Here is a 224,796-nt window from a genome sequence, read left to right as displayed (position 1 = left end):
AGCAGGTCACCGGCTGGCTCACCGCCCGGGTGGGGCAGTCACTGACGGTGGGTGCGGTCGCCGACGCTGCGAAGACGATCCTGACCCGGGTCGATCCCGCTGCCGCGCGCGAAACACCGCCGGCGGCGCCACGGGAACGGCTGGAGTTCCACGCCCGCGCTGATGGGTTGGTGGATCTGGAGGCGGCGATGCCGAAGGATCAGGCGTTGCGCCTGTCAGCGGTGCTCGGTCCGGTTGTGCGGTCGGTGTGCCGCGAGGATGCTCGGACGCTCGGGCAGCGGCAGGTCGCCGCCTTGGTCGCCCTCGCCGAAGGCTACGAGAGTCTGGGCTGCCAGTGCGGGAAGGACTCCTGCGAGCTGCGCGAGCCGAAGCCCAGGGTCGGCGCGGTGTCGCAGGAGATTCAGGCGTTGGCGGTGATCGTCCTCAACGAATCCGACCTCGCCGACATCCACACCGCCGAGGCCGATCCGACCATCGACCCGGAAGCCACCTCCGAGGCTGCACCGTCGGATCCGGACCTGTTCACCGAGAACCCATCCGAATCCGACACCCACATGGACGACGCCGACGAGGCCGGAGCCTGTGATGCCGACTCGGGCAATGCGGGCCGCGAGGCTGTGGTCGCTGCCGACCTTGTCGGCGACACCGACGTGGGTGACGACAATGCGGACGCCGTGGATGACGCCGCCGACGGGAACGACGCAGGTGATGCGGACGATCCATGTAGTGCTGGAGCGGGTGGTGAGTCCCGTGGGCGTCCGGGCCGTAGTTCCGGGGCGGTGGTCCTCGCCGGGGAGCCGGGGATCAGCGGGCCGGTCACCGTCGAGCAGGCGGGAGAGTTGATCGCCGCCGCGCGGACGCAGTGGCGGGTCCTCGGGCGTCGGGACCCCGGGACCGGGGAGATCCATGTCCGCGGTGCGGGTGGGTATCGGCCGACCTGGTATCAGCTGTTGGTGATGCGTCTGACGTATCCCACGTGTGTCTTCCCCGGCTGTGGTGTGCCGTCGGATCGGTGCCAGGCCGATCACGTCGATGAGTATGACCGCGACGACCCCGCGGTGGGTGGGTTGACCACTGTCGCCGGCAGTGCCGGGCCGGGTAATCTGGTGCCGCTGTGCGGATTCCACCACCGCATCAAGACCGAGACCGGGTGGCTCTCGGACGTCTTGCCCGACGGGACCGTCGAATGGCGCCACCCCGCCGGCGGGATCTACACCGTCCCACCCGGCACCGCCCGCGACCTTCTCCCCGGCCTCGGGAAGATCATCTGGGACGCGCCCGACCCCACCCCCGCCACACCGAAGAGTCCCGACGGACTTCAGACGGCGGCGAAACGGAAAGCGAAAGCCCGCCGGGCCCTGCGCGCCAAGAACCGGCTGCTGCGCCAGCAGCGCCGGGAACGGAAAGCCGCCGAAGCCCACGCGCGACAGCGGGCGGAGGAACGCGCCGAAGCAGAAGCCGCCGGCCAGACCTACGACGGCACCGCGCCGCTCAAACCCCCACCCTTCTGAAGTTCTCCCGCCCGACCCGAGCCTGTTCGCACGTAGCGCCGAGTTGGACCGAGACCTTGCCTGCCTGCGGCGATGCGGTGCCCCCAGTCGGACTCGAACCGACACTCGGCAGATTTTAAGTCTGCTGCCTCTGCCAATTGGGCTATGGGGGCGCGAGGAGAAGCGTAGCGCGCGCGGCACCGTCGAACCTGTCAACGTTCGTTGACAGCGCGACGGTGTCAACGTAGATTGACGGGTGTGAGCTCACCACCCACCCTCGTCGGATCGGCGGCATCGGAGGACCCTGCTCAGGGGCTCCGCGCCGTCGTCGCACTGCGCAAGCTGGCCGACCAACTCGAGGCCGTCCAGGTGGCCAACGCCCGGGACCGCGGATGGTCCTGGCAGGACATCGCGGAACACCTCGCCGTCAGCCGGCAGGCGGTGCACAAGAAGTACGGCAGATAGCCGGGACAGGATCGTCATGTTCGAGAAGTTCACTAAGCGGGCACGGATGGCGGTGGTCGCCTCGCAGGAGGAGGCCCGCGACATCGGCGCCGACCGCATCAGCGCCGTCCACCTCCTCCTGGGCGTGCTCGACACCGCCGACGCCGCGTTCGCGGCCGAACTCGGCGCGGTCGGGCTCACCGGCGACGCCGTGCGCGAACGGGCCGAGCGCGTTCTCACCGATCAGGACGCCGAGGACCTCAAGGGGCTGGGGATCGACGTCCTCGCGATCGCCGACGCCGTCTCCCGGCGGTTCGGTTTCGACATCCTCCGGCCCGTCCGCAAGCGCCTGCGCACCGGCAACATCCCGTTCGGGCCGAGCGCGAAGAAGTCCTTGCAACTCGCCCTGCGGGAGGCCGTCAACCGCAAGGACCGCACCATCGACGGTGCCCACGTCCTCCTCGGGGTCCTGCGCAGCGACGATCCCGAATCGCTGGCAGCGGTGGAAGCGGTCGTGCCCCGGGACGAACTGCGTCGGCGCCTGTACGACCTGCTCGATCGACCCGCGGCATAAGCTCACTGCACAACCATCGGGATGTGGGTAAGCTGTTCGTAAAGAACGTCGCTGAAACCGGGAACGCAACCGCCGACTCGATCGTTGAACAGTACGTACAGGTGCACGACCAGGGAAAGGACCCCACGGTGCGCGAGAGCAGCAACCCGATCTTCCGCGGGCTGACGAAGGACACCCGCCAGCAGGCGCCCGCGGGTTACCCGCAGCAGGGCTACCCCCAGCAGGGATATCCCCAGCAGGGCTACGGACAGCAGGGGTACCCGCAGGGCATGAACATGGGCATCGGCGCCGCCGGCGCCGCCCAGGGCATGCAGTTCCAGCAGTACCAGCAGCCGCCGCAGGCCCCGTACCAGCAGGGCACGGCCTCCGGTGCCATGACCATCGACGACGTCGTCACCAAGACCGCGTCGACGCTCGGTCTTCTCATCGCCTTCGCCGTCGCGGCGTACGCGCTCGTCGCGGGCGGCGTCGTCTCCCCGATGCCGCTGATGCTCGTCGGCGCGCTCGGCGGCCTCGCGCTCGTCCTGGTCGCCAGCTTCGGCCGCAAGCAGGACAACCCGGCCATCGTGCTGTCCTACGCCGCATTCGAGGGCCTGTTCGTCGGCTCGATCTCGTTCGTCTTCGCGAACTACATGGTCAGCGGCGTCAGCGCGGGTGCGCTGATCGGCCAGGCGGTGCTCGCCACCGTCGGTGTCTTCATCGGCATGCTGGTGGTCTACAAGACCGGTGCGATCCGCGTGACCCCGCGGTTCACCCGCATGATGTTCGCGGCGATGATCGGCGTGGTCGTCCTGGCGCTGGGCAACATGGTTCTCGCCCTCGTCACCGGCGGCGAGTCGAACCCGCTCCGCGGCGGCGGCACCATCGCGATCATCTTCTCGCTGGTCTGCATCGGCATCGCCGCGTTCAGCTTCCTGCTGGACTTCGACCAGGCGGACCAGCTGATCCGCGCCGGCGCACCGTCGAAGGCGGCGTGGGGCGTGGCCCTGGGCCTGACCGTCACCCTGGTCTGGCTGTACGTCGAGATCCTGCGTCTGCTGAGCTACTTCTACAGCAACGACTAGTAGTACGCCCGTCCGAACGCCCCGCAGCCCGGCTGCGGGGCGTTCGGCGTATCTCGGCGGTTCTCGAGGGTGTCAGCCCCGGCGCAGCGCGCGGGCCAGACGCCCCGTCAGGCTGTTCGCGTCCGCCGCCTCGGACACCTCGGGCGGCGAGGGGAGCGGTCCGTGCCACTCGCCGAGCGCCGCGAGGACCTCGGGGAGCAGCAGCCGCGCCGCGAGCTCGTAGCCGGCGGCCGACGGGTGGAAGTTGTCCGGGGAGAACATCCGCTCGGGCGCCTCGAGGAATTCGGGCGTCAGGGTGTCCGCGAAGGGCACCGGATGTCCACCCGCGGCCAGTACGTGCGTCCGCTGCCGCGCCGCGAGCCGCAGCCCGTACTGGCGGATCACCGCCCGCAGCGGCTGCGGGATCGCCTGGACCACGCCGATGTCCGGGCAGGTGCCCACGACGACCTGCGCGCCCGCGCCGCGCAGCTGGGCCACGGCCGCACCGAGGCGCCGCGCCGACGACTCGATCGCGTTGAGCGCCGTCACGTCGTTCGCGCCGACGATGATCACCGCCACGTCCGGGATCTGCTTCGCGATGAACGCCGCCTCGATCTGCCCGGCCAGGCCCTTCGACGTCGCACCGACGATCGCCTTCACCGCGAGCCGCACCGTCCGGCCGGTCTCGGCCACCACGCCCCGCGCGAGCAGGACGCCGGGCGTGTGCTCGGCATCGTCGACCCCGAGGCCCGCAGCGGTGGAATCTCCGAAGACCATGAGGCTCACGTCCGCGCTGTGGTGCGGGCCCGGCCGCTCCACGGCGACGGTGCCGGGGGCGTAGATCCCGTCCTTCGACGGTGCCTTGTCGGTGCGATGGGGGATGACGGTGCGCGCCGTGCGCGCCTGCCTGGTGAGCAGGGCGTACGCGCCCCAGGTGGCTCCGGCGCCGCTGACGGCGGCGGCCGAGGTGTACAGCGCGTCACGGGTGAGCCGGCTCCGGGAGTACCCCATGCGCTCAATGTACTGGCGAACTGGGACCATAGAGACATGCGTATCGCAGGACACGTCAGCGAACTGATCGGCGACACCCCACTGGTTCGGCTGAACTCCGTGGTGAAGCCCGGATCCGGCCTCGTCGCGGCCAAGATCGAATACCTCAACCCCGGCGGTTCCAGCAAGGACCGGATTGCGGTGAAGATGATCGACGCCGCGGAGGAGTCGGGCGAGTTGAAGCCGGGCGGCACCATCGTCGAGCCGACCTCAGGCAACACCGGCGTGGGCCTCGCGATCGTCGCGCAGCAGCGCGGCTACAAGTGCGTCTTCGTCTGTCCGGACAAGGTCAGCGAGGACAAGCGCAACGTGCTCAAGGCCTACGGCGCCGAGGTGGTCGTGTGCCCGACCGCCGTCGCGCCCGAGCACCCCGACTCGTACTACAACGTCTCCGACCGGCTGGTCCGCGAGATTCCCGGCGCCTGGAAGCCGAACCAGTACTCCAACCCCAACGGTCCGGCCTCGCACTACGAGACCACCGGTCCCGAGATCTGGCGCGACACCGAGGGCAAGATCACGCACTTCGTGGCGGGCGTGGGCACCGGCGGCACCATCACCGGCACCGGCCGCTACCTCAAGGAGGTCTCCGGCGGCGCGGTCAAGGTCATCGGCGCCGATCCCGAGGGCTCCGTCTACTCCGGCGGCACCGGCCGTCCGTACCTCGTCGAGGGCGTGGGCGAGGACTTCTGGCCCACCGCCTACGACCCGGACATCCCCGACGAGATCATCGCCGTCTCGGACGCCGACTCCTTCGAGATGACCCGCCGCCTCGCGCGCGAGGAGGGGCTGCTGGTGGGCGGTTCCTGCGGCATGGCGGTCGTGGCCGCGCTGCGCGTCGCCGAGCGCGACCCCGACGCCGTCGTCGTCGTGCTCCTGCCCGACGGTGGCCGCGGCTACCTGTCGAAGATCTTCAACGACAAGTGGATGTCGAGCTACGGCTTCCTGCGCGCGCCGCTCGACCCGAACGAGCAGGAGTCCCTCGTGGGTGACATTCTGCGCGGTAAGAAGGGCGAGCTGCCCGATCTCGTGCACACGCACCCGTCGGAGACGATCCGCGACGCCATCGAGATCCTCGCCGAGTACAACGTCTCGCAGATGCCGGTCGTCGGCGCCGAGCCGCCGATCATGGCGGGCGAGGTGGCCGGTGCCGTCACCGAGCGCGAGCTGCTCTCCGCCGTCTTCGAGGGGCGCGCCGAGCTGGCCGATCCGGTGAGCAAGCACATGGGCCCCGCGTTCCCGCTGATCGGAGCGGGCGAGCCGATCTCGGCCGCGAACGCCGCGCTCCGCGAATCCGACGCCCTCATGGTGATCGACGACGGCAAGCCCGTCGGCGTGATCACCCGGCACGACGTGCTGAACTTCCTCTCCCACGGCAAGTAGAAAGGGCAGAACCCATGAGCGAGCAGAAGAGCGCCGTCGACAAGCATGCGGCGCAGGGTTTCTCGACCCGCGCGATCCACGCCGGCTACGAGCCGGACCCGCTGACCGGCGCCGTCAACGTGCCGATCTACGCCAGCTCCACCTTCGCCCAGGACGGCGTCGGCGGCATGCGCGGCGGCTTCGAGTACGCCCGCACCGGCAATCCGACCCGCCGGGCGTACGAGGCGAACCTGGCCGCGATCGAGGAGGGCACGTTCGGCCGCGGCTTCGCCTCCGGCATGGCCGCCACCGACTGCCTGCTGCGCGCCACGCTGCGCCCGGGCGACCACCTCGTCATCCCCGACGACGCCTACGGCGGCACCTTCCGGCTCATCGACAAGGTCTTCTCGCAGTGGGGGATCGAGCACACCCCGGCGCCGATCACCGACGTCGACGCGGTCCGGGCCGCGATCCGCCCGAACACCAAGCTGGTATGGATCGAGACGCCCACCAACCCGCTGCTCAACATCGGCGACATCGCCGCTCTGGCCGAGGTCGCCCACGAGGGCGGCGCCAAGCTGGTGGTGGACAACACCTTCGCCAGCCCGTACCTGCAGACTCCGCTCACCCTCGGCGCCGATGTGGTGCTGCACTCGGTGACCAAGTACCTCGGTGGGCACAGCGACACCGTCGGCGGCGCGCTCGTGACCAACGACGAGCAGCTCGACACCGACTTCGCCTTCCTGCAGAACGGTGCGGGCGCGGTGCCCGGCCCGTTCGACGTCTACCTCGCGCTGCGCGGCATCAAGACGCTCGGCGTCCGGATGGACCGGCACTGCGACAACGCGGAGCGGATCGTCGAGTTCCTCGCCGGCCGCCCCGAGGTGTCGACGGTGCTCTACCCGGGCCTGGAGAGCCACCCGAACCACGCCGTCGCGGCGAAGCAGATGAAGCGCTTCGGCGGCATGATCTCCGTGCGTCTCGCCGGTGGTCGCGAGGCCGCGCAGCGGTTCTGCGCGCGCACCGAGATCTTCACCCTGGCGGAGTCGCTCGGCGGCATCGAGTCGCTCATCGAGCACCCCGCCGCCATGACGCACGCCTCCACGGCCGGCTCGCAGCTCGAGGTCCCCGAGGACCTGGTGCGCCTGTCCGTCGGCATCGAGGACATCGGCGACCTCATCGCCGACCTGGAGAACGCTTTCAGCTGATGAGCTGACGCGGCACCGTCGAGGCGGGGAGTGGCCGCGCGAGGAAGGCGCTGGAGCAGGTGGCCGCGTAACGACTCGGTCACCATCTCAACCTTCGACTTTCGCTTGAGGGTTTCTGAGGCTACTGTGGCACTTGTTGTAGAAAGTGACACAAGTGGCTGGAGTGAGTTCTTGAGGCCGAAGCAGAGCCGGAAGGTCCGCAACTACGCGGTGGCGGGAAGCATCTTCGTGATCGCGGCCGCCGTCGCGGTCGGCTGCGGGGTGACCGGCGGCGACACGAACCGCCTCGGGTCGAGCCTCACCTTCGACCCGGTGCCGTCGGCACCGTCGGGCGCCTCCACCAAGGCGAGCGCCGGGGGCAACCCCGGGGCGCTGCCCTCCGGGCAGACCGCAGCGGCACCGTCGCCCCAGGCGCCGGCGACGATGACCGTCGTCGTGCCGCCGCCGAACGCGCCCGCGAAGCCCCGGCCCTCGGTCGCCGCACCCACCGCGGCGGCGGCCCCGCCCCCGCCGGCGGGCGGGAGCGCACCGTCGAGCCAGGGAACCGGTACGCCCGCACCGGAGGCCGCGGCGAAGCCCGTCGTCAAGCCGGTGTACCTACCGGACGGCACGGTCGACTGCGCGAAGAGCAAATGCGTCGCGCTCACCTTCTCCGGCGGCCCCGGCCCGGTGACCCGGCAGTTCCTGCAGGTGCTCGACAGTCACAGCGCGAAGGGCACCTTCTTCGTGACCGGCGCGCAGGTGAACCTGAACCCGGACATCATGACGGCGATCGCCGGCACGGGGAACGAGGTGGCCAACGGCACATGGACCCAGCCGGACATGACCACACTGTCGGACGCGGACGTGACGGCGCAGCTGCAGCAGACCAACGATGCGATCCGGACCTCCGTGGGCAGTGCGCCGACGCTGTTCCGGCCGATGGGCGGGCACACCTCGCCGACGGTCGTGGCCGCCGGTCAGCGACTGGGCCTGAGCCAGGTGCTCTGGGACCTCGACTCGATGGACTACAACTACCAGGGGAATCCCGACGGTCTGACCCAGGTGCTCCTGAAGGCCAAGCCCGGGCAGATCGTCATGCTGCACGACACCTTCGTGTCCTCGGCGACCGCGCTCGACCGGATGATGACGCAGCTCGGCGACCAGGGCTACGCCTTCGTCACCGTCAGCCAGCTCTCGCGCTCCCGCGCGGGCTGAGCGACCCGGCCGCAACGCCGAAAGCGGGCCCGCCCCTGGAGGGTGGGCCCGCTTTCGACGGTTCGGTGGAACTCAGGAGTGGTAGGGCTCCGCGCTGATCAGCGTGACCTTGACGGTGGCGCCGCTGGGGATGGTGTACTCGCGGGTCTCGCCGACCTTGGCGTCGATGAGCGCGGCACCGAGCGGCGAGCTGGGTGAGTAGACCTCGAGCCCGCCGTCCTGCGCGCCCTCCTCGCGGGTGGCGATGAGGAAGGTCTCGGTGTCCTTCTCGTCACCGTCGTAGTACACCTTCACGACCGAGCCCGGGAGCGCGACACCCGACTGGGTGGGGGCCTCGCCGACCTTGGCGTTGTTGAGGAGCTCCTGCAGCTGGCGGATCCGCGCCTCCTGCTGGCCCTGCTCCTCGCGCGCAGCGTGGTAGCCGCCGTTCTCCTTGAGATCGCCCTCTTCTCGGCGCTCATTGATCTCGGCGGCGATGACGGGGCGGTTGGCGATCAGGGCGTCCAACTCGTTCTTGAGGCGCTCGTGGGACTCGGGGGTCAACCACGTCACCTGAGTGTCCGTCATTTCGTACGTCCTTCGTCGTAGTCGGCATGGCCCGCTGTGGGGTCTCGTTCCCACAGCCGACCGGCCCCGGAACGGTGCCCGGGGCCCGTAAATGCAGCAATACACGGCTCCAAGCGGAACCGTGTATCCGCTGATTCTAGCACGGGAAAACGGAACCGGCATGCGGTTCAGGTGGCCAGGAGTGCCTGCTGGTAGGTGGGCTCGCGTCGCTTGAGGAAGCCGCAGAGCGCGTAACTCAAAGGCATGATCACGATCTCGACGAGCGTCTTCCAGAGGAAACCGAGGATCAAGTAATTGAGGAACTGGCCCGGGCTGGTGAAGCCGAGCGCCGGTGCGGCGATGGAGCAGAAGACCAGCGTGTCGAAGAACTCGCCGACCACCGTGGAGCCCAGCAGGCGCGACCACAGGTGTTTCTCGCCCGTCCAGGCCTTCATCCGCACCAGGACCCAGGAGTTCATGAACTCGCCGACGAGGTATCCGGCGAGCCCGGCGATGAGGAACCGCGGGACGACGCCGGCGACGGTCTTGAAGGCCTCGTCGTTGGGCCACCCGGGCGCGGGCGGCAGCAGCGTGGTGACCCAGAAGCACAGCGCGGCAAGCGTCAGGATCGCGAAGCCGGTGGCGATCACGCGGCGCATCGCGCGGAAGCCGTAGACCTCGGAGATCACGTCGCCGAGGACGTAGGCAAGGGGGAAGAGGTAGAAGGCGCCGTCGGTGGCGATGCCGTCGATCGTCAGGCCGAGGAACTCGAGGTGCAGCGACGGGGCGAACAGCACGGCCTTGGTGCCCGTGATGTTGCTGATGATCATGACTCCGACGAACAGGCCGACGAGCGCGGGGAAGTAGGGGGAGGAGACGGTCGCGAAGGCCGGCTTCGGGCGGGAGTGGTTCTGTGGCCGGCGGAGGCGCTGGGAGACGGTGGCGGACGCCGGCCGCGCGCGGTTGCGGGCCGGCTGCCCAGACTCGGGGACGGGTTTCGGGGTGGGGGAGTTGTCAGTGCTCACGCACGGTCAAGATACGCGGGCACGTTCGTCCCGCAACCGAAGACGTCGCCCACGGCGGGCGGTTCGGTCGTGCGCACCTCGCTGGTGAGCACGACGACGGGGTCCGCCGACGGCGGGACGTAGAACTCCCGCCGGCCGATCTCGTCGCCCGCCTTGTTCTTGGCGTAGACGATGCAGCTGACCGCCTGCTGCGGGTCCGTCCGGGTGACGGTGACCTGTACCTCGACCGCCGATGCGGAGACCACCCGATATCCCGCGGTCTCGCCGGTCACGGGCTGCCGCGAGAACTTCTGGAAGCCGATCCACGCGAGCCCGACGCCCAGGATCACGACCACGACCAGCCCGATCATGCCGATGCGCCGCGCGCGGGCGGGATCGCGCTCGTCGGGGTAGCGATCGGACGGGCGGACGGGGGCGGTCGACATGCATCCATCGAAGCACACCCGGCGCGCCGCGCCGTCGGTCGATCGTGGAACACTGGGGGCCATGACCGGATACCGTCTCCTCGCCGTTCACGCACACCCGGACGACGAGTCGAGCAAGGGCGCCGCCACCATGGCGCGGTACGCGGCCGAGGGGAACGACGTGCTGGTCGCGACGTTCACGGGCGGCGAACGGGGCGACATCCTCAACCCTGCGATGGACGTCGCCGGGGTCAAGGACCGCCTGCCCGAGGTGCGCCGCGAGGAGATGGCCAAGGCCGCCGCGATCCTCGGCGTCGAGCACCGGTGGCTCGGCTTCGTCGACTCGGGCCTGCCCGAGGGGGACCCGCTGCCCCCGCTGCCGGAGGGCTGCTTCGCGCTGCAGCCGGTCGAGGTGCCGACGGAGGCGCTGGTGCGCCTGATCCGCGAGTTCCGTCCGCACGTGATGATCACCTACGACGAGAACGGCGGCTACCCGCACCCGGATCACATCATGACCCACACCGTCTCGATGGCGGCGTACGAGGCGGCGGCGGATCCGGAGCAGTTCCCCGATGCGGGCGAGCCCTGGCAGATCTCGAAGGTCTACTACAGCCACGGTTTCCTCCGCGGCAAGTTCCAGGCCTTCGCGGACGAGTTCGCGAAGAATGGCCTGGAGAACCCCTACACCGAGTGGCTGGCCCGGTGGAAGGACGAGAAGAACGACATGATGGCCCGCGTGACCACGCAGGTCGAGTGCGGCGACTACTTCCCGGTCCGCGACGATGCGCTGCGCGCTCACGCCACGCAGATCGACCCCAACGGCCCCTTCTTCGTCGTGCCGATGGAATGGCAGCAGCGCCTCTGGCCGACCGAGGAGTACGAGTTGGCGAAGACCGTCGTGAGCAGCAGGATGCCTGAGAAGGACCTGTTCAGCGGGATCGAGGTGTGATGGGACCGCTCGCGCAGCTGGCCACCGACGTCGCGATCCTCGCGCAGGACCCGCAGAAGCCCAAGGGGCCGGAGTTCGGCAAGTCCGGCCCGCTCGGCCTGGCCGTGATCGTCGCTCTCCTGGCCGTGACCTTCCTGCTCATCCGGTCCATGAACAAGCACGTCAAGAACCTACCCGAGTCCTTCGACGACGAGGCGCCCGGCGAGGGCGACGAGGCCGGCGGCACCGATCACGCCGGGATCGACGGTGCCTCCGTCCCCAAGTCCGACGGCGCACCGTCGGGCGGGTCCGACGGTGACGGGGCCTCCGGGCCCCAGTAGGGCGCTCACAGGCTCCCCGCTGGGGCCGTGCTGGTGGAGAAGAACTTCACCCCCACGAAAGTCGGGAGCGCGACGGTCTACGGGCTGGCGGCGTGGTCATGCATGGAGATCGACGGATACCGCGAAGGGGACAGCGGTGTTCACCGTGCCGGTGAACACCTCCCCGTCGCGGTAGACCTGGGTCGCCGGGTCGAGCAAGTAGGTGTACACGATCGGGGGTTCGTCGGTGGCCTGCTCGACGCGCCAGTAGAACCGGATCCCAGCCTTGGCATACTGATCAGCCTTGACGACTCGGTCCGTTGTCTCTGAACCGGGCGAGACGACCTCGACGACCATGAGGACGTCCTGGGGGCGAGTGGGCGAGGTGTCAATCGATTCGGCTCGGTAGACGATCACGTCGGGGCGGCGGTTGGTGAGCGGTACATCCTGGAGCCGGACGTCGAAATCGGTATCGGCGTTCCACTCCTGGCCCGCCGCGGCATCAAGGGCGTTCGCGAGTAGCCGGGCTAGGCGATTGTGGCGTTTCGACGCGCTCGGGCTCACGACGACCATCCCGTCCACGACTTCGATGCCGGAGCACTGCTCCTCGGCCCAGGAGTCGTACTGCTCCGCGGTGATCTGCGAGCGCATCCACGACGGCGCGACCAGTTCCGTCACGAGAGCCTCCTTCGCGGATTGATACGACTACTTCGAGGATACGTCGGCTGTGGCGACCGCCGGTTCTCAGTTGGCCGGAAGCCGGGCCGGCGCCCGTCGCCAGTCGATGCGCTCCTGATCGAGCAGGAGCGACCGGTTCGTCAGGATCAACCGCGCATGCGGTAACCACGCGCGGAGGTGGTCGAGATCGGTATGCCGCCAGGCCGCCTCGACGAGACGCGCAAGAACTTTCGCGGGCCTGTCCGAGATGAGTCTCGATTCACGCGTCAAAGGGCAGCAGCCGGAATGTCGCGCCGCCGTCGAGTGGCGTGATCGCGCGGAAGTGACGTTGGTCGACGGTGAACAGGTCGAGTGTCTTGAAGTCCTGGGCGTGGACGACGAGGGTGGCGTCGGTCAGGCTCAGCGGGAAGCCCCCGTACGTTCCCGCCACTCTCGCCGAGCGGACAGCGACATCGTGGTCGAAGGGGAGGACGTTCGCGGTCTCGAGCACGTCCCCGATGACGGTGGCCCGGGCGGTCTCGCCGAGTCGGGCCCCGACGAGGTGGTCCAACTCGGCGAGGACGAGCGCCGGCACCCAGAGCTTCTCGGTGAGGTGCTGGAGCAATGCCGTCGTGGCGGTGTGGTGCTCGTCGGAGCGGTCGTAGGCGGAGTACAGGGCGCCTGTGTCCGCGATGATGATCGTCACGCGAGCCCGAAACCGGTCCCCTCCGGGATCGTCTGCAGGTCGGCGGGGTCGCGGCGGGTGACGGTCTCGGTGAGCTCCATCGTCTGCCTCCCCGACCGGAGGACCACGCGCGAGACGGTTCCGACCTCCCCGTGTGTCCCGCTCACCGGCTCGTGGGTCACCATGCCCCGCAACCACATCGGCAGGAGCTTCGGGTCGGCGAGCAACTGCGCGACCTGTGCGAGAGGCAGCGCGATCTCGATGGAGGTCGTGCTTCTCACTGCGTGGACTCGCGAGCCTCGTCGGCCCGCCGGTAGCGCAGGGCGACGGTGCCGTTGCGCAACGGTTCCGAGGTCACCAGCTCGAGGTGTCGATGGGTGGGCAGCCCCCGCGCGTAGAGCGTGGGGCCGTGGCCGGCGATGACGGGGTGGAGGAGGAACAGGTACTCATCGATCAGGCCCAGCCGGTCCAGCTCCGTCGCGAGCGCCTCGCTGCCGACGAGCACCCCGTCGGGATACTGCTCCTTGAGTTCCTGCACGGCCGTACGGAGGTCACCGTCGAGGTGATGGCTCCCGGTCCAGGGGAAGTCGCTCCGCGTGGTGGAGACGACGTACTTCGGCTTGGTCTCCAGCTTCTCCGCCCACTCGCGGACCGCCGGCGGTGCCTCGACCTCGCCGCGCGCGACGAGCGGCCAGTAGCTCTCCATCATCTCGTAGGTCGTGCGACCCCACAGCATGGCGCCGTTCGCGTCCATCAGGCGGGTGAACAGAGCGTGGGTCTCGTCGTCGGCGATCCCCGCCTCGTGGTCGATGCACCCGTCCAGGGTGAGGTTGAGGCTGAACGTCAGCAGGCCCATGGGATCATCCTCCGAACGCGCGGCGCTGCGCATGTAGACGGTGTGCACATGACGCTACGGCGCGGTCGATTCCCGCGTCAAGGCTCGCGAACCGCCGCCCCGCTGCGGATCGACCGGCGCCCTGCGCGTCTGCCGGAGTGCCGAGTGGACCGCCCCTGTTCTGGGCGCCCGGTCAGTGCTGAGTGCGCCAAGTCCACCTTCGATACGTTTGTCGATCCGACGGAGCGCGATTGCCCCTTCGAGGTGTGGCGAGGCCTCCTGTGGACCCGCTACGAGTGAGAGAGGAGGGGTGCTACCGCTGTCGAGGTGACCCGCCTGAGTTGCTCTTCGTGGTAGGCGCCGATCATATCGCGGGCGACCGCGCTCGGCCCTGCTCGACAACCCGGAGGCTACCGTCGGGCGTGCGGCTCTCACGTGTCGGCTGACTTAACACGTCCAGGAAACGTGTTAGGTTTTCCGGGAATACTTAACATGTTGCCGTGACGTGTTCGAGGCGAGTCTGCTCGACGATCCGATCCTGTACCTCTCGCATGCGATCATCGCGCGGAAGAACGACTACTACCGGTTGCTGCGGGCGGTGACTGCTGGACGTGGCAGGACTACATCGCCGAGCGAGCCCGCGCTGCCACCCCCGGTGGTCGCGACGCGCAGTTCCTCGACGTCTTCTTCGAACAGCCCTATTGCCGGATCGCCACGATCGCCCGGCGCTGCGAGGTGTCGCGACAGACCGCATCGTCCTGGCTGCACGCGTTGGTGACCGCCGGGCTGCTCAGTGAGGTGAAGGTCGGACGGGAGCTCCTCTTCGTCAATCACGAGTTCCTGGACGTGCTGACGCGCCCGGAATGAACGGCGCCTGCTGCGTCCAGGACTTCGTCCTCCGGCCTGGCACGAACCGGACGGTTTCCGATCGTGTACGTGTCGTTTTCGTCCAAGACCAGTGCGGCCGCCGCGGATAGCGTGGGCGTCGGCGATCGTCGCCGACGAGTTTCAGGAGGATGCTGTGACGAGGGAATTGGTCTACACGGGCTTCATGTCACTGGACGGAGTGGTGGATTCGCCGGGCGGGAAGGTCGAGGGGCACCGCAGCGGCGGGTGGGTCGCCGACACCGAATTCGTCCCGGAGGCGTTCGCGCTGAAGGGGGAGGAGCTCGCGGAGACGACCGCTCTGATGTTCGGGCGGCGCAGTTACGAGGCGTTCGCGCCTATCTGGCCGGCTTCGGCGGACCACGCCGCGTACAAGGAGCTACCCAAATACATCGTCTCCGGTGGGCTTCAGGAGGACGCCGTGGTCGACGGCTGGGGGCCGATCACGATTCTGCGTTCGACGGAGGAGGTCGCCGAGCTGAAACAGCAAGACGGCGGCGCCATCTTCATCCACGGCAGCGCCGACCTGGCTCGCCGTCTGGCCGACGCCGATCTGATCGATCGGTACAACCTGCTCGTCTTCCCGGTGCTGCTCGGTGCGGGTAAGGGCCTGTTCAGCAGGGCGGACCGGGACAAGCAGACCCTGCAGTTGCGCGAGTCCGACACCTACGCCAACGGCGTCACCAAACTTGTATACGACGTCGTGCGCTGAGCAGGGTCCAGCGCGAGCGCATCGCCCGCGCCGGTCCTGAGCTGCCGCGCCGTTCGCCCGACGTACCGCCGCAACGCGCGGGCGAGGTGCGGACCATCGTAGTAGCCGAGGTGTGCGACGACCTCGCCCTCGGCGCACCCGGAGGCCAGCAGTGCGGCGGCGACGCGGGCGCGTTCGATCTGCCGGACGGCGCCACGGGTCAGGCCCGTCGCCGTGCGGAAACGTCGCTCCAACGTGCGGTCGGCGACGTCGGGACGCCCGCCGTGCAGCACATCGGTGACCAGGCGGTCGCGGACCACGACGCCGTCGCGGACGAGGCGGGCCACGAGCGCCTCGGCATCGTCGGGGTGCGGCGTCTCCCACCGTTTACCGTCCAGGCGGAAGCTGCGGCGGGTCGTATCCGGGAGTGCGATACCTCCGTCCACCAGGGACGAGTTGGAAACCGCGCGGAGGGAGCTGCCGACGGCGAACTGGATGCCGGCGAAGGTCGCCCCCTCCGGTACGGGCGCCGTTCCGGTGCGGCTCTCGGGACCGGTGACGGCGGCGTACGCCGTACCGCGCTGTTCCCAGAACACGAGTCCCCACGTCTCGGTCGCGACGGAAGTCATCGTCGCGACCTGCTCGCTGCGGCACGTCCACACCGACGCGATCCACGGTGAATCCGACGGACGCGACTCGAACAGCAAGCTCACAGTCGGAGCGTAGTACGGCGACCGGGCCCTGGTTTCAGGGGCGCTCATCGTGGGTGGACGCGCGCAGACCGTCTGTCGCCTGAGCCAGCGCGTCCGTCGACGCCGTCACGAAGTGGAGTAGAGCAGTCAGCGATTCGTCGTCGAGGGCATCGAATTCCTTACCGATAGCCCGCCCGAGTTCGGCGAACAGCGGCGAAACCTGCCGAGTGGCCTTGTCGGTGATTCTGACGAGAACCTTCCTTCGATCATCAGGATCACGCTCGCGTGCAACATATCCGGACCGTTCGAGTCTGTCGATCATGGCCGTTACGGCGCCGCCCCGGGTGATGCCGATGTGCTCGGCCAGCTGTCCCGGAGTCTGGGGGCCATCCATGCTCAACAGGTTCAGGCAACTCAGGTCGGTGATGGCGATACCGAGACGGTTCGCGACGGTCGCATGGAACAGCACGGTTCGGGTCGTCTGCCGCCGCAGCACGAGCTGCAGCGAATTCAGGGTTTCCCTCCGGGGCTTCCCTGATGGCATCGCGGCCCACCTTCTCTAACGTCTCTGAAATAGAGAGACTCTCAAATAGAGAGTATAGGACATCAAGGAGATCAGGACGATGCCTGTGAAACGCGCGATCCCGTTGTGGCTGTTGGTGATATTCGTCGGAATCCAGTTCGGGGCCGGCTGGTACGAGAAGCTCGGCGTCATCCCGATGTGGGCCGATGCGCCCCCGGATCGGATGCTCGAGGCCATGAACGAATCCGGCTTCCATCAGGCCGGTCGAGCGTTCTGGCCCTTCGTTTCCCCGGTTGTCGCGTTGCTGTCGCTGATCAATCTGTATCTGGCGTGGCGCACCCCTGTAGCCTTCCGCGGCTGGTGGTTGGCGGCTGCGGGCACCATGGCCGCCTACTCGGCGTCCACCTACGGCTATTTCGCCACGCAGATGCTGATCTTTCAGTCTCAGGGCAAGGCGTGGACGCCAGAGCGGGTCGAGTCCTTCATCGACACCTGGACCACACTGAACTATCCACGCATGGTGCTCGGCGGAATCGGCTGGTTATGCGGGTTACGGGCGCTGTCGCTCTCGGGCAATGCCACCCGGACCGCACCGGCGGCCCCTGTCGCATGATGCAACTGGCGTGCACGCCGTCGTGGCGCGATCGTCCAGACGCCGGAGGCCACTCGTTGCGGTCAGGATCGTGGCTGGAAGGGTCGTAGGGTGAACACATGAACCGACTCGGCGCGTCCACCAGCCCGTATCTGCGCCAGCACGCCGACAACCCGGTGCACTGGCAGGAGTGGTCCGACGCGGCGCTCGCGGAGGCGGCCGAGCGCGACGTGCCGATCCTGCTCTCCATCGGCTACGCCGCATGCCACTGGTGCCACGTGATGGCGCACGAATCCTTCGAGAACGACGCCATCGCACAGCAGATGAACGCGGGCTTCGTCTGCATCAAGGTCGACCGCGAGGAGCGCCCGGACCTCGACGCGATCTACATGAACGCCACCGTCGCCATGACCGGGCAGGGCGGCTGGCCGATGACCTGCTTCCTCACCCCGTCGGGAGAGCCCTTCTACTGCGGCACCTACTATCCGCCCGTGCCGCGGAACGGCCAGGCGAGCTTCCCGCAGCTCCTCGAGGCCATCACCGACACCTGGCGTGAGCGCCGCGACGAGGTCGGACGGGTCTCCGGGCAGGTGGCCGCGCATCTGCGCCAGGCCTCCGCCGGCCTGCCCGACGGCGCCGCCCCCTCCGTCGCGGACCTGGCCGGGGCGGTGCGGGCGATCTGCGCCGATGAGGACCCGTCGGGCGGTTTCGGCCGCGCGCCGAAGTTCCCGCCGTCGGCGACTCTGGAGGCTCTGCTGCGGCACCACGAGCGCACCGGCGACGCGGCCTCCTTCGGGGTCGCGCAGCGGTGCGCCGAGGCGATGGCTCGCGGCGGCATCTACGACCAGCTCGGCGGCGGCTTCGCCCGCTACGCCGTCGACGCCGACTGGGTGGTGCCGCACTTCGAGAAGATGCTCTACGACAACGCCCTTCTGCTCCGCTTCTACGCGCACCTGGCCCGGCGCACCGGATCGCCACTGGCGCAGCGGGTCGCCGACGAGACCGCCGACTTCCTCCTCCGCGACCTCGCCGTCGACGGGGGTGGGCTGGCCTCCTCGCTCGACGCCGACACCGTCGTGGACGGGCACGGCGTGGAGGGGGCCACGTACGTGTGGACGCCGCAGCAGCTCGTCGAGACGCTGGGCGAGGCCGACGGCGCCTGGGCCGCGGAGATTTTCGCGGTCACGCCGGGCGGCACCTTCGAGCACGGCACCTCCACGCTGCAGCTGCGCGGCGAACCGGATCCGGTGCGGCTCGCGGACATCCGGCGGCGCCTCTTCGAGACCCGTTCGCGCCGAACGCAACCCGGCCGCGATCACAAGGTGGTCACCGTCTGGAACGGGCTGGCGATCACGGCGCTCGCGGAGGCGGGCAGGGTCGACGATGCCGAGTCCGTCGCCCGGTACGTCCTCGGAACCCATTGGGACGGTGAGCGGCTGCGCCGCAGCTCGCTCGGCGAGGTGGTGGGCGAGGCCGACGGCATGCTCGAGGACTACGCCGCGCTGGTCACCGGACTGCTCGCGCTCGCCCAGCGGACCGGCGGATCCGACTGGGACGCAGCGGCGGCCGCGATCCTCGACGCCGCGATCGTCCGGTTCGTGGACCCGGCGGCGGACGGCAGCTGGTACGACGCACCGTCGGACGGCGAGACGCTCCTGACCCGCCCGCGCGACCCGGCGGACGGGGCCACCCCGGCCGGCGCGAGCCTCATCGCCGAGGCGCTGACCTACGCCGAGGCGCTGCTCGGCGAACGCTACGCCACACTCGCCGCGGCCACCCGGGCCCGCTCGGGCGAGCTGATCCGGCGCGTCCCGCGCGGAGCGGGCCACCACCTGGCCATCGCCGAGCAGGCCGCAGCGGGACTGCGGATCGCGGTCGCCGACGGTGCCGGCGCCGCCGCGCTGGCGGCGGAGGCACGGCGGCTGGCGCCCGGGGGAGCGGTGGTCGTCGTGGGCGCGAAGGACTCGCAGCCCCTGCTCGAGGGGCGCGGTGCCGTCGGCGGGCGCGCCGCTGCGTACGTGTGCCGCGGCACCGTCTGCTCCCTGCCGGTGACGAGTGCCGAGGCCCTGGCCGAGGAGATCGCGGGATGAGATGTGCTAGCGTCGTGGCCGTGGGTATGAACGCGTATTGGCGCTTTACCGAGGCTCCGGGTGGGGCCTGCGGTGAGGCGCGTGTGCGCTAGTACCGATCACAACCCGGAGCCGAAGGCAGCGAGAGCGCTCGCTGCCTTTTCTATTGGCACCGGACCTCCTGCTGGTGCCGCCCACCTCAGGAAGGCATCTCATGACCATCGAACTCGACTCGCCGGCGTCCACCTCGAATCGTCGGGTCTCGGCGTTCCACGCCATTCCGTCGCCGGTGCAGCTGCGCGACGAGCTGCCGCTCGCGCCCCGTCTGGCCGCGAAGGTCGAGGCCGACCGCACCGCCGTCGCCGACATCATCGCCGGCCGCGACCAGCGACTCCTCGTGGTGGTGGGGCCCTGCTCCGTGCACGACCCGGAGGCCGCGCTCGACTACGCGCGCAGGCTGAAGCCGATCGCGGACGAGCTCGCCGACGAGCTGCTCGTGGTGATGCGCGTGTACTTCGAGAAGCCGCGCACCACCGTCGGGTGGAAGGGCCTGATCAACGACCCCGGCATGGACGAGTCGTACGACGTGCCCCGCGGTCTGCGGGTCGCGCGGCAGCTGCTGCTGGACGTGCTCGAGATCGGTCTTCCCGTGGGCTGCGAGTTCCTCGAGCCGACCAGTCCGCAGTACATCGCCGACACCGTCGCCTGGGGCGCGATCGGTGCCCGCACCACCGAGTCGCAGGTGCACCGGCAGCTGGCCTCGGGCCTGTCGATGCCGATCGGTTTCAAGAACGCCACCGACGGGAACGTGCAGGTCGCCATCGACGGTGCGCTGTCCGCCGGCTCCCGGCACGTCTTCTTCGGCACCGACGACGACGGTGCCGCCGCGGTGGTCGAGACCGTCGGCAACGACAACTGCCACATCATCCTGCGCGGTGGACGGGGCGGGCCGAACTTCGCCGCCGATTCCGTCGCCGCCGCCGTGGCCGCGCTCGAGAAGGCCGGGCTGGCACCGTCGGTGATGGTCGACTGCTCGCACGCCAACTCGGGCAAGGACCACGTGCGGCAGGCCGAGGTGGCGCGCGAGATCGCCGGCCGGATCGCGGCGGGGGAGACGGGGATCTCCGGCCTGATGCTCGAGTCCTTCCTGGTCGCGGGCGCGCAGCAGCCGGGCCCCGGCCCGCTGGTCTACGGCCAGTCCGTCACCGACAAGTGCATGGACTTCGCGACCACCGATTCGGTCCTGCACGACCTGGCCGCGGCGCTGCGCTGAACGGTCCGGTCGTGAAACAACGGAATCCTTCGGTTTCACGACCGGAGTCTTCGGCGGGGGGAGCAGTAGGTTGATGCGCATGGCGATCGAACCGGACACCAAGGACTGGACGTGGGTGATGGAGCGGGCGTGCCCGGCCTGCGGTTTCGACCCGGCGGCGGTGCGCCGCGGTGACGTCGCGGACCGGATCGCGCTGTCGGCGCGGGGCTGGGACGCCGTGCTGCTCGCCGCGGGAGCGCGGACCCGGCCGGACGAGAGCACCTGGTCGCCGCTGGAGTACGGCTGCCACCTGCGGGACGTGCACCGGATCATGCGGGAACGGCTGGGGCTCATGCTGACCTACGACGAGGCGGCCGCCGACGGCGCGACCTTCGCGAACTGGGATCAGGATGCGACCGCCGTCGAGGACGCCTACGCCGAACAGGACCCGGCGGTGGTCGCGGACGAACTCGCCCGCGCGGCCGCCGAGTTCGCGGACGCCTACCGCGCCGTCGGCGATGACCAGTGGCGCCGGAAGGGGCTGCGGTCCAACGGGTCCGCGTTCACGGTCGAGTCCTTCGCGACCTACGCCCTGCACGACCTGGAGCATCACCGCGTGGACGTGGGGCTGGCGCCGCGCGCCGCCGGCTGAGCGCGATCCGCGCCTGCCGGACCCGGCGGCGCGCCCGGCGTGCGGCTACGGTGAAGGTTCACCCGTCCCGATCGAGATGCAGGAGCAGTCATGGCCGAGGTCGCCGTCGTCACCGGAGCGAGCAGCGGGATCGGGGCCGCCACGGCGCGGCACCTCGTCCGAGCGGGATACGACGTGGTGATCGGGGCCCGCCGGGTCGAGCGGCTCGAGGAGCTCAAGGCCGACCTCGAGGCACAGCACCCCGAGCGGATCGTCACGGCGCTGCCGCTCGACGTCTCCGACACCGAGTCCGTGAAGGCCTTCGCCGACGCCGTCGAGAAGGTCGACATCCTGGTCAACAACGCGGGCGGCGCGCTCGGCGCGGACCGCATCGAGGAGTCCGACGAGGCCGACTGGGCCCGCATGTACGACATCAACGTGCTGTCGATCCTGCGCATGGTGCAGGCGCTGCTGCCCAAGCTGCGCGCCTCCCCGTCGGCGAGCGTCGTCACCATCGGCTCCGCCGCGTCCACCGAGGCCTACGCGACCGGCGGCGGCTACAACGCCGCGAAGTTCGGTGCGCGCGCCGTGACCCGCGTGCTGCGGCTCGAGCTCGGCGGTGAGCCGATCCGGGTGATCGAGATCGACCCCGGCATGGTGCAGACGGAGTTCTCCGTGGTCCGGCTCCGGGGCGATCAGGCCGCCGCCGACAAGATCTACGAGGGCGTCGACCACCTCACCGCCGACGACGTCGCCGACGCGGTCACGTGGACGGTCACCCGGCCCCCGCACGTGAACATCGACTACGTGCAGATCATGCCGCGAGATCAGGTCGCGGTGCGGACCGTGCACCGGAAGACCGTCTGACCTGTGTCGATGCTCTAACGATCACCGCGACCCAAATACTTACGCTGCAGAACGCTCGCTGGCAGGGTTTCCTGTTCGTGTGCCTCCTCGGGCACCGGAGAGGAATTCATGGCCGGAGAGCCCCCGCTGCTGCGGGTGAAGAACGCCGTCATCGAACCGCTGCCGCAGGCGGTCCGCTCGTGGCTCGTGCGCATCATCGCGTTGCTCGTCTTCGTCGCCGTCTGGTGGCTGGTGAGCGGGCTGCGACTGATCGACGCGACCTTCCTGCCCACGCCGAAGGCGGTGTGGGACGCCGCGGTCCGCGCGAGCACCTGGCACCAGGTGGCGCCGGGCGTGCCGCGTGAGGTGCTGGGCGAGCAGAACTACTTCCTGTGGGAGCACCTGGTGGCCAGCCTGCAGCGGATCTTCGCGGGTGTCGGCGCCGCGATCATCGTCGGTCCGCTGCTGGGCTTCGCGATGGGCACCTCGAAGACGATCAATACGATCATCGAGCCGTACCTGAACTTCCTGCGCGCGCTGCCGCCGTTGGGCTACATCGGCCTGCTCATCGTGTGGTTCGGCATCGGCGACACGTCGAAGATCTGGCTGCTCTTCCTCGCCGCCTTCCCGGCGATCGCGATCTCCACGGTGAACGGCGTGCAGGGCGTCAGCCAGGACCAGATCAACGCCGCCCGCGCGCTCGGCGCCAACCACCTGCAGACGATCCGGGGCGTCATCGTGCCGGCGACCCTGCCCGAGGTGATCAACGGCATCCGCATCGCCGTCGGCTTCGCCTGGACCACGGTCGTCGCGGCCGAGCTCAACAACGGTATCCCCGGCATCGGCGGCCTCGCCTACCTCGCCGGCCAGCAGCTCAACACCCCGCTGACCATCGCCTGCATCATCGTCATCGGCGTCACCGCGCTGCTGCTGGACTCGCTCATCAAGTGGATCGGCCTGCTGGCCGTCCCGTGGAAGGGGAAGGCATGAACCGCCTCACGCGCCTCGCGCGCACGGCGCTCGTCGTCGGCACCGTCGGCCTCACCCTGACCGGCTGCATCGTCGAATCCGGGCGGGCCGAACAGTCCCGTTCCATCGGGGGGACGACGGCGTGCCCCGTCGACCCGGACCCGACGGTGACGGGCACCGTACGGATCGGCTGGCAGGAGATCCCGAACGGCGACCTCGTCGTCAAGGACACGGGCCTGCTGGGGACCTGCCTGCCCAACGTGAACGTGGTGTGGAGCAAGTTCGCCTCCGGCGGCGACGTGATCCAGGCCTTCGGTGCCAACAGCCTCGACGTGGGCCTGCTCGGCAGTGCGCCCGCGGCGAAGGCGCTGAGCGCGCCGCTGAACATCGACATGAAGGTGATCTGGATCCAGGACCGGATCGGGGCCGCGGAATCGCTCGTCGCGCGCGGAGACGGCATCAGGACCGTCGCCGACCTCAAGGGCAAGCGGATCGCCGTGCCCTTCGCGTCGACCGCGCACTACAGCCTGCTCACGGCCCTCGCCAAGGCGGGCGTCACCGATGCACAGGTGATCAACCTGGCCCCCGACGCCATCCGCGGCGCCTGGGGTGGCGGGCAGATCGACGCGACGTACATCTGGGAGCCCACCTTGAGCCAGCTCAAGGGGACCGTCCTGACCACCAGCGCGCAGGTCGCCGAGCAAGGCGCACCGACCTACGACCTCGAGGGCGCGCGCAGCGATTTCGTGCGCGACAACCCCGCCTTCCTCAAGGTCTGGACCGCTGCGCAGGGCTGGGCGGCGAACCTGCTGAACACCGAACCGGCGAAGGCGGCCGAGCACATCGCCGGGCAGCTCGGCGTCCCCGTGGAGCAGGTGCTCACGCAGATCAAGGGCTACGCGTACTTCGACGCCAAGACCCAGGCCGGCCCGGACTACCTCGGCGGGCAGCTCGGCGCCGACATCCGCAAGACCGCGGAGTTCCTGCTCCAGCAGGGGCAGGTCCAGGGCGTCGGCCCGGCCCAGCACTACACCGACGGCGTCTACGCAGGGGGAGCACGATGAGCGGCACCGAACGCGTCCAACTCACGGGCGTGGGCAAGACCTACGACACGGCCAGCGGCCAGACGGTCGCATTGCAGCCCACGGACCTGACGATCGAGCCGGGCGAGTTCGTCTCCATCGTCGGGCCGTCGGGCTGCGGCAAGACGACCCTGCTGCGCCTGGTCGCGGGCTTCGAGGACCCGACCGAGGGCATCGTCGAGGTGGGCGGCGCGCGGGTCACGGCACCGTCGGCCGACCGGGGAGTCGTCTTCCAGGCCCCCACCCTGTACCCCTGGCTGACGGTGCGCGGCAACGTCGAGTTCGGGCCCAAGGTGAGCGGTGTGGGTAAGACCGAGCGCCGCGAGCAGGCGCAGAAGCTGCTCGACCTGGTGGGGCTCGGCGACTTCGGCGACAAGCGGCCCTACGAGCTGTCGGGCGGCATGCAGCAGCGCGCGCAGATCGCGCGGGTGCTCGTCAACGATCCCGCCATCGTGCTGATGGACGAGCCCTACGGCGCGCTCGACGCGCTGACCCGCGAGCGATTGCAGGTGGACCTGCTGCGGATCTGGCGGGAGGCGGGCAAGACGATCGTCTTCATCACGCACTCGGTGGAGGAGGCGGTCTTCCTGAGCACCCGCGTGCTGGTGATGAGCGCCCGGCCGGGCCGCGTGGTGATCGATCGCAAGGTCGAGCTGCCCGGCGACGGCCCGGACACCGTCCGCGATCCGGCGGTGACAGCTACGCCCGAGTTCCAGGCCCTGCGAACCGAGCTCGCCGCTGCGATCTACGCCGCGCACGACTGATCTCAGCGGGAGCACGGGTCGCGCGGCGTAGTCTTGCTGCCGTGGTGAGTGCCCCCAAACTGCCCGTGTCGCTGCCGACCGGACCGGCCCGCAAGCTCTTCTCGCCGGCCTATGCGCTCTACGAGCGACGGCTGGTGGGGGAGCTCACCGCCGCGTACCGCGACGGTGCGCAGCGGCCGCGGCACGTGGCGGTGCTCTGCGACGGCAATCGGCGCTGGGCGCGGGCCGCCGGCTTCAGCGACGTCAGCCACGGCTACCGCATGGGCGCGAAGAAGATCGCCGAGATGCTCGAGTGGTGCGACGAGGCGGGTATCGAGCTCGCTACGATCTACCTGCTCTCCACGGAGAACCTGCAGCGCGATCCCGACGAGCTCGCGGCGCTGCTGGAGATCATCACCGACGTCGTCGAGGAGATCTCGGGACCCGACAAGAACTGGTCGGTGAAGATCGTCGGTGCGATGGACCTGCTGCCGCCCGACGCCGCGCGCCGGCTCACCGCGGCCGCGGAGGGCACCGAGGGGCGCACCGGGACCCACGTCAACGTGGCGGTCGGGTACGGGGGCCGCAAGGAGATCGTCGACGCGGTGCAGTCGCTGCTGCGCAGTGAACTCGCCGAGGGGATGTCCGGGCAGGAACTGGTGGACGCGGTCACCGTCGAGGGGATCGATCAGCACCTGTACACCAAGGGCCAGCCGGATCCCGATCTCGTGATCCGCACCTCGGGTGAGCAGCGGCTGTCCGGATTCCTGTTGTGGCAGAGCGCCTACAGCGAGATCTGGTTCACGGAGGCGTACTGGCCCGAGTTCCGGCGCGTCGACTTCCTGCGCGCCCTGCGCGACTACGCCGCGCGGCACCGTCGGTTCGGGGCCTGAGCCGTCACAGCTTGCGCAGCCGCACCCGGTTGATGGAGTGGTCGGAGTCCTTGCGCAGCACGAGCGTGGCGCGCGGGCGCGTCGGCAGGATGTTCTGCACCAGGTTCGGCCGGTTGATGCCGGCCCAGATGCCCTCGGCACGATCGCGCGCCTCGACATCGGAGAGCCCCGCGTAGTGGTGGAAGTGCGAGGACGGGTCCGCGAACGAGGTGGTCCGCATGGACAGGAACCGGTCGACGTACCAGCGCTCGATGTCCTCGATCCGGGCGTCGACGTAGACGGAGAAGTCGAACAGGTCCGAGACCATCAGCCGCGGCCCCGTCTGCAGCACGTTGAGACCCTCGACGATGAGGATGTCGGGGCGGCGCACGTGGATGAACTCGCCGGGCACGATGTCGTAGAGCTGGTGCGAGTACATCGGCGCGGTCGCGTCCTCGGCGCCCGACTTCACCGCGGTCACGAACCGCAGCAGGGCCCGCCGGTCGTAGGACTCCGGGAAGCCCTTGCGGTGCATGATGCCGCGGCGCTCCAGCTCGGCGGTGGGGTGCAGGAAGCCGTCGGTGGTCACCAGGTCCACGCGCGGGTGCGAATCCCAGCGCGCGAGCAGCGCCTGCAGGACGCGGGCCGTGGTCGACTTGCCGACCGCCACCGAGCCGGCGACGCCGATCACGAAGGGCACCTGCGCGTTGTGGCGCTGCTCACCGAGGAAGGTCGCGGTCGCGGCGTAGAGCCGCTGCCGCGCCGCGACCTGCAGGTGGATCAGACGGGAGACCGGGAGGTAGACCTCCGCGACCTCGGCGAGGTCGATCTGCTCGCCCAAGCCGCGCAGGTGCGACAGATCCTCCTCCGTCAGCGACAGGGGAGTCGACCGCCGGAGCTCGCGCCACTGGGAGCGGTCGAGTTCTATGTAGGGGCTCGGTTCGCTCACCGGGCTCCGCTCCCCGTGTCAGACATGGGTTCTAGTCTGGCACGCATGGAGGACCTGAGCGTCATCGACCGTTACCTACGGCTCGGCCTGCGCTTCGATCGCATCGAGTCCGGTTTCGTGGACGCGTACTTCGGTGACCCGGCGCACCGTCGGGCGGTGCAGGCCGAGGATGCGCCCGAACCCGCCCGGCTCGCCGCCGAGGCGCGCGCCCTGGCGCGGGACGTCCAGGCCGACGGCGCGCTGTCGCCCGTGCGCCGGGAGTTCCTGGCCGGGCACGTCGCGGCTCTCGAGTGCTCGGCCCGGAAGTTCGACGGTGCGGCGATCGGCTTCGTCGACGAGGTCAAGGCCTACTTCGACGTGGACATCGCCCTGGCGGACACCGCGGACTACGAGGCGGCGCACGCGGCGCTCGACGAGCTCCTGCCGGGGACCGGGCCGCTGCAGCCGCGGATGCAGGCGCAGCGTGAGCGGTTCCAGGTGCCCGTGGAGAGGGTCCCCGAGGTGGTGGATGCGCTCGCCGGGGCCCTGCGCGAGGTGGTCCGCGGGCGGTACCCGCTGCCCGAGGCGGAGACGGTGGCCTTCGAGATCGAGCACGACAAGCCCTGGTCCGGGTTCAACTACTACCTCGGCGGCTACCGCTCGCGGGTGGCGGTGAACGGGGACCTGCCCCAGTACCTGTCGGCGCTGCCGCACCTCATCGCGCACGAGGCCTACCCGGGCCACCACACCGAGCACTGCCGCAAGGAGCAGCTGCTGGTCGCGGGACAGAATCAGCCGGAGCAGACCGTCTTTCTGGTGAACACGCCGCAGTGCCTCATGGCGGAGGGCCTGGCGGACCACGCGCTGCGCGCCGCGATCGGCCCCGGATGGGGCGCGTGGGCGCGGGAGATCTACGCCGACCTCGGCCTGAGCTTCGACGGGGAGCTGGCCGAGCGGATCGCGGAGGCCTCGTCGGGCCTGCTGCACGTGCGGCAGGACGCGGCACTGCTCCTGCACGACCGGCACGCGAGCGAGGACGACGTGGCCGCCTACCTGCAGCGCTGGGGCCTGATGGCCGAGCGCAGCGCGCGGCAGTCGCTGCGGTTCATCGGCTCGCCGCTGTGGCGGGCGTACATCTCGACCTACGTCGAGGGGTACGCGCTGCTCGGCGAGTGGCTCGACCGGGCGGATTCCCGGCCGGCCCGGCTGGAGCGCTTCGGGCGGCTGCTCGACGAGCCGCTCACCCCGTCCGCGCTGCGGCGGGAGCTCGCGGCTTAGGATGACCGCATGAGCGAAAACAGCGTGAACTCCGCGTCCCTCGCCGAACTCGATCCCGAGGTCGCGGCCGCCATGAACGGTGAGCTCGCCCGACAGCGAGACACGCTGGAGATGATCGCCTCGGAGAACTTCGTGCCGCGCGCCGTGCTGCAGGCCCAGGGCTCCGTGCTCACCAACAAGTACGCCGAGGGCTACCCCGGACGCCGCTACTACGGCGGCTGCGAGTACGTCGACGTGGTGGAGGACCTCGCCCGTAATCGCGCGAAGGATCTCTTCGGCGCCGAGTTCGCCAACGTCCAGCCGCACGCGGGGGCGCAGGCCAACGCCGCCGTCCTGCAGGCGCTGATGGAGCCGGGCGAGACGCTGATGGGCCTCGACCTCGCGCACGGCGGCCACCTCACCCACGGCATGCGCCTGAACTTCTCCGGCAAGCTCTACGAGAACGTCTTCTACGGCGTCTCCAAGGAGGATCACCGGGTCGACATGGACGAGGTGCGCAAGATCGCCCTCGACTCGAAGCCGAAGGTGATCGTCGCAGGCTGGTCGGCCTACCCGCGGCACCTGGACTTCGCCGCCTTCCGCTCCATCGCCGACGAGGTGGGCGCCCATCTCTGGGTCGACATGGCGCACTTCGCCGGCCTCGTCGCCGCGGGCCTGCACCCGAGCCCCGTCCCGCACGCCGACGTCGTCTCGAGCACCGTGCACAAGACCCTCGGCGGCCCCCGCTCCGGCATCATCCTGGCGAAGCAGGAGTGGGCCAAGAAGCTCAACTCCGCGGTCTTCCCGGGTCAGCAGGGCGGCCCGCTCATGCACGTGATCGCCGCCAAGGCCGTCGCGCTCAAGATCGCGGGTACGGACGAGTTCCGGGAGAAGCAGCAGCGCACGCTCGACGGTGCCAAGATCCTCGCCGAACGACTGAACGGTAAGGACGTGGCCGACGCCGGCATCACCGTGCTCACCGGCGGCACCGACGTGCACCTGGTCCTCGTCGACCTGCGCAACAGCGACCTCGACGGTCAGCAGGCCGAGGACCTCCTGCACGAGGTCGGCATCACCGTCAACCGCAACGCCGTGCCCTTCGACCCGCGCCCGCCGATGGTCACCTCCGGCCTGCGGATCGGCACGGCGGCCCTGGCCAGCCGCGGTTTCGGGGCCAAGGAGTTCACCGAGGTCTCCGACATCATCGGCACCGCGCTCGCGCAGGGCCGCGGCGCGGATGTCGCCGCGCTGCGTGCCCGCGTCTCCGCGCTGGCGCTCGAGGTTCCGCTCTACGAGGGCCTCGAGGACTGGGGCCTGCTCTCTCGGTGAACCCGGGTTGGCGTTCCGCGTCCGGAATTTGATGGGCGGGTGACGACTGCTCTAAGGTGACCGGGTGACTTCCAGCACTGTAGAGGACGACCTGACCCTCGCCATCGACAAGGCCCTGCCGGACATCCGCGCTGCCTACGTCGAGGCCGGTGACGCCTGGCAGCCGCACGACTACGTCCCGTGGGACGACGGTCGCAACTACGCCTTCCTCGGCGGCGAGGACTTCGTCCCCGCCGACGTCAAGGTGGACGCGGTGGTCAGCAACGGCCTCGTCCTGGGCCTGCTCACCAAGGACCACCTGCCGTCCTTCCACCGCCTGCTGGCGCAGCACCACCTCATCGATTCGGACTGGGGCAAGTTCGTCGGCCACTGGACCGCCGAGGAGAACCGTCACGGCATCGCGCTGCGCGACCACGTCGTGGTCAGCCGCACCTGCGACGTCGAGCAGCTGGAGATGTGGCGCCTGGAGGCCGTGACCCGGGGCTACCGCCAGTACGAGGGCACCCGTGACGAGATCCACATCGCGGAGCAGATCGCCATGGTGATCGTCCACGAGGCGCTCTCCGCGGACTACTTCGACCGCCTCGCCGACTACGCCGAGAAGGCCGAGGGCACGCCCGCGGGCCTGGTCACCACCCTGCGCAAGGTCGCGAACGACGACCGCACGCAGCAGCGCTACTGGACCGAGCTGCTCACCGTCGCGCTGGATGTCAACGAGGGCCACGTCAAGGACGCCCTGCTGGGTCAGGCGCGCCTGGCCTCGCCCATCGGTGCCGAGACCGCCGACGGCCTCGACGAGGCCCGCCGGGTCGTCACCGAGGCCGGCATCAGCTCGCCCGAGCGGGACCGCGAGATCCTGAACGGACTGCTCTCGACGTGGGGCCTTGCGCTCTGACGCAGGCCTTCCGCCCGTAACGAACTGTTCACGAACGCGCCGCGCAACCTCCGGGCAGCGCGGCGCGTTCGGCGTTACGTTGGCGGTGACGGATTGCGGGGAAGCAGTTCGTCCCGGGAGGTTCCAACCGTGACTGGATGTTCAGTTTCCACGAGAGGGCCGGCCCCGGTCCTCGCCGTACGGGCGTAAGAACAACGCACCGTCGGCGCTTGGAACCGGCCGGCCGCAGCTACACGCCCTGCGTGGGCGCCGCGCAGGCTAGGAGCGTCACCGTGTCTTTCGCTGAGCTTTCCGCCGAGACCCCCCGCACGTACGTGCTCGACACCTCCGTCCTGCTGTCCGATCCCTGGGCCATCACCCGCTTCGCCGAGCACGACGTGGTGCTCCCACTCGTGGTGATCAGCGAACTCGAGGGCAAGCGCCACCACGCCGAACTCGGCTGGTTCGCCCGCGAGTCGCTGCGCATGCTCGACGACATGCGACTCGAGCACGGCCGCCTCGACCAGCCGATCCCCACGCCGGGGGGTGGAACGATACAGGTGGAGCTCAATCACATCGATCCGACGGTGCTGCCGGTCGGTTTCCGCACCGAGACGAACGACTCCCGCATCCTCGCCTGTGCACTGAACCTGCGGGCCGAGGGCCGGGACGTGGTGCTCGTGTCCAAGGACATCCCGCTGCGGGTCAAGGCCGGCGCCGTCGGGCTGCCCGCCGACGAGTACCGCGCCCAGGACGTCGTCACCTCCGGCTGGACCGGCATGGAGGAGCTGGAGGTATCACGCGGGGCGATCGACGCGCTGTTCGCCGGCGGTGTCGTCGACCTCGACGAGGCGCGGGACCTGCCGTGCAACACCGGTCTGCGGCTGCTCGGCGGCACGTCGAGCGCGCTGGGCCGGGTCACCGCGGACAAGCAGGTGCAGCTGGTGCGCGGCGACCGCGAGGCCTTCGGCCTGCACGGGCGGAGCGCGGAGCAGCGCGTCGCACTCGATCTGCTGCTCGACGAGTCGGTAGGCATCGTCTCCCTCGGCGGCAAGGCGGGCACCGGCAAATCGGCGCTCGCGCTCTGCGCCGGCCTGGAGGCGGTGCTGGAGAAGCGCACGCAGCGCAAGGTCGTGGTCTTCCGCCCGCTCTACGCCGTCGGCGGCCAGGACCTCGGCTACCTGCCGGGCTCCGAGAACGAGAAGATGGGGCCGTGGGCGCAGGCCGTCTACGACACCCTCGACGGCCTCGCCTCGCCCGAGGTGATGGACGAGGTGATGTCGCGCGGGATGCTGGAGGTGCTGCCGCTCACGCACATCCGCGGCCGCTCGCTGCACGACTCCTTCGTCATCGTCGACGAGGCGCAGTCGCTCGAGCGCAATGTGCTGCTCACCGTGCTCTCGCGCCTCGGGTCCGGCTCGCGGGTGGTGCTCACGCACGACGTCGCGCAGCGCGACAACCTGCGCGTCGGCCGGCACGACGGGGTGGCGGCGGTGATCGAGAAGCTCAAGGGGCACCCGCTGTTCGCGCACGTCACCCTGACCCGGTCCGAGCGGTCGCCGATCGCAGCGCTGGTCACCGAGATGCTCGAGGAGTTCGCTCCGGGCGCATGAGGCGGGAGTCGAGTCGCGCCGTGGTCTCGGGAGGGCGAGTGCTCGCCCGTCTCGGAACGGGGCCGGCTACGACGCCGGGGATCCGGAGGGGTTCTGGACGGGGCGGAGGAAGCAGCGCGCGAGGTCCAGGCGCTCGGCGTCGTAGCCCGCCCACTTCTGCGCTGGCACGTCCTGGTGCCCGACTTCCCGGAATCCCCGCCGGACGAAGAACTCCGCGGCGCTGTCGCTGACCGTCACGGCGAAGACGTGCGTGAGTCCGCGGGCCCCGGCGAGCTCGAACAGTCCGTCGATCAGGAGGCTCCCGGCACCGAGTCCCGAGAACTCGGCGACCGTGATCAGGCCCGAGACCTCCGCGTAGCCAGAGCCGGCGTACCGGTCCACTTCGAGTCCCACCACGCCCGCGAGGTGGCCGGTGCGGAGCACGCGGGCGCCGAGGCCTCCGGCCGCCATCCTGGCGATCTCGGCGCGGCTGCGCGGTTTGAGGATCCCGTCGCGGACGCCCTGGGTCACCAGGGATTCGATGCGGGCGAAATCGTCGACCTGGAGCGGCGTCACGTGCAGGTACCGGCCGTGCGTGAGCACCGTGCCGCGGCCGTCGAAGGTGAGGAGCTCGTAGTCGAGGTCCTCGGCGCGGCACAGGTTCACGCTGTACGCCCCGCCCACGAGGGCGGCGTGGGCGGCGGGCGCGTAGTCGTCGAGTCCGCGCGCGGAAAGGTGGGCCGCGAGACGCTCGCCGTGCAGGTCGATGTCGGCGTAGCTGCGGGGCGGGGTACCCCACCCGCCGCCGGGATCGGTGAGCACCATCTTCGACGCGCGGACGCTCGTCGAAACGGCGCCGGCGGTGTGTGCGAGCGCGGCGGGGTCCGCGCCGACGACGACGCGCTTCGCGTCGGTGACGGCGAGCCAGAGGTCGGCGACGAAATCGTCGTTCCAGGCCGACGCACCGCTCACCGCTCGCCCTCCGACCGCGGCGGCGGTCGCGTCGGCCTGATCGGTCGGCACGACGAAGACGAACCGCGTGTCGCCCGCCGAGAAGGCGTCGACGGTGCGGCCGGCGGCCGCCAGCGCGGCGGAGTCGACCAGCGGGAGTGCGACAACGATCGTGACCCCGCGGAACTCCTCGACGAAGAACTCGCGTTCGGGGAGCGGAACGCCCTCACCGGCGAGGGACTCGATCGCGGCCCGTCGCGATGTCGGCAGTGTCGGCGGAGCCTGCCGTGCGGCCACCTGAGGGACTTCGTTCACGTTTGCCCAGGGTACTGGACCTGCATGGACGTCGTCGCGGTGTCCCGGCGGTGTCGCGCCGCATTGCCATGCCTAGAACTGCAAGGTATACCTGTACCTAGTGGTTCTAGGTATGGAGGTCGGATGCACATCGACAAGGACCTGGTCGCCGCCTCGGCGACCCCGCTGGTGCTGAGCATCCTCAGTCGTGGCGACAGCTACGGCTACGCCATCCTCACGCGCGTCCGTGAGCTCTCCGGCGGGCGGCTCGAGTGGTCCGACGGGATGCTCTACCCACTTCTGCATCGCCTCGAACGGCTCGGGCAGGTGCAGTCGCGGTGGGAGGTCGCCGAGACCGGCCGCAGGCGCAAGCACTACGCCATCACGCCCGCCGGGCGGGAGGCGCTCGCGGACCGTCGGGATCAGTGGCGGGTCGTCAGCGCCGCGCTGGACGGTCTCTGGTCCGACGGTGCGCCGCAGGCGGGGCTCGCATGACGGGCCCCGTCGACGCCCAGATCCGGCAGTGGCGCGGGTACCTGGTGGGCCGGCGGCGCCTGCGCTCCGACGAGGTGGACGAGCTCGAATCCCACCTGCGCGACACGATCTCGGATCTTCAGGCCCGCGGCCTCGACGGTGATGAGTCCTTCCTCGTCGCGGTCAAGCGCATGGGCGCCGTCGACGCGGTGGCCCACGAGTTCGCTCGCGAGCACTCCGACCGGTTGTGGAAGCAGCTGGTGCTGGGCAGTGCGGAGGATGCGACGGGGCGGCGCGGCGAGTTGCCCGTGGTGCTCGCGCTGGGCGCCGGCGCGGGGCTGTCACTGCTGGCCGTCCTGCACCTGCTGGGAGAGACCTCGCCGCGGTTCGTCGGCTTCGCGGTCGCGCCGTTCCTGGTGGCGTACTTCGCCTGGAAGCGATCCATGCCCGTACGCGGGGCCGCGGTCGTCCTCGGCGGCTTCGTGGTGATGGCGGCGGTGCTCGCCGCGTACCGATTCGGTTCCGGTACCTCGACCGAGGTCCTGTGCGTCGTGGCCATGCCCGTGGTGCTGTGGTTCGGCGTCGGCGTGGCCTACACCGGCGGCGCGTGGCGCTCGGCCCCGCGCCGGATGGACTTCGTGCGGTTCACCGGCGAGTACGCGATCTACTTCCTGCTCATCGCTCTCGGTGGCGGCGCGATCATCGGGCTCACGATCGGCGCGCTGAGCACCGTCGGCCTGCAGGCGGAGGATGCGCTCACCACGTGGGTGCTGCCGGTCTGCGTGGGCGGCGCGGTGCTGGTGGCGGCGTGGCTCGTCGAGGCCAAGCAGGAGGTGATCGAGAACATCGCGCCCGTGCTGACCCGCATCTTCACGCCGATCACGCTGCTCATGCTCGTAGTCGTGCTGGGGGCCTTCGCCTCGCGGCCCGGGCTGATCGGGGTGGACCGCGACCTGCTCGTCCTCATGACGGTGGTGCTCGTGCTCGTCGTCGGCCTGCTGCTCTACGCCGTCTCGGCCCGTGATCCGCGGCGACGGCCGGACGTCTTCGACCGGTTGCAGGTGGCGCTCGTGGTCGCGGCGATCGCCGTGGACCTGGTGGTGCTGATCGCGATGATCACGCGCACCGCCGAACTCGGCACCTCGCCGAACAAGGCCGCGGTGCTGGGGCTGAACCTGATCCTGCTGGTGATCCTGCTCGGCGCCGCCCGTCTCGGGTACGGATTCGTCCGGGGACGCCGGGACTTCGCCGCCGTCGAGCGCTGGCAGACGGCGACCCTGCCCGCGTACGCGGCGTGGGCGGCGGTCGTGGCCCTCGCCTTCCCGCCGCTCTTCGGTTTCGTGTGAGCCTGGCACCGTCGAGGGCTCGTGTGAGCCGGGCACCGTCGGGCCCGGAAAGGGGAGAAGGGGAACCTAAGCCGAGGGGCGGTTCGGGGGAGGAATACGCTGGTCGGGTGACTTCGAACAGCCCCGAATTCATCTATTCCGACCTGCTGCCCATCGGTCCCGATACGACGCCGTACCGGCTCGTGACGACCGAGGGCGTGGAGACCTTCGAGGTCGACGGGCAGAAGTTCCTCAGGGTCGCGCCGGAGGCACTGCAGAAGCTGACCGCGGAGGCGATGCACGACATCAGCCACTACCTTCGGCCGGCCCACCTGCGGCAGCTGCGCAAGATCATCGATGATCCCGAGGCGTCGGGCAACGACCGCTTCGTGGCGCTCGACCTGCTCAAGAACGTCAACATCTCCGCCGGCGGCGTGCTGCCGATGTGCCAGGACACCGGCACCGCGATCGTGATGGGCAAGAAGGCCGAGGGTGTGCTGACCGGGGTGGACGACGGGGAGTGGATCTCCCGCGGCGTCTACGACGCGTACACGAAGCTGAACCTGCGCTACTCGCAGAACGCGCCGATCACCATGTACGAGGAGAAGAACACCGGGACGAATCTTCCTGCGCAGGTGGAGATCTACGCCACCGAGCAGGGGCCGAAGGGGCCGGAGTACAAGTTCCTGTTCATGGCCAAGGGCGGCGGCTCGGCCAACAAGTCCTTCCTGTTCCAGGAGACGAAGGCGATCCTCAACCCGGACCGCATCCTGAAGTTCCTCGACGAGAAGATCCGCTCGCTGGGCACCGCGGCCTGCCCGCCGTACCACCTCGCGATCGTCATCGGCGGCACGTCCGCCGAGTTCGCGCTCAAGACCGCGAAGTACGCCTCGGCGCACTACCTCGACGACCTGCCCGAGACGGGTTCGATGGCGGCGCACGGCTTCCGGGACAAGGAGCTCGAGGAGAAGGTCTTCGAACTCACCCAGTCCTTCGGCATCGGCGCGCAGTTCGGCGGCAAGTACTTCTGCCACGACGTGCGCGTGGTGCGCCTGCCGAGGCACGGCGCCTCGCTGCCGGTCGCCATCGCCGTCTCCTGCTCCGCCGACCGGCAGGCGCTCGGCAAGATCACGGCCGACGGTGTCTTCCTCGAGCAGTTGGAGACCGACCCGGCGCAGTACATGCCGGACGCCGGCGTCGCGGAGGACATCGAGGGCGGCGCGGTCGTCGAGATCGACCTGAACCGTCCGATGCCCGAGATCCTGGCCGAACTGTCGAAGTACCCGGTGAAGACCCGCCTGTCGCTGACCGGCCCGCTGGTCGTCGCGCGCGACATCGCGCACGCGAAGATCAAGGACCTGCTGGATTCGGGGCAGCCCATGCCGCAGTACCTCAAGGACCACCCGGTCTACTACGCCGGTCCGGCGAAGACGCCCGAGGGCATGGCCTCCGGCTCGTTCGGTCCGACCACCGCGGGCCGCATGGACAGCTACGTCGACCAGTTCCAGGCCGCAGGCGGCTCGATGATCATGCTGGCCAAGGGGAATCGCTCCAAGCAGGTCACCACCGCGTGCAACGAGCACGGCGGCTTCTACCTCGGCTCGATCGGCGGCCCGGCGGCGCGACTGGCGCTCGACTGCATCAAGTCGCAGGAGGTCATCGAGTACCCCGAACTTGGCATGGAAGCCGTGTGGAAGATCGAGGTCGAGAACTTCCCCGCCTTCATCGTCGTCGACGACAAGGGCAACGACTTCTTCACCGACCCGTCGGGCGAGGTGTCGATCCCGCTGAGCGGCATCCGGGTCCGGTCCAGGGAGCGCTGACCGACGCGGTTCTCGTCAATGACGGTGCGGGTGTTGATGACGAATACTCGCCCGTAGTTCGCGCGTCGGGCGGACGATGGTCACCAGGCAAGCTTCGAGAAAGGGAGAGCCTGTGAGTGACTTCATGTTCGACATCACGCAGACCAATGCCGCCGTACGGCACGCGATTGAGACCACCGACAACCCCCGCCACAAGTACCTGCTACAGGCGTACGACCGGCACCGGAACCTGGAGATGGCAGGCCGGTACCCGGAGATATTCACCCCGGAGATGACCGTCGAGCACCCGGTGTACCACTTTCAGATGCTCGGCAGGACGCTGGTGCTCAACGGTGCCGAGGAGGTCCGCAACGTCTACCACGCGTGGACGGAGTCGGCCGAGTGCGTGTTCTACACCGACAGCGAGAAGATCGCGGTGAGCGACAACATGATCGTCTCCACCTCCGTCATGTACCAGCAGCATCCGGGCGCGATGCTGGTGGCGGAGGGGGTGCCCGTCGACCCCGATCGCTGGTACCTGCTGAAGTCGGCCGAGCACATGATCTGGCCGTACGACGACCAGGGTCGCCTCGTCGGTGAGGATGTGTGGGAGTACGACGAGACGGTCCGCGAGATCATCCCGCTCGAGCCCGAGAACGTGCTGACCGTCGCGCAGGCGCGGGCGCAGCTCGACCCGCTGATCCACCCGCTGCCCGCGCACAATCCGTTCCTGGACTGACGAATCCGCGCCCGGAGCCGCGACTTCCTGATGGAGTCGCGGCGTCCCGGGTGTCGGCGTATCGGTACCGGCGTGCGGCGAGGCTCAGGCCGGGCGCAGGATGCTGACCGCGAAGTCGGCGCCGTCGTGCCAGGGCTTCACATCCCAGGTCGCGAGGCGCAGGTCGGTGCGTAGGCCGGCGTCCGCCACGTACGCATCCAGCTGGTCCGGCGTGAGCCCGCGGTCGGTCTGGAAGCCGACGATCGCGAATCCCTCCGGCTTCAGGTGCTTCCGGAAACCCCGCAGCACCGTCGTCTCCGTGCCCTCCGCCACGAAGACCAGGACATTCCCCGCGCAGACGATCGCGTCGAAGGTCCCGTCCAGGTCCAGTTCGGCGAGATCCTGGACCAGCCACCGCGGGCCCGGGTGATCCCGCTCCGCGGCCGCGATGAGCTTCGGATCCACATCGACGCCGACGACGTCGTGTCCGACGGCGTGCAGATACCCGCCGATCCGGCCCGGCCCGCAGCCGGCGTCCAGGATCCGGGAGCGGCGGCCCACCATCGCGTCGACCAGCCGCGCCTCACCGACCAGATCCGCACCCTCGCGCGCCATGGTCCGGAATCGCTCGATGTACCACTCGCTGTGGCCTTCCTTCGTCTCGGTGAACCACCGCGGCGTGCTCATGGTGCCCAACCTACTCGCCGTCGCACATCTACTACAGGCTGTAGTGGGTACGCTGATGGCATGACGAACATCATCGACCGGATCGGCACCGCTCCGATCGCCGCGGCAGGACTCGTGGGCGGCTACTCCGTGGCGCGGGCGACGGGGATCCGTCCGCTCGGCGGCGTCGTGCTCGCGGCGGCGGGCGCCGCAGCGGCACAGGGCTGGTACGCGAAGGGCGGAGCGGGTACGGCGGCCGCGCTCGGCGCGGTCTACCTCGGTGGATTCGGTGCCTCGCACCCGCTCGCGAAGAAGATCGGCGCGTGGCCCTCGGTGCTTGGCGTGGCGGCGGTGGCAGCCGGTGCGTCGTATCTGCTCGTCGATCGGCACTGACCGGAACCGGGCGCGCCACGGACGGGCTATCCTCAGCGAGTGGGATTGAGAACCGGTTTCACGGTGTTGACCTGTGCCGCGGTCTGCGTGACCGCGGGCTGCGGCGGGCCGGCATCGTCGGAGGAGGCGCGCCCCGGCTCGCACAGCGTGGAGGCGGGCTCGGCGGTCACGCAGGTCGCTGCGGCCCCGACGACCACTCCCACAGGAACCCCGCTCTACACCCGGCTCGCGACCTCGAGCGCCGTCGGCGACACCGGCCAGGCCCTCACCGCGACGCTCGCGGGCACCATGTACCGCAGTGCCACCGGCGTGTGGATCGGCTGCGAGGGCACCGCCGCGACCGCGGTCTACCGGCTCGGCGGCGAGTTCGCCAAGCTCACCGGCGTCCTCGGGCTTCAACCGCACACCCCCGCGGGGCTCAAGATCCGCGTCTCCTTCATCGTGGACGGCGAGACGAAACTGGCCGCCGCCCTCACGCGCGACGGCCGGCCCCAGAACATCTCCGTCCCGCTCACGGGAGCGCGGTCGGTCACCGTCTCCGCCCTCGCGACCGGGGGACAGTGCGCCCCGGCCGCGTCGCCCTACGGCGCGATCGGCGCGGCGTCCCTCACCTGACCCGGTCGACGTTCGCCATCGCGAGAACGTCGAGCCGCCGGTCCAACTCCTCGAGCGTCAGGTCCGCGCCGATCAGACCGCGGTCGATCACGGTCTGCCGAATCGTCTTCCCCTCGCGCAGCGCCTCCTTGGCCACCGCGGCGGCCTCCTCGTACCCGATGAGCGAGTTCAACGGCGTCACGATCGACGGCGACGACTCCGCCAGCGTGCGCAGTCGCTCCTCGTGCGCGACCAGGCCCTCGATGCAGCGGTCGGCGAACAGGCGGGAGACGTTCGCCAGCAGCGTGATCGACTCGAGTACGTTGCGCGCCATCATCGGGATGTAGACGTTGAGCTCGAAGGCGCCGTTCCCGCCGCCCCACGTGACCGCCGCGTCGTTGCCGATGACCTGCGCGGCCACCTGCGTGACGGCCTCGGGCAGCACCGGGTTGACCTTGCCGGGCATGATCGAGCTGCCGGGCTGCAGGTCGGGTAGGGAGATCTCGCCGAGCCCGGTCAGCGGGCCCGAGCCCATCCACCGCACGTCATTGGCGATCTTGGTCAGCGAGACCGCGACGGTGCGCAGCGCGCCCGACAGCTCGACCAGCCCGTCGCGCGCGGCCTGCGCCTCGAAGTTGTCCTTGGCGAGCCGGATCTCGGTGACCCCCGTCAGGCGGATCAGCTCCGCCACGACCAGGGAGCCGAACCGTTCCGGCGCGTTGAGCCCGGTCCCCACGGCGGTGCCGCCGATGGGGACCTCGCCGACCCGGGGGAGGGTGGCGCGAACCCGCTCGACGCCGGCCTCGACCTGGCGGGCGTAGCCGCCGAACTCCTGGCCCAGCGTCACCGGCACCGCGTCCATGAGGTGGGTGCGGCCGGACTTCACCACGTCGCGCCACGCGGACGCCTTCGCGGCCAGCGCGGCCTGCAGGTGTTCGAGCGCCGGGATCAGCACCGTCACCACGGCCTCGGTCGCGGCGACGTGCGTTGCCGTCGGGAAGGTGTCGTTGGACGACTGCGACATGTTCACGTCGTCGTTCGGGTGCACCTGCACCCCGGCCCGCTCGGCGAGGGAGGCGATCACCTCGTTGGCGTTCATGTTGGAGCTGGTGCCCGAGCCGGTCTGGAAGACGTCGATGGGGAACTGGTCGTCGTGCCGCCCCTCGGCGACCTCCTGCGCCGCCGCGATGATCGCGGCGGCCTTCTCCGGTGCCAGCAGACCCAGGTCCTGGTTGACCTGCGCCGCAGCCGCCTTGAGCAGTCCCATCGCGCGGATCTGCGCACGCTCGAGCGGGCGGAAGCTGATGGGGAAGTTCTCGACCGCGCGCTGCGTCTGCGCGCGCCACAGGGCGGTCGCCGGCACCTGGACCTCGCCCATGGTGTCGCGGAAGGTGCGGTACTCGGTCTCCGGGGTATCAGCGTTCTTAGCCATACCTCACTAACGTACTCGGGCCCCGGGAAACTTCCCAGGGCCCGAGGACGAGAGGCGGATCTCAGTTGATGATCTGGGCGTACGTCTTCAGCTTGGTCAGGCGGTGCGTCGCGTCGACGGTGCGGACGGTGCCGGACCTGCTGCGCATGACGATCGACTGGGTGGTGGCGCCGTCGGCGCGGTACTTGACGCCGCGGAGCAGGTCGCCGTCGGTGACGCCGGTGGCGGCGAAGTAGACGTGTTCGCCGCGGACGAGGTCGGTGGTGGTGAGGACCTGGTTCGGGTCGATGCCCAGGTCCGCCAGGCGCTGCCGCTCGGTGTCGTTCGACGGTGCGAGGGTGCCCTGGATCTCGCCGCCCATGCAGCGCAGTGCGGCGGCGGCGATGATGCCCTCGGGGGTGCCGCCGATGCCGACGAGGATGTCGGTCTTGGCTTCGGGGCGGGCAGCGGCGATGGCGCCGGCGACGTCACCGTCGGAGATCAGGCGTACGACCGCGCCGGTGGCGCGGATGTCGGCGATGAGCTGCTCGTGGCGGGGGCGGTCGAGGACGGTCAGGGTGACGTCGGTGATCTTGATGCCCCGGGCCTTGGCGACCTTGGCGATGTTGTCGGCGATGGGGGCCTGGATGTCGATGACGCCGGCGGCTTCGGGGCCGACGGCGATCTTGTTCATGTAGAAGACGGCGGAGGGGTCGTACATGGCGCCGCGTTCGGCGACGGCGAGGACGGCGATGGAGCCGGGCATGCCCTTGGCCATGAGGGTGGTGCCGTCGACGGGGTCGACGGCGACGTCGGTGAAGGGGCCGAAGCCGTTGCCGACCTCTTCGCCGTTGTAGAGCATGGGGGCTTCGTCCTTCTCGCCCTCGCCGATGACGACCACGCCGCTCATCGACACCGTCGAGACGAGCTGGCGCATGGCGTCGACGGCGGCGCCGTCGCCGGCCTCCTTGTTGCCGCGACCGACCCAGCGGCCGGCGGCGAGCGCTGCGGCCTCGGTCACGCGGACCAGCTCCATCCCGAGATTCCGGTCCGGGGCGATGGGGTTCTTCTCAGCGTGGGTATCGGACATGGATTCCTCCGGATCTCGATGCGCGCGGGCGGGCGCGGCGGGCCTCGCCCGATTCTTCCATGCCCGCCTCCGTCGCCGGGCGGTGCTGCCGGGATACTGGACGTCGTGGCTGAGAAACCCCGGATTCTGCAGAACCGTCGCGACATGGTGCTGACGATGGTTCCGCTGATCGCACTGTGCCTGCTGGTCCTGCTCGCGTCGGGCAACTTCAAGCTCGGCTTCGGCGCCGATCCGAAGGACGAGTCCGTCGACCCGATCAACCCGAGGGGCGTCTACCAGGTGTCGGCGGACACGTTGGGCTTCCCGATCCGCATGCCGGCCGGCGACGGCGTGGCCGACGGCGTGCCGAGCGGGTGGAAGGCGACCGCCACCCGCGATCAGGAGGTGACCGGCGGCGCGATCTTCTCCGTCAATTACGTGACGCCCGAGAAGAATTCGTTGCAGCTCTCGCAGTCCGGGGCCCCGGTGGGCACCGTCGTCGAGTCCGTCTACGGCGCGAAGGCCAAGCCCTCGGGAACGGTCCCCGTCGACGGGCGGACGTGGGACGTCTACGGCCCGAACGACAGGAACCGCAGTGCCTGGGTGCTCCAGCTCGACGGTGCCGTCCTCGTCGTCTTCGGCGGGGCCACGGTTCCGCGGTTCACCGAACTCGCGGCCGCCGTGCAGTCGCAGCAACCGCTGCCGCGGTCCGGCGCGCAGGTCCCGGGCGCGCCCCGGTAGGCGCGTTCACTCCTCGGCGGCGATCGCCTTCTCGATCCGCTCCCGCGCCCCGGCGAGATGCTCCTCACAGCGCTTGGCGAGGGCCTCGCCGCGCTCCCAGAGATTCAGCGACTCGTCCAGGTCGATGCCGCCCTGTTCGAGCAGCTTCACCACCACCGCGAGCTCGTCGCGGGCCTGCTCGTAGCCGAGTTCGGCCACCGGTGTCTCGTCGCTCATGCTTCCCCCTCGATTCGTACGGCGATCTTCTTCACGCCCATCACGGCAGCGCTGGCTGCACCGTCAGGCACCCGGACCCGTAGCTGCGAGCCGGGCGCAAGGTCCTCGATGCTGCGCACGACGGGGTTCTCCCCGTCCGGTGTGACCTTCTGCACCACGGCGTAGCCCCGGGCCATGGTGGCGGCGGGGCCGAGTGCGGTCAGGCGCGCGGCCAGGTGCCGCACCCCGTCCGATTCGCGTTCGACGGTGCGCCGCACGTCCCGCCGGACATCGCGCAGCAGGCGCTCGACCTGCTCGGCCCGGTCGTCGACGAGGCGCATGGGATGGGCGAAGACGGGGCGGGAGCGGAGCGCCTCGAGGGTGTGCGCCTCGCGGGCGACCCACCCCCGCAGCGCCGCCGCGGCCCGTCCGCGCAGTTCGGCGATGCGGTCGAGCTCGTCGGCCACGTCGGGTACCACGCGCTTGGCCGCGTCGGTGGGCGTCGCGGCGCGGACGTCGGCGGCGAAATCGCACAGCGGGTTGTCGGGCTCGTGGCCGATCGCGGAGACGATGGGCGTGCGGGCGGCGTGCACGGCGCGGCACAGCGTCTCGTCGGAGAAGGGCAGCAGGTCCTCGACGCTGCCGCCACCCCGGGCGAGGATGATCACGTCGACCGACGGGTCGGAGTCCAGCGCGCGCAGTGCGGCCACCAGCTGCGGGACGGCCGTCGGTCCCTGCACGGTCGCGTACTCGGCGCGGATCCGCACGCCGGGCCACCGGCCCTCGGCGATCGATCGCACATCGCGCTCGGCGGCGCTGGCCCGTGCGGTCACCAGCCCGACGGTGCGCGGCAGGAAGGGGAGCGGCCGCTTGAGCCGCGGGTCGAACAGGCCCTCGGCGTGCAGCAACTGCCGCAGCCGCTCGATCCGGGCCAGCAGCTCGCCCACGCCGACGGCGCGGATCTCCGTGATCCGCAGCGACAGGCTGCCGCGTCCGGCCCAGTAGGTGAACTTGCCGCGCACGATCACCTGGGTGCCCTCGTTCAGCGGCACCTCGGAGCGGTCGAGCACCGCGGGCAGGCAGGTGACCTGAAGCGAGACGTTCGCCGACGGGTCGCGCAGCGTGAGGAAGGCGGTTCCGCCGCCGCGGCGGTTGAGCTGCGTGATCTGGCCTTCGACCCAGACCTCGCCGAGCCGGTCGATCCACTGCGCGATCTTCATGGAGACCACGCGCACCGGCCACGGGTGCTCCGCGGTCGACGGCCCGCCCGCCGGGGCGCCGCCGGTCGTCGCCGGTCCGGTCACTTCGTGATGCGGTTCTCGAGCATCGTGAGGAACGGCGCCCGGGCCCTGTGACCGCGCTCGTATTCGACGAGCGCCTCCACCTCGGGGGTGGTCAGCCCGGGCAGCCGGCCGCGCAGCTGCGCGAGGGTCAGCTCGGGGTAGTCGATCCGCCGCGCCGCCGCGGGCAGGTCCTCGGGGGCCTCGGTCACGGTGGCCGTGCCCGACGGTGCCGGGGCGGGGGAGCTGTAGAGGGCGTACCGCCCCGCGCCCGACGGTGCCCGATCGGCCGTGGCCCCCGCCGCGGTGGCGGCGGTGTCCGGGGAGGCAGCATCGGCCTGGGCAGCGTCGGCCTGGGCGTCGGCGGGTGCGGCACCGTCGGCCTGCGCGGACTCGGACTCGGGGGCGGGCGCGGGTTCGGTGGCCCGTCGGACCTCGCCGTAGGCGGGCTTCGGCGTGGGCAGGTCGACGTCGACGTCCTCGTCGTCGTCGAAGGTGGCCCATGCGGCCTGCTCCTCCTCCTTGGCGGGGAAGACGGTCTCGATCGCGCGGTCACCGCGGACGGCGAGGTCGGCGAGGTCCTGCTGGACGTGGATGAAGGCCTGCGCGGACTTGCTGCCCAGCGTGAGCGGCGCGCTCACGGCGCCCGTGACGATCTCCTGGCCCTTCTCGGCGGCGAGGGCCACGGCCCCGACGGCGACGCGGACCACGAACGGTAAACGGCTCATGTGTCCAGGGTGCCTCATCGCGGCGGCCGGCACACCGCCAGGTGCCGTAGCCTGGATGCATGACTTCTGGCAAGCGCGTTCTGTTGGCCGAGCCGCGCGGCTACTGTGCCGGCGTCGATCGAGCGGTGGAGACCGTCGAGAAGGCGTTGGAGAAACACGGGGCGCCGGTGTACGTGCGCAAGGAGATCGTGCACAACCGGCACGTCGTGGAGACGCTGCAGGACAAGGGCGTGATCTTCGTCGACGAGACCGACGAGGTGCCCGAGGGCTCGCTGCTGGTCTTCTCCGCGCACGGCGTCTCGCCCGCGGTCCACGAGGGTGCCGCGCAGCGCAGCCTGCGCACCATCGACGCCACCTGCCCGCTGGTCACCAAGGTGCACCAGGAGGCCAAGCGCTTCGCCCGCGACGATTACGACATCCTGCTCATCGGCCACGAGGGCCATGAGGAGGTCGAGGGCACCGCGGGGGAGGCGCCGCAGCACGTGCAGCTCGTCGACGGTCCGGACGCGGTCGACAACGTGACGGTCCGCGACGAGGACAAGCTCGTCTGGCTCTCGCAGACCACTCTCTCGGTCGACGAGACGATGGAGACGGTCCGCCGCCTGCGGGAGAAGTTTCCGAAGCTGCAGGATCCCCCCAGCGACGACATCTGCTACGCCACCCAGAACCGTCAGGTCGCCGTGAAGGCGATGGCTCCCGAGTGCGACCTGGTGATCGTCGTGGGCTCGCGGAACTCGTCGAACTCGGTGCGGTTGGTCGAGGTGGCGCTGCAGGCCGGCGCCCGCGCCGCGCACCTCATCGACTTCGCCCGGGAGATCGATCCCGCGTGGCTTGACGGTGTGGAGACCGTCGGCATCACCTCCGGCGCGTCGGTGCCGGAGATCCTGGTCAAGGGCGTCGTCGAGTACCTCGACGGCGAGGGCTTCCACGACGTGCAGACCGTCACCACCGCGAACGAGACGCTCGTCTTCGCCCTGCCGCGCGAACTGCGCCCCCGCGCGAAGGCCTGAGCTCGGTCCTGCTCAACGAGAGAACCCGCGGCCGGTGGCCGCGGGTTCTTCGCTATCAGTCCTTGTAGCGGTGCCGGCGGATCTGCCGGGGCTCCTCCGTCGGCTCGGCGAAGTCGTCCCGGAAGTTGGTCTCGACGGGCGTGTCCTCGCTCTGCGGCCGGTAGCGCGGGGGCCGGTAGTGCTCGTAGCGACCCGGGCTCGACGGGGCCTCGCCGCGCCGAGCCCGGCGCTCGGTATCGCCACTGAGGCTCGGAAGGTCGGGCTGGACCGCCCGGCTGCCGGAGATGCGGGGGAGCGAGGCGTAATCGTCGCGGGGGATCCGAGGACGCTCCCGGTCGACGCGGGATGCGCCCGGCTCCACGCCGCGCGCCCGGTCGATGTCGCGGGCCTCGCGCCGGTAGTCGCGAGCGTCGGCCGGCATCGCCGCACGCCCGGTGGGGGCGGCGGGCCGGGCCGCGGGATCCCGCGGGGTGCGCCACCGCGGCTGCGGTTCCGCGATCGGCCGTCGTTCCTCGTCGAGCCGGAAGTCGCGCGGGTCCTGCACGCCCGGGCGCGGCCGGTCGCCCTGCGCGACGGCGGGACGGGGGCGCGCACCGCGGGGAATCGCGCGGCGCTCGTCGTCGACGGGGCGTCGCGGCATCGGGGGCCGCGGGTGCTGGCCGGTGTCGGGCCGGATGACGCGGTGGACCTGCGTGGCCGGGGCGGCGGCGTCCCGGGCGGCGATCTCCTCGCGGGTGCGTTCGAGGCGAGCGGCGGAGTCGCGGCGCAGTTCCTCGCCCCGGCGGAGGTCGCGCCGCAGGTCCTCGCGGCGGGGATCCTCCCGCCGGGCGGCCGAACTCCGCCCCCGGACCGGCGCGTCGGCCTCGGGGCCGACGGGCTCCCGGCGGTCCGCGCGATCACGGACGGCACGGCTGGAGCGGTGCGGCGACGACCAGCTCTGATGGCGCTCCGAGCGGCCGGCTCCCTCGGCGACGAGGCCGGCCGCGCCCACGGCACCCGCTCCGGCGGCCGCGCCCGCAGCGGGTGCGGGACGGAGCCGGGCGAACGCGGTGCGGATCCGCTCACCGATCGACGACGGGGCGGAAGCGAGCCGCTTCCCGGCCGCGGTGCTGGGACCGCCCACGGTGGTGGCCGCGGCGGCGAGCGCGCCGGAACCGGCCGCGGGCTTCGCGGCACCGGTCTTGGCGGTGGAGGTCTTCGTGCCGGCCTTCGTCGAGGACTTCGCGCTGGTCGCGGCGGCACCGCGCTGGGCGGCGCGCGCGGGCGCGGTGAGCCCGCGGTACTGCAGTAGCCGTGCGCCGCCGATGACGAGGACGATCACCGTGATCCAGAACATCCAGGGGAACAGCGAGATCATCGGGAACAGCACGTCGGTGAGGATCTGGCTGGTCTTGCGCGGACTGGGGAGGCCCCACCACCGGTACAGGGGAATCGCGGTCGCGATGATCAGCGGGGGCTGGACCATGGCGGTGAACAGCGCGCGATTGCGCACCGCGAGCACAGCGACCACGGCGCCGACGGCCATGGCGATCACACCGGCGTTCGCTCCCGCGAATTCGCCCGATGCGAGGGCGCCCACCGCTGTGAACGCCAGCATGGTCAGGACGGCGCCCCACCACGGCAATCCGGGGACCGTCGCGAGCACGGAGCGCTCGTCGACCGGCACCTGGGAGCGGGACGGTTGGAACTTCGACACAGGTGAACCGTACCGGTTAACACTGTGAGAACCGAGAATGTGCTGTCGTGGGGACGGCTCGCGGCGTCCGATCGACCCCCAGCGGGGCGTCGCGGGCACCGTCGGGCATCGAATCGAGATCGGACAGGCGCCGCGCGGTGACGCCGACGCGCGCGTTGTACGAACCGACGGTCGCGTTGAACGCCTCGACCGTCTTGCCCAGCGCCGTACCCAGTGCGGAGAAGTGACTGTTGAGGACGTCGAACCGCTCGTTCAGTTCGCGCCCGAGGGCGTGGATGCGCTCGGCGTCCTCCCCGAGGGCGTGTTGCCTCCAGGTGAGGGCGACCGCGCGCAGCATCGCGACGAGGGTCGTCGGTGTGGCGAGTACCACATTCCGGTCCAGGGCGAACTCCAGGAGCTCGGGATCGGCCTGCAGTGCGGCGTCGAGGAAGGCCTCGGCGGGCACGAACATCACCACCAGCTCCGGTGAGCCGACCGCCTCCCAGTACCGCTTGCCCGCGAGCTGCACCACGTGCGAGCGGAACCGGCGCGCGTGGTCGGAGAGCAGGGCCGTGTGCTCCGCGGGCGGTGCCTCCAGGAGCTGCAGGTAGGCGTCCAGGGGGACTTTCGAATCGACCGCCAGATCCCGGCCGCCGGCGAGGTGGACCACCAGGTCCGGGCGCACCCGGGCCTCGCCGACGGCCGCCCCGACCTGGGTGGAGAAGTCGCAGTGCCGGCTGAGCCCGGCCAACTCGACCACGCGCTGCAACTGCAGCTCTCCCCAGCGGCCGCGGACCGTGGACGACTTCATGGCGGATCGGAGGGTGGCGGTCTCCGCGCGCAGCGCCTCGCTCGTGCGGGCGACGGTGCCGATCTGCTCCCGGAGGCCGGCGAACGCGGCCACACGGCTGCGCTCCGCCACGGCGAACTCGTGGCCCAGCGCGTCGAGGGTCTGGCGGAGCGGCGCCAGGAGGGCGTTCACCGGCCCGGCGACCGCGTCCGGGGAGGCACCGTCGGCCTGACCGGACGGTGCGGGCAGCACTCGGGCCAGGATGATCCCCACGGCGCCGCCGACCAGGAGCGCCAGCAGCGCGACGATCAGATGCGAGAGATCCATGCCGCCATCATGGCCGCCGGCACTGACAAGTTCAGGCGGCGTCGGCCGGGGCCTCCGCCTCGGGCTCCGGCGCCGGGCGGCGCCGGAACCTGCTCCAGAAGCTCGGAGCGGGCTGGTCCTCGGGCGGCGGCGTCTCGCCGGTCTCCTCGTCGATGAGCTCGCCCAGGTACCGGAAGAGGACGGCGAAGGCGGCCGCGACGGGCACGGCGAGGAAGGCGCCGATGATGCCGAACTCGGTACCGCCGAAGGCGATGGCGAGCAGCACGATCGCGGGGTGCAGCTGCATCGAGCGCGACTGCAGGATCGGCGAGAGCACGTTGCCCTCCAGCTGCTGGACCGCGATGACGACCACGAGCACGGCCAGAGCGGTGCCGGGGCCGTTGGTCACGAGCGCGATGATCACGGCGAGCGCGCCCGCGACGAAGGCGCCGACGATCGGGATGAAGCCGCCGAGGAAGGTGATCACGGCGAGCGCCGCCGCGAGCGGCACCTGGAGGATCACCAGGCCGAGGCCGATGAACAGCGCGTCGATGAAGCTGACCACCGCCTGGGTGCGGATGAAGCCGCCCAGGGTGGCCCAGGTGCGGCTGAGCAGCTCGGCCAGGTGATCCGCGACCGGCGTGCCGGAGTGGCGCCGCAGCCACGGCATGAACTTGTCGCCGTCCTTGAGGAAGAAGAAGGTGAGCATGGCGACCATCACGATCGCGACCACGAACGACCCGGCGGCGCTCACGCCGGTGAAGACGCCCGAGGCGATGCTCTCGGCGCTCTCCTGCAGCTTCTTGGTGATCGACGTGACGAACTTGCTGATCTGCTCGTCCTGCAGGTTCAGCGGAGGGCCCTGCGCCCATCTCTGCACCTTGCCGACGCCCTCGATGGCGCGGTCCGCGATCTCCTTGGACTGGCCGCCGATCGACGGCGCGATGGCGCCGATGATGCCGGCGAGCAGTCCCAGTGACAGGAGCAGCACGAGTGTGGTCGCCAGCGCGGGCGGCAGGCCCTTGCTCCGTAGCCAGTTGACGGGCGGCCACAGCACGGTGCACAGCAGGATCGCCAGCAGCACGGGCAGCAGGATCGACCAGAACTCGCCGATCAGCCAGCTGAGCACCCACAGCAGCGCGGCGACCGCGACGGTGCGCCAGCTCCAGGTCGCGAGCCAGCGGCCCGCCTCTCCGTAGACGGCACTGCGCGTCCTCGTGCCGGGCGGGTTCGTCACGTCATCGCTCACGTCGCGATCGTATGTGCCTCGTGGGCCAACAGCCACTTCTTGACGGCGAGTCCCCACCGGAAGCCGCCGAGGGAGCCGTCGAGGCGCAGTACCCGGTGGCACGGGACGAAGAGCGCGGTCGCGTTGCGGGCGCACGCCATCGCCGCGGCCCGGACCGCGGCGGGGCGTCCGGACAGATCGGCGTACTCCGTGTAGGTCACGGGCTTCCCGGGTTCGACGGTGCGCAGCACCCGCCAGGCGTGCTCGACGAAGACGCCCGAGCGTTGCCGCACGGCGATGTCGTCGATCGCGGTGAGCTCGCCGGCGTGGAAGGCTGCGACCGCCCGGGTCACGGCGCCGAGTTCGGCCCGCTCCTCGACGGTGGTGGGCCGCAGGGACGGATGGATCACGGGCAGCAGCGTGCCGAGGTCGGCGGTCCAGCCGGAGGCGAGGACGGCACCGTCGGCGTCGACGACGGCGGTGAAGGGCCCGGCGGGCGTCTCGACGGTGGCGTGGGTGGCGGTCATGCGGTGATCCTTCGGTCGGCGGTGAGGGCGTGGTTCCACAGGTGCAGGCAGACGTAGCTGCCCCACGGGCTCCAGTGGTCGTCGGTGATGTCCAGGCCGAGCAGCCGTGCGCCCTTGGCGACCACGAGGTCGGACCCGAGCAGGGTGTCGGGGTCGGCGAGCATGCGCATCGCCGTGTAGTCGGCGGTCCACGGACCCACCCCTTTGAGTCGGAGCAGTTCCGCGCGGGCCTCGGCGCGGGTCATCCCGGGGTGGAGGACCAGCCGCCCTTCCGCCAGTTCGGTTGCGGCGCCGACGATGGCGGCGATCCGGTTGCGTGGTCCGGTGAGGATCTCGCCGCCGTGCTCGGCGATCGCGGCCGGGGTGGGGAAGGCGCGGGTGACGCGTCCGGCCGGATCGTCGACCTCGGTGCCGAGCGCGGCGACGAGCCGGGCCTGGTGCGTGGCCGCCGCGGCGATCGAGATCTGCTGCCCGATCATGGTGCGCAGCAGCAGTTCCGCGGGATCGACGCTGCCGAAGAGCCGGATGCCGGGGGTCGCGGTGACGAGGGGAGCCAGGCGCGGGTCGGCGGCGAGGGCCTCGTCCACGGCGACGGGGTCGGCGTCCAGGTCGAGCAGGTGCCGCAGCCTGGCCACGGCGGTGGACAGATCGCTCATCGCCGCCAGTGACAGGGTGGCACGGACGTACCCGTCCGGCGCGGTCCCGAGGTCGACGGTGGCGATCCCGTTCCCGCCCGGCAGGCTCACGACGCGGGTGTAGCGGTCACCGTCGGTGTGCTCGAGCCCGGCCACGGCGTGCGCGGTGAGGAACCACCGCACCCAGCCGCTCGCGTAGGGCCCGCGCAGCGCGAGGCGGAGGGTCAGTTCGCCGGTGGTGGCGGCGGTGCCGCGGTCCGGGCTCCGCTGCGCGCGCAGCTCCGAGGGCGTGCGGGCGAAGACCTCCCGCACGGTGTCGTTGAACTGGCGGATCGAACGGAAGCCCGCGGCGAAGGCGATGTCCGAGAAGGGCATCGCCGTGCTGGTGATGAGGATCCGGGCGGTGGTCGCGCGGTGGGCCCGGGCGAGGGCCAGGGGACCGGCGCCGAGCTCGGCGGTGAGGACCCGCGTGAGCTGGCGGGCGCTGTAGCCCAGCCGTTCGGCGAGCCCTGCCACGCCGGACCGGTCGACCACCCCGTCGGCGATGAGACGCATGGCCCGCGCGGCCAGGTCCGATTCGAGGTTCCACCGGGGCGACCCGGGCACGGCGTCGGGGAGGCACCGTCGGCAGGCCCGGTAGCCGGCGGCCTGCGCCGCGGCGGCGGTGAGGTGGAAGCTGACGTTCTCCGCCTTGGGCGTGGTGGCGGGGCAGGACGGACGGCAGTAGATGCCGGTGGTGGCGACGGCGGTGTAGAACTGGCCGTCGAACCGCGCGTCGCGGCCGGCGATCGCCCGGTAGCACCGGTCGAAGTCGAGGAGGGGTGAGCTGGTGGTCACGCCTTCGACTCTGGCACCGGTCCACCCCGCGCGCTAGCGGTTTTCGGACGTCGCCGTTCCGGGGAGGTCAGCAGCAGCGCACCTGGACGGTCGCGCCGTCGTACCGGGCCCTCCAGTACTCCCGCTCGGACATCACCGGCTCGCCCGGATGCGTCGCCCGACGGTGCTCGACGTACCGCTGGTAGTGGTTGTCGCCCATGATCGAGCCCACGTACCAGCGGATCGCCTTCAGTGCCCGGATGACCGGGTGACGCCCAGTGCGACCCATTCGGCCTCCACCTTTCGTTCCGCGGGGGTGGGGATGAGGCCGCTCGGCGCGAACAGGTCGCTCGGTTGCGGCTCCTCCTCCGTGAGTGGGCGGCCGTTGCCGGACACCGTGCGGTAGATGGTCCACGCGCCCATGACCACGACGACGAGCACCATGATCGCGAAGACGATCGACAGCGTGCCCTGGATGAAGGTGTTGCGCACCACCGCGTCGATGGCCTCGGGTGTCTTCGCCGAGCCGAACGAGGACTTCCCGGCCTCCGCGGCGGCCTTGAAGTTGCTGTGCTGCTTCCAGTAGCCCACCGCGGGATCCGCGCTGAAGATCTTCTGCCAGGACGCCGTCATGGTCACGACGAGGTCCCACACGAGTGGGATCGCGGGGATCCAGACCCACTTGTAGTAGCCCTTCTTGACCACCACGACGACGACCAGGGTGAGCGCCATCGCGGCCAGCAACTGGTTGGCGATGCCGAACAGCGGGAAGAGCGTGTTGATGCCGCCCAGCGGGTCGGTCACGCCCATCAGCAGGATGCTGCCCCAGGCGGCGACCACGAGGAGCGAAGCGGCCCAAGCCCCGAGCCGCCAGCTCGGGTCCTTGAGCCGGCGGAAGGGGCCGCCCAGGTTGCTCAGCGCGTCGGAGACCATGAACCGCGCGACGCGGGTGCCGGCGTCCACGGTGGTGAGGATGAACAGGGCCTCGAACATGATCGCGAAGTGGTACCAGAAGGACTTCATCGACGACCCGCCGAAAACCTGGTGCAGCACTTCGGACATGCCGAAGGCCAGCGTCGGGGCGCCGCCGGTGCGGGAGACGATCGACTCCTCGCCGACGTCCTTGGCCGCCTGGGTGATCTCCTGGCCGGTGATCGGATCGCCGCCCAGGCCCAGCGAATTGACGTAGGTGGCCGCGGTCTCGGCCGTGCCGCCGGTCTTCGCGAGCGGCGCGTTCATGGCGAAGTAGAAGTGCTGGTTGATGATCGACGCGGTAATCAGCGCCATGATCGCCACGAAGGATTCGGTGAGCATGCCGCCGTAGCCGATCAGCCGCATCTGCCCCTCCTTCGCCAGCAGCTTCGGCGTGGTGCCGGAGCTGACCAGGGAGTGGAAGCCGGAGAGGGCGCCGCACGCGATCGTGATGAACAGGAACGGGAACAGCGATCCGGCGAAGACGGGGCCGTCGCCGCGGGTCGCGAAGTCGGAGACCGCGGGCACCTCCATCATGGGCCGGGCGATGACGATGCCCACGGCGAGCAGCGCGATGGTGCCGACCTTCATGAAGGTGGACAGGTAGTCGCGGGGTGCGAGCAGCAGCCACACTGGCAGTACCGAGGCCGCGAAGCCGTAGATGATGATCGCCCAGCTGAGCTGGACCGGGGTGAGCGTGAACAGGTCCTTGCCCCAGCTGCTCTCGCCCACGTAGCGGCCGCCGATCACCGCGGCGAGCAGCAGTACGCAACCGATGAGCGAGACCTCGGAGACCCGGCCGGGCCGCAGGTAGCGCAGGTAGACGCCCATGAACAGGGCGATGGGAATGGTTGCGGCGATGGAGAAGACGCCCCACGGGCTGTGCCCGAGCGCCTGCACCACGACCAGCGCGAGCACCGCGATGAGGATCGTCATGATGGCCGCGATGCCGATGATCGCGGCGGCGCCGCCGACCGGCCCGAGCTCGTCGCGGATCATCTGGCCGAGCGAGCGTCCCCGGCGGCGGGTCGCGACCCACAGCACCAGGTAGTCCTGCACGCAGCCCGCGACCAGCGCGCCCACGACGATCCAGATCGTCCCGGGCAGGTAGCCCATCTGCGCGGCGAGGACGGGACCCACAAGAGGCCCGGCGCCGGCGATCGCGGCGAAGTGGTGGCCGAACAGAACGCGCCGATCGGTGGGCATGTAGTCCGTGCCGTTGTCGAGAACCTCGGCGGGCGTCGCCTCGTCGTCTCGGGGACGCACGACCTTCAGCTCGATCAGGCGGGCGTAGAAGCGGTAGCCGACCACGTAGGTGCAGATCGCTGCCAGGACGAACCACACGGCGTTCACGGATTCGCCGCGGGCGAGGGCGATCATCGCCCAGGCGACCGCGCCGACGATCGCGATGACGCCGAAGATCACCTTGTGCTTGGTGGTGATCGGGCTGCGGTCGATGATCGCGACGGGCGGCCGCGCGGGGTCCGTCCGGACGTAGGTGATGTCGCCGTCCGTCACCGTGTTCGACGGTGCTGTAGGTGCTGACACGAGGCCTCCTCGGTGGGTTCTCCACGACGGGTGATGAGCAAGGCTCATAGTGTCACTCGCGCGGCTCGGGCGCGGGGGATTCGGAACGGATCCGAGCACGTAGAATGAGGCCCCGTGAGTCTTACCCTCGGAATCGTCGGGCTGCCCAACGTCGGCAAGTCCACCCTGTTCAACGCCCTCACCAACAGTGAGGTGGAGGCGGCGAACTACCCGTTCGCCACCATCGAGCCGAACGTCGGCGTGGTGAACCTGCCGGACCCGCGCCTGCACCGTCTGGCCGAGATCTTCGGTTCCGAGCGCATCCTGCCCGCGACCGTGTCCTTCGTCGACATCGCCGGCATCGTCAAGGGCGCCTCCGAGGGCGAGGGTATGGGCAACCAGTTCCTCTCCAACATCCGCGAGGCCGACGCGATCTGCCAGGTGGTGCGCGTCTTCTCCGACGAGGACGTGGTGCACGTGGCAGGCAAGGTCGATCCGCTCGCCGACATCGACACCGTCGCCACCGAGCTGATCCTCGCCGACCTGCAGACCATCGAGAAGGCCCTGCCCCGGCTCGAGAAGGACGCGCGCAAGAACAAGGAGCTGGCGGAGACCGTCGAGGCGGTCAAGGCCGCCGAAGCGGTGCTGACGGACGGCAAGACCCTGTTCGCCGCGGGTTTCGACACCGCGCCGATCCGCGAGCTGCACCTGATGACCGCCAAGCCCTTCCTCTACGTCTTCAACGCCGACGAGGGCGTGCTCACCGATGCTGCGCGTCGCGCGGAGCTCGCGGCGGCCGTCGCGCCCGCCGATTCCGTGTTCCTCGATGCGAAGATCGAGTCCGAGCTGCTGGAGCTCGACCCCGAGGATCAGGCCGAGATGCTCGAGTCCATCGGCCAGGACGAGCCGGGCCTCGATTCGCTCGCCCGCGCCGGCTTCCACACCTTGGGCCTGCAGACCTATCTCACGGCCGGCCCCAAGGAGTCGCGTGCCTGGACGATCCGCAAGGGCGACACGGCCCCCAAGGCCGCCGGCGTGATCCACACCGACTTCGAGAAGGGCTTCATCAAGGCTGAGATCGTCTCCTTCGCCGACCTCGACACCCACGGCTCCATGGCCGCCGCCAAAGCCGCCGGCAAGGTTCGCATGGAAGGCAAGGACTACGTCATGAACGACGGTGACGTGGTGGAGTTCCGCTTCAACGTCTAGGGTCGGGGTAACACGACAGGCTCGCTTCTCTCGATGAGACGCGGGTCTGCTCTCTACCTGCACAGACCGCCCGCGGGGGCGTCGAGAACTGAGTTGCACCCGCTCGCTGCAGTAGCGTAGCGTATGTGTCACTAAGACCGGTTCCGCCTACTTCGGTAGGTCCAGGGCCGGTCCTCATTCTTTCAGGCGGCGCTGGTGGTCGACGAAGTCAAGGCGTACAAGACGTATGCCGAGCAGGTTGCGCTCCTTGAGGGGCGTGGCATGGACATGGGCAACCGTGACTCAGCGGCGGCCACGCTTCGCAGACTGAACTACTACCGCCTCAGCGGCTACTGGTACCCGTTCCGGAAGTTCGAGGGATCAGGCCGCCGCGATGACTTCTATTCTGGCACTCGGTTCAGCGATGTCGTCGCGCTCTACGAGTTCGACGCACGGCTTCGCGCGGCGACGTTCGCTGCCCTGATGCCCGTCGAACTGGCTATCCGTGCGTCGCTCGGGCACGAGCTGGGTCAGATCGACCCGTGCGCTCACCTCGAGCCCTCGAAGCTCGGTCCCACCGCGCGACGCGGGGATCAGTACCCGCGATGGGTGCAGCGATATGAACGTGAACTCGCCCAGTCCCGGGAGGATTTCGTTGCTCATCACCGCCAGAAGTACGGCGGACGTCTGCCTGTCTGGGCGGCGACAGAGCTTCTGGACTGGGGAAGTCTCACGTACCTCTACGGGTTCGCTCCTCGCGGTGTGCAGGACGCTGTTGCTATCAGCTGCGGACTCACTGCTCCGCAGCTGACCAGTTGGCTTAAAGCGCTCAACCTCATGCGGAATATCTGCGCTCATCATGGGCGGCTCTTCAACCGCGTCCACACGTTCTCGCCGAAGCTGCCGAAGCCCGGACGGCATCCTGACCTGGATGCTGCCGCAACGGACTGGGCACGCACCTTCGGTCAGCTCACGCTGGTCCAGTTCCTCGCGGACCGCCTCGGGGTTGGACGGAGAACGCTGCTGCCTGCGGTGGTGAGGAGCTTTCCCACTGTTCCGATCGTGCCCATCGCGCATATGGGCGTTCCCGCTGATTGGCAGGCTACGAGCGGGCTCTGGGCGCATCCCTAGCTGGACGACGGGGATGAGTCGCGGAGCATGTCGATAGCGGGACCGCGGTCACGGACCCAGCCCCCACCGACGCCTCGCCGGTGGGGCCTGAATTCTGCTTATCCTCTGTGCAGGAGGTCGGAGATCTGGCCGCGGACGGCCTCCCAGCGAAGACTCCAGTCCGCGGCGAGGAGGACGTTCCTGCTCGGATGGCTCTCGCCGTCCCACGCGGCGACCGATGCCTCCTCTCGCACCATCCCGAACAGGTCGTGGCTCAACTTCGTCATCCCGATCAGCTCCCTGATCGTGCCGGTGCCGTCGGCAGGCTCGAAGTACGCGAAACGCACGCCCGACCACATGCCCGTCTGAAGCACTCGGTCGCCCTGCTCCACCGCGCTCTTCGTCGCGGCGTCCAGATCGTCGACGAACCAGCAGATGTGTTGCAGTCCTTGCCCGCCCGCGTCGAGGAAGTCCCGGTACGACGATCGCTCGCCGTCCGGCCGGATGACCTCCAGCTGCACGGGGCCGAGCTGGGCGAACGCGACGTCGAGGGTCGGAGAGGACTTCTCTCCGCGGTACTCGTAGCCGACCACCTTCGCGCCCTTCACCGTGAGCCACGGCCCCACGCCGACCCGGGTCCAACCGTCGACCGCCCGGTCCAGATCGGGGACGACGAAGCCGAGCTGATCGACGGGCGTCGAGAAGGGCCCCGTCCCCGAGGCTGGAGCGTCTGCGGAGGCCGGTGGGTCGGCCGGTGGATCGCCTGCCTCGACGAGCTCCAGGATCGTTCCGGTTCCCGGAGCCGGACCCATTGCTGCGAACCGGCGACCGGCGATCGAGCCGGCTTGCAGCACTCCGGCGTCGGTCTTCGTGACCGTCGCGAGCGCTGCGTCCAGGTCGTCGACGGTCCAGCTGATGTCGTGCAGTGCCGTCGCGCCGAGATCGACGGCGTCGCGGTAGCTCGAGGCCGCGTCGTCGGCCGGCTGCACGAGCCGGATGCCGAGGCCGCCGAGCGTGCTCTCCGCGATGTGTACCACCGCGTCCGAGGCCCGGCAGCGATAGCTGAAATCGTCCAGGTGAACGTCGGTGGTCTTGTGCCACGGTCCGATTCCCAGGCCTTCCCAGCCCGCGACCGCGGCGTCGATATCGGCGACCGCGAAGCCCAGTCGGCATGCGGACGAGGTGAACGGTGTCTTCATCGACCTCTCCTACTACGTGTTCGAGCGATGCGCCGCAGCCGGAGCCCGGCTGCGGCACACCGGTTGTCCATGGGTGCCGACGGGGTGACTACGGGGCGAGGAGAACTTCGACGGAACCGTCGGTCTCCCGCACGCTGTAGGTCCCCAGCGGCCTGACGCCGGGAGCGTTCACGGGAGCCCCGGTCGCGATGTCGAACTCGACTCCGTCGCACGGGGACATGATGACGGTCCCCGTCATCCTTCCGGACGACAGCGGCGTGCCGTCCGTGGTGGACAGGTCGTCGAACGCGTACAGATGGCCGCCGCTGCGGGCCACCGAGATCCGGTGCTTGCGGTCCGCGAGGTAGTACGGCATCACGTAGCCCTCGGGTACATCGGTGGAGGCGCCCACCGTGCGGAACTGCTGATCGCTCATCGCGGTGTCCTCACTTGTCCTGGGGCTGGTCGCCGATCACCACATCGGTGATCGACAGGTCGAGGTCGAGCCGGTACTCGCCGCTCGCGCCCGCAGGCACGGCCGGGCGCGTCGGCAGGACGGGCGCCAGTCGCCGGTAGCCGGAGCCGAGTTCGGGGCGCGGGTCGGCCTCGCCCTTGTTCGGCCAGAAGGACATCGCGCGTTCGGCCAGCGCGGCGATGGTCAGTGAGGGGTTCACTCCCGGGTTCGCGGCGATGGTGGAGCCGTCCATGACGTGCAGGCCGGGGTAGCCGAACACCCGCTGATACGGATCGACGACCCCGTGCTCGGGGGTCTCGGCGATCGTCTGACCGCCGATGAAGTGTGACGACGTCGCCTTGCCGGCCACCGCGAACCAGGTCTGCGCGGAGACGCCGCCCAACTTCTCCGCGAGCCTGCGCCCGACGTCGTTGGCGGCCTCCAGGAAGGGTGGCGGCGCCGTCGATGAGCCCGGCTTGCTGCGCAGCATGCCGTGCTCCCAGGACAGGTCCAGCCAATCGTCGTGGTCGCGCATGCACAGCAGGTTGAATCCGCGCTGCGACCAGTTCCGCGGGTAGTCCACGCTGATCGTGTCCACGGGGTGGGTGAGCAGCTGCTTGAGCCAGGCCCGGAAGTGGTGCTCCTCGTTCCCCTCCGGCTGTGCCGTGTAGATGAGCGCCATCGCATTGCTGCCCACGCCGTAGCGGACGGGGCCGATCGTCGACTCCGCGTCCACCTGCACGCACGCGGTCACGGACGATGCGCCGGGCGAGACGATCAACTTGTCGGGGTCCGCCTTGAAGTCGGCCTCGCTGCGCTGCACCGAGATGAGCGCCTCCGAGTTGGTGCGCGCACGCTTTCCGGCTTCGTTCGATACCCGCTCGAGAGTGCCGTCGTGCTTGCCGGCCAGCAGGATGTGCGCGGTACCGAAGGCGTGCGCGGCGAGCACCACGTCCTTCGCCCGATAGTGGTGGCGCGGCGCTGCCAGCCCCAGCGCTCCCGGGCGGCGGGCGATCACCTCGAAGCCGCCGCCGTCGAGCGGGCGGACGGTGTGCACCTCGTTCATGTCGTGAATCACGGCGCCGAGCCGTTCGGCGAGGTAGAGGTAGTTCGTCGTGGTCTTGTTCTTGGCGCCGTGGGCGCACCCGATCATGCAGTCATTGCAGCTGATGCAGCCGGTGCGGCGCGGGCCGGCGCCGCCGAAGTACGGGTCGTCGACCTCGACACCGGGCTTGCCGAAGTGGATACCGAGGGGTGCCCGCAGATAGGGCCGCTTCATATCGGCGGCGACCTCGCGCATCAGGCGATCGGAGTCGGTTTCCAAATAGGGTGAGACCTGGACGCCGAACATGCGATTGCACAGATCGTAGTAGGGCGCCAGTTCCTGCGCCCAGTCGGTGATGTGCGCCCACGTGGGGTATTCGAAGAACGGCTTCGGTGGGACGTACAGGGTATTGGCGTAGACGAGGGAACCGCCGCCGACCCCGGAACCGCCGAGGACGATCACATCGTCGAGGTAACGCATCCGTTGGATTCCGAACAACTCGAGCTCGGGCTGCCACATGAACTTCGGGATGTTCCAGTTCGACTTCGGAAGGTCGGCGTCCTCCCATCGGCGGCCAGCCTCGAGAACCCCTACGGAGTAACCTTTTTCGGCGGCTCGGAGCGCTGCCACGCTGCCGCCGAATCCTGAGCCGATGACGATGACGTCGTAGTCGGTGGACTTCATGATTCCCTTCCGGTGGAGCGCGCTTCTGCACCCCAGGCCTTCGTTCGCGAGACTATCGCAGAGTGTGGACCGGCGCGGCGGATCTCGCTGCGCGCCGCGCGCGCCGGCGGGTTCCCGCAGGTGTAGGAGCCCGGCTGACGACAGTTCTATAGTGACGGAAACTGATCATCCGAATATCCGCAGCAGACGGAGCCCGGTGTGTATCGTGACCTCGTCCGGGCGGGTGCGTTCTCGGTCTTCCGAAGGAGATCCAATAAATGGGTAAGAAAATCCCCAATATCGTGTTCATGCTGGCCGATAACATCGGTCTCGGTGATCTCGGTTGCTACGGCGGCACGATCCCGACTCCGAACCTCGACCGGCTGGCCTCCGAAGGTATCCGGCTGGAGAACTACAACACTGAGGCGCAGTGCACCCCCACCCGGTCGGCCGTGCTCTCCGGGAGGATGCCGATCCGTTCGGGTACCTGCTCCGTACCGGTGCCGGGGACCGGCGGCCACTACGGGTTGTGCCCGTGGGAGTACACGCTGGGCGACCTGTTCACGGACCTCGGCTACCGCACGGCCTGCTTCGGTAAATGGCACGTCGGCGATGCGCCCGACCGACTGCCCAACGCTCAGGGGTTCGACGAGTGGTGGGGCATTCCGAACTCGAGTGACGAAGCCTCGTACACCTCGCATCCGCTGTACCCCGACGACTTCCCGGTACCGTCCATCGTCGCCGGGGTCCGGGGCGAGCCGAGCGCGCCCGTGGAGCCGTTCGACCTGCACAACCGCCCCTACATGGACGAGCGGATCACCGAGCGGTCGGTCGACTTCATCGAGCGCAGCGCCGCTGCAGGGTCGCCCTTCTTCCTCTACGCGTCGTTCACCACCGTTCATCCGCCGGTCGCGGTGCATCCCGACTTCGCCGGCGCGTCCGGTTCGTCGGGCGTGATTCCGGACAGCATCGTCGAGCTCGATCACCGCACCGGCCAGATCCTGGATGCGCTGGCCGCCGCCGGGGTCGCCGACGACACGATCGTGGTGTGGAGCAGCGATAACGCCGCGGGGGAGCTGGTGGGGTTGGCAGCCGGTTCGAACGGACCGTGGCGCGGATCCTTCGGCCAGACGTGGGAGGGGTCCGTGCGGGCGCCGGCGCTGGTGCGCTGGCCGGAGCGGATTCCCGCGGGGCAGGTGAGTCGTGAGATCGTCGCGGCGATGGACTGGCTCCCGACCCTCGCAGCTCTGGTCGGCAGGAGCGACATGGTGCCCACGGACCGACCGATCGACGGCATCGACGTTTCGTCCCATCTCAGCGGGCAGTCGGAATCCTCAGGGCGGGACCACTTCATGTTGTACGGCGGTGACGGCGAGTTGCTGACCGTCAAATGGAAGACGATGAAGGTTCACTTCCGTAAGACGATGGGCGGATCGTTGTTCGGTCCGTACGTGCGCCCCCAGATTCCGTCCGTCTACGATCTCGTCGCCGATCCGAACGAGAAGTACGACGTCATGGAGACGACGCTCGCGGACGGCTGGGCGATCGGCGCGGCGATGCGCCCCGTCATCGCGCTGCAGGAAAGCGCGAAGCGCTTCCCGCACATCAGGACCGGAGAGGACTTCACCGGTTACCCGGCGACCGCCGGCGTCTGACGGGGACGTGGGCGGAGCGCACCGCCGACCTCGCCGGAGTGTGCTCGGCTGTTCGCCAGTGCGGGCGTGAGACGATCGCACGCATGCAGAAGCTGCCAGCCACGCAACTCGATGAGGCCTTCGTCAACCTGGGGCGCGCCGCGGTGATGTCGATCGAGTTCGAGGTCCGCGTGCAGGGGCATCTGGACGCAGACCGTCTCAATCGGGCACTGCGCGTGGCATTTTCGCAGCATCCGATGGCCAGGGCGAAGCTCGCTCCGATCCGGTCCTGGTCCCCCCGGATGACGTGGACGGTGCCCGACGAGGCCGATCACGTCGCCCTCGAGGTCACCGACGAGCCGGCCGCCGACGTGCGCAACAGGCTCCAGTCCGTCGCACCCGATCTGTTCGGAAGCCCGCCCCTGCGCGCCGCCCTCGTGCGCGAGGACGGCGGGGACCGGCTCATGCTGAACCTGCACCACGCCGCGGTCGACGGCAAGAGCGCGGCTCGCCTCCTGTCGTCGGTGGCGCGGGCGTACACCGGCGATCACGACCCCGTCGGTGGACCGGCGGTCCGCGAGGCGCGGAAGTTGTGGCGACTCGCGGGCTCACGGGGCGCAGGGGACGTATGGTCTCGGTTCTGGGCCATGACGCTGGACTTCGCCGGCCGCTGGGGTTCGACGCGGCTTGCCGCCGTCGAGGGTTCCGAGACGGGACAGAAGTACGTCGTCTCGCACCTGCGCCTGAACGCGGCCGAGGTCGCTTCGGCCTGCGGGCACCGGGAGAAGGGCGCGACGGTCAACGACGTGGTCCTGGCAGCGTATGCGCTGGCGATCGTGCGGTGGAACACCGAGCACGGCAAACGAAGGGGCCGCCGGGTACCTCTGCTGATGCCGGTCAATCTTCGGCCGTCCGCGTGGTCGGGGGAGGTCGTCTCCAACTTCTCCAGCTACCTGACCATCTACGTGCCGACGCGGAGCACCGACCTCGCGGAGGCGACGGCCGCGGTCCACCGGCGGACGGCGAAGGTCAAGGCGAACGGGGCCGCCGGCTGGATCGTCGACTTCCTCGGGCTCGGAACCGTTCTGCCCGGCCTGCTGAAGCGGGGACTGATCGCGCTGCTTCCTTTCCTCAGTCGACAGTTCATCCTCTCCAACCTGGGGCGCATGGAGGTGCCCGGCTTCGGCGACGCCGGGGCCGTCACCGAGGTCTGGTTCAGCCCGCCGCACCTGGCCCCCGGGATGCCGCTGGCGCTGGGTGTGGCAGGGGTGGGGGACGAGCTCTTCATCAGCCTGCGCGGCGATCGCCGCAAGCTGAGCCAGGAGGCGCTGGACCGGTTCGCCGGCACGTTGCTCAGCGTCATGGTCGGAGCACCGGTGCCGTCGGTCACGGCTCGCGCCTAGCTGTGTGACAGGCCCTCCGCTGCGCTGGAGAGTGTGAAATTCGTCATAGTGCCAGATCGATGGGTGGTCGTGCCGAGGCCGGCAACGTGGTCAGCCACTACATCTGCTTCAGTACTCGGCTTCACGGCTTTGCAATTCGGGCAGTACGTACATGACGCCCATTCGGCCGACAGTGACGAGGCGTCTGTCTAAAAGGCCTTGTTTCTGGAGAGTGTGCCGTGGGTGAAATGTTGAATCCACTGAATCCTTACCGATCAGTACCTGTTTGTTGCGGACAGCATGTACTGCACCTGCGGTGCCGAAAAATCAACCGGTCTACTCAATAGCTTGAAGTGCAAATGTTGCTAGGCTGCTCGACCGGAGCTCTCGCCGGAGCGGCCGAGCGTAACGATCCGGACTCGCCGGCGAAATGATGCTTGTGCTGGCGTGATCCGTCCCGCAAGATGCAGGGGTGGTGGTCACACCAGCAACATGCGTCACACGGGTTGGGGGTCGGTTCGGCATGTTGTTTGCGGGTAGATGGACGAGATGAGGTAGCGATGATGCGCGGCGGGAAAGTGATACGGAAGCCCTCATTGTCTGCGATCTTGTGGGTCATCGGTCTTCTTCCTGCCGCGGTATGCCTGATTCCCTCGCAGTTGGTCTTCCTGACGGGGAATCGCATTTTCTGGTGGTCCGGCGTCATGCTCTACGCCCTGGCGGTGACGTTGGAGTTCGTCGCCGGACGGTGGGTCGGCAACCCCGATCCCGAGAAGGCGCGTCGGATCGCGGATGCTCGCTGGTACCGGTGGGTGACCTATGCCTTCGTTCCTCTGTACGTGGCCGGCTTCGTCGTCGCTTGCTTCATGTGGGCCGACCGCATGCTGAGCATCACCGACAAGATCGGCCTCCTGATCACCGTGGGGCTCATGGGTGGCTTTTCGATCAACGTCGCTCACGAACTGCTGCACCGGCAGTCCCGGCTCGAGCGGTGGCTCGCGAAGGTGACGCTCGCGCCTCTCGGGTACGCGCACTTCGTCGTCGAGCACGTCCGCGGGCACCATGTGCTGGTCGCGACGCCCGACGATGCGGTGAGCGCCCGGTTCGGCGAATCGTACTGGCGGTTCCTCACGCGCAGCATGCCCGGCGAGTTCCGCACGGCGCTGACCGCCGAGCGGAAGCGGCTGGTGCGCAAGGACAGGTCGTGGTGGACCCCGCAGAACGTGATCCTGCAGGGCTGGCTCCTGACCGCGGTGCTCCTGGCCGCGATGTTCGCGGCGTTCGGGTGGGGGATCGCTCCGTGGGTGCTCGGACAGGCGCTGATCGCGATCGCATTCCTGGAGGCCATCAACTACATCGAGCACTACGGGCTGCGGCGCAGGCGGCTGCCGAACGGCCGGTACGAGCGATTCGGCCACGCGCATTCGTGGAACAGCACGCGCCTGATGACCGGCCTCGGGATCTTCAACCTGCAGCGGCACAGCGATCATCACGTACATCCCGGACGCCGCTATCAGAACCTCGAACTCGAAGAGGGTTCACCGGAGCTGCCCGGGGGCTACGGGCAGATGGTGCTGCTCGCTCTCGTGCCCCCGCTCTGGCGTGCCGTCATGCATCAGCGCATCATCGACATGTACGACGGGGACATCCGTCGCGCCAATCTGACCGACGAGCTTCGTGCTCGGTACGGCTACCCGGAGGGCGAGCCGGACGGTGCCGTCCGGACCCCGGCGCGGCGCCGCACCGTCGCCCTGGGCGACGAGATGTCGCTCGAGGACGCGCACGCCTGATCGGCGGGTAGTGGTCGGTCCGGTGTCGCGGTCGGCAGGCGAAAGGCCGCGCGTCTCGTAGAGTCCGACACATGCGGATCGCGACGTCCTCTCTGATCGACCCGGCCGTCGTACCGCTGATCGCGGAGTCCCGGGCGTTCTACGCGCGCCGGCCACCCGGCCGGGGACCCGGTGGCTACGGCGAGCTCGTGCGGATCCGCGAGGCGGCCCCCATGCCCCCGGAATGCACGCCGGCTCCGTCGGTGGAAACGGTGCGAGCCGATGGCCGTGAGGTGCGTGTGCGGATCCACACGCCGACGATGCTCCCCGCCGCCGGCGTGCTCCTGGAGTTCCACACCGGCGGCTTCTATCTGGGATCCGCTGCGGGCAGCGATCTCCGTAACCGCCGTCTGGCGGACGCACTGGGCGTGGCCGTCGTCAGCGTCGACTATCGCCTGGCACCCGAGCATCCGTGGCCGGCGGCACCCGACGATTGCGAGGCGGCGGCGCTGTGGCTCGCCGAGTGGGCTCACGAGCGCTTCCGTACGGACCGGCTTCTGATGACGGGATTCTCTGCCGGATCCACCTTGGCGGCGGTGACCCTGATCCGACTCCGTGACCGCGGGATTCACGCGTTCCGCGGTGCGGTGCTGCAGTGCGGGACGTACGACCTCTCGGCGCGGACCCCGGCAGGACGCCTCATCGCGGGTGAGTACTTCCTCGACGCGTACGCGGGCGACGTGCAGGATCGCACCGATCCGGACGTCTCGCCCGTCTACGCCGACCTCCGGCGTCTGCCGCCGCTCCTGATGGTGATCGGCGAGGACGACGTCCTCTTCGAGGACAATCTCGCCATGGGCGCAAGGCTGCTCGCGGCCGGCGTCGAGGTGGACCTCCGGGTGTACCCGGCGTCGCCCCACGCCTTCACCGGTCACGCGACGTCCATGGCGCGTGCCGCGCTGGACGGCATCGACGAGTGGCTTCGAGGCCGGCTCGCGGCGACGGGTCCGGCCCCGCGGGGCGACGACGCGCGGCCCTCCTGCGGGCCGGAAGACCCTTGACATCAACTTTGCTTGAGGTCCGAGGATCGGAGTATGAGCGATGCAACAGGTGCTCGGGCCGATCGAGTTTCGGTGATCGGCACCGGGGCCGTCGGGACGGCCGTGGTCCGACTCCTCGTCGACGCCGGACGAACCGTGACGGTATGGAACCGGAGTCGAACGCGGACGGACGAAGCGGTACGAGCAGGGGCGACGGTGGCCGCGTCGGCGCAGGAGGCCGTCACCGCCAGCCTGGTGACGCTGGTGACACTGTCCGGCCACGATGCCGTGCGCGCGGTGCTCGGCTCCCTCGCCGACGCGGCCGGGCGCACCGTCGTCGTCTTGACGACCGGGAGTAGGAGTGACGCCCGGACCACCGCCCGCGCCGTCGCCGGCGTGGGCGCCGCCCACCTCGACGGAGGCCTCCAGGCGGGACCGGACGACCTGGGGACGGAGGCCGCGACGATCCTGTACGCGGGGCCGCGACCGGTGTTCGACGAGGTTCGGCCCGTGTTGGAGATCCTGAGCACGCCCCGGTACGTGGGCGCGTCGATCGAGGCCGCGGCAGCGTGGGATCTGGCCCTGTTCGGGCTCTGGTACGACGCCCAGCTCGGCGTTCTCCGGGCGATCGAGAGCCTTCGACGCGCCGGCGTGGAGGACGCCGACCTGGCCGGCCCCTTTCGGGCTCAGCTCGCGCACGTCGTGGACGCCGTCGAGCAGACCGTCGACGACGTCCGGCGTGATGTCCACCCCCGCGGTCCGGCGAATCTCACGGAGCACCTGCCCGTACTCGAGGACCTCGTCTGGATGCGCCGCGAGCTGCTGTCGGGCGACGGTGGCCTCACCGAGATCCATCGGATCACCGCGGGTCTGATCGCCCGGGGGAGTGGCCGTCTCGGCTTGAGCGCGTTGACCTCCGATCGCCTGCACGGCCGATAGTCGGCCCGCCGGCCCTCGCGCTCAGCGGTCGGAGGTCCGGGGCCCGGGGTCGCGGAGGGCGTCGAGAGCGGCTTTGGGACGCGACAACCCGATCTCCCGGACCCAGTTGCGCACCGTCAGATAGACCCCGGCGTCCGAGCCCGCCTCGACGCCGACCGAGTCGATCCCCTGCGACTGACAGAGGGCGACGGCCCGCCGCAGGTGGAAGTCCTGCGTCACCAGGATCGCCGCGTCGATCCGGAAGAGGGACCGAGCGCGGGCGCAGGTGTTGTAGGTGGTCACACCGAAGCGGTCGTCGGTGATCGTCCCGGGATCGACACCGCGCTCGACCAGGTACCTGCGCATCGCCGCGACCTCGTCGCCCTTCGTGGACGCCGCGTGGCCGGACACCAATACATGCTGGGCGCGCCGCTCGCGCAGGATCGCCAGCGTGGTGTCGAGTCGCTCGCGCAGGTACACGGACGGCTCACCGTCGTGCACGCGATCGCCCAGCACGATGACCCACGGACGGGACGCACCCGGCTCGATGCGCCCCCGGCTCGCCCACTGCACCCACACGCTCGAGCCCGCCACGACGACGACCAGCACGATCACGAGGTAGCGGATCACGCGGCGCAGTACGGCGAACACCGGACCCAGCCTACTGATCGCGCGGCGGGTGGCGGAGGGCCGTTCGCGTCGCCGCGGTCGGATGCACGTCGAAGCGCCGATCGGACCGTCTCGGCTCTGTCATCATGCACGTGTGTGGCAGACCTTCTGGCCCGATGTCCTGGTGGCGGCCATCGGCGCGGCCCTGACGGTGGGGATCGCGCTGGTCACCTACGCGTTGACCGTTCGGCGTAACGAGCTCCGGGCGCTGAGATCGCTGGTCCTCGATCTGCACCACCGGCGAGCGTTCGCGGGTCGCGCCGTGAGGATCCCCGGTGCGCAGGAGACCGACGACTACGCGCGCGCCAATGCGAGCGTGCTGTCGGTCAAGGACGAGATCCGTCACGCGCGAGGGCAGGTGCGCGAGATCCCGTCCCTGCAGATGCCGTTGGCGCGTATGACTCGCGGGTGCAACGTCTATCTCGAGCAGGCGGAGCGCGACCCCGACTCGTACGCTATCGGACTGGTCCGGCTTCGCGACGCGTTGGAGGAGGAGATCCGCAAGCTCGCACAGCAGCGCCGGGGACTGGTGGTGCGCCGTCCCGGTGACGGAGCGTTCGAGTAGCTCCGCGGTACGTCGACCCGGTCAGTGCGGGGTGAGGACGAAGACCCGCGCGCCACCGTCGAACGCCCGGCGCAGATCGGCGGGATCGGGGGAGCCGTCGGCGGTGAAGCCGATGTGGTTGAACGACGCGAAGTTCTTGTTGTCCGCGGCGATCACCCGGTACAGCTCGACCACCCCGGCTTCGTCGGAGACCACGCGCACGTCGGCGGTCCGGCGCCGCCCGGCGAGCTGGATCTCGATCGGCTCGCCGGTGCGAAGGTTCTTCCCCCAGGCGAACGGGGAGCCGACCAGCAGGGCACCGTCGTGCTTGGTGTAGGCGACGGGAACTTCGAAGACCTTCCCCGATTTCCGCCCGACGACGTACAGCGTGAGCAGACGCTCGCCGAGGACCTTCGAGACCCCGGGAACCCGCAGTAACGTGCGCATCACCGCGTTCATCACGTTCTGCAGCGGCATCGTGCTGGCGGTCCCGGCGCTCCGGCTCATGGCTCCACGGTAGACCCGGTCCCGCTCCTCGGCCAGAGCGCCGGACACCGCCGGTGTCGAAATCGATCGGTCGCGTTCGTCGTGTTCATGAAGGGCGGTCGACAGGTCGCCGCGAAAAACGACTTCGAGGAATCGACCATGACCGCGCACACTGAACAGGTGGACCAACCCCCCATCGGCCTGACGAGCCCCGTCGACGAGCGGACCGCCCCGGTCGGCCGTACGCCGCTCGTGATCAAACTGCTGGTCGCGGCGACCTTCGTCGTGATCCTCAACGAGACGATCATGATCAACGCGATCCCGCGGCTCATGACCGACTTCCACGTCGACGCCCGCGCGGCGCAGTGGCTGTCCACCGTCTTCATGCTCACCATGGCCGCGGTGATCCCGGTGACCGGGTGGTTCCTGCAGCGCGTGAGCACCCGCACGGCGTACGCGGTGGCGATGGCGACCTTCAGCGCCGGCACCGCACTGGCCGCGCTCGCCCCCACTTTCGAGGTGCTCCTGGCCGCCCGCGTCGTGCAGGCCGGCGGCACCGCGGTGATGATGCCGCTGCTCATGACCACGTTGATGACCGTCGTCCCGGAGAACGACCGTGGACGAGTGATGGGGCAGGTCACCCTGGCCATGTCGTGCGCGCCCGCCCTCGGCCCGGCGGTCTCCGGCGTCATCCTGCACCTCGGCTCGTGGCGGCTGATCTTCGTCTTCGTCCTGCCGATCGCGGCGGTCGTCGGCATCGCCGGCATGCGGCAGCTGGTGAACGTGGGCGAGACGGGGAGCACCCCGATCAGCTGGGTCAGTGTCGCGCTCGCCGCCGGCGGCTTCGGCAGTCTGGTCTACGGCCTGAGCGAGATCGGTACCGGCGGCTGGACCGGCCCCATCCTCACGGTCCTCGCCGGAGTGCTGCTCATCGCGGCCTTCGCCGCCTACCAGATCCGGCTGCAGCAGCGCGAGATGCCGCTGCTGGACCTGCGCACCCTCCGCAGGCGCACCTTCACGGTCTCCCTGCTGCTCATGACCGCCGGCTTCATGGCCTTCCTCGGCTCGATGATCCTGCTGCCGCTCTACCTGCAGGACCTGCGCGGCCTGTCCGAGCTGCAGACGGGCCTCCTGGTCATGCCCGGCGGCCTCGCCATGGGCCTGCTCGGCCCGCAGGTCGGCAAACTCTACGATCGCGTCGGCGCGCGGCCGCTGGTGATCCCCGGAGCGATCGGCATCGTCCTCGCCCTCGCCGCCCTCAGCCGGATCGGCGGCGGCACGCCGTACCTCGTCATCGTCGCGATCCACGTCGCGCTCATGGTCTCGCTCGCCGCGGTCTTCACACCCGTCTTCACCGTCGGCCTCGGCGATCTCCCGGAGCACCTGTACTCGCACGGCTCGTCCCTGCTCGGCACGCTCCAGCAGGTGGCGGGTGCGATCGGCACCGCGGCGCTCATCGTCGTGATGTCCAACCGCACGGCACACCTCGCCGAGACCGGCGCGTCCCAGCCGGACGCCTTCATCGGCGGCCTGCAGTGGGCCTTCGGCGCCGCCGCGCTGATGGGCCTGGTGGTCGTCGTGTGCTCCCTGTTCCTGCCCTCGCGGGTCGACGGTGCCGCCCCGTCCGGCCCGGCGCCCCACTGATCGCCCGAGGAGTGACCATGGACCTGTTCGCGCGCCTCGCCGTGACCGACCTACCCCGTGCCACCGCGTGGGGCGGAAAGCTCTTCGGTGACGTCGAGACCTTCGCACCCAACGACGTCGAGCACGTGTGGACGCTGGGCGAGCACACGCACGTCTATGCGGAGTTGCTCCCGGGTCACGCCGGCCACGCCGCCGTCACGCTGTTCGTGGACGACTATGCGGGCTTCCTCGCAGCAGCCGCGGAACGGGGCCTGACGCCCGCCTCCGAGGAGGTCTACGAGAACGGCGTCCGCAAGGCGACCTTCGTCGATCCCGACGGCAACGAGGTCGGCATCGGCGGCGGGCCCGCATAGCCCGACCGTTTCCGGGACCATGGAAGGCATGGCACTGCACGTACGAACCACGCTGGAGCCGGTCGGGCCGGCCACCGCCATCGAGCTGACCGACGCACAGGTCGAGGAACTGGGCGGGGGCAAGCGCGCGGCGGTGCGCGTCACCGTCGGAGAGCGGTCCGCGCGGTTGCGGCTCGCGGGCATGGGCGGATGCAACCTGATCGGCCTGTCGAAGGCCGCGCGCAAAGACCTTCAGGTCGAGATCGGCGACACCGTCGACGCGCTCATCGAGCTCGACGATGCCGAGCGCACCGTCGAGGTGCCCGAGGAGCTCGCGGCCGCGCTGCAGGCCGAAGGGTTGCGCGAGGCGTTCGACGCGCTCAGCTTCACCCGCCGTAAGGAGGCGGCGCGGGGTGTCGCGGAAGCGAAGCGGGCCGAGACGAGGGAGCGGCGCATCGCCGCGGTGATCGCCTCACTCTAGGATCGCGGGAAAGCACCGAGACCCCAGGAGAGACACGATGACCCAGTACCGGGCACTGATCGCCGACACCGCCGACGAGGCCGTGACCTCCCGGGTTCAGACCCGCGAGCCCGCAGCGCTGGAGCCCGGGCAGCTGCGCATCGCCGTCGAGTTCTCCGGCGTGAACTTCAAGGACGCGCTGGCGCTGACGCCGGGCGGCGGGGTGGTACGCCAGTACCCGATCGTCCCGGGCATCGACGTCGCCGGCACCGTCCTGGAATCCACCTCCGGGGAGTTCGCCGCGGGCGATCGCGTCATTGCGCACGGATACGAGATCGGCACCGCCCGCGACGGCGGTTACGCGGAGCAGGCCGTCGTCCCCGCCGAGTGGGCGGTCGGGTTGACCACGCTGAGCACCCGCGAGGCGGCGGCGATCGGCACGGCGGGCTTCACCGCGGCCATGAGTGTGGCCGCGATCGTCGACGCCGGGATTACGCCCGCCGACGGCCCCGTCGTCGTGACCGGCGCGACCGGTGGCGTCGGATCCACGAGCATCGATCTGCTCGCCGGCCTCGGCTACGAGGTCGTCGCGTCCTCCGGTAAGCCCGCCGCCGCGGACCGCCTGCGCGCGCTCGGCGCCGCGGAGGTCATCGGCCGGTTGCCGCTCGATCCCGACGCCAAGCCCCGTCCCCTCGGCAAGAGCCGCTGGGCCGCCGCCGTCGACTGCGTGGGCGGTAAGGCCCTCGCCGATGTCATCAGCACGCTGAACTACGGCGGCGTCGTCGCCGCGAGCGGCCTCACCGGCGGTGCGGGCCTGCAGACCACGGTGCTGCCCTTCATCCTGCGCGGCGTGACGCTCGCCGGCATCGATTCGGTGCTCATGCCGATCGCGCCGCGTCGCGCGCTGTGGCAGCGGATCGAGACCGACCTGCGCCCCCGCCACCTCGACCTGGTCGCGAACGACATCGGCGTCGACGGTGTCGGCGCGGTCGTCGACGCCCTCCGTGCCGGCGAGTACACCGGCCGCGCCGTCGTGGACCTCGGCCGCGGCTGGTGACCGCCTCCGCGAGGGTAATCAGGTCGTGAACTGACCGCTGGGCTGGCTACGGTGTCCCCATGACCGTCAGGCAGATCCAGGTGACTTTCGATTGTGCGGACCCGAAGCGCGTCGCGCTGTTCTGGTGCGAGGCGCTCGGCTACGTGGTGCCCCCGCCCCCGCCGGGCTTCGCGGATTGGGACGCCTTCGAGGCGTCGCTGCCGGCCGAGGTGCACGGCTCGGCGTTCGCGTGCGTCGACCCGAACGGCGTGGGCCCGCGCCTGTTCTTCCAGCGCGTTCCGGAGGGCAAGTCGGTGAAGAACCGGGTGCACCTCGACGTCCGGGTCGGCACGGGGATGGTGGGCGCGGAGCGTCTCGCCGCCCTCGAGGCCGAGGGGGCCCGGCTGGAGAAGCTCGGGGCGACCCGCCTCTACCTGCAGGAGGCCGACGGCGTGAACGAGTCCTGTCTCACCATGGCCGACGTCGAGGGCAACGAGTTCTGCCTCGATTGACGGATTCGCCCTGGACGAACGGGGTGGCCGGGGCCGCGCGAGCCGTGGACACTGGAGTCGGGTGGTCCCTACGGCTCGAGGAGTCAGGCATGGCAGGTAACGAGAACCCCTTCGGGTTCGGTCCGGGCGAGTTCGACGATCTCGCCCGCGAGGCACGGGACATGATCGGCAAGCTGGTGAGCGGTGCGGCCGGGCGCGAGGTCTTCTCCGGCCTGTTCGACGATGCGCGCCGGCCCAAGCGGGAGCCCGAGACGGCGGGGGAGACCGGCGACGGGGTCTGGGCGGTCGTCGCGAGCGCCGAGGACGGGAGCGCGCGTGTCGAGCAGGTCTACGCCACCGAGATCGACGCTCTCCGGGCCAACCAGCACAACACGGACGCGACCCGCCGGGTCCGGTTCCTGCCCTACGGGATCGCCGTCAGCGCGCTGGACGACTGAACGTCACTCCTCGCGGCCGGCGGCGGGCTCCTGCGCGTCGACGGTGCCGTCCGGCCCGGTCGGTGCCTCGTCCGGCCCGGGTGGTGCGTCGTCCGGCTCCGGGCGGAGCCAGAGCCAGGTGCCGACGGCGGCCATGATCGCCGTGCCCAGCGCGGCGATCCACCACCGCGGGGTCACCAGGACGAGGATCACGGCGCACACGGCCATGCTGCCGACCGCCATGTACTTGGCTTTGCGGCTGACGGCGCCGGTGGCCTGCCAGTCCCGGATCATCGGACCGAAGACGCGATGCGCGAGCAGCTTGCGGTGCAGCGTGTCGGAGCCACGGGCCGCGCAGTACGCCGCGATCAGGATGAAGACGGTGGTCGGCATGAGCGGGACCACGACGCCGACGATGCCCAGGCCCAGCGCGACGTAGGCGCAGACCCACCACATCCATCTCAGCCGGGATCGTTGCGCCATGGCCCCAGTGTAGGGAGCGGGCACGGATCGCCGCTGTCGTGCTCACGCCGGAGGAACCATCGCCTCTGGTCAGCGGCCCCCGCGGGGTGGACACTGGAGACGGGGAACACCTTCGGGCCGAGGAGTCGACGATGAGTACCCACCGCGCTCGCTCGGAGCCGGACCGGACGCGCCGCCCGTCGAGTGCGGCGCCCGGCGCCCTGGACCCGGGTGACACCGCGTTCGTCGGCTCCGTCCCCGCGATGTACGAGCGACTGCTCGTGCCGCTGGTCTTCGCCGCGCCGGCGGAGGACACGGCGCGGACCATCACCGGGCTCGCACCCGCCGCGGTGCTCGAGACCGCGGCCGGCACCGGGGTCCTCACCCGGGCGCTGGTCGACGCGGGGCTGAGGTCGATAACGGCGACCGACCTCAATGCACCGATGCTCGATACCGCCGTGGAGCTGTGCAGCTCCCTGCGCGTGCGCTGGCAGGTGGCCGACGCGATGGACCTCCCGTTCGACGACGGTGCCTTCGATCTCGTGGCCTGCCAGTTCGGCGTGATGTTCCTGCCGGACAAGGTGCGCGGTTTCGCGGAGGCGCGGCGCGTGCTCCGTCCCGGCGGCGCCTTCGTCTTCACGGCGTGGGATCGCATCGAGGCGAACCCGGCGTGGCGGACGGTGAGCGACGCGGTCGCCTCGGCCGCCCCGGACTCGCCGCTGCGGTTCCTGCGGCGCACGCCGTACTCCTACTTCGACCCCGGGACGATCGTGGAGCACCTGCGGTCCGCGGGCTTCACGGGCATCGACGTCGACACCCGGACCGCGGTGAGCACGTCGACGGCCGACCGCACGGCCACCGCGATCTGTCAGGCCACGCCGCTGCGGGCGGAACTGCTCGCGCATCCCGCCTCACGGTCGAGCGGGCGACGGATTGCGCGGCCGCCGCGCTGCGGCAGGAGTACGGCGACGGGGAGTTCACCGCGCCGATCAGCTGGCTGCGGGTGGTCGCTCGGGCCTGACCGTGGGTTTCACGCGTCGCCGTGCTCGACGAGCCAGTCGAGCAGCGCCGTGGTCTCGCGCCAGTGCGTGCGGATCTGCGGCACCAGCTTCGGCGTGTGAATGATCTCCTCGAAGCCGTAGTCGCGCATCGCGGTGAGCGACTTGTGGCGCAGCAGCTCGATCCGCGGGTGGTCGGCGTCCCACCCGCGGGGCGTGGTCTTGAGCGTCTCGCCGCCGATCTCCCAACCCTGACGCCGCAGCGCACCGATGATCCGCTCCAGCGCCGGCCCGTAGAGGTCGTTGTCGATGGCCTTGCGGAACGCCGCGAGCCGGGTCGGACTCGCCTCGTAGAAGCCGGCGCCGACCCGCACACCGGGCGCGCCGATCTGGAGGTAGTACCCCGTCGCCGGGCCGACGGCGACGAAGGCGCCCTGGTGGGTCTTGTACGGCGTCTTGTCCTTCGAGAAGCGCACGTCCCGGTAGGGGCGGAAGATCTTGGCGGCGCCGAACTCGTCCGCCAACTCCTCCATCAGCGCGGCCATCGGCGCGGCGACCGCCGACTTGTAGACCTCCTTGTGCGCCTCCCAGAAGACCTTCGAGTTGTCGGCCTCGAGGTCGTCGTAGAAGTCCAGCGCGGCCTCGGGGAATCCGGTGAAGCTCATGCCGCCCAGGCTACCGCCGGGGAGGCGTTCCGCCCGCGGGACGATTAGCGTGGACGGCATGAAACCCGGTGACACCGCGCCCGACTTCGAGCTCCCCGACCAGGACGGCACCCCGCGGAAGCTGAGCGACCTGCTCTCCGCGGGCCCCGTCGCCCTCTTCTTCTACCCGGCGGCGTTCACGCCGGGCTGCACGAAGGAGGCGTGCCACTTCCGCGACCTCGCCGCCGAGTTCGCGGAGGCCGGGGTGCAGCGCGTGGGGATCAGCCGCGACGCCGTCGCCAAGCAGCAGGATTGGACGGGCAAGCACGGCCTCGATTACCCGCTGCTCTCGGACGTCGACGGTGCCGTCGCCGGGGCCTACGGCGTCCGGCGCGACGGCCTGCTCAAACTGGCCGGGCTGCCCACCAAACGCACGACCTTCGCGATCCGCGCCGACGGCACCGTCGCCGATGTGATCTCCTCCGAGGTGAACATGCAGGTCCATGCGGACCGCGCCCTCGCCGCGCTGCGCGGCTGAACCGCCCTATTCGACGGGGTGGGTGGCCACCCAGACGCCGAGCGGGTCGTAGTCCTTGCGCACCCGCAGGAGCCGCTCGTAGGTGGCGGCGGAGAAGGCCCCTGCGCCCGCGCCCGGGCGGTCGTCGAAGTTGCCGAACCTGCGTCCGGTGGACCACGGCGCCATCGCGGCCACGGTCGCCGAGGTGTCGGCCAGGCCGCGGGCGGCGAGCTCCGGGGTCGCGGCGACGGAGGCGGCGAACAGGGCGAACTCGCCGTGCAGCAGGTCGAGGGAGGCGTCGATCGGGCGGGCCAGCGCGCCGCCCAGGTGCCGCAGCTCGGCGAACATGAGCGAGGTGTCCGAGGCGGGTCCGGCCGCGGCGACGAAGGCCGCGGCCGCCTCCGCGGGAAGCGGACCGAGCAGGGCGTGATCGGTCACCGTCGGCGTGGGACCGGGCGGGTCCATGTGGACGTCGATCAGGGCGGTCGCGGGGATCCGGCCGAACGTGTCGATCTCCGGTGCGAGCGCGCGCAGCGGGGCCAGGATCGCGCCGGCGTCGTCGTCGGAGCCGAGCACGGCACCGTCGACCACGACGAGGCGACGGCCCCGGAGGAAGTCCGGCAGGTCCGGGAGCGGCGGGAAGTTCATCAGGCGCAGCGAGGTCGTCGCCGCCTCCGGCGCGGAGGCCGCCCAGGTGGTCCACGCGGGCACGATCCGCTCGGCGGCGCTCATGTCCCACAGCATCATTCCCGCGACGAGATCGGCGAGCGGCAGGAGGTCGATCTCCGCGGCGATCACCGCACCGAAGCTGCCGCCGCCACCGCGGAGCGCCCAGAACAGGTCCGGGTTCTCCCCGGGCGAGGCCCGCCGCACGGACCCGTCCGCCGTCACCACGTCCAGGGACCGCACCGTAGAGGCGCCGAGTCCGTGGGTGCGGCCGTAGAACGAGAGCCCGCCGCCGAGCAGGTAGCCGATCGCCGAGACATCGGCGGCGCTGCCGTGCAGCGCGGTGAGACCGTGCGGGGCGCAGGCGCCCAGGACGTCCCGCCACAGCGTGCCGCCGACGATCCGGGCGGTCCGCCGAACAGGATCGACGGTGACGCCGGTGAACTCGTGCAACCGCAGCAGGAAGCCCTGGTCGAGGGCGTCGGGGGCGAGGGCGGAGGCCGCGTGACCGGTGCTCTGCACGGCGATGCGCAGGCCGAGCCCGGCGGCCTCCCGGACCATGGCGACCAGCTCCTCCTCGGTCCGGGGCACGCCGACGGCGGCCGGTTGCTGCGCGACCGCGACGTTCCACGGTGTGGTTGCGATCGTGTACTCCAGCTGGCCCGGGACGTGGACCGGGCCGCACTGCACGATCGCGGTCAGATCGACAGGGTGGATCATGATGGGATTCCTCCGTTTTCGCCGCCCACCGGACGGAGGGCGCAGGGACGACGATGACGGAGCAGGGGATCCGGGACCATCCCTCGGCTGCGGGGAATCCGGCGCCCCAGAAAGATGGGATTCCGCCGGGCCGCGATGCCGGGGATACTCGTGTGATGATCGCCAGCCTGACCGCCGAGCGGGTCCGTGGTGACGTGGAGGTGCTCTCCCGCGCGGGCCTGGCACTCGACGACTTCCTGTCCGAGTCGGTCGCCGCGGTGCACCGCGCGGTGCCGTGGGTCGGGGCGTGCGTGGGGACCCACGATCCGGCGTCGCTGATGCTCACCAGCGCGCGCAAGTACGGCTCGCTGGTCGCCAATCACGAGCACGACATGCTCTGGGGGAACCTGGAATACGGCGGGAACGAGTCGACGTCGTTCCGCACGCTCGCGATCAACGACGTGCGGGCGATCTCGATGCTGCAACTCCCGACCGAGGTGATCGAGGCCTCGCCGCGGATGAACCGGCTGATGCGCCCCGTCTACGGCTTCGCCGACGAGGCGCGGCTCGTCTTCCGCGACTCCGCGGGCATGTGGGGCTGCCTGGCCTTGTTCCGCGACGGCGCGGCGCGGTTCTCGGACGACGACGTGGAATTCCTCGGGGCGCTGTCCGAGTCCTTCGCGCGCGGGGTGCGCGGCGGGATCCTGCACCGCCTCGGCTCGACGGAGGCGCAGGACCTCTCGGCCAACGGTCCCGCGGTCGTCATGGTGGACCGGTCCGGCGAGATCGCCCAGATCAGCCGCGGCGCGGAGGCCCTGCTGCGGACCCTCGCGACCACGGTGCACGACGGGGACCCGCGCGCTCTGGTCAGCGGCCTCGCCGCCGCCGCGCGCCGGGCGGGCGGCACCGCGGGCGCGCCGCTCCCGAGTGCCCGGGTCCGCACCCCGTCGGGCCACTGGCTGGTGGTGCACGCGTCGCCGATGGACTCCCGGGACGGTGAGACCGGCGACGTCGTCGTGACGATCGAGGAGGCCCGGCCGCCGGAGATCGTCTCCCTCGTCGTCACCGCCTTCCGGCTCACCCGGCGGGAGCAGGACGTGACGCGGATGGTGCTGCAGGGCTGCGATACGAAGGAGATCGCGGCGGCGCTGCACCTGTCCGCGTACACGGTGCAGGACCATCTCAAATCCGTCTTCGCCAAGGCGGGGGTGCGGAGCCGGCGCGAGCTCGTCGCGCGGATCTACTTCGACCAGTACGTGCCCCGCCTGGGCGCGGCCACCGCGCCGACCGGGTTCTTCGCGTCGGACGACGGGGCCCCGCCCTCGACGGAGCCGGCCGCCCTGGCATGATTTCCGCTGTGGTGATCCTTCGTGAGGCCGTGGCGGCGGACGCCGACCGACTGGTCGCCGTCTGGCGCAGCTCCGTCGATGCGACGCACGACTTCCTCGCGGACGCCGATCGCGACGCCGTCGAGGGGCGCCTCGTCAGTCATTACTTCCCGCAGGTCCGGCTCACGGTGGCGGAGGTCGACGGTGCGCCGGCGGGGTTCTCCGGGATCGCCGGCGAGGATCTGGCGATGCTCTTCGTCCGCGCCGATGTCCGCGGCCGGGGAGTCGGCCGCGTCCTGCTCGAGCACGCGGTCCGCGATCTGGGCGTGCGCACCGTCGACGTCAACGAGCAGAACGGACAGGCCGTCGGTTTCTACCTCCACCACGGATTCGTCGTCACGGGCCGCAGCGAGACCGACGGTGACGGCCTGCCCTACCCGCTGCTGCACCTCGCGGTAGCGAGCGACTAACCCGCGCAGCCGTCGCGGGAGGTGCGGGCGACGATCGCGACGGCCCGACGGAGTGTCTCGGCATCGTCGGGGGAGAGGGACGCGAGCAGATCGGCCTCCGCCCCCGCGACCGCCTCTCGGACCTCCTTCAGCGTCGCCAGCCCGGTGTCGGTCGGCACGACGCGACGGGCGCGGCGGTCGGTGGGCGACGGTTCGCGGCGCACCAGCCCGGCATCGACCAGATCGTCGACCACGTAGGGCATGACGGACTTGTCGATCACCAGGTAGTCCGCGAGCGCGAGCTGAGTCGGAAGGTCGTAGGTCGCGGCGGCGTAGAGCGTCTGATAGCCGCGGATCCCACGCGGAAACCGGTCCAGGATCGGCGCGACCGCCTCCGCGTAGGCCTTGTTCAGGACACCGACCGACCACCCGAAGTCACAGGTGTCCTCGTGTTCAGCCATGTCCGCAGCCTAACAGGCGAGACATATCAGTTGACACACATATCAGTTGTGGTACGTTTCAGTTGTCGAGCAAATCAACGTGATCGGAGAATCAGATGAGCAACATCCTGGTCGTCGCCACCAGCGTCCCCTCCTACGCGGTGAGCGGCCGTCGCACCGGTCTCTGGCTGGGCGAGCTGACCCACTTCGTCGATGCGGTCGAGGCCGCGGGACACACCACCACGATCGCCAGCATCGACGGCGGCTTCGTGCCCATCGACCCCGAGTCCCTCAGTCACGAGGTGCTGGCGCAGGGCGGCACGCGCGCCCGCTACGACGATCCGGCGTTCATGGATCGTCTGCGGAACACGCCCTCCCTCAAGGACGTCGATGCCGCGGATTTCGACGCGATCTACCTCACCGGCGGCCACGGCGTGATGTTCGACTTCCCGACGGACGAGCGTCTCGCCACCCTGCTGCGCGAGTTCGACGCCGCGGGCAAGGTCGCCTCCGCCGTCTGCCACGGCACCGCGGGTCTCCTCGGCGCCACGAAGGCCGACGGCGCGCCGCTCATCGCCGGCCGCGACATCGCGGGCTTCTCCTGGAACGAGGAGGTGCTCGCCGGCCTCGACGCCATCGTCCCGTTCGATCTCGAGGAGCGGATCGCCGAGCTGGGCGCGACCTACGTCAAGGCCGACGAGCCCTGGGTCCCGTTCGCGGTGACCGACGGCACCATCGTGACCGGCCAGAACCCGGCCAGCGCGCACCCCGTCGCCGAGGGTGTCCTCGCGCTGCTCGCCACGCGCTAGAAGGGGTCTCCGGACGGGTGTCGATTCCGCGTCGCCTCGATCGTCATCACTGTGCCCCGGCCCTGGGGCACAGTGGACATCAGGAGGAATCATGCACTACGCACTTCTGCTCAACAACGCCGAGCCCGCCGAGGGTGAGGTCCCCCTCGAGGCCATGCGGCAGATGCAACGGGCGATGGCGGACTACACCGCCGCGCTGCAGGCCGCGGGCGTGCTCGTCGGCGCGGAGATCCTGGAACCGCAGGCGCGGACCGTCACCGTCACCCGGCGCGACGGTGACCTCCGGGTCCAGGACGGGCCCTTCGCGGACACCCGCGAGGCGCTCGCCGGCGTCTTCATCCTCGACGTGCCCGACCGGGACGCCGCGGTCGCCTGGGCGGAGAAGCATCCCGCCACCCAGTACGCGGTGATCGAGGTCCGCCGGGTCGCCGCGGCCTGCGACGAGGGCATCTGGAACACCGACTCCTGCCCTCAGTGATGCGCGCCGACGCCGGGGTGCGGGCCGAGACCGCCGCCCGCACCTCGTACGGCCGGCTGCTGGCGCTGCTCGCGGCCCGCACGCACGACCTCGCGGCGGCGGAGGACGCGCTCGCCGATGCCTTCGAGCGGGCGCTGACCCGGTGGCCGGTCGACGGCGTGCCCGTCGATCCGGACGCCTGGCTGCTGACGGTCGCCCGGAACCGTCAGCGGGACCGGTGGAAGTCGGCGGCCGAGCGCAGATCCGTCCCGCTCGACGAGGCCGCGCACGACCTCACGGCGACCGGCGAGGCGCCCGACGGGCGTCTCGAGCTGCTCCTGGTCTGCGCGCATCCCGATCTCGCCGGCGCGAGCGTGCCGCTCATGCTCAACACCGTCCTCGGTTTCACCGCCGCGGAGATCGGCGCGGCCTTCCTGATCCCGACCGCGACCATGGCCGCCCGCCTGACTCGGGCCAAGAAGCGGATCGCGCGGGAGCGGATCCCGTTCGTCGTCCCCGATGCCGAGCATCTTCCCGGCCGGCTCGGCCCCGTCCTGGAGGCGGTCTACGGCTCGTACTCCATCGAGTGGCCCACCCCGCCGCGCGAGCGGCACGCGCTGCTCCTCGGCCTCGCCGGGACGATCACCGAGGCCGCGTCGTCCGTCGCCGAGGCGCACGGCCTCGCTGCGCTGCTGTACCTCTCCAGTGCGCGGCTCCCTGCGCGCGTCGACGCGGACGGACGCTACGTGCCGCTCCCGCAGCAGGATCCGCGGCGCTGGGACCGGGACCTCATCGCCGCCGGGCACCGGCACCTGCGCGCCGCGCACGCGCTCGGAACGGTCGGGCGGTTCCAGCTCGAGGCGGCCATCGGAGCGGTGCACTGTGCCCGCCGAGCGGGCGAGGCGCCCGACTGGAGCAACCTGCGCCGCCTCTACGACGCCCTCGTGACACTCGCGCCGACGCGCGGCGCCGCCGTCGCGCGAGCGGCCGTCGTCGCCGAGACCGACGGTGCGCGAGCCGGACTCGGGGCGCTCGAGACCGTCGACGGGGTGGAAGGGCTGCAGTCGGCGTGGGCGCTGCGGGCGCACCTGCTGCGCCGGCTGGGCGACCCCGCAGCGGAAGCCGCTGCTGCGAAGGCGATCTCCCTCACCACTGATCCGGCGGAGCGGGAGTACCTGCGTCGGCTCGCGCACGATTCGGATCGATGACGGCGGAATTCGGGTGGAGTCGCTAGTGTCGGGCACATGGCGGACACCGATGGAATCCGGGTGGGCGACCCTGAACGGCAGCGTGCGGTCGAGCTCCTCGGCGAGGCGATGGCGACCGGTTACCTCACCGTGGAGGAGTTCGACGAGCGCACGCACCGCGCCTACGCCGCGATGACCCGCGGCGAACTGCGGGTGCTGCTGGCGGACTTGCCGATCCGGGACCGGCTATTCCCGCCGGTGGCAGAGGCGACTGCCGATCGTCCAGTGGAGGTTCTCGACATCGAGTGGACGACGGTGCACCGCAAGGGAGTATGGACCGTGCCGGCACGGATGCGCATCGAGGGGTCCACCGGCACCGCGAAGATCGACTTCCGTCAGGCCGATTTCCCGTACGGCGGGGTGGAGATCGACGTGCAGGTCTCGCTGAGCACGGTCAAGGTGCACCTGAGTCCCACTATGCGGGTCGACGTGACCGGGATGGGTTACTCGGGGTGGAGTTCGCTGAAGGACAAGGCCGGTCCGCCGGCGGGGGCGGCGGGGCCGCTTCTGGTGCTGCGCGGCTCGGCGTCGGCGGGTAGCAGCGTCCAACTCCGCCGGTGAGGTGATCGCCGGTTCCGTTGCCGGAGCGTCAGGCGGCGTCACCGTCGATCATGCGCGCGGCGATCGCCGCGGCGGTGTCCTCCGCGGCGGCCTCGCGGGCGCGGTGCCGCGCCGGATCGTCGGACTCCCCGTCCGCCAACAGGAACAGCCCGGAGTCGGCGGCGCCCATGTACCCGGCGAGCCCGTCGACCAGCTGCGCCCGCATGCCGTCGAGATAGCCGTGCTTGCGATAGGTGGCCTCGCCGACGGCGCCGATCGGGAAGAAGTACAGGCGCTTCGGCGCCGCGAGCGCGGTGCCCGCACCGGTGTCGTCGTAGGCCCAGCCGCGGGTGAAGACGCGGTCGACCCAGCCCTTCAACGGGCCCGGCAGCCCCCACCAGTACACGGGGAAGACGATCGCTATCGCGTCGAACGCCTCCAGCCGGCGCTGCTCCGCACGTACGTCATCGGGGACGACGGTGCCGTCCCGGTACGCCGCGTGGTCGGCGTCGGCGAAGGTCGGATCGAAGCCGGCGGCGAGGACGTCGTGGCGCTCGACCTCGGCGTATCCGCCGCGCCGTAGGCCGCGGGCGACGGCCGCGGCGGTGCGCGCGGTGGCGGAGGCGGCGTCGGGATGGGCGGTGACCACGACCGCGCGGAGCTGCTGCTGATTCGTCATACTGAGAGCATGAACTCTGACATCAGTGTCATAGTCAAGCCCGGCCTCCGGATGCGCGACCTGTGTGCCCGCACCGGCGCGACTCCGCGCATGATCCGGCACTACGAGCGGACCGGGATCCTCTCGCCTGCGCGGGAGTCCAACGGCTACCGCGTGTTCACGGAGGAGGACGTCCGCACCGTCGCCGACGCGCGGTGCCTCATCGAGGCCGGGCTGTCAGCGACCGAGACGGCCGAACTGGTCGGCATCGTCTGCGGCGACGGCGGCTCCACAGCGGAGGAGCTCGACGAGGCCCTGACCCGCATCGGCGAACGCCGGGCCGTGCTCGACGAGCGGATCGCCCAGCTCGCCGACGCGCGGGCCAAGCTCGACGAGCTCAGGGACTACGTGCACGAGGCCCGCGGCGTCACCAGATGACGGCGATCCCGGCGGCGAGCAGTGAGAGCGTTCCGGCGGCGTAGAACATCCCCGTGGACCGGCGTGGCCGGTGCGCTTCTGGCGTGCGCTGCCCATGCCGAGGAGACAGCCGGGGACGAGTACTTCCGGCGCCTCAGCGTAGCGAATCGGGCGAATCGTGCATGTCGCTCCGAGTTTCGGGCAGTCGGCGTCGAGGGGTTCCCTGGGCCTGTGGACGGGGCTACGGTCGAATCATGGGTGCAGTCGTCATCGTCGGGGCAGGGCTTGCGGCCGCGAAAGCGGCCGAGGCGCTGCGGGATCTGGGCCACGACGGCCCCATCACGCTGATCGGAGCCGAGCCGTATCGGCCGTACGAGCGGCCGCCGCTGTCCAAGGACTACCTGCAGGGCAAGGCCGAGCGCGACAGCGTCTTCACCTTCGACGCCGACTGGTACGCCGAGCACGACGCGACCCTGCGGACCGGCGTGCGGGCCGTCTCGCTCGATCGGGAGGCGCGCACCGTCGGCCTCGACACGGGGGAGTCGCTGCCCTACGACGACCTGATCCTGGCCACCGGTTCCCGCGCCCGGCCGCTGCCCGGCGCCGACGGGGTGCACTACCTCCGCACGCTCGACGACAGTGATGCCCTGCGCGCCGTCTTCGACCGGGGCGGGCGGCTCGGCGTGGTCGGCGCCGGATGGATCGGGCTCGAGGCCGCGGCGGCGGCGCGCGAGGCGGGCCTGGAGGTCACCGTCGTCGAACCCGCCGAGCAGCCGCTCCTCGGTGCCCTCGGCCCCGAACTCGGCAAGGTCTTCGCCGACCTGCACCGCGCGCACGGCGTCGACCTGCGCACCGGGACAGGTGTGCGGGCCGTCGAACCCGGTGGTCGGGGACTGGTCCTCGACGACGGGACCACGATCGAAACCGACGCCGTGCTCGTCGGGATCGGGGCGATACCGAACATCGAACTCGCCGAGGCCGCGGGCCTGGAGACCGCCGAGGGCGGCGTCGCCGTCGACGCCGGGCTGCGCACCTCCGACCCGCACATCTTCGCCGTGGGCGACATCGCGGCCGCCGAGAACCCGACGGTCGGCCGGCGGGTCCGGGTGGAGCACTGGGCCAATGCGCTCAACCAGCCGCGCGTCGCCGCGGCGAACATCCTGGGCGGCTCCGAGGTCTACGACCGCCTCCCGTACTTCTTCACCGATCAGTACCAGCTCGGCATGGAGTACCTGGGCCTGTCCACCGGCTACGACGACGTGGTGATCCGCGGCGACCGGGACGCCCTCGAATTCGTGGCCTTCTGGCTGGCCGAAGGGCGGGTCCTGGCCGGGATGAACGTGAACGTCTGGGACGTGGGGGATGACGTGCGCGCGCTGATCACCTCCCGACGGGTGGTCGACGTGGCCCGCCTGGCGGACCCCGACGTTCCGTTGTCGGAGGTCTAGCACCCATGGCGTCCGTTCGGCCGACGCGCGCCGTCGGTGCGATCACCGCTGCCGTCGCGGTGGCGGCGCTCGCCGCGGCACCGTCGGAAGCGGCACCGTCGGCCTACTGCGGAACTCCGCTGAACGCTGCGGAGAACGCGCGCATCGTGGGGCTCTCCGACCCGCGGACCCTGCCGACCGCGCCGACCTTCGCCAGTCTGGACGACCTGACGGTCCGGCAGCGCGGCATCGCGGACATCCTTGCGGCGCATCGGGATTGGCGGGGACTGTTCGGGGTCGGGATGGACGGCGTGATCCGCGATGCGGTGACTCCGACGCAGCGCAACGAAGCGGGCCTCGACGACCCGCGTTACGCGAAGTCGCTGTCGATCGATCTGGTGAGCCGCTACCTGCGAGCGGTGCATGCGCAGTGGACGGGCGGCGCGGTGCCGCAGTGGTGGGGCAATTACTTCCGGCTGGCCTCCCGGTGCGAGCTCCCGCCCGGCCGCGTCGCCATGGCCGGCTACAACGCGCACATCACCGTCGACCTCGCGTACACCGTGGCGCAGGCGCGCAGTACACCGGCGAACGCGCTCGACTTCTACCGCATCGTGGACTCGATCGCCAAGAACGGCAACGTGATCCCCGAGCGCAGCAAGCGGATCTACAACGCCGATCTCTGGGGCCTGTGGACCTTCTACTTCTTCGGGCAGGGCCTGGACCGGATCGTCGGCGCGGGCGTGGCCTCGAACCTGATGCTGCGCGCCGCGGACGACGGTTACAACACCCTGACCTTCGCCAACGGTCTCGCGCTGCAGAACCCCGGGGTGCGCCCGGCGACCGAAGGCGCGATCCTCGCGCTCTGGCAGACGGGTGAGGTCGCCTTCGACGTCCTCTCCGGGCTCGGCGGCCTGGGCACCCCGGTTCCGCCGGCGCCGAATCCCGCGCCGCCGCAGCGCCCGTCGCCGGCGCCGGTGCTCGCCGCGAGCGGCCGGTGATCAGCCGGGGGTGGTTCAGAGATCCAGGTGGATGCCCGCATCGTCGACGGTGACCGCCACCCGCGTCAGGTCGGCGACGTGGGCATCGGGGGAGAAGCGGGCGGCGAGGGGACCCACGCCGACGACCCGCATCCCGGCGGCCTTCCCCGCCGCGATGCCGGCCTCCGAGTCCTCGAAGACGATGCAGTCCGCGGGGTCGACGCCGAGCAGAGCCGCGCCCCGCAGGAAACCTTCGGGGGAGGGCTTGCTGGCGCGCACGTCCTCCGCGGTCACGCGCACGACCGGCAGGGGCAGGCCGGCGGCAGCCATCCGCGCCGTCGACAGCGCGACGTCCGCGGAGGTCACCAGCGCATGCGGAGCACCGTCGAGCGCGGCGAGGAAGGCGGGCGCTCCGGCGACGGGCACGATGCCCTCGGTGTCGGCGGTCTCCTCCGCGAGGAGGAGGCGATTCTCGGCGAGATTCAGCTCGGCCGGGCGGTCCGGCAGGAGCGCCGCCATGGTGGCGTGGCCCTGGCGGCCGTGTGCGACAGCGATCACCTCGGCCGGATCCAACCCCTTCTCCAGCGCCCAGCCGGTCCAGCAGCGCTCGACGACGGCGTGCGAATCGACCAGAGTGCCGTCCATGTCCAGCAGTAGAGCGCGAGCAGTGAGCATGGGAGCCTCCTCAGGAAACCAACTGGTCCTGACCACTGTACCGAGTGTGGCCCCGAGCACGGTGTTCCCGATCACTATTTAGCTCATTGCTAAAAGATTGGCGCATCGCTCGGGAGCCGGGGAGTGTATTGGTCATGACCACTTACCGTGACTTCAAGAGCCTGACCGCAGACCCGACCGCCGGCACCGTCTACGCCCGGCTCGCCGACATCCACGAGGACGCCGCGCAGGCCCCGGCCGCGCCCCGCTCCGGCTTCGCCGCCGCCGGCATCCGTGCGGCCCTTCAGCGCTTCGTCTCCGCCAACCCCGAGTACACCGGCCCCGCCGCGCTGCGCTTCTGAGCCGTCAGGGGCGGTGGCCGCGCACCAGGCGGTCGCCGTCCGTCGTCCGGCGGTAGAGCACCTCGCGCCCGCTCCGGGCCCGGTCGATGAGGCCGTTCTCGTAGAGCACGCGCAGCGATTGCGACACCGCCGACGGCGAGATCTCAAGACGGCGGGCGACCTCGCTGACCGCCACGGGCTCGTCGAGCGCGTGGAGGACGTCGGCCTTGGCGCCGCCGATCAGCCGGCGCAGCGCACCGGGCGGTACCACGCGCACCGACTCCGTGAGGGTCGCGCTGCCCCGGGCGGGGTAGCCGACGTGCGGGGCCGCCGTCTCCGGCGAGTGGGCGCTCACCAGCCGGGTCAGGAAGACGCTGGGGATCAGGACCAGCCCCCTGCCCGCGGAGGGGTATTCGCCCGCGTCGCGGCCGTACGCCAGGTCCAGTCGCAGGTGACCGTCCCGGTCCCAGCTGAGGTTCGGATTCAGCGAGGCGAAGAGCTGTGTGGGCCCGCCGAGCGCGAGCTCGCGCCCGCGGAAGGTGATGTCCGCCTCGAGGATCCGGTTGACCGCCGGCCACACGGGTGCGATCGCCACCCGGTGGTAGCGCTCGAGGGCCCCGGCGATGCGCGGCCCGGCCCGCTCCGGTGCGTCGAGTAGCCGCGCCAGCGCGGGTGACGGTTCCGCGCCCTCCCGCATCTCGTCCAACTGTGCATGGATGACCGCGGGGTCCGTCGTGGCGATCGCCCGCAGCCCGTCCGCGAGCGACGGCCGCGGATCGCCCGGTTCGGGGATCGGCGTCAGGAAGTCCGGGATCGCCGCGCCCGACGGTGCCACCAGCGCCCTGATCAGGCGGTGGTCGTACCGGTCGCTCTGGGCGCGCGCGTTCTCGCGCCACCGGTGCAGATGCGCTGCCGGATCGTGCTCGGCGGTCAGGTGGAACAGGCTGAGCGCCGTCTCGTTCAGCGGCGCGAGCACGAAGCGCACGTCCGAGAGATCGCGGACGTCGAGCACGTAGGTCAGCATGAGACGCCCAGCTTAGGGCGGCGCCGGTGCCATCGGGCCCGTTCGTCACTTACCAGCGTTAGCCCGGAACGTTTCCTGCGGATTCGGGTGCGACGAGTGCTTGCTACTCCCTGGTAGCCAAGGGGCCTGCGGTGCGCGCACCGATCAGGACTCGCGGAACTCCGCGGAGGTCAGCCCCTGCTCCTCGGCCTTGCGCAGCTCCACGCGACGGATCTTGCCGCTGATCGTCTTCGGCAGCTCGGCGAAGGCGATACGGCGCACGCGCTTGTACGGCGCGAGGTGCTCGCGGCTGTAGGCGAAGATCGACGTCGCGGTCGCCTCGTCGGGGGAGAAGCCCTCGGCGAGCACGATGTACGCCTTCGGGACCGCCAGGCGCAGCTCGTCGGGCGCGGGGACCACGGCGGCCTCCGCCACGGCCTCGTGCTCCAGCAGCACGGATTCCAGCTCGAAGGGGCTGATCTTGTAGTCGCTGGACTTGAAGACGTCGTCGGTGCGGCCCACGTAGGTCAGGTAGCCGTCCGCGTCCTTCGCGGCCACGTCGCCCGTGTGATAGACGCCGCCCGCCATCACCCGGGCCGTCTTCTCCGGATCGCCGTGGTAGCCCACCATCAGGCCGAGCGGCCGCGGGTCGAGGCGCAGGCAGATCTCGCCCTCGTCCACGTCCTGCTCGCCGGTGGCCGGGTCGACCAGCACCACGTCGTAGCCGGGGCAGGGCCGGCCCATCGATCCGTCCTTGAGGGGTTGCCCGGGCGTGTTCGCGACCTGCACCGTGGTCTCCGTCTGGCCGAAGCCGTCGCGGATCGTCACGCCCCACGCGTTCCGGACGCGGGAGATCACCTCGGGATTGAGCGGCTCGCCCGCGCCCACGACGACCCGCGGCGGGTTCTTCAGGGCCCCGAGGTCGGCCTGGATCAGCATGCGCCACACCGTCGGCGGCGCGCAGAAGCTGGTCACGCCGGCCCGGTCCATCTGCCGCATCAGGGCCGCGGCGTCGAATCGGTCGTAGTTGTAGATGAAGACGCAGGCCTGCGCGATCCACGGCGTGAAGACGTTGCTCCACGCGTGCTTCGCCCACCCCGGGGAACTCACGTTCAGGTGCACGTCCCCGGGGCGCAGGCCGATCCAGTACATCGTCGACAGGTGGCCGACGGGGTAGCTCGCGTGCGTGTGCTCGACCAGCTTCGGCGCGCTCGTGGTGCCCGAGGTGAAGTACAGGAGCAGGGTGTCGTCGGCGTGCGTGACGTGCGAGGGGGTGAAGTCCGACGGTGCCGTGTACGCCGCGGCGAAGGACTCCCAGCCGGACACGGGGTCGCCGACGGCGATCCGGGTGACCTGCGCATCCGCCGGCACGCGTTCGGCCAGTTCGCTGCGCACGATCACGTGCTTCGCGCCGCCGCGGGCGATCCGGTCGGCGATGTCGGCCTCCGCGAGCAGCGTGGTCGCGGGGATGACCACGGCGCCCAGCTTGATCGCGGCGAGCATGACGTCCCAGAGTTCGACCTGGTTCGAGAGCATCAACAGGATCCGGTCGCCCGGGTGCACGCCAGTCGCACGCAGCCAGTTGGCGACGCGATTGCTGCGCGCGCTCATCTCCGCGTAGCTGAACTTCGCCTCGGAGCCGTCCTCCTCGACGATCCACAGGGCGGGAGCGTCGTTGTTCTCGGCCACCCGGTCGAACCAGTCGAGCGCGAAGTTCCACTCGTCGAGCTGCGGCCACCTGAACCGCTCCCGCGCCGCGTCGTAGTCGTCTGCGAGTGCGACCAGCAGGTCGCGCGCGGCGAGGAAGTCTCGATACCCCTGTGTGCTAGCCACTTTCGGCTCCTCCGGTTGATTACTTGGATATCCAAGTATATAGTGATGGGTGACACAGCGCGCAAGGGATTCGCGCTGAACCGCGATCGAGGAGAGAAGGACACACCATGGCTGATGTGCGGACCATCCCGCATTTCATCGACGGTCGCCGCGTGGAGGGGACCGGCCGTACCGCGGACGTCTTCGACCCGAGCACGGGGCAGGTGCAGGCCGCCGTCCCGCTCGCGAGCACCGCTGAGGTCGACGACGTCGTCGCGCGCGCGAAGAAGGCGCAGGTCGAGTGGGCCGCGTTCAATCCGCAGCGCCGCGCCCGCGTCTTCATGAAGTTCATCGAGCTGGTGCATCGGAACGTCGACGAGCTGGCCTCGCTGCTCGCGAGCGAGCACGGCAAGACCGTCGCGGACGCCAAGGGCGACATTCAGCGCGGCATCGAGGTCATCGAGTTCTCGATCGGCATCCCGCACCTGCTCAAGGGCGAGTACACCGAGGGCGCCGGGGCCGGGATCGACGTCTACTCGATGCGGCAGCCCCTCGGCGTCGTCGCCGGCATCACGCCCTTCAACTTCCCGGCCATGATCCCGCTGTGGAAGGCCGGCCCGGCGCTGGCCTGTGGCAACGCCTTCATCCTCAAGCCCTCCGAGCGCGACCCCTCCGTGCCCGTGCGTCTGGCCGAGCTGTTCGTCGAGGCGGGCCTGCCCGAGGGTGTCTTCCAGGTCGTCCACGGCGACAAGGAGGCGGTCGACGCGCTGCTGAACAACCCCGACGTCAAGGCCGTCGGCTTCGTCGGCAGCTCCGACATCGCGCAGTACATCTACGAGACGTGCGCCAAGAACGGCAAGCGCAGCCAGGCCTTCGGCGGCGCCAAGAACCACATGGTGATCCTCCCGGACGCCGACCTGGACCAGGCCGTCGACGCCCTCATCGGCGCCGGCTACGGCTCGGCCGGCGAGCGCTGCATGGCGATCTCCGTCGCCGTGCCGGTCGGCGAGGAGACCGCGAACCGCCTGCGCGAGCGCCTCGTCGAGCGCGTGCAGCAGCTGCGCGTCGGCCACAGCCACGACCCGAAGGCCGACTACGGGCCCCTCATCACCCCGGCCGCGGTGGAGCGCACCAAGAGCTACATCCAGCAGGGCGTGGACGCCGGCGCCGAGCTCGTGGTCGACGGCCGGACACGCACCAGCGACGAGCTGACCTTCGGCGACGCCGACCTCTCCGGGGGCAACTACCTCGGCCCCACCCTGTTCGACCACGTCACCAAGGACATGTCGATCTACACCGACGAGATCTTCGGCCCCGTGCTCTGCATCGTCCGCGCGAACACCTACGAGGAGGCCCTCGCGCTGCCCACCGAGCACGAGTACGGCAACGGCGTGGCGATCTTCACCCGGGACGGCGACGCCGCCCGCGACTTCGTCTCCCGCGTCGAGGTCGGCATGGTCGGCGTGAACGTGCCGATCCCGGTTCCCGTGGCGTACCACACCTTCGGCGGCTGGAAGCGGTCCGGCTTCGGTGACCTGAACCAGCACGGCCCGCACTCGATCCTGTTCTACACCAAGACCAAGACGGTGACCTCGCGCTGGCCCTCGGGCATCAAGGACGGCGCGGAGTTCTCCATCCCGACGATGCACTAGGAGCGGTGCGTTGCCTTACCCGAACCTGACGGGCGACGATCTCGCCATCGTGGAGATGGCCCGGGACTTCGCCCGCAAGCGCCTCGCGCCCTACGCCCTCGAATGGGATGCCGCCAAGCACTTCCCGGTGGCGGAGATGAAGGAGGCGGGCAGCCTCGGCATGGCCGCCATCTACACCCGCGAGGACGTGGGCGGATCCGGCCTGCGCCGGCTCGACGGCGTGCGGATCTTCGAGGAGCTCGCCAAGGGCGACCCCGTGACCGCGGCATTCATCTCGATCCACAACATGTGTACCTGGATGATCGATACCTACGGCTCCGAGGAGCAGCGGCAGGAGTGGATCCCGAAGCTCGCGCCGATGGACGTCATGGCCAGCTACTGCCTCACCGAGCCGGGCGCCGGCTCGGACGCCGCGTCGCTCAGCACCAAGGCCGAGCGAGACGGTGACGACTTCGTGCTCAACGGCACGAAGCAGTTCATCTCCGGCGGCGGCGCGTCCGACCTGTACGTGGTCATGGCGCGCAGCGAGGGCGAGGGCGCGCGCGGCATCTCGACCTTCCTGGTGGACAAGGGGACCCCGGGCCTGTCCTTCGGGCCGCCCGAGGTGAAGATGGGCTGGCACAGCCAGCCCACCACCCAGGTGATCTTCGAGAACGTGCGGATCCCTTCGGATCGGATGTTGGGCGGGGTCGACGGTGCCGGTAAGGGCTTCGGCATCGCGATGAACGGCCTCAACGGCGGCCGCCTCAACATCGCCGCCTGCTCGCTGGGCGGCGCCCAGGCGGCCTACGACAAGGCTCTGCAATACATGACGGAGCGGGAGACCTTCGGGCGGAAGCTGATCGACGAGCCGACGATCCGATTCACGCTCGCCGACATGGCCACCTCGCTCGAGGCCTCGCGCCTGATCCTGTGGCGGGCCGCCACCGCGCTCGACGAGAACGACCCCGACAAGGTCGAGCTGTGCGCCATGGCGAAGAAGTTCGTGACCGAGACCTGTTTCCAGGTGGCTGACCAGGCGCTGCAGCTGCACGGCGGCTACGGCTACCTGCACGAGACCGGTGTCGAGAAGATCGTCCGCGATCTGCGCGTGAACCGGATCCTCGAGGGCACCAATGAGATCATGCGGATGGTCATCGGCCGCGCCGAGGCCGCCCGCGTCCAGGGCAGCAAGTAGGAGAGGCACCCCGACATGAGCACGATCGCATTCCTCGGTCTCGGCCACATGGGCGGCCCGATGGCCAAGAACCTCGTGGCGGCGGGGCACGCCGTCCGCGGCTTCGACCTGGTCCCCGCGGCGCAGGACGCCGCCCGGGCGGCCGGCGTCACGGTGGTCGACACCGCCGAAGAGGCGGTTGCCGGCGCGGACGCCGTGGTCACGATGCTGCCCAACGGGGCCATCGTGAAGTCGGTGTACGAGTCCGTCCTCCCGCACGCGGCGAAGGGAACGCTGTTCATCGACAGCTCCACCATCTCCGTCGACGACGCCCGCGCCGTGCACGCGCTCGCCGAGGCCGCGGGGATGCAGCAGGTGGACGCCCCCGTCTCGGGCGGCGTCAAGGGCGCCGACGCGGGCACCCTCGCCTTCATGGTGGGCGGCGGCGACGCCGCCTTCGCTGCGGCGCAGCCGGTGCTGGATCCGATGGCGGGCAAGGTGATCCACTGCGGCGGCTCCGGCAACGGGCAGGCCGCGAAGGTCTGCAACAACATGATCCTCGCGGTCCAGCAGATCGTCGTGGGGGAGGCCTTCGTCCTCGCCGAGAAGCTCGGGCTGGCGGATCAGGCGCTCTACGACGTGGTCACCGGGGCGACCGGCAACTGCTGGGCCCTGCACACGAACTGTCCCGTGCCGGGGCCGGTGGCGGGGGCACCGTCGGGCAACGATTTCCGGCCCGGCTTCGCGACGGCCCTGATGAACAAGGACCTCGGGCTGGCCATGGACGCCGTGGCATCCACCGGATCGAGTGCGCCGCTCGGTACCCACGCCGCCGAGCTGTACTCTGCGTTCGCGCAGGAGAACGGTGGCCTGGACTTCAGCGCGATCATTCAGACGCTGAGGTAGTCGAACCCAGCAGGAGGAGGCGGGCGCGATGGCAGAGCCGGACCCCCGGGACCCGATCGCCCGTGCCCGCCGCAACTGGGAGGACGCCGGGTGGGGCGGTGATATCGCCGCCGGCATGGAGGCGGTGACGTCCGTGATGCGCGCGCACCAGATCCTGCTCGCGCGGATCGAGGCGGCGCTCAAACCCTTCCGCCTGTCCTTCTCCCGGTTCGAGCTGCTGCGGCTGCTCGCCTTCACCAAGCGCGGCGAACTGCCGATCTCGAAGGCGAGTACCCGGCTCCAGGTGCACGTCTCCTCGGTGACCCACGCGATCGATCGGCTCGGCGAGGCCGGACTCGTCGAGCGCAAGCCCCATCCCACCGACGGCCGCACGACGCTGGTCGCGATCACCCCGGAGGGCAGGGAACTGGTGGAGAAGGCGACCGTGGTGCTCAACGAGGTCTTCGCCGACATCGGCATGGCCGACGACGAGTCCGCCGCTCTAGTAGGTGCGATCCGCTCGCTGCGCCGCTTCAACGGCGACTTCTAGAGGCATTGCGGCCTTGAGAACCTGCTGGCATAATATGCCAGTAGTTCGTCGTCGGTGAGGAGACGCGCATGCCCACTCGAAACGTCGTGATCACCCAGCGCCAGAGCGAGATGATCGAGCAGCTCGTCGCATCCGGCCGGTACCAGAACGCGAGCGAGGTGCTGCGTGAGGGGCTGCGCCTACTCGAGGAGCGTAAGACCGCGTACGAAGCGCGGTTGGCGGCCTTCAATGCCGCCATCGACATCGGGTTCGCGCAGGTCGCTGCAGGGGACTACGTCGAGCTGGAGTACGACGAGGTGGACGCATTCGTGGCGGGCCTTCGCCGCCGGAGTTCACAGGATGTAAAGACCGAGCGGTGAGATCTCTGAGGCTGTCGCCCGCTGCGCAGGCCGACATCGCTGAGATACTCGATTGGACGGAGAGGACCTTCGGCGAGGCCGCTGGCGATCGGTACGAAGCGTTGATCACCGACGGCTTGCACGAATTGCAGAGTGAGGTGGACTCGACCAGGTCGCGCGCGGTCGCTTCGAGGCAGAACGTCTTCTCGCGTCATCTGTCCACGATCCCGAGTACATCTGTGGGAGCCGAGGTGAAGCGGCCTCGGCACATCCTGATCTACCGCGTCGACGGTGACGTGATCACAGTGGGTCGGGTGCTGCACGAGCGGATGGATGTCGAGCGGCAGCTCGCCCCCTGGATCTGGGAATGACGCGAGGAACGCGCTATGGGCCCCGCAGCGCGGGCCAGGTGACCCGCCGGTAACGACGCGGGCGGGGCGGGCAGGCAATAGGGTCGGTAGCCGTGCATGCAGAAGGAACGTTCACCGTCGAGCCCGTCTACCCCGAGTCGCTCGCCCCGCTCGCCGACCTCGCGCTCAACCTGCGCTGGGTGTGGCACGGCCCCACCCAGGACCTGTTCGCCACCGTCGCGCCCGAGGTGTGGGCGGCCACCCGGGACCCCCTCGCGGCCCTGCGCGGCGCCGATCAGGCGCGGGTGGACGCTCTCGGCGCTGACGAGGAGTTCGTCGCCCTGGTCCGCGCCCTGCGCGCGGATCTGAACGACTACCTCACGCGGCCGGCCTGGGCGGACGAACTCAAGGACGCCGTGAAATCGATCGCCTACTTCTCCATGGAGTTCGGCGTCAGCCAGACGCTGCCGAACTACTCCGGCGGCCTCGGCATCCTTGCCGGCGACCACCTCAAGGCCGCCTCCGATCTCGGTCTCCCGCTGATCGCGCTCGGCCTGCTCTACCGGCACGGGTACTTCCAGCAGTCGCTCTCCGCGGACGGTTGGCAGCTCGAGCAGTACCCGGCGCTGGACCCGACGCAGCTGCCGCTGCGACCGGTGACCCTTTCCACCGGGCAGCAATTGGTGGTCTCCGTGCCGCTCGCGGACCGGGTGCTCAGCGCCGCCGTGTGGCGCGCGGACGTGGGCCGGATCCCGCTGCTGCTGCTCGACACCGACATCGAGAACAACGACCCGGACCTGCGCGGCGTGACCGATCGGCTGTACGGCGGCGACGCGGAACACCGGCTGCGCCAAGAGATCCTGCTCGGGATCGGCGGCGTCCGCGCCGCCCGCGCCTTCTGCGACCTCACCGGCCACCCCGGGGTCGAGGTCTTCCACGCCAACGAGGGGCATGCCGGCTTCCTCGGCCTGGAGCGGATCCGCGAGCTCATGGCCACCGACGGCCTGACCTACGCGCAGGCGCGCACCCTCGCCCGCACCGCCACCGTCTTCACCACCCACACCCCGGTGCCGGCGGGCATCGACCGCTTCCCGGTGGACCTCGTGCGCCGCTACTTCGGCGACGCGAGCCAGATGTGCTCGCTCCTGCCCACGGTGCCGCTCGACGAGATCATCGCCCTCGGCGCCGAAGCCGACCCGGGCGTCTTCAACATGGCGCACATGGGTTTCCGTCTCGCCCAGCGGGCGAACGGCGTCTCGAAGCTGCACGGGGTCGTCAGCCGCGAGATGTTCGCGGGCCTGTGGCCCGGCTTCGAACCGGCCGAGGTGCCGATCGGCTCGGTCACCAACGGCGTGCACCACGGCACGTGGGCCGACCGCCTCGTCGCCGAACGCGCGACCGACCCGCTCTCGATGCCCGACGAGGCGCTCTGGCGGCTGCGGACCACGCTGCGGCACCGCCTCGTCGACGAGGTGCGCACCCGCACTCGCGCCGCCTGGATCGAGCGCGGCGCCGTCGACGCCGAACTCGGCTGGACGGACCGGATGTTCGATCCCGACGTGCTCACCATCGGCTTCGCCCGGCGCGTCTCCACCTACAAGCGCCTGACGCTGATGCTGCGCGATCCCGAGCGGCTCCGTGCGCTCCTGCTGGATCCGGACCGGCCCGTGCAGGTGGTGATCGCGGGCAAGAGCCATCCCCACGACGACGAGGGCAAGCGGCTCCTGCAGCAGCTGCTGCACTTCACCGACGACCGCACCCTGCGGCACCGGATCGCCTTCCTGCCCAACTACTCCATCGGCATGGCGGGGTACCTCTACCACGGCTGCGACGTGTGGCTGAACAACCCGCTCCGGCCGCTCGAGGCGTGCGGTACCTCCGGCATGAAGAGCGCCATGAACGGCGGTCTGAACCTGTCGGTCCTCGACGGCTGGTGGGACGAGCTCTACGACGGGGACAACGGCTGGGCCATCCCGTCGGCCGTGGGCGTGGATCCGAACCGTCGCGACGACATCGAAGCCGATGCCCTCTACGACCTCCTCGAGCACGACGTGGTGCCGGCCTTCTACGACCGGCGCGATGCCGACGATGCGCCCCCGCGCTGGCTCGCCAAGGTGCGCAACACCCTGGCCTCGACCGCACCCGAGGTATCGGCCGAGCGCATGGTGCGCGAGTACGCCACCGACTACTACCGGCCCGCCGCCCGCTCCGCCCGCGCCACGAAGCCCGCGATCGCCGAGCTGGTGGAGTACATCGACAAGGTCCGCGCCGGGTGGGACGAGGTGCGGGTGGGGCAGACGACCGCGGTCGTGGTGCCCGAGGGCGTCGATCTCACCGCACAGGTCGATCTGGGCGTGCTCGAGGACGGCGACGTCCGGGTCGAGGCCGTGATCGGCGGCGTCGACGAGGCCGGGGAGATCGTGGGCGGCAAGCCCGTTCGCCTGCACTGCGACGGCGAGCGCTACCGCGCGGTGCTGCCCGCCGAGGTGGGCCGGTTCGGCTACGCGGTGCGCGTGCTCCCGCAGCACCGGCTGCTCAGCGGGCCCGCCGAGCTCGGACTGGTGCGGTACGCACGGTGACGGTGCTCGCGGTGGACCTCGGCGGCACGAAGGTGGCGGCCGCGCTCGTCGAACCCGACGGCACCGTCGTCCCGGCCTCGCGGCATCGCGCCCCGACCGGGGAGGACGCGTCCACCGCCGATCTCGAGACCGCGATCTTCTCCGTGGTGCGCGCCGCGCTCGCGACGGCCGACGGCCCGGTGCAGGGCGTGGGCCTCGCCGCCGCGGGTCCGGTCGACGAGGCCGCGGGCACCACCTCGCCGATCAACCTGGAAGCCCTGCACGGCTTCCCGCTGCGCGACCTGGTGGCCGACGCCGCCGGCGGGCTGGACGTGGAGTTCCGCCGTGACGGCATCGCGATCGTGCTGGGCGAGCAGTGGCTGGGAGCGGCCCGCGGCTACGACGACGCCCTCGGGATGGTGGTCTCCACCGGCATCGGCGGCGGCTTCATCGTGGGCGGCCGCGCGCTCGGCGGCAATGCCGGCCACATCGGTCAGGTCGAGGTCTCCGGTTACACGGGCAGCGAATCGCTGGGGCGGACGACGATGCTCGAGTCGGTCGCGTCCGGCCCGCACACCGTCGAATGGGCACGCGCGCAGGGCTTCACCGGCTCGACGGGGGAGGAGTTGGGGGCGGCCTACCGGTCCGGCGACGAGGTCGCGGTGGCCGCGGTCCGACGGTGCGCCGCCGCCGTGGGGCAGGGGATCGGCAGCGCGCTGGCGCTGGTCCCCGTCTCGGTGGTCGTCGTCGGGGGCGGTTTCACGGGCGTCGCCGACGATTTCGTGGCGCTCGTCCGGGCGGCCGTCGCCGCGCATCCGCTGCCCTATGTCGCCGCCGCGCGGGTCGTGCCGGCGGGACTCGGCGACGACGCGCCGCTGGTCGGCGCGGCCGCCCTGGTCTACCGCCGGGACCTGCTGCCGTGACGGGCGGGTTGCTCTCGCCGCGCGATGCCCGCGTGCATTGGGCATCGGCGGTGATACCGAGCGACCAGTTCCTGCTCTACTGTTTCGATCACGGCGCCGGCGGGGCACCGTCGGTGGCTGAGGTCGCGGACGTGCTCCTGGCGCGGGCACCGTCGATCACGGACCTGCGGCTGCGGATCGCACCCGCCCCGGGCGATCTCGAACACCCGGCCTGGGCGCCCTGCGATGTCGTCGACGTCCGCGAGGGCATCGCCCCGACGTGGGACGCCGTCCCCGCCGCGGTGGCGCGCCTGTTCGCGCACCAAGTGGACGCGACCGTCTCGCCGTGGCGGCTGCACGTCTTCCCGCACGTCGCCGGCGCGCCGCGGTGCGCGGGACCGGCGACGGTGGTGGTGCTGCAGGTGGCGCACGCGCTCGCCGACGGCAGGCGGGCCAGTGCTCTCGCCCGGGCATTGTTCGGTACGGGTGTGCCGGGACCGGCGCCAGTCTTCCGCCCGCTGCCCGGACCGGTGCGGGCGGCCCGCGGTGTGCTGGGCCTGCCCGTCGCGCTGGCACGGACGGTCGCGCTCGGCCTGCGCAGCGCGCCGGCGCGTGCCGAGATCGACCGGCGCACTGCCGCCGGCCGGCTGCCGGGGCCCGTGCCCGGCAGCCCGCTGACCGCGCTCAATACGGCGCCCGACGGGACCCGTGACGTGCGGATGCTGGTGCGCGACAGTGCTCCTCTGCGCACCGGGCACACCGTGACGGTGACCGCGCTCGCCGCGGTCTCGCTCGCCGTCGAGCGGTACCTCCGGCTCCGCGGCGCCGCGGTGCCGGCCGAGTTGGCCGCGGAGGTGATGGTCGCGCGGGAGCGACGGCACGGCGAACGCAACGCCTTCGGCAACGTCTCGGTACCCCTGTTCCCCGGCGCGGCCGTAGTGGAGCGCGCCGGCCTCATCGCCACCGCGCTCGGTGCGGCGCGGGAGCGCGCCGCGAGTCCGCTGTGGCGCACCGTCGGCGCGGCGGAGGAGGCGGCACCGTCGGCCCTGGCGGCGCTCGGTGTGCGCTCCTTCGATCCCACGGCCGTGCCCGAGACGATGGCGGGCGCGACGGTGCTCTCCAGCGTGCACCGGGGACCGGCGGACCTGGAGCTGCTCGGCGGGAGATCGGTCTTCACCGCTGGCTTTCCGGCTCTGTCGCCCGCGATGGGGCTCACCCACGGAGTGCACGGGCTCGGCGACGCGGTCACCGTCTCGGTGACGAGTAGTCGGACGGCCGTACCGGATCCGGATCAGTACGCGGCGTTGCTCGCCGCGGCGCTCGACGAGGTGGCTCAGCCGCGCTGAGGCGCGGGGCCGGTGGTGTCGCCGATCACCAGGTCGACGTTCATCGCCAGGGTGGGCAGCGGCGCACCGTCGTTCGCGGCGAGGATCGCCTGCGCCGCCAGCCGGCCCATCTCGACGACCGGCTGGCGGATCGTGGTGAGGGAACGGGCGAAGCCGTCTACCCGGATACCGTCGAAACCGACGACGGACAGGTCCTCGGGGACGCGCAGCCCCCGCGCCTCCGCCGCACGGATCGCGCCGATGGCGAGCAGGTCGGACTGGGCGATCACTGCGGTGAGAGGTCCTTCGCCGCTATCGGTTTCGCGGCTGAGGAGTTCCTCGGCGGCGCGGAAGCCCTCGTCGATCGTGCTGTCGGTGCTGATCGCGATCGGTGCCCCCGGGAAGGCCGCGAGCGCGGCGCCGGTACGCGCCCGCTCCACGTCGCCCTGCCGCAGCCGGACGATGCCCGCGCGGCGGTGGCCGAGCGCCTGCAGATGGCTCGTCAGTCGCCGGGTGGCGGCGCGGTTCTCGACCCCGACGCTGCCGAGGTCGTCGACCTGGTTGCCCGCGGTCACGACGGGCAGGGAGCGCCGCGCCATCGCCGCGCGGAGTTCGGGGAGGGCGGGCGAGCAGCCCGCGGCGACGACACCGTCGACGGGGAGCGTCCGCAGGCGTTCCTCCGGGATCGAGTCGGGGATCAACAGGACGGAGGTGGCGGTGGCCGCGAGGGCGGAGGAGACCCCGTCGAGGATCCCGATGACGACCGGGTCGCGGAAGGCGCGGCCGGTCTCGTCGTCGACCTGGACGCCGATGATGTCCGTGCGTCCGCTGCGGAGGGAACGCGCGCGGGGGTCCGGCCCCTCGTAGCCCAGTGCTGCTGCTGCGGCGAGGACCCGCGCTCGAGTCGCCTCGCTGATGGGCTTGTCGACGCCGAAGGCGTGCGAGGCCGTGGACAGCGAGACGCCCGCCGCCTCGGCGACGTGCACCAGGGTTATTCGGTTTGACCCGCGTGTCATGGGCACCTAGCCTAGCAAGGACTAATCGAAACGTTTCGAAGGGTAGATCGGTGAGCGTGGACTTCCAAAGGCAGAGGGTGAGCGAGGCGGGCGCCTCCGTGCTCGCCTGGCGCAACGGCATCTTCGTGATCTTCGCCCTCAGCGGGCTCACCTTCGCGAGCTACCTGGGGCGGCTGCCGCAGGTCCGCGACGACCTGGGGGCCAGCACCCTGCAGATCAGCCTGCTGACCTTCGGGCTCGCGGTCGGCTCCGTCGTGGGCCTCGTCGGCTCGGGGGCACTGGCGGCGCGGTTCGGCGCACGCCGCGTGCTGGCGGTGACCGTGCCCGCGCTGGGCGTGACCATGATCGCGGCCGCCGCGGGCGCGCAGTCCGGCAACTACCTGCTCACGCTGCTGCCCCTCGTCTTCGTCGGGCTCTCGCACGGCATCACCGACGTCTGCATGAACCTCTCCGGGGCCGAGAACGAGCGGGCACTCGGGCGCACCGTGATGCCGGCCTTCCATGCGGCCTTCTCCGTGGGCACCGTCGCGGGCGCGCTGACCGCTGCCGCCGCCCAGGCGGCGCACGTCCCGCTGCTCCCGCACCTGATCGTGGTGAACGGCGTGCTCCTGGTGTCCGGGTGGTTCGCGCTGCGGCACGTGCCCTTCCAGGCGCACGACGCCGACGACCACGCTCCGGTCTCCCGGCGGGAGCGGCTGGCGGTCTGGCGCGAGCCGCGCACGCTGCTCATCGGGCTGATGGTCCTCGGCATGGCGCTCACCGAGGGCAGCGCCAACGACTGGCTGGCGCTCGCGATGGTCGATGATCACGGCACGTCGAAGACCGTCGGCACGCTGACCTTCGCGGTCTTCGTGACCTTCATGACGATCGGGCGGTTCGCGGGCACGAAGGCGCTCGACCGGTACGGCCGGGTCCGGACGCTGCGCGCGTGCGGTGTGCTCGCCTTCGTCGGACTGTCGATGGTGATCTTCGGCCCGACCTGGCTCGCCTACCCGGGCGTCGCACTGTGGGGCCTCGGTGCCTCGCTCGGCTTCCCCGTCGGCATGTCCGCCGCGGCCGACGAGCCGCGCATGGCCGCGGCCCGCGTCTCCGTGGTCTCGACCGTCGGCTACCTGTCCTTCCTCGCCGGCCCGCCGGTCATCGGTGCACTGGGGGAGTACGTCACGCTGCTCTACGCGCTGATCCTGGTGCTCGTCGCCGTCGCCGTCGCGGTCGTCGTGGCGCCTGCAGCGCGCGAACCGGAGCAGGCGGCACCGCCGACCTGCTCCTGACGTGGGCGCCGGCGCTGACGCCCGGCATCGTCGGTGCTCCCCAGCGGGAGGGCGCACAGCCACCGTCGGCCCGCCCCTAGCGGGGCGTGCAGCGCCTCCGCGTGTCGTGCACTCCCTAGGTCCGTGGACCTAGGGAGGTGTCCGCCCCGCTAGGGAGCGCGCCCGAGCGGAGCGAGGTGAGGCGAGGGAGTAGGGCGCGCGGGGGCCTGTGGATAACTCGGATCCTGTGGATGAAGCCGCGATATCGGCGGTTCTGCGGGGTAGAGGGGACACCACCTCACGGCATGATCGCCGCATGGGGGAGTTGATGACGCGAGAGTTGCTGCTGGCGCAGGGATGGACGCGGAACAGGATCCGGCAGGAGCTACGGCGCAAGAAGCTGCGACTGCTGTGGCCGACGATCTATACGGACGAGCCGGTCGGCGAGGCGTGGGTCGAGTACGAACGGATGGTGCGGGCGGCCGGCACCGTCGGAGGCTGGGGCGTGATCAGCCACCAGAGCGCCGCGGTGCTGTGGGGGCTGCCGTTGCTCAGCCCGGACTACGCACGCGTGCACACCACGATCGACGACCGGCACAAGGGCGGACTGGTCAGTGGGAAGCGACACGTGCACCCGCGGCCGCTGCCACCCGAGGACGTCGTGGTGCTGGACGGGATCCGGGTCACGTCCCTCGCGCGGACCGCGGTCGACTGCGGGATGGCCGGAACGTACGAACAGGCCCTCGTCGTCTTCGACGGTGCGCGGCTGGTCCCGCGCGTGCCGAAGCCGACGGATCGGCCGACGGTGCCGTTGGCGGACCTGGTGCGGGTCGCGAAGGGGCTGGGTAGGCGGACGGGCAGTGAGACGGCGATGCGTGCCCTTGCGGATTCCGTGGAATGCAGCGAATCGGTGGGGGAGTCGTGGTCGCGGGCGCGGATGATCCAGTGGAAGCTCCCCGCTCCGGCTCTGCAGCGGACGTTTCGGATCAGGGGCCGGACATATCACGTCGACTTCTACTGGGGACGGCTCGTCGGTGAGTTCGACGGTGACGGCAAGTACCGGAACGACGCGGACCGTCGGGCGTACGAACAGCGACGGGACAGCGACTTCGTAACCATCGGGATCACCGTCTGCCATTGGAAGTGGGAGGATCTGCTCGATCGGCGGCGGTTCTACGCGATCCTGACCGCACAGATGTTCAACACCGGGATGATCACCTCGATCCCTCGGTTTCCGGGCTGACGCGCCCCGCACCGTCGGATGTCCTGGCGCGTCGGCACCGTCGGACTCCCTAGCGGGGCGTGCAGCGCCTCCGCGTGTCGTGCATTCCCCAGGTCCGTGGACCTAGGGAGGTGGCCGCCCCGCTAGGGAGCGCCCACGAGCGAAGCGAGCGGCGGGTAGGCGGTGGGGGTCAGCGGAGGAGTTGCCAGGCGAAGGCGGCGGCGAGGGCGCCGGCGCCGTTGAGGCACCAGTGCAGGGCGATGGGGGCGATGAGGGAGCCGCTGCGGGAGCGGAGCCAGGTGAACACCCAGCCGGCGAAGGCGGTGGCGACCACGGCGCCCGCGATGCCGAGGAACTGGGCCAGCGGGCCGGCGCCGAGGATCTTCGTCAGGCCCGCGTTGCCGCTGGTCAGGCCCAGCGACGAGGCGATGTGCCAGAGGCCGAAGAGCAGCGACCCGGTGACCACGACCCAGCGGAAGTGCATCGCCCGCGAGAGTGTGCCGTGCAGCGCGCCGCGGAAGGCGAGCTCCTCGGGAATCACCGTCTGCAGCGGGATGATCACCATCGAGGCGATGATCGCCGTCGAGAAGGTGGCGTACCGGTCGTTGAGGAACAGGCCCCGCGTGACCGGCAGCAGGGCGCCGACCACGATCACCGTCGCCACCACGAGGACCGCCGCGGCGGCGTACTTCGCCCCCGAACGCCAGTGCTCGCGGCCCAGGCCCAGCTCGTGCCAGTCCAGCCCGCGGTGCCGCGCGATGCCGATGAGCAGGACCGCGGAGACCGGCACGGCCAGCAGGGCGGCCCAGCTGCTGGTGAAGTGCGCGATGAGGTTGGTGGCCACCAGCACGGCGACGACGACGCCGACGTCGACGATCGCCCGCGCACCCGAGAGCGCCGAACGCAGCGCGGAGTGATCGGGGGCGGTCGTCGACTGTGCGGTCATTCGATCCATGGTCCAGATGCACGGCGGTTCGCGCAACGGGCGTGAGCCTCGCTAAGGTGTCCACCCGTGACCAAGGACCGCAGCACGCCGGCCGACGGCGGCCGGTCGAGCGGCCTCCGGCGCATCGCGCTTCCCCTCTTCCTCGTGGCGGTCGGCGCCCGGATCGTCTGGATCCTCGCCGGGAAGCACAACTTCAACTTCGTCGACCTGCGGGTCTACTACGAGGCGGCCCAGCGGGTGACCGCGGACGGCGGGCTGTACGACTTCGCCCTCCGCGAGTACACGCCCCAGCAGCCGCTGCCCTTCACCTACCCGCCCTTCGCGGCGCTCTTCTTCTACCCGCTCAAGTTCCTGCCCTTCCCGGTGGTCGCCGTCGGCTGGGTGGCGCTCACCGCGGGCCTGCTGTTCCTCGTCATCCGCATGTGCCTGGCGATCCTGGCCGCGGGGCGCGGGGCACCGTCGCGCCTGGGCGACGTGCCGCGCGAGCTGCCCCTGGTGTGGACCGCGGGCGCGCTGTGGATCGACCCGGTGCGCACCAACCTCGACTACGGCCAGATCAACGTGGTCCTGATGACCTTCGGTGTGTGGGCCGCGTACCTCGTGGCCCGCGCCGCGCCGGGCCCCGCGCTCGCGCGCAGGCCGGGCGGGGTCGACGGTGCCTCCGGCCTCCTGATCGGCATCGCGGCCGGGATCAAGCTCACCCCCGCGGTGGGCGGGCTCTTCCTGCTGGCCCGGGGCCGGGTGTGGGCGGCGGTCGTCTCCGCCCTCACCTTCGTCGCGACCGTCGGGGTGAGCTACCTCGTGCTCCCGGCCGAGACCCGCCGCTACTTCACGGTGCTGCTCGGCGACACCGGCCCCATCGGGGACCCCGCCAAGCCCGATAACCAGGCGCTCCGGGGCGCGGTCTCCCGGTTCGCGGGGTACGACGTGGGCACGGGCCCGGCGTGGATCGTGGCGGTCGCGGTGGCCGCCGTGCTGCTCTTCGCCGCATGGTGGGTGGTGCGGCGCGGCGATGCGCTCATCGCGCTGGTCCTGGTCCAGTGGTTCGGCCTGCTGGCCTCGCCGATCTCGTGGATCCACCACTTCGTGTGGATCGTCCCGCTGCTGATCTGGGTGGTGCACGGGCCGCTGGGGCGCGGCGGGGGTGTGGACTTCCTCACCCCGGGCGCGGCGTACACGGTCTGGTCGACGAGGGCGGCCCTGTTCGTCGCCGTCCTGGGATACATCGGCGTGCACTTCATGCTCAAGGGGCTCGGGGTGATCGGTGTCCACGACGGTCTCCTCTGGGCGGTCCTCATGGCGCCGGGCGTGCTCGCCGCCGTCGTCCTGGTGGCGCTGATCCTCACGCAGCGCCGGCGGCTGGACGCACTAGTCTGAGCGGATGACCAACCTCGGCCGCATCGGCCTGGCGCTCCTGACCGCCGCGACCCTCGCGACCAGCGCCTGCGCGACCAGCACGGCACCGTCGAAGGAGAGCGGCGCACCGTCGGCCACCGGGACGGTGACCCTGGTGACCCACTCGAGCTTCCACCTGCCGGAAGGAGTTCTCGCCGACTTCACGAAGCAGACCGGGCTGGCGGTCAAGACCGTCGAGCTGGGCGACGGCGGCGAGCTCGCCACCAAGCTCTCGCTGACCCCGGGCAACCCGCCCGGCGACGTGGCCTACGGCGTCGACAACACCTACGCGGCGCGGCCGGTGCGGGCGGGCGTCTTCGACGACTACGTCTCGCCCGCCGCGGCGAACGGCGCCCAGGACTACGCCCTGGCCGGGATGCCGCAGCTCACCGCGATCGACTTCGGCGACGTCTGCGTCAACATCGACACCCGCTACTTCCGCGAGAAGAACCTGCCCGAGCCCGTCACCTACCAGGACCTCGCGAAGCCCGAGTACAAGGGTCTGACCGTGGTCGAGAACCCGGAGACGGCGTCGCCGGGCATGGCCTTCCTGGCCGGCACCGTCGCGACGCTCGGCGAGGGCTGGCAGGACTACTGGCGGTCGCTGCGCGCGAACGAGGTCTCCGTGACACCGAACTGGACGACGGCGTACTCGACCGACTTCTCCGGCTCCGCAGGCAAGGGCCCGAAGCCGATCGTCGTCTCCTACGCCAGCTCGCCCGCCGCCGAGGTGGGCAAGGACGGGTCCGCGCCCCCGACCAGGGCGCTGCTCGACACCTGCTTCCGGCAGGTCGAGTACGCGGGCGTGCTGCGCGGCACCAAGAACCCCGACGGTGCGCGCAAGCTCATCGACTTCCTGCTCTCCCCGGCGGCGCAGGCCACCATCCCGGACGAGATGTACGTCTACCCCGTGACCCGCGGCGTCGCGCTGCCCGAGTCCTGGGCCAAGTACGCGCCCGTCCCGCCGAAGGCCGCGACCCTGCCCGCTGATCGCCTCGCCGACGAGCGCGACACCTGGGTGCGGCAGTGGCGGCAGCTCATGGGGCGGTGACCTCCCGGGTGCTGCTCCGGCGCGCGCCGGCGGCGTCCCCGGCGCGGTTCGCGCTGCTTGCCGCGCCCCTGCTGTTCGTCGCGGTCTTCTTCCTTTGGCCCGTCGCGGCGATCCTCGCGCGGGGTCTGTCCTCCGACGGTGTCGGCCTCCGCGAGGGCTTCACCGGCGCGGGCGGCCTGGGACTGGTCTGGTTCACGCTCTGGCAGGCGGCCGCGTCGACGCTGCTCACGGTGGCTCTGGGCCTCCCGCTCGCGTGGCTCACCGCGCGGGTCCGGTTCCGCGGGCAGTGGCTCGTCCGCGTCGCGGCGACGGTGCCCTTCGTCCTGCCGACCGTGGTGGTCGGCGTCGCCTTCCGCGCGCTCTTCGCGCCCGGCGGCACCCTGGGCCTCCTCGGGCTCTCGGAGACCGTGTGGGCCGTGCTGCTCGCGCACGCCTACTTCAACGTCTCGGTGGTGGCGCGGATCGTCGGCGGCGTGTGGTCGGCGGTCGACCCCCGCGCCGAACAGGCCGCCCGGACGCTCGGCGCCGGACCCCTGCGCGCCTTCCTCAGCACGACCGGCCCGGCGCTGCTGCCCGCCATCGCCTCCGCGGCGTCCGTCGTCTTCCTGTTCTGCGCGACCAGCTTCGGCATCGTGCTCGTGGTGGGCGGGACCCGGCTGCGCACGCTGGAGACCGCGGTCTACCAGGAGGTCGTCGGTGCCTTCGACCTGCGGACGGCCGCTCTGCTCGCCCTCGTCCAGATCCTGATCGTGGTGCTCGCCGTCGCGCTCAGCGGCGCGCTGCGGGTGCGGGTCTCGCGCCCGTCGACGGCGGCGCGCGTCGATCCGCCCCGCGCCGTCGGCCGCGCCCGGCTCGCGGTGCTCGTCGGTGTGCCCGTGAGCGTGACGCTGCTGCTCTTCCCGCTCGCCGCGCTCGTGCTGCGCTCGCTACACCCCGACCCGTCGGGCGCGCTGGGCCTCGATGCCTACCGGCGGCTGACCACCGACTTCGGCGGCGTCGTCCCGGTCAAGGCGCTGATGATGTCGCTCGTCACGGCCGCGCAGGCGGGCGCGATCGCGCTCCTCGTCGGCGGGCTCGCCGCGGTCGCGATCGCCCGCTCGCGGGGACTGCTGAGCCGGTTCGCCGATGCCGTGGTGATGCTGCCGCTCGGGGTCAGTGCGGTGACGCTCGGCTTCGGGTACCTTCTGGCGCTGCAGTCCCTGCCCGCCGTCCGCGAGTCGGCGGCCGTGCTGCCCTTCGTGCAGGCCCTCGTCGCGGTGCCGCTGGTGGTGCGGGTCCTGGTGCCCGCCCTCGGGGCCGTCGACCCGCGGCAGCGCCAGGCCGCCGCCGTTCTCGGCGCCTCGCCGCTGCGCGTCTTCGTCTCCGTCGACCTGCCGGTGATCAGCCGCTCGGTCGCAGTGGCCGCGGGTTTCGCCTACGTCGTCACGCTGGGCGAGTTCGGCGCGGCGAGCTTCCTGGTGCGTCCCGAGCAGATGACGCTGCCCGTCCTCATCGGGCGGATCGCCGGGCGGCCGGGCTGGGACAGCGCGGCGCTCGCCGCGTCCTGCTCGGTGCTGCTGATCGTCGCGACGGTGCTCGTGATCGGCATCGTCGAGGCGCTGCGCCGCGACGACGTGGGAGGGGCCGAGTTCTGATGCGTATCCGTGGAGGCGAGGACAGGGGAGGGGAGCGACGATGCTGACCATCGACCGGGTCTCGGTGCGGTACGGCGACCGGACCGCCGTGCGGGACGTCACGCTCACCGTCGGGCAGCCGGACGGGGCCGAGCGTGCCGGCGTGACCGCTCTGCTGGGTCCGTCGGGCTGCGGCAAGTCGACGCTCCTGCGCGCCGTCGCCGGGCTCGAACCCCTCGCCGGCGGCCGGGTGCTGTGGGACGGGGACGACCTCGCGCACGTGCCCACCCACCGCCGCGGCTTCGGCATGGTCTTCCAGGACGGCCAGCTCTTCGGGCACCGCGACGTCGCCGGGAACATCCGGTACGGGCTGCAGCGCCATCGCTGGCCCCGCGCCGCGGCGAGCGCTCGCGTCGAGGAACTGCTCGAGCTGGTGGGCCTGCCGGGGATGGGTGGGCGGCCCGTCGGCGAGCTCTCCGGCGGACAGCAGCAGCGCGTCGCGCTGGCGCGGGCCCTGGCGCCGAAGCCCCGGCTGCTCCTGCTCGACGAGCCGCTCTCCGCACTCGACCGCCAGCTGCGGGACCGCCTCGTCGGCGACCTGCGCCGCATCCTGCGCGAGACCGGCACGCCTGCGCTGATCGTGACCCACGACCACGACGAGGCCGCCGAGCTCGCCGACACCGTCGCGGTGCTGGACGACGGCGAGCTCGCCCAGGTGGACCGGCCGGCCCGCCTGTGGCGGCGTCCCCGCACCCCGGAGATAGCGCGCTTCCTCGGCTACTCCGTGCTGCTCGACGCGCAGGTCGAGGACCGGCTGGCGACCTCGGCGCTGGGGCGGATCCCCGTCGATCGCCCCGACGGTAGCGTCCGGCTCGGGCTGCGGCCGGGATCCGTCGTGCTCCGGGCGCACGGCGTCCCGGCCCGCGTGACGGGCTCGGTCCCCACCGCCGACGGGGTCCGGATCACCGCCGCCGTCGACACCCCCGACGGCGCCCTGCTCGTCGACGCCCTCGGCGACACCCCGCCGGCCGACGGCGCGACGGTGCACCTCGCGCTCGACCCCCGCCGCGTGGCCGTGATCGGATGAGGCCATGACGACCGAGGTCTTCACCCCGCGGCAGGCCCGCGCCCTCCTGTCTATCGCCGACACTCTCGTTCCCGGCGGCGACGGCGTGCCCGGCGCGCGCGACATCGACCTCCTCGCCGCCGTCTCCCGGACCGCGCGGCACAAGATGCTGCCGCGCGAGCTGCGCGAGCTCAAGGCCTTCCTCGACGTCTGGGACACCCGCGGCTTCGGGTTGGCCACCGGGATCGGACCGCGGCACTTCTCGGCGCTGCCGCACGCGCGACGCGAACAGGCGCTGCTCGCGTGGGGCAGGCACCCGCTCGCGCCGGTCCGCGCCGTCTTCCAGGGGCTGCGCACGCTCCTGATCGGCGCCTACTACATCGCCCCGGACGCGACCGCCGCCCGCGCGGCGATCGGCTGCCCCGAGGCCCCCGGCCCGCTGCCCGGCGCCCCCGAACCCCCGCTGCGACCGATGACGATCCCCGCGGGCGGCGCGCGACTGACCGCCGACGTCGTGGTGGTCGGCTCGGGCGCGGGCGGCGGCACCGCGGCGGCCGTGCTCGCCGCCGCCGGGCTCGACGTGCTCGTGCTCGAACGCGGCGGCTACCACGACGACCGCGACTTCGGCGCCGGCGAACTGGACTCGCTCACCGCGCTCTACGCGGGCGCCCCCGCGGTCTCCGCCGAGGGCCAGTTCGCCTCGTTCATGGCCGGCGGCACGCTGGGCGGCGGCACCGTCGTCAACTGGTCCACCTCCTTCGCCACGCCCGCGCACGTGCGTGAGGAATGGGCCGCGCACGGGGCCCGGCAGTTCGCGGGGGAGGAGTTCACCCGCTCGCTGGCGGCGGTGCAGCGACGCCTCGGGGTGAACACCGAGCACAACCGGGCCTCGGCCCGCGACGCGATCCTCGAGCGCGGACTCACGGCCCTCGGCTGGCACTGCGACGCGATGCCGCGCAACGTCGTCGGCTGCGACCAGGGCGTCGAGTGCGGACGCTGCGGCTACGGCTGCCGGATCGGCGCCAAACAGTCGACTGTGAAGACCTGGCTGCGGGACGCCGCCGACGACGGTGCACGGATCGCCGTCGGCGCCGAGGTGCGGCGGGTCGTCGTGGAGCAGGGGCGCGCCACCGGCGTCGAGGCGATCGGGCCCGGCGGTGCCCCCGTCACCGTCGCCGCGCGGGCGGTCGTGGTCGCGGCGGGTGCGCTGCAGACCCCGCCCCTGCTGCGGCGATCCGGCCTGCGGAACAAGCGGATCGGGGAGAACCTCCGGCTGCACCCGGTGACCTCCGTCGCCGGCGTCTTCGACGAGGACGTCCGGCCCTGGGAGGGCGGGCTGCAGACCCGCTACTCGACGGAGCACGCCGACCTCGACGGCGACGGCTACGGCGTGATCTACGAGACCGGGCCGGCCGGGCCCGGTGCGGTCACCCTGTTCCAGCCCTGGCACTCCGCCGCGCAGCACGCCGCCGACATGCTCGCGCTGCGGCACACGGCGCAGATCGGGGTCCTGGTCCGGGACACCGGGAGTGGGCGGGTCACCGTCGGGCGGGACGGCGAGCCCGTCGTGCGGTACCGGCTCAGCGACCACGACGCCGCGCACATGCACTGCGGCGTCGTCGGGGCGGCGGAGATCCTCGCCGCCGCGGGCGCGCGGTCGGTGCGCAGCTCGCACCAGAACCGGGTGGCCGCCGAGCTTCCCGGGCGGCTCGACGGCTTCGCCGCCGCCGCGCACCGGGAGGGCTACGCGCCCGCCCGGTGCATGATGATCGCCCTGCACATCATGGGCTCTGCCGCGATGGGCGGGAGCCGGGAGACCTCCGCGACCGATCCGGACGGGGCCACCTGGGAGGTGCCTAACCTCGTCGTCGCGGACGCCTCGTGCTTCCCGACCCCGAGCGGGGTGAACCCGATGATCTCCATCGAGGCCATCGCCCACATGAACGCCACCCGCCTGGCGGCGCGGCTGGCCTAACCGCGCTCGCCCCGCCGGAGGTACCAGTCGGGGAGCGGCTCGGTGGTCAGGCGCGTCGTGTCGCCGGGCCTGGTCAGGGTGAAGACGGCGCGCTGGATGCGGGGGATGCGGTTCATGTCGTCCGCGATCGCCGCCAGGCGCGCCGCCACCTGGGACTCCGGCAGGTCGCCCTCGAGGTCGACGGCGGCGACGAGGAAGAGACGGTCGGCGCCGACCCACTCCAGGTGCAGGAAGCTCACCTGCTTGACGTCCGGGTGCGCGAGGAGCGCCTCCAGCATGCGGTTGCGGGCCAGGGGCGTGGCCTCCTCGCCGGTGAGGAAGTCCATGTTCCGGCGGATCAGGAAGACGGCGACGAAGCCCAGCAGGACGCCCACCGCGATCGACCCGATCGCGTCCCACGCGGGATTCCCGGTGACCTGGTGCAGGGCCATCCCGGTCGCGGCGATGACGATCCCGATCAGAGCGCTCAGGTCCTCGGCGAAGACGGAGCGCAGCACCGGGTTCGACGTGATCCGCACGTAGCGGAGCGGATGCATCATGCGCTCCCGCGCGCCCGCCCGCGTCTGCCGCAGGGCCTGCAGGAAGGAGGTGCCCTCCAGCACGAACGAGATCGCCAGGACGGCGTAGCCCCAGCCGTACTCCGTCGCCTCCTCCGGCGCGCCGAGGGCCGAGATGCCGTGCCACACCGACACCGCCGAGCCCACGCTGAACAGGCCGAAGGCCGCGAACATCGACCACACGTAGGCGGAGCGCCCGTACCCGAACGGGTGGGCCGCGTCGGCCGGCTTGCCGGCCCGCTTCGCCCCGACGAGGAGGAAGACCTCGTTGCCCGTATCGGCCCACGAATGCGCGGCCTCGGCCACCATCGCGGCGGACCCGGTGATCGCCGCGGCGACCGACTTCGCCAGGGCGATCAGCACGTTCGCGCCGAAGGCGAGCAGCACCGTCAGCAGGCTCTCGTCCTGGGAATCGCCGCTCGCCTCGGAAGTCATGCTGCCGATCGTAGGCCCGCGCGTGCGCCGCGCCGGGCATGATGGAGCCCATGGGAGCATTCGATCCGTACGTCGCCGACGACCGCCGCTACGACAGCGTCCCCTACCGGCGGGTGGGGGAGTCGGGCCTGCGACTCCCGGCGGTCTCGCTCGGCCTGTGGCACAACTTCGGCGACGACAAGCCCTTGCAGACCCAGCGCGACATCCTGCGCCGCGCCTTCGACCTGGGCGTGACCCACTTCGACCTCGCGAACAACTACGGCCCGCCGCCCGGCAGCGCCGAGCGGAACTTCGGCACCCTCTTCGCCGAGGACTTCCGGCCCTACCGGGACCAACTGATCATCTCCTCGAAGGCGGGCTGGGACATGCAGCCCGGGCCCTACGGCTTCGGTGGCTCGCGCAAGTACCTGCTGGAGTCGCTGGACCAGTCGCTCGCCCGGATGGGGCTGGACCACGTCGATATCTTCTACAGCCACCGGCCCGATCCGGACACCCCGCTGGAGGAGACGATGGGCGCGCTGCACACGGCCGTGACCTCGGGGCGGGCCCTGTACGTGGGCATCTCGTCGTACAGCGCCGAGCTCACCGCGCGGGCGCAGGAGATCATGCGCGCGCTGGGGACCCCGCTGCTGATCCACCAGCCCTCGTACTCGATGCTCAACCGCTGGGTCGAGCGCGGCGGGGAGGCCGGCGGGCCCTCGCTGCTGGAGACGACCGCCGCCGAGGGCATGGGGGTGATCGCCTTCTCCCCGCTGGCGCAGGGGCTGCTCACCGACCGCTACCTGCACGGCGTTCCGGAGGACTCCCGCGCCGCCGCGGGCAAGAGCCTCTCCGGCGGCATGCTCTCCGACGAGAACCTGGCCCGCGTCCGGGGGCTGGCGGGGATCGCCGCGGACCGCGGGCAGACGCTCGCGCAGATGGCGATCGCGTGGGTGCTCCGCTCGTCGTCGGTGACCTCCGCGCTGATCGGGGCGTCCAGTGTGGCGCAGCTCGAGGACAGCGTCGGCGCGGTCGGGAACCTCGAGTTCAGCGCCGGCGAACTGGCCGAGATCGACGAGTTCGCCGTGGACGGTGACGTGAACATCTGGTGGGGCGCCACCGCCTCGACGGGGTCGGGCGGGTAGCGGAACGGACTAACGGGACGAATGTCGCGGTTCCACTGCGGAAACGCCCGGTCGCGACTTCACTGGACTCGCCCGACGACGAACGAGGAGACCCATGACCATCGCCCCGGCGCAGCAGGCCCACCGACACCACGTCGTCATCATCGGCTCGGGCTTCGGCGGCCTGACCGCGGCGCAGTCGCTCAAGAACGCGGACGTGGACATCACCCTGATCTCGAAGACCACGAGCCACCTGTTCCAGCCGCTGCTGTACCAGGTGGCGACAGGCATCCTCTCCGAGGGCGAGATCGCGCCGAGCACCCGGCTCGTGCTGCGCGATCAGAAGAACGTGCGCGTGCTGCTCGGTGAGGTCGAGGACGTCGACCTCGCGGCGAAGACGGTCACCTCGAAGCTCATGACGATGGAGACGGTGACCCGGTACGACAGCGTGATCGTGGCCGCCGGGGCCCAGCAGTCGTACTTCGGCAACGATCACTTCGCGACCTACGCGCCGGGTATGAAGACCATCGACGATGCGCTCGAACTGCGCGGCCGGATCCTCGGCGCCTTCGAGGCGGCGGAGGTCTCGACCGACCCGGTCGAACGCGAGCGGCGCCTGACCTTCGTGGTGGTCGGCGCGGGGCCCACGGGGGTCGAGCTGGCCGGGCAGATCGCCGAGCTGGCCGAGCGCACGCTCGTCGGGGCCTTCCGGACCATCACCCCGTCGGACTGCCGGGTGATCCTGCTCGACGCCGCGCCGGCGGTGCTGCCGCCGATGGGGCCCAAGCTGGGGCGGAAGGTGCAGGCGAATCTCGAGGCGATGGGCGTCGAGGTGCAGCTCAACGCGATGGTCTCCGCGGTCGACTACCAGGGCATCACCGTCAAGGAGAAGGACGGCACCGAGCGGCGCATCGAATGCGCCTGCAAGGTGTGGTCCGCGGGTGTGCAGGGCAACCCGCTCGGCAAGCTCATCGCCGACCAGGTGGAGGGGACGGAGGTCGACCGCGCCGGGCGCGTCGTCGTCGAGCCGGACCTGACGGTCAAGGGGCATCCGTACGTCTTCGTCGTCGGCGACCTGATGGCGGTGCCGGGTGTGCCGGGCATGGCGCAGGGCGCGATCCAGGGGGCCAAGTACGCGACCAAGCACATCATCGCGTCGCTGGAGGGCAAGGACCGCCCGGCCGAGCGAGCCCCCTTCAAGTACTTCGACAAGGGCAGCATGGCCACGGTGTCGCGGTTCAACGCGGTGGTCAAGGTGAAGAAGATCGAGTTCGGCGGCTTCATCGCGTGGTTGATGTGGCTGGCGCTGCACCTGGTGTACCTGGTGGGCTTCAAGAACCGGTTCAGCACGCTGATCACCTGGCTGATCACCTTCTCCAGCCGCGGTCGCGGCCAGATGGCGATCACCAGCCAGATGGTCTACGCGCGTCTCGCGATGCATCAGCTGCAGAGCAAGCAGGGGGAGCTCGCCGCGGTCGAGGAGGCGGAGGAGCTGGAGCGGAGCAACGAGGCGTGAGTCCGGGGCCGGGGGCACCGTCGGCATGCCCGACGGTGACCCGGGCGCTCAGGCGGCCCGGGTGCGGCCGGGGTTCGCGCGGATCGACCCCAGGGCCTTCTGCATCTCCTTCTTGGAGGCGCCGTCGGCCGACATGCGGTTGAGCTTGCAGATGACGACCGGGCACTTGAGGCACCGCGTCTTCTTGCGGCAGCACTTCTTCTTGGGCTTGCGGCCCACGAGTTCATGCGCCTTCTTCTTGCTCACGTCAGTAGGTTAGCGCAACCTAACGAGCGATTGTCAATCGTCACACCGGGGCCGTCCGATTCGGGGCGGAACCGGTTTTCCCCGTAACCTGGAGGCGACCAGGCGTGTGCCCACGCCCCCTTCTCCGTGTCCGCGTGAGCCGCTCGACGAGCCCATGCGCGCGCGGACGCCAGCACAGGAGAATCTTCGTGACCCAGCCCAGCTTCCGCAACGTCGCCATCGTCGCGCACGTCGACCACGGGAAGACCACCCTCGTCGACGCGATGCTGCGGCAGTCCGGCGCGTTCGGTGAGCGCGCCGAGCTGGTGGACCGCGTGATGGACTCAGGTGACCTGGAGAAGGAGAAGGGCATCACCATCCTGGCGAAGAACACGGCCGTGCACCGTGTGAACGCCGACGGCACCACCACCGTCATCAACGTGATCGACACCCCCGGCCACGCCGACTTCGGCGGCGAGGTCGAGCGCGGCCTGTCCATGGTCGACGGTGTCGTCCTGCTGGTCGACGCGTCCGAGGGCCCGCTCCCGCAGACCCGGTTCGTGCTGCGCAAGGCGCTCGCCGCGTCGCTGCCCGTCATCCTCGTGGTGAACAAGACCGACCGTCCCGACGCGCGGATCGAGGAGGTCGTCACCGAGGCCCAGGACCTGCTACTCGACCTCGCCTCCGACCTGTCCGACGAGGCCGCGGAGGCCGCCGAGCTCGCGCTGGGCCTGCCGGTGATCTACGCCTCGGGCCGCGAGGGCAAGGCCTCGACCACCGCGCCCGCCAATGGCGCGGTCCCGGACGCCGAGAACCTCGACGAGCTGTTCCAGATCCTGCACGACCACATCCCGGCCCCCAAGGGTGATCCGGAGGCCCCGCTGCAGGCCCACGTGACCAACCTCGACGCCTCGGCCTTCCTCGGCCGCCTCGCCCTGGTCCGCATCCACAACGGCACCCTGCGCAAGGGCCAGACCGTGGCCTGGATGCGGGAGGTCGACGGCGAGCCCGTGGTCACCAATGCCAAGGTCACCGAGCTGCTCGCCACCGAGGGCGTCGAGCGCAAGCCCGCCGAGGAGGCCGTCGCGGGCGACATCGTCGCCGTCGCCGGCTTCCCGGAGATCATGATCGGCGACACCCTCGCCGACCTCGACAACCCCGTCGCGCTGCCCCGCATCACCGTCGATCAGCCGGCCATCTCGGTCACCATCGGCACCAACACCTCGCCGCTGGTCGGCAAGGTCTCGGGCCACAAGCTCACCGCCCGCATGGTCAAGTCGCGCCTCGACTCCGAGCTCATCGGCAACGTCTCGCTCAAGGTCATGGACATCGGCAAGCCCGACCAGTGGGAGGTGCAGGGCCGCGGCGAGCTGGCGCTGGCCATCCTCGTCGAGCAGATGCGCCGCGAGGGCTTCGAGCTCACCGTCGGCAAGCCCCAGGTGGTCACGCAGAAGATCGACGGCAAGGTGCACGAGCCCTACGAGCACCTGACGGTCGACGTGCCCGAGGAGTACCTCGGCGCGGTCACCCAGCTGCTGGCGAACCGCCGCGGCCGGATGGAGACCATGGCGAACCAGGGCACCGGGTGGGTCCGCATGGAGTTCGTCGTCCCGTCGCGCGGCCTCATCGGCTTCCGCACCGACTTCCTCACCGAGACCCGCGGCACCGGCATCGCCAACGCCGTCTTCCACGAGTACGCGCCGTGGGCCGGCGAGATCCGCGCCCGGCACACCGGCTCGCTGGTCTCCGATCGCCAGGGCACGGTGACCCCGTTCGCGATGATCCAGCTGGCCGACCGCGGCACCTTCTTCGTCGAGCCCGGCGCCGACACCTACGAGGGCATGGTCGTGGGCATCAACCCGCGCGCCGAGGACCTCGACATCAACGTCACCAAGGAGAAGAAGCTGACCAACATGCGTCAGTCCTCCGCCGACGTGATGGAGACCCTCGCCAAGCCCATCAAGCTGGAGCTCGAGGCCGCCATGGAGTTCTGTGCGGCGGACGAGTGCGTCGAGGTGACCCCCGAGGTGGTCCGGGTGCGTAAGGTGCACCTGAACGCCACCGAGCGCGCCCGCGAGCGGTCGCGCGCGAAGTCGCGGGACCAGGCCGCGGGCTGACCCCGCGCCACGGTGGCGGGAACCCGGCGTCCGGCGCCGGGCGGTGGATCGGCAGCGAGCGGTAGGAGGGCACGAGCAGTGCGGCACAGGTCCCTGGGGCTGACGGTGGCGTCGGCACTGCTCGCCACGACCCTCACCGCGTGCGTCGCGGACCCGCCCCCGGCGGTGCCTGGGTCGGAGACCTCCGCGCCGCCGCAGGCGCCGGCCACCAGCGGTGCCACGGTGCAGGTGGCGATCGACGGCCTCGGACCGGGCTTCAACCCGCACCTCGCGTCCAACTCGTCCTCGGCCTCGCGGGCGCTCGCGGCGATGACCCTGCCGAGCGTCTTCCGCGAGGTGAAGGCGCCGGACGGGCGCGTGACGCTGGCCCAGAACACCGACCTGATCCCGACGATCGAGCACCCCGCGCCGTTGCAGATCGCCTACACCATCCGGCAGGACGCGCAGTGGTCCGACGGTGCGCCGATCGCCGCCGAGGACTTCGTCTACCTGTGGCAGTCGATGATCTCCGCCCCGGACACGGTGGGCTCGGCCCTCTACCGGCAGATCGAGTCGGTGGCCTCCGGCGCCGGCGGGAAGCGGGTCATCGTCACCCTCAAGGCGCCGCTGCCGGGCTGGCGGGCGCTGTTCCAGAACCTGCTGCCCAGCCATCTGATCAAGGGCTCGCCGGGCGGCTTCAACGGCGCCATGCGGGAGAAGGTGCCCGCGTCCGGCGCGGGCTACCTGGTGAAGAAGGTCGACGTCGCGCGGGACGAGGTCACCCTCGAGCGCAACGACCGGTACTGGATGAAGCCCGCCGGGGTCGATCGGATCGTGCTGCGCAAGGGCGGCACCGACACCCAGCTCGCCAACTCCGTCCGCACCGGCGACGTGCAGGTGGTCGCCATGCACGGCGGACCGTCGCTGCTCGCGCAGCTGACCTCGATCTACGAGGTGCGCGCCGTCGAGCAGGTCGATCCGCGCGTACTGTCGCTGACGCTGAACACTCGCTCGAAGTTCCTCTCCGACGTGGCGGTGCGTCGTGCGCTGCTGGACGCGGTCAACGTCGACCTGCTCACCACCGTCGGCTCCGGCGGCGATGCCGTCCGCCCCGCCCGCGCGCAGGTGCTGGCACCGTCGGACCCCGGGTACGCGCCGACGATGCCCGCGCGCCCCGCGCCGGCCGAGGCGAAGGCCAAGCTGGAGCAGGCGCTCGCGGGCGCCGGCTACTCGCTGCAGAACGCACCCATCCCGCCCAGCCAGAGCGTGCCGCCGACGCCACCGCCCGCGGCCGACCCGACGGGGCCGCCGGCGAGCGGCGACCCGTCCGCCCTGCCCGTGCCGCCCTCGCCCTCGCCGGGGGAGAACGTGCAGCAGTACGTGCGCGACGGGGTGCCCATGTTCCTGCGCATCGGCGTGCCGCAGGGCAACGTGCCCGCCTTCGCCGTCGCCAGCAACGCCACCGACCAGCTGCGCGCGATGGGCGTCTTCGCCTCGGTCGTCGCGCTCGAGCCGCAGGTCGTCGCCGGGACGGCGCTGCTCGACGGTGCCGTCGACGCCGTCGTCGGATGGTCCAGTACGGGCCCCACGCCCGCGGAGCGCTTCGCCTCCCGCGTGGAGTGCCCCGCGCCACCGTCGGGCGAGGACCAGCGGACCACGCCGACCAGCGCACCGCCCACGCCGAACGCCGAGAACGATCCGGCGGCCACGACGGTGGGCGGCAACCTCGCGGGCCTGTGCGACGCCGATCTACAGGCGCTCGCGCTGACCGGCCTGCGCGGCGGCGCCATCGACCTCGCCGCGATCGACACGGAACTGTGGTCGCGGGCGACGGTGCTGCCGATCCTGCAGGACGTCACGCTCACGGCCGTCGGGCCGACGGTGCAGGGCGTGACCCTGCAGGGGCCGCCCCGCGACGGCGTCTTCACCGGCGTCGAGGGATGGGCGCGCAAGTGACGCGGACGGGCGGACGACGGCTGCTGCTGGTGCACGCGCACCCCGACGACGAGACCATCACGACCGGCGGGACCATCGCCCGGTACCTCGCGGAGGGCGCCGAGGTCACCGTCGTGACCTGCACCCTGGGCGAGGAGGGCGAGGTGATGGAGGCGCGCTTCGCGCAGCTCACCGCCGAGAACGGCGACCAGCTGGGCGGCTACCGGATCGGCGAGCTCACGGGCGCGCTGGCCGCGCTGAGCGCCCCCGCGGGCCCGGTGCTGCGGCCGCTCTTCCTCGGCGGCATGGGCCGCTGGCGCGATTCCGGCATGGCCGGCACGCCCGCGGCCGAGCACCCGCGCGCCTTCGCCTCGTCGGCCCTCTCGCAGGCCGACGGTGGCCCGCTGCAGGCGCTCGTGAACATCATCCGGGAGCGGCGACCGCAGGTCGTGATCACCTACGACGAGGTCGGCGGCTACGGTCACCCCGACCACATCGCCGCGCACCGGCTCACGCACGCCGCGGTCGAGGCGGCGGCGGATCCCGCGGTCGCGGCGGACCTCACAGTCGCGGCCGACCTCGCGGTCGACCTCGCGGTCGCCGGGGAGCCGTGGGAGGTCGCGAAGCTGTACTGGACGGTGACCTCGCGCGACGACCTCGTCGCCGGGCTCGACGAGGTGCGGGACGCCGACCTGCCGGAGGACTGGCGCGTGCCCGCCGCGGACGAGCTGCCCGCCCACGAGGACGCGTCGATCACCACCCGGATCGACGTGGCCCCCGTGCTCGACCGCAAGCGCGCCGCGCTCCGCGCGCACGCGACGCAGCTCGGTGTCAGCGCGGACGGCGCCGCGCTCGCGCTGACCAACCGGATCGCCCAGCCGGTCTTCGCCGAGGAGGCCTACGTGCTGGCGCGCGGCACCGTCGCGCCCGGGCCCGACGGGATCGAGCGGGACCTGTTCGCGGGGGTCGGCTAGATGGAACCGGCCGACCGGATACTGCTCGGCGTCGCCGCCCTGGGCGGGGCGGTGTGCGCCGTCGGCGCCTCGATGTACCTCTACCTCTACGCCGGCGCCGTACCCCTTCCGCTCTCCGCGGTTCTGTTCGGCGCGCTGCTGGCGTGGATCTCGGTGGCGGCCCGCCGGCTCGGCGGCGAGCCCTTCCACGGCGCCCTCCCGGTGATCGCGTTCCTCCTGGTGATCGCGGTCTTCCTGCTCGGCGGACCGGGCGGCGACATCGTGCTCTACCTCGACTGGCGGCTGCTCGTACTCCTCGTCTGTGGAATCGGGCTGCCCGTCCTCGCCGGGCACCTGGCATCATCGGTGGAGTGACGGACGCTTCAGAGCACGCTCCCGCTCTTCTACCGGTGCCCTCGGTGCCGAAACGAGCGGCGGAGCCGTACGTGCCGACACCGTCGGCGATGCGCCGCGCGCTGCGCCGGGCGCGGGACGGGGCGGTACTCAACGTCGACGAGGCGCAGGTGCTCCTCGCGGCTCGCGGCGAGGACCTGGACGACCTGTGCCGCTCGGCGGCGCGGGTGCGCGACGCGGGCCTACTCGAGGCGGGGCTGACCGGGGCCACCGGCACGCCGCAGGTCACCTACAGCAAGAAGGTCTTCATCCCGATCACGAGGCTGTGCCGGGACCGCTGTCACTACTGCACCTTCGTGACGGTGCCGGGCAAGCTGGCCGCCGAGGGCCACGGGGCGTACCTGGAGCCCGACGAGATCCTCGAGATCGCGCGCCGCGGCGCGGAACTGGGCTGCCACGAGGCGCTGTTCACCCTGGGCGACCGGCCGGAGGACCGCTGGGAGGCCGCCCGGACCTGGCTCGACGAGCGCGGCTACGACTCGACGCTGGACTACGTGCGCGCCATGGCGATCCGCGTGCTCGAGGAGACCGGCCTGCTGCCGCACCTCAACCCCGGCGTGATGAGCTGGGAGGAGCTCTCGCGGCTCAAGCCCGTCGCGCCGTCGATGGGCATGATGCTCGAGACCACCTCCGAGCGGCTGTTCACCGAGAAGGGGCAGCCGCACTACGGCTCGCCCGACAAGGACCCCGCGGTGCGGCTGCGCACGCTCACCGACGCCGGCCGACTGTCGATCCCGTTCACGACGGGGCTGCTCATCGGTATCGGCGAGAACGAACGCGAGCGCGCCGAGTCGATCATGGCCATCCGCAAGGTGCATAAGGCCTTCGGCCACGTGCAGGAGGTCATCATCCAGAACTTCCGCGCCAAGCCGGACACCGCCATGCGGTCGGTCGAGGACGCGGACCTCGAGGTCTACCGTGCGGCGATCGCCGTGACCCGGATGGTGCTGGGGCCCGCGATGCGCGTGCAGGCGCCGCCGAACCTCGTCTCGGCCGACGAGTGCCGGCTGCTGCTCGAGGCCGGCGTCGACGACTGGGGCGGCGTCTCCCCGGTGACGCCGGACCACGTCAATCCCGAGCGGCCCTGGCCGGACCTCGACGCGCTCGCGCAGATCACCGCCGACGCGGGCTTCGAACTGCGGCAGCGGCTCACGGCGCAGCCCAAGTACGTCCGCGCCGGAAACCCGTGGATCGATCCGCGGATCGCCCCGCACGTGACCGCCCTCGCCGACGCCGGGACGGGCCTGGCGGACCCGGCGGCGATCCCCGTCGGGTTGCCCTGGCAGGAGCCCGACGAGGAGTGGGCGTCGTCGGGCCGGACGGACCTGCACTCCGCGATCGACGTCGACGGACGCAACACCGATACCCGCTCCGACCTGGGCTCGGCCTTCGGCGACTGGGAATCGGTGCGCGAGCAGGTGCTCTCGCTCTCGGCGCCGGAGAAGGTCGAGTCCGACGTGCTGTCCGCGCTGCGCGCGGCGGAGAAGAACCCGGGCGGCCTGTCCGACGATCAGTACCGCGCCCTGGCCTACGCCGACGGCAGCGGCCTGGAAGCCCTGGTGGCCCTGGCGGATCAGTTGCGGCGGGACACCGTCGGCGACGTCGTGACCTACGTCGTGAACCGGAATATCAACTTCACCAACATCTGCTACACCGGCTGCCGGTTCTGCGCCTTCGCGCAGCGCAAGGGCGACGCCGACGCCTTCACGCTCTCGATGAAGGAGGTGGCCGACCGCGCCGAGGAGGCGTGGCAGGTGGGGGCCACCGAGGTGTGCATGCAGGGCGGTATCGACCCCGATCTGCCGGCCACCGGCTACGCCGACCTGGTCCGCGCGGTCAAGCAGCGCGTGCCCGGGATGCACGTGCACGCCTTCAGCCCGATGGAGATCGTCAACGGCGCGGCCCGCTCGGGGGAGTCCGTGCGCGACTGGTTGATCGGCCTGCGCGAGGCGGGGCTGGACACCATCCCCGGGACGGCCGCCGAGATCCTCGACGACGAGGTCCGGTGGGTGCTCACGAAGGGCAAGCTGCCCACCTCGGCCTGGATCGACGTGGTGACCACTGCGCACGAGGTGGGCATCCGGTCGTCGTCGACCATGATGTACGGCCACGTCGACAATCCGTCGCACTGGGTCACGCACCTGAACGTGCTGCGCGGCATCCAGGACCGCACGGGCGGTTTCACCGAGTTCGTGCCCCTGCCCTTCGTTCACCAGAGCGCCCCCCTGTACCTGGCGGGCGCCGCGCGGCCGGGGCCGACGAAGCGCGACAACCGCGCCGTCCACGCCCTCGCGCGGGTGATGCTGCACGGCCGCATCGACCACGTCCAGACCTCATGGGTGAAACTGGGCACAGCGGGCACCCAGGCCATGTTGCAGGGCGGAGCGAACGACCTGGGTGGCACCCTGATGGAGGAGACGATCTCGCGGATGGCGGGATCGGCGCACGGATCGGAGAAGACGGTGGCGGAATTGCACGCGATCGCGAACGGCATCGGGCGCCCGGCGCGCGAACGTACCACGACGCACGCCCAGCGGGGTGCGGCGTGAACGCGCTCGAGCCGCGCGGCGGCGCGGTCACCGGGACGGTCAGCGACCTCGAGCTGGCGCGCACCGTCGGCGTCTTCGTGGCGGTCGCCCGCCCCGCGGTCGCGGGCGCGCGGTTCGTCTCCAGCCTCGCCGGCCTCACCCCGATCCCCGTGGTCAACGGCTACCCGCGTCGCGACGCGGACGGCCGCTCCCGCTGGTGGGTCATCCCCGTCGGCGCGGTGTCGACGGTGGCGGTGGCCTGGCCCGGAGCCCTCGGTCTGGTGGCGCGCCTGCTGCCGGTGCAGACCTACCTGGGCTTCGCGAACCAGACCCTCGTGGTCGTCGGCGTGGCGGGGGAGCACGGCGTCGACGAGCTGCCCGAGCAGATCGACCTGGTCGCGCGGGTGCTCTCGCGCCGGCACATCGACTCCCGCGCGCTGCTCGGGGACCGGCCCGGTTTCCAGGACCTGGTGCCCGTGCGCGAGACCGGTGACAAGCTCCGCGGCGGCCTGTTCTCTGCCGTCGGCGCGGTGCGCGACGTGATGCACACGGTGCGGTCGGCGCGGTCGGCACTCGAGGCCCGGCCGCGGCCGGCCGGCCTGTTCGACACCCTCGGCAAGCTGCCCGTCGTCGGTGCGGCCGCCGGCTACATCGGCGAGTTCGCCACGCTGCGCATCGTCGAGGCCCGCGCGTCCGACGGTGCGAAGATCCTCGGTCTCGAGGCCTCCTTCGCGGGCGGTGCGGCACCGTCGGGCATCGAGGCGGAGCAGGACCCCGAGGCCTAGAAGAGCCCGGCTTCTGTCGGCCGGCGACGTTAGACTCGGCGGCATGACTGCGCTTCGGAGAGTCGACTTGATGTCGCTCGACGATTGGCGTGCCTTGGGGGAGGACGCGGCGGTGCGGTCGGAGCTTCAGGAGGGGGTCCTGATGATGTCACCGAGCCCGCGGCCGGAGCACCAGGATGCGATCACAGCGCTCATCATGCAGGTCGGGCCCGCGGTGGCTGCCGGCTGGAAGCTCGCGCCCGACCTCGATGTGATCGTCGATTCGTCGTTTCCGCCCACCGTCCGTCGGCCTGATCTTTCCGTCCGCACGGCGGACGCGGGGCGTGAGGTGTCCGCGGACCAGGTTCTGCTCATCGTCGAGATCCTCTCGCCCGGGACCCGCCGTCAGGATCTGGTGACCAAGCGCAGCGAGTACGCCGACGCGGGTATCCCGCACTACTGGATCGTCGATCTTGATGCCGGCCCGAGCATCGAGGTCCTGCGCCTCGACGGCGGTGCCTACGTCGGCGAGGTCGTCACCGGTGTCCTGGAGACGACGGTGCCCTTCGCCCTCCGCGTGGATCTCACGGCACTCAGGAGATGAGGCCCACCACGGTGGCGGAGATGAACGAGACCAGCGTGGCGCCGTAGAGCAGCTTGAGCCCGAACTTGGCGATCTGATCGCCCTGCTCGGGGGCCAGCGACTTCGCCGCGCCGGCGATGATGCCGATCGAGCTGAAGTTGGCGAAGGAGACCAGGAAGGTCTGGACGATCGCGGTGGCACGCTCGCTCATGACCACGGCACCGCCGGGGTTCTGCGAGGTGAACGAGAGCATCGCGACGAACTCGTTGCTGACCAGCTTGGTGGCCATGATCTGGCCGGCCTGCACGCACTCGTTCCACGGGACGCCGGTGAGCCAGGCCAGGGGCGCGAAGACGTGGCCGAGCACGTCCTGGAAGGTCGTGCCGTTGAAGACGGCGGCGAACAGGCCGTTGACGAGCGCGAGCAGCGCGACGAAGCCGATCAGCATCGCGGCCACGGTGAGCGCGACCTTCGCGCCGTCGAGGATGTACTCGCCGAGCATCTCGAAGAAGGACTGCTTCTTCTGCTCGGGGGCGGCGAAGACGTCGTCCTCGGCCGCGATCTCGTAGGGGTTGAGCAGCGAGACCACGATGAAGGCGCCGAAGAGATTGAGCACGATCGCGGCGACGACGTACTTCGGCTGGATCATCACCATGTACGAGCCGACGATCGACATCGACACCGTCGACATGGCCGACGCCGAGAGCGTGTACAGCCGGTTCGCGGGCAGCGTCGGCAGGATCTTCTTGATCGCGATGAAGTTCTCGGACTGGCCGATGATCGCCGAGCTCACCGAGTTGAAGGACTCCAGCTTCGGCATCCCCGTGACCTTCGACAGCGCGAGACCGAGATACTTGATGATCAGCGGCAGCAGCTTGATGAACTGCAGAATGCCGATGAGCGAGGAGATCACGATGATCGGCAGCAGCACGTTCATGAAGAACGGGCCGGCACCGTCGGGGTTGGCCTTGTAGTCGACCAGGCCGCCGAAGACGAACGAGGTGCCCTCGTGGGCGTAGCCGAGCAGGTTCTTGAAGCCCCGGGAGAGCCAGTCGATCACCGTCTTACCGACCGGTGTCTTGAGCATGATCAGGCCCAGCACGAACTGGATCGCGATCATGCCCACGATGTACGGCGCCTTCTTCTTGAGCATCGCGAGGTTCCGCGTCGGCAGGAACGCGAGGAGGAGGAAGACGATCAGCCCGAAGACACCGACGATGACGTGCACCCGTGAATGAAATCACAGCCCGGCAGGTTAGGCGACACTTCTTTGTGAGGCCCGCCGCCCGCGCGGAATACTGTCGGGTGGAATCAGTCGGTGCGAAGGAGATGACAGGTGACGTACACCATCGCAGAGCCCTGTGTGGATGTGCTCGACAAGGCATGTATCGAGGAGTGCCCGGTCGACTGTATCTACGAGGGCAACCGGATGCTGTACATCCAGCCGGACGAGTGCGTGGACTGCGGTGCCTGTGAGCCCGTCTGCCCCGTCGAGGCGATCTTCTACGAGGACGACGTGCCGGACGAGTGGGCCGAGTACGTGACCGCGAACATCGATTTCTTCAACGAGATCGGTTCGCCCGGCGGCGCCGCCAAGCAGGGGAAGATCGACTACGACCACCCCTTCATCAAGGCGCTCCCGCCGATGAACACCGAGGACTGACGTGCCTCGCGTGCCCGTGGCGTCCGGCCTGCCGGACTTCCCCTGGGACACCCTCGCCGGTGCGAAGGCGAAGGCGGCCGCGCACGTCGGCGGCATCGTGGACCTGTCGGTCGGCACGCCCGTCGACCCGGTCGCGGAGCCGATCCGGCGCGCCCTGTACGAGGGATCCGCGTTCCCGGGCTACCCGGCCACGATCGGCACCGTCGCCCTGCGCGAGGCCGCCGCGGCGGCGCTGAGCCGGCGGTACGGCACCGTCGAACTCGCCGAGAACGCGATCCTGCCCGTGATCGGGACCAAGGAGGCGATCGCGCAGCTGCCGTCGCAGCTCGGGCTCGGTGCCGGCGATACGGTCGTGATCCCCGAGGTCGCCTACCCCACGTACGAGGTGGGCGCGCTGCTGGCCGGGGCGCGGCCGGTGCGGGCCGACGGTACCGCCCAGCTCGGCCCGGAGCGGCCGGCACTGGTCTTCGTGAACTCGCCGTCGAACCCGACCGGCAAGGTGCTCGGCGCGGACCACCTGCGCAAGGTGGTCCAGTGGGCGCGCGAGCGCGGCGCGATCGTGGCATCGGACGAGTGCTACCTGGGCCTGGCCTGGGAGGCCGAGCCCGTCTCGGTCCTCGATCCCCGGGTGTGCGACGGGGATACGACGGGGCTGCTGGCGATCCACTCGCTGTCGAAGACCTCGAATCTGGCCTCGTACCGCGCGGGCTTCCTCGCGGGCGACCCGGCGCTCATCGCCGAACTGTCCGCGGTGCGCAAGCACGCCGGCGCGATCGTGCCCTTCCCGGTGCAGGCCGCGATGACCTATGCACTGTCCGTCGACGAGCACGAGGCCGAGCAGCGCGCCCGGTACGCCGCGCGGCGCGCGGTGCTCCTGCGGGCGGTCCGCGGCGCGGGCTTCACCGTCGAGCACTCGGAAGCGGGCCTGTACCTGTGGTCGACCCGCGACGAGCCGTGCCGCGACACCGTCGATTGGCTCGCCGAGCGGGGAATCCTCGCCGCGCCGGGCGATTTCTACGGCCCGCAGGGCACCCGGCACGTGCGCATCGCGATGACCGCGACGGACGAGCGGATCAACGCCGCCGCGCAGCGGCTGGCCTGACCCGCGCGGGCGCCGGGCCGCCCGAGGGGCGCGCGAGGCGGGCGGCCGGCACCGTCGGGCCACCGGCCACCCGCCCGGGCGTCAGACGACGAAGGGCTTCGAATAGGCGTACGTCGTGACCTCGCCGTTCTTGGTGCCCACGGTGAAGGCCGTGACCAGGCGGACGGTGACCGGACCCATGCACGCGTCCACCGACAGGTCCCCGCGGTTGACCATGAGCCAGCCGCGGTTGCCCTCCAGCTTGCGCTCGGAGATGGTGATGTTCTTGATCATGCCGGGCTTGAGCGTGGTCGAGATGCTGAAGGTCGGGCTGCCGGCGTAGGACGGCGACGGCAGGCTGATGGTCGGGTTGGGGTCGACGCCCAGGCCGAGGCCGTTGGACACGTCGATCTGGCAGCCGGTCTGCATCACCATCTTGACGGTGGCCCCGGTGACCGGGCTCTTACCCTGGCCGGAGATGTCGCCGGTGGAGGTGGCGTTCCAGAACGCCTGCCGGGTGAACGCAGTAGCGGCCAGGTTGGGCACCGGGTTGATCTTGATGTTGGTGACCTCGGCCTTGATCACCCAGCCGTCGGGGGTGGTCATGGGGACGCTGATGTTGGGCAGCGTGTTCGGCGCGGCCGGTTTGGGCGACGGAGTGGGGCTGCCGGGCGCGGGCTCGGCGGCGGCGGGGCCTGCGGCGAGTGCGCAGCAGGCCACTGCCGCTGCGGCCGCGCGGAGTGCGGTGGAACGGATCACGACGTGACTCCCGATTTCTTGAGAAGGTCGGTCCCAGCGGCGACCCGCTGAGATAGCGCCCAAGAGTACAAGAGCCTTCGGACCTCTACGGCCGATGTGCGCGCGATCCGTTCCGACGGTGCCCCGCGCCGTCAGTTCTTGTGCAGGGCGGCGTTGAGCTCGACGCCCTCGCTCTTCCACGGCACGACCTCGACCGCGCCGGTCACCGAGTTGCGGCGGAAGAGCAGGTTGCTCTGCCCGGCCAGTTCGCGGGCCTTGACCTGCGTGCCGTCCGGTCCGGTCACCTTGGTGCCCGCGGTGAGGTACAGCCCGGCCTCGAGGACGCAGTCGTCGCCGAGCGGGATGCCCAGGCCCGAGTTCGCGCCCAGCAGGCACCGCTCGCCCAGCTTGATGATCTCCTTGCCGCCGCCCGAGAGGGTGCCCATCGTCGACGCGCCGCCGCCCACGTCGGAGTGGTCGCCGATCACGACGCCCGCGGAGATCCGGCCCTCGACCATCGCGGTGCCGAGAGTGCCGGCGTTGAAGTTCACGAAGCCCTCGTGCATCACGGTCGTGCCCTCGGCGAGGTGCGCGCCCAGGCGCACCCGGTCCGCATCGCCGATGCGCACGCCGGTGGGCAGCACGTAGTCGACCATGCGCGGGAACTTGTCCAGCGAGTACACGGTGACGGTGCCGCGCCGCCGCAGCGCCGCACGGACCAGCTCGAAGCCGGCGGGGGCGCAGGGGCCGAAGTTCGTCCACACGACGTTCGCGAGCAGGCCGAACTGGCCCTCCAGGCTCAGCCCGTGCGGCTGCACGAGGCGGTGGCTCAGCAGATGCAGGCGCAGGTAGACGTCGTGCGCGTCGACGGGGGCCGCCGCCAGGTCCGCGATCGTCGTCTCGACGACGACGGTGCGCACCTTGCGGTCGGCGTCCGGCCCGGCGAGGGCGGTCAGCTCGGCGGGCGCGCCCGCCGGATCCTGCGCGGTGCCGACGGTGCCGCCACCCTCGGTCAGCTCCGGCGCGGGGTACCAGGTGTCGAGCACCGTCCCGTCGTCCGTGATGGTGGCCAGTCCGTACGCCTTCGCTCCACGATTCGTCACGCGCTCAGGGTACCGGGCGGCCCCGACGGTAGCGGGCGGAGCCGGGTGGCGGTCACCCGTCGTACGGAGGTGAGGGCTGCGCCACGACGTGTGCGGAGACCAGGGTGGCCAGCGGACGGTACGTGCGTTCGCGAGTGGCCGTCCCGGGTACGAGGCGGATGACCGCGGTGACCCACGTGCCGTCCGGTGGCAGCGCCGGCGCGCCTGCCAGCTCGATCTGGATGGGGCGCGCGTCCGCGACGCAGCACCAGATCATCATGCGGGCGAGGACCGGCCGGCCGGCGAGGTGCGCGACGTAGGCGGTGACGCTCACGTCCCGGTCGAGCGAGCCGCTGGTGTCGCTGACGGCGCGGTTCTGGAAGTCGTACAGGGCGATCCGCGGCGCATCGCCCGCGGGCAGGGGCGGGTACCGCGTGTCGGCGGCGGGCTGGGCCGCGGCGGCGTTCATGACCGCGCTCGGTGCGGTCTGCGGGCCCAGCGCGGGTGGGGCGCAGAACAACAGCAGCAGCACCGGCGGGAGCACCAGCCACGCCGCGCGATGCCCGTGCTCGTGCTCGCCGGCGTGATCGTGGAGCGCCTCGCCCTGGGCGACGTGATCGAGGTCATCGTCGGCATCGGCGGATCGTGCCACGTCGGCGGCCATCCCCGAGACGGAGAGCAGGAGGATCGCCACCCCGGAGACCAGCAGGAGCCAGAACATTCCCGGTTGCACGTAGTCCAGGTAGCGGCCGGTGAGCACGGCGACGGTGACGGCCGTGCCGAACAGCAGGAGCGTGAGGTTGCGGGCGGGAAGGTTCACCGGTCACCTCCACCCGATCACGGCGGCGCCGACCGCGGTGGCGCACAGCACCGCGACGACGAAGCAGAGCGGCGCGAACCGCGCGACGAAGCGCCAGCCGAACTCGCCGCCCTGCATCGCCATGAGCTTGACGTCCACCACCGGACCCACCACGAGGAAGACCAGGCGCGGCAGCAGCGGCAGCGCGCTGAGGGACGCGGCGACGAAGGCGTCCGCCTCGCTGCACAGCGCCATGATCACGGCCAGCACCGCCATCACGGCGATCGCGACGACCAGGTCGGTGGACAGGTGCGCCATCCACGATGCGGGGACCACCACGTGCAGCGCGGCGGCGAACGCGGCGCCGGCGGCGAGGTAGCCGGCCGACTCCAGCAGGTCGTGGCGCGCCGTCCGCGCGGCGAGCGAGAGCCGTCCGCGCAGCCCCTCCGGCAGCGCTGCGGCAGCGGGGAGCGTCGCGGCGCGGGTGATCCAGTGCTGCTTGCCGATCAGCAGCCAGAGCCATCCGACGGCGATCGCCGTCGTCAGCGACGCCACGAGCCGTGCCGCCGCGATCTCGGGGGCCTGGGGGAAGGCGACGGCCGTCGCGATGATCACCACCGGATTCACCGCGGGCGCGGCGAGGAGGAAGGTGAGCGCCACCGCGTCGGGCACCCCGCGCTCGCGGAGGCGCCCCGCGACCGGCACGGCCGAGCACTCGCACCCGGGGAGCGCGGCGCTGGACACGCCGGCCACGACCACGGCGGCCGACCGGCGGCGGGGGAGCACGCGGCGCAGCGCCTCCGCGGAGACGAATCCCGCGACGGCCCCGCTCACCAGCACGCCGAGCACCAGGAACGGCGTGGCCTGCAGGAAGATCCCGACGAACACCGTCGCGGCGGTCTGCAGCGCCGGCCGGGCGTCCAGGCCGGCGGAGATCCAGCGGGCGCCGACGATCACCGCACACACCGCCGTCACCAGCACGGTGACGGCGGGGAAGGAGCGACGTGCGACGGTCGTCGTCATGGCACAAGTGTGCCCGGGGCGATAGCGTGCGGGAAGTGACCCCACTGAAGGACACGGCCGGGCTGGCGAACCGGATCGACGACGCCGTCGACGACGGGGACCTGGCGAAGGCGTCCGCACTCATCGCGCCGCTGACCTCGCACCAGGTCGTGGACGTCCTCGAGCGGCTCGGCCGCAAGGACCGCGCCGTCGTCTTCCGGTTGCTCGCCAAGGACGAGGCGCTCACCGTCTTCGAGTCGCTGGACGCGCCGCTGCAGGGCGAGCTGATCCACGACCTGCAGGACGAGCAGGTGACCGGCCTGTTCGCCGAGCTCGACCCCGACGACCGGGTGAGTCTGCTCGACGAGCTGCCCGCGACCGTCGCCGCGCGACTGCTGCACGGCCTGCCCGACGACGAGCGCGAGGCGACGGCGGCGCTGCTCGGCTACCCGCAGGGTTCCGTGGGCCGCGAGATGACCCCCGAGTTCGTCTCGGTCCACCCGGAGTACACCGCCGAGCAGGCGCTCGCCGCGGTGCGCGCCCGCATCGACGACGTGGAGACCATCTACGGCATCCCGGTCGTGGGCCACGGTCGGGTGCTCGCCGGCATCGTCGGGCTGCGCGGCCTGATGCGCAGCGCCCCCGGGACGCCGGTGAGCGAGATCATGAACCCCGCGGGCACGGCGCGGGCGCGGGAGTCCGCCGAGGACGCCGCGCGGCGCTGCGCCGAGCAGCGGCTGCTCGTGATGCCGATCGTGGACGACGAGCACCGCCTCGTCGGGATCCTCACCGTCGACGATGCGTTGCGCATCCTGGAGGAGGCGGAGAGCGAGGACGCGGCCCGGCAGGGCGGCGTGGAGCCGCTCAACCGGCCCTACCTCTCGACCCCGGTCCGCACGCTCGTGCGCTCCCGCGTGGTGTGGCTGCTCGTGCTGGCGATCGGCGCGACACTGACCGTGAAGGTGCTCTCGGTCTTCGAGGACAGCCTGCAGGAGATGGTGGTGCTCTCGCTGTTCGTGCCGCTCATCATCGGCACCGGCGGCAACACGGGCAACCAGGCCGCCACGACGGTGACCCGCGCCCTCGCCCTCGGCGACATCACCACCCGCGATGTCCTGCGGGTACTGGGCCGCGAGGTCCGCGTCGGCGCGACGCTGGGACTGATCCTGGGCGGGCTCGGCGCGATCATCGCGGGCCTGCTCTTCGGCACCGACGTGGGGCTGGTGATCGGAGCCACCCTGCTCGGGGTCTGCACCATGTCGGCCACGGTCGGCGGCCTCATGCCGATCGTCGCGAAGTCCATCCGGGTCGACCCCGCCGTCTTCTCCAACCCCTTCATCAGCACCTTCGTCGACGCGACGGGCCTGATCCTGTACTTCCTCATCGCGAAGGCGATCCTCGGGATCTGAGCACTACCCTGGAGGGGTGACTCTCGAACTCGCCGCCGACCCGATCGACCTCACCGCCGCGCTGGTGGACATCCCGAGCGTGAGCCACGACGAGGAGCGCATCGCCGACGAGGTGGAGGCGGCGCTCCGGGCGCTGGGCCGCTTCGAGGTGCTCCGTGTGGGCAACAACGTGCTCGCGCGGACGAACCGCGGTCTGCCGCAGCGGGTGATGCTCGCCGGCCACCTCGACACGGTCCCCATCGCCGACAACGTCCCCAGCCGTCGGGAGGGCGGCATCCTGCACGGCTGCGGCACCGTCGACATGAAGAGCGGTGACGCGGTCTTCCTGCACCTGGCCGCGACCATGGCCGAGCCCGCCTACGACCTGACCCTGATCTTCTACGAGTGCGAGGAGATCGCCTCGCAGTTCAACGGGCTCGGGCGGATCGAGCGCGAGCTCCCGGACTGGCTGCGGGCCGACGTCGCGATCCTCGGCGAGCCCTCGGGCGGACTCATCGAGGCCGGCTGCCAGGGCACCATCCGGGTGCGGATCACCGCCGCCGGCGTTCGCGCGCACAGCGCCCGGTCGTGGCTGGGCGACAACGCGATCCACAAGCTCGGGCCCGTCCTCACCGCACTCCAGGGCTACGCTGCACGCACCGTCGACATCGACGGCTGTGAGTACCGCGAGGGCCTCTCGGCCGTGAAGATCGAGGGCGGCGTCGCCGGGAACGTCGTGCCCGACGAGGCCTTCGTGGACGTCAACTTCCGGTTCGCCCCGGACCGCACCGTCGACGAGGCGATCGCGCACGTCCGTGAGGTCCTGGCCGCGCCGCTGGCCGACGGTGCCCTCGCCTTCGAGGTCACCGACGCCGCGCCCGGCGCGCTGCCCGGCCTGCGTGCTCCGGCCGCCGCGAAGCTGGTCGACGCGGCGGGAGGTCGCTTCCGCGCCAAGTACGGCTGGACCGACGTCTCCCGGTTCGCGGCCCTCGGCATCCCGGCGGTGAACTTCGGTCCCGGCGATCCCAACTTCGCGCACAAGCGCGACGAGCAGGTCGAGATCGCGCAGATCACGGAGGTGACCGCCGTGCTCCGTGCCTTCCTCGCGGGGGAGTGACCGAACCGGCGGGCCGGGGCGCGGAGCGCCTTCAGCGGTGGCGCGGAGGGGTGAGTAGGTTGTCCGTCATGGCCTCCGAGAAGAAGCCCTCCGACGACCACTACCTGCGCTACCGCGGCCCCGTCCGCGTCCAGGGCGTGGCGGCGGCGGAATCGTCGACCACCGACCAGCGGCTCCTCGCGAACGCGGGCGACGCCGACTGGCTGCACAACGATCCCTGGCGGGTCATGCGGATCCAGGCCGAGTTCGTGGAGGGCTTCGGCGCCCTCGCCGAACTCCCGCGCGCCGTCACCGTCTTCGGATCGGCTCGGATCAAGCAGGATTCGGCCGAGTACGCCACCGGGCGGGAGCTGGGCGCCGCCCTGGTGCGCGCGGGCTACGCCGTGATCACCGGCGGCGGGCCCGGCGCGATGGAGGCCGCGAACCGCGGTGCCAAGGACGCCGAGGGCCTGTCGGTGGGGCTGGGCATCGAGCTGCCCTTCGAACAGGGCCTCAACGACTGGGTCGACCTGGGCATCAACTTCCGCTACTTCTTCGTGCGCAAGACGATGTTCGTCAAGTACGCGCAGGCCTTCGTCTGTCTCCCCGGCGGTTTCGGCACGCTCGACGAGCTCTTCGAGGCCCTCACCCTGGTGCAGACCCACAAGGTGACCCGGTTCCCGATCGTGCTGCTCGGCACCGCGTACTGGGGCGGGCTGATCGACTGGATCCGGGGAACCCTCACGGAGCAGGGCATGGTCTCGCCGGGCGACGCCGACCTGATCACCGTCACCGACTCCGTCGCCGAGGCCATCGACATCATCGTGCGCGCCGACGCGGCGCGGGAGCGCGAGGCCGAGGCGAGCGAGGTGGATCCGTCATGACGGCCATCGCCGTCTTCTGCGCGTCGCGGCCCGTGGCGCAGGAGTACATCGACCTCGCGACCGAGGTGGGCCGCGGCATCGCCGCCGGTGGCGACTCCCTGGTCTGGGGCGGCGGGCACGTCTCCATGATGGGGGCTGTCGCGCAGGCGGCCCGCGACGGCGGCGCCCACACGCTGGGGGTGATCCCGACGGCGCTCGTCGATCGGGAGGTCGCCGACCGCGGGGCCGACGAGCTGCTCGTGGTCGACACCATGCGCGAGCGCAAGCAGCTCATGGACGACAACGCCGAGGCCTTCCTGATCCTCCCGGGCGGCGTCGGCACCCTCGAGGAGTTCTTCGAGGCCTGGACCGCGGGCTACCTGTCCATGCACGACAAACCCGTGGTGGTCCTCGATCACGACGGCTTCTACGCGCCGCTGCTCGACTGGATCGTCGGGCTGCGGGCCAAGGGCTTCGTGGGTGACGCGGCTCTCGGTCGATTGCAGCGCGCGACCGACGTCACGACCGCCCTCGACGCGTGCCGTGGTACGACGGCGCCACGGTAGGCTCGCCGCGTGAGCTCTACGCAGAAGAACACCACCGTTCGCGTCGCTGACCTGGCCAAGGGGGTCCGCAAGCTGATCCCGGACCTGCCCCTGCTGGTCCGCGAGGGCCCGTCGATCCTGCTGCGGTCGCAGAGCAGCAAGGAGACCATCGGCACCGTCTTCGCCAAGCGCGCCGCGCAGCACCCGTCGCGCGACTTCCTGCGCTTCCACGGCGAGGGGATCAGCTACGGCGAGGCCAACGCGACGGTGAACAGCTATGCGCGTGTTCTCCTCGAGCGCGGCGTCAAGGTGGGCGACGTGGTCGGCGTCGTCATGCACAACCACCCGCAGATGGTGCTGGTCATGCTGGCCGTCGTCAAGGTCGGCGCCACCGCGGGCCTGGTGAACTACAACCAGCGCGGCGCCGTGCTCGCGCACAGCCTCGGCATCCTCGAGACGGGCACGATCATCGCGGGCCAGGAGGACCTCGAGGCCTTCGACTCCCTCGACGCGGCGGACCGGCCGGCCGACGGGGTGGTGCTCACCATCGACGAGCTCGCCGAGCAGGCCGCGCAGCTGCGCGCCCGGGATCCGCACGCCACCGAGAACCCGGCCGTGACCGCGACGCTGCCCGCGAGCACCCGCGCCTTCTACGTCTTCACCTCGGGCACCACCGGCATGCCGAAGGCGTCGATCATGACGCACTACCGCTGGCTCAAGGGCATGTCCGGCTTCGGTGGCACAGCGGTCCGGATGCGCGGCGACGACGTGATGTACTGCCCACTTCCGCTGTACCACAACAACGCTGCGCTGGTGGCGCTCGGCTCGGTGCTGATCTCCGGCGCCACGCTGGCCATCGGCCGCAAGTTCTCGGCGAGCCGGTTCTGGGACGAGGCCAACGAGAACTCGGCCACGATGTTCATCTACATCGGCGAGATCTGCCGCTACCTGCTCGGCCAGCCGCCCAAGCCCAGCGATCGGTCGAACACCATCCGGGTCGCGGTGGGCAACGGCCTGCGGCCCGAGATCTGGCGGGAGTTCCAGGAGCGCTTCGGGATCGACCGGATCATGGAGTTCTACGCCGCCAGCGAGACGAACATCGCCTTCGTCAACGTCTTCGACGTCCGGGCGAGCGTCGGGCTGTGCCCGCTGCCGCACGCCGTGGTGGAGTACGACATCGACACGGCCGGACCGAAACGCGACGCGCGGGGCCGGCTCCAGCGCGTCAAGCGGGGAGAGAACGGGCTGCTGCTCACCAAGATCACCAAGGCGGCGCCCTTCGACGGCTACACCGACGGCGACGCGGGCGAGGCCAAACTGATCCGCGACGGCTTCAAGGACGGCGACGTCTGGTTCAACACCGGTGACGTGGTCACCAACCAGGGCTTCTTCCACATCGCCTTCGTCGACCGCCTCGGCGACACCTTCCGCTGGAAGGGCGAGAACGTCGCCACCACGGAGGTCGAGGGAGCCCTCGACGAGGCGGACCAGGTGGAGGGCGCCATCGTCTACGGCGTCGGGATCCCCGGCGCCGACGGCAAGGCGGGCATGGCCGCGATCACGCTCGCCGAGGGACACGAGTTCGACGGTGCCGTGCTCGCCAAGCACCTGCGCGGCGCACTGCCGGGCTACGCGATCCCGCTGTACCTGCGGATCGTGCCGAGCCTGGAGGTCACCTCCACCTTCAAGAGCCTCAAGGGCGACCTGCGCAAGCAGGGCTTCGAGGAGACGGGCGAGGATCCGCTGTACGTCTTCGTCGGCGGTGCGGACGGCTACGTCCCGGCCTACGACGGGTACGCCGCGGACGTCGCGGCGGCCAAGGTCCCGGACCTGCGTTCCTAGGATGACCGCACCGTCGCCGGGCGCGGCCCCCCGTCCGACCTTCTGCGGCCGCCCGGTCCCGGTGGACCGGGCGCTGGTGATGGCGATCATCAACCGCACGCCCGACTCCTTCTACGACCGCGGCGGCTACTTCGCGGTCGACGCGGCGCTCGCGCGGGTGGACGCCGCGGTCGCCGAGGGCGCCGACGTGGTGGACGTCGGCGGGGTGAAGGCCGGCCCGGGCCAGGACGTGGACGCGACCGAGGAGATCGCGCGGACGGTGCCCTTCATCGCGCAGGTGCGCGACCGGCACCCCGACCTGCTGATCAGCGTGGACACCTGGCGCGCCTCGGTGGCCGAGGCCGCGGTGGACGCCGGCGCCGATCTCATCAACGACACCTGGGCGGGCGCCGATCCCGACCTGCCCCGGATCGCCGCCGCGACCGGCGCCGGCCTGGTGTGCTCGCACACGGGCGGCGCCGTCCCGCGGTCGCGCCCGTACCGGGTGCGGTACCCGGACGTGGTCGCCGACGTGCGGGACAGGCTCACCGCCGCCGCCGAAGCCGCGTACTCGGCGGGCGTGCGCGAGGACGGGATCGTGATCGATCCGACGCACGACTTCGGGAAGAACACGCACCACGGACTCGCGCTGCTGCGCCACCTCGACCGACTGGTGGACACCGGCTGGCCGGTCCTGATGGCCCTGTCCAACAAGGACTTCATCGGCGAGACGCTGGACGCGGGGCTGGACGAACGCGTGGCCGGCACCCTGGCGGCGACGGCGCTGGCCGCGCACGCGGGTGCGCGGATGTTCCGCGTGCACCAGGTGGCGGACACCCGGCGCGTGGTGGAGATGGTGGCGTCGATCGACGGTGTCCGGCCGCCCGCGCGCGTCGTGCGAGGGCTGGCATGAGCGGGGAGGCGCCGACCGCACACGCGAGCGAGCGCTTCTTCGCGGAGCCGTCGTGGTCGGTGCGGGAACTGGTCGCGGCGAAGGACGGACGGACCGTCTCGGTGGTGCTGCCGGCCCTCAACGAGGAGGAGACCGTCGCCGGCGTCGTCGAGACGATCGTGCCGCTGCTCGGCACTCTCGTCGACGAGCTGATCGTGCTGGATTCGGGTTCCACCGACGCCACCGCCGAGCGGGCGCGCGCCGCGGGGGCGACGGTGATCAGCCGGGAGGAGGTGGTCCCCGGGCTCGCCCCGGTGCCGGGCAAGGGGGAGGCGCTGTGGCGCGGGGTCGCGGCCTCGTCGGGCGACCTGATCGCCTTCGTCGACTCGGACCTGATCGAGCCCGACCCGCGGTACGTGCCGCGCCTGCTGGGGCCGATGCTCCTCGATCGTGGTGTGCACCTGGTCAAGGGCTACTACCGGCGGCCGCTGCGCGTCTTCAAGCAGGGCGAGGACCCGACGGGCGGCGGTCGCGTCACGGAGCTGGTGGCCCGCCCGCTGCTGGCGGCGCTGCGACCGCCCCTGCGGGTGATCCTGCAGCCGCTCGGGGGCGAGTACGCGGGCACCCGCGACTTCCTCGCCTCCGTGCCCTTCGCGCCGGGATACGGCGTCGAGATCGGGCTGCTGCTCGACGCGGAGGCCCGCTACGGCCTGGACGGGATCGCGCAGGTGAACCTGTCGGTGCGCAAGCACCGCAACCGCGACCTGCGGGACCTGGGCGTGATGAGCCGGCAGATCATGGGAGTCGCCCTGCGGCGCTGCGGGATTCCGGATTCGGGCGCGGGCATCACGCAGTACCTGGTCGAGCCGGGGCCGGAGGACCGGTTCACGGCGATCACGACGGACCTGGACCTGCAGGACCGGCCGCCGGTGGACTCGCTGGAGTCGTAGCGGCAAGTGCTTGACGGTGTGGAAAGTACTTTCTATGGTGGGATGGCCGACCGTAGAAGGGATCCGTCATGACCGGACAGTTCTCGAACCCCACGCCCGACGAGGCCCGCCGCGCCCTCACGGTGGCGGAGCGCGCCGCGATCGCCACGCCGGCGGACCGGACCCGCCTCGAACGCGGCCTGATCACCATCGGCGTCGCCGTGGGCGGCCTGATCCTCGCGCTGCGGTTCACCGTGGGGGAGCCGGGCGCGCCGAGCTGGTTCCGCGGCGGCGGCCTCGCCGTCGTGATGGCGCTGTACCTCGTCGCGCTCGCCGTGGCGATCGTGACGATGCGCCGCGCCAGGGCCACGCCGCGCGGCTTCTCGGTGCGGTACAACACCGGCCTGTTCGCCACGATGGCGATCTACGTGGTGTACGTGATCGTCTCGTCCGCGCAGGGGGAGCACGCGGTGCCCTGGATGTGGACGGTCCTGGCGGCGCTGGCCGCCGTGACGCCCGCACTCCTGGCGGCGCACGCGATCTCGCGGCTGGCGCTGCGGTGACCAGGACGGACGGGGCCCACGCCCGGCACCGGCTCGACGAGGTGATCCACGCCCCGGTGCGGTTCTCCATCGTTGCGGCGCTCGCGAAGGTGGAGAAGGCCGAGTTCGCTGCGATCCGCGACGCGGTGGAACTGTCGGACTCGGTGCTGTCCAAGCAGGCCGCCCAGCTCGAGGCCGCGGGCTACGTGAAGATCACGAAGGGCTACGTCGGCAAGCGGCCCCGCACGTGGCTGTCGCTGACCGCGCAGGGCCGCACCGCCTTCGAGTCGCACCTCGCCGCACTGCGCGCGATCGCGGAGGGCTGACGGATCTCGATCCTCGTGCCCGGCGAGGGCCGTGGCGTCGCCCGGGTGCAGGGGGACTGCCGCTCAGGCAGGGGGACCGCCGCCCGGGGAAGGGGGACGGGTGTCCAGGAAGCCGAGGTAGGCGTCCAGGGCCGCGGTCCCGGCGACCAGGGCACGGCCGCGGCGAATCAGGCCGGCCTGCCAGCCGTCCAGGGTCTCGCGAAGCGGCTCGATGCCGCCGGCGGTGCGCACCCGGTCGGTGAGGTCGGCGATGTGAGTCAGGCCGTAGCCGCCGCGGCGCAGTTGTTCGGCCATCCGGGCGTCGCGGACGTCGGCGGGGCGGTAGAGGCGGTAACCGGTCGTCCGGTCACGCTGCGGGCGAACGATTCCCGCGCGTTCCCAGGCGCGCAACGTCGCGGGCACCACGCCCAGCCGCCGGGCGACGTCGCCGACGAACAGCGGGGGTCCGGCGCCGTCGTCGATGCCGGCGCCGAGGCCCGCCAGCGCCGCCCGGACCAGCCGGAAGGTCTCCCGGTCGCCCGCGAGCTCCGCGTGGGCGTCGCCGAGCAGCGCGAACGCCCCGTCGAGGTCGTCGCGGTGCACGGCGCGCAGGACCGAACCCGCGCGGGCGTGCCCGCATCCGGGGACCAGCGCGAGGAACGCATCCAGCGCCAGCCGGTGGCGCGCGCCGTAGATCCGATAGCCCGACCGGGTGCGCCCGGCCGGCGGCAGGATGCCCTGCTCCTCGTAGTTGCGGACCGCCTGGGTGGAGAGCCGGTGCGGTCGGGCGAGGTCGACGGGGCGTAGTTGAGGGTTTTCTGGCATCAGTCGGCTACTTCGCGCATAAGTCTCAATGGAATGTTCAACGATATCGTGAAGTGAATGATCCCGGACCAGGTAGACCTCCCCGCTTTCCTCGACGGCCGGCCCACGCCGACCCGCCTCCTCGCGCTCGGTGAGCCGATGCACGGGTCCGAGGAGATCCTCCGCGCCCGCAACGCGCTGATCGAGGATCTGGTGCTGCGCGGCGGTTACCGCTCGATCGCGGTGGAGTCGGACTTCCACCGCGCCCCGGTGGTGGACGACTACCTCGCCGGCGCCGACCTGGACCTCGCACAGGTCCTGGACGAGGGCCTCAGCCACCCGTTCGTGCACCGGCACGCCGCCACCGGCGAACTCCTGGAGCGGCTGCGCGAGCTGAACCGGTCGCTGGAGACGCCCGTGCGGTTCTACGGTTTCGACGGCCCGATGGAGATGGCGGCCGCCCCGAGCCCGCGGCAGCACCTGCTGCGCCTCCGGGCGCGACTGGCCGAGCTCTCCGGGGACGTCGCCGGCGAGGCGGAACTCGACGCGCTACTCGGCGACGACGCGCGGTGGACCGACGAGGCCGCGATGTACGACACCGACCGGGGCGTCGGCCGCACCGCCGACGCCGACCGCCTGCGGGTGCTGACCGACGACCTGTGCGCGGTCCTGGACGCACACGTCCCCGACCTGGCGGAGCGGCCCGACGACCTGTGGCGCCTGCGGGCCGACGCCGCGACCGCCGTCGGGCTGCTGCGCTACCACGCGATCATGGCGACCGACACGCCCGGCCGGTTCGGGCGGCTCAGCGCGCAGCGGGACGCGATGATGGGCCGCAACCTGCTCGCGATCGCGGGCCGGGAAGCCGGGCGCGGCGGCACCGTCGCCCTCGCCCACAACCTGCACCTGCAGCGCGGCGTGAGCGAGATGCGGATGGGCCGGCACGCGGTGCGCTGGTTCAGCGCCGGGGCCCAGGCGGCCGCCCGGCTCGGCGACGGCTACCGGTTCGTCGCCACGGCGATCGGTTCCGCCCCCGCGCACGGACTCGGAGTGCCGGCGCCCGGCACCGTCGAGGGCGAGCTGTATCGCACGCAGGACGGTCCGGCCCGGCTGTACGCCGGGCAGGAGCTGGCGGATCGGCAGGCAGTCGCCGGCCCGCGGGAGGACCGGGACGCGCGCGGGGCCTACTTCCCGCTGGAGCCCGCGCGCCTGCCCGCGACCGACGCCGTCCTCTTCCTCCGGGAGGTTCGGGCATGATGGCCCCATGGTGATCGTGATGTACGCCCTGGGACTGCTCGCGGTCGCGGCCGTGCTGTACGGCGTCGCCGCGCTCGTCTTCGGGCGCGGCGATGACACGCCGCCGCTGGAAACGGGCGCGACGCCGACGGTGCTGCCCGCCGAGGACGTGGCGGGTGCCGACGTGCGCGCGCTCCGGTTCCAGCAGGTGGTACGAGGGTACAAGCCTGCGGAGGTGGACTGGGCCCTCGAACGGCTCGCGCGGGAGATCGACGTCCTGCGTACCCGACTCGCCGCCGAGCAGAGGTCCGCACCGGCCGCGACCGAGCCCTCCCGCGGTGTCGACTAGGTCCGCTTTGCCAGTAGTCCGCGCCGATCGACGCAGCGCACAGGCTAGAATGTGGAGTGGACCCGCGCCGGGCGCGCTCGGGCGGGTGAGGATCTGAAGGGAGCAACGGATGGCGGCTATGAAGCCACGTACGGGGGACGGCCCCTTGGAAGCGACCAAGGAGGGGCGCGGGATCGTGATGCGCGTACCCCTGGAGGGTGGTGGACGTCTCGTGGTGGAGCTCACGCCGGACGAGGCCGCAGCACTCGGCGAGGAGCTGCGCGGCGTCACCTCGTGACGCGGCCGTAGACCTGCTTTTCCGTCAGATCCCGCGCGGTGCCACCGTGCGGGATCTCGTCGTTTCTCCCCTGGGGTGTTCATGGCGCACGTTCCACCCGGCCTGACGGCGGTACTGCCCGCGCTGGCCTGTCCGCACTGCTGCGGCGAGCTCGATGCCGACGGCGGCACCCTGCTCTGCCCGCGCGGGCACTCCTTCGACGTCGCGCGCCAGGGATACGTCTCGCTGCTGGCCGGTGCCGCGACCGGCCTCATCGCCGACGACGCCGAGATGATCGCCGCCCGCGAGCGCTTCTTCGCCACGGGCCACTACGAGACCTTCCACGCCGCGGTCGCAGCCGCGGCGGTCGACGCGCCCGACGGCCCGGTCCTCGACTGCGGGGCGGGGGAGGGCGAGTACCTCGCCCGCGCCTGCGCGGCCCGGGCGAGCGCGGGGCTGACCGGTACGGGCATCGGCCTCGACCTCTCCAAGCCGGCGGCCCGGCGCACCGCGCGCCGCGGACCGTCGATCGGCGCGGTGGTGGCGAACGGCTGGGCGCGCCTGCCCGTGGCCGACGGTGCCGTCGCCGTGGTGCTCTCGGTCTTCGCGCCGCGCAACGCCGCCGAGTTCGCGCGGATTCTCGTGCCCGGCGGGCGGCTCGTGGTTCTCACGCCGGGTCCGCGGCACCTGCGCGAGCTCGTCGAACCGCTCGGGATGATCTCCGTCGAGGAGGGCAAGGTCGCGCGGCTCGACGGTGCGCTGCACGACTTCTCGCTCGTCGCTCGGGAGAAGCACGAGTGGATCATGGATCTCACCGCCGAGGCCGCCGCCGATCTGGTCGCGATGGGACCCAGCGCGCACCACGGGTCTCCGGCCGCGCGGGCGGCCGCGATCGATCGCCTCACCGCGGGCGGTACTGCCGCCGTGACGGCGTCGGGCACCGTCAGCGTCTACGAACTGCGGTAGTCCCGCGCCGCCCGGCGGCGCCGGTCACCTGCGCGCCGCGAGGGTGTGCTCGTAGACCTGCACCGTCTGCGCGGCGATGGACTCCCAGCTGAAGTCGGCGACGGCGCGGGCGCGACCCGCGGCACCGAACGCGGCGGCGCGCGCCGGGTCCGCGCAGAGCGCGTTCACGGCGGACGCGAGATCGGCCTCGAAGGTCGCGGTGTCGGCCTCGTCGTAGTGCACGAGCGTGCCGGTCTCGCCGTCGACGACCACCTCGGGGATGCCGCCCACGTCCGAGGCGACGACGGCGGTGCCGCACGCCATGGCCTCGAGATTGACGATGCCCAGCGGCTCGTACACCGAGGGGCAGACGAAGACGGTTGCCGCGCTGAGGATCTCGCGCACCTTGGGGGTGGGCAGCATGTCCTGGACCCAGTGCACGCCGTCGCGCGACTCCGCGAGGGCGGCCACCGCGTCCGCGGTCTCGGCGGCGATCTCGGGGGTGTCCGGCGCACCGGCGCACAGCACCAGCTGGACGTCGGGGTCGAAGCGGTGTGCGGCCGCCACCAGGTGCTTGACGCCCTTCTGCCGCGTGATGCGCCCGACGAAGGCGACGATCGGGCGATCGGGATCGACGCCGCGCTCGACCAGCGGCGAGTCCTCGCCGAACGTGGGCGCCGGATGCCAGACCTCGGAGTCGATGCCGTTGAGCACCACGTGGACTCGGGACGCGTCGAGGTTCGGGTAGGCGTCCAGCACGTCGGCCGCCATGCCCTTGCTGACCGCGATCACGGCGTCGGCGTACTCGACGGCGTTGCGCTCGGACCAGCTCGACAGGCGGTAGCCGCCGCCGAGCTGCTCGGCCTTCCACGGGCGGTGCGGCTCCAGCGAGTGCGCGGTCACGATGTGCGGTACGCCGTACAGCTGGCCGGCGATGTGCCCGGCGAGGCCGGTGTACCAGGTGTGGCTGTGCACCACGTCCGCGCCGGCGGAGACGTTCGCCATCCGCAACTGGGTCGAGAACATCTCGAGGGCGGCGTTGGCGCCGGCCAGCTCCGGGTCCGGGCCGGAGACGGTGACGTCGTCCATGCCCGGGCGCGGGGCGCCCATGCAGTGGACGTCGACCTCGCACAGGGCGCGGAGCCGGCCGACCAGCTCCGTCACGTGCACACCCGCTCCGCCGTAGACCTCCGGCGGATACTCCCTCGTCATCATCGCTACGCGCATGGGCACCACGCTAGAGCGTGTCGCGTTCGCACGCAGGCGGTTCGACGGAGCCCGAGCGCTCCGGTTCGTGTGTGGTTGTGCGCCCGGACGCCTGTGCATAGCCGTGGAACAGGATCCACTGTCGCAGAACGCTGCACGTGTGCCCGAATTGGAGCTAGCGTGGACCCCGTGAGCAATCAGCCTCGTGTTCTGGGAATCGTCCTCGCCGGCGGCGAAGGCAAGCGTCTGTATCCGTTGACCGCGGACCGTGCGAAGCCGGCAGTGCCCTTCGGCGGCTCCTACCGCCTCATCGACTTCGTGCTGTCGAACCTGGTGAACGCCGGGTATCAGCGCCTGTGCGTGCTGACGCAGTACAAGTCGCACTCGCTGGACCGGCACATCAGCCAGACCTGGCGCATGTTCGGTTTCCGCGGCGAGTACATCACTCCCGTGCCGGCGCAGCAGCGCGTGGGCAAGCGGTGGTTCACGGGCAGTGCCGACGCGATCTACCAGTCGATGAACCTCATCACCGACGACGACCCCGACTACATCGTGGTCTTCGGCGCGGACCACGTCTACCGCATGGATCCGGCGCAGATGGTGCAGGCGCACATCGAGTCCGGGGCCGGGGTCACCGTGGCCGGCATCCGCGTCCCGCGCGCCGAGGCGAAGGCCTTCGGCTGCATCGAGTCCGACGAGTCGGGCAAGATCACCCAGTTCCTGGAGAAGCCCGCAGACCCGCCCGGCACCCCCGACGATCCCGACGTCACGTTCGCCTCGATGGGCAACTACGTCTTCAGCCGCCAGGCCCTCGTCGAGGCGATCATCGCCGACGCCGAGAACCCGGACTCCGATCACGACATGGGCGGCGACATCATCCCCGCCTTCGTGGCCCGCGGCGAGGCGGCCGTGTACGACTTCAGCGACAACGAGGTGCCCGGCGCCACTGCGCGCGATGCCGGCTACTGGCGCGACGTCGGTACCATCGACGCCTTCTACGACGCGCACATGGATCTGGTCTCGGTGTACCCGATCTTCAACCTGTACAACCGCCAGTGGCCCATCCGCTGCGAGAACGACAACCTGCCTCCCGCGAAGTTCGCCCGCGGCGGCCTCGCGCAGGAGTCGATGGTGGGCGCGGGCAGCATCATCTCCGGGGCGACGGTGCGCAACTCGGTCATCGGCGCCAACGTCACCATCGGCGACGGTGCCACCGTCGAGGGCTCCGTCCTCATGCCCGGCGTGAAGATCGAGCCGGGTGCCGTGGTGCGGCGCGCGATCCTCGACAAGAACGTCGTGGTGGGCCGGGGCGAGATCCTGGGTGTCAACCTCGAGCGGGAGCGGGAGCGTTTCAACGTCTCCGCGGGCGGTGTCGTCACCGTCGGCAAGGGGCTGCGGATCGGCTGACCCTCGCTGCGCTCGGCGCGCTCCCTCGCTCCGCTCGGGGCACGCTCCCTAGCGGGACGGCCACCTCCCTAGGTCCATGGACATGGGGAATGCACGCCACGCGGAGGCGCTGCACGTCCCGCTAGGGACGGGCCGACGGTGCCGCGCACGTCCCGCTAGGGGGTTCCGACGGTGCCGCGCGCGTCCCGCTAGGGGGTTCCGACGGTGCCGCGCGCGTCCCGCTAGGGGGTTCCGACGGTGCCGCGCGCGTCCCGCTAGGGGGTTCCGACGGTGCCGCGCGCGTCCCGCTAGGGACGGGCCGACGGTGCCGCGCGACGGCGCGCGGTCAGGCCGCGTCGTCGGCGCGGGCCAGCAGGCCGCCCGAGGAGCCGCGGAGGAGGATCTCGACGACGGCGTCGACATCGTCGGACATGGGGACGTGACCGCTGCCGGGGAGCCACACGTGCTCGGCGCCGGGGAGCAGATGACGCGCCCGTCGGCCCTGGTACGGCAGGAGGACGCGGTCCTGAGTGCCCCACGCGACGGTGACGGGGACGTCCGCGGCGATGTCCGCGTCGAAGGGGAAGGCGCCGCCGATGATGTCGTTGAGCGCGTGCCGGGCCTCGACCATGTTCCGGAGGTCGCCGAGCACGCGGTCCGCCGTCAGGCGCTCGCCGTGTGTCATCAGTGAGGCGAGCATCAGGCGGCGGCCGATCCCGCTGCGGGTGAGCAGGGGTGCCAGCGGCGCCGCCAGCCGGCCCGCGGCGATCAGCGCGGTGAAGTGCGCGCGGATCAGGAGGAAGTCGGTCTCGTCGCGCCAGAAGCCCGCGGGGGCCAGTCCGGTCGCGCTGCTGACGATGCCGCTGGCCGCGGCCTCCAGCGCGATCCGGCCGCCCAGGGAGTTGCCGGCGATGTGCGGGCGGACGAGGGCCAGCTCGTCGAAGAGATCCTCCAGGTGCTGCTGGAGCGCCTCCTGGACCGTGCGGCCGGCGAGGTCGAGAGCGGGGGATTCGCCGTGGCCCGGAAGGTCGAACAGGATGACCTCGCGGTGCTCCGCGAGCCGTTCCGCCACCGGGTACCAGGCCTGACGGCGGTGCGCGATCCCGTGGACCAGCACCAGCGGCTCACCCGAGCCGAATCGTTCGTACGCCAACATCTCGTGCCACCTCGCGTGGTCGGGGCGGGCGGGTGCCCGCAGGTGTCCGACGGTGCGCCGGACGATTGTTCGGAGCGTACGGACTGATAGAAGTAACCGCAATCCCTCTCAGAAAAGTCGCTGGTGACGGTTCTCGCCGCGGTGCTCACGCGACGGGCGGCACCGTCGTCAATCCCGGGCCAGAGCGGCCCGGACCTGGTGGGCGACGGTGGTGCGCTCGGCGGACTCGGGGAGGGCGTCGACGGGCCACCAGCGCAGATCGTTCGACTCCTCGCTGATCGCGAGGTCGGGCGTACCGGGGCCCACGGCGAAGGCGCGGAAGCGCAGGTCCAGGTGGCGGGTGGGCACACCGAGCGAGCACCGGATCGGATGGGTGTGCAGGGTGAGCAGGTCCGCGTCGAGGACGAGGTCCGCCAGCCCCGACTCCTCGTGCCCCTCGCGGAGCGCGGCCGCGGGCACCGTCGGGTCCGAATCCTCGCAGTGCCCGCCCAGCTGGAGCCACTCGCCGACCCGGGGATGGTGCGTGAGCACCACGTGCGTGCGCGCCTCGTTGAGGATCACCACGGACGCGGTGATGTGTCCGGGCGCGTTGGCGCGGGCGCAGGCGTTCGGCTGGGCGTCGAGGAAGGCGAGCACGGTGTGGCGCAGGGCGTCGTCACCGTCGGTGCGCGCGTCGTAGCGGGCGAGCACGTCGATGGCGGAGTCGTGCAGCGAGGCGAACGTCACTGGGCTACCTTTCGATCAGCATGTCGCCCGGCGGCAGGGGCGGCCGGGGCACCGACAGCGCGGACGGATCGGCGGGATACCCGACGGCGATCGCGCCCGCGGGGCGGTAGTCGCCCGGCAGATCCAGGACCTCGCGCACGGTCTCGGCGGCGAAGATCGTCGATCCCACCCAGCAGCTGCCGATCCCGCGCACGGCGAGCGCCACCAGCAGGGACTGCACCGCGGCGCCGACGGCGACGGTGAACATCGTCTCCTCGGCGGCGGTGCGGCGGGCGTCGGGGTAGGAGTGGGCACCGTCGGGCACCATGAACGGGAGGATCAGCGCCGGGGCGTCGTAGAGCAGCTGTCCGCGGCGCACTCGCTTCGCGACGGACTCGGGCGTGCGCCCGTCGCCGGTCAGGTCGGACGCCCACTGCGCCTTCATGGCGTCCAGAAGCGCCGTGCGGCGCTGCGGATCCCGCACCCACACGAACCGCACGGGATGGGTGTGATGCGGCGCAGGGGCCGTCAGCGCCTCCGCGAGGGCCGCCCGCAGGTCATCGGCGGGCACGGGCTCGTCGGCGAAGGCGCGCACCGACCTCCGGATCAGGAGCGCTTGCCGCCGTGCGGCGTCCACGCCGGTGTGGAACAGGTCGTCCTCGCCCGGCCGGACCAGGCCGCGGGCGGTGGCGAGCGGCGAGCCCTCCGTGGGCTCGCGGACCGCGAAGCCGCGGACCACGGCCGCGGGGACGCCGCCGAGCTTGCCCTTCACGAGATCCGCTGCGGCCGCGAGTTCGTCGGCCACGGCGATCTCGGTGACCACCAGGTCGTTGCCGTAGGCGTCCACGGCGCCGGCGTAGCCGTGCAGGACCTCCATGCCGGCGGCGCCGATCGCGGCGTCCGTCTGGCCGGTGCGCCAGGCCCGGCCCATGGTGTCGGTGACCAGCACGGCGACGTCCACCCCGAGCCGCTCGCGCAGCCCGGCGCGCACCGCCGCGGCGCTGCCGTCCGGGTCCTCCGGGAGCAGGGCGACGGTGTCGGAGGCCACGTTCGAGGCGTCGACGCCCGAGGCGGCCTGCACGATGCCGAGCCGGTTCTCGGTGATCCAGGTGCGCCCCCTGGTCGCGAGCACACGCACCGACTCGTCCGCGATCAGCTTGCGCCGGAAGGCGTCCCGCTCCTCGGGGTCCGACGGTGCCGCGAGCACCCGGCCCTCCGCCTTGGAGAAGACCTTCGAGGTGATCACGACGACGTCGCCGTCGGTGAGCCAGTCCGCCGCGTCCGCGAGCAGCGCCGCCACGTCGTCGCCCTCGGTCACCTCCGGGATGCCGAAGACGGGGAGGATCTCGAGCGACGGTGCGCCGTGGTCGCGCTCCGGGCGGGACGGTGCGGTGCTGTCGCGCTCCGGGCGCGACGGTGCGGTCACAGGCCCACCAGCTCGAGGCCGGCGTCGATCATCGCGGCGGTGGCCTGCGGCGAGCTCATGAGCAGCGGCACCGCGGCGACGGGCAGGCCGTCGATCGCGACGCCCGCGTCCTGCTCGGAGACCAGCCAGCCGTCGAGGATCCCGTTGCCCGTGCGGGCGCCGAAGTGCTCCCCGATCGCCTGCGCGCTGGTCTCGATGCCGAGCACCTCCAGGCAGCGGTCGGCCATGCCGCGCAGCGGCGCGCCGCCGATCACGGGGGAGACCCCGACGACCTTCGCGCTCGTGGTGCGGAGCGCGGCCCGGATGCCGCCGACCGACAGGATCGCGCCGATCGACACGACCGGGTTCGACGGGGCGAGGAAGACCACGTCCGCCTCCTCGATGGCGGCGATCGCGGCCCGCGACGCCTGCGCCTTGCCGGAGCCGTCCCCGCCGCCGACCTGGGCGAAGCCGAAGGTCTCGATGTCGGCGCGGTAGCGCACCCACCACTCCTGGAAGTGGATGGCCTTCTTCGCGCCGTCGGTGGAGGCGGGATCGGTGACGACGACGTGCGTCTCGTGCCGGCCGTCGGTGGCCGGGAGCAGCCGCACTCCCGGCTGCCACCGGTTGCACAGTGCCGCAGTGACGTCCGTCAGGGAGTAGCCGGAGGAGAGCATCTGCGTGCGGATGAGGTGCGTCGCGAGGTCGCGGTCGCCGAGGCCGAACCAGTCCGGATCGGCGCCGTAGCGCGCCAGCTCCTCCTTGGCGTTCCAGGTCTCGTTCCGGTGGCCCCAGCCGCGCTCGGTGTCGATCCCGCCGCCCAGGGTGTACATGCAGGTGTCGAGGTCGGGGCAGATGCGCACGCCGTGCATCCAGGCGTCGTCGCCGACGTTGACGACCGCGGTCACGGAGTTCTCCGATGCGGACGCGGCGCCGGCACCGTCCTTGTCCGGGAACGCCGTCACCCCGAAGCGCTCGCGCGCCCCTTCGAGGAACCGCGCGCCGCCGACACCGCCCACCAGCACCGCAACCTTCACGACTGAAAGCGTAGTGGTCGGCCGGCGGCGCCGTCCGCGACGGGTCGCGGCCGCCGGCGAGGTCGCGCGGAGGGCCCGCGGCCTGGCATGATCGGGGGTGCGACGCGCCCCGGTGGAGCGTCGATCCGCCCGTGCGAAATGTGACGGGTATCACGTCTCAACTACGTGTCGAGGGCCCACATCGTGACGTCCAGGTGGTATTAGCTAATTTCCTGGTTCAGCTTGACGTGGCGGCCGCATCCGTGTGTAATCACAACCGTGTCATTCAGTGCGGCGTCGTCGTTCGCCGGTGCGGGGCACGCAGACCGAAAAAACCATCGAACACCACGAAAGCAATGAGGGAGGCGGGCCGATGACGATCGACGCTCATCGTGAACCGTTCGAAAGCTTCTCCGGTGGGTCCAGCCGCGCGCACCTCAGTGTCGTGCCCGCGGGGTTCGAGGAACTCTACGAGGCCGTCGAGGATCAGTGGCAGGACCGCGCACTGTGCTCGCAGACGGATCCGGAGGCGTTCTTCCCCGAGAAGGGCGGCTCCACGCGCGAGGCCAAGCGCATCTGCCTGGGGTGCGAGGTGCGCAACGAGTGCCTCGAGTACGCCCTGCAGAAGGACGAGCGATTCGGCATCTGGGGTGGCCTATCCGAGCGTGAGCGGCGCAAGCTCAAGCGCGGCATCATCTGACTTCTCGCCGTACGGCGAACCTCGGCCCGGCCGGACCGCAGCACTGCGGACCGGTCGGGCCGCTGCGTTGGTCGCCGAAGCGCCGGAGCGTCAGAGTGAATCCGGTCCGGCGAGCAGGGTCTCCTCGGTGACGCCGAGGTAGTCGCTGATCTGGTGCACGAGGATCGCGAGGATCTCGTCGAGGAGGTCCGCCTCCGTCTTCGCGCGCCGCTGCAGCGGCCGCCGGAACAGGATCAGCCGGGCCCGCGTGCGGTTGCCCCGTCGGTCGATCCCCACGGGAACCATGCGCGCCAAGGGGATCGGGCCGTCGGCCTCCACCTCGGCGGGCCAGGAGACCGCGTCCGGATCGTGCGGCAGGATCCCGGGGACGTCGTCGACGGCGATGTCGAGATCGGTCAGCCGGTCGTGCCACAGCGAATCGATCTCGGCGAAGGCGTCCAGGACCACCTCGTCGAAATCCTGCGCCCGGGTCCGGTGCGCCGGGAGATCGCGGGGCACCAGCGGGCCCCGGAGCCCGTGGCCGCGCCGGTCCCGCGCCACCCGGCGTCGCAGCCGCGCGCCGCTGTCGGGCGTCCGTCTCCTGCTTCTCATGATGTTCTCAGTCTAGGCGGAACGCCGCCGGGCCGGCCGTCGCACGCCCCTGTCCGGTGTGTCGGAAGCGCGCCCCTCGGGCCAGGGGTTAACCTTCTTGCTGTGAACCCCGTCCGTCAGTGCTGCCGCCCCGGCTGCAGGAACCACGCCGTGGCGACGCTGACGTTCGACTACCGCCAGTCGATCGCCGTGCTCGGCCCCCTGGGCACCACGAGTGAGCCCCACTCCTGGGACCTCTGCGAATTCCACGCCACCCGCATGACGGCGCCCCGCGGCTGGGAGATGCTGCGCAACCTCCCCGCCTACAGCGCTGCCGCCGCCGTCGGTAACGCGGCCCTCGACGACGACCTGACGGCGCTGGCCGACACCGTCCACGAGCGTGCCGCGCGCGAATCCGGCCGGCCGGCGCCCGAGCCCGCCGAGGCGCCCCTGCGCTCCCTCCCGCCGATCGGCGCCATGCGCCCCGTCCACGACGGTCTCGCGGGCCCGCGCGTCACCCCGTCGGTGCAGCCCGGAGGGTCGGCGCCGAAGCACGCCGCCCGGCCCGGCCGCCGCGGCCATCTGCGGGTGCTGCCGGACCCCGTCGACTGAGAGTTCCGCCGAAGGCGTCACCCCCGCCGCGTCGGATGCCTGTCCGCGCCCGGGGAGCCGATAGGGTGGGGCGTCCGCTACGGGGACCCGCCGGGTTCCCGCACGCCGTTCACAGGAGGTCGTCGAGCGTGGTTCGAACGCTGGAGTCGGTGCAGGCTGTCATCAAGGCGTACGACGTGCGCGGCCTCGTCGGCGAGCAGATCGACGCGGATTTCGTCCGCGACACGGGAGCCGCCTTCGGCGCGCTGATCCGCGGGGAGGGCGCCACCGAGGCCGTCGTCGGCCACGACATGCGCGACTCGTCGCCCGCGCTGTCGGCGGCCTTCGCCGAGGGGCTCACGGCGCAGGGCGTCGACGTGACCCTGATCGGCCTCGCCTCGACCGACGAGCTCTACTTCGCCTCCGGGCTGCTGGACCGTCCCGGTGCGATGTTCACCGCTTCGCACAACCCCGCCGCCTACAACGGCATCAAGCTGTGCCGCGCGGGAGCCAAGCCCGTCGGACAGGAGTCGGGGCTGCGGACCATCACCGAGCAGGTGGCCGAGGGCGTCCCGGCGTACGACGGTGCCCCCGGCCGGATCTCCGAACGCGACGTGCTCGAGGAGTACGGCGACTACCTGCGAAAGCTCGTCGACCTCTCCGGCTCGCGCCCGCTGCGCGTCGCCGTGGACGCCGGCAACGGCATGGGCGGCTTCACCGTGCCGTCGGTGCTCGGCCCCGTCGACGCGCTCGACGTGCGTGCCCTCTTCTTCGAACTCGACGGTTCGTTCCCGAACCACGAGGCCAACCCGTTGGACCCGAAGAACCTCGTCGACCTGCAGAAGTTCGTCGTCGAGCAGGGCGCCGACATCGGCCTCGCCTTCGACGGGGACGCCGACCGCTGCTTCGTCGTGGACGAGAAGGGCGATCCCGTGTCGCCGTCCGCCGTCACGGCGCTGGTCGCCGAGCGGGAACTGGCCCGGCACCCCGGCTCGACGGTGATCCACAACCTGATCACCTCCAAGGCCGTGCCGGAGATCATCGCCGAGAACGGCGGGACGCCCGTGCGCACCCGCGTCGGTCACTCCTTCATCAAGGCGCAGATGGCCGAGACCGGCGCCGTCTTCGGCGGCGAGCACTCGGCGCACTACTACTTCCGCGACTTCTGGGGAGCCGACTCCGGCATGCTCGCGGCGATGCACGTCCTCGCGGCCCTCGGCGAGCAGCCGAAACCGCTCTCGGAGCTCATGGGCGGCTACGACCGGTACGCCGCGTCCGGCGAGATCAATTCGACGGTGGCGGACCAGGGCGAGCGCACGCGGGCCGTCCTCGAGGCGTTCGCGGACGAAATCCTGAGCACCGATGAACTGGACGGCGTGACGGTACAGTTGGATTCGGGCGCCTGGTTCAACCTCCGCGCCTCCAACACGGAGCCGCTGCTCCGGCTGAACGTCGAAGCCGCGACCCCCGATGAGGTGCGTGCGCTCACCGAGCGGATCCTGGCGATCGTCCGTGCCTGACATCGCAGTGCGTCCCGGTGCCGGTGAGGCCGAGGCCGGCGGGAGCGCGGCGATCGACAGCGGCGGCCCGTGGTGACGGGGCGCCGATGGGACGGGAGGAATCCGTGACCGAGACTACCGGTGGCGGAAGCGGAGCGAGCGGGCCGCAGGGCGCCGATCTCGACGATCCGGCAGGTCTGATCGCGGCCGACGTGGGCGGCCATCTGCGCGCCGCCGCGCTCGCGGGCGCGCAGGCGCGCGCCGTCGCCAGCGCGGTGGATGAGGGGGCTCTGGCGGAGCTGGACGGTCTCGTCCCGCGCGCCGTCGTCGTGGTCTGCGGAGCAGGGCCCGCCGCGGCCGCCGCGGGTTTCGTCGAGGCGCTGACCGCGGGCCGGTTCGACGTCCCACTCGTGCGCTCCACCGAGCTCCCGCCCTGGGTGGGGGCGCTCGACGTGGTGGTCGTCTGCGGCTTCGACGCGGGTGACCTGGTGCTGGCCGGTGCCATCGCGACGGCCTCCCGGCGCGGCGCGACCGTCGTCGTCGCCGTTCCCATGGAGGGCCCGGTCGCCGAGGCGGCCGCCGGACGCACCGTCGACCTCTCGCCCCGCCTGCGCGTGCCGGAGCGGTTCGGCTTCATCGGGGTCGCCGCCGCGCTGCTCGCGGTGCTCGGCCGGCTCGCGGGCGCGGACCGGGGCGACGAGCCCGGGACCGGATTCCTCTTCACGCTCGCCGACACGCTCGACGACGAGGCCGTCCGCGGCGCACCCGACCGCGACGTCGAGTCCAATCCCGCCAAGCGGCTCGCCGCCCGGATGACCGGCCGCCGCGTGGCCCTCACCGCCGACACCGCGGCCGGCCTCGCCGTCGCGGAGCACGCGGCCTCGCAGGCCCTCACGCTCGGGGGCCAGGTGGTCGCCGCGGTCGGCTTCGCCGACGTGGAGCTGGCGACGCCCGAGCTGGCGTCCACGCCCGCCGGCGGCGCGTTGGAGACGGGGGCCGGCGGCGCGGTCGATCCGCTCTTCCACGACCCCTTCCTCGACGGTCCGGCGGCGCAGACCCCGCTGCGGGTCATCATCCTGACCACCGAGGAGCGCGCCCCGCTGGTGGGGGCGCGACTACGGGCACTGCCGGACGTGGAGGCGCTGCCCGTCGACGAGGGCGTGGTGCGCCCGGCGGCGACGACGGGGCCGCGCGCCGACGCGCTGGACCTGCTGGCGCTCGCGGTACGGTTCGATCTCGCGTCGGTGTACCGGCGCCTGACGGGAGAGGCGTGATGGAACGGATCGAGGGAGTCATCCGGCCGTACGCCTGGGGCTCGCGCACGGTGCTGGCGACGATGCAGGGCCGGCCGGTGCCGTCGAACCACCCGGAGGCGGAACTGTGGTTCGGCGCGCACCCTGCCGACCCGGCGAGGCTGTACGAGCCGTCCGGCACCGGGACCGACGGTGACCTGCTGTCCGCGATCAGCGCCGACCTGGACGGCCAGCTGGGCGGGCCCTGCCGCGGCGAGTTCGGCGACCGCCTGCCCTACCTGGTCAAGGTGCTCGCCGCCGACGAGCCGCTCTCGCTGCAGGCGCACCCGTCGCGGGAGCAGGCCGAGGAGGGCTTCGCCCGGGAGAACGCCGCGGGCATCCCGATCGACGCCCCCGAGCGCAACTACCGCGACGCCGCGCACAAGCCGGAGGTCGTCATCGCGCTGAGCCCGTTCGAGGCCCTCGCGGGCTTCCGGGACCCGAGGGTCACCGTCGAACTGCTGCGCGTCCTGGGCGTGCCGGAGCTGGACAGCTACCTGGGCCTGCTCGCCGGACAGCCGGATTCGATGGGCCTGCGCGCCCTCGTCACCACCTGGATCACGCTGCCGCAGCCCGCGCTGGCGGTGCTCGTGCCGGCGGTGCTCGCCGGCTGTGTGCGCTACCTGGAGAGCGGCGCGGACCGGTTCAAGGGCGAGGCGCGCCTGGCGCTGACGCTGGGGGAGCGCTACCCGGACGATGCGGGCGTACTCGCGGCGCTGCTGCTGAACCGGATCGTGCTCGAACCCGGGCAGGCGCTGTACCTCGCCGCCGGCAACCTGCACGCCTACATCAGCGGGGCCGCCGTGGAGGTCATGGCGAACTCGGACAACGTCCTGCGCGGTGGACTGACCCCGAAGCACGTCGACGTGCCGGAACTGCTGCGGGTGCTGGACTTCACGCCCCGGGCACCGTCGGATCTGGCGCCGGCCACGTCGACCGTGGGTCCCGAGGTCGTCTTCTCCACCCCCGCGCCGGAGTTCCGGGTCTCGCGGGTGCGGCTCGACGGCACGGCCCTGCGGCGCGCGGCGTCGGTGGAGCTGGACGCGCGCGGCCCGCAGCTGCTGGTGGTCACCGAGGGGACGGTCACGGTACGCAGTGCGGGCCGGTCGATCGATGTTCCGGCGGGCAGCGGCCTGTGGATGGCCGCGTCCGATCCGGGTGTGGTGGTCAGCGCGCACTCACCGGCGGCGGAGTTCTTCCGGACGCTGGTGGGCGGGCACTGATCCCGCCGCCCCGCGGGGCGGCATGGAGGCTAGACGCCGCCGAGGTTCTCGTAGAAGGTCTCGGGGATGTCGAAGGTCTGCATGTTCGACACGGCGACGGCCTCGGGGCGGGCCTTGCTGAGCACGGCGAGCGGCTTGCCGTCACGCGTGAGCAGCACGTCGTCTCCGCCCTCGACGATGCTGAGAAGCTGGGCGACGGTCTGGTCGGTGGTGTGCGCGAAAGTCTTGGTCATAGGCCCGACGGTAGGTGTTACTTGCCAGTACGCCAACACAATTCGCGTACCGACTAGTAACACTCGCGGGTAACCGGCGGGGCGGGCGTGGGATGCGCGGGGCCTGAAACGCCTCGCGACGGTGCCCGGGTGGTGTTTGATTGGTCGTCACACACACCCAGGACGACACAGGAGCACGCATGGCCAACCCACTGCTGCGCACCAAATCAGTGGAGCAATCGATCGCCGATACAGAGGTGGTCGGTACCCGCCTGAAGAAGCAGCTCACGGCGTGGGATCTCACCATCTTCGGGGTCGCCGTCGTCGTCGGCGCGGGGATCTTCACCATCGGCGCATCGACCGCCGGCAACTACGCCGGCCCGGCCGTGTCGCTGTCCTTCGTCATCGCCGCGGTCGCCTGCGGCCTCGCCGCCCTCTGCTACGCGGAGTTCGCGTCGACGGTGCCCGTGGCCGGTTCGGCGTACACCTTCTCCTATGCGACCTTCGGCGAGTTCGCCGCGTGGATCATCGGCTGGGACCTGGTGCTCGAGTTCTCCATCGCCGCCGCGGCCGTCGCGAGCGGCTGGTCGAGCTACCTCGGGACGGTCTTCGGCACCGGTCCGGCGGCGTTCCAGGTCGCCGGGCACACGGTCGACTGGGGCGCGATGATGATCGTCGGCGTCCTGACGGTGCTGCTGACCTTCGGCGCCAAGGTCTCCTCGCGGGTGTCCGCCGTGATCACCGCGATCAAGGTCGCGGTGGTGGTCCTGGTGATCGCCGTCGGCGCCTTCTACATCAAGGCGTCCAACTACACGCCCTTCGTCCCCGAGTCGGTCCCGGGCAAGAGCGAGGGCGTGACCTGGGCGTCCACCCTGTTCCAGGCCATCAGCGGCGGCTCGGGTTCGACCTACGGCTGGTACGGCGTCCTCGCGGGCGCGGGCATCGTCTTCTTCGCCTTCATCGGCTTCGACATCGTCGCGACCTCCGCGGAGGAGACGGTGAACCCGCAGCGCGACGTTCCGCGCGGCATCATGGGCTCGCTCGCGATCGTCACCGTGCTGTACATCGCCGTCACCGTGGTGGTGACCGGGATGGCCAGCTACAAGGACCTGGCGACGAGTGCGGGTAACGGCAAGGGCAAGAACCTCGCCTACGCCTTCTCCCTGAACGGCGTCGACTGGGCGGCCACGATCATCTCGATCGGCGCGCTCGCGGGCCTGACCACCGTGGTCATGGTGCTGCTCATGGGGCAGAACCGCGTGCTCTTCGCCATGGCCCGCGACGGCCTGCTGCCGCGCAAGCTCGCGAAGACCTCCGACCGCGGCGTACCGGTGCGGATCTCCGTGAGCGTCGGCGTGGTCGTCGCAGTCTTCGCCGGCCTCGTGCCCCTCGACGAGCTCGCCGAGCTGATCAACATCGGCACGCTGTTCGCCTTCGTGCTGGTCTCGGTCGGCGTTGTGGTGCTGCGCAAGCAGCGTCCGGACCTCAAACGCGGCTTCACGGCACCGCTGGTGCCGCTGGTCCCGATCCTCTCCGTCGTCGCCTGCGGCTGGCTCATGCTCAACCTGTCGCTCGAGACCTGGTTCCGGTTCGTGTGCTGGATGGTGCTGGGAGTCTTCGTGTACTTCCTCTACTCCAAGAACCATTCGCTCGTCGGCAAGCGTGAGCGCGGCGAGACGATCGAGTCACTGGTCTGATCGGTTCCGGGATCCGGGTTCCGGGACCGACGTAGTCGTGCCGGACGACAGCGCCCGCCGCCGATGCGACCGCACCGGACAAGCGCGATAGCCTGGACCGCGTGACTTCTACGCTGACCGCCGATACGGCGAACGGAATCGACTTCAAGGTTGCGGACCTCTCGCTTGCGGAGGCGGGCCGCAAGCAGCTGCGCCTCGCCGAGCACGAGATGCCGGGGCTGATGGCGCTGCGTCGTGAGTACGCCGACGTGCAGCCGCTCAAGGGTGCGCGGATCTCGGGCTCGCTGCACATGACGGTGCAGACCGCGGTGCTGATCGAGACCCTGGTGGCCCTCGGTGCTGAGGTCCGGTGGGCGTCGTGCAACATCTTCTCCACCCAGGACGAGGCCGCCGCGGCTGTGGTGGTGGGCCCGCACGGCACCGTCGAGGCCCCGCAGGGTGTCCCGGTGTTCGCGTGGAAGGGCGAGACCCTCGAGGAGTACTGGTGGGCGGCCGAGCAGATGCTCACCTGGCCGAATGAGCCCGCCAACATGATCCTCGACGACGGCGGCGACGCCACCATGCTGGTCCTGCGCGGCGCGCAGTTCGAGGCCGCGGGCGTCGTCCCGCCCACCGACGAGGACGCCGACAGCCACGAGTACCAGGTCTTCCTGGCCCTGCTGCGCGAGAGCCTCGCCAAGGACGCCACGAAGTGGACCACGATCGCCGACAGCGTCAAGGGCGTCACCGAGGAGACCACCACCGGCGTGCTGCGGCTGTACCAGTTCGCGGCGGCGGGCGAGCTGAAGTTCCCGGCGATCAACGTCAACGACTCGGTCACCAAGAGCAAGTTCGACAACAAGTACGGCACCCGCCACTCGCTGATCGACGGCATCAACCGTGGCACCGACGTGCTGATCGGCGGCAAGAAGGTGCTCATCACCGGCTACGGCGACGTGGGCAAGGGCTGCGCCGAGTCGCTGGCCGGCCAGGGTGCGCGCGTCCAGGTCACCGAGATCGACCCGATCAACGCGCTGCAGGCCCTGATGGACGGTTTCGACGTGGTCACCGTCGAGCAGGCCATCGGCGACGCCGACATCGTCATCACCTCGACGGGCAACAAGGACATCATCCTGCTCGAGCACATGAAGCAGATGAAGGATCACGCGATCCTCGGCAACATCGGCCACTTCGACAACGAGATCGACATGGCCGGCCTCGAGAAGTCGGGCGCCGTGCGGCTGAACATCAAGCCGCAGGTCGACCAGTGGACGTTCGGCGACACGGGCAAGTCTATCGTGGTGCTCTCCGAGGGCCGCCTGCTGAACCTGGGCAATGCGACGGGGCATCCCTCGTTCGTGATGTCCAACAGCTTCAGCAACCAGGTGATCGCGCAGATCGAGCTGTGGACCAAGCCGGACGAGTACGACAACGAGGTCTACCGCCTGCCGAAGCACCTCGACGAGAAGGTCGCCAAGATCCACGTCGAGGCTCTGGGCGGCACGCTGACGAAGCTCACCAAGGAGCAGGCGGAGTACATCGGCGTCGACGTCGAGGGCCCGTACAAGCCCGAGCACTACCGCTACTGACGTCAGCGCACGCGCGACGAACTCACGCACACCTTCCACCCTCCGGATTCCTTCCGGAGGGTGGACGTGTCCGTGACGGACTTCGAGACGATCACGCTCGAGCCCACCGGCGTCGAGGTCACCTCGGCGTCGGCGGTCCCGGCGCCGGCGTCGATCGTGATCGCGCCGACGGTGACCTCCCATCGCCCGCCGGGCCCGACCATCAGGTCGACCTCGGCGGCGAAGGTCTGCGCGGTGAACTGGCTCCGCAGCATCTGCCCGTCGGCGGCGCAGCGCACGCCGAGCAGGCCGGCCAGGTCCCGGTCGTTGAGCTTCTGCGTCTCCGCCGCGATCACGTCGCGGATCTGCCGCTCGTCGTCGCTTCCGCGGTTCGCCAGGATGTACCACGTGGTGGCGACGATGATCGCGATGATGGCGACCGTCGCGCCCACCACGATCGCGACCGAGCGGTCCCGCGGCGGCGGGGGCCCCGTCGGGCTCGGGGCGTACGGGGACACGTACGGCGCGTCGCCGGGGGCGCTTCGCGGCGCACCGCCGGGAGGCCCCTGCGGAACCGGGTTCGACGGTGCGGCGGGCCCCGCCACGGCGCGCCCCGTCAAGTAGGGCGTGCCCGCGGAGGACACCGGGCCGCCCGGGCCGTACTGCTGCGGCGGCCGCGGGGGAGCGATCCCGAGCCGGGCGTAGGTCTCCGGCGGGAGGACGGGGTGCAGGAGCTCGCGCGGGTCAGTCGGGCGCATCGGCCCGGTCCTCCGCGGTCGCGGTCGCGTGCCGCTGGGACTGCAGGGACTGCAGCAGTGCGGTCAGTGCGTCCAGCTTCTCGTGCACCTCGTCGAGCTCGCGGCGCATGTAATCGCGGCTCGCTGCCTCGCCGACGGCCAACCGGACGGACGCCAGCTCGCGGGCCAGGAACTCGGTGTCGGCCTTGGTCTGCGCGGCACGCATCCGGTCCTCGTCGAGCGAGACCCGGTCGCGGCTCTCCTGCCGGTTCTGTGCCAGCAGGATCAGCGGCGCGGCGTACGCGGCCTGCGTGGAGAAGGCCAGGTTGAGCAGGATGAACGGGTACGGATCGAAGCGCAGCGCGATCCAGCTGATGTTGATGATCACCCACACGACCACGATCACGGTCTGGATCGCGAGGTAGCGGCCGGTGCCCAGGAACCGCGCGACGCGCTCGGCCCCCTGGCCGATCATGTCGTCGCCCAGGTTGAGGTGGAAGCTGCGGTTCAGCCGCGGGGTGTCCAGCCGGGAACGCTCGTTCATCCGGTCACCTCCTCGGTGCGCTCGTCCTCGTCCTCGTCACGCCAGTCCTCGGGGAGCAGGTGGTCGAGCACGTCGTCGACCGAGACCGCGCCCAGCAGGTGGTTCTCCGCGTCGATGACCGGGCCGCTGACCAGGTTGTACGCCGCGAAGTAGCGGGTCACCGCGCCGAGGGGATCGTCGGGCCCGAGGCGCGGCAGGTCGGTGTCGACGATGCCGCCCACCAGGTCGGCCGGGGGCTCGCGGAGCAGCTGCTGCAGGTGCACCGCGCCCAGGTAGCGGCCCGTCGGGGTGGCGGTCGGCGGCCGCACGACGAAGACCATGCTCGCCAGCGCGGGCGTGATGTCGGGGTTGCGGACCCGGGCGAGCGCCTCTGCCACCGTCGTCGACGGGGTGACCACGATCGGCTCGGGCGTCATCATGCCGCCCGCGGTGTAGGGGGAGAAGGTGAGCAGGCGGCGGACCGTGCCCGAGTCCTCGGGGTCCATCACGCCCAGCAGTTCCTCGCGCTGGCGTACGGGAAGGTCGCCGAGGAGGTCGGCGGCGTCGTCGGGATCCATGGCCTCGAGCACGTCGGCGGCGCGAGCCTTGGACAGGTGCGCGATGACCTCGGCCTGGTCGTCGGAGCCGAGCTCCTGCAGCACGTCGGCGAGGCGCTCGTCGTCGAAGGCGGCGGCGATGGCGAGCCTGCGCTGCGCCGGCAGCTCGCGGAGCGCCTGCGCGACATCGGTGGCGCGCATGTCCTCGAAGACGGTCAGCGCCTCGGCGATGTCGTGGTCGGCGCCCGTGAGCGCGGTGGTGGTGAAGCCGGAGACGTGCGGGAGGTCGACCACCTGGACGCCCCCGCGGCGGCTCCAGCCCGTCCCGCGGATCTTCACCGCCAGGCGGTGCACCACCCAGTCGCGGGTGCGGGTCTGCTCGATCCCGACGTCGGCGACGGAGGCGTCGGCACCGTCGTAGGGCTCGCCGGGCTCGGAGATCCGGACCTTGGTGCCCAGCAGCTGGCCGAGGGCGAGCGCCTCGCCGGGCCGCAGATGCAGGCGGCGCAGGCTCACCGAGCCGGTGTTGAGGGTGACGGCGGCGGGTTCGATGCTGGTCACGCGCAACATCGGGACGAAGATGCGGCGGCGGTTCGCCAGTTCCACGGCGAGTCCGAGGACCCGTGGCGGCTTGCGATCGGCGCGCAGGCCGAGCACCGCGTCCCGGACCCGGCCGACGGATTCGCCGTCCGGGCCGACGACGGGGAGGCCGGACAGTCGCGCGACGAATACTCTGGAGACAGCCGACATGTACTTCAGGGTAGTTTCGTTACGAGCCGCACGTGAGGGAGGGCGCCGAATGTCGCAACCGTTGTCCGGACCGGGGTCGCCGAACCAGCCGGGAGGTCCCGGGGGCCGGGGCCTGCCGACGCCGCCCAAGGGCTGGCCGATCGGCTCCTACAGCACCTACGCCGAGGCCCAGCGGGCCGTCGACTACCTCTCCGACCAGGAGTTCCCGGTCCAGAACGTGACCATCGTGGGCGTCGACCTGATGCAGGTCGAGCGGATCACCGGCCGCCTCACCTGGGGGCGCGTGCTCAGCGCGGGCGCCGCCTCGGGTGCCTGGCTGGGCCTGTTCCTCGGCCTGCTGGTGGGGCTGTTCGTGGGCGGTGGGAACGCCCTGCTCTCCACGGTGATCGCCGGCGTCATCGGCGGCATCGTCTTCGGCCTGATCAGCGCCGCGGTCCCGTACTGGGCCTCGCGCGGCACCCGCGACTTCTCCTCGACGATGCAGCTGGTCGCCGGCCGGTACGACGTGCTCTGCGACCCCCAGGTCGCCGAGCAGGCCCGTGACATGCTCGCCCGCCTGAACATCCAGTAGGCCCGACGAAGTAGTCGCCACGGCGCGCCGATCGCTCCGCGCTGTAAATATCTCCGCTCGCCCCGCGTCTTCGCGGGGCGAGCGGCGTTTTCGGGTGGGAGCGGGGTTTCAGCTGCGGCGGCTGGACGGACCGGCGTGCGGGTGACGCGCCGTCGGGCCCGGAGAACCGGGTGATCGTGCCGGGAGTCGACCCGACCCTATTTACCGGGACGTGAAGTCCTGTTAAATTGGGGTGACGTGATAGCGATCACAAGGAGGACTCTCATGGCGGACATCCTGGGACGTGTGAGCCGGCGCGAACTCGAGCAGGGCTACGTCGATGTGCTGGCGGACCTGTCCGACGGTTCCGTGCGTCGCCGCTTCGACCCGTACCTGGACATCGATTGGGACTCGCCGGAGCTGGCGCTGGACCCGAACGACCCGCGCTGGGTGCTGCCGCCGACGCTGGATTCGCTCGGCGCGACGCAGTGGTACCGCGACCTCCCGCTCGACAAGCAGATCGAGATCGGCAGGTGGCGCCTGGCCAACACGATCAAGGTGGGCGCGGCCTTCGAGTCGATCCTGATCCGCGGAATGATGCAGTACATCATGAGGCTCCCGAACAAGTCGCCGGAGTTCCGGTACTCGCTCCACGAGATGACGGAGGAGTGCAACCACATCCAGATGTTCCAGGAGCTGGTGAACCGCATCGATGTGGATGTGCCCGGCATGCGGAAGTGGTTCCGGCGGGCCTCGCCGATGATCGGCGTGCTCGGCGGCTACGCGCACGTGATCCTGTTCATGGGCATCCTCGGTGGCGAGGAGCCGATCGACCACTACCAGAAGGCGATCATGCGGCACGGCGGCCAGGTGCCGCCGCTGGTGTTGCGCACCATGGAGATCCACGTCGCCGAGGAGGCGCGGCACATCTCCTTCGCGCACGAGTTCCTGCACGCGCACCTGCAGGGGATGACGAAGCGGCAGAAGCGGATCTGCGCATTCGCGTTCCCGCTCGCCATGCGCTGGCTGGTCGGCGAGATCTTTACCCCGCCGAAGGAGTTCTTCGAGAAGTTCGAGGTACCGCGCGAGGTGAAGCGCGAGGCCTTCTGGCGCGGGCCGGCGGCGCGGGCCTTGCTCAACGACTACTTCGCCGAGATGCGCTCGCTGGCAGATGATCTGGGTCTGATGACCCCGTTCGGCAAGCTGATGTGGAAGCTGCTGAAGATCGACGGTCACAAGGCGCGCTACCGCGGGGAGCCCACGCGCCCCGCGCAACTCGCCGCCTGACCGCAGGCCGCCCGGGCGCGGCACCGGTCCGCCCGGGCGCGGCACCGGTCCGCGCGGGCGGCACGGCGCGTAGCATCACCCGGTATGACCGCGCCGCAGGAACCCGGCTCCGGGTATCGGCAGCGCTGGAGCGCGCACAACTCGCAACGGCGCGAGCAGATCCTGCGTGCCGCAGCGGAACTGGTCGAGGAGTCGGAGCCGGGTGCGCCGATCCCGGTGCAGCGCATCGCCGATCGGGCCGGTCTCGTCAAGTCGGTGGTGTATCGGCAGTTCCGCAGCAAGGACGAATTGGCGCGCGGGCTTAGGGGTTTCGTCGTCGACGAGTTCGCCGCCGAGTTGGAGGCGGACCTCGACGTCTCGACGGGCTCGCTCCGGGAGATCCTGCGTCGCGCGATCACCAGCGCCGCGGTGTGGATGCGGGACCACCCGCACCTCGTCGACCTGCTGCGGGCCGGGCCCACGGACGCGACCCCCGCCGATGGCACGCCGACCGCGCCGGACGCCATCGGCGAACTCCGCCACCGCGTGGTCTCCCGCGCCAACCAGACGATCGAGGGGATCGGCGCGCTCACCGGGCGCGATCCGGCGCCCTTCGCCGACATCCCGTTCGTGGTCTTCACGATGGTCGAGGGCACGCTCACCGCGTGGGTGCGGGGCGAGGAGTCGCTGCGCGAACGGCCACGGGAGGATGTGGTCGTCTCGCTCGCGGACATCACCTGGCACATCCTCGACGGTGTCGCGCGCGGCCTGGGCATCGTGATCGACCCGGATGCCGAGTTCACCGGGGTGCTCGCTCGGCTGACCGCCTCCCCCTGAGTGCTGCAAATACTTGCAAAAACACCCTCTAGTGGCGCGAGTCACAGTGCGGTACGGTTCTCGCATGTCTTCCCTCCGCTGGTCCGCTGTCATGCAGCAGGACTCGTGGACCGCGGAGCAGTTCTGCAAATACTTGCACGAAGCGACTCCGGCGGTGCGATCATCGGCGGATGATCCCGAAGAAGCAGGTCGCGATGAAGGACGTCGCGCAGCGCCTCGGGATGTCGATCTCGACGGTCTCGCGCGCCCTGACCGGCAAACCGGGCGTGGCCCCGCAGACCCGTCGCCGGATCGTCGACGAGGCGCTCGCGCTCGGATACGTGCCGGCGGACGCTCCGTCGGCGGTGAGCGAGCAGCCGCGCCGGGTGTGCGTGGTCGTGCCCTGGTTGGACGTCTGGTTCTACTCCGCGGTCGCCGACGGTGCCGAGGAGGTGCTGCGCGAGCACGGGGTCTCGACGGTGCTCCGCTGCGCGCGGACGCACGCCGAACGGCTGGAGCTCTTCCGCGGCCTGCCGCGGGAGGATTCCGTGGACGGTGTGATCACGGTGAGCTTCCCCGTGGATGCGGAGATCCTCGGTCTCCTCGCTCGCACGGCCGTGCCGGTGGTGGCGGTGTCGTCCCGGCCGGACGGGGTCCCGTCGGTGACCATCGACGACCGGCTGGCCGCGCAGCGCGCCGTCGGGCACCTGGTCCGGATGGGGCACCGTCGGATCGCCCTGATCCGCACCAGCGATCCGGAGGGCGTGCTGTGGGAGGCGGACACGGCGCGGACCGAGGGCTACCGCTCCGCGCTGGCGGAGGCCGGGGTGCCGGCGCCGGACGAACTGACCGTCGCGGCCCTGTGGGGGATCGAGGGCGGCGCGGAGGCGATGGAGCGACTGCTCGGCCTCGCCTCGGTGCCGACCGCGGTCTTCTGCTTCTCCGACGAGGTCGCGATGGGGGCGCTCCGCACCCTGCGCCGGATGGGGATCTCGGTGCCCGAGCAGATGTCGGTGATCGCGGTCGACGACCATCCGATGGCCGAACTCACGGACCTGACCACGGTGGCGCAACCCGCGCGTCTGCTCGGCGGCGAGGCGGCCCGGTCGGTGCTCGCGCTCATGGACGGCAGGGGGGCCGACGACGTCGTCTTCGGCACCCGGCTGGTGGCGCGGCACACGACCGCTCCGCCACCGTGATCCATTGTCGTGCAACGGTTTATTCCGGATCCTCTACTTTCGTGGGGGTTGCGCGACGGGGTGCTTCAGGATTGGCACGGGAATCCAGGATGTGGGGTTCGTCACCCCATGCGTGTGTTACTTTTCGCAATGCCGTTCGACAGGGCGGCGCTAGGAGGATGGGCGATGGAGTGGAAACCGGTTCGCCGCAGGGCGCTGGCGGCAGGATTGTCGGTGGCCCTCGGGAGTTCGCTGCTGGCCGGGTGTGGCACCGAGGGCTCGTCGGGCGTGGTGATCACCGTCGGCACCGGTGCCGACAGCATCCCGGCGCTGAAGAAGGCCGCCGTGAAGTGCTCGACCAGCGAGTACAAGGTCGTCACCGAGACGATGCCCCGCGCGGCCGACGACACGCGGCTGCAATGGGCGCGCCGCATCACGGGTAACGACAAGTCGCTGTCGATCCTCGCGCTCGACGTCACCTGGACGGCGGAGTTCGCCGCGGCGGGCTGGCTGACGGACATGCCGGCCGACGTCACCGAGCGGACCACCAAGCGCGTGCTGGCGGGCCCGCTCAAGACCGCCACCTATCAGGGCAAGGTCTACGGCGTGCCGGCCTGGGCCAACACCCAGCTCCTCTGGTACCGCAAGGACCTCCTGCAGAAGCTCACGGGCAAGCCCATCACGAGCCCGCCGAAACTGACCTGGCAGCAGCTCCTCGAGTACGCCGCGCAGTCGGGCAAGTCCGGTGGCCCGACGGGGATCGCCGTGACGGCCGCGCAGTACGAGGGCATGGTCGTGTGGTTCAACTCGCTGCTCGAGAGCGAGGGCGGCCGGATCGTCGGGGACGACGGGACCTCCGTGGTGCTCGGTGAGCCGAAGAACAAGGAGGCCATGATCCGCGCCCTGCAGATCATGAAGGACGTCACCACCGCGCCGGGGCACCTTCCCGGCATCACCAACTTCATGGAGACCGAGGCGCGCCTGTCGATGGAGCGCGGCGAGGCGCTGTTCCAGATCAACTGGCCCTTCGTCCTGCCGTCCATGCAGCAGAACGCCGCCGCGGGTTCGGTGCCCTGGTTCGGCAACGAACTGGCGCAGTTCAAGGGCCTCGAGAAGCCCGAGCCGGCCCAGCTGCGGCAGATGAACGAGATCATCCGCAAGAAGTTCGATTTCGCGCCGTACCCCGAGGTCAAGCCGGGTGTGCCGGCGAAGGCGACCCTCGGTGGGGCGAACCTCATGGTCGCCAAGACCGCTCAGCACCCGGATCTGGCCTGGAAGGCCGTCGAGTGCCTGACGAACAACGAGTCCGAGAAGATCTACGGCCTCGACGCGGGCACGCCGCCCACCGTCCCGGCGGTCTACGACGATCCGGAGTTCATCACCGTGTACCCGGCGGCCAAGCTGATCCGGGACCAGATGCAGGACAAGACCGCGGCGGTCCGCCCGCTCACGCCGTCCTACCAGGCGATGTCGACGCTGCTCGCGGCCAAGCTCGCCCCGGTGGGCGGCTGGGACCCGGCGACGCTCGCCGATGAACTGATCGATGCCGCGCAGAAGGCGGTCGATGGGAAGGGGCTCGTCCCGTGACAACCGCTGAAGTGGGGCGGAACGCGATGCCGCCCGAGGGCAAGCGCGCCGGAAAGCCCGCTCTCTCCGAGGGCAAGCAGTCGGAACGCCGCCTGGGCCTGTACCTGATCGCCCCCGCGGCGATCCTGATGCTCGCGGTCACCGCGTACCCGATCCTCTACGCCATCTGGCTGAGCCTGCACAAGGCGTCGCTGGTCGCGCCCGACGACACTCAGTTCGTCGGCATCAGCAACTACCTGACCGTGCTCAGTGACGGTTACTGGTGGTCGGCGTTCGGGGTGACGGCGTTCATCACCGTCGCGTCCGTGGTCATCGAGTTCGTGCTCGGCCTCGCGATCGCGCTGGTCATGCACCGCACCATCGTCGGACGGGGCGTGGTCCGCACCGTCGTGCTGATCCCGTACGGCATCGTCACCGTAGCGGCCTCGTTCTCCTGGCTGTACGCCTGGACGCCCGGCACGGGCTACCTGGCGAACCTGCTGCCGACGGGGTCCGCGCCGCTCACCGAGCAGATCCCCTCGCTGCTGATCATCGTCCTGGCGGAGGTGTGGAAGACGACGCCGTTCATGGCGCTGCTCCTGCTCTCCGGCCTCGCCCTGGTGCCGGACGACCTGCTCAAGGCCGCGGCCCTCGACGGTGCCGGCGCCTGGACCCGCCTGACGAAGATCATCATCCCGTTGATGAAGCCCGCGATCCTGGTGGCCCTGCTGTTCCGCACGCTGGACGCCTTCCGCATCTTCGACAACATCTTCGTCCTGACGAAGGGCAGCAACGGCACCGGCTCGCTCTCGATCCTCGGCTACGACAACCTGTTCAAGGCCTTCAACCTGGGCATCGGCTCCGCCATCTCGGTGCTGATCTTCATCTGTGTCGCGATCATCGCGTTCATCTTCGTCAAGGCGTTCGGAGCCGCCGCTCCCGGCGCCGATGCGGGAAAGCGGTAGGGGGAACTCATGGCACAGAACACCATGGGCCGCAAGGTCAGTTGGTCCGTCGTCAACCTGATCGTGGTCGCGTTCACGATGATCCCGCTGCTGTGGATCATCTCGCTCTCGCTCAAGCCCGCGTCGTCGGTCGGCGACGGGAAGCTCATCCCGACGAGCCCGACCTTCGAGAACTACATCTCCGTGTTCAAGAACGCCGGCTTCCTCCGGCCGCTGGTGAACTCGATCGGCATCGCGCTGATCAGCACGCTGATCGCGGTGCTCATCGGCACGTTCGCCGCGTACGCGGTCGCGCGGCTGGACTTCCCGGGCAAGCAGGTCTTCATCGCCGCCACCCTGTTGATCGCGATGTTCCCGCAGATCTCGCTCATCACGCCGCTGTTCAACATCGAGCGGGCCACCGGCCTGTTCGACACGTGGCCGGGCCTGATCCTGCCGAACATCACCTTCGCGCTCCCGCTCTGCGTCTACACGCTGCAGGCGTTCTTCCGCGAGATCCCGTGGGAGCTGGAGAAGGCCGCGCAGATGGACGGCGCGACCCCGGCGCAGGCCTTCCGGCAGGTGGTCGCCCCGCTCGCCGCGCCAGGCGTCGTGACCGCGGCGATCCTGGTCTTCATCGCGGCGTGGAACGACCTGCTGTTCGCCGTCTCCCTGACCGCGACGAACTCGTCGATCACCGCACCCGTGGCGATCATCAACTTCACCGGTAGCTCGCAGTTCGAAGAACCCACCGGCACCATCTCGGCCGCGGCCGTGATCATCACCATCCCGATCATCATCTTCGTGCTGCTGTTCCAGCGACGCATCGTGGCCGGCCTGACCTCCGGCGCCGTCAAGGGCTAGCCCGGTAAGCATTCTTAGGAGAGAACCATGGCAGACATCGTCTTCGACCACGTGCGCAAGACCTATCCCGACGGTTCCACCGCCGTCAGCGACATCAACCTCGAGATCGCCGACGGCGAGTTCGTGATCCTCGTCGGGCCCTCGGGCTGCGGCAAGTCCACGACACTCAACATGATCGCGGGCCTCGAGGACATCTCCGGCGGTGAGCTGCGCATCGGCGGCGAACGCGTCAACGAGAAGGCCCCGAAGGATCGCGACATCGCGATGGTCTTCCAGTCCTACGCGCTCTACCCGCACATGTCGGTGCGCGAGAACATCGCCTTCCCGCTCAAGCTCGCGAAGCTGTCGAAGGAGGAGGTGAACGCCAAGGTCGAGGACGCCGCGCGCAGCCTGGACCTCACGCAGCACCTCGACCGCAAGCCGAGCCAGCTCTCGGGCGGCCAGCGGCAGCGGGTCGCGATGGGCCGCGCCATCGTCCGCAGCCCCAAGGCCTTCCTCATGGACGAGCCGCTGTCGAACCTCGACGCCAAGCTCCGCGTGCAGATGCGCACCGAGGTCAGCCGGCTGCAGAAGCGTCTCGGCACCACCATGGTCTACGTCACCCACGACCAGACCGAGGCCATGACCCTCGGCGACCGCGTCGTCGTGCTCAAGGGCGGCGACGTGCAGCAGGTGGGCGCGCCGCAGGAGCTCTACGACCGCCCGAACAACCTGTTCGTGGCCGGCTTCATCGGCTCGCCCGCGATGAACTTCGTGCCCGGCCGGCTCACCTCGGTCGGCATCGACACGGCGCTCGGCGAGATCCTGCTGCTCGACGCGCCGCAGTTGGCCGAGAGGGCCTCCGCCGCCGGTAACCGGACCGGCGACGTGGTCGTCGGCATCCGTCCCGAGCACTTCGAGGACGCGCGCCTGCTGGACCCGAACCAGCGCGTCGGCGGTCTCACCTTCCGCGCGCGGGTCGACGTGCTCGAATCGATGGGCTCGGACAAGTTCGTGCACTTCGCCGTCGCGGCCGACGACGCCCGCACCGACGTCCTCGGGGCGGGGCAGCAGCTGCCCGCGCTGGCCGGCGTCGATGAGATCGTCGCCCGCCTGTCGGCGGATTCGACCGCCAGCCGGGGCGCCGATGTCGACCTGTACTACGACCCGTCGAAGATCGCGGTCTTCGACGCTGCGACCGGGCTCAACCTGGCGCTGTAGGCGCGGCCGATGAGGGTGCTCGCCGTGAGCGACGAGGAGGTGCCGGGGCTCGCCCTGGCATCGTCGACCCTGCGCCCCGACCTCATCCTCGGGGCCGGGGACCTGACCGGCGCGTACCTCGAGTCGCTCGTCGACAGATACGGCGTGCCCTGCGTCTTCGTGCCCGGCAACCACGATCCGGACCACTCCGGGTACCGCCGGTCCCGGGGCGGCTACACCCGCGGGGGACTGCCCTGCGAGCCGCCCGGCCCGCGTGGCGGGATCAACGCGGACGGCCGGGTGGTCACGGTCGGCGGCCTGACGGTGGCGGGCCTCGGCGGGTCGATCCGCTACCGCGGCGGCCCCAACCAGTGGACGCAGTCCCAGGCCGCGCGCCGGGCGTGGCGGGTGCGGTTCGCGGCCCGGCGGCGTGCCGTCGACGTGGTGCTCGCGCACTCACCCGCCGAGGGGGTGGGCGACGGTGCCGACGGCCCGCACCGCGGGCTCGCGGCGCTGGGTGCACTGGTCGCGCGGGTGCGCCCCCAGGTCTTCGTGCACGGTCACGTGCACCCCTTCGGACAGCCGGGTCCGGACCAGGAGATCGATGGTGTGCCCGTGCTGAACACCGTCGGCTACACGTACTTCGAGATCACCCCGGGCAGCCCGGGGGCCTACCGCGTGAGGGAGCGGCGACGTGGCGCGTGACACCGGATTCCCCGACGAGGACGCACGTACCGATTTCGAGCGATCGCGGCGGCGGGCCAACATCTCCCGCCTGGCGGCCTGGGTGCGGGGCCAGCCCGGCGACGTCAACGAGATCCTGCCCTACGACGAGGTCGTCTCCGCGCTCGGGCTGGTGACGGAGCGGAAGCTGGGGCTGCAGGTGGTCCCGGTCGCGCAGATCGTGGGCAGTGTGGACCGCACCCGCGACTTCGACCGCTACTTCCGGCCCCGCTCGCCCGCTCTGCGGGCCCGGTGGCAGCGGCTGGCGGCCGCGCAGCGCCGCGGCGAGTCGATGCCGCCCGTCGAGCTGAAGAAGGTCGGCGAGCTGTACTTCGTGGTCGACGGGCACCATCGCGTCTCGATCGCCTTCGCCCGCGGCTTCACCACCATCGACGCCGAGGTCACCGAGGTCGTCACCCGGATCGGCGCGGGCGGCATCGCGGTCCGCTCCGATCTGCTGATGAAGGACCATCGCCGGCTGTTCCTCGAACGTGTTCCGGTGTCGGGGGAGGCGCGCGAACGGATCTCCTTCGCCAACGCCTGGGACTACTCGAGGCTCGCGGAGTCGGTGGAGGCGTGGGGCTTTCGGCTCAGCCAGGATCTCGGCGAGTTCCTGAGCCGCGAGGAGGTGGCCCGTCGCTGGTACGAGGAGGAGTTCACGCCGGTCGTCGAGATGGCGCGCGCGGCCGGGATCATGGAGTCCTCCACCGACGCCGAGGTCTACCACTTCGTCGCGTGCGAACGGTACCGCCTGGTGCGCAAGCACGTGTGGACGCCCGAGATCATCGACGAGGTCTCGGCGCGGAACCGGCCCTGGCAGCCGGGCAGGTTCTTCTGACGGCCGGTCCGTAGTATCGGAACCCGTGACTTCCGTCGTCGACGCCGTCCGGACACATCTCGCCGCGCACTACGCGGACCGCGGTTTCGCGCCGCCGGCGTCCGCGTCGGTCACCTTCCTCGGGCTCGAGCCGATGACTATCCAGCGCTGGGTGGGGGATCCGCTCGTGGCCTTCGCCAGCGTCGGCTGCTCACGGCACGCGATGACGGACCCGAACGCGCTGGTCGCCGCCGACGACGGGCCCCGGGCGGAGGTCGTCCTGGAGCTGCGGCCCGGCGTCGACGGCCCGGGGGCTGCGCTGGACGGGCTGCATCGCTCCCTCGCGATCCTGGCCGCGACGCCGGCCGTCGAGGGGCTGGTCCTCGCACCGGACGCCCTCGTCGATCTGGGTGCGCCGCTGTGGGCGGGCGCACCGTTCACCGCGGTCCTTCTGGGGGAGTCGCCGGTGCCGGACCTGCCCCGCGAGGGCGGTGAGCCGGTGCGGTTCCTGCGCGCCGATCCGATCACCGCGAACGAGGCCGCTTGGGTGCGGCTCAAGGGCGCCGATGCGCTCCGCGAGGCGTGGGCGGAGGCGGGCATCGATCCCGCGGATCCGGGCCGTCCCGCGGCTCGCGCGGTCTAGCATCCGGCGACGATCGGCGGGAACGTCGAGCCCGCGCGGTGGCTCAGGATTTCGGGTTCTGCAGGGTCAGACGGGTTCAGGAACCTGTCTGACCCATCAAACCCGACATCGTGAGTCGTATCGGCGCAGCGCCGCACGACCTCGACGAAGTCGGCTACTCCCGGAGGGCAGGCCACCATTCCTCCGGGGTCCGGCCGAGGAACGCCGGGTCGCACGGCTGCCACGACTGGGTCGGCATGACCAGCGCGCCCTGGGGGCCGACGGCGTCACGCAGTGCCTCGAGCACCGCCTGTTCGCCGCCGGCCACCCGGCCCAGCGACTTCAGCGAGGTGGACCATGACCGTCATGCCCTGCTCCACCCCGGGGCGGCTCAGATCCGAGAGCCGGGGAACCAGCGTGTCAGCGCAGCCAGACCGTGGTCTCACCCGGCAGGGTGCGGCCGTCGACCGGACCGGACGCGAGCAGGACGTCACCGTCGGGCAGCTCGACGGGCTCGGTCCCGAAGTTGGTGACCGACCGCCACCCGTTCGGGCGCTCGAAGGCGAGGACGTCGGGGGAGGAGTGCTCGAGCCAGGTGAGCGACTCGCCCGTCTGCAGCTCGTCGCGCAGCGCCAGCGCGGCGCGGTAGAGCGCCAGCGGCGAGGCGGGGTCGGCCTCCTCGGCCTGCACCGAGTACTCGCCGAACCAGGAGGGCTGCGGCAGGTGCGCGCCGCCCGTGCCGAACCCGAACGACGAGCCGTCCTTCTCCCAGGGGAGCGGCACGCGGCAGCCGTCGCGCCCGAATTCGACTCCGCCCGTGCGGAAGTAGGTGGGGTCCTGGCGCGCCTCGCCGGGGATGTCGCCCACCTCGTGCAGGCCGAGTTCCTCGCCCTGGTAGAGGTAGGTCGAGCCGGGGAGGGCGAGCAGCACCATCGTGGCGGCGAGGGCGCGGCGGTCGCCGCGCTCGACGTCGACCTCCTCGCGCGAGCCGCCGCCGGCGACCCAGGCCTTGGCGTGCCGGCCGCTGCCCGCGGGCAGGCCGTAGCGGGTGGCGTGGCGCACGACGTCGTGGTTCGAGAGCACCCACGTCGACGACGAGCCGGACTCCGCCGCGAGCTCGAGGCTGTCGTTGATGACGGCCTTGAACTCGGCGGCGTCGAACTCCGCGAGTAGCAGGTCGAAGTTGAACGACTGGCCCAGGCCGTCCGGGCTGGCGTACCGGGCGACGCGGCTGCGGTGCACCCACGCCTCGGCGACGGCGACCCGCGGCGGGGTGTACTCGTCGAAGATCTTGCGCCACGCGCGGTACACCTCGTGCACCTCGTCGCGGTCGGAGAACGGGTGCCCGTGCAGCTCGACGTTCTCGCCGAGGCCCACCTCGGTGTAGGGCGCGAAGGGCTCGCTGAGGTCCTTGGTCAGGTAGTGGGCGACGTCGATGCGGAAGCCGTCCACGCCGCGGTCGGACCAGAAGCGGAGGGTCTTCTCGAAATCGGCGCGGACCTCGGGGTTGTCCCAGTTCAGGTCCGGCTGCTCGCGGGCGAAGAAGTGCAGGTACCACTGGCCGGGGGTGCCGTCGGCCTCGGTGACGCGCTCCCAGACGCCACCGCCGAAGTGCGACTGCCAGTCGTTCGGCGGCTCCTCGCCGTTCGGGCCCTTGCCCTCGAAGAAGTGGTACCGCGCGCGCTCGGGGGAGCCCGGGCCGGCGGCGAGCGCGGCCTGGAACCACTCGTGCTGATCGGAGGTGTGGTTCGGGACGATGTCGACGATGAGCTTGATCCCGGCGTCGTGCAGCGCGGCGGTCATCGCGTCGAAGTCCTCGAGCGTCCCGAGGCGCGGGTCGACGTTGCGGTAGTCGGCCACGTCGTAGCCCCCGTCCGCCAGCTCGGACGGGTAGAAGGGGCTCAGCCACACGGCGTCGATGCCGAGCTCGCGCAGGTACGGCACGCGCGAGGTGATGCCGGGCAGATCGCCGATCCCGTCGCCGTTGGAATCGGCGAAGCTGCGCGGGTAGATCTGGTAGACCACCGCTTGGCGCCACCAGTCCGGCGATTGGAGATCCTTGAGTGCCACGTCGCTCCTCGGGGTTGTTAGCGAATCCGTCGACGCGCGTCGACGATGCGGCTAGAGTAGTCGATCGCGGGGACGCGTGTCGATGGTTTCCGTGAAGCGGATCGATCGCGGAGGAGGGCCGACCGTGGCGACGATGGCCGATGTCGCGCGCCTCGCCGGCGTGACCCGCAGCACCGTCTCGTACGCGATCAGCGGGTCGCGGCCGATCTCCGACGAGACCCGCCGGCGCGTCTTCGCCGCGATGGAGCAGCTCGACTACACGCCGAACCTCCTCGCCCAGGGGCTCGCCGGTACGCGCACCGGCCTGCTCGGGCTGCTCCTCACCAGCGAGGCGCTCGGCCAGGGCGTGGACATCGCCGGCTATCTCACCGCCGCCGCCGACGAGGCCCGCGCCCTGGGTGCGCACCTGATGCTGCTGCCCGGCCCCGCCGACGACGCCGAACCGGTCCGCGGGACCGTACGCCAGGGGCTGGTCGACGGCTTCGTGGTGATGGAGGTGTACACGTCGGATGCGCGGGTGGACTACCTCCGCGCGGCGGACGTTCCGTTCGTGCTGGTCGGCAGGACCGACGACGTCACGGGAACGGCGTTCTGCGATGCGGACTTCGACGCCGCAGCGGAGGTGGCGGTCGCGCACCTGGCGGGGCTCGGGCACGGCGAGATCGCCGTGCTCACCGGTCCCGAGCCGGATCGTGCGCACGCCCCAGGGATCGCCGTGCGCTCGCTGGCGGCGGTCGACGCCGCCGCCCGCCGGCACGGGGTCCGGGCGCGCATCGTCCCCACCGATGCGACCTTCGCCGCGGGGTGGGACGCGCACGCCGGCATCGCCGACGGTCCGGCGACGGCTGTGCTCGTCTGCACCGAGTCGGCCGGCCTGGGGCTGCTGTCGGCGGCCACGGCCGCGGGAGTCCGCATTCCGCAAGACCTTTCGGTGCTCACCCTGTTCACGGGGACCGACGCCGGGGAGCTGACCCGCCCCCGGCTCACGAGCATCGGCCCGGATCACACCGCCATGGCGCGCCGCGCGGTCCGGTTCCTCCTGCGCCGAGTGGCGGGGGAGCCGGCGACCGAGCTGCAGGCCCTCAGCGAGCCGGTCTTCCTCGACCGCGGCAGCACCGGGCGTCCCCGCCCGGCACCGTCGGGCTGAGCGGGACGGCGGACTCGGATTACAGCCAGTTGATCTTCCGGAACGTGACGTAGAGCGCCAGACAGACCAGGGCCATGATCCCGAGGACGGCGAAATAGGCGTAGTGCCAGTGGAGTTCGGGCATGTTGTCGAAGTTCATGCCGTAGATCCCGGCGATCATGGTGGGTACCGCGACCAGGCCGATGATCGCGGACATCTTGCGCATGTCCTCGTTCTGCTGCATGCCGATCTTCGCGACGGCCGCGTCGATCAGCGAGCTCAGCACGTCGTTGTAGGTCTCCACGTGATCGGCGACCATCGCCTGGTGGTCGAGGACGTCGGAGAAGTAGCGCTGGATCTCGGTGGGGATGATGTCGTTGAAGTCGCAGGTGAGGCGCTTGAGGGCGTGCGAGAGCGGATGGATGCCGCGGCGCAGCTCCACGATGTCGCGCTTGAGCTGGTAGATCTCGTCGACCTGGGTGCGGGCGCCCGCGCGGAAGACGTCCTCCTCGACCCGGTCGATGTCGTCCTCGAGCAGGTCCGAGACGGCGACGTAGGAGTCCACCACGTGATCCGCGACCGCGTGCATCACCGCCGACGGCCCCGTCTTCAACAGCGCGGGGTTCGCCTCGAGGTTGCGGCGGACGCGCCGGAGGCTGCCGTGGTCGCCGTGCCGCACGGTGATGACGTGGTCCGGACCGACGAGCACCATCACCTCGCCGGTCTCGACGATCCGCGCCATCGGGTCCGTGCGATCGTGGCCCACGTAGTTCACGGTCTTGAGGATGAGGAAGAGCGTGTCGTCGAACCGGTCGACCTTCGGCCGGGTGTGCGTGACCAGGGTGTCCTCGACCGTCAGGGGGTGCAGCCCGAAGACGCGCGCGACCTCGTCCATCTGATGCTGATCGGGATCGAGCAGGCCCACCCAGACGTAGCCCTCCCCGCGCCGGCGGACCTCCTCGATGGCTTCGACGTAGCCGAATCGTCCGGGGAGGCGCACCCCGTCGACGTAGACGCCGCAGTCGACCACGGCGCGGGCGACGGGCACGGGGACGCGCGGCACCTCGGCCTCGCGCCGCCCGGCGCCCGGCCGGGGCATGGAGGGCAATGAGGGCATGGACCCAGATAGTAGACGGGGCAGACGGATCGTTCGCGTCGGCGGCGGGTAGAAAGTAGGCGTGAGAACTCGCACGCCCCGCCTGGTCGCGGCCGCCCTGGCCGCGCTCGTGCTCGCGGGTTGCTCGGACGCCGGTGACGCCGCCGACATGGGCCCGAGGACCGCGCCCGGCACGGTCACCGTCGGCTCCGGAACGAGCGCCGCGTCCCGGGTCGAGGCCCTGATCTATGCGAACGCGCTGCGCGCCGCGGGCACCCCGGTGGAGACGAAGCTGGGGCTCGGGCCCGGTGAGGACGCCGCGGTGGCGGCGGTGGAGCGGGGCGAGCTCACCGTCGCGCCCGCCCTGACCGGCGCACTCTGGGAGCGCTACCGTCCCGGTGCCGCGCAGCCGACGAAGGCCAAGGAGGAGGAGGCGGAGAACCCGCGGGCCCAGTGGGACGCACAGTTCGTCGCGCTCAGCGCCGTCCTCCCGGAGGGGCTGGGCCTCGGCGATCCGACGCTCGCGCTCGACCAGCCGATGCTCTTCGTGCCCAAATCCGCTCCGCCCGCGACGCTGCGGGGCTGCGAGGGCCTGTCGGGCGCCGTCGCCGTGCCCGCGGGCTCGCCGTCGGACCTGCGCTCGCGCTACGGCTGTCCGACGGGGCCGCTCGTCCCCGTCCCGGACGAGGCCGCCGCGGCCCGCGCGGTGGCCGAGGGGCGCGCCTCGCTCGCGCAGCTGGGCACCCTGTCCCCGGCTGCGCAGGGCCTGGTCCAGGTCGCCGATCCCGACGGTGTCGTCCCCTCCCGCGCCGTCGTTCCGCTCGTGCGCCGGGACGGCTTGACGGTGGCGCAGACCAAGCGCCTGTCCGCGATCGCCGGTGAACTCACCACCGCGGACCTGGCGGCGATGGTCGCGAAGGTCGAGGCGGGGGAGCGCACGCCCGAGCAGGCCACCGAGGACTGGGCCGCCGAGCACCCGATGAAGTAGCGCGCTGGGCAGCGACCTCATTCCGGGGCTTTGGTGATGGCGAGGGAGGCGAACGCGACCGCCTTCTCGCATTCCACCGTCCGGCCGGGCGACGGGTCGACGGGTTGGGCGGCCGTGGTGCTGACGACGGCGAACTCCGAGGCGAAGACGGTCACGCAGTAGTCGTTCTCGACGGCGACCGCGAGGGGGCGGCCGTGGACGGTGCGGTCGGGCTGCCAGGGGAGCATGCTCATCTTGCGTTTGTACTCGTGGAGGGAGAGCTTGTTACCGACCAGCTGCGAGTAGTGGATACCTTTGCCGGTGGCTCGGTTGAAGCCGGTCGATTTCCAGCTGCAGCCGCGGAAATTCGCTCCGTCCGTTTCGGCGGCATCGCGAATCGTCACGGGGTCGATGCCTAGAGCGCGGAGTTCGTCGCTCGTGTAGGCACTGCACGGCTCGAAGGTGGTGCCGTCGGTCCGCTCGTTCGTGCGGTTCTTGATGGTCGGGGTGAAGGGCAGGGGCTTCGGCGACGTCCGCGGCGCCTTCAGCGCCGAGGTAGGTTCGCCGGGGATCTCGGTGGCGCAGCCACCGACCCCGGCCGCGCTCACCCCGAGCATCAGGGCGACGGAGAAAGCGCCGATCCGCGTCATGCGCGGATCACGCGATTGATTTGCTCCTCGCTGGCGCCCTCGGTGCGCAGGATCTCCCGGCCGATCTCGCGAATGGCGACCGCCATGGTGCGGGCCTCGGCGGCTTGCGCCATGTAGGTGTTGTAGATGGATCGTTCGTGCTCCACGACGCCGAGCCGGATATTGAAGGTGGCGGCATCGCCTTCCACGGTCGGGCCGAGATGGTTCTGCAATCCCACGTATTGCAACATGTTCGCCGACTCCGTGACCCGGTCCGCGTGCCGCTCGAGGGCCCGGGCGAGTTCCTCCTGCACATTGCCGTCGGAGACCATGTTCGGCCGGTCTTTGATGCCCTCCTCGGCCTCGTCGATGATCTTCGCGAGTGTTCCGTCCGACATGCGCAGCTCCTTCGTCGAGGTGCGGGGTCCCCCTATGAATTGGACGCACCAGCGGGACGATCGGTTCCCGCTGCCTCGCAACCTCGCGGCCCGCACACGGGCGTGGAGAAAACGACGGAGAGGGCGGCACCTGTGATCAGGTGCCGCCCTCTCCGGGGAGATCGGGGGAGATCGCTACTTGAGGCGCTTGTTGAGCTGCTGATCGACCAGGGCGTTCACTCGCTGGTAGGCGGAGCCGCCGAGACGCACCAGGACGTCGATGATCTTGGCGTCGGTGCCCACGAGCACCCGTCCGCGGTTCTTCTTGACCCCCTCGAGGATGGTGCGCGCGGCATCGTCGGCCTCGGTGCGAGCGAGGTACTTGTCGAACAGGGCCGCGGTGTGGGCGGCGTCGACGTTCTCGGCGCCGGTGGCGTTGCGGGCGATGGCGGTCTTGATGCCGCCCGGATGCACGCAGGTCACGCCGACGTTGTGGTCGCTGGAGAGCATCTCGATGCGCAGGGCCTCGGTGAAGCCGCGCACGCCGAACTTGGCGGCGTTGTAGGCGCTCTGGCCGCCCACCGACAGCAGGCCGAACAGCGAGCTGGTGTTCACGATGTGCGCGTCACCCGAGGCGATCAGCGCAGGCAGGAAGGCCTTGGTGCCGTTCACGACGCCCCAGAAGTCGACGTCCATGACCCGGTCGAAGTCCTTGAAGGGCATGGTCTCGATGGGCTCGTGGTGGGCGATCCCGGCGTTGTTGAAGAGCAGGTTGACGGTGCCGTAGTGCTCCACGACCTCGTCGGCGTAGGCCAGCAGCTGCTCCCGCTCGCCGACGTTGACGACCTTGGTGTGCACCTCGGCGCCGCGCGCCCGGGCGAGCTCGGCGGTCTGCTCGAGGCCGGCGGGGTCGTAGTCGCACAGGGAGAGCTTGGCGCCCTCGTCGGCGAGTTGCAGTGCCAGCTCGCGGCCCATGCCGGAGGCGGCGCCGGTGATGACGGCGACCTTGCCGCGGAAACTCTTCATGCTCTGTCAATTCCTCACTGGTCATGCCGGACGGCCGGTTCGGCACCGTCCGACGTACTTACTCGAGGGTAAGGTTGGTATGCGAGGTCTGTCAACGACCTATTGAGTATGATTCAGTAGGTGACCAGAAAGTCCGTCGCCGCAGCGGTGGGGCGCAAGCGCACTCGGCTCAGCCCCCAGGCCCGGCGCCAGCAGTTCATCGACCTGGGCCTGCTCAGCCTCAAGCACCAGGCGCTCGAGCAGGTGTCCATCGAGGACATCGCCAGCCAGGCGGGAGTCTCCGCCGGTCTGTTGTTCCACTACTTCGACTCGAAGCTCGACTTCCAGGTCGCGCTCGTCGAGGAGCAGGCCCGGATCGTCGGGGAGGTCGCCACACCCGAGCGGGACCCCGAGGACATCACCGACGTGATGCCGATCCTCAGCGCCACGCTGGGCACCTACGTCGATCACATCATGGAGAACCGGCAGTCTCTGCTGCCCATGCTGGCGGGCGTCAGTTGGTCCGAGCCCCGGATCCGCACCGCGGTGAAGTCCGTGCGCGAGCAGATCGTCAATCAGTTCCTCAGTCACGCCGACAACATCGGCATCGACCGCTCGCCGCGCTTCGTCCTGACCGTGCACGGCTGGATCGCCGTCGTGGAGGAGACGCTCGTGCAGTGGCTCGACGAGAACGCGGGCTTCGCGGAGATGACGCGCGACGAGGTCGTCGACCATCTCGCGACGATGTTCGTCGGAATGGCGGGCGCGGTGGGGCTGGATCTCACGTCGGGCATCGCCTGACAGTGCGGCCGGCCGGGCCGCGTGGTGGGGCCGCGGCCGTGAGGGCGCCGGGTGGTGGGCCGGGCCGGGTGAAGGCGACGCCGCTCGCTTAAGGCTTCGCTCGCTCGCCTAGCGGCTCGTTCGCTCCGATGCGCTCGACGGCGTCGCCTGCACCCGGCCCTCGTTCGATCGCCCTCGCGCCGCGTGCGCGGAGGTGCGCATACGGAGCGACGGTGCGGACGGCGCGCGTGCGCACAGTCGCGTGACGTGCGCGGGAAGGCGCCCGCCGACGTCGGTACGCCGCCGAACGCAGAGGGCCGGCCCTCCCCGTGGGGAGAGCCGGCCCTGTCTGGTGTCCGTCAGTGGCCGAAGGCCTCGTCGATGATCTGGGCCTGCTCGACCGCGTGGACCTTCGACGAACCCGAGCACGGGGCCGACATGGCGCGCCGCGAGACGCGCTTGACGCCGCGCAGGCGCTCGTCGAGCTCCGGCAGCTCCAGGCCGAAGAACGGCCACGCGCCCTGGTTCGCCGGCTCCTCCTGGACCCACCGGATATCGGTGGCGTTGGGGTACTTGTCCAGGGTGGCGGGCAGGCGCCGCGAGGGCAGCGGGTAGAGCTGCTCCATGCGGATGATCGCCACGTCGTCGCGCTTGTCCTTCGCCCGGCGGGCCTCCAGCTCGTAGTAGAGCTTGCCGGAGACCAGCAGCAGGTTGGTGACCTTGGCGCGGTCGCCGTTCTCCTTCTCGAAGGCCGGATCGTCGAGCACCGAGAGGAACTTCCCGTCGGTGAACTCCGACAGCGGGCTGACGGCGGCCTTGTTGCGGAGCATCGACTTCGGGGTGAAGACCACCAGCGGGCGGGTGATCGAGTCCATCGCGTGCCGGCGCAGCAGGTGGAAGTACGACGCCGGCGTGGACGGCATCGCCACCGTCATCGAGCCCTCGGCGCACAGCTGCAGGAAGCGCTCGATGCGGCCCGACGTGTGGTCCGGGCCCTGACCCTCGTGGCCGTGCGGGAGCAGCAGCGTCACATCGGACTTCTGGCCCCACTTGGCCTCGCCCGAGCTGATGAACTCGTCGATGATCGACTGCGCGCCGTTGACGAAGTCGCCGAACTGCGCCTCCCAGCACACCAGCGAGCGCGGGTCGCCGACGGAGTAGCCGTATTCGAAGCCCAGGCCCGCGTACTCGGTGAGTGCCGAGTCGTAGACCATGAACTTGCCGGGCGAGGCGGTGCCGTCGGGCCCCAGGTGGTCGAGCGGGGTGTACTCCGCGCCGGACTGCCGGTCGATCAGCACCGCGTGGCGCTGCGTGAACGTCCCGCGGCGGCTGTCCTGGCCGGCCAGGCGCACGTTACGGCCGTCCTCGAGCAGCGTGCCGAAGGCGAGCAGCTCGCCGAACGCCCAGTCGACGCCGCCCTCGCGGGACATCTCGAACCGACGCTTGACCACGGGAGCCACGCGCGGGTGCACGGTGAAGCCCTCGGGGACGTTCGCGTACGCGTCGCCGATGCGCTGCAGGCGCTCCAGGGGGACCGCCGTCTTCAGCGAGCTGAGCGGCTGGTCGGCGATGATCGACGGGGCCGGCTCGGCCTGGAACTTCTCGAGCTCCTTGACCTCGTTGAAGACCCGCTCCAGCTGTCCCTGGTAATCGCGCAGAGCGTCCTCGGCCTCCTTGGTCGAGATGTCACCACGACCGATCAGGGCCTCGGTGTACGACTTGCGGACGCCGCGCTTGGTGTCGATCACGTCGTACATGCCGGGCTGGGTCATCGACGGGTCGTCGCCCTCGTTGTGACCGCGGCGGCGGTAGCAGACGAGGTCGATCACGACGTCCTTGTTGAAGCGCTCGCGGAAGTCGACGGCGAGCTTCGCCACCCACACGCAGGCCTCGGGATCGTCGCCGTTGACGTGGAAGATCGGCGCGCCGATCATCTTCGCGACGTCGGTGCAGTACTGCGAGCTGCGCGAGTGCTCCGGCGAGGTGGTGAAACCGACCTGGTTGTTGACCACGATGTGCACCGTGCCGCCGTTGGAGAAGCCGGGCAGGTTCGCCATGTTCAGCGTCTCCGCCACCACGCCCTGGCCCGCGAAGGCCGCGTCGCCGTGCAGCATGAGCGGCATGACGGGGTGCACGCCCTCCTCCGGCTCCAGCAGATCCTGCTTGGCGTGCACGATGCCCTCGAGCACGGGATCCACGGCCTCGAGGTGCGAGGGGTTCGCGACCAGCGAGACCTTGATCTCGTTCTCGCCGAACATCTGGTAGTACTTGCCCTCGGCGCCGAGGTGGTACTTCACGTCACCCGAGCCGTGCGCCTGCGCCGGGTTCAGGTTGCCCTCGAACTCGGTGAAGATCTTGCTGTACGGCTTGCCGACGATGTTCGCCAGCACGTTGAGGCGACCGCGGTGCGGCATGCCGATGACGACCTCGTCGAGGGCGTGCTCGGCGGCCTGGTCGAGGACGGCGTCCATCATCGGGATGACCGACTCGGCGCCCTCCAACGAGAAGCGCTTCTGGCCGACGTACTTGGTCTGCAGGAAGGTCTCGAAGGCCTCGGCGGCGTTGAGCTTGCTGAGGATGTACTTCTGCTCGGCGACGGTGGGCTTGGTGTCCTTCGTCTCCACGCGCTCCTGCAGCCACTTCTGCTGCTCCGGCTCGAGGATGTGCGTGTACTCGATGCCCACGTGCCGGCAGTAGGCGTCGCGCAGGACGGAGAGCACCTTGCGCAGCTTGAGCCGCTCCGCGCCGTGGAAACCGCCGACGTTGAACGTGCGATCCAGGTCCCACAGGGTGAGCTCGTAGGTGAGAACGTTCAGGTCCGGGTGGGACTCGAGGCTCTCGTTGTTGTAGCGGAGCGGGTCGACATCGGCCATCAGGTGGCCGCGGGCCCGGTACGCCGCGATCAGCTCGAGGACGCGCGCGTCCTTGTCGATGCCGTGGGCCGGGATGTCCTGGCGCCAGCGGATCGGCTCGTAGGGCACGTGCATCGTGCGGAAGATGTCGTCCCAGAAGTCGTCGCTCAGCGTGAGCTCGTGGACGTACCGCAGGAAGTCGCCCGACTCGGCACCCTGGATGATCCGGTGGTCGTAGGTCGAGGTCAGGGTGGTGAGCTTGCCGACGGCCAGCTCGGCGATCTTCTCGTCGCTGGCGCCCTGGAACTCGGCGGGGTACTCCATCGCGCCGACGCCGATGATCGCGCCCTGGCCGACCATGAGGCGGGGCACCGAGTGCACGGTGCCGATGCCGCCGGGGTTGGTCAGCGAGATGGTGACGCCCGCGAAGTCCTCGGCGCCCAGCTTGCCCTGGCGGGCGCGGCGCACGATGTCCTCGTAGGCGGCCACGAACTGGCCGAAGTCCATCGTCTCGGCTTCCTTGACGCCCGCGACGACGAGGCTGCGGCTGCCGTTCTTGCCGACCAGGTCGATCGCGATGCCCAGGTTGACGTGCGGCGGGGTGACCGCGTTCGGCTTGCCGTCGATCTCGGCGAAGTGCCGGTTCATGTTCGGGAAGGCCTTGACGCCCTGCACCAGGGCGTAGCCCAGGATGTGGGTGAAGCTGATCTTGCCGCCACGGGTGCGCGCGAGGTGGTTGTTGATCACGACGCGGTTGTCGAACATGACCTTGACCGGCATCGAGCGCACCGACGTGGCGGTCGGCACCTCGCGGCTGGCGTTCATGTTCTTGACGACGGCGTTCGCGGCGCCGCGGAGCACGGTGCGCTCCTCCTCGGCGGGGAACGCGGCGGCGGCGGGAGCCTTGGGCGCGGGGGCGGGCTTGGCGGGCGACGACGGTGCCGGGGTCACCGGTGTCGACGGCGCCGGCGTCAGCGTGGTCTCCGCGGTCTTGGGAGCCTTCGCTGCCGGGGTCGCCGCGGGCGCTGCGGCCGGGGCGGCGGTCTTCGCGGCCGGCTGGGCCGCGGGCTTCGCGGCGGCGGGTGCGGAGCCGTTGCCCGCCGCGTCGCCACCCTGGGCGGCCCCGGGAGTGTAGTTCGAGAGGAATTCGTGCCAGCTCGGATCGACCGACGCGGGGTCGGCCTTGAACCGCTCGTACATCTCCTCGACCAGCCACTCGTTTTGGCCGAAATCCGATACAGAACTACTGCTCACGGCAGGTCCTCGCCTCGATTCATCATCGTCGTCTTGGGCGCGCGCCGCACTGGATCGCAGACGGCGCAAGTCCGCGCGGTCCAGGGTAGTCCACCACGGAAAATGTGTGTCGGGTTACTCCGGTTACGCGCTTGTGATCACAGTCAGTCCGTGCCCGGGAGGCCGGGGACGGCGCCGTCGGGCACCGATCCCTCGACCACCCGCAGATGGGCGGACGGCCATTTCGCCGGAACGGGGCCGAAGGCCTCGCGGGTGTTGTTCACCACGCTGCGGCCCAGCGCCCGGTTGCCGCCCGCGCCGACGACGGCACCGATGCCGGCCGGCAGCAGCTTGCCCAGGAGCAGCGGAGCCTTCTTGATCAGGAAGCGCCGCGAGAACATCTTCATGAGCTGCTTGTTCAGGCCGCCCAGCCCGGGGATCTGGCCCGGGTTCTTCTTCAGGCTGAGCAGCGAGGCGTTCTTCGCGCCGAAGGCCGCGCGCAGCGCACCGAGGCCGGCGTCGCCGAGCACGGCGGTCAGGACGAGCGCCTTCCGCAGCTCCCGGTCCTCCGGGGAGATGCCGTACACCTCGGCCACCGCGAGCGCGTACAGCGCCGACGCCTCCATGAAGACCACGGTCTCGGCGCCGACGGCACCGATCGCGGCGATGGTGCCCACACCCGGAACCGCTGCGGTGGCGCCTGCGGCGCCGCCGGTGCCGGTCACCGTCAGCAGGTAGCGCTTCTCGAGCCTCGCGATGATCTGCGCCGGCGACTCGTCGGGATGGTCGGCGCGCAGGCTCGAGACGTACTTCGCCACGGCCGGCGCCTGCAGCCGGGCCGCGCGGTCGATGACGGCGCCCAGCGCGCCGCCACCGTCGTGCTGGACGGCGGGCAGGTCGGGCTGTTCGGACTGGATGCGGGCGGGCTTGTTCGCCATGGTGACCTCCGTGGAATGCGGACCGATGCAACCTCTCACCCCATCTAACCTCCGCAGGCCGATGGAAAGTTCCCACCCGGGCACGGCGGCCGGTGCGGGCGGCGTACCGTCGGCCACTGTGCCGAACATCGACGAGCAGCCGTACACCTTGGTCATCCCCACGCGCTGGAAGGACAACGACGTATACGGGCACGTCAACAACGTCGTCTACTACAGCTTCTTCGACACGGTGATCAACACCTTCCTCATCCGCGAGGGCGGCCTGGACATCCACAGCGGCGAGACCATCGGCCTGTGTGTGGAATCTCACTGCCGCTACGACGCCCCGCTGGCCTTCCCGGAGCCCGTCACCGCGGGGCTCGCCGTCACGAAGCTCGGCCGGTCCAGCGTCCGGTACGCCGTCACCCTGTTCGGATCCGACGGTGCCGCGGCCGCGGAGGGCTGGTTCGTGCACGTCTTCGTCGACCGTGAGACCCGTCGCCCCGCGCCCGTGCCCGACGGGGTTCGTGCCGCGCTGGAGCGACTTGTCAGTCCCGCGCAGTAGCTTCACCGCATGCCCCGACCCCAACCGACGGCGCACGGCCTGTGGCGTCCCGGTCTCGGTCTTGCGCTGTGGTTCACCGACGAGGTCGGTGAGCCCACCGCCGAACCGGACGTCGCGGGCCTGCCCGTGCCGATCGCGGAGGTCCTGGGCGATCGCCGTCCCCGTCGCTCGGTCTCGCTCGCGGGACCGCACGGCCGGCTCGTCGCGCCCGCACTGACCCTGGGGCCGGAGCGCGCCGCGGCCCTGCTCGACGCCCTCGACCCGTCCGACGGTGCCGGTGACCTGCGGTTCCTCCGGTGGGTCGCGCGGTCGGTCGAGCGTTTCGCGGCGGCCGGAGCCGTGAGCCCGGCACTGCGCCACGACGACGGTGACTGGACCGTGCGCTGGGCGCCGGTGGAATCGGTGCAGTGGCGCACGTGGGTGCAGTCCGCGGCCGCCGCGATGCCGCCGGTGCTGCGCCGCACCGGCGATCTCGCGGCGATCCTCGATATGGCGGCCGAGCTCGCCGACCGGTACGCGCGCCGGCGCCTCGGTGCCGGGCCGTGGACCTGGGTCGCCGCTCCGGCGTTGCGCGCGCTGGTCGACGGTGAGCCCCTCCCGCCGCGGGCCGTCGCCGACGCGGGGGCCGCCGCCGCGTGGACCGAGTGGGCGGGCAGCGTCCGCTCCGCGGAGACCCTCTTGGTGCTCCGCCTGATCGAGCCCGACGGCCGCAGCCCCGGCGAGGATCCACTGCGCCCGTACCCGATGCGGCCCGTTCCCGGCGCCGAGGGCGTCGCGCGGAGGGAGGCCCGCTGGCGGCTCGAGGTCTGTCGGCGCGTCCCCGGCGCCGCCCCCGTGCGCGCCGATCCGGGGCGGATGAGCCCCGTCGACCTGGACGACCTGGCGGGCGAGCTGGCCCGCGCGCTGGCCGTGTATCCACCGCTCAAGCGGGTCGCGCAGGACGAGACATCGCTGGACTTCCTGCTCACGACCGAGGAGGCGGAGTCCCTCTTCCTGGAGGGCGCGCCGGGGCTGACGAAGGCCGGGTACGAGGTCCTGCTGCCCGCGTCGATCGCGACGGTGCGGCCCGCGCTGCGGCTCGTCGGCCGCGAGCAGCCGGGCCGGACGGCGCTCACGGTGCAGGCCGGCCTCGCCGAGATCAAGGACTTCGCCTGGCAACTCGCCGTCGGCGACACCGTGCTGACCGCGAGCGAGCTGGCGACGCTCGCGAACTCCGCGTCGGGGCTGGTGGAGGTGCGCGGCCGGTGGGTGCGCGCGGACCGCCGGACGCTGGCGCAGGCGGCGCGATTCGTCGCTGAGCAGCGTTCCGCCGCGGAGTCCGGGACCGACCTGAGCGACCTGCTCGGCATGATCGCCGATCCCGCCGGGCTGCCGGCCCCGCTCGCCGCCGTCGACGGGCTCGGCTGGCTCGATTCCGTCTACCGCGGCGGCACGATCGCCCCGGCGGAGGTGGGGGCCCCGTCGACGCTGAAGGCGCAGCTGCGCGACTACCAGCTCCGCGGGCTGCAGTGGCTGGTCACGCTGTCGCGGAGCGGCATCGGGGCCGTCCTCGCCGACGACATGGGGCTGGGCAAGACGATCCAGGTGCTCGCGCTGCTCTGCCTCGAGCGCGAGGCGGACGAGCCGGTACGACCGACGCTGCTGGTCTGCCCCATGTCCGTCGTCGGGAACTGGGTGGCGGAGGCGCAGCGCTTCGCTCCCGGCCTGCGGGTGCACGTGCATCACGGCACCGACCGGCCCACGGGCGACGAGTTCGGCCGGATCGCGCGGGGCTCCGACATCATCGTCACCACCTTCGCCCTGGCCGCGCGGGATCGCGAGCTGCTCGCCGGGCACCACTGGGGCCGCGTCGTGGTCGATGAGGCGCAGCACATCAAGAACGTCAACACCGCCGCGGCGAAGGCGGTCCGGTCGATCCCGGCCGCGCACCGGGTGGCGCTCACCGGAACCCCGGTGGAGAACCGCCTCGAGGACCTCCGAGCCGTGATCGACCTGGTCAATCCGGGCCTGCTCGGCTCGGCCCGGACTTTCCGCAACCGCTTCGCGCTGCCCATCGAGCGGGAGCAGGACAAGGCGGCCGTCCGCCGGCTGACCACCCTGACCTCGCCGTTCATCCTGCGGCGCGAGAAGACCGACCCGGCGATCGCCCCGGAGCTGCCCGAGAAGGCGGAGTTCACCGTGCGGGCCTCGCTCACGCCGGAGCAGGCGGGGCTGTACCAGGCCGTGCTGAACCGGCTGGTCCAGGAGCTGCGCGAGTCGCAGGGCATGGGCCGACGGGGCCTGGTGCTCGCCTCCCTGACGAGGCTCAAGCAGATCTGCAACCATCCGGCGCACTACCTCGGCGACGGCTCGCAGCTGCTGCGCCGCGGGCAGCACCGCTCGGGCAAGCTCGAGCTGCTCGCGGACGTCCTGGAGACCGTCGCGGCCGAGGGGGAGCGGGCCCTCGTCTTCACCCAGTACGCCGAGTTCGCGCGGATGCTGCAGCCCTGGCTCACCGGCCTGCTCGGCGCGGAGGTCCCCGTGCTCGACGGTGCCGTGCCCCGCCCCGAGCGGGACGCGATGGTCGCGCGGTTCCAGTCCGGCGACGGGCCGCCGGCTCTCGTCGCGACGGTGCAGTCGGGCGGCACGGGCCTGAACCTGACGGCCGCCAACCACGTGATCCACGTGGACCGCTGGTGGAATCCGGCGGTCGAGAACCAGGCCACCGACCGCGCCTTCCGCATCGGCCAGACCCGCGCCGTCCAGGTGCGCAAGTTCGTCTGCGCTGGCACCCTCGAGGAGCGGATCGACGGGGTGATCGCCGCCAAGCGGGAGTTGTCCGCGATGACGGTGCAGACGGGCGAGGCGTGGCTCACCGAGTTGAACAACGACGAGCTGTACGAGTTGGTGGCCCTGCGCGACGAGGCGGTGGTGTGAGTGGCGCGGAAGACCAGGGACACCTCGCGGACGATGGGCGGCACGTGGTTCACCCGTCGGCTGATCCAGCAGCGCGAGGACGTCACGGAGCGGCGCAAGGTGCAGTACGCGCGCCGTCTGTATCAGGAGCACCAGGTGTACGCGCTGGCCGTCGTGCCGGCCTCCGTCACGGCGACGGTGCAGGGCAGCCAGCTCGATCCGTTCGGCGTGGTGCTCTCGCGCGTGCCCGCCGACCCGGCAGCCGTGGTCTCGCTGCTGATCGGGCAGGGCGCGTCGGCGGAGCTGCTCGGCGTCACCCGCGGCGAGCTGGGCCGCGCACTCGGCGAGCTGGTCCTGCCCGAGACCGCGTCGGACGTGAGCGTCGACTGCGCCTGTCCCGACGACTCCGGTGCGTGCGTGCACGCGCTGGCCGTGACCTACGAGTTCTGCGCCGCGGCCGATGCCGATCCCTCGCTCGTGCTCGACTTCGCCGGCGTGCCCCTCGCGGGCCTGCTCGCGCGGGTGACGTCGGAACGGGAGGGGGCGGCACCGTCGGGCCCCGGGGTCGACGGTGCCGGCGAGGCCGGGGAGGGCGAGAGCTGGGACGCGGGCGCCGCGGCCTTCTACGGCGAGGGGCACGAGCTGCCGCCGCTGCCGGAGCCGTCGCCGATCGACCCGATGACCCTGCTCGACCCCGCGCTCCTGCGCATGGCGTTGCGCCGCACCGGCACCAAAGCCGCCGACGTGGCCGAGGCACAGGACGAGCTGGCGGAGCTGTACGACCGCCTGCGTTCCCCGCAGGGCTGAGTCGCTGCGGTACCGCTACGCGAGAACGCGTACGGCGGACCGCTCGGCGCCCCGGAACTACGCGTCGGCGCGGATGTGACCTGCCCCGTTCGACTGTCACGATCGATGCGTCCGAGTTCGGCTCGACGTCCGGAATCGAGGAGGAGCAATGAGCAGGTCCGTCAGTAGCGCGATATCAAGGGTGAAGAAAGGGTGGTACGCCGACGAGAGTGATTGCACGACCAACTGTTAGGACCCGTGCGTGATCGTCCCGAGCGGCAGCGCCGGGTCGGAGTGTTCGCAGTTGTTCGACATTTGTTCAACATCGCGGGTACTGTTGGCTACATGACCGCGACCATCGGTTTCCGGCCCACCGAGGACGACGAACAGATCATCCGGGCGGCGATGCGTGAGGGCGAGCGCAAGAGCGACGTCATCCGCCGCGCGCTGCGGCTGCTGGAACGCGAGGTCTGGATCGCGCAGGCGCGCGCGGACGCCGAGAGAATCGCGGATGAGGATCTCTCCGACGAGCCGGATGCTTGGTGATTCGCGGGGCGGTCTACAGGGTCGACTTCGGGGACGCGAAACGAGGTCACGAGCAGCGTGGGCGCCGGTACGCCGTGGTGGTGAGCCCGGGATCGATGGCGTGGACCGTGGCGACGGTCGTGCCGACATCGACGGCTGCGCGGCCGGCCGTCTTCCGCCCCGAACGGGAACTCATGGGGGTGAGGACGCGGTTTCTGGTCGACCAGATCCGTACCGTCGATACTGCCTACATCCACGGGGATCCCGTCGGCTACCTCGACGGAGACGAAATGGCTGAGATCGAGAACGCCCTGGTCCGTTACCTCGGTCTGTGACATCGGTTTCACGGTGGTGCGAGGGTGATACCCGCTAGCTTCCGCGTCCGATCAGCCGGTGCGCGGCGTCGACGAGGCTCCGAGCCAGGTCTGCGTCGCCGGTCATCGTCCCCGACGTGAACGCCCCGTTGATCAGCAGGAAGAGCTGCACTGCGGTGGTGCCGGGGTCGTCGGTGCCGGCGCGGGTGCAGAGGTCGGTCAGCCGGCGCCGCAGTTCGTCCTTGTTGGCCTGCGCCGAGCGGTGGCCGGGGTGCGCGGGATCCGGGAACTCGGTGGCGGTGTTCAAGAACGGGCAGCCGCGGAAGTCGGTGTGCCGGATCTGCCGGGCCATCCCGGTGAGCAGCGCGTCGAGCGCGGCGGCGGGATCGTCCGCGTGCTCGTTCACGGTCCCGTCCCACCAGCGCCAGATCAGGCGGTCCCGTTCGGCGAGGTAGGCCTCGATCAGCGCGTCCTTGCTCTCGAACGTCCGATAGAAGGTCGCCTTGGCCACGCCCGATTCCGCGATGATCGTGTCCACGCCGATCGCGCGGATCCCCCGCTGGTAGAAGAGCTGGTTCGCCACGGACAGGATCCGCTCGCGCGCGGTCGGTTCCCCCTTGCGCGGCGCGCCGCGGCGCGGCACGGCGGAACGCGAGGTCGTACCAGGGTCGATCGTCATGCTTGACACGGTACAGACCTGTCTCTATGTTCGGTTAAACAGCAAGACAGGTCTGTATCTTTAGTGTCCGGCGCCGAGCGGCGATCGGGGAGGGAGTGGGCGATGACCGGCGGAGTCACTGAACTGAATGGTCGGCGGGCCCCGGAGCAGGATCGTTCGGCGGATCCGCGCCGGCTTGCGGAGGCGGGCCTCCGGACCGGCGGCCGGGAGTTCCTGGAAGCGATCCGTTGCGGTGAGCTTCCCGTCCCGCCGATCTGCGAGCTGATCGGCATCGGGTTCGGCGAGATCGGCGACGGCCGGGTGGTGATGACCCTCGAGCCGCACGAATCGCAGTACAACCTGATCGGCTCGGTGCACGGCGGCGTCATCTCGACGGTGCTCGATTCGGTGATGGGCTGCGCCGTCCATTCGCTCCTGCCGCTGGGGAGCGGCTACACGACGCTGGAGCTGAAGGTGAACATGCTCCGCGCGGTGCGGGTCGAGACCGGGCCGCTCCGTGCCACCGGTACGGTCCTGCACCTCGGTCGTCGGACCGCGATGGCGGAGGCCGAGCTCGTCGACGCTGACGGGAAGCGGTACGCGCACGCCACCTCGACCTGCCTCATCGTCGCGCATGAGGGGCCCGGGAAGTAGCCGGATCCGGCGTGGGGCACGCGGCGACCTGCGAAACTGATGGATGAGCGAACGGCGGGAGGGCGCGGTGCGACAGGAGGTCCGGTTCTGCGTCTCGTCCGACGGGACGCGGATCGCGTACGCCGTGCACGGCTCCGGTCCGGCGCTGGTGATCTGCACCTGCTGGCTCAGCAACCTCCAGCACGACTGGGACAGCCCGGTGTGGCGGCACTTCCTGGAGGACCTCGGCCGGATCGCCACGGTGATCCGGTTCGACAGCCGTGGGTTCGGCCTCTCCGATCGCGCTGCGACGGACTTCTCGTTGCAGGCGCGGGTGGCGGATCTCGAGGCCGTCGTCACGCACGCGGGCCTGGACTCGTTCGCGCTGCTCGCGCTCGCCCAGGGCGGGCCGGCCGCCGTGGAGTACACGGCTCGGCACCCGGACCGGGTGTCTCGCGTGGCCTTCTTCGGCAGCTCCGCACTGGGCCTGCCCGAGACCGACGACCAGCGCGTCTTCGACGACATGATCCGTGTCGGGTGGGCGCGTAAGGACTCCGTGTTCCGCCGCGTCTTCACGTCGCTGATGATCCCCGGCGCCACCGAGGAGCAGGCCCGCTGGCTGGACGAGCTGCAGCGCGTCGCCGTCGACGCCGACACGCTGGTCGCCTCCCGGGCGGGCCGCCGCGGCGACGACGCCCGGCCACTGCTCGAGCGGATCCTCGTGCCCGCCCTGGTGGTTCACGCCCGCGGCGACCGGATGATGCCCTTCGACGAAGCGGTCGAGCTCGCCTCGGCCTTGCCGCACGGCCGCCTGGTCCCGCTCGAGGGCGACAACCACATCATGCTGCCCGACGATCCGTCGCGCCCCGTCGTCATGGCGGAGCTGGACGCCTTCCTCAGGGAGGACGGCGCCCCGTCGGGCGGGCGCATCGAGGGTGCGCGGGGCGGATCCAGCCCCGACGATGTACTCGGGGTGCTCAGCGAGCGGGAGCGCGAGGTGCTCGGCCTTGCGGCGCGGGGCCTGGAGAACGGCGAGATCGCCGCGGAGCTGTTCCTGAGCGTTCGTACCGTCGAACGGCACCTGCAGAACGCCTACGCCAAGCTCGGTGTCGCGGGCCGGTCGGCGCGTACCGCGGCCGTCGCCCGGATGCTCTCCGACGGGCCGCGCGTCCTGCGTCTGCGTACCGGCGCGTAGCCGAATCCGCACGGCGCACGCGGAATACGCAGCGGCGCCGATGCGCCGGACCCGCCTCCTTCCCGACCATGGAGTGATCCGATCGTGGAAGGAAATCGTATGGAGAACAAGGCAGTCGTCTCGTTGGCCACGGGCCTCGAGGACGCCGAGAAGGTCACCGTCGCGCTGTTGGTCGCGGTGGGTGCCGCGGAAACGGGCCGGCGCACGCTCATGTTCCTGACGAAGGAGGCCGTGCGGCTGGCCACGGAGGGCACCGCGATCGGCGTCGCGTGCGACGGCTGCCCGCCGATTCCCGACCTCGTCGAGCGGTATCGGCGCGCGGGTGGGGAGTTCCTGGTCTGTCCCATCTGCGTCGCGGCCAAGGGCCTCGACGGTGCGCCGCTCATCGACGGTGCGCGCCTCGGCGGCACGGTGCCGATGTGGGAGTGGATCGGCGACGGCGCGACGACCTTCAGTTACTGACGGGAGCACACGGATGAGCAGCAATCGTAGGAGGACGCGTGGACGCGCGGCCCTCGCCGGCGCGGGCACCGTCGTGGGAGTACTGGCAGGAGCCGGACCGGTGTCCGCGGGCACGCCCGTCGTGGCGGGCACGGTAGGCCTGGGCGACGGTGCCCCGATGGCGCTCCGGGCGGCGGCCCCGGCGTATTCGGTACCGGCGGCCTCGGCGGTCGCCCGATCGTCCCGGTACCGGGTGACGTCGACACCGGTCGTTCATCCCCGGCCGACCGGGCTGGTCCAGGCACCGGGACGGCATCGTGCGGGGACGGCGGGCACGGGAGCGCAGCGGCCGATCGTGCCCGAGGCGCAGTGGCGTGCCGTTCCCGTCGAGGCGCCCGAGATCGTGGTGCGAGAGGTGGCGGGCGCCCCGCAGGCGCTGCCGACGGCTGCGCCGATGCTGTTCATGACGTCGAGCGCGGCACCGGTCCTTGCGGGCGGCCACGGGCCCTTCCCCAGCGCGGCGGCGGGAGTGCGCCCGCTGTTCGGGCCGGGCGGGCTCCTCATCGGCGACGGTGTCGAACCCGGCCAGGACGGCGGTCTGCTGATCGGCAACGGCGCCGACGGTGGCGCGGGTCAGAAGGGCGGGCGCGGCGGGCTCCTGTTCGGCGATGGTGGCGCCGGCGGTGGCGGGGCCGCACCCGGCGACGACGGTGCTGCCGGCGGCGACGCGGGTCTCTTCGGCAACGGCGGCGCGGGCGGTCGCGGTCGTGACGCCGACGGCACGACCAACGCGGTCCAGGCCGGAAACGGAGGAGCGGGCGGGCGTGGCGGCTGGCTCTCGGGAGCGGGCGGCAACGGTGGCGATGGCGGGAGGGCCACGAGCCAGGGCGATGCCCGTGGCGGTGACGGTGGCGCGGGTGGCCGCGGCGGCGGGATCTCGGGAGCGGGCGGCTCGGGTGGCAGCGGCGGCCAGGCGAACGCGTCCGGCCAAGCCCACGGCGGCCGGGGAGGCGATGGTGGCGACGGCGGCGTGCGCGGCAACGGGGGTAGTGGCGGTAACGGCGGCTACGGAGGGTCGACCACGTCCGGGCACGGCGGCGACGGCGGGAACGGTGGCGACGGCGGGCCCGGCGGCGTCGGAGGTGCCGGTGGAACGGGCGGCGTGGGCGTAGGTACCAGCGGCGGCGGCACCGACGGCGCCGACGGTGCTCCCGGCAGCAGCGGCATCAATGCGGCGCCGTAGAAGGGAGAACGCCGTGTCGATCAATAAGCGGGCGACGGTGCGGATCGCCGCGGTCGTCGCCGGATTCGCCGGCGGGTTCGTCATCGCCGGTGCGTGGATAGCGGATTCGTCGGCGCAGAGCGGCGGCCCGCACGACCGGGTGGCGGAGGCCGCGGCGACCAGGACGCATTCGCCCCGTCCGACCGCGACACCGGTGCCGTCCGTCGTCCGTGACCACCGCGGGCAGACGGCGGCCCCGCGGCCGCGCACCTCGACGCCACTGCCGACCCCCACCGCGCCGCCCACGGTCCGCGACCATCGATCGTCGCCCCCGCCGAGCCGCTAGTCGGGCAACAGGTCGATCGAGCGCATATCCAGCAGGCCGCAGATCGGCGGGACCTGCGGATTCACGACGTGTGACGCACCCGCGGCGGCCTCGCCCCGGCGCGTGACGCAGAACTTGTCGGTGGGGGTCACTACCCTGGGGGCACGAGTCCTAAGGGGGTGAGAGATGCGGTTCCTGCACACGGCGGACTGGCAGCTGGGGATGACGCGGCACTTCCTCGACGCCGATGCACAGGCCCGGTTCACCGATGCCCGGCTGGACGCGATCTCCCGGCTCGGCGCCGTCGCAGCGGAGCAGGAGGCGGAGTTCGTCGTCGTCTGCGGAGACGTCTTCGAGGACAACCGGCTGGCACCCGCAGTGGTCGCTCGGAGCCTGGACCGGATCGCCGCGATCGATCGCCCCGTGTACCTGGTGCCCGGCAACCACGACCCGCTCGACGCGGCCTCGATCTACAGCTCCGAGGTCTTCGTGCGGCACCGCCCGCCCAATGTGGTGGTGCTCGATACGCCGGGCGTGCACGAGGTGCGCCCGGGGGTGGAGCTGCTGGCCGCGCCGTGGTTCTCGAAGCACCCCACGGGGGATCCGCTCACGGAGGCGGTTGCCGCGGCCGCGCCGCCCGGCGAGGCCGTGATCCGGATCGCCGTCGGGCACGGCGGCACCCTGCCGGTCGGTGCGCAGGACCAACGCCTGATCGACGTCGCCGCGCTCTCGGCGCGGATCGCCGCGGGGGAGTTGCGGTACGTCGCCCTCGGGGACAGGCACTCGGTCACCGAGGTCGCACCGGGCATCTGGTACTCGGGCGCCCCCGAGGTCACCAACTTCGACCACAAGGAGACGGGCTCCGGCTCCGTCCTCGTCGTCGACGTACCCGACCAGGGCTCGGCCCGCGTGACGCCCGTGCGGGTCGGCACCTGGCGGTTCGCCTCCCGCGAGTTCCCGCTCACCGCCGAGCGGGATGTCGACGCCGCGGTCGGCGCGCTCTCCGCCCTCCCGGACAAGGACCGCACGGTGGTCAAGGTGGGGTTCACCGGCACCGTCGGGCTCGGGGCGAAGGCCCGCCTGGACGCGGAGATCGAGGCGCTGCGCGCGCGGTTCGCCGCCGTCGAGCTGTGGGAGCGCAAGACGGATCTCGCGGTGCTGCCGGGGGAGGACGAGCTCGCCTCGCTGGAGCTGACCGGCCCGGCGGCCGATGCCGCGGAGGAGCTGCTGGGCCTCGCGCGCAGCGGCGGGGAGCGGGCGGCCGACGCCTCCGGTGCGCTCGCGCTGCTCTACCGCCTCACCCGCCAGGAGGTGGGGGCATGAGGCTGCACCGTTTGGCGGTCAAGGACTTCCGTGGCGTCGAAGCGCGGGAGCTGGCCTTCGCCGATACGGGGGTCACCCTGCTGCACGGCCCGAATGAGGCAGGCAAGTCGTCGATGGTCGAGGCGCTCCAGCTCCTGCTGGAGGTCAAGGCCACCTCGAAGTCGCAGCGGGTCGAGGCCGTCTGCCCCGCCCACCGGGACGCCGGCCCTTCGGTGGAGGCCGAGCTCACCGTCGGGCCGTACCGCTTCGTCTACGCCAAGCAGTACCACCGCCGGCCCGGGACCGTCCTGACGGTGCTCGAACCCACGCCGCTGCAGCTCACCGGCGGCAGCGCCGAGTCGTGGGTGGCCGAGCAGATGCGCACCCACGTCGACGGTGACCTGTTGGCCGCGCTCACGGTGTTGCAGGGTCCCGGACCGGGGCAGCCCTCGCTGCGCGACAGCGCCGCCTTCGCGAAGGCCCTCGATGCGGCGTCGGGCGGCGCAGGGGAGGACGAGCCCGGCGCGGAGCGTCTCGCCGAGGCCGTCGCCGCCGAGCGGGCCCGGTACTTCACGCCCACGGGCCGTCCTACGAACGAGCTCGCCGCCGCGCGCGCCCGCGAGGCCGCGGCCCGCGCAGCACTCGAGGCGGCGGAGGCGGCGCTGCGTGAGGTCGACCAGGTGACCGACCAGCACGCCCTCGCCTCTGCCCGTCTGGCCACCCTGGTGGAACGACGGTGCGCGGCGGTCGCGGCGTTCGACACCCTCGGTGCGGACCAGGAGCGGATCTCCGCTCTGCAGGCGCGGCTCGCCCAGTCCCGCGCGGCGCTCGAATCCGCTACATTGCGTGAGCAGCACGCGGGGGAGGCGGCCAATCGCCGTCGTCGTCTCGTCGAACAGCAGGCGCTCGCCGCCGAGCGCACGGCACAGGTCCGCGTGCAGCGGGACCGGGCCCTCGCCGACCGTGAGGTCCTCGCCGCCGAGGCGTCCTGGCTGGAGACCACGGTGCACGAACTGTCCGCGGTCGCCGCCGACCGGCGGGAGCGGAAGTCGCAGGCCCAGTACGCCGTCGACTACGCCCGCGAGTCGATGGGGCATCAGCGGCTGGTGCGGCGGATCGAACAGGCGCAGATCCTCGGCAAGGATGTGGAGGACGCGCGGAACCGGTTGGCCGCGAATCCGATCGACCGCCGCGCCCTGCAGACCATCGCGGTCGCCGAGCAACGGTACGAGAAGGCGCAGGCGCGCTTCTCCGCGCTTGCCGCCACGCTCAAGCTCGAGCGGCTCGGCTTCTCCGATGTGCTCGTGGACGGCAGCAACATCGGTGAGGAGCCGGTGGAGGTCGTCGCCGGCAACGGCATGGTCATCGAGGTGCCGGGCGCGGTGCGCATCGAGGTGATGCAGCGCGGCGAGAGCGCCGATGCGGCCGCGGAGGTGAGGGCCGCGCACACCGCTCTGCTCAGCGCCTGCCGGGACGCCGGCGCGGCGGACGTGGCGGAGGCACGCGAACTGCACGAGCAGCGCGAGGCGATCGAGATCGAGATGCAGGAGGCGCGGATCGCGCTGGCGCACGCGCTGGGCGAGCACACCCTCGCGGAGTTGCAGGAGCTGGCGGAGGAGTCCGCGGAGCGGATCCTCGCGCTCGAGGCCGCTGTCGATCCGGAACTGCTCGCGGTCGATCCGGAGCGGGCGAAAGCCAACCTGATGGAGGCCACGGCGGCGGAGGTCTTCTCCCGCGGGGAGGAGAAGCGCACCCGCGAGCAGCTGAGGAGCAAGCACCAGGAACTGCACCGGGCGAGCACGGAGGCCCAGGTCGCGGCAGACCGGTTGCAGCACTTCGACAACCGTGCCTCCGAGCTCGCGACGGAGCTGGAGCGTGCTCGCGCGGAGTCCGAGGACGACGCGCTGAACGCGGCCGCCGACGCCGCCGCCGCGGCGCGCGAGAAGGCTGCAGCCGAGCTCGCGGAGGTCGAGCGTGCCGCTCGCGAGGCGGACGTGGCGGGCTTCGCCGCCCGGTTCGCCGCGGCCCGCGTCCAGGCGGAGCGTGCGCGCGCCGCGGAGGCCGCGGCGCGGGAGGACCTCGCGGGCCTGGCGGGGCAACTGCAGTTGTTCCAGGCCGACGGTCGCCGTGACCGGCTGGACGCTGCGGAGGCCGAGCACGTGCACGCCGAGCGGGCGCTCGTCTCGGTGGAGGAACGGGCCCGCGCGGCGGCGCTCCTGCACGAAACGCTCACCGCGCACCGGGACGCCCGCCGTGCCCGGGTGCAGGCGCCGTATCAGCGCGCGCTGGAGGAGCTGGGCCGCACCGTCTTCGGCGATCCGCTCACCATCACCGTCGGTGACGACCTGACGATCGCCTCCCGCACCGTCGACGGGGTTACGGTGCTCTTCGAGTCCCTCTCCGGCGGTGCGCAGGAGCAGCTGGGCGTGCTCAGCAGGCTCGCCTGCGCCCGCCTGGTCGACGGTGCCGACGGCGCCCCCGTCATCTTCGACGACGCCCTCGGCCACAGCGACCCCACCCGCCTCGACGCGATGGCCGACGCCCTGGTCGAGGCCGGCCGCACCGCCCAGGTGATCGTCTTCAGCTGCGTCCCCGGCCGCTTCGACGCCCTCCGCGGCCGCGACGGCGTCACCGAGGTCGCCCTCGGCTAGACCTGCTCGCGGAGCTTGAACTTGAGCACCTTGCCTGCGGGATTGCGGGGCAGCGCGTCCACGACGTGCAGCGCCAGCGGCAGCTTGTACGGCGCGAGGGAGTCCTTCGCGAACTCGCGGACCTCCTCGAGCGTCAGCGTGGCCCCGGGCTTGAGCGCCACGATCGCGGTCACGGCCTCGCCCCACTTCTCGTGGGGCGTACCGATGATCGCGACCTCCGCGATCGACGGGTGCCGGTAGAGCACGGACTCGACCTCGGCCGGGTAGACGTTCTCCCCGCCCGAGATCACCATGTCCTTGACCCGGTCGACCACGGTCACGTAGCCGTCCTCGTCCTGCTCGCCGATGTCACCCGTGTGGAACCAGCCGTCGGAGTCGATCGCGGCGCTGGTCGCCGCCGGATTCTGCCAGTAGCCGGGCGTCACCTGCGGCCCGCGCACGCAGACCTCGCCGCGCTCCCCGGCCGGGACGGGTGCACCGTCGGGCCCGAGCAACGCGACCTCGGAGAGCGGAAGGAGGCGGTGGCCGGCGGCGCCGATCTTGCGGGCGGTGTCGTAGACGTCCATCACCAGCGCGAGCGGGGCGGTCTCGGTGAGGCCGTAGCCCTGGCAGAAGGGGATGTTCCGGCCGTTGTACAGGGCGATGAGCGGCTCCGGAACGGGTGCGCCGCCGCAGGTGAACTGGCGGACGCTGGACAGGTCGGCGGTCTCGAAGGCCGGGACCTGGCTCATGAACAGGAACATCGCCGGAACGCCGAACATCGTGGTCACCCGGTGCTTCTCGATCAGCTGCAGTGCCGCGGTCGGATCGAAGGCGGGCAGGATCACCAGTTGCCCGCCCTTCTGCAGCGTGATCAGCGTGGTCACGTTGAGGCCGCCGATGTGGAAGAGCGGCGCCGCGACGAGGCTGATGTCCGTGGAGACGGTGTCCAGGCTCAGCAGCGCGTTCATGTTGTTCCAGAACAGGTTTCCGTGCGTGAGCATGGCGCCCTTGGGGCGCCCGGTGGTGCCCGAGGTGTACATCACGAGCGCGAGGTCGTCCTCCGCCGGTGACTGCGGTTCCGCGATCGGGGCCCGGGCGGCCAGCAGGTCGTCGAGCCGCTCCCAGCCGTCGACCGCGTCGAGCGCGATCGCGCGGGACAGGCCCGACGAGGCCCGCACCGGCTCGACCACGGCGGCGCGATCGGCGTCGGCGACGAGGGTGTGCACCCCCGCGTCGGTGAGGATGTACTCCAGTTCCGCCGAGATCAGACGGAAGTTCAGCGGCACGAAGACGGCGCCCGCCCGGGAGGCGGCGAACAGCGTCGTGAGGAAGTCGGGGTGGTTGAAGCCGGCGTAGCCCACGCGGTCCCCGGTCCCCACGCCCCCGGCCACCAGTTCTGCGGCCAGCCGGTCGACCCGGTCCGCGAACTCCCGGTAGCTCCAGGTGGTGTCGCCGTAGGTGATCGCGGGACGATCGCCGCTGACGGCCGCGCGGCGCGCGATCCAGGATCCGAGGTCGACGGCGGGGCGAGCGGGCATGGTGACTCCTTAGCGGGCGCGGTGCGAGCGGTGTGTGCGTGCATCCTCACCAGTGGCGGGGTGGCGGCGGGGACGATTCGCCGGATTCTCAGGTCCGACGGTGCCGGTGCCCGAGGAGGCGCGGGCCCGGCACCGTCAGGCTCCCGCGCCCTCGGAACGGCTCTTGAGCGCCGCGAGGCCCTTCTCGAAGTCCTTCCCGGCCAGCCTGTCCATCGGGATGAGCTTCCCGATCAGCGAGAACAGGCCGGTCGTCTCGCCGGTCATGGTCCAGGTGACCCGCACCCCGTCGCCCGACGGAGCGATGTCGAAACGCACGTGGTTGTGCGCGGCCATCGGCTTGAGGAATTCCAGGTCCACGTCCACCGAGCTGCCCGGGGTCGCGTCGGAGATCGTCATCCGGCCGGCCCCGGCCTTGCGGTTGCCCTTCCACGCGTAGCTCGCGCCCGGTCCGCTCGACGGCCCGCTGTACTCCCGGTGCAGGTGCGGATCGAGGCCCTCCCACGGCGACCAGTGGCGCCACTCGTGGAAGTCGGCGATGAGGCCGTAGACGGTGTCGGCGGACGCCGCGATCTCGGTGGAGCGGGCGACGGTGAAGGCGGTCATGCGCGCAAGAGTACGGCGCAGGCGCGGCCGCGGCGCGGCAAGCGCGGACGGGCGTCGGACGCACGGCGTGTCACGGCCGTCACTGCACGGTCCGGCGCCGCTTCGCGTCATTACACTCGCGAGCATGACTGCCGCACCCGATACGACATCCGGCCTGCCCGCGTCGGGCCTGACCACCGCGGAGGTCGCGGAGCGGGTCCGGGACGGCCGGGTCAACGTCTTGCCGGACCGGTCCGGGCGCAGCGCGTGGGACATCGTCCGCGCCAACGTCTTCACCCGGATCAACGCGATGCTGGGTGTGCTCTTCCTGCTGGTGCTGTTCACCGGTTCCCTGATCAACGGCCTGTTCGGCCTTCTCATCGTGTTCAACTCGGGCATCGGCATCGTCCAGGAGCTGCGGGCGAAGAAGACGCTGGACTCGCTTGCGATCGTGGGGCAGGCCCGCCCGGTCGTGCGGCGCGACGGTGCCGCGACGGAGGTCGCGCAGTCGGAGGTCGTCCTCGACGACGTGATCGAGATCGGCCCGGGTGACCAGATCGTCGTCGACGGCGAGACCATCGAGTTCGAGGCGCTCGAGGTGGACGAGTCGCTGCTCACGGGCGAGGCCGACCCCGTCGACAAGCAACTGGGCGATCAGATCTTCTCCGGCAGCTTCGTGGTCTCGGGGTCGGGCGCGTACCGGGCGACGAAGGTCGGTGCCGACGCCTATGCGGCCCAGCTCGCCGACGAGGCGAGCAAGTTCACCCTCGTCGACTCCGAGCTGCGCTCCGGCATCAACCGGATCCTGCAGGTGATCACCTGGCTGCTGATCCCCGCAGGCATCCTCACCGTGTTCAACCAGCTGGTGATTTCGAAACAGGCTCTGAACCAGGCGATCCTGGGCATGGTCGCGGCGCTCGTCCCGATGGTCCCCGAGGGCCTGGTGCTCATGACCTCGATCGCGTTCGCCGTCGGTGTCGTGCGCCTCGGCAAGCGCAAGTGCCTGGTGCAGGAGCTGCCCGCGATCGAGGGCCTGGCGCGGGTGAACGTCGTCTGCGCCGACAAGACCGGCACGCTCACCGAGAACGGCATGCGCCTGTCCGAACTCGACGTGCTCGACGGTGACCGCGCCGAGATCGAGCGCGCCCTGGCCGCGGTCGCCGCCCTCGACCCGCGCCCCAACGCGAGCGTGCAGGCCATCGCCGAGGCCTATCCCGACGCGCCCTCCTGGCGCGCGGCCGCGGTCGCGCCGTTCAGCTCGGCCAAGAAGTGGTCCGGGGTGTCCCTCGCGGACGGAAGTGCGCCGCAGGGCAACTGGATCCTCGGCGCCGCCGACGTCCTCCTCGATCCCGAGTCCGACGGTGCCCGGCGCGCGACCGAGCTGGGCTCGACGGGGCTGCGGGTGCTGCTGGTGGCGTCGACCGACGTGCCGGTCGACACCGAGGTCGACGGGCTCGCCGCGCCCGGGAACCTGGTGCCGCGCGCGCTGATCGCGCTCGAGCAGCGCGTGCGGCCCGATGCGCAGGGCACGATCGACTACTTCGACTCGCAGGGCGTCGCCGTGAAGGTGATCTCCGGCGACAACGCGGTCTCGGTGGGCGCCGTGGCGCACTCCCTGGGACTGGGCTCGCCGGATTCGTCGGTCGACGCCCGGAAGCTGCCGTCGGACAACGACGAACTGGCCGAGGTGGTCGCCGACAACGTGACCTTCGGGCGGGTCCGGCCCGACCAGAAGCGGGCGATGGTCAAGGCGCTGCAGTCCCGCGGTGACACCGTCGCGATGACCGGCGACGGCGTGAACGATGTGCTCGCGCTGAAGGACTCGGACATCGGTGTGGCGATGGGCTCCGGCAGCTCCGCGGCGCGGTCCGTCGCGCAGATCGTGCTGCTGGACAACAAGTTCGCCACCCTGCCGTACGTGGTCGGGGAGGGCCGGCGGGTGATCGGCAACATCGAGCGCGTCGCGAACCTGTTCCTCACCAAGACCGTGTACGCGGTGCTGCTGGCGTGGCTCGTGGGCCTGGCCGGCCTGGGCGCCAAGATCTTCGGCTTCGCGCCGATCTCCTACCCGTTCCAGCCGATCCACGTGACGATCGCCGCCTGGTTCACCATCGGTGTCCCCGCCTTCGTGATGTCCTTGGCTCCCAACAACGAACGCGCCAAGACCGGGTTCGTCGCGCGCGTCCTGCGGTTGGCGGCACCGTCGGGCATCGCAGTGGGCCTGGCCACCTTCCTGTGCTACCTCGTGGTGAATCCGGGCGGATCCGGCGCGTCGCTCGGCGGGCAGGCGGCGACGCTCAGCCCGGAGCAGATCCGGGCGTCGACGGCGGCGCTGATCACCCTGCTCGTCGGGTCGCTGTGGGTGCTGGGGATCGTGGCACGGCCGTACACCCGGTGGAAGGTGTTGCTGGTCGGGGTCTCGGTGGCCTTCTACGTGGTGCTGTTCTCGATCCCGATGGCGCAGGAGAAGTTCTTCCTGGACATCAGCGACCCCGCGATGGTGGGCATCGGCTTCGCCTTCGGCGCCCTCGCGATCCTGCTGGCGGAGCTGTTCCGCCGCCTCGCGCCGTCGGTGTTCGCGAGGTTCGAGCGCAGCGGCCGCTGACGTGTGGGACATCTTCGACGTCCAGGTCTTCGCCATCCCGGTCGCGGTGGTGCTGTGGATCGTTTACGCGGTCGGTGCGGCGAAGGTCGGCGGTCGGCGTCGGCTCGTCGAGGCGACGGGGTGGGTGGCGAGCATCGCGACCGCTCTGGCCGTGCTCCCGATCGTGGCCTTCGCCGTCGGCTTCGTCCTGTTCCTTCCTGCTCTGTGGTTCTTGAACGTGGGAACGGCGGGCACAGTGACGGTCGTCGCCTGGATTGAGGCCGTGATCCTCACCCTGGCGACCGTCTTCCTCGCGCGATGGGCGTACGGCCGACTCGGCAATGCGCGGTTCTTGACGGCAACCCTGGTGATCCTGGCCTTGAGCAGTATCTGGAATGGGCGATGGCTCGCCACGGTCGACTGGTTCCCGGCGCAGAGCTGAGCTCACGACGGAAGCGTGCCGTACGGCGGTGAGATCGTCGCCTCCATCGCGAATCCCAGCCTTATGGGGTGGTCCCGCCAGCGGTACACGACGTGAAACAGGTCACCGGTGATGCCGGCGTCGATCACCCCGACGCACCACTCCTCGCTGATCCCGCTGTCACGCAGTGCAGTGAGGCAGCCCAGGAGGCACGGATCGCCCCCTTCTATATGGCGAGAATAAAGATTCGATCATGTTGTTGTACATCGAACAATGGCGTAGAATCGAGGTAGGCGGTGAAAGGGGTGGATCCAGTGAATACCTGCACTGCAGAGGAGTATCTGGCTTCCCTTGATGCGTTCGAACATGCGGCTCGCCGCCTTGCTGCGGCCGATCCCGTGATGCTCTCCTCGCAGCAGCTACTCGAGAGCCTGCGCAGGCTGGAGACGGCGGCGCGCACGGTGCCCTACGGGCAGAACGTGCTCGCCGGGGTCGCGTTCGAACAGGGCCTGCCCGGGGAGCTGGGCTACACGGGGATCAAGGAACTTCTCGTGGACCAACTGCGACTCTCGGGCGCGGAGGCACGCGACCGGATGCACGGCGCGTACAACCGCGTGCCGCGTCACGCTTGCGGTTTCGCGCCGGAGCCGAAGTACGAGCTCATCGCGGCGGCGCAACGCGATGGGCGCATCTCCGAGCGGCATGCCACCGCGATGGGGAAGGTTCTCGACCAGTGCTACCGCCTGAACGGTCGTGATCTCGATGATCTCGAGGAGATCCTCGTGACGGCGGCGGAAAGCGTTCCGCCGGACGACATCGTGGTGATCGGCAAGCGCGCCCTCGCCCTCCTGGATCCCGACGGTGCCGAGCCCGATCAGGATCGCATCCGGCGCTCGCGCGAACTCACCGTGAGTGGTCAGGGTGATGACCTCATGTCCGACATCGGCGGCGCCCTCTCGCCCGAGTGCCGCGCCCTCCTCGATGCGGTGCTCGAGAAGTTCGCCCGGCCGGGCGTCGTGAATCCCGACGATGCGACGACCCCCGTCGACCCCGGTGACGCGGACGCGATCCGCGAGGCCGCCGCGCGGGACACGCGCACTGCTGCGCAACGCAACCACGATGCGCTGGCGCATGCTCTTGGCGTGGCGATCGGCTCGGGTGAACTCGGCAGCCATCGCGGCCTGCCCTGCGTCCCGATCATCACGGTGGGGATCGACCAGCTGGAATCCCAGACCGGGATCGCGACCACCGCAACGGGTGGGCGGCTCCCCGTCGAGGATGCGCTGCGGATGATGGGCGCCAACCCCAAGTACGTCCTGGTGCTCGACCTGGCATCGCGCCCGTTGTTCCTCGGGCGGCAGAAGCGCCTCGCGTCGGCGGATCAGCGGATCGCGCTCTACGGATCCGAGAAGGGCTGCACTGCACCCGGATGCGACGCGCCCGCGACCCGCTGCCAGGTGCACCACATCACCGAGTGGACGGATGGCGGCGCCACCGATATCACCGCGCTCACCCTCGCCTGCGATGCCCACCACGGCAAGGTCGTGCCCGACCTGACGGAGAACCCGCGCGGCTGGGAGACGATCACGATCCCGCCCGGCGAATCGTACGGGGGCCGCACCGGGTGGCGTCGCGGCGCCGACCCCGCGGGGGCGTACCGCGTCAACCATCGGCGCCACGCCGAGGAACTCCATCGCGAAGCACTCGCCCGCTGGCGGACACGGTGCGCGCAGTTCCGAGACGCGTGGGTCGAACAGGACATCCGCCGACAGTTCGCGGAATCCTGCGCCGACCACGAGCTGATCGCGAAGGTTCTCGACAGTCCTCACGGCCCACCGCTTCTCGAGGAGATGCTCGTCGAACACGATGCCGACACCGCCTGGTGCGCACCGTCGTACGACGACGCCTGCGCGGCCTGAGATCAGAACCGGCGGCGCCAGGCGTCGCCGTCCGGGAGGCGCCGCTCGGGCGGGGTGGTCCAGAACGACGCAGTGAGGTCGTAGCCGTCGTGCACCAGCGCGGCGCGGGCCGGCCAGCGCTCCTGCGCCCAGGCCGGCTCGTTGTGCAGTGAGTCGATGCCCGCCCGGACGCCGCCCTCCAGCTCGAAGTGCAGGTGCCGGGCGGCCTCCTGCGCCGAGGCCGTGCCCGCCGGCGCCGTCGTCGCGGCGTCGACGAGACCGATGGCCGCAGACCGGATCCGCTGGTCGGTCCACGCGAGGGTTCGGCGGTGCGCCCTCGGGTCCAGCAGGAACATGACCAGCAGCGCGATGACCACGCCGACGAGGGTTTCCAGCAGGCGGTCGCGGATGACCGGTCCGGCGGCGCCACCCGTGACGCCGGCTCCGCTGGCGAGCAGGGCCACCGGCGTGATCATGACCACGGCCGCAGCGTAGTTCCGCACGATGAGCATCTCGATCGAGAACTGCAGGACGGCGACCACCGCGATCAGGACGTAGCCGTGCGGGGCCAGCGCGTGCAGTCCCGCGAACAGGACCAGACCGACCGCGGTGCCCAGGAACCGATGCAGCGCGCGCACTGTGCCGTGGATGCGGTCGACTCCGGTCTGGAGGACGACGAGGGCGCTGATCGCCGCCCAATGCGGACGGTCGAGGCCGAGGGCGAGGCTCACCGCGCCCGCGGCGAGACAGGCCACCGCGACCCGTCCGGCGGTGATTGCCGCGTGCGACGACGGGCTGAGCGAGCGGCGGAACCGGTATCCGACGGTCGGCCGCAGGCGCGAGGTGGTGACCTCACGGGTGGGATCGACCTCGGTATCGGAGTCGTCGGTCACGGACGCGGCGAACCGCGCGTTGGCCTCGCGCAGCGCGACGATCAGTTCCGCGTCGGCGGGCCGCCGCGCGGCCCGCGCGTCATCGATCGTCGACCACGCCGCGACGAGCGCGGACCCGGCGGCGTGCCGCTGCTCGGCGGACGGCGGGCCGTCGCCGGAGAGCGCGGCGCCCACAGCGCCGACGGCGCGGGCCGTCGCCTCGCGCTGCGGCGCGGACGGGTCGACCAGCGCGCCGGCCAGCGAGACGAGGACCGAGCTCACCGCTCCGAGTGCCGCGGCCACCACGAGCATCCCCGGTTCGGCGCCGGACTCCACCGCGATCAGCGCACCCGAACCCACGATCGCGAAGAACAGCGCGCCGGGAGGCCCCAGCCGGAGCGCATCCACCACGTGCACCGCGATCACCGCCGGCACCACCGCCATCAGGACGGCGCACACCTTGAGCGTGATGCCGCCGGCCGGCACGGTCCAGCCGATGAGGGCGCCGATGGCGGTCGAGACCAGCAGGGCCAGTGCCGTCGACGCGACGACCTGGCCGCGCACCCGGTACGCCCGGCCCTCGCCGTACAGCACCGCGAACGCGCCGAACGTGGTGAACAGCGCGGCGTTCGCGTGGCCCGCCGCGACCAGCGCCGAGCCCGGGATCGCGACCGCCGCCGCGGCCCGCAGCCCGGCCCGCCAGCGCCAGACGGGCGCACCGTCGGCGAAGACGAGCGAGCGGACACGCGGGACGCGGGGCAGGGGCTCGGGAAGTGGTTCACTCACCTACCTATTTGATCACCATCGGTGCGGTGACAGGTGTCATGCCCTTCCCGGCTTCACACCCAGGCGTGCAGGGCGTAGCGCTCCCGCTCGGGGGCGCCGAGCCACAGTGCGCTGTCCATGAGCGGCTCCACCTCGGTGCGTGCGAATCCGTTCTCGAGTGCGAGCTGCTGCAGGGTGGCGGCCGGGCTTCCCCCGTACAGGGGGAGCGACTCGCGGATCGGCGCGTAGTCACCGGTGCCCGTGCCGCCCCATACGCCTTCGACCAGGACGGCGCGGCCGCCCGGCCGGAGGACCCGCGCCCACTCGGCGAGCGCGCCTGCGGGATCGGGGAGGGTCCAGATGACGTGGCGCTCGATCACCAGGTCGAACGAATCGGCCTCGAATGGAAGGTGTTCGGCGTCGGCGGTGCGGAACTCGGCGACGACTCCCGCCGCAGCGGCCTTCTCCCGTGCGAGGGAGAGCATCGATTCGGCGACGTCGATCCCCACGGGACGGTGCCCCTGCCGAGCGAGGAGCAGGGAGAAGAATCCGGTGCCGCATCCCACGTCGAGGGCATCGACGGTGCCGCTCCCGGACCAGGTTTCGACCAGCCCGGCCCATGCGGCTCGCTGCTCGTCGGTGTGCAGCCCGTGGGTGGGGCCCTCGTCGAAGGTGGCGGCACGGGCGTCCCAGTGGCTGCGGACGACTTCCTTGACGGCATCGGACATCAGATGAGCTCCTTGGTCGGGTCGAGATGGTGAAGGGCGAGGACGAACGGGGTGCCGTCCTCGTCGTGGAGGATTCGGGCGTGGACCCGGTAGACCTCGCTGAGCAGTTCCGGCGTCAGCACCTCGGCCGGCGCGCCTTGCGCCGCGAGGGTCCCGTTATGCAGGACGAGGATCCGGTGGGCGAAGCGTGCGGCCAGGTTGAGGTCGTGGACGGCGACGAAGACGGTCATGTCCCGTTCCCGGGCCACCTCGGCCACGAGAGTGAGCAGTTCGAGCTGATGGTGCAGGTCCAGGGCGCTGGTCGGCTCGTCGAGCAGGAGTACGCGTGGCTCGGTTGCGAGTGCTTGACCCACTGCGACCAATTGGCGCTGACCACCGGACAATTCGCCCAGGCTGCGGACCGCGAGGTGGCTCAGGCTCAGCCGGTCGAGAATCGCCGAGACGGCGGCGACGTCCTCGTCCTCGACGCGCCAGCCCGTACGGGTCTGCCGGTGTGCCACGAGGATCGCCTCGAAGACGGTGAGCGAGGCGGAGTTGGGCAGATCCTGTGGGAGGTACCCGACGATTCGGGTGCGCTCGGAGCCGCGCAGACGGGTGACCTCGTGGCCCCCGATGTGTACGGCTCCGCGCCCCTGGAGCAGGCCCGCCAGGCAGCGCAGGAAGGTCGATTTGCCGGCCGCGTTCGGGCCGATCAGAGCCGTGATCAGACCGGCCGACGATTCGTCGATCGTGATGCCGGCCAGTACCTCGCGCGATCCGTAGCCGAAGTGGAGATCGTCCGTCCGGACCCTCATGACCACATCTGCTTCCGCCGGGTGAAGACGATGGCGATGAAGAAGGGCACTCCCACCAGTGCGGTGATGATGCCCACCGGAATGACGACGCCGGGCACGAGCAGCTTGCTCACGATGGACGTGACGGACAGCAGCAGTGCGCCGCAGAGCATGGACCCGGGCAGTAGGTACCGCTGGTCCTCGCCGAGGAGCATGCGCGCCACGTGCGGGCCGACGAGTCCGACGAAGCCGATCGTGCCGACGAAGGCCACGGCGGTGGCCGCGAGTGCGGAGACCCCGAGCAGCACCGTCATCCGGACCCGCTTGACGTTCACTCCCAGGCTGGCCGCGCGGTCGTCGCCCATCCGGAGCGCGGTGAGTTTCCACGCGGCGCGGGCGCACAGCGGCACGACGAGCACGAGCACCACCGCCAGGAGGGCCAGTTGCGGCCAGCCGGCCTTGGTCAGGCTTCCGAGCGTCCAGAAGATCACCTGCTGCAGTTGCTGTTCGGACGCGCTGAACTCGAGCAACGACAACATGGCACTGAACAGGAAGACCAGGGCGATGCCCAGCAGGATCATCGTTTCCGACGTGGCGCCGCGCAGCAGACTCAGGCTCTGCACCGCGAGGCAGGCCAGGAGCGCGAAGAGCCATGCGTTCGCCGCGGTGAGGAACAGCCCGCCGACGGACAGCACGCTCGCACCCACCACGATCGAGGTGGCGGCGCCGAAGCTCGCGGCAGCCGCGATCCCCAGGGTGAACGGCTCGGCCAGGGGGTTGTTCAGGATGGTCTGCATCTGCACCCCGGCCGCGGCGAGAGCAGCTCCGACGGCGACCGCCATGAGCGCCATCGGAAGTCGGATGTTCCAGATGATCGCGTGCTCGATCGGCGTCGACGCCCAGGGCGCGAAGACCGTCGACACCGCGTCGGGAACGGAGAGCTGCGACGGGCCGGTCACCACGTCGGCGATGATCGAGACGGCGAGCGCCAGAACCAATCCCGAGAGCAGGAGCCTGCGCCGGAGAGCCAGCCGGCGGTACGCCGTCACCGCGGCCACGGTGGGAGCGGCGGCGGCGACAGGCGGTGTCTCGGTGCGCGTCACTGGTCCACCCAGAAGGTGCCGCTGTAGGTGATGGGCAGGAAGTTCTCGTGGAACTGCCTGAAGATCGCGGTGGGATCGACATCGGTGAACTTGTCCGGATGCTGCCACTTGGCGATCTGGATCGCTGCGATGAAGTTGTACGGGGAGCCGTAGAACTGGTGCCAGAGCCCGTGCGCGCCGTGGTTCTTCACGGCCTTGAGGTCGTCCCAGCCGGGGCGCGCGACGAGGGCGTCGAGCTGCTTGCGCGCCGTGGCCTCGTCCGAGTTGTAACCGAGGCTGATGAAGCCGACGCCGGGCACCTGGGTCTTGGAACGGGTCCAGTTCGATCCGGTGATCACGATCTGGTCGGGGTTGCTCGCGAACAGCTGCTCCTCGGCGACGGAGCCGCTCTCGCCCGGCAGCAACTGCGATCCCAGGTTCTTCCCGCCCGCGAGCTCGATCACCTGGCCGAGGTTCGACGGACCGAACGTGGCGCAACATGCGGTGATGCCCGCGGCGCGGTACAGGAATGTGGTGGGCGGCGTGGTGCCTGCGACGCGGTTCTTGACCAGGTCGATCTGCTGGGCGTAGTAGTCGGCGAAGCTCGTCGCCCGCGCCTCGCGGTTCATCAGCTTGCCCAGGAGTCGGACGCTGGGCACCGTCGTCTCGAGCGGTTTGTCGCGGAAGTCGACGACCACCGTCGGGATGCCCACCTTGGCCAGGGTCTCGACGGCGCCGATCTCCTGCGCGCTCTTGAAGCCGCTCTTGGTGAGCACCACGACGTCGGGCTTGAGGTCGATGACCTTCTCGGCGGAGAAGGAGCCCTTCGCGAGTGCGCCGACTTCGGGAACCTGGTCGATCTGCGGGAACTTCGCGCGGTACTTGTCGTAGGTGTCCAGGTCGGCGGTCTTCAGATCGTCCGGCCAGCCGACGATCCGTTTGAAGGGCTCCTCCTTGTCCAGCATCGCGGTCAGGTACAGGAGCCGGCCCTCGCCGAGGAAGAACCGCTGCGCATCGGCCTTGACCTGGACGTTCCGGCCCTCGATGTCCGTGACAGTGACGGTGCTCGCGCTGTTGTCCGACCCACCGTTCGGCCCGCAGGCGACCAGGCCGGAGGCGACGGCGACGGCGGCGAGCGCCGCTGCGATGCGTCGAGATGAGGTAAGGCTAAATTTCATGAGGCGATGCTAGCCTCACCTTGTCTCGTTGGGAAGAGTGATCTTGACGCGGATTCCGCACTCCCTCAGCGGAATCCGCCAGAGCGATCATTGCTGTGCGTTACAAACGTTTGGATGGTCGCCGATCCACGCCGATAGCGACGGATGCGTCGGCGGGGCTGAATCGAATGAAGCACGAATCGGTTGGAGACCTGCTGATCCGCAGGTCGTACGTCTCACGTGCTGCGCCCGGCGGGAATCGCACGGTGCGGATTGCGTGAAGACGCGAAAAGAGTGCCCCCGGCAGGATTCGAACCTGCGGCCTTTCGCTCCGGAGGCGAACGCTCTATCCCCTGAGCTACGGGGGCGCAGGGCTTAGCTAGGTTAGCGCATAGGGCGGGCCCGGCGGAAACCGGGCGGTCAGGCGCCCCCTAGGATGGTCTGGTGACTCCCGCTGACCTTTCGGAACTCCTGCATGCCACCGCGACCACCGTGCTCACCGAGCGCGGTCTCGACGCGACAGTGCTGCCGGATCGCGTCACCGTCGAGCGGCCCCGCAATCCGGAGCACGGCGACTACGCGACCAACGTCGCGATGCAGGTCGCCAAGAAGGCCGGCGTGAACCCGCGCGAGCTCGCCACCTGGCTGGCCGAGGCGCTCGGCAACGCGGACGGGATCGACGAGGCCACCGTCGCGGGCCCGGGCTTCCTGAACATCCGCCTCGCCGCGGACGCGCAGAACCAGCTCGTCGTGAGCATCCTCGAGCAGGCGGGCGCGTTCGGCCACGGGACGGCGCTCGACGGTGCGCTGATCAACCTCGAGTTCGTCTCCGCCAACCCGACGGGGCCGGTCCACCTGGGCGGCGCCCGCTGGGCCGCGGTCGGCGACAGCCTGGGCCGCGTGCTCGAGGCGCAGGGCGCCGAGGTCACCCGCGAGTACTACTTCAACGACCACGGCGCGCAGATCGACCGGTTCGCCCGCTCGCTGGACGCGGCGGCCCAGGGCGGGCCGACCCCCGAGGACGGCTACGCCGGCGACTACATCAACGACATCGCGGCCACCGTCGTGGCGGAGCACCCGGGCATCCTCGAGCTTCCGGAGGCCGAGCGGGTCGAGGCCTTCCGGGCCGACGGCGTGGAGCTGATGTTCGCGCACATCAAGCGCACCCTGCACGAGTTCGGTACGGACTTCGCCGTCTTCACGCACGAGGACGAGATGTTCACCTCGGGCCTGGTGGAGAGCAGCGTCCAGCAGCTCAAGGACAACGGCAACCTGTACGAGAAGGACGGCGCGTGGTGGCTGCGGGCCACCGACTACGGCGACGACAAGGACCGCGTCGTCATCAAGTCCGACGGCAATGCCGCCTACATCGCGGGCGACATCGCCTACATCAAGCACAAGTTCGACCGCGGCTTCACGCTCGCGATCTACATGCTGGGCGCCGACCACCACGGCTACATCGGCCGGCTCCGCGCGGCTGCGGCCGCGATGGGCTACGACCCGGACCGCATCGAGGTCCTCATCGGGCAGCTGGTGAACCTGGTCAAGGACGGCAAGCCCGTCCGGATGAGCAAGCGGGCCGGCACCGTCATCACCCTCGACGACCTGGTGGAGGCCGTGGGCGTGGACGCCGCGCGGTACTCGCTGGTGCGCAGCTCGGTGGACACCTCCATCGACCTCGACCTCGACCTGCTCGCCCAGGCCAGCAATGAGAACCCCGTCTACTACGTGCAGTACGCGCACGCCCGGCTCTCCGCGATCGCGCGGTCGGCGCGGGAGCTGGGGATCGCACCGTCGACGGAGCATCTGGGGCTGCTCGATCACGCCCGCGAGGGCGACCTGGTGCGCACCCTCGGCGAGTTCCCGGCCGTGGCCGCGGGCGCCGCGAATCTGCGTGAGCCGCACCGCATCGCGCGCTACCTCGAGGAGCTGGCGGGCGCGTACCACCGCTTCTACGGCGAGTGCCGCGTGCTGCCGCTGGGCGACGAGGAGCCGACCGACCTGCACCGTGCCCGGGTGGCGCTGTGCGCCGCCACTCGCCAGGTGCTCGCGAACGGCCTGACCCTCGTGGGTGTTTCGGCACCCGAGAAGATGTGAGAGGCAACTCGTGAGTGAACTGGACCGGGCCGTGTGGCCCGCCCACGCGCGCCGGGAGGCCGACGGTGCCCTCTCCGTCGCCGGGGTGTCCGCCACCGCGCTCGCGGCGGAGTTCGGCACCCCGCTGCTCGTCATCGACGAGGACGACTTCCGGGCGCGCTGCCGCGGCATGCGGGAGGCCTTCGGCGAGGACGCGGCGGTGCACTACGCCTCGAAGGCCTTCCTCTCCATGGAGATCGCCCGCTGGGTGCGCGACGAGGGCCTGAACCTCGACGTGTGCAGCGGCGGCGAGCTGGCCGTCGCGCTGCGCGCCGGCTTCCCCGCGGAGCGGATCGCGCTGCACGGCAACAACAAGTCCGCCGCCGAGCTCGACTACGCCGTGGAATCGGGCGTCGGGCACGTCGTGGTGGACTCGCTCTCGGAGATCGCGCGGCTCGACCGGATCGCGGGGGAGCGGAACGTGGTGCAGGAGGTGCTGATCCGCCTGACCCCGGGCGTCGAGGCGCACACCCACGAGTTCATCTCCACCGCGCACGAGGACCAGAAGTTCGGCTTCTCGCTCGCGACCGCTGCGGGCCGTGGATCCGGCGGAGCCGGTGCGGATTCGCCGGCGATGAGGGCCGTCACCGCCGTCTTCGCCGCCGAGCATCTGCGACTGGTGGGCCTGCACAGCCACATCGGCTCCCAGATCTTCGACGTCAACGGCTTCGAGCTCGCCGCCCGTCGCGTGCTGGAGCTGCTGCGCGACGTGGTCGCCCGCTTCGGAGCCGAGAAGACCGCGCAGCTGCGCACGATCGACCTCGGCGGCGGCCTGGGCATCTCGTACACCGCGCACGACGACCCGCCGCCCGTCGCCGATCTCGCGGCGAAGTTGCGGCACATCGTCGAGACCGAGTCCGCCGCACTGGGACTGGCGGCTCCGCACATCGCGGTCGAGCCCGGTCGCGCGATCGCCGGCCCGCCCGGGATCACCCTCTACGAGGTGGGCACGATCAAGGACGTCGTGATCGACGCCGGGTCCGAGGACGATGCCGCTGTCGCGCAGGGCTTCCGGCGGTACGTCTCGGTGGACGGCGGTATGAGCGACAACATCCGCACCGCACTGTACGGCGCCGAGTACACCGCCGCGGTCGCGAGCCGCGACCCGCAGGGGGAGCCGGTCCGATCGCGGATCGTCGGGAAGCACTGCGAGACCGGCGACATCCTGGTGCGCGACACCGCGACCCCCGCGGATCTGGTGGAGGGCGACCTCATGGCCGTCGCCGCCACGGGGGCGTACTGCTATTCGATGTCGAGCCGTTACAACATGCAGCCCCGACCGGCTGTGGTGGCGGTCAAGGACGGCACGGCGCGGGTGATCCTGCGCCGGGAGACCGTCGATGACCTGGTGAGCCTGGAGGTGCTCTGATGACTGATTCCGCACAGCAGAGGGAACTGGGCGTCGCCCTTCTCGGCATGGGCACGGTGGGCACCGAGGTGGCACGCATCCTCGTCGAGAACGCGGACGATCTCGCGGCCCGCGTCGGCGCGAAGCTCGTCATCCGCGGGATCGCGGTGCGCGACATCACGAAGGACCGCGGTCTCGACGCCCTCGGCCTGCAGCAGAGCCTGCTGACCGACGATGCGGAGGCCCTCGTGGGCCGCGACGACGTCGACATCGTCGTCGAGGTGATGGGCGGGATCGATCCCACCCGCACCCTGATGCTCCGGGCGTTCAAGGCCGGTAAGTCGGTGGTCACCGCCAACAAGGCGCTGCTCGCCGAGTACACCGGGCAGCTCGCCGACGCCGCCAACAAGGCCAATGCCGACCTGTACTTCGAGGCCGCCGTGGCCGGCGCGATCCCCGTGATCCGTCCGCTGCAGCAGTCCCTCGCGGGCGACTCGGTCGAGCTGGTGGCGGGAATCGTCAACGGCACCACCAACTTCATCCTCTCCAACATGGCGGAGAAGGGGGAGGCGTACGAGGCCGTGCTCGCCGAGGCCGGGCGCCTGGGCTACGCCGAGGCCGACCCCACCGCCGACGTCGAGGGCTACGACGCCGCCTCCAAGGCCGCGATCCTCGCGTCGATCGCCTTCCACACCAGGGTCAAGGCCGCCGACGTCTACCGCGAGGGCATCACCGGCGTCACCGCCGCCGACATCGAGGCGGCGAAGGCCTTCGACTGCACCATCAAGCTCCTCGCGATCTGCGAGAAGTTCACCGATGCCACGGGCGCGCAGCGGGTCTCGGCCCGGGTCTACCCGGCGCTGGTGCCCTTCAAGCATCCGCTCGCCAGCGTCGACGGCGCGTACAACGCCGTCTTCGTCGAGGCGGAGAACGCCGGCCGGCTCATGTTCTACGGCGCCGGCGCGGGTGGCGCGCCCACCGCCTCGGCGGTGATGGGCGACCTCGTGGCCGCGGCCCGCAACAAGGTCGTCTCCGGTCGCGGCCCGCGCGATTCGGCCTACGCCAAGCTGCCGATCGCGCCGATCGGCGAGGTGCTCACCCGCTACTACGTGGCCATGGAGGTCACCGACCGGCCCGGTGTGCTCAGCGCCGTCGCGAACGAGTTCTCCGCGCGCAACGTCTCCATCAGCACCGTCCGCCAGCAGGCGGACACCCCCGATCAGGGTGCGCGACTGGTGATCCTCACCCACAAGGCGCCCGACGCGGCCCTGTCGGCCACCGTCGAAGCCCTGAAGAACCTGGACGTGGTGACCGCCGTGTCCTCCGTGCTCCGTCTGGAGGGAACCAATGACTAGCACCGTCCACACGCCCTGGCCCGGCCTGATCGAGGCCTACCGGCACCGTCTGCCCGTGTGCGACACGTGGGAGCCGGGCTGGGCCCCCGTCACGCTGCGCGAGGGCGCGACCCCGCTGCTCCCGGCCCGCGCGCTCTCCGAGCTCACCGGCTGCGACGTGCACCTCAAGGTCGAGGGCCTCAACCCGACCGGCTCCTTCAAGGACCGCGGCATGACGATGGCCGTCACCGAGGCCAAGGCCACCGGCAAGAAGGGCGTGCTCTGCGCGTCCACCGGCAACACCTCGGCGTCGGCCGCCGCGTACGCGTCGATCGCCGGCCTCGAGTGCGCCGTGCTCGTGCCCGCGGGCAAGATCGCGATGGGCAAGCTCGCCCAGGCCGTGATGTACGGCGCCAAGATCATCGAGGTCGACGGCAACTTCGACGACTGTCTCGAGCTGGCCCGCAAGACCACGGCCACCTTCGACACCATCTCGCTGGTCAACTCGGTCAACCCGGTGCGCATCGAGGGCCAGAAGACCGCGGCCTTCGAGATCGTCGACGCCCTGGGCAAGGCCCCCGATGTGCACGCGCTGCCCGTGGGCAACGCCGGCAACATCACCGCGTACTGGCGCGGCTACAGCGAGTACTTCGCCGACGGGATCATCGGATCGCGTCCGCGCATGCTCGGCGTGCAGGCCGCCGGCGCCGCGCCGCTGGTGAACGGTGCCCCGGTGAAGGACCCGGAGACGATCGCCACCGCGATCCGGATCGGCAGCCCGGCGTCCTGGAACCAGGCCGTGGCCGCCAAGGACGAGTCGAACGGCGAGTTCCGCGCCGCCACGGACGAGAAGCTGCTCGAGGCCTACCGCCTCGTCGCCAAGACCGAGGGCGTCTTCGTCGAGCCCGCGTCCGCCGCGTCGGTGGCCGGGCTGCTCGCCGCCACTGCCGACGGCTGGATCGAGAAGGGCTCCACCGTGGTCTGCACGGTGACGGGCAACGGCCTCAAGGACCCGGACACCGCTCTGAAGGGCGTGCCCGAGATCGCCCGCGTCGGTATCGACCCCGTCGCCGTGGCCGCGGCCATGGGCCTGACGGAGTAAGGGCGGCCGTGTCACCAGCGTCGAACGCTCCCCTCGTCCTGCCCGTCGGGCTGAAGGTCACCGTCACCGTCCCGGCGTCCAGCGCCAACCTCGGTCCCGGTTTCGACACTCTCGGCCTCGCGCTGGGTCTCTACGACGACGTCACCGTCGAGACCGTGGACCCCTCGGACCCCGACTCGGGTGGGGACCTGACGATCACCGTCACCGGCGAGGGCGCCGGCGAGGTGCCCACCGACGACCGGCACCTCGTGGTCGTCGCGCTGCGCCGCACCCTCGCCCACCTGGGTGTCTCCGCGCCCGGGTTGCGGCTGACCTGTGTGAACCGTATCCCGCACTCGCGCGGGCTCGGCTCCTCCGCCGCGGCCGCCGTCGCCGGGATCGCCGCCGCCGCGGCGCTCGCGGCGGACGCCGACGCCCCGCGCGGTCTCACCACCGACGAGATGGTGCAGCTGGCGTCCGAGTTCGAGGGGCACCCCGACAACGCGTCCGCCAGCGTGCTCGGCGGCGCCGTCGTCTCGTGGACGGTGCCCGCCGTGCCCGCCCCCGACGTCGCCGGCTACCGCGACCACGCCGCGGCGAGCGCGGCACCGTCGGCCCCCGTGCACTACGGGGCGCGCCGCGTGGAGGTGCACCCCGACATCCGGGCGTACGCCTTCGTGCCCGACGTACAGTCCTCGACCTCCGTCACCCGCGGCATGCTGCCCCGGCTGGTGCCGCACGCCGACGCCGCGTTCAACGCCTCGCGCGCCGCGCTCGTCGTGCTCGCGCTCACCGCGCACCCGGACCTGCTGCTCGAGGGGACCGACGACCGGCTGCACCAGCGGTACCGCGCCGCGTCGATGAAGGAGTCCTTCGCGCTGGTCGAGCGGCTGCGCGCGGCCGGTGTGGCCGCCGCGATCTCCGGCGCCGGGCCCACCGTACTGGCGCTGACCCCGCAGGTCCTCCCGGTCCGGTTGTCGGACGCCGCGGTGGAGGCCGGGTTCACCGTGCTGGAGCTCCCCATCGCCGACGGGGTCTCCCGGTCCTGACGGTGCCTCCCGCGTACGTGCCGCGTGCGCGGGAACGCAGCCGCGTACGCCGCGCGGCTGTGCGCACGGCGCCCGTGCGCACCGCCGCGGGAGATGCGCGGATGTCCGTCCGCGGGTGCGGGCGAGGGCGGGATGCGACGGTGGCCGAGGGAAAACGCGGGGGCGGTGATTGCCGGGTGCGGACGTGGGCGCTATCATGGCAAACGTGTCCGACCAATGTGCGGACGCTGTTTCGGCACCTTGCCACTCATGCCTGACCAACCAGTCCCAGCTGCGGTGGCGCGCCGGTACCCGTGCCAGGCCGAGAATCCCACCCCGCCATCCGCTGCGGGGCCAGCGGCCGAAGCGCAGAAGCACCTTCAGATGACGTGCCTCGCCCCGCGAAAACACTTGTGTATCAACGCAAGAAGCCCGGCGGAGCACCGTAGGCCCCCGCTGCCGCAGTACGCGGACGGGGAATCGAAAGGAACTCCGTGACCGAAACGGACGTGACCACCGGCCCCGAGACGGCCAGCACCACCCGGGCCGACGAGCGGCGTCGCTCGGGTCTGAACGGCATGGTGCTCGCCGAACTCCGCGGTATCGCGAGCGAGCTGGGGATCAAGGGCATCTCCGGCCTGCGCAAGGGCGATCTGATCGCCGCGATCAACGAGCACGGCGGCGCGCCCAAGGGTGCGCCGAAGGCGGCCAAGGCCGCCTCGAAGGCCGCCGCCCCGAAGTCGGAGGCCGCGAAGGCCGAGGCCGCCCCGAAGGTCGAGACCGCGAAGGCGGACGCCCCGAAGGCCGAGGCTCCCAAGGTAGAGACCCTGAAGGCCGAGGCGCCGAAGGCGGATGCTCCGAAGGCACAGGCCCCGAAGACGGAGGCGCCCGCGGCCGACGCGCCGAAGGCGGCCGCCCCCGCGGAGGCGAACGCCCAGGGCGACGCGTCGAAGAACGACGGTGACCAGGGCCAGCAGCGTGAGGGTGGCCAGCGGCGCGAGCGCGGTCAGCGCCGCGAGCGCGCCCAGAACGGCAACCAGAACCAGGACGGCGAGAACCGTCAGCAGGGCGACCGCCAGCAGGGCGAGAACCGTCAGCAGAACGACCGCCAGCAGGGCGAGCGCCAGCGCGGCGAGGCCCGCCAGGAGCGGCAGCAGGGGGATCGCCAGCAGGGCGAGAACCGGCAGCGCGGCAACAACGGACCGTCGAACGATGCCAACCAGAACAACGGGCCCGACGACGGCGACGGGACCGGGCGCCGCGGGCGCCGCTTCCGCGAGCGTCGTCGCGGCCGCGACCGGGGCCAGAACGACAGCGAGCCGCAGGTCGGCGAGGACGACGTCCTGCAGCCCGTGGCCGGCATCCTCGACGTGCTCGACAACTACGCCTTCGTGCGCACCTCGGGCTACATCGCCGGACCGAACGACGTCTACGTCTCGATGAACATGATCCGCCGCAACGGCCTGCGCCGCGGCGACGCGATCACGGGCGCCGTGAAGATGCCCCGCGACGGCGAGTCGGGCGACAGCGGCAACCAGGGCGGCGGCGGTGGTCGCGGCAACCAGGGCAACCGGCAGAAGTTCAACCCGCTCGTGCGCCTGGACACCGTCAACGGCCAGGACGTCGAGTCGGCGAAGAACCGGCCCGAGTTCAACAAGCTCACCCCGCTCTACCCCAACCAGAGGCTGCGCCTCGAGACCGCGCAGAACATCCTCACCACCCGTGTGATCGACCTGATCATGCCCATCGGCAAGGGCCAGCGCGCGCTGATCTCCGCCCCGCCGAAGGCCGGTAAGACCACGGTGCTGCAGGACATCGCCAACGCGATCGCCACCAACAACCCCGAGTGCTACCTCATGGTCGTGCTGGTGGACGAGCGGCCGGAGGAGGTGACCGACATGCAGCGCAGCGTGCGCGGCGAGGTCATCAGCTCCACCTTCGACCGCCCGCCGTCGGACCACACCTCGGTCGCCGAGCTCGCCATCGAGCGGGCCAAGCGGCTGGTCGAGGGCGGCAAGGACGTAGTGGTGCTGCTGGACTCGATCACCCGCCTCGGCCGCGCCTACAACAACTCCAGCCCGGCGTCGGGCCGCATCCTCTCCGGCGGTATCGACTCGACGGCCCTGTACCCGCCGAAGCGGTTCCTGGGTGCGGCGCGCAACATCGAGAACGGCGGCTCGCTGACGATCATCGCCACCGCGCTGGTCGAGACGGGCTCCACCGGCGACACCGTCATCTTCGAGGAGTTCAAGGGCACCGGCAACGCCGAGCTCAAGCTCGACCGCAAGATCTCGGAGCGGCGCGTCTTCCCGGCGGTCGACGTCGCGGCGTCGAACACCCGTAAGGACGAGCTGATCATGGCGCCCGACGAGGCCGCCGTGGTCAACAAGCTGCGTCGTCTCCTCGCGGCGCTGGACAGCCAGCAGGCCATCGACCTGCTGATCAGCCAGCTCAAGAAGACGAAGAACAACATCGAGTTCCTCATGACGGTGCAGAAGAACAGCGGCTTCGGCGACCACGACTGATCGCCCGGCCGGAACGTGACGACGGCGCCCCACTCCCTTGGAGTGGGGCGCCGTTCGCGTCTCGCCGGCTACTGGGGTAGGTAGGGCGTGATCGCCTTCGCGATCTCCGCGCCGCGGCCGCAGTCGCGGTTGTCGACCTTCTGCATACCCACGTACAGCACGCCGTTGGACAGCGACTTGTACGCGGTCACGCAGTAGTCCGGGGTCTTGGTGTTGGTGCTCGGCACCGTGAACGAACGCCACTTCGTCGAGCCCGGCACCGCCACCGGCGTACCGGTCTCCCACGAGCTCGAGCCCGTGAAGGTCGCGAACTTCACGTCCGCGTTGCTGGCCTTCGAGTCCGAGCCCTTGCACGCGAACTTCACGCCCTCGGTGGCCCGCTGGGCGGCATCGTCCACCAGCGGGCTGATCCCTAGCGCCGAGATCGCCGCGGCGTTGAGCAGGCACGGATCGATGTAGCCGTCCCGCAGCGTCGACGTGTTGTTCACGGGCACGACCGACGTCGTCGAGGAGCTCGTGCTCGAGGGCCCGGCGTCGACCGCCTCGTCAGAACCCGCGCTGGCGAGGATCGCGACCGCAGCCACCGCCACCACCGCGACGGCGGCGATCGCACCGATGACCACGCCCTTACGGGTCCCGCCGGACTTCGGGGCGGGGCCCGTCGGGCCGGCCGGACCGCCCTGCCACGGGCCCTGCTGGCCGGCGAACTGCGCGGGCGGCGGGGCGCCCGGGCCCGACGGCCGCGCGAAGGGCTGCGACGGTGCCCCCTGGAAGGGCGGGGGAGTGGCGGCGCCGCGGACCGGTCCGGGCGGCGGGGTGGCCACCCGCACCGTCGGGTTCGACGGTGCCTGCGGGTAGCCGCCCGACGCGGCCGACCGGAGGGCGCGGGCGAACTCCTCGCAGGTGGCGAACCGCTGCTGCGGCGACTTGGCCATCGCGCGGGCGATGACGGCGTCAATCGCCGGCGGCAGGCCGGGCCGGTTCCGCGACGGCATCGGCGGCGGCGCCATCAGATGATCGCGGATCACGGCGGTGCCGCTGCTCACGCCGTAGGGCTTGGTGCCGGTGAGCAGCTGCACCGTCGTCCCCGCCAGGCTGTACTGGTCGCTGCGGCCGTCCACCGGCTCGCCGCTGAGCTGCTCGGGCGAGGCGTAGTCGAGCGTGCCCACGACCATCCCGACCGACGTCAGGTCGCTGTGCTCCTGCTGCTGCCGGGCGATACCGAAATCGCCGAGCATCACCCGCGGGGTAGTGCCGGTGGTGTCGATCATGATGTTGCCCGGCTTCACGTCGCGGTGCAGCAGGCCCCGCGAGTGCGCATGGTCCAGCGCCGCGGCCACCGCGTCCACGATGGTGAGCACCTGGTCCACGGGCAGGCCGTGCGGATTGCTCGCGAGCAGCGCCGAGGCGTCCTGGCCGGGCACCAGCTTCATCGACATCCACAGCCGGCCGTCGTCGTTGCCCCGGTCGTAGACCGGCACGATGTTCGGGTGGTCGAGTCCGGCGGCCATGTCGGCCTCGCGCTCGAACCGTGCCCGATAGGTCGGGTCGTTGGAGAAGGCCGTGGGCAGCACCTTGAGCGCATCCACGCGCGGCAGCCGGGGATGGCGGGCCGCGTACACCGCGCCCATCCCACCCGCGCCCAGCAAGCGCTCCACGACGTACCCGCCGATGACGGTGCCGGGGGGCTCGATCGCCGGTCCGTTGCCTGACTCGTTCACGTCTTCTCTCCCGCATCTCACGCACTCGGCCCGCTCGTTCGTCAGCGACGAACCGGTCCACTGTCAGCTGGAAGCTAACACCGGCCGGCTTGCGGGCCACCAGTCAACCGCCAAACGGCTACCGCATCGTGACCCGGGCCGCCGCCGACCGGGAATTTCTCGAAGTCCTGTGCGTTCTGGCATACTGGAACGTCGGTATGGGTTCCGGTTCACGCCCTTGGCGCACGCCAGGGCGACCCGGCGACCGAAGAACGAGAAGGACGGCAATCATGAAGCAGGGGATCCACCCCGATTACGTGGCCACCACCGTTGTCTGCGGTTGCGGTAACACGTTCGAGACGCACAGCACCAAGGCCGACGGCCGGATCAACGTCGAGGTCTGCTCGCAGTGCCACCCGTTCTACACGGGCAAGCAGAAGATCCTCGACACCGGTGGTCGTGTCGCCCGGTTCGAGAAGCGCTACGGCAAGCGCCCGAGCAAGGCCGCTGCTTCCGAGTAGTGCCCCCGCCGACGCCCGTCCTGCCCCGCAGGCCGGGCGTCGGCGCGTTTCACGGGCCTTGACCTCCCGCACCCGTCCTCCCGCACCGTCCGAGAAAGGCACCGCCGCCATGAGCGCCACGTCCCCCTCCGCGATCGACGACATCCTCGCCGAGTACGCCGGCCTCGAGCTGCAGATGTCCGACCCGGCGCTGCACAACGACGCCGGCGCCGCGCGCAAGGTGGGCAAGCGCTTCGCCGAGCTGGCCCCGATCATGGCGACGCACCGCAAGTTGGAGGCCGCCCGGGAGGACCGCGCCGCCGCGCAGGAGCTTGCCGCGGACGACGCCTCCTTCGCCGAGGAGGTCGTCGCGCTCACCGAGCAGATCGAGGTGCTCGAGCAGCAGCTCACGGACCTCCTCGCGCCGCGCGACCCGCACGACTCCGACGACGTGGTGCTCGAGGTCAAGTCGGGCGAGGGCGGCGAGGAGTCCGCGCTCTTCGCCGGCGACCTCGCCCGCATGTACCTGCGCTACGCCGAGCGCCGCGGCTGGAAGGTCGAGACGCTCGGCGCCACCTACTCCGACCTCGGCGGCTACAAGGACGCCACGTTCTCGATCAAGTCCCGCGGTCCGGGGGCGGACGGCAGCATCGACGGGGTCTGGGCCCGGATGAAGTTCGAGGGCGGCGTGCACCGCGTACAGCGCGTCCCCGCCACCGAGAGCCAGGGCCGCATCCACACCTCCGCCGCCGGCGTGCTCGTCTACCCCGAGCCGGACGAGGTCGAGGAGGTGCAGATCGACGAGTCCGACCTGCGCATCGACGTCTACCGGTCCTCCGGCAAGGGCGGCCAGGGCGTCAACACCACCGACTCCGCCGTGCGGATCACCCACCTGCCCACGAACATCGTCGTGACCTGCCAGAACGAGCGCTCGCAGCTGCAGAACAAGGCGCGTGCGATGCAGGTGCTCGCCGCCCGCCTGCAGGCGCTCAAGGAGGAGGAGGCGGAGGCCGCCGCGTCGGACTCGCGGGCCGCGCAGATCCGCACCGTCGACCGGTCCGAGCGGATCCGCACCTACAACTTCCCCGAGAACCGCATCGCGGACCACCGCATCGGCTTCAAGGCCCACAACCTCGACCAGGTCCTCGACGGTGACCTCGACGGGCTCCTGGACGCGCTGCAGGCCGCGGATCGCCGGGCCCGGCTCGAGGCGGAGTGACCACCCGGCCGACGATGCTGGCGGCCGCCGCAACGGCCCGGCTCGCGGCGGCCGGCGTACCGTCGGCCCGGTTCGACGCGGAGGTCCTGCTCGCGGAGGCCCTCGGCATCGACCGCGGCCGCATCCCGATCGCCGACGATGCCACCGCACCGCAGATCGACGCGTACGAGGGCCTCATCGCGCGCAGGGCGGCCCGCGAACCGTTGCAGCACATCCTCGGCCGCGCGTACTTCGGGCCGCTCACGCTGGCCGTCGGGCCCGGCGTCTTCGTCCCGCGCCCCGAGACCGAGCGGCTCGCGGCGTGGGCCGCGTCCGCCGCCCGGCCGGGGGCGGGCATCGTCGACCTGTGCGCCGGCTCCGGCGCCCTCGGCCTGTATCTGACGGCGACGGTGCCCGACGCGCGGGTCGTGCTCGTCGAACGCGACCCGCAGGCGCTGGACTACCTCCGCCGCAACGCGGCCGGCACCGGGGCCACCGTGCTCGCCGCCGACGTCCGCGACCCCGACCTGCCCGCCCGCATCGAGCGGACCGTCGGCGGCGTGGAGCTCGTGGTCGGCAATCCGCCGTACGTCCCCGACGGCGCGGACCTCGACCGGGAGGCGGCGGCCGATCCGGCGCTCGCGCTGTTCTCCGGCGCCGACGGGCTGGACCTGATCCGCGAGATCGCGCCGCTCGCCGCGCGGCTGCTCGCCGGCGGGGGAGCGTTCGGGGTGGAACACGACGACAGCAACGGTGCCGGCACCGCGGAACTGCTCCGCGCCGCGGGGTTCGGCGACGTCACCGGGCACCGGGACCTCGCGGGCAGGCCCCGCTACGTGACTGGCAGGATGGAGCCGTGAGCATCGCCAGCCGCGCCTTCGACTGCACCGATCCCGATTCCCGCGCCGCGGGCCTGCGCGCCGCCGCGGCCGCCGTGAAGGGCGGCCGCCTCGTGGTCATGCCGACCGATACCGTCTACGGCATCGGCGCCGATGCCTTCGACGGCCGCGCGGTCGCCGATCTGCTGGCCGCGAAGAACCGCGGCCCGGACATGCCCGTCGGCGTGCTCGTGGGTTCCTGGAACACCATCGACGGCCTGGTCAGCCGCGTCAGCGACCAGGCGCGCGAGCTGACCCGCGCCTTCTGGCCCGGCGCCGTCTCCCTGGTCGTCGAGCAGGCGCCCAGCCTGGCGTGGGACCTCGGCGACACCCGCGGCACCGTGATGCTGCGGATGCCGCTGCATCCGATCGCCATCGAGCTCCTGCGTGAGGTCGGGCCGATGGCCGTCTCCAGCGCGAACGTCTCGGGCCGCCCACCCGCCGCCACCATGCTGGAGGCGCGCGACCAGCTGGGCGACTCGGTGGACGTCTACCTCGACGGCGGGCCGTCGGAGCACGCCGCACCGTCGAGCATCGTCGACCTGTCCGGGCCGCAGCCGCGCGTCCTGCGCGAGGCGGCCGTGAGCACCGCCCGGATCGCCGAGGTCCTCGGCGTCAGCGTCGAATCGCTGGCCTGATCTAGTTCGGCGTCAGCGAGCCGCCGACGTCCGTGATCTGCCAGTCCTTGCTCTTGTCCAGAGTCACGTTGTAGACGGCGATCGTCTCCTTGGCCGTCGGCGCCTGCGCATTGGTCGCGTGGACCTTGACGTAGGCGCTGACCCTGTAGACCGGCCCCGTCCGGCTGTTGACGACGGAGTCGAGGACGGTGCCCTTCGACACCCATTGCAGGGGCTGCAGCAGCTGGTTCATCGCGCCGACGGTGCCCTCGAGCTTCGTCCTCAGCTCCGGGGAGACGTTCTTGGTGACCGCGGTGCGCCACGGGCCGAGGTCGCGGTAGTCGAAGGACGAGGCGGCCGCCGCGTAGTCGGCGGCGGCCTTCTCCGCCCGCTTCGTGTCGGCGGCCTCCTGCTGCACGGTCGCGAGCTCCGAGCGCGCGGCGTCGGCGCGGCCCTGCGCCCCGCTCCACAGCACCCCGAAGGTCACCGTCGACGCCAGGAGGGCGACGGCCAGGACCGAGGCGACCACGAGACCCACCACGAGGCCGGTGGAACGGCGCGGTGGGGGAGTGGGGGCGCCGTATCCGGTGGGGACGAACCCGGGCGGCGGAAGCTGCGGCTGATTCACTCGTCGATGATGGCACGGCCACCGGGACGACGAAGCGCCCGGACCCTCGGGCGGGTTCACATGATCGTCGCAACACTCTCAACGAGAGGTTGCGGCGATCATGTCGTTTCAGGAGGACTGTGCCCGGTTCGGCGGCGAGCT

At 71.0% G+C, this 224,796-nt stretch carries 221 protein-coding genes, 2 tRNA genes and 1 pseudogene (1 of these 224 only partly in view); 145 read left to right on the top strand and 79 right to left on the bottom strand.

The window, feature by feature from the left end:
* Window positions 1-1,511, top strand: the 3' portion of a protein-coding gene (locus AC21LY_RS19700; protein WP_489048251.1) for an HNH endonuclease signature motif containing protein. Its footprint begins 577 nt before the window's first position; only the last 1,511 of its 2,088 coding nucleotides appear in the window; its start codon lies beyond the left edge, outside the window; it ends in the stop codon at window positions 1,509-1,511.
* Window positions 1,512-1,589: 78 nt separating this feature from the next.
* Here the strand turns inward: AC21LY_RS19700 and AC21LY_RS19695 are convergent.
* Window positions 1,590-1,663, bottom strand: a tRNA-Leu gene (locus tag AC21LY_RS19695).
* 85 nt (window positions 1,664-1,748) lie between these two features.
* On the opposite strand from AC21LY_RS19695, the gene AC21LY_RS19690 reads away from it, so the two are divergent.
* The 3 genes from AC21LY_RS19690 to AC21LY_RS19680 all read left to right on the top strand — a co-directional run bounded on the left by AC21LY_RS19690 (window position 1,749) and on the right by AC21LY_RS19680 (window position 3,572).
* Window positions 1,749-1,955: an RNA polymerase subunit sigma-70 gene (locus tag AC21LY_RS19690; protein WP_489048250.1), complete on the top strand. Its 207-nt coding sequence runs from the start codon at window positions 1,749-1,751 to the stop codon at window positions 1,953-1,955.
* Between the two features lie 16 nt (window positions 1,956-1,971).
* Window positions 1,972-2,508: a Clp protease N-terminal domain-containing protein gene (locus AC21LY_RS19685; protein ID WP_489048249.1), complete on the top strand. Its 537-nt coding sequence runs from the start codon at window positions 1,972-1,974 to the stop codon at window positions 2,506-2,508.
* A gap of 128 nt (window positions 2,509-2,636) precedes the next feature.
* On the top strand, window positions 2,637-3,572 hold the full coding sequence (locus tag AC21LY_RS19680) for a Bax inhibitor-1/YccA family protein (protein ID WP_489048270.1): 936 nt from the start codon (window positions 2,637-2,639) through the stop codon (window positions 3,570-3,572).
* A gap of 72 nt (window positions 3,573-3,644) precedes the next feature.
* Here the strand turns inward: AC21LY_RS19680 and AC21LY_RS19675 are convergent, their stop codons facing one another.
* Complete coding sequence (locus AC21LY_RS19675) at window positions 3,645-4,562, bottom strand: SGNH/GDSL hydrolase family protein (RefSeq protein ID WP_489048248.1); 918 nt, start codon at window positions 4,560-4,562, stop codon at window positions 3,645-3,647.
* A gap of 36 nt (window positions 4,563-4,598) precedes the next feature.
* Here AC21LY_RS19675 and AC21LY_RS19670 point away from each other — a divergent pair, with 36 nt between their 5' ends.
* The 3 genes from AC21LY_RS19670 to AC21LY_RS19660 all read left to right on the top strand — a co-directional run bounded on the left by AC21LY_RS19670 (window position 4,599) and on the right by AC21LY_RS19660 (window position 8,365).
* Complete coding sequence (locus AC21LY_RS19670; RefSeq protein ID WP_489048247.1) at window positions 4,599-5,981, top strand: cystathionine beta-synthase; 1,383 nt, start codon at window positions 4,599-4,601, stop codon at window positions 5,979-5,981.
* Between the two features lie 14 nt (window positions 5,982-5,995).
* Complete coding sequence (locus AC21LY_RS19665; RefSeq protein WP_489048246.1) at window positions 5,996-7,168, top strand: cystathionine gamma-synthase; 1,173 nt, start codon at window positions 5,996-5,998, stop codon at window positions 7,166-7,168.
* Window positions 7,169-7,339: 171 nt separating this feature from the next.
* Window positions 7,340-8,365: a polysaccharide deacetylase family protein gene (locus AC21LY_RS19660; RefSeq protein ID WP_489048245.1), complete on the top strand. Its 1,026-nt coding sequence runs from the start codon at window positions 7,340-7,342 to the stop codon at window positions 8,363-8,365.
* Window positions 8,366-8,437: 72 nt separating this feature from the next.
* Here the strand turns inward: AC21LY_RS19660 and greA are convergent, their stop codons facing one another.
* The 3 genes from greA to AC21LY_RS19645 form a co-directional block, all read right to left on the bottom strand.
* Window positions 8,438-8,932, bottom strand: a complete 495-nt coding sequence (gene greA / locus AC21LY_RS19655) for a transcription elongation factor GreA (RefSeq protein WP_489048244.1) — start codon at window positions 8,930-8,932, stop codon at window positions 8,438-8,440.
* 167 nt (window positions 8,933-9,099) lie between these two features.
* On the bottom strand, window positions 9,100-9,936 hold the full coding sequence (locus tag AC21LY_RS19650) for a queuosine precursor transporter (protein WP_489048243.1): 837 nt from the start codon (window positions 9,934-9,936) through the stop codon (window positions 9,100-9,102).
* The gene (locus tag AC21LY_RS19645; RefSeq protein WP_489048242.1) at window positions 9,933-10,361 is read right to left on the bottom strand and encodes a DUF4307 domain-containing protein; all 429 of its coding nucleotides are present in this window, start codon (window positions 10,359-10,361) and stop codon (window positions 9,933-9,935) included. The genes AC21LY_RS19650 and AC21LY_RS19645 overlap by 4 nt, the downstream gene beginning before the upstream one ends.
* Before the next feature lie 61 nt (window positions 10,362-10,422).
* Here AC21LY_RS19645 and mca point away from each other — a divergent pair, with 61 nt between their 5' ends.
* Together mca and AC21LY_RS19635 are read left to right on the top strand one after the other, a co-directional pair.
* Entirely contained in the window at window positions 10,423-11,289 is an 867-nt protein-coding gene (gene mca, locus AC21LY_RS19640; protein WP_489048241.1) for a mycothiol conjugate amidase Mca, read from the top strand.
* Window positions 11,289-11,609 carry a hypothetical protein gene (locus AC21LY_RS19635; protein ID WP_489048269.1) on the top strand — a complete coding sequence of 107 codons (321 nt, stop codon included), beginning with the start codon at window positions 11,289-11,291 and terminating at the stop codon, window positions 11,607-11,609. Before mca ends, AC21LY_RS19635 begins: the two co-directional genes overlap by 1 nt.
* A gap of 96 nt (window positions 11,610-11,705) precedes the next feature.
* Here the strand turns inward: AC21LY_RS19635 and AC21LY_RS19630 are convergent, their stop codons facing one another.
* The 4 genes from AC21LY_RS19630 to AC21LY_RS19615 form a co-directional block, all read right to left on the bottom strand.
* Window positions 11,706-12,266 carry a Uma2 family endonuclease gene (locus AC21LY_RS19630; protein WP_489048240.1) on the bottom strand — a complete coding sequence of 187 codons (561 nt, stop codon included), beginning with the start codon at window positions 12,264-12,266 and terminating at the stop codon, window positions 11,706-11,708.
* A gap of 259 nt (window positions 12,267-12,525) precedes the next feature.
* Window positions 12,526-12,951 (bottom strand): PIN domain-containing protein, encoded by a 426-nt coding sequence (locus tag AC21LY_RS19625; protein ID WP_489048239.1) that lies wholly within the window; start codon window positions 12,949-12,951, stop codon window positions 12,526-12,528.
* Window positions 12,948-13,211 carry an SRPBCC family protein gene (locus tag AC21LY_RS19620; protein ID WP_489048238.1) on the bottom strand — a complete coding sequence of 88 codons (264 nt, stop codon included), beginning with the start codon at window positions 13,209-13,211 and terminating at the stop codon, window positions 12,948-12,950. Before AC21LY_RS19620 ends, AC21LY_RS19625 begins: the two co-directional genes overlap by 4 nt.
* Window positions 13,208-13,786, bottom strand: a complete 579-nt coding sequence (locus tag AC21LY_RS19615; protein WP_489048237.1) for a dihydrofolate reductase family protein — start codon at window positions 13,784-13,786, stop codon at window positions 13,208-13,210. The genes AC21LY_RS19620 and AC21LY_RS19615 overlap by 4 nt, the downstream gene beginning before the upstream one ends.
* A gap of 603 nt (window positions 13,787-14,389) precedes the next feature.
* Here AC21LY_RS19615 and AC21LY_RS19610 point away from each other — a divergent pair.
* Window positions 14,390-14,632, top strand: coding sequence for a hypothetical protein (locus tag AC21LY_RS19610; protein WP_489048268.1), 243 nt, complete (start codon window positions 14,390-14,392; stop codon window positions 14,630-14,632).
* A gap of 154 nt (window positions 14,633-14,786) precedes the next feature.
* A complete protein-coding gene (locus tag AC21LY_RS19605) occupies window positions 14,787-15,362 on the top strand; it encodes a dihydrofolate reductase family protein (protein WP_489048236.1) in 576 nt (191 codons plus the stop codon).
* On the opposite strand, the gene AC21LY_RS19600 is transcribed toward AC21LY_RS19605, so the two are convergent.
* Entirely contained in the window at window positions 15,317-16,054 is a 738-nt protein-coding gene (locus tag AC21LY_RS19600) for a helix-turn-helix domain-containing protein (protein ID WP_489048235.1), read from the bottom strand. The genes AC21LY_RS19605 and AC21LY_RS19600 overlap by 46 nt on opposite strands.
* 34 nt (window positions 16,055-16,088) lie before the next feature.
* Entirely contained in the window at window positions 16,089-16,577 is a 489-nt protein-coding gene (locus tag AC21LY_RS19595) for a MarR family winged helix-turn-helix transcriptional regulator (protein WP_489048234.1), read from the bottom strand.
* A 79-nt stretch (window positions 16,578-16,656) separates the two neighbouring features.
* On the opposite strand from AC21LY_RS19595, the gene AC21LY_RS19590 reads away from it, so the two are divergent.
* From AC21LY_RS19590 to AC21LY_RS19550, 9 genes are all read left to right on the top strand, one after another.
* Window positions 16,657-17,169, top strand: coding sequence for a DUF1772 domain-containing protein (locus AC21LY_RS19590; protein ID WP_489048233.1), 513 nt, complete (start codon window positions 16,657-16,659; stop codon window positions 17,167-17,169).
* 98 nt (window positions 17,170-17,267) lie between these two features.
* Window positions 17,268-19,238, top strand: a complete 1,971-nt coding sequence (locus AC21LY_RS19585) for a thioredoxin domain-containing protein (RefSeq protein WP_489048232.1) — start codon at window positions 17,268-17,270, stop codon at window positions 19,236-19,238.
* A 193-nt stretch (window positions 19,239-19,431) separates the two neighbouring features.
* Window positions 19,432-20,490 (top strand): 3-deoxy-7-phosphoheptulonate synthase, encoded by a 1,059-nt coding sequence (locus AC21LY_RS19580; protein WP_489048231.1) that lies wholly within the window; start codon window positions 19,432-19,434, stop codon window positions 20,488-20,490.
* 79 nt (window positions 20,491-20,569) lie between these two features.
* Complete coding sequence (locus AC21LY_RS19575) at window positions 20,570-21,121, top strand: DinB family protein (protein WP_489048230.1); 552 nt, start codon at window positions 20,570-20,572, stop codon at window positions 21,119-21,121.
* Window positions 21,122-21,211: 90 nt separating this feature from the next.
* Entirely contained in the window at window positions 21,212-21,967 is a 756-nt protein-coding gene (locus tag AC21LY_RS19570; protein ID WP_489048229.1) for an SDR family NAD(P)-dependent oxidoreductase, read from the top strand.
* A 108-nt stretch (window positions 21,968-22,075) separates the two neighbouring features.
* Window positions 22,076-22,936, top strand: coding sequence for an ABC transporter permease (locus AC21LY_RS19565; protein WP_489048228.1), 861 nt, complete (start codon window positions 22,076-22,078; stop codon window positions 22,934-22,936).
* Window positions 22,933-23,979: a taurine ABC transporter substrate-binding protein gene (locus tag AC21LY_RS19560; RefSeq protein ID WP_489048227.1), complete on the top strand. Its 1,047-nt coding sequence runs from the start codon at window positions 22,933-22,935 to the stop codon at window positions 23,977-23,979. The genes AC21LY_RS19565 and AC21LY_RS19560 overlap by 4 nt, the downstream gene beginning before the upstream one ends.
* Window positions 23,976-24,761 carry an ABC transporter ATP-binding protein gene (locus tag AC21LY_RS19555; RefSeq protein WP_489048226.1) on the top strand — a complete coding sequence of 262 codons (786 nt, stop codon included), beginning with the start codon at window positions 23,976-23,978 and terminating at the stop codon, window positions 24,759-24,761. The genes AC21LY_RS19560 and AC21LY_RS19555 overlap by 4 nt, the downstream gene beginning before the upstream one ends.
* A 71-nt stretch (window positions 24,762-24,832) precedes the next feature.
* Complete coding sequence (locus tag AC21LY_RS19550) at window positions 24,833-25,633, top strand: isoprenyl transferase (RefSeq protein WP_489048267.1); 801 nt, start codon at window positions 24,833-24,835, stop codon at window positions 25,631-25,633.
* A gap of 4 nt (window positions 25,634-25,637) precedes the next feature.
* Here AC21LY_RS19550 and coaA read toward each other — a convergent pair whose 3' ends face one another.
* Window positions 25,638-26,561 carry a type I pantothenate kinase gene (coaA, locus tag AC21LY_RS19545; protein ID WP_489048225.1) on the bottom strand — a complete coding sequence of 308 codons (924 nt, stop codon included), beginning with the start codon at window positions 26,559-26,561 and terminating at the stop codon, window positions 25,638-25,640.
* Window positions 26,562-26,606: 45 nt separating this feature from the next.
* On the opposite strand from coaA, the gene AC21LY_RS19540 reads away from it, so the two are divergent.
* From AC21LY_RS19540 to phoH2, 4 genes are all read left to right on the top strand, one after another.
* Window positions 26,607-27,818 (top strand): DUF885 domain-containing protein, encoded by a 1,212-nt coding sequence (locus AC21LY_RS19540; RefSeq protein ID WP_489048224.1) that lies wholly within the window; start codon window positions 26,607-26,609, stop codon window positions 27,816-27,818.
* A 9-nt stretch (window positions 27,819-27,827) separates the two neighbouring features.
* Window positions 27,828-29,126, top strand: a complete 1,299-nt coding sequence (glyA, locus tag AC21LY_RS19535; RefSeq protein WP_489048223.1) for a serine hydroxymethyltransferase — start codon at window positions 27,828-27,830, stop codon at window positions 29,124-29,126.
* A 64-nt stretch (window positions 29,127-29,190) separates the two neighbouring features.
* On the top strand, window positions 29,191-30,021 hold the full coding sequence (locus AC21LY_RS19530; RefSeq protein ID WP_489048222.1) for an acyl-ACP desaturase: 831 nt from the start codon (window positions 29,191-29,193) through the stop codon (window positions 30,019-30,021).
* A gap of 272 nt (window positions 30,022-30,293) precedes the next feature.
* On the top strand, window positions 30,294-31,613 hold the full coding sequence (gene phoH2 / locus AC21LY_RS19525; protein ID WP_489048221.1) for an RNA 5'-3' helicase PhoH2: 1,320 nt from the start codon (window positions 30,294-30,296) through the stop codon (window positions 31,611-31,613).
* Window positions 31,614-31,679: 66 nt separating this feature from the next.
* Here phoH2 and AC21LY_RS19520 read toward each other — a convergent pair whose 3' ends face one another.
* On the bottom strand, window positions 31,680-32,858 hold the full coding sequence (locus AC21LY_RS19520; RefSeq protein ID WP_489048220.1) for a GNAT family N-acetyltransferase: 1,179 nt from the start codon (window positions 32,856-32,858) through the stop codon (window positions 31,680-31,682).
* Window positions 32,859-32,981: 123 nt separating this feature from the next.
* Here AC21LY_RS19520 and AC21LY_RS19515 point away from each other — a divergent pair, with 123 nt between their 5' ends.
* From AC21LY_RS19515 to AC21LY_RS19500, 4 genes are all read left to right on the top strand, one after another.
* Window positions 32,982-33,332: a PadR family transcriptional regulator gene (locus AC21LY_RS19515; RefSeq protein WP_489048219.1), complete on the top strand. Its 351-nt coding sequence runs from the start codon at window positions 32,982-32,984 to the stop codon at window positions 33,330-33,332.
* Window positions 33,329-34,657, top strand: a complete 1,329-nt coding sequence (locus tag AC21LY_RS19510; RefSeq protein WP_489048218.1) for a permease prefix domain 1-containing protein — start codon at window positions 33,329-33,331, stop codon at window positions 34,655-34,657. Before AC21LY_RS19515 ends, AC21LY_RS19510 begins: the two co-directional genes overlap by 4 nt.
* Window positions 34,658-34,764: 107 nt before the next feature.
* Window positions 34,765-36,459, top strand: coding sequence for a fumarate hydratase (locus tag AC21LY_RS19505; RefSeq protein WP_489048217.1), 1,695 nt, complete (start codon window positions 34,765-34,767; stop codon window positions 36,457-36,459).
* Window positions 36,460-36,571: 112 nt separating this feature from the next.
* On the top strand, window positions 36,572-37,177 hold the full coding sequence (locus tag AC21LY_RS19500; RefSeq protein WP_489048216.1) for a hypothetical protein: 606 nt from the start codon (window positions 36,572-36,574) through the stop codon (window positions 37,175-37,177).
* An 84-nt stretch (window positions 37,178-37,261) separates the two neighbouring features.
* Here the strand turns inward: AC21LY_RS19500 and AC21LY_RS19495 are convergent, their stop codons facing one another.
* On the bottom strand, window positions 37,262-37,843 hold the full coding sequence (locus AC21LY_RS19495; RefSeq protein ID WP_489048215.1) for a methyltransferase domain-containing protein: 582 nt from the start codon (window positions 37,841-37,843) through the stop codon (window positions 37,262-37,264).
* A gap of 60 nt (window positions 37,844-37,903) precedes the next feature.
* Here AC21LY_RS19495 and AC21LY_RS19490 point away from each other — a divergent pair, with 60 nt between their 5' ends.
* Both AC21LY_RS19490 and AC21LY_RS19485 read left to right on the top strand, forming a co-directional pair.
* Window positions 37,904-38,215, top strand: coding sequence for a hypothetical protein (locus tag AC21LY_RS19490; protein WP_489048214.1), 312 nt, complete (start codon window positions 37,904-37,906; stop codon window positions 38,213-38,215).
* Between the two features lie 39 nt (window positions 38,216-38,254).
* Entirely contained in the window at window positions 38,255-38,830 is a 576-nt protein-coding gene (locus tag AC21LY_RS19485) for an NPCBM/NEW2 domain-containing protein (RefSeq protein ID WP_489048213.1), read from the top strand.
* Here AC21LY_RS19485 and AC21LY_RS19480 read toward each other — a convergent pair.
* Both AC21LY_RS19480 and glpX read right to left on the bottom strand, forming a co-directional pair.
* The gene (locus AC21LY_RS19480; protein WP_489048212.1) at window positions 38,823-40,241 is read right to left on the bottom strand and encodes a class II fumarate hydratase; all 1,419 of its coding nucleotides are present in this window, start codon (window positions 40,239-40,241) and stop codon (window positions 38,823-38,825) included. The genes AC21LY_RS19485 and AC21LY_RS19480 overlap by 8 nt on opposite strands.
* 61 nt (window positions 40,242-40,302) lie before the next feature.
* Window positions 40,303-41,310: a class II fructose-bisphosphatase gene (glpX, locus tag AC21LY_RS19475; protein WP_489048211.1), complete on the bottom strand. Its 1,008-nt coding sequence runs from the start codon at window positions 41,308-41,310 to the stop codon at window positions 40,303-40,305.
* Window positions 41,311-41,415: 105 nt separating this feature from the next.
* Here glpX and AC21LY_RS19470 point away from each other — a divergent pair, with 105 nt between their 5' ends.
* On the top strand, window positions 41,416-42,030 hold the full coding sequence (locus AC21LY_RS19470; RefSeq protein WP_489048210.1) for a DUF4245 domain-containing protein: 615 nt from the start codon (window positions 41,416-41,418) through the stop codon (window positions 42,028-42,030).
* Window positions 42,031-42,036: 6 nt separating this feature from the next.
* Here AC21LY_RS19470 and AC21LY_RS19465 read toward each other — a convergent pair whose 3' ends face one another.
* The 3 genes from AC21LY_RS19465 to AC21LY_RS19455 are packed head-to-tail and all read right to left on the bottom strand — an operon-like array spanning window position 42,037 to window position 44,233.
* Complete coding sequence (locus tag AC21LY_RS19465) at window positions 42,037-42,246, bottom strand: exodeoxyribonuclease VII small subunit (protein ID WP_068532691.1); 210 nt, start codon at window positions 42,244-42,246, stop codon at window positions 42,037-42,039.
* Entirely contained in the window at window positions 42,243-43,529 is a 1,287-nt protein-coding gene (gene xseA, locus AC21LY_RS19460) for an exodeoxyribonuclease VII large subunit (RefSeq protein WP_489048209.1), read from the bottom strand. The genes AC21LY_RS19465 and xseA overlap by 4 nt, the downstream gene beginning before the upstream one ends.
* Entirely contained in the window at window positions 43,526-44,233 is a 708-nt protein-coding gene (locus AC21LY_RS19455) for a lipid droplet-associated protein (RefSeq protein ID WP_489048208.1), read from the bottom strand. Before AC21LY_RS19455 ends, xseA begins: the two co-directional genes overlap by 4 nt.
* Window positions 44,234-44,292: 59 nt before the next feature.
* Here AC21LY_RS19455 and AC21LY_RS19450 point away from each other — a divergent pair, with 59 nt between their 5' ends.
* The gene (locus AC21LY_RS19450; protein WP_489048207.1) at window positions 44,293-45,243 is read left to right on the top strand and encodes a 4-hydroxy-3-methylbut-2-enyl diphosphate reductase; all 951 of its coding nucleotides are present in this window, start codon (window positions 44,293-44,295) and stop codon (window positions 45,241-45,243) included.
* 55 nt (window positions 45,244-45,298) lie between these two features.
* Here the strand turns inward: AC21LY_RS19450 and AC21LY_RS19445 are convergent, their stop codons facing one another.
* From AC21LY_RS19445 to AC21LY_RS19415, 7 genes are all read right to left on the bottom strand, one after another.
* Entirely contained in the window at window positions 45,299-46,939 is a 1,641-nt protein-coding gene (locus AC21LY_RS19445; protein WP_489048206.1) for a DUF6542 domain-containing protein, read from the bottom strand.
* Between the two features lie 16 nt (window positions 46,940-46,955).
* On the bottom strand, window positions 46,956-48,035 hold the full coding sequence (locus tag AC21LY_RS19440) for a DNA recombination protein RmuC (RefSeq protein ID WP_489048205.1): 1,080 nt from the start codon (window positions 48,033-48,035) through the stop codon (window positions 46,956-46,958).
* Between the two features lie 31 nt (window positions 48,036-48,066).
* Window positions 48,067-49,263 (bottom strand): AI-2E family transporter, encoded by a 1,197-nt coding sequence (locus AC21LY_RS19435; protein ID WP_489048204.1) that lies wholly within the window; start codon window positions 49,261-49,263, stop codon window positions 48,067-48,069.
* Window positions 49,260-49,769 carry a methylated-DNA--[protein]-cysteine S-methyltransferase gene (locus AC21LY_RS19430; RefSeq protein ID WP_489048203.1) on the bottom strand — a complete coding sequence of 170 codons (510 nt, stop codon included), beginning with the start codon at window positions 49,767-49,769 and terminating at the stop codon, window positions 49,260-49,262. The genes AC21LY_RS19435 and AC21LY_RS19430 overlap by 4 nt, the downstream gene beginning before the upstream one ends.
* Complete coding sequence (locus tag AC21LY_RS19425; RefSeq protein WP_489048202.1) at window positions 49,766-51,241, bottom strand: AlkA N-terminal domain-containing protein; 1,476 nt, start codon at window positions 51,239-51,241, stop codon at window positions 49,766-49,768. Before AC21LY_RS19425 ends, AC21LY_RS19430 begins: the two co-directional genes overlap by 4 nt.
* 67 nt (window positions 51,242-51,308) lie before the next feature.
* Window positions 51,309-51,509, bottom strand: coding sequence for a YbdD/YjiX family protein (locus AC21LY_RS19420; RefSeq protein WP_489048201.1), 201 nt, complete (start codon window positions 51,507-51,509; stop codon window positions 51,309-51,311).
* Entirely contained in the window at window positions 51,470-53,740 is a 2,271-nt protein-coding gene (locus tag AC21LY_RS19415) for a carbon starvation CstA family protein (RefSeq protein WP_489048200.1), read from the bottom strand. The genes AC21LY_RS19420 and AC21LY_RS19415 overlap by 40 nt, the downstream gene beginning before the upstream one ends.
* A 114-nt stretch (window positions 53,741-53,854) precedes the next feature.
* Here AC21LY_RS19415 and ychF point away from each other — a divergent pair, with 114 nt between their 5' ends.
* Together ychF and AC21LY_RS19405 are read left to right on the top strand one after the other, a co-directional pair.
* The gene (gene ychF / locus AC21LY_RS19410) at window positions 53,855-54,928 is read left to right on the top strand and encodes a redox-regulated ATPase YchF (RefSeq protein ID WP_489048199.1); all 1,074 of its coding nucleotides are present in this window, start codon (window positions 53,855-53,857) and stop codon (window positions 54,926-54,928) included.
* A 195-nt stretch (window positions 54,929-55,123) separates the two neighbouring features.
* On the top strand, window positions 55,124-56,038 hold the full coding sequence (locus AC21LY_RS19405) for an Abi family protein (protein WP_489048198.1): 915 nt from the start codon (window positions 55,124-55,126) through the stop codon (window positions 56,036-56,038).
* A 98-nt stretch (window positions 56,039-56,136) separates the two neighbouring features.
* Here the strand turns inward: AC21LY_RS19405 and AC21LY_RS19400 are convergent, their stop codons facing one another.
* From AC21LY_RS19400 to AC21LY_RS19390, 3 genes are all read right to left on the bottom strand, one after another.
* The gene (locus tag AC21LY_RS19400; RefSeq protein WP_489048197.1) at window positions 56,137-57,216 is read right to left on the bottom strand and encodes a VOC family protein; all 1,080 of its coding nucleotides are present in this window, start codon (window positions 57,214-57,216) and stop codon (window positions 56,137-56,139) included.
* An 88-nt stretch (window positions 57,217-57,304) separates the two neighbouring features.
* Complete coding sequence (locus tag AC21LY_RS19395; protein WP_489048196.1) at window positions 57,305-57,631, bottom strand: Rieske (2Fe-2S) protein; 327 nt, start codon at window positions 57,629-57,631, stop codon at window positions 57,305-57,307.
* A gap of 10 nt (window positions 57,632-57,641) precedes the next feature.
* Complete coding sequence (locus tag AC21LY_RS19390; RefSeq protein WP_489048195.1) at window positions 57,642-59,378, bottom strand: GMC oxidoreductase; 1,737 nt, start codon at window positions 59,376-59,378, stop codon at window positions 57,642-57,644.
* A 257-nt stretch (window positions 59,379-59,635) separates the two neighbouring features.
* Between AC21LY_RS19390 and AC21LY_RS19385 the strand changes: the two genes are divergently transcribed.
* The 5 genes from AC21LY_RS19385 (at window position 59,636) to AC21LY_RS19365 (ending at window position 66,121) form a co-directional block, all read left to right on the top strand.
* On the top strand, window positions 59,636-61,012 hold the full coding sequence (locus AC21LY_RS19385) for an arylsulfatase (protein ID WP_489048194.1): 1,377 nt from the start codon (window positions 59,636-59,638) through the stop codon (window positions 61,010-61,012).
* Window positions 61,013-61,095: 83 nt separating this feature from the next.
* The gene (locus AC21LY_RS19380; RefSeq protein WP_489048193.1) at window positions 61,096-62,394 is read left to right on the top strand and encodes a condensation domain-containing protein; all 1,299 of its coding nucleotides are present in this window, start codon (window positions 61,096-61,098) and stop codon (window positions 62,392-62,394) included.
* 575 nt (window positions 62,395-62,969) lie between these two features.
* The gene (locus tag AC21LY_RS19375; RefSeq protein WP_489048192.1) at window positions 62,970-64,163 is read left to right on the top strand and encodes an alkane 1-monooxygenase; all 1,194 of its coding nucleotides are present in this window, start codon (window positions 62,970-62,972) and stop codon (window positions 64,161-64,163) included.
* Between the two features lie 71 nt (window positions 64,164-64,234).
* On the top strand, window positions 64,235-65,203 hold the full coding sequence (locus AC21LY_RS19370) for an alpha/beta hydrolase (protein ID WP_489048191.1): 969 nt from the start codon (window positions 64,235-64,237) through the stop codon (window positions 65,201-65,203).
* A 33-nt stretch (window positions 65,204-65,236) separates the two neighbouring features.
* Entirely contained in the window at window positions 65,237-66,121 is an 885-nt protein-coding gene (locus tag AC21LY_RS19365) for an NAD(P)-binding domain-containing protein (protein WP_489048190.1), read from the top strand.
* 21 nt (window positions 66,122-66,142) lie between these two features.
* Here the strand turns inward: AC21LY_RS19365 and AC21LY_RS19360 are convergent, their stop codons facing one another.
* Window positions 66,143-66,751, bottom strand: a complete 609-nt coding sequence (locus AC21LY_RS19360) for a SanA/YdcF family protein (protein WP_489048189.1) — start codon at window positions 66,749-66,751, stop codon at window positions 66,143-66,145.
* A 112-nt stretch (window positions 66,752-66,863) separates the two neighbouring features.
* Here AC21LY_RS19360 and AC21LY_RS19355 point away from each other — a divergent pair, with 112 nt between their 5' ends.
* A complete protein-coding gene (locus AC21LY_RS19355; RefSeq protein ID WP_489048188.1) occupies window positions 66,864-67,334 on the top strand; it encodes a hypothetical protein in 471 nt (156 codons plus the stop codon).
* A 21-nt stretch (window positions 67,335-67,355) separates the two neighbouring features.
* Here AC21LY_RS19355 and AC21LY_RS19350 read toward each other — a convergent pair whose 3' ends face one another.
* Window positions 67,356-67,820 carry a nitroreductase/quinone reductase family protein gene (locus AC21LY_RS19350; RefSeq protein WP_489048187.1) on the bottom strand — a complete coding sequence of 155 codons (465 nt, stop codon included), beginning with the start codon at window positions 67,818-67,820 and terminating at the stop codon, window positions 67,356-67,358.
* 138 nt (window positions 67,821-67,958) lie between these two features.
* Between AC21LY_RS19350 and AC21LY_RS19345 the strand changes: the two genes are divergently transcribed.
* The 6 genes from AC21LY_RS19345 to AC21LY_RS19320 all read left to right on the top strand — a co-directional run bounded on the left by AC21LY_RS19345 (window position 67,959) and on the right by AC21LY_RS19320 (window position 72,220).
* The gene (locus tag AC21LY_RS19345; RefSeq protein WP_489048186.1) at window positions 67,959-69,443 is read left to right on the top strand and encodes an MDR family MFS transporter; all 1,485 of its coding nucleotides are present in this window, start codon (window positions 67,959-67,961) and stop codon (window positions 69,441-69,443) included.
* Window positions 69,444-69,460: 17 nt separating this feature from the next.
* Entirely contained in the window at window positions 69,461-69,796 is a 336-nt protein-coding gene (locus AC21LY_RS19340) for a VOC family protein (protein WP_489048185.1), read from the top strand.
* 28 nt (window positions 69,797-69,824) lie between these two features.
* A complete protein-coding gene (locus tag AC21LY_RS19335) occupies window positions 69,825-70,256 on the top strand; it encodes a YdeI/OmpD-associated family protein (protein ID WP_489048184.1) in 432 nt (143 codons plus the stop codon).
* Between the two features lie 37 nt (window positions 70,257-70,293).
* Window positions 70,294-71,292: an acrylyl-CoA reductase family protein gene (locus AC21LY_RS19330; protein ID WP_489048183.1), complete on the top strand. Its 999-nt coding sequence runs from the start codon at window positions 70,294-70,296 to the stop codon at window positions 71,290-71,292.
* Window positions 71,293-71,351: 59 nt separating this feature from the next.
* Entirely contained in the window at window positions 71,352-71,783 is a 432-nt protein-coding gene (locus AC21LY_RS19325) for a VOC family protein (protein ID WP_489048182.1), read from the top strand.
* 89 nt (window positions 71,784-71,872) lie between these two features.
* The gene (locus AC21LY_RS19320) at window positions 71,873-72,220 is read left to right on the top strand and encodes a hypothetical protein (RefSeq protein ID WP_489048181.1); all 348 of its coding nucleotides are present in this window, start codon (window positions 71,873-71,875) and stop codon (window positions 72,218-72,220) included.
* A gap of 3 nt (window positions 72,221-72,223) precedes the next feature.
* Here the strand turns inward: AC21LY_RS19320 and AC21LY_RS19315 are convergent, their stop codons facing one another.
* Window positions 72,224-72,682, bottom strand: a complete 459-nt coding sequence (locus AC21LY_RS19315; RefSeq protein ID WP_489048180.1) for a YbaN family protein — start codon at window positions 72,680-72,682, stop codon at window positions 72,224-72,226.
* A 131-nt stretch (window positions 72,683-72,813) separates the two neighbouring features.
* Here AC21LY_RS19315 and AC21LY_RS19310 point away from each other — a divergent pair, with 131 nt between their 5' ends.
* Window positions 72,814-73,782, top strand: coding sequence for a class I SAM-dependent methyltransferase (locus AC21LY_RS19310; protein ID WP_489048179.1), 969 nt, complete (start codon window positions 72,814-72,816; stop codon window positions 73,780-73,782).
* Here AC21LY_RS19310 and AC21LY_RS19305 read toward each other — a convergent pair.
* Complete coding sequence (locus AC21LY_RS19305) at window positions 73,692-74,324, bottom strand: DUF2461 domain-containing protein (protein ID WP_489048178.1); 633 nt, start codon at window positions 74,322-74,324, stop codon at window positions 73,692-73,694. The genes AC21LY_RS19310 and AC21LY_RS19305 overlap by 91 nt on opposite strands.
* 58 nt (window positions 74,325-74,382) lie before the next feature.
* Here AC21LY_RS19305 and AC21LY_RS19300 point away from each other — a divergent pair, with 58 nt between their 5' ends.
* A complete protein-coding gene (locus AC21LY_RS19300; RefSeq protein WP_489048177.1) occupies window positions 74,383-74,841 on the top strand; it encodes a peroxiredoxin in 459 nt (152 codons plus the stop codon).
* Window positions 74,842-74,847: 6 nt separating this feature from the next.
* Here the strand turns inward: AC21LY_RS19300 and AC21LY_RS19295 are convergent, their stop codons facing one another.
* Complete coding sequence (locus tag AC21LY_RS19295) at window positions 74,848-76,206, bottom strand: FAD-binding oxidoreductase (RefSeq protein WP_489048176.1); 1,359 nt, start codon at window positions 76,204-76,206, stop codon at window positions 74,848-74,850.
* 155 nt (window positions 76,207-76,361) lie between these two features.
* Between AC21LY_RS19295 and AC21LY_RS19290 the strand changes: the two genes are divergently transcribed.
* A complete protein-coding gene (locus AC21LY_RS19290) occupies window positions 76,362-77,534 on the top strand; it encodes a helix-turn-helix transcriptional regulator (RefSeq protein WP_489048175.1) in 1,173 nt (390 codons plus the stop codon).
* Complete coding sequence (locus AC21LY_RS19285) at window positions 77,531-77,983, top strand: acetyltransferase (protein WP_489048174.1); 453 nt, start codon at window positions 77,531-77,533, stop codon at window positions 77,981-77,983. Before AC21LY_RS19290 ends, AC21LY_RS19285 begins: the two co-directional genes overlap by 4 nt.
* On the opposite strand, the gene AC21LY_RS19280 is transcribed toward AC21LY_RS19285, so the two are convergent.
* Window positions 77,980-78,423 (bottom strand): MarR family winged helix-turn-helix transcriptional regulator, encoded by a 444-nt coding sequence (locus AC21LY_RS19280; protein WP_489048173.1) that lies wholly within the window; start codon window positions 78,421-78,423, stop codon window positions 77,980-77,982. The genes AC21LY_RS19285 and AC21LY_RS19280 overlap by 4 nt on opposite strands.
* Before the next feature lie 95 nt (window positions 78,424-78,518).
* Between AC21LY_RS19280 and AC21LY_RS19275 the strand changes: the two genes are divergently transcribed.
* From AC21LY_RS19275 to AC21LY_RS19260, 4 genes are all read left to right on the top strand, one after another.
* Window positions 78,519-79,211 carry a type 1 glutamine amidotransferase domain-containing protein gene (locus AC21LY_RS19275; protein WP_489048172.1) on the top strand — a complete coding sequence of 231 codons (693 nt, stop codon included), beginning with the start codon at window positions 78,519-78,521 and terminating at the stop codon, window positions 79,209-79,211.
* A gap of 91 nt (window positions 79,212-79,302) precedes the next feature.
* Window positions 79,303-79,689 (top strand): YciI family protein, encoded by a 387-nt coding sequence (locus AC21LY_RS19270; protein WP_489048171.1) that lies wholly within the window; start codon window positions 79,303-79,305, stop codon window positions 79,687-79,689.
* Entirely contained in the window at window positions 79,689-80,876 is a 1,188-nt protein-coding gene (locus AC21LY_RS19265) for an RNA polymerase sigma factor (protein WP_489048170.1), read from the top strand. The genes AC21LY_RS19270 and AC21LY_RS19265 overlap by 1 nt, the downstream gene beginning before the upstream one ends.
* Before the next feature lie 36 nt (window positions 80,877-80,912).
* Complete coding sequence (locus AC21LY_RS19260) at window positions 80,913-81,476, top strand: DUF1707 SHOCT-like domain-containing protein (RefSeq protein ID WP_489048169.1); 564 nt, start codon at window positions 80,913-80,915, stop codon at window positions 81,474-81,476.
* A gap of 28 nt (window positions 81,477-81,504) precedes the next feature.
* On the opposite strand, the gene AC21LY_RS19255 is transcribed toward AC21LY_RS19260, so the two are convergent.
* Window positions 81,505-82,134, bottom strand: coding sequence for an NAD(P)H-dependent oxidoreductase (locus tag AC21LY_RS19255; RefSeq protein ID WP_489048168.1), 630 nt, complete (start codon window positions 82,132-82,134; stop codon window positions 81,505-81,507).
* A 9-nt stretch (window positions 82,135-82,143) separates the two neighbouring features.
* Between AC21LY_RS19255 and AC21LY_RS19250 the strand changes: the two genes are divergently transcribed.
* The 3 genes from AC21LY_RS19250 (at window position 82,144) to AC21LY_RS19240 (ending at window position 84,955) form a co-directional block, all read left to right on the top strand.
* A complete protein-coding gene (locus AC21LY_RS19250; RefSeq protein WP_489048167.1) occupies window positions 82,144-82,551 on the top strand; it encodes a MerR family transcriptional regulator in 408 nt (135 codons plus the stop codon).
* A 233-nt stretch (window positions 82,552-82,784) separates the two neighbouring features.
* Complete coding sequence (locus AC21LY_RS19245; protein ID WP_489048166.1) at window positions 82,785-83,978, top strand: NAD(P)/FAD-dependent oxidoreductase; 1,194 nt, start codon at window positions 82,785-82,787, stop codon at window positions 83,976-83,978.
* Between the two features lie 5 nt (window positions 83,979-83,983).
* A complete protein-coding gene (locus tag AC21LY_RS19240) occupies window positions 83,984-84,955 on the top strand; it encodes a DUF5995 family protein (RefSeq protein WP_489048165.1) in 972 nt (323 codons plus the stop codon).
* 15 nt (window positions 84,956-84,970) lie between these two features.
* Here AC21LY_RS19240 and AC21LY_RS19235 read toward each other — a convergent pair whose 3' ends face one another.
* Complete coding sequence (locus AC21LY_RS19235; protein ID WP_489048164.1) at window positions 84,971-85,609, bottom strand: HAD-IA family hydrolase; 639 nt, start codon at window positions 85,607-85,609, stop codon at window positions 84,971-84,973.
* 134 nt (window positions 85,610-85,743) lie between these two features.
* On the opposite strand from AC21LY_RS19235, the gene AC21LY_RS19230 reads away from it, so the two are divergent.
* A complete protein-coding gene (locus AC21LY_RS19230; RefSeq protein ID WP_489048163.1) occupies window positions 85,744-85,950 on the top strand; it encodes a hypothetical protein in 207 nt (68 codons plus the stop codon).
* Window positions 85,951-85,954: 4 nt separating this feature from the next.
* Here the strand turns inward: AC21LY_RS19230 and AC21LY_RS19225 are convergent, their stop codons facing one another.
* Entirely contained in the window at window positions 85,955-86,953 is a 999-nt protein-coding gene (locus tag AC21LY_RS19225; protein ID WP_489048162.1) for an ArsR/SmtB family transcription factor, read from the bottom strand.
* A 144-nt stretch (window positions 86,954-87,097) separates the two neighbouring features.
* Entirely contained in the window at window positions 87,098-88,765 is a 1,668-nt protein-coding gene (locus AC21LY_RS19220; RefSeq protein WP_489048161.1) for an AMP-binding protein, read from the bottom strand.
* Window positions 88,766-88,872: 107 nt separating this feature from the next.
* Here AC21LY_RS19220 and AC21LY_RS19215 point away from each other — a divergent pair, with 107 nt between their 5' ends.
* From AC21LY_RS19215 to AC21LY_RS19175, 9 genes are all read left to right on the top strand, one after another.
* Window positions 88,873-90,396: a CoA-acylating methylmalonate-semialdehyde dehydrogenase gene (locus AC21LY_RS19215; RefSeq protein WP_489048160.1), complete on the top strand. Its 1,524-nt coding sequence runs from the start codon at window positions 88,873-88,875 to the stop codon at window positions 90,394-90,396.
* 10 nt (window positions 90,397-90,406) lie between these two features.
* Complete coding sequence (locus AC21LY_RS19210; protein WP_489048159.1) at window positions 90,407-91,573, top strand: acyl-CoA dehydrogenase family protein; 1,167 nt, start codon at window positions 90,407-90,409, stop codon at window positions 91,571-91,573.
* Between the two features lie 15 nt (window positions 91,574-91,588).
* Window positions 91,589-92,458: a 3-hydroxyisobutyrate dehydrogenase gene (gene mmsB / locus AC21LY_RS19205; RefSeq protein WP_489048158.1), complete on the top strand. Its 870-nt coding sequence runs from the start codon at window positions 91,589-91,591 to the stop codon at window positions 92,456-92,458.
* Window positions 92,459-92,486: 28 nt separating this feature from the next.
* Window positions 92,487-92,987 carry a MarR family winged helix-turn-helix transcriptional regulator gene (locus AC21LY_RS19200; RefSeq protein WP_489048157.1) on the top strand — a complete coding sequence of 167 codons (501 nt, stop codon included), beginning with the start codon at window positions 92,487-92,489 and terminating at the stop codon, window positions 92,985-92,987.
* A 68-nt stretch (window positions 92,988-93,055) separates the two neighbouring features.
* Window positions 93,056-93,346: a type II toxin-antitoxin system ParD family antitoxin gene (locus tag AC21LY_RS19195; RefSeq protein ID WP_489048156.1), complete on the top strand. Its 291-nt coding sequence runs from the start codon at window positions 93,056-93,058 to the stop codon at window positions 93,344-93,346.
* Window positions 93,343-93,696 carry a type II toxin-antitoxin system RelE/ParE family toxin gene (locus tag AC21LY_RS19190; RefSeq protein ID WP_489048155.1) on the top strand — a complete coding sequence of 118 codons (354 nt, stop codon included), beginning with the start codon at window positions 93,343-93,345 and terminating at the stop codon, window positions 93,694-93,696. Before AC21LY_RS19195 ends, AC21LY_RS19190 begins: the two co-directional genes overlap by 4 nt.
* A 92-nt stretch (window positions 93,697-93,788) precedes the next feature.
* Entirely contained in the window at window positions 93,789-96,254 is a 2,466-nt protein-coding gene (glgP, locus tag AC21LY_RS19185) for an alpha-glucan family phosphorylase (RefSeq protein WP_489048154.1), read from the top strand.
* On the top strand, window positions 96,251-97,156 hold the full coding sequence (locus tag AC21LY_RS19180; protein ID WP_489048153.1) for an ROK family protein: 906 nt from the start codon (window positions 96,251-96,253) through the stop codon (window positions 97,154-97,156). The genes glgP and AC21LY_RS19180 overlap by 4 nt, the downstream gene beginning before the upstream one ends.
* A gap of 32 nt (window positions 97,157-97,188) precedes the next feature.
* Complete coding sequence (locus tag AC21LY_RS19175; RefSeq protein ID WP_489048152.1) at window positions 97,189-98,481, top strand: WS/DGAT domain-containing protein; 1,293 nt, start codon at window positions 97,189-97,191, stop codon at window positions 98,479-98,481.
* Here AC21LY_RS19175 and AC21LY_RS19170 read toward each other — a convergent pair.
* Window positions 98,469-99,476 carry a LacI family DNA-binding transcriptional regulator gene (locus AC21LY_RS19170; RefSeq protein ID WP_489048151.1) on the bottom strand — a complete coding sequence of 336 codons (1,008 nt, stop codon included), beginning with the start codon at window positions 99,474-99,476 and terminating at the stop codon, window positions 98,469-98,471. The genes AC21LY_RS19175 and AC21LY_RS19170 overlap by 13 nt on opposite strands.
* Here AC21LY_RS19170 and AC21LY_RS19165 point away from each other — a divergent pair.
* Both AC21LY_RS19165 and AC21LY_RS19160 read left to right on the top strand, forming a co-directional pair.
* Window positions 99,470-100,747, top strand: coding sequence for an MFS transporter (locus AC21LY_RS19165; RefSeq protein WP_489048150.1), 1,278 nt, complete (start codon window positions 99,470-99,472; stop codon window positions 100,745-100,747). The genes AC21LY_RS19170 and AC21LY_RS19165 overlap by 7 nt on opposite strands.
* 295 nt (window positions 100,748-101,042) lie before the next feature.
* Entirely contained in the window at window positions 101,043-101,969 is a 927-nt protein-coding gene (locus tag AC21LY_RS19160; RefSeq protein WP_489048149.1) for a hypothetical protein, read from the top strand.
* A gap of 169 nt (window positions 101,970-102,138) precedes the next feature.
* Here the strand turns inward: AC21LY_RS19160 and AC21LY_RS19155 are convergent, their stop codons facing one another.
* Entirely contained in the window at window positions 102,139-102,894 is a 756-nt protein-coding gene (locus AC21LY_RS19155) for a CPBP family intramembrane glutamic endopeptidase (RefSeq protein WP_489048148.1), read from the bottom strand.
* Between the two features lie 66 nt (window positions 102,895-102,960).
* Here AC21LY_RS19155 and AC21LY_RS19150 point away from each other — a divergent pair, with 66 nt between their 5' ends.
* The 5 genes from AC21LY_RS19150 to AC21LY_RS19130 are packed head-to-tail and all read left to right on the top strand — an operon-like array spanning window position 102,961 to window position 109,994.
* A complete protein-coding gene (locus AC21LY_RS19150) occupies window positions 102,961-104,271 on the top strand; it encodes a glycosyltransferase 87 family protein (protein WP_489048147.1) in 1,311 nt (436 codons plus the stop codon).
* 4 nt (window positions 104,272-104,275) lie between these two features.
* Window positions 104,276-105,340, top strand: coding sequence for a thiamine ABC transporter substrate-binding protein (locus tag AC21LY_RS19145; RefSeq protein WP_489048146.1), 1,065 nt, complete (start codon window positions 104,276-104,278; stop codon window positions 105,338-105,340).
* Window positions 105,316-106,974: an ABC transporter permease gene (locus tag AC21LY_RS19140; RefSeq protein WP_489048145.1), complete on the top strand. Its 1,659-nt coding sequence runs from the start codon at window positions 105,316-105,318 to the stop codon at window positions 106,972-106,974. The genes AC21LY_RS19145 and AC21LY_RS19140 overlap by 25 nt, the downstream gene beginning before the upstream one ends.
* A 40-nt stretch (window positions 106,975-107,014) precedes the next feature.
* Window positions 107,015-108,040 (top strand): ABC transporter ATP-binding protein, encoded by a 1,026-nt coding sequence (locus AC21LY_RS19135; protein WP_489048144.1) that lies wholly within the window; start codon window positions 107,015-107,017, stop codon window positions 108,038-108,040.
* A gap of 4 nt (window positions 108,041-108,044) precedes the next feature.
* Window positions 108,045-109,994: a GMC family oxidoreductase N-terminal domain-containing protein gene (locus AC21LY_RS19130; RefSeq protein ID WP_489048143.1), complete on the top strand. Its 1,950-nt coding sequence runs from the start codon at window positions 108,045-108,047 to the stop codon at window positions 109,992-109,994.
* Here AC21LY_RS19130 and AC21LY_RS19125 read toward each other — a convergent pair.
* Window positions 109,991-110,986, bottom strand: coding sequence for a cation diffusion facilitator family transporter (locus AC21LY_RS19125; protein ID WP_489048142.1), 996 nt, complete (start codon window positions 110,984-110,986; stop codon window positions 109,991-109,993). The two genes, AC21LY_RS19130 and AC21LY_RS19125, sit on opposite strands and share 4 nt — an antisense overlap.
* 50 nt (window positions 110,987-111,036) lie before the next feature.
* Between AC21LY_RS19125 and mgrA the strand changes: the two genes are divergently transcribed.
* Both mgrA and AC21LY_RS19115 read left to right on the top strand, forming a co-directional pair.
* The gene (gene mgrA / locus AC21LY_RS19120) at window positions 111,037-112,110 is read left to right on the top strand and encodes an L-glyceraldehyde 3-phosphate reductase (protein WP_489048141.1); all 1,074 of its coding nucleotides are present in this window, start codon (window positions 111,037-111,039) and stop codon (window positions 112,108-112,110) included.
* Between the two features lie 94 nt (window positions 112,111-112,204).
* Complete coding sequence (locus tag AC21LY_RS19115) at window positions 112,205-113,605, top strand: NAD(P)/FAD-dependent oxidoreductase (protein WP_489048140.1); 1,401 nt, start codon at window positions 112,205-112,207, stop codon at window positions 113,603-113,605.
* Window positions 113,606-113,653: 48 nt separating this feature from the next.
* Here the strand turns inward: AC21LY_RS19115 and AC21LY_RS19110 are convergent, their stop codons facing one another.
* A complete protein-coding gene (locus AC21LY_RS19110; protein ID WP_489048139.1) occupies window positions 113,654-113,851 on the bottom strand; it encodes a hypothetical protein in 198 nt (65 codons plus the stop codon).
* Between the two features lie 188 nt (window positions 113,852-114,039).
* Between AC21LY_RS19110 and typA the strand changes: the two genes are divergently transcribed.
* From typA to AC21LY_RS19075, 7 genes are all read left to right on the top strand, one after another.
* A complete protein-coding gene (typA, locus tag AC21LY_RS19105) occupies window positions 114,040-115,947 on the top strand; it encodes a translational GTPase TypA (RefSeq protein ID WP_489048138.1) in 1,908 nt (635 codons plus the stop codon).
* A gap of 78 nt (window positions 115,948-116,025) precedes the next feature.
* Entirely contained in the window at window positions 116,026-117,882 is a 1,857-nt protein-coding gene (locus AC21LY_RS19100) for an ABC transporter family substrate-binding protein (RefSeq protein ID WP_489048137.1), read from the top strand.
* On the top strand, window positions 117,879-118,835 hold the full coding sequence (gene mshB, locus AC21LY_RS19095) for an N-acetyl-1-D-myo-inositol-2-amino-2-deoxy-alpha-D-glucopyranoside deacetylase (protein WP_489048136.1): 957 nt from the start codon (window positions 117,879-117,881) through the stop codon (window positions 118,833-118,835). The genes AC21LY_RS19100 and mshB overlap by 4 nt, the downstream gene beginning before the upstream one ends.
* On the top strand, window positions 118,836-119,189 hold the full coding sequence (locus AC21LY_RS19090) for a hypothetical protein (RefSeq protein WP_489048135.1): 354 nt from the start codon (window positions 118,836-118,838) through the stop codon (window positions 119,187-119,189). It begins immediately after the preceding gene.
* Window positions 119,186-121,777 (top strand): bifunctional FO biosynthesis protein CofGH, encoded by a 2,592-nt coding sequence (locus AC21LY_RS19085; protein WP_489048134.1) that lies wholly within the window; start codon window positions 119,186-119,188, stop codon window positions 121,775-121,777. Before AC21LY_RS19090 ends, AC21LY_RS19085 begins: the two co-directional genes overlap by 4 nt.
* Complete coding sequence (locus AC21LY_RS19080; RefSeq protein ID WP_489048133.1) at window positions 121,774-122,541, top strand: hypothetical protein; 768 nt, start codon at window positions 121,774-121,776, stop codon at window positions 122,539-122,541. The genes AC21LY_RS19085 and AC21LY_RS19080 overlap by 4 nt, the downstream gene beginning before the upstream one ends.
* A 43-nt stretch (window positions 122,542-122,584) precedes the next feature.
* Complete coding sequence (locus AC21LY_RS19075) at window positions 122,585-123,124, top strand: Uma2 family endonuclease (protein ID WP_489048132.1); 540 nt, start codon at window positions 122,585-122,587, stop codon at window positions 123,122-123,124.
* On the opposite strand, the gene AC21LY_RS19070 is transcribed toward AC21LY_RS19075, so the two are convergent.
* Window positions 123,114-124,331: a NupC/NupG family nucleoside CNT transporter gene (locus AC21LY_RS19070; RefSeq protein WP_489048131.1), complete on the bottom strand. Its 1,218-nt coding sequence runs from the start codon at window positions 124,329-124,331 to the stop codon at window positions 123,114-123,116. The genes AC21LY_RS19075 and AC21LY_RS19070 overlap by 11 nt on opposite strands.
* Window positions 124,332-124,439: 108 nt before the next feature.
* Here AC21LY_RS19070 and fdxA point away from each other — a divergent pair, with 108 nt between their 5' ends.
* Together fdxA and dapC are read left to right on the top strand one after the other, a co-directional pair.
* Window positions 124,440-124,766 (top strand): ferredoxin, encoded by a 327-nt coding sequence (fdxA, locus tag AC21LY_RS19065; protein ID WP_489048130.1) that lies wholly within the window; start codon window positions 124,440-124,442, stop codon window positions 124,764-124,766.
* Window positions 124,767-124,782: 16 nt separating this feature from the next.
* Window positions 124,783-125,868 carry a succinyldiaminopimelate transaminase gene (dapC, locus tag AC21LY_RS19060; RefSeq protein ID WP_489048266.1) on the top strand — a complete coding sequence of 362 codons (1,086 nt, stop codon included), beginning with the start codon at window positions 124,783-124,785 and terminating at the stop codon, window positions 125,866-125,868.
* Between the two features lie 81 nt (window positions 125,869-125,949).
* On the opposite strand, the gene AC21LY_RS19055 is transcribed toward dapC, so the two are convergent.
* The 4 genes from AC21LY_RS19055 to AC21LY_RS19040 form a co-directional block, all read right to left on the bottom strand.
* The gene (locus AC21LY_RS19055) at window positions 125,950-126,606 is read right to left on the bottom strand and encodes an MspA family porin (protein ID WP_489048129.1); all 657 of its coding nucleotides are present in this window, start codon (window positions 126,604-126,606) and stop codon (window positions 125,950-125,952) included.
* A 131-nt stretch (window positions 126,607-126,737) separates the two neighbouring features.
* The gene (dapD, locus tag AC21LY_RS19050) at window positions 126,738-127,688 is read right to left on the bottom strand and encodes a 2,3,4,5-tetrahydropyridine-2,6-dicarboxylate N-succinyltransferase (RefSeq protein WP_489048128.1); all 951 of its coding nucleotides are present in this window, start codon (window positions 127,686-127,688) and stop codon (window positions 126,738-126,740) included.
* A gap of 52 nt (window positions 127,689-127,740) precedes the next feature.
* Window positions 127,741-128,487, bottom strand: a complete 747-nt coding sequence (locus AC21LY_RS19045) for a TIGR03943 family putative permease subunit (RefSeq protein WP_489048127.1) — start codon at window positions 128,485-128,487, stop codon at window positions 127,741-127,743.
* 3 nt (window positions 128,488-128,490) lie between these two features.
* A complete protein-coding gene (locus AC21LY_RS19040) occupies window positions 128,491-129,489 on the bottom strand; it encodes a permease (protein ID WP_489048126.1) in 999 nt (332 codons plus the stop codon).
* A gap of 44 nt (window positions 129,490-129,533) precedes the next feature.
* Between AC21LY_RS19040 and mgtE the strand changes: the two genes are divergently transcribed.
* The 9 genes from mgtE to AC21LY_RS18995 all read left to right on the top strand — a co-directional run bounded on the left by mgtE (window position 129,534) and on the right by AC21LY_RS18995 (window position 137,870).
* Complete coding sequence (mgtE, locus tag AC21LY_RS19035; RefSeq protein WP_489048265.1) at window positions 129,534-130,877, top strand: magnesium transporter; 1,344 nt, start codon at window positions 129,534-129,536, stop codon at window positions 130,875-130,877.
* A 16-nt stretch (window positions 130,878-130,893) separates the two neighbouring features.
* Window positions 130,894-131,973 (top strand): succinyl-diaminopimelate desuccinylase, encoded by a 1,080-nt coding sequence (dapE, locus tag AC21LY_RS19030; protein WP_489048125.1) that lies wholly within the window; start codon window positions 130,894-130,896, stop codon window positions 131,971-131,973.
* 68 nt (window positions 131,974-132,041) lie between these two features.
* Window positions 132,042-132,836 carry an LOG family protein gene (locus tag AC21LY_RS19025; RefSeq protein WP_489048124.1) on the top strand — a complete coding sequence of 265 codons (795 nt, stop codon included), beginning with the start codon at window positions 132,042-132,044 and terminating at the stop codon, window positions 132,834-132,836.
* Window positions 132,833-133,381, top strand: coding sequence for an LOG family protein (locus AC21LY_RS19020; protein ID WP_489048123.1), 549 nt, complete (start codon window positions 132,833-132,835; stop codon window positions 133,379-133,381). The genes AC21LY_RS19025 and AC21LY_RS19020 overlap by 4 nt, the downstream gene beginning before the upstream one ends.
* A gap of 9 nt (window positions 133,382-133,390) precedes the next feature.
* On the top strand, window positions 133,391-135,202 hold the full coding sequence (locus AC21LY_RS19015) for a long-chain-acyl-CoA synthetase (protein ID WP_489048122.1): 1,812 nt from the start codon (window positions 133,391-133,393) through the stop codon (window positions 135,200-135,202).
* 1 nt (window position 135,203) lies between these two features.
* A complete protein-coding gene (gene folP, locus AC21LY_RS19010; protein ID WP_489048121.1) occupies window positions 135,204-136,094 on the top strand; it encodes a dihydropteroate synthase in 891 nt (296 codons plus the stop codon).
* A complete protein-coding gene (locus AC21LY_RS19005; RefSeq protein ID WP_489048120.1) occupies window positions 136,091-137,023 on the top strand; it encodes a glucosyl-3-phosphoglycerate synthase in 933 nt (310 codons plus the stop codon). Before folP ends, AC21LY_RS19005 begins: the two co-directional genes overlap by 4 nt.
* Window positions 137,024-137,091: 68 nt before the next feature.
* On the top strand, window positions 137,092-137,565 hold the full coding sequence (locus AC21LY_RS19000; RefSeq protein WP_489048119.1) for a hypothetical protein: 474 nt from the start codon (window positions 137,092-137,094) through the stop codon (window positions 137,563-137,565).
* The gene (locus AC21LY_RS18995; RefSeq protein ID WP_489048118.1) at window positions 137,562-137,870 is read left to right on the top strand and encodes a winged helix-turn-helix domain-containing protein; all 309 of its coding nucleotides are present in this window, start codon (window positions 137,562-137,564) and stop codon (window positions 137,868-137,870) included. The genes AC21LY_RS19000 and AC21LY_RS18995 overlap by 4 nt, the downstream gene beginning before the upstream one ends.
* Before the next feature lie 63 nt (window positions 137,871-137,933).
* On the opposite strand, the gene AC21LY_RS18990 is transcribed toward AC21LY_RS18995, so the two are convergent.
* Window positions 137,934-138,674, bottom strand: a complete 741-nt coding sequence (locus AC21LY_RS18990; RefSeq protein WP_489048117.1) for a MerR family transcriptional regulator — start codon at window positions 138,672-138,674, stop codon at window positions 137,934-137,936.
* A 57-nt stretch (window positions 138,675-138,731) separates the two neighbouring features.
* Between AC21LY_RS18990 and AC21LY_RS18985 the strand changes: the two genes are divergently transcribed.
* From AC21LY_RS18985 to AC21LY_RS18970, 4 genes are all read left to right on the top strand, one after another.
* Window positions 138,732-139,910, top strand: a complete 1,179-nt coding sequence (locus AC21LY_RS18985) for an erythromycin esterase family protein (protein WP_489048116.1) — start codon at window positions 138,732-138,734, stop codon at window positions 139,908-139,910.
* A 7-nt stretch (window positions 139,911-139,917) separates the two neighbouring features.
* Complete coding sequence (locus tag AC21LY_RS18980) at window positions 139,918-140,238, top strand: DivIVA domain-containing protein (protein WP_489048115.1); 321 nt, start codon at window positions 139,918-139,920, stop codon at window positions 140,236-140,238.
* Between the two features lie 109 nt (window positions 140,239-140,347).
* Window positions 140,348-140,515, top strand: a complete 168-nt coding sequence (locus AC21LY_RS18975) for a DUF3117 domain-containing protein (protein ID WP_068532479.1) — start codon at window positions 140,348-140,350, stop codon at window positions 140,513-140,515.
* Window positions 140,516-140,596: 81 nt separating this feature from the next.
* Entirely contained in the window at window positions 140,597-141,460 is an 864-nt protein-coding gene (locus AC21LY_RS18970) for a putative RNA methyltransferase (RefSeq protein WP_489048114.1), read from the top strand.
* Between the two features lie 24 nt (window positions 141,461-141,484).
* On the opposite strand, the gene glgA is transcribed toward AC21LY_RS18970, so the two are convergent.
* Window positions 141,485-142,666, bottom strand: coding sequence for a glycogen synthase (gene glgA, locus AC21LY_RS18965; RefSeq protein ID WP_489048113.1), 1,182 nt, complete (start codon window positions 142,664-142,666; stop codon window positions 141,485-141,487).
* Between the two features lie 168 nt (window positions 142,667-142,834).
* Between glgA and glgC the strand changes: the two genes are divergently transcribed.
* Window positions 142,835-144,052, top strand: a complete 1,218-nt coding sequence (glgC, locus tag AC21LY_RS18960) for a glucose-1-phosphate adenylyltransferase (protein ID WP_489048112.1) — start codon at window positions 142,835-142,837, stop codon at window positions 144,050-144,052.
* Between the two features lie 325 nt (window positions 144,053-144,377).
* On the opposite strand, the gene AC21LY_RS18955 is transcribed toward glgC, so the two are convergent.
* The 4 genes from AC21LY_RS18955 to cofD form a co-directional block, all read right to left on the bottom strand.
* Entirely contained in the window at window positions 144,378-145,187 is an 810-nt protein-coding gene (locus AC21LY_RS18955) for an alpha/beta fold hydrolase (RefSeq protein ID WP_489048111.1), read from the bottom strand.
* A 168-nt stretch (window positions 145,188-145,355) separates the two neighbouring features.
* The gene (locus AC21LY_RS18950; protein WP_489048110.1) at window positions 145,356-145,913 is read right to left on the bottom strand and encodes an NUDIX hydrolase; all 558 of its coding nucleotides are present in this window, start codon (window positions 145,911-145,913) and stop codon (window positions 145,356-145,358) included.
* A 4-nt stretch (window positions 145,914-145,917) separates the two neighbouring features.
* Entirely contained in the window at window positions 145,918-147,318 is a 1,401-nt protein-coding gene (locus tag AC21LY_RS18945) for a coenzyme F420-0:L-glutamate ligase (RefSeq protein WP_489048109.1), read from the bottom strand.
* The gene (gene cofD, locus AC21LY_RS18940; RefSeq protein WP_489048108.1) at window positions 147,315-148,334 is read right to left on the bottom strand and encodes a 2-phospho-L-lactate transferase; all 1,020 of its coding nucleotides are present in this window, start codon (window positions 148,332-148,334) and stop codon (window positions 147,315-147,317) included. The genes AC21LY_RS18945 and cofD overlap by 4 nt, the downstream gene beginning before the upstream one ends.
* A gap of 352 nt (window positions 148,335-148,686) precedes the next feature.
* Between cofD and AC21LY_RS18935 the strand changes: the two genes are divergently transcribed.
* On the top strand, window positions 148,687-149,013 hold the full coding sequence (locus AC21LY_RS18935; protein WP_489048264.1) for a WhiB family transcriptional regulator: 327 nt from the start codon (window positions 148,687-148,689) through the stop codon (window positions 149,011-149,013).
* Between the two features lie 90 nt (window positions 149,014-149,103).
* On the opposite strand, the gene AC21LY_RS18930 is transcribed toward AC21LY_RS18935, so the two are convergent.
* Complete coding sequence (locus tag AC21LY_RS18930) at window positions 149,104-149,604, bottom strand: metallopeptidase family protein (protein ID WP_489048107.1); 501 nt, start codon at window positions 149,602-149,604, stop codon at window positions 149,104-149,106.
* Between the two features lie 102 nt (window positions 149,605-149,706).
* Here AC21LY_RS18930 and AC21LY_RS18925 point away from each other — a divergent pair, with 102 nt between their 5' ends.
* From AC21LY_RS18925 to manA, 4 genes are all read left to right on the top strand, one after another.
* Complete coding sequence (locus AC21LY_RS18925; RefSeq protein WP_489048106.1) at window positions 149,707-150,195, top strand: DUF3499 domain-containing protein; 489 nt, start codon at window positions 149,707-149,709, stop codon at window positions 150,193-150,195.
* 128 nt (window positions 150,196-150,323) lie between these two features.
* Window positions 150,324-151,694, top strand: coding sequence for a phosphomannomutase/phosphoglucomutase (locus tag AC21LY_RS18920; RefSeq protein ID WP_489048105.1), 1,371 nt, complete (start codon window positions 150,324-150,326; stop codon window positions 151,692-151,694).
* 104 nt (window positions 151,695-151,798) lie between these two features.
* Window positions 151,799-152,947, top strand: a complete 1,149-nt coding sequence (locus tag AC21LY_RS18915) for a hypothetical protein (protein ID WP_489048104.1) — start codon at window positions 151,799-151,801, stop codon at window positions 152,945-152,947.
* Window positions 152,947-154,188, top strand: a complete 1,242-nt coding sequence (manA, locus tag AC21LY_RS18910) for a mannose-6-phosphate isomerase, class I (RefSeq protein WP_489048103.1) — start codon at window positions 152,947-152,949, stop codon at window positions 154,186-154,188. Before AC21LY_RS18915 ends, manA begins: the two co-directional genes overlap by 1 nt.
* 29 nt (window positions 154,189-154,217) lie before the next feature.
* Here the strand turns inward: manA and AC21LY_RS18905 are convergent, their stop codons facing one another.
* On the bottom strand, window positions 154,218-154,421 hold the full coding sequence (locus tag AC21LY_RS18905; RefSeq protein ID WP_489048102.1) for a hypothetical protein: 204 nt from the start codon (window positions 154,419-154,421) through the stop codon (window positions 154,218-154,220).
* A 179-nt stretch (window positions 154,422-154,600) separates the two neighbouring features.
* Between AC21LY_RS18905 and AC21LY_RS18900 the strand changes: the two genes are divergently transcribed.
* Together AC21LY_RS18900 and ahcY are read left to right on the top strand one after the other, a co-directional pair.
* Window positions 154,601-156,097, top strand: coding sequence for an amino acid permease (locus tag AC21LY_RS18900; RefSeq protein WP_489048101.1), 1,497 nt, complete (start codon window positions 154,601-154,603; stop codon window positions 156,095-156,097).
* Between the two features lie 101 nt (window positions 156,098-156,198).
* Window positions 156,199-157,665: an adenosylhomocysteinase gene (ahcY, locus tag AC21LY_RS18895; protein ID WP_489048100.1), complete on the top strand. Its 1,467-nt coding sequence runs from the start codon at window positions 156,199-156,201 to the stop codon at window positions 157,663-157,665.
* Between the two features lie 2 nt (window positions 157,666-157,667).
* Here ahcY and AC21LY_RS18890 read toward each other — a convergent pair whose 3' ends face one another.
* From AC21LY_RS18890 to AC21LY_RS18880, 3 genes are read right to left on the bottom strand one after another with little or no spacing between them, the layout of a single operon-like run.
* Window positions 157,668-158,402 carry an Rv0361 family membrane protein gene (locus tag AC21LY_RS18890; RefSeq protein WP_489048099.1) on the bottom strand — a complete coding sequence of 245 codons (735 nt, stop codon included), beginning with the start codon at window positions 158,400-158,402 and terminating at the stop codon, window positions 157,668-157,670.
* Window positions 158,389-158,925 carry a DUF1003 domain-containing protein gene (locus tag AC21LY_RS18885; protein WP_489048098.1) on the bottom strand — a complete coding sequence of 179 codons (537 nt, stop codon included), beginning with the start codon at window positions 158,923-158,925 and terminating at the stop codon, window positions 158,389-158,391. The genes AC21LY_RS18890 and AC21LY_RS18885 overlap by 14 nt, the downstream gene beginning before the upstream one ends.
* Window positions 158,922-160,211, bottom strand: a complete 1,290-nt coding sequence (locus tag AC21LY_RS18880; RefSeq protein ID WP_489048097.1) for a magnesium transporter MgtE N-terminal domain-containing protein — start codon at window positions 160,209-160,211, stop codon at window positions 158,922-158,924. The genes AC21LY_RS18885 and AC21LY_RS18880 overlap by 4 nt, the downstream gene beginning before the upstream one ends.
* 49 nt (window positions 160,212-160,260) lie before the next feature.
* On the opposite strand from AC21LY_RS18880, the gene AC21LY_RS18875 reads away from it, so the two are divergent.
* The 11 genes from AC21LY_RS18875 (at window position 160,261) to AC21LY_RS18825 (ending at window position 170,757) form a co-directional block, all read left to right on the top strand.
* Entirely contained in the window at window positions 160,261-160,782 is a 522-nt protein-coding gene (locus AC21LY_RS18875) for a YflT domain-containing protein (protein ID WP_489048096.1), read from the top strand.
* A gap of 264 nt (window positions 160,783-161,046) precedes the next feature.
* A complete protein-coding gene (locus tag AC21LY_RS18870; RefSeq protein ID WP_489048095.1) occupies window positions 161,047-162,048 on the top strand; it encodes an AurF N-oxygenase family protein in 1,002 nt (333 codons plus the stop codon).
* A gap of 84 nt (window positions 162,049-162,132) precedes the next feature.
* Window positions 162,133-162,864 carry a TetR/AcrR family transcriptional regulator gene (locus tag AC21LY_RS18865; RefSeq protein WP_489048094.1) on the top strand — a complete coding sequence of 244 codons (732 nt, stop codon included), beginning with the start codon at window positions 162,133-162,135 and terminating at the stop codon, window positions 162,862-162,864.
* A gap of 170 nt (window positions 162,865-163,034) precedes the next feature.
* Window positions 163,035-164,042, top strand: a complete 1,008-nt coding sequence (locus tag AC21LY_RS18860; RefSeq protein ID WP_489048093.1) for a LacI family DNA-binding transcriptional regulator — start codon at window positions 163,035-163,037, stop codon at window positions 164,040-164,042.
* A 165-nt stretch (window positions 164,043-164,207) separates the two neighbouring features.
* On the top strand, window positions 164,208-165,608 hold the full coding sequence (locus AC21LY_RS18855; RefSeq protein WP_489048092.1) for an extracellular solute-binding protein: 1,401 nt from the start codon (window positions 164,208-164,210) through the stop codon (window positions 165,606-165,608).
* A 26-nt stretch (window positions 165,609-165,634) separates the two neighbouring features.
* The gene (locus tag AC21LY_RS18850) at window positions 165,635-166,552 is read left to right on the top strand and encodes a carbohydrate ABC transporter permease (protein ID WP_489048263.1); all 918 of its coding nucleotides are present in this window, start codon (window positions 165,635-165,637) and stop codon (window positions 166,550-166,552) included.
* 24 nt (window positions 166,553-166,576) lie between these two features.
* Window positions 166,577-167,395, top strand: a complete 819-nt coding sequence (locus tag AC21LY_RS18845) for a carbohydrate ABC transporter permease (RefSeq protein ID WP_489048262.1) — start codon at window positions 166,577-166,579, stop codon at window positions 167,393-167,395.
* A gap of 27 nt (window positions 167,396-167,422) precedes the next feature.
* Window positions 167,423-168,595 carry an ABC transporter ATP-binding protein gene (locus AC21LY_RS18840; RefSeq protein WP_489048091.1) on the top strand — a complete coding sequence of 391 codons (1,173 nt, stop codon included), beginning with the start codon at window positions 167,423-167,425 and terminating at the stop codon, window positions 168,593-168,595.
* 9 nt (window positions 168,596-168,604) lie between these two features.
* Window positions 168,605-169,279 carry a metallophosphoesterase family protein gene (locus AC21LY_RS18835; RefSeq protein ID WP_489048090.1) on the top strand — a complete coding sequence of 225 codons (675 nt, stop codon included), beginning with the start codon at window positions 168,605-168,607 and terminating at the stop codon, window positions 169,277-169,279.
* A complete protein-coding gene (locus tag AC21LY_RS18830) occupies window positions 169,269-170,135 on the top strand; it encodes a chromosome partitioning protein ParB (RefSeq protein WP_489048089.1) in 867 nt (288 codons plus the stop codon). Before AC21LY_RS18835 ends, AC21LY_RS18830 begins: the two co-directional genes overlap by 11 nt.
* A gap of 25 nt (window positions 170,136-170,160) precedes the next feature.
* Window positions 170,161-170,757 carry a suppressor of fused domain protein gene (locus AC21LY_RS18825; protein ID WP_489048088.1) on the top strand — a complete coding sequence of 199 codons (597 nt, stop codon included), beginning with the start codon at window positions 170,161-170,163 and terminating at the stop codon, window positions 170,755-170,757.
* A gap of 154 nt (window positions 170,758-170,911) precedes the next feature.
* Here AC21LY_RS18825 and AC21LY_RS18820 read toward each other — a convergent pair whose 3' ends face one another.
* Together AC21LY_RS18820 and AC21LY_RS18815 are read right to left on the bottom strand one after the other, a co-directional pair.
* Entirely contained in the window at window positions 170,912-171,082 is a 171-nt protein-coding gene (locus AC21LY_RS18820) for an AAC(3) family N-acetyltransferase (protein WP_489048261.1), read from the bottom strand.
* A gap of 74 nt (window positions 171,083-171,156) precedes the next feature.
* Complete coding sequence (locus AC21LY_RS18815) at window positions 171,157-172,806, bottom strand: glycoside hydrolase family 13 protein (RefSeq protein WP_489048087.1); 1,650 nt, start codon at window positions 172,804-172,806, stop codon at window positions 171,157-171,159.
* 133 nt (window positions 172,807-172,939) lie between these two features.
* On the opposite strand from AC21LY_RS18815, the gene AC21LY_RS18810 reads away from it, so the two are divergent.
* Entirely contained in the window at window positions 172,940-173,953 is a 1,014-nt protein-coding gene (locus tag AC21LY_RS18810; protein WP_489048260.1) for a LacI family DNA-binding transcriptional regulator, read from the top strand.
* Window positions 173,954-173,972: 19 nt separating this feature from the next.
* Here AC21LY_RS18810 and corA read toward each other — a convergent pair whose 3' ends face one another.
* Entirely contained in the window at window positions 173,973-175,049 is a 1,077-nt protein-coding gene (gene corA, locus AC21LY_RS18805; protein ID WP_489048086.1) for a magnesium/cobalt transporter CorA, read from the bottom strand.
* A 61-nt stretch (window positions 175,050-175,110) separates the two neighbouring features.
* On the opposite strand from corA, the gene AC21LY_RS18800 reads away from it, so the two are divergent.
* Window positions 175,111-176,016 carry a glycine betaine ABC transporter substrate-binding protein gene (locus AC21LY_RS18800; RefSeq protein ID WP_489048085.1) on the top strand — a complete coding sequence of 302 codons (906 nt, stop codon included), beginning with the start codon at window positions 175,111-175,113 and terminating at the stop codon, window positions 176,014-176,016.
* A 17-nt stretch (window positions 176,017-176,033) separates the two neighbouring features.
* Here the strand turns inward: AC21LY_RS18800 and AC21LY_RS18795 are convergent, their stop codons facing one another.
* The 3 genes from AC21LY_RS18795 to AC21LY_RS18785 form a co-directional block, all read right to left on the bottom strand.
* Window positions 176,034-176,645: a DUF3558 domain-containing protein gene (locus AC21LY_RS18795; RefSeq protein ID WP_489048084.1), complete on the bottom strand. Its 612-nt coding sequence runs from the start codon at window positions 176,643-176,645 to the stop codon at window positions 176,034-176,036.
* Complete coding sequence (locus AC21LY_RS18790) at window positions 176,642-177,022, bottom strand: hypothetical protein (RefSeq protein ID WP_489048083.1); 381 nt, start codon at window positions 177,020-177,022, stop codon at window positions 176,642-176,644. The genes AC21LY_RS18795 and AC21LY_RS18790 overlap by 4 nt, the downstream gene beginning before the upstream one ends.
* Before the next feature lie 174 nt (window positions 177,023-177,196).
* The gene (locus AC21LY_RS18785) at window positions 177,197-178,027 is read right to left on the bottom strand and encodes an SDR family NAD(P)-dependent oxidoreductase (protein WP_489048082.1); all 831 of its coding nucleotides are present in this window, start codon (window positions 178,025-178,027) and stop codon (window positions 177,197-177,199) included.
* 120 nt (window positions 178,028-178,147) lie between these two features.
* Here AC21LY_RS18785 and AC21LY_RS18780 point away from each other — a divergent pair, with 120 nt between their 5' ends.
* Window positions 178,148-178,807, top strand: coding sequence for a TetR/AcrR family transcriptional regulator (locus AC21LY_RS18780; RefSeq protein WP_489048081.1), 660 nt, complete (start codon window positions 178,148-178,150; stop codon window positions 178,805-178,807).
* Window positions 178,808-179,145: 338 nt separating this feature from the next.
* Here AC21LY_RS18780 and AC21LY_RS18775 read toward each other — a convergent pair whose 3' ends face one another.
* Together AC21LY_RS18775 and AC21LY_RS18770 are read right to left on the bottom strand one after the other, a co-directional pair.
* Window positions 179,146-182,892: a multifunctional oxoglutarate decarboxylase/oxoglutarate dehydrogenase thiamine pyrophosphate-binding subunit/dihydrolipoyllysine-residue succinyltransferase subunit gene (locus AC21LY_RS18775; RefSeq protein ID WP_489048080.1), complete on the bottom strand. Its 3,747-nt coding sequence runs from the start codon at window positions 182,890-182,892 to the stop codon at window positions 179,146-179,148.
* A gap of 143 nt (window positions 182,893-183,035) precedes the next feature.
* On the bottom strand, window positions 183,036-183,809 hold the full coding sequence (locus AC21LY_RS18770; protein ID WP_489048079.1) for a hypothetical protein: 774 nt from the start codon (window positions 183,807-183,809) through the stop codon (window positions 183,036-183,038).
* Window positions 183,810-183,870: 61 nt separating this feature from the next.
* Between AC21LY_RS18770 and AC21LY_RS18765 the strand changes: the two genes are divergently transcribed.
* The 5 genes from AC21LY_RS18765 (at window position 183,871) to AC21LY_RS18745 (ending at window position 188,894) form a co-directional block, all read left to right on the top strand.
* Window positions 183,871-184,353 carry an acyl-CoA thioesterase gene (locus tag AC21LY_RS18765; RefSeq protein WP_489048078.1) on the top strand — a complete coding sequence of 161 codons (483 nt, stop codon included), beginning with the start codon at window positions 183,871-183,873 and terminating at the stop codon, window positions 184,351-184,353.
* A 9-nt stretch (window positions 184,354-184,362) separates the two neighbouring features.
* The gene (locus tag AC21LY_RS18760; RefSeq protein ID WP_489048077.1) at window positions 184,363-187,269 is read left to right on the top strand and encodes an SNF2-related protein; all 2,907 of its coding nucleotides are present in this window, start codon (window positions 184,363-184,365) and stop codon (window positions 187,267-187,269) included.
* Window positions 187,270-188,055, top strand: a complete 786-nt coding sequence (locus tag AC21LY_RS18755; RefSeq protein WP_489048076.1) for a hypothetical protein — start codon at window positions 187,270-187,272, stop codon at window positions 188,053-188,055. It begins immediately after the preceding gene.
* A 324-nt stretch (window positions 188,056-188,379) separates the two neighbouring features.
* The gene (locus AC21LY_RS18750) at window positions 188,380-188,580 is read left to right on the top strand and encodes a hypothetical protein (protein ID WP_489048075.1); all 201 of its coding nucleotides are present in this window, start codon (window positions 188,380-188,382) and stop codon (window positions 188,578-188,580) included.
* Window positions 188,574-188,894: a type II toxin-antitoxin system PemK/MazF family toxin gene (locus tag AC21LY_RS18745; protein ID WP_489048074.1), complete on the top strand. Its 321-nt coding sequence runs from the start codon at window positions 188,574-188,576 to the stop codon at window positions 188,892-188,894. The genes AC21LY_RS18750 and AC21LY_RS18745 overlap by 7 nt, the downstream gene beginning before the upstream one ends.
* 34 nt (window positions 188,895-188,928) lie before the next feature.
* On the opposite strand, the gene AC21LY_RS18740 is transcribed toward AC21LY_RS18745, so the two are convergent.
* The gene (locus AC21LY_RS18740) at window positions 188,929-189,552 is read right to left on the bottom strand and encodes a TetR/AcrR family transcriptional regulator (protein WP_489048073.1); all 624 of its coding nucleotides are present in this window, start codon (window positions 189,550-189,552) and stop codon (window positions 188,929-188,931) included.
* A gap of 102 nt (window positions 189,553-189,654) precedes the next feature.
* On the opposite strand from AC21LY_RS18740, the gene AC21LY_RS18735 reads away from it, so the two are divergent.
* The 5 genes and pseudogenes from AC21LY_RS18735 to AC21LY_RS18715 all read left to right on the top strand — a co-directional run bounded on the left by AC21LY_RS18735 (window position 189,655) and on the right by AC21LY_RS18715 (window position 193,368).
* A complete protein-coding gene (locus AC21LY_RS18735) occupies window positions 189,655-190,185 on the top strand; it encodes a PaaI family thioesterase (RefSeq protein WP_489048072.1) in 531 nt (176 codons plus the stop codon).
* 43 nt (window positions 190,186-190,228) lie between these two features.
* The gene (locus tag AC21LY_RS18730) at window positions 190,229-191,359 is read left to right on the top strand and encodes an alpha/beta fold hydrolase (protein ID WP_489048071.1); all 1,131 of its coding nucleotides are present in this window, start codon (window positions 190,229-190,231) and stop codon (window positions 191,357-191,359) included.
* A gap of 99 nt (window positions 191,360-191,458) precedes the next feature.
* A complete protein-coding gene (locus AC21LY_RS18725) occupies window positions 191,459-191,821 on the top strand; it encodes a DsrE family protein (protein WP_489048070.1) in 363 nt (120 codons plus the stop codon).
* Between the two features lie 571 nt (window positions 191,822-192,392).
* Window positions 192,393-192,770, top strand: a pseudogene (locus AC21LY_RS18720) (PGRS repeat-containing protein); the annotation flags it as partial.
* A gap of 286 nt (window positions 192,771-193,056) precedes the next feature.
* On the top strand, window positions 193,057-193,368 hold the full coding sequence (locus AC21LY_RS18715; RefSeq protein ID WP_489048069.1) for a hypothetical protein: 312 nt from the start codon (window positions 193,057-193,059) through the stop codon (window positions 193,366-193,368).
* On the opposite strand, the gene AC21LY_RS18710 is transcribed toward AC21LY_RS18715, so the two are convergent.
* On the bottom strand, window positions 193,365-193,499 hold the full coding sequence (locus tag AC21LY_RS18710; RefSeq protein ID WP_489048068.1) for a hypothetical protein: 135 nt from the start codon (window positions 193,497-193,499) through the stop codon (window positions 193,365-193,367). The two genes, AC21LY_RS18715 and AC21LY_RS18710, sit on opposite strands and share 4 nt — an antisense overlap.
* Window positions 193,500-193,533: 34 nt before the next feature.
* Here AC21LY_RS18710 and AC21LY_RS18705 point away from each other — a divergent pair, with 34 nt between their 5' ends.
* Window positions 193,534-194,670, top strand: coding sequence for a metallophosphoesterase family protein (locus AC21LY_RS18705; protein ID WP_489048067.1), 1,137 nt, complete (start codon window positions 193,534-193,536; stop codon window positions 194,668-194,670).
* Entirely contained in the window at window positions 194,667-197,300 is a 2,634-nt protein-coding gene (locus tag AC21LY_RS18700) for an AAA family ATPase (RefSeq protein ID WP_489048066.1), read from the top strand. Before AC21LY_RS18705 ends, AC21LY_RS18700 begins: the two co-directional genes overlap by 4 nt.
* Here AC21LY_RS18700 and AC21LY_RS18695 read toward each other — a convergent pair.
* Window positions 197,297-198,820 (bottom strand): acyl-CoA synthetase, encoded by a 1,524-nt coding sequence (locus AC21LY_RS18695; protein ID WP_489048065.1) that lies wholly within the window; start codon window positions 198,818-198,820, stop codon window positions 197,297-197,299. The genes AC21LY_RS18700 and AC21LY_RS18695 overlap by 4 nt on opposite strands.
* 135 nt (window positions 198,821-198,955) lie before the next feature.
* Window positions 198,956-199,423 (bottom strand): SRPBCC family protein, encoded by a 468-nt coding sequence (locus AC21LY_RS18690; protein WP_489048064.1) that lies wholly within the window; start codon window positions 199,421-199,423, stop codon window positions 198,956-198,958.
* 124 nt (window positions 199,424-199,547) lie between these two features.
* Here AC21LY_RS18690 and AC21LY_RS18685 point away from each other — a divergent pair, with 124 nt between their 5' ends.
* The 3 genes from AC21LY_RS18685 to AC21LY_RS18675 all read left to right on the top strand — a co-directional run bounded on the left by AC21LY_RS18685 (window position 199,548) and on the right by AC21LY_RS18675 (window position 204,326).
* Complete coding sequence (locus AC21LY_RS18685; protein ID WP_489048063.1) at window positions 199,548-202,007, top strand: HAD-IC family P-type ATPase; 2,460 nt, start codon at window positions 199,548-199,550, stop codon at window positions 202,005-202,007.
* 1 nt (window position 202,008) lies between these two features.
* A complete protein-coding gene (locus AC21LY_RS18680; RefSeq protein WP_489048062.1) occupies window positions 202,009-202,428 on the top strand; it encodes a hypothetical protein in 420 nt (139 codons plus the stop codon).
* 380 nt (window positions 202,429-202,808) lie between these two features.
* Window positions 202,809-204,326, top strand: coding sequence for an HNH endonuclease signature motif containing protein (locus AC21LY_RS18675; protein WP_489048061.1), 1,518 nt, complete (start codon window positions 202,809-202,811; stop codon window positions 204,324-204,326).
* Between the two features lie 2 nt (window positions 204,327-204,328).
* Here the strand turns inward: AC21LY_RS18675 and AC21LY_RS18670 are convergent, their stop codons facing one another.
* The 6 genes from AC21LY_RS18670 to AC21LY_RS18645 form a co-directional block, all read right to left on the bottom strand.
* Window positions 204,329-205,963 carry an FUSC family protein gene (locus AC21LY_RS18670; RefSeq protein WP_489048060.1) on the bottom strand — a complete coding sequence of 545 codons (1,635 nt, stop codon included), beginning with the start codon at window positions 205,961-205,963 and terminating at the stop codon, window positions 204,329-204,331.
* Window positions 205,964-206,016: 53 nt separating this feature from the next.
* Window positions 206,017-206,670 (bottom strand): class I SAM-dependent methyltransferase, encoded by a 654-nt coding sequence (locus tag AC21LY_RS18665; RefSeq protein WP_489048059.1) that lies wholly within the window; start codon window positions 206,668-206,670, stop codon window positions 206,017-206,019.
* The gene (locus AC21LY_RS18660; protein WP_489048058.1) at window positions 206,670-207,464 is read right to left on the bottom strand and encodes an ABC transporter ATP-binding protein; all 795 of its coding nucleotides are present in this window, start codon (window positions 207,462-207,464) and stop codon (window positions 206,670-206,672) included. The genes AC21LY_RS18665 and AC21LY_RS18660 overlap by 1 nt, the downstream gene beginning before the upstream one ends.
* Window positions 207,461-208,546: a FecCD family ABC transporter permease gene (locus tag AC21LY_RS18655; protein ID WP_489048057.1), complete on the bottom strand. Its 1,086-nt coding sequence runs from the start codon at window positions 208,544-208,546 to the stop codon at window positions 207,461-207,463. Before AC21LY_RS18655 ends, AC21LY_RS18660 begins: the two co-directional genes overlap by 4 nt.
* Window positions 208,543-209,703: an ABC transporter substrate-binding protein gene (locus AC21LY_RS18650; RefSeq protein WP_489048056.1), complete on the bottom strand. Its 1,161-nt coding sequence runs from the start codon at window positions 209,701-209,703 to the stop codon at window positions 208,543-208,545. The genes AC21LY_RS18655 and AC21LY_RS18650 overlap by 4 nt, the downstream gene beginning before the upstream one ends.
* A gap of 274 nt (window positions 209,704-209,977) precedes the next feature.
* Window positions 209,978-210,050, bottom strand: a tRNA-Arg gene (locus tag AC21LY_RS18645).
* Window positions 210,051-210,126: 76 nt separating this feature from the next.
* On the opposite strand from AC21LY_RS18645, the gene argS reads away from it, so the two are divergent.
* The 6 genes from argS to rho all read left to right on the top strand — a co-directional run bounded on the left by argS (window position 210,127) and on the right by rho (window position 219,134).
* Window positions 210,127-211,779 (top strand): arginine--tRNA ligase, encoded by a 1,653-nt coding sequence (gene argS, locus AC21LY_RS18640; RefSeq protein ID WP_489048055.1) that lies wholly within the window; start codon window positions 210,127-210,129, stop codon window positions 211,777-211,779.
* A complete protein-coding gene (gene lysA / locus AC21LY_RS18635; RefSeq protein WP_489048054.1) occupies window positions 211,754-213,187 on the top strand; it encodes a diaminopimelate decarboxylase in 1,434 nt (477 codons plus the stop codon). Before argS ends, lysA begins: the two co-directional genes overlap by 26 nt.
* Complete coding sequence (locus tag AC21LY_RS18630; RefSeq protein WP_489048053.1) at window positions 213,187-214,521, top strand: homoserine dehydrogenase; 1,335 nt, start codon at window positions 213,187-213,189, stop codon at window positions 214,519-214,521. The genes lysA and AC21LY_RS18630 overlap by 1 nt, the downstream gene beginning before the upstream one ends.
* On the top strand, window positions 214,514-215,602 hold the full coding sequence (thrC, locus tag AC21LY_RS18625) for a threonine synthase (protein ID WP_489048052.1): 1,089 nt from the start codon (window positions 214,514-214,516) through the stop codon (window positions 215,600-215,602). The genes AC21LY_RS18630 and thrC overlap by 8 nt, the downstream gene beginning before the upstream one ends.
* 8 nt (window positions 215,603-215,610) lie before the next feature.
* A complete protein-coding gene (gene thrB, locus AC21LY_RS18620) occupies window positions 215,611-216,630 on the top strand; it encodes a homoserine kinase (RefSeq protein WP_489048051.1) in 1,020 nt (339 codons plus the stop codon).
* A gap of 473 nt (window positions 216,631-217,103) precedes the next feature.
* Window positions 217,104-219,134 (top strand): transcription termination factor Rho, encoded by a 2,031-nt coding sequence (gene rho / locus AC21LY_RS18615; protein ID WP_489048050.1) that lies wholly within the window; start codon window positions 217,104-217,106, stop codon window positions 219,132-219,134.
* A 68-nt stretch (window positions 219,135-219,202) separates the two neighbouring features.
* On the opposite strand, the gene AC21LY_RS18610 is transcribed toward rho, so the two are convergent.
* Entirely contained in the window at window positions 219,203-220,855 is a 1,653-nt protein-coding gene (locus AC21LY_RS18610; RefSeq protein ID WP_489048049.1) for a serine/threonine protein kinase, read from the bottom strand.
* A gap of 269 nt (window positions 220,856-221,124) precedes the next feature.
* Between AC21LY_RS18610 and rpmE the strand changes: the two genes are divergently transcribed.
* The 4 genes from rpmE to AC21LY_RS18590 all read left to right on the top strand — a co-directional run bounded on the left by rpmE (window position 221,125) and on the right by AC21LY_RS18590 (window position 224,048).
* Window positions 221,125-221,355, top strand: coding sequence for a 50S ribosomal protein L31 (rpmE, locus tag AC21LY_RS18605; RefSeq protein WP_146435759.1), 231 nt, complete (start codon window positions 221,125-221,127; stop codon window positions 221,353-221,355).
* Window positions 221,356-221,464: 109 nt separating this feature from the next.
* On the top strand, window positions 221,465-222,553 hold the full coding sequence (prfA, locus tag AC21LY_RS18600) for a peptide chain release factor 1 (protein WP_489048048.1): 1,089 nt from the start codon (window positions 221,465-221,467) through the stop codon (window positions 222,551-222,553).
* Between the two features lie 14 nt (window positions 222,554-222,567).
* The gene (gene prmC, locus AC21LY_RS18595) at window positions 222,568-223,392 is read left to right on the top strand and encodes a peptide chain release factor N(5)-glutamine methyltransferase (RefSeq protein ID WP_489048259.1); all 825 of its coding nucleotides are present in this window, start codon (window positions 222,568-222,570) and stop codon (window positions 223,390-223,392) included.
* The gene (locus tag AC21LY_RS18590; protein ID WP_489048047.1) at window positions 223,389-224,048 is read left to right on the top strand and encodes an L-threonylcarbamoyladenylate synthase; all 660 of its coding nucleotides are present in this window, start codon (window positions 223,389-223,391) and stop codon (window positions 224,046-224,048) included. Before prmC ends, AC21LY_RS18590 begins: the two co-directional genes overlap by 4 nt.
* A gap of 1 nt (window position 224,049) precedes the next feature.
* On the opposite strand, the gene AC21LY_RS18585 is transcribed toward AC21LY_RS18590, so the two are convergent.
* Window positions 224,050-224,655: a hypothetical protein gene (locus AC21LY_RS18585; RefSeq protein WP_489048046.1), complete on the bottom strand. Its 606-nt coding sequence runs from the start codon at window positions 224,653-224,655 to the stop codon at window positions 224,050-224,052.
* Window positions 224,656-224,796: the final 141 nt, after the last annotated feature.

The sequence above is a fragment of the Tsukamurella sp. II2bb genome (assembly GCF_057815145.1).
The sequence above is the reverse complement of the archived record's forward strand: the minus strand, read 5'-3'. Positions and strand labels throughout refer to the sequence as shown.

What these genes read in the sequence shown, in the direction of transcription:
- AC21LY_RS19685 (WP_489048249.1), top strand. Translation starts at nt 1,972, where the DNA reads ATGTTCGAGAAGTTCACTAAGCGGGCACGGATGGCGGTGGTCGCCTCG.
- AC21LY_RS19675 (WP_489048248.1), bottom strand. Translation starts at nt 4,562, where the DNA reads ATGGGGTACTCCCGGAGCCGGCTCACCCGTGACGCGCTGTACACCTCG.
- AC21LY_RS19670 (WP_489048247.1), top strand. Translation starts at nt 4,599, where the DNA reads ATGCGTATCGCAGGACACGTCAGCGAACTGATCGGCGACACCCCACTG.
- AC21LY_RS19665 (WP_489048246.1), top strand. Translation starts at nt 5,996, where the DNA reads ATGAGCGAGCAGAAGAGCGCCGTCGACAAGCATGCGGCGCAGGGTTTC.
- greA (WP_489048244.1), bottom strand. Translation starts at nt 8,932, where the DNA reads ATGACGGACACTCAGGTGACGTGGTTGACCCCCGAGTCCCACGAGCGC.
- AC21LY_RS19645 (WP_489048242.1), bottom strand. Translation starts at nt 10,361, where the DNA reads ATGTCGACCGCCCCCGTCCGCCCGTCCGATCGCTACCCCGACGAGCGC.
- mca (WP_489048241.1), top strand. Translation starts at nt 10,423, where the DNA reads ATGACCGGATACCGTCTCCTCGCCGTTCACGCACACCCGGACGACGAG.
- AC21LY_RS19635 (WP_489048269.1), top strand. Translation starts at nt 11,289, where the DNA reads ATGGGACCGCTCGCGCAGCTGGCCACCGACGTCGCGATCCTCGCGCAG.
- AC21LY_RS19615 (WP_489048237.1), bottom strand. Translation starts at nt 13,786, where the DNA reads ATGGGCCTGCTGACGTTCAGCCTCAACCTCACCCTGGACGGGTGCATC.
- AC21LY_RS19595 (WP_489048234.1), bottom strand. Translation starts at nt 16,577, where the DNA reads ATGCCATCAGGGAAGCCCCGGAGGGAAACCCTGAATTCGCTGCAGCTC.
- AC21LY_RS19590 (WP_489048233.1), top strand. Translation starts at nt 16,657, where the DNA reads ATGCCTGTGAAACGCGCGATCCCGTTGTGGCTGTTGGTGATATTCGTC.
- AC21LY_RS19585 (WP_489048232.1), top strand. Translation starts at nt 17,268, where the DNA reads ATGAACCGACTCGGCGCGTCCACCAGCCCGTATCTGCGCCAGCACGCC.
- AC21LY_RS19580 (WP_489048231.1), top strand. Translation starts at nt 19,432, where the DNA reads ATGACCATCGAACTCGACTCGCCGGCGTCCACCTCGAATCGTCGGGTC.
- AC21LY_RS19575 (WP_489048230.1), top strand. Translation starts at nt 20,570, where the DNA reads ATGGCGATCGAACCGGACACCAAGGACTGGACGTGGGTGATGGAGCGG.
- AC21LY_RS19570 (WP_489048229.1), top strand. Translation starts at nt 21,212, where the DNA reads ATGGCCGAGGTCGCCGTCGTCACCGGAGCGAGCAGCGGGATCGGGGCC.
- AC21LY_RS19565 (WP_489048228.1), top strand. Translation starts at nt 22,076, where the DNA reads ATGGCCGGAGAGCCCCCGCTGCTGCGGGTGAAGAACGCCGTCATCGAA.
- AC21LY_RS19560 (WP_489048227.1), top strand. Translation starts at nt 22,933, where the DNA reads ATGAACCGCCTCACGCGCCTCGCGCGCACGGCGCTCGTCGTCGGCACC.
- AC21LY_RS19555 (WP_489048226.1), top strand. Translation starts at nt 23,976, where the DNA reads ATGAGCGGCACCGAACGCGTCCAACTCACGGGCGTGGGCAAGACCTAC.
- AC21LY_RS19540 (WP_489048224.1), top strand. Translation starts at nt 26,607, where the DNA reads ATGGAGGACCTGAGCGTCATCGACCGTTACCTACGGCTCGGCCTGCGC.
- glyA (WP_489048223.1), top strand. Translation starts at nt 27,828, where the DNA reads ATGAGCGAAAACAGCGTGAACTCCGCGTCCCTCGCCGAACTCGATCCC.
- AC21LY_RS19515 (WP_489048219.1), top strand. Translation starts at nt 32,982, where the DNA reads ATGCACATCGACAAGGACCTGGTCGCCGCCTCGGCGACCCCGCTGGTG.
- AC21LY_RS19510 (WP_489048218.1), top strand. Translation starts at nt 33,329, where the DNA reads ATGACGGGCCCCGTCGACGCCCAGATCCGGCAGTGGCGCGGGTACCTG.
- AC21LY_RS19495 (WP_489048215.1), bottom strand. Translation starts at nt 37,843, where the DNA reads ATGAGCACGCCGCGGTGGTTCACCGAGACGAAGGAAGGCCACAGCGAG.
- AC21LY_RS19490 (WP_489048214.1), top strand. Translation starts at nt 37,904, where the DNA reads ATGACGAACATCATCGACCGGATCGGCACCGCTCCGATCGCCGCGGCA.
- AC21LY_RS19480 (WP_489048212.1), bottom strand. Translation starts at nt 40,241, where the DNA reads ATGGCTAAGAACGCTGATACCCCGGAGACCGAGTACCGCACCTTCCGC.
- glpX (WP_489048211.1), bottom strand. Translation starts at nt 41,310, where the DNA reads ATGTCCGATACCCACGCTGAGAAGAACCCCATCGCCCCGGACCGGAAT.
- AC21LY_RS19465 (WP_068532691.1), bottom strand. Translation starts at nt 42,246, where the DNA reads ATGAGCGACGAGACACCGGTGGCCGAACTCGGCTACGAGCAGGCCCGC.
- AC21LY_RS19455 (WP_489048208.1), bottom strand. Translation starts at nt 44,233, where the DNA reads ATGAGCCGTTTACCGTTCGTGGTCCGCGTCGCCGTCGGGGCCGTGGCC.
- AC21LY_RS19450 (WP_489048207.1), top strand. Translation starts at nt 44,293, where the DNA reads ATGACTTCTGGCAAGCGCGTTCTGTTGGCCGAGCCGCGCGGCTACTGT.
- AC21LY_RS19440 (WP_489048205.1), bottom strand. Translation starts at nt 48,035, where the DNA reads ATGGATCTCTCGCATCTGATCGTCGCGCTGCTGGCGCTCCTGGTCGGC.
- AC21LY_RS19430 (WP_489048203.1), bottom strand. Translation starts at nt 49,769, where the DNA reads ATGACCGCCACCCACGCCACCGTCGAGACGCCCGCCGGGCCCTTCACC.
- AC21LY_RS19420 (WP_489048201.1), bottom strand. Translation starts at nt 51,509, where the DNA reads ATGGGTCGCACTGGGCGTCACCCGGTCATCCGGGCACTGAAGGCGATC.
- AC21LY_RS19400 (WP_489048197.1), bottom strand. Translation starts at nt 57,216, where the DNA reads ATGAAGACACCGTTCACCTCGTCCGCATGCCGACTGGGCTTCGCGGTC.
- AC21LY_RS19395 (WP_489048196.1), bottom strand. Translation starts at nt 57,631, where the DNA reads ATGAGCGATCAGCAGTTCCGCACGGTGGGCGCCTCCACCGATGTACCC.
- AC21LY_RS19390 (WP_489048195.1), bottom strand. Translation starts at nt 59,378, where the DNA reads ATGAAGTCCACCGACTACGACGTCATCGTCATCGGCTCAGGATTCGGC.
- AC21LY_RS19385 (WP_489048194.1), top strand. Translation starts at nt 59,636, where the DNA reads ATGGGTAAGAAAATCCCCAATATCGTGTTCATGCTGGCCGATAACATC.
- AC21LY_RS19380 (WP_489048193.1), top strand. Translation starts at nt 61,096, where the DNA reads ATGCAGAAGCTGCCAGCCACGCAACTCGATGAGGCCTTCGTCAACCTG.
- AC21LY_RS19370 (WP_489048191.1), top strand. Translation starts at nt 64,235, where the DNA reads ATGCGGATCGCGACGTCCTCTCTGATCGACCCGGCCGTCGTACCGCTG.
- AC21LY_RS19365 (WP_489048190.1), top strand. Translation starts at nt 65,237, where the DNA reads ATGAGCGATGCAACAGGTGCTCGGGCCGATCGAGTTTCGGTGATCGGC.
- AC21LY_RS19350 (WP_489048187.1), bottom strand. Translation starts at nt 67,820, where the DNA reads ATGAGCCGGAGCGCCGGGACCGCCAGCACGATGCCGCTGCAGAACGTG.
- AC21LY_RS19345 (WP_489048186.1), top strand. Translation starts at nt 67,959, where the DNA reads ATGACCGCGCACACTGAACAGGTGGACCAACCCCCCATCGGCCTGACG.
- AC21LY_RS19340 (WP_489048185.1), top strand. Translation starts at nt 69,461, where the DNA reads ATGGACCTGTTCGCGCGCCTCGCCGTGACCGACCTACCCCGTGCCACC.
- AC21LY_RS19335 (WP_489048184.1), top strand. Translation starts at nt 69,825, where the DNA reads ATGGCACTGCACGTACGAACCACGCTGGAGCCGGTCGGGCCGGCCACC.
- AC21LY_RS19330 (WP_489048183.1), top strand. Translation starts at nt 70,294, where the DNA reads ATGACCCAGTACCGGGCACTGATCGCCGACACCGCCGACGAGGCCGTG.
- AC21LY_RS19325 (WP_489048182.1), top strand. Translation starts at nt 71,352, where the DNA reads ATGACCGTCAGGCAGATCCAGGTGACTTTCGATTGTGCGGACCCGAAG.
- AC21LY_RS19320 (WP_489048181.1), top strand. Translation starts at nt 71,873, where the DNA reads ATGGCAGGTAACGAGAACCCCTTCGGGTTCGGTCCGGGCGAGTTCGAC.
- AC21LY_RS19315 (WP_489048180.1), bottom strand. Translation starts at nt 72,682, where the DNA reads ATGGCGCAACGATCCCGGCTGAGATGGATGTGGTGGGTCTGCGCCTAC.
- AC21LY_RS19310 (WP_489048179.1), top strand. Translation starts at nt 72,814, where the DNA reads ATGAGTACCCACCGCGCTCGCTCGGAGCCGGACCGGACGCGCCGCCCG.
- AC21LY_RS19305 (WP_489048178.1), bottom strand. Translation starts at nt 74,324, where the DNA reads ATGAGCTTCACCGGATTCCCCGAGGCCGCGCTGGACTTCTACGACGAC.
- AC21LY_RS19300 (WP_489048177.1), top strand. Translation starts at nt 74,383, where the DNA reads ATGAAACCCGGTGACACCGCGCCCGACTTCGAGCTCCCCGACCAGGAC.
- AC21LY_RS19295 (WP_489048176.1), bottom strand. Translation starts at nt 76,206, where the DNA reads ATGATCCACCCTGTCGATCTGACCGCGATCGTGCAGTGCGGCCCGGTC.
- AC21LY_RS19290 (WP_489048175.1), top strand. Translation starts at nt 76,362, where the DNA reads ATGATCGCCAGCCTGACCGCCGAGCGGGTCCGTGGTGACGTGGAGGTG.
- AC21LY_RS19285 (WP_489048174.1), top strand. Translation starts at nt 77,531, where the DNA reads ATGATTTCCGCTGTGGTGATCCTTCGTGAGGCCGTGGCGGCGGACGCC.
- AC21LY_RS19280 (WP_489048173.1), bottom strand. Translation starts at nt 78,423, where the DNA reads ATGGCTGAACACGAGGACACCTGTGACTTCGGGTGGTCGGTCGGTGTC.
- AC21LY_RS19275 (WP_489048172.1), top strand. Translation starts at nt 78,519, where the DNA reads ATGAGCAACATCCTGGTCGTCGCCACCAGCGTCCCCTCCTACGCGGTG.
- AC21LY_RS19270 (WP_489048171.1), top strand. Translation starts at nt 79,303, where the DNA reads ATGCACTACGCACTTCTGCTCAACAACGCCGAGCCCGCCGAGGGTGAG.
- AC21LY_RS19265 (WP_489048170.1), top strand. Translation starts at nt 79,689, where the DNA reads ATGCGCGCCGACGCCGGGGTGCGGGCCGAGACCGCCGCCCGCACCTCG.
- AC21LY_RS19260 (WP_489048169.1), top strand. Translation starts at nt 80,913, where the DNA reads ATGGCGGACACCGATGGAATCCGGGTGGGCGACCCTGAACGGCAGCGT.
- AC21LY_RS19255 (WP_489048168.1), bottom strand. Translation starts at nt 82,134, where the DNA reads ATGACGAATCAGCAGCAGCTCCGCGCGGTCGTGGTCACCGCCCATCCC.
- AC21LY_RS19250 (WP_489048167.1), top strand. Translation starts at nt 82,144, where the DNA reads ATGAACTCTGACATCAGTGTCATAGTCAAGCCCGGCCTCCGGATGCGC.
- AC21LY_RS19245 (WP_489048166.1), top strand. Translation starts at nt 82,785, where the DNA reads ATGGGTGCAGTCGTCATCGTCGGGGCAGGGCTTGCGGCCGCGAAAGCG.
- AC21LY_RS19240 (WP_489048165.1), top strand. Translation starts at nt 83,984, where the DNA reads ATGGCGTCCGTTCGGCCGACGCGCGCCGTCGGTGCGATCACCGCTGCC.
- AC21LY_RS19235 (WP_489048164.1), bottom strand. Translation starts at nt 85,609, where the DNA reads ATGCTCACTGCTCGCGCTCTACTGCTGGACATGGACGGCACTCTGGTC.
- AC21LY_RS19230 (WP_489048163.1), top strand. Translation starts at nt 85,744, where the DNA reads ATGACCACTTACCGTGACTTCAAGAGCCTGACCGCAGACCCGACCGCC.
- AC21LY_RS19225 (WP_489048162.1), bottom strand. Translation starts at nt 86,953, where the DNA reads ATGCTGACCTACGTGCTCGACGTCCGCGATCTCTCGGACGTGCGCTTC.
- AC21LY_RS19215 (WP_489048160.1), top strand. Translation starts at nt 88,873, where the DNA reads ATGGCTGATGTGCGGACCATCCCGCATTTCATCGACGGTCGCCGCGTG.
- mmsB (WP_489048158.1), top strand. Translation starts at nt 91,589, where the DNA reads ATGAGCACGATCGCATTCCTCGGTCTCGGCCACATGGGCGGCCCGATG.
- AC21LY_RS19200 (WP_489048157.1), top strand. Translation starts at nt 92,487, where the DNA reads ATGGCAGAGCCGGACCCCCGGGACCCGATCGCCCGTGCCCGCCGCAAC.
- AC21LY_RS19195 (WP_489048156.1), top strand. Translation starts at nt 93,056, where the DNA reads ATGCCCACTCGAAACGTCGTGATCACCCAGCGCCAGAGCGAGATGATC.
- AC21LY_RS19170 (WP_489048151.1), bottom strand. Translation starts at nt 99,476, where the DNA reads ATGACACGCGGGTCAAACCGAATAACCCTGGTGCACGTCGCCGAGGCG.
- AC21LY_RS19160 (WP_489048149.1), top strand. Translation starts at nt 101,043, where the DNA reads ATGGGGGAGTTGATGACGCGAGAGTTGCTGCTGGCGCAGGGATGGACG.
- AC21LY_RS19155 (WP_489048148.1), bottom strand. Translation starts at nt 102,894, where the DNA reads ATGACCGCACAGTCGACGACCGCCCCCGATCACTCCGCGCTGCGTTCG.
- AC21LY_RS19145 (WP_489048146.1), top strand. Translation starts at nt 104,276, where the DNA reads ATGACCAACCTCGGCCGCATCGGCCTGGCGCTCCTGACCGCCGCGACC.
- AC21LY_RS19135 (WP_489048144.1), top strand. Translation starts at nt 107,015, where the DNA reads ATGCTGACCATCGACCGGGTCTCGGTGCGGTACGGCGACCGGACCGCC.
- AC21LY_RS19130 (WP_489048143.1), top strand. Translation starts at nt 108,045, where the DNA reads ATGACGACCGAGGTCTTCACCCCGCGGCAGGCCCGCGCCCTCCTGTCT.
- AC21LY_RS19125 (WP_489048142.1), bottom strand. Translation starts at nt 110,986, where the DNA reads ATGACTTCCGAGGCGAGCGGCGATTCCCAGGACGAGAGCCTGCTGACG.
- mgrA (WP_489048141.1), top strand. Translation starts at nt 111,037, where the DNA reads ATGGGAGCATTCGATCCGTACGTCGCCGACGACCGCCGCTACGACAGC.
- AC21LY_RS19115 (WP_489048140.1), top strand. Translation starts at nt 112,205, where the DNA reads ATGACCATCGCCCCGGCGCAGCAGGCCCACCGACACCACGTCGTCATC.
- AC21LY_RS19090 (WP_489048135.1), top strand. Translation starts at nt 118,836, where the DNA reads ATGGAACCGGCCGACCGGATACTGCTCGGCGTCGCCGCCCTGGGCGGG.
- AC21LY_RS19075 (WP_489048132.1), top strand. Translation starts at nt 122,585, where the DNA reads ATGACTGCGCTTCGGAGAGTCGACTTGATGTCGCTCGACGATTGGCGT.
- AC21LY_RS19040 (WP_489048126.1), bottom strand. Translation starts at nt 129,489, where the DNA reads ATGACGACGACCGTCGCACGTCGCTCCTTCCCCGCCGTCACCGTGCTG.
- AC21LY_RS19025 (WP_489048124.1), top strand. Translation starts at nt 132,042, where the DNA reads ATGGCCTCCGAGAAGAAGCCCTCCGACGACCACTACCTGCGCTACCGC.
- AC21LY_RS19020 (WP_489048123.1), top strand. Translation starts at nt 132,833, where the DNA reads ATGACGGCCATCGCCGTCTTCTGCGCGTCGCGGCCCGTGGCGCAGGAG.
- folP (WP_489048121.1), top strand. Translation starts at nt 135,204, where the DNA reads ATGACCGCACCGTCGCCGGGCGCGGCCCCCCGTCCGACCTTCTGCGGC.
- AC21LY_RS19005 (WP_489048120.1), top strand. Translation starts at nt 136,091, where the DNA reads ATGAGCGGGGAGGCGCCGACCGCACACGCGAGCGAGCGCTTCTTCGCG.
- AC21LY_RS19000 (WP_489048119.1), top strand. Translation starts at nt 137,092, where the DNA reads ATGACCGGACAGTTCTCGAACCCCACGCCCGACGAGGCCCGCCGCGCC.
- AC21LY_RS18990 (WP_489048117.1), bottom strand. Translation starts at nt 138,674, where the DNA reads ATGCCAGAAAACCCTCAACTACGCCCCGTCGACCTCGCCCGACCGCAC.
- AC21LY_RS18985 (WP_489048116.1), top strand. Translation starts at nt 138,732, where the DNA reads ATGATCCCGGACCAGGTAGACCTCCCCGCTTTCCTCGACGGCCGGCCC.
- AC21LY_RS18980 (WP_489048115.1), top strand. Translation starts at nt 139,918, where the DNA reads ATGGTGATCGTGATGTACGCCCTGGGACTGCTCGCGGTCGCGGCCGTG.
- AC21LY_RS18975 (WP_068532479.1), top strand. Translation starts at nt 140,348, where the DNA reads ATGGCGGCTATGAAGCCACGTACGGGGGACGGCCCCTTGGAAGCGACC.
- AC21LY_RS18970 (WP_489048114.1), top strand. Translation starts at nt 140,597, where the DNA reads ATGGCGCACGTTCCACCCGGCCTGACGGCGGTACTGCCCGCGCTGGCC.
- glgA (WP_489048113.1), bottom strand. Translation starts at nt 142,666, where the DNA reads ATGCGCGTAGCGATGATGACGAGGGAGTATCCGCCGGAGGTCTACGGC.
- AC21LY_RS18955 (WP_489048111.1), bottom strand. Translation starts at nt 145,187, where the DNA reads ATGTTGGCGTACGAACGATTCGGCTCGGGTGAGCCGCTGGTGCTGGTC.
- AC21LY_RS18935 (WP_489048264.1), top strand. Translation starts at nt 148,687, where the DNA reads ATGACGATCGACGCTCATCGTGAACCGTTCGAAAGCTTCTCCGGTGGG.
- AC21LY_RS18930 (WP_489048107.1), bottom strand. Translation starts at nt 149,604, where the DNA reads ATGAGAAGCAGGAGACGGACGCCCGACAGCGGCGCGCGGCTGCGACGC.
- manA (WP_489048103.1), top strand. Translation starts at nt 152,947, where the DNA reads ATGGAACGGATCGAGGGAGTCATCCGGCCGTACGCCTGGGGCTCGCGC.
- AC21LY_RS18905 (WP_489048102.1), bottom strand. Translation starts at nt 154,421, where the DNA reads ATGACCAAGACTTTCGCGCACACCACCGACCAGACCGTCGCCCAGCTT.
- AC21LY_RS18900 (WP_489048101.1), top strand. Translation starts at nt 154,601, where the DNA reads ATGGCCAACCCACTGCTGCGCACCAAATCAGTGGAGCAATCGATCGCC.
- AC21LY_RS18890 (WP_489048099.1), bottom strand. Translation starts at nt 158,402, where the DNA reads ATGCGCCCGACTGACCCGCGCGAGCTCCTGCACCCCGTCCTCCCGCCG.
- AC21LY_RS18885 (WP_489048098.1), bottom strand. Translation starts at nt 158,925, where the DNA reads ATGAACGAGCGTTCCCGGCTGGACACCCCGCGGCTGAACCGCAGCTTC.
- AC21LY_RS18880 (WP_489048097.1), bottom strand. Translation starts at nt 160,211, where the DNA reads ATGTCGGCTGTCTCCAGAGTATTCGTCGCGCGACTGTCCGGCCTCCCC.
- AC21LY_RS18875 (WP_489048096.1), top strand. Translation starts at nt 160,261, where the DNA reads ATGTCGCAACCGTTGTCCGGACCGGGGTCGCCGAACCAGCCGGGAGGT.
- AC21LY_RS18870 (WP_489048095.1), top strand. Translation starts at nt 161,047, where the DNA reads ATGGCGGACATCCTGGGACGTGTGAGCCGGCGCGAACTCGAGCAGGGC.
- AC21LY_RS18865 (WP_489048094.1), top strand. Translation starts at nt 162,133, where the DNA reads ATGACCGCGCCGCAGGAACCCGGCTCCGGGTATCGGCAGCGCTGGAGC.
- AC21LY_RS18860 (WP_489048093.1), top strand. Translation starts at nt 163,035, where the DNA reads ATGATCCCGAAGAAGCAGGTCGCGATGAAGGACGTCGCGCAGCGCCTC.
- AC21LY_RS18855 (WP_489048092.1), top strand. Translation starts at nt 164,208, where the DNA reads ATGGAGTGGAAACCGGTTCGCCGCAGGGCGCTGGCGGCAGGATTGTCG.
- AC21LY_RS18850 (WP_489048263.1), top strand. Translation starts at nt 165,635, where the DNA reads ATGCCGCCCGAGGGCAAGCGCGCCGGAAAGCCCGCTCTCTCCGAGGGC.
- AC21LY_RS18845 (WP_489048262.1), top strand. Translation starts at nt 166,577, where the DNA reads ATGGGCCGCAAGGTCAGTTGGTCCGTCGTCAACCTGATCGTGGTCGCG.
- AC21LY_RS18840 (WP_489048091.1), top strand. Translation starts at nt 167,423, where the DNA reads ATGGCAGACATCGTCTTCGACCACGTGCGCAAGACCTATCCCGACGGT.
- AC21LY_RS18835 (WP_489048090.1), top strand. Translation starts at nt 168,605, where the DNA reads ATGAGGGTGCTCGCCGTGAGCGACGAGGAGGTGCCGGGGCTCGCCCTG.
- AC21LY_RS18810 (WP_489048260.1), top strand. Translation starts at nt 172,940, where the DNA reads ATGGCCGATGTCGCGCGCCTCGCCGGCGTGACCCGCAGCACCGTCTCG.
- corA (WP_489048086.1), bottom strand. Translation starts at nt 175,049, where the DNA reads ATGCCCTCATTGCCCTCCATGCCCCGGCCGGGCGCCGGGCGGCGCGAG.
- AC21LY_RS18795 (WP_489048084.1), bottom strand. Translation starts at nt 176,645, where the DNA reads ATGACGCGGATCGGCGCTTTCTCCGTCGCCCTGATGCTCGGGGTGAGC.
- AC21LY_RS18790 (WP_489048083.1), bottom strand. Translation starts at nt 177,022, where the DNA reads ATGTCGGACGGAACACTCGCGAAGATCATCGACGAGGCCGAGGAGGGC.
- AC21LY_RS18785 (WP_489048082.1), bottom strand. Translation starts at nt 178,027, where the DNA reads ATGAAGAGTTTCCGCGGCAAGGTCGCCGTCATCACCGGCGCCGCCTCC.
- AC21LY_RS18770 (WP_489048079.1), bottom strand. Translation starts at nt 183,809, where the DNA reads ATGGCGAACAAGCCCGCCCGCATCCAGTCCGAACAGCCCGACCTGCCC.
- AC21LY_RS18765 (WP_489048078.1), top strand. Translation starts at nt 183,871, where the DNA reads ATGGAAAGTTCCCACCCGGGCACGGCGGCCGGTGCGGGCGGCGTACCG.
- AC21LY_RS18760 (WP_489048077.1), top strand. Translation starts at nt 184,363, where the DNA reads ATGCCCCGACCCCAACCGACGGCGCACGGCCTGTGGCGTCCCGGTCTC.
- AC21LY_RS18750 (WP_489048075.1), top strand. Translation starts at nt 188,380, where the DNA reads ATGACCGCGACCATCGGTTTCCGGCCCACCGAGGACGACGAACAGATC.
- AC21LY_RS18740 (WP_489048073.1), bottom strand. Translation starts at nt 189,552, where the DNA reads ATGACGATCGACCCTGGTACGACCTCGCGTTCCGCCGTGCCGCGCCGC.
- AC21LY_RS18735 (WP_489048072.1), top strand. Translation starts at nt 189,655, where the DNA reads ATGACCGGCGGAGTCACTGAACTGAATGGTCGGCGGGCCCCGGAGCAG.
- AC21LY_RS18730 (WP_489048071.1), top strand. Translation starts at nt 190,229, where the DNA reads ATGAGCGAACGGCGGGAGGGCGCGGTGCGACAGGAGGTCCGGTTCTGC.
- AC21LY_RS18725 (WP_489048070.1), top strand. Translation starts at nt 191,459, where the DNA reads ATGGAGAACAAGGCAGTCGTCTCGTTGGCCACGGGCCTCGAGGACGCC.
- AC21LY_RS18705 (WP_489048067.1), top strand. Translation starts at nt 193,534, where the DNA reads ATGCGGTTCCTGCACACGGCGGACTGGCAGCTGGGGATGACGCGGCAC.
- AC21LY_RS18700 (WP_489048066.1), top strand. Translation starts at nt 194,667, where the DNA reads ATGAGGCTGCACCGTTTGGCGGTCAAGGACTTCCGTGGCGTCGAAGCG.
- AC21LY_RS18695 (WP_489048065.1), bottom strand. Translation starts at nt 198,820, where the DNA reads ATGCCCGCTCGCCCCGCCGTCGACCTCGGATCCTGGATCGCGCGCCGC.
- AC21LY_RS18690 (WP_489048064.1), bottom strand. Translation starts at nt 199,423, where the DNA reads ATGACCGCCTTCACCGTCGCCCGCTCCACCGAGATCGCGGCGTCCGCC.
- AC21LY_RS18685 (WP_489048063.1), top strand. Translation starts at nt 199,548, where the DNA reads ATGACTGCCGCACCCGATACGACATCCGGCCTGCCCGCGTCGGGCCTG.
- AC21LY_RS18675 (WP_489048061.1), top strand. Translation starts at nt 202,809, where the DNA reads ATGCTCTCCTCGCAGCAGCTACTCGAGAGCCTGCGCAGGCTGGAGACG.
- AC21LY_RS18665 (WP_489048059.1), bottom strand. Translation starts at nt 206,670, where the DNA reads ATGTCCGATGCCGTCAAGGAAGTCGTCCGCAGCCACTGGGACGCCCGT.
- AC21LY_RS18660 (WP_489048058.1), bottom strand. Translation starts at nt 207,464, where the DNA reads ATGAGGGTCCGGACGGACGATCTCCACTTCGGCTACGGATCGCGCGAG.
- AC21LY_RS18650 (WP_489048056.1), bottom strand. Translation starts at nt 209,703, where the DNA reads ATGAAATTTAGCCTTACCTCATCTCGACGCATCGCAGCGGCGCTCGCC.
- AC21LY_RS18630 (WP_489048053.1), top strand. Translation starts at nt 213,187, where the DNA reads ATGACTGATTCCGCACAGCAGAGGGAACTGGGCGTCGCCCTTCTCGGC.
- thrC (WP_489048052.1), top strand. Translation starts at nt 214,514, where the DNA reads ATGACTAGCACCGTCCACACGCCCTGGCCCGGCCTGATCGAGGCCTAC.
- rpmE (WP_146435759.1), top strand. Translation starts at nt 221,125, where the DNA reads ATGAAGCAGGGGATCCACCCCGATTACGTGGCCACCACCGTTGTCTGC.
- prfA (WP_489048048.1), top strand. Translation starts at nt 221,465, where the DNA reads ATGAGCGCCACGTCCCCCTCCGCGATCGACGACATCCTCGCCGAGTAC.
- prmC (WP_489048259.1), top strand. Translation starts at nt 222,568, where the DNA reads ATGCTGGCGGCCGCCGCAACGGCCCGGCTCGCGGCGGCCGGCGTACCG.